General features: G+C 56.3%; 176 protein-coding genes and 2 tRNA genes (1 of these 178 cut by a window edge). 87 read left to right on the top strand and 91 right to left on the bottom strand.

Annotation, left to right across the window (positions count from 1 at the left end; translation table 11 throughout):
• Positions 1 to 131, top strand: partial view of a hypothetical protein gene (locus AB1L30_RS09660; RefSeq protein ID WP_367013205.1) — the final stretch only. Its footprint begins 382 nt before the window's first position; only the last 131 of its 513 coding nucleotides appear in the window; its start codon lies off the left edge, out of view; the stop codon is at positions 129 to 131.
• Here AB1L30_RS09660 and AB1L30_RS09655 read toward each other — a convergent pair.
• Both AB1L30_RS09655 and AB1L30_RS09650 read right to left on the bottom strand, forming a co-directional pair.
• A complete protein-coding gene (locus AB1L30_RS09655; RefSeq protein ID WP_367013204.1) occupies positions 128 to 2,353 on the bottom strand; it encodes a glycoside hydrolase family 5 protein in 2,226 nt (741 codons plus the stop codon). The two genes, AB1L30_RS09660 and AB1L30_RS09655, sit on opposite strands and share 4 nt — an antisense overlap.
• A 102-nt stretch (positions 2,354 to 2,455) precedes the next feature.
• A complete protein-coding gene (locus tag AB1L30_RS09650; protein ID WP_367013203.1) occupies positions 2,456 to 3,430 on the bottom strand; it encodes an FAD-dependent oxidoreductase in 975 nt (324 codons plus the stop codon).
• Between the two features lie 291 nt (positions 3,431 to 3,721).
• On the opposite strand from AB1L30_RS09650, the gene AB1L30_RS09645 reads away from it, so the two are divergent.
• Positions 3,722 to 4,492, top strand: a complete 771-nt coding sequence (locus AB1L30_RS09645) for a DUF4261 domain-containing protein (RefSeq protein WP_367013202.1) — start codon at positions 3,722 to 3,724, stop codon at positions 4,490 to 4,492.
• Here the strand turns inward: AB1L30_RS09645 and xerC are convergent.
• The 4 genes from xerC to bshB1 form a co-directional block, all read right to left on the bottom strand.
• Positions 4,489 to 5,427 carry a tyrosine recombinase XerC gene (gene xerC / locus AB1L30_RS09640; RefSeq protein WP_367013201.1) on the bottom strand — a complete coding sequence of 313 codons (939 nt, stop codon included), beginning with the start codon at positions 5,425 to 5,427 and terminating at the stop codon, positions 4,489 to 4,491. The two genes, AB1L30_RS09645 and xerC, sit on opposite strands and share 4 nt — an antisense overlap.
• 18 nt (positions 5,428 to 5,445) lie before the next feature.
• Complete coding sequence (locus tag AB1L30_RS09635) at positions 5,446 to 5,751, bottom strand: hypothetical protein (RefSeq protein ID WP_367013200.1); 306 nt, start codon at positions 5,749 to 5,751, stop codon at positions 5,446 to 5,448.
• A gap of 49 nt (positions 5,752 to 5,800) precedes the next feature.
• Positions 5,801 to 6,712, bottom strand: a complete 912-nt coding sequence (locus AB1L30_RS09630) for a hypothetical protein (protein WP_367013199.1) — start codon at positions 6,710 to 6,712, stop codon at positions 5,801 to 5,803.
• 199 nt (positions 6,713 to 6,911) lie between these two features.
• Positions 6,912 to 7,616: a bacillithiol biosynthesis deacetylase BshB1 gene (gene bshB1 / locus AB1L30_RS09625; protein ID WP_367013198.1), complete on the bottom strand. Its 705-nt coding sequence runs from the start codon at positions 7,614 to 7,616 to the stop codon at positions 6,912 to 6,914.
• An 84-nt stretch (positions 7,617 to 7,700) separates the two neighbouring features.
• On the opposite strand from bshB1, the gene AB1L30_RS09620 reads away from it, so the two are divergent.
• Positions 7,701 to 7,973, top strand: coding sequence for a hypothetical protein (locus AB1L30_RS09620; RefSeq protein WP_367013197.1), 273 nt, complete (start codon positions 7,701 to 7,703; stop codon positions 7,971 to 7,973).
• A 42-nt stretch (positions 7,974 to 8,015) separates the two neighbouring features.
• On the opposite strand, the gene AB1L30_RS09615 is transcribed toward AB1L30_RS09620, so the two are convergent.
• The 5 genes from AB1L30_RS09615 to rpmI all read right to left on the bottom strand — a co-directional run bounded on the left by AB1L30_RS09615 (position 8,016) and on the right by rpmI (position 13,535).
• Entirely contained in the window at positions 8,016 to 9,536 is a 1,521-nt protein-coding gene (locus tag AB1L30_RS09615) for a carboxypeptidase M32 (protein WP_367013196.1), read from the bottom strand.
• Between the two features lie 63 nt (positions 9,537 to 9,599).
• Positions 9,600 to 11,615 carry a phenylalanine--tRNA ligase subunit beta gene (gene pheT / locus AB1L30_RS09610; protein WP_367013195.1) on the bottom strand — a complete coding sequence of 672 codons (2,016 nt, stop codon included), beginning with the start codon at positions 11,613 to 11,615 and terminating at the stop codon, positions 9,600 to 9,602.
• A 75-nt stretch (positions 11,616 to 11,690) separates the two neighbouring features.
• Complete coding sequence (gene pheS, locus AB1L30_RS09605; RefSeq protein WP_345091931.1) at positions 11,691 to 12,722, bottom strand: phenylalanine--tRNA ligase subunit alpha; 1,032 nt, start codon at positions 12,720 to 12,722, stop codon at positions 11,691 to 11,693.
• A gap of 110 nt (positions 12,723 to 12,832) precedes the next feature.
• The gene (rplT, locus tag AB1L30_RS09600) at positions 12,833 to 13,189 is read right to left on the bottom strand and encodes a 50S ribosomal protein L20 (RefSeq protein WP_105355659.1); all 357 of its coding nucleotides are present in this window, start codon (positions 13,187 to 13,189) and stop codon (positions 12,833 to 12,835) included.
• Positions 13,190 to 13,328: 139 nt separating this feature from the next.
• A complete protein-coding gene (gene rpmI / locus AB1L30_RS09595; RefSeq protein WP_367013580.1) occupies positions 13,329 to 13,535 on the bottom strand; it encodes a 50S ribosomal protein L35 in 207 nt (68 codons plus the stop codon).
• Between the two features lie 289 nt (positions 13,536 to 13,824).
• Here rpmI and AB1L30_RS09590 point away from each other — a divergent pair, with 289 nt between their 5' ends.
• A complete protein-coding gene (locus tag AB1L30_RS09590; RefSeq protein ID WP_367013194.1) occupies positions 13,825 to 14,358 on the top strand; it encodes a hypothetical protein in 534 nt (177 codons plus the stop codon).
• 6 nt (positions 14,359 to 14,364) lie between these two features.
• Positions 14,365 to 15,690: a glycosyltransferase family 4 protein gene (locus AB1L30_RS09585; protein ID WP_367013193.1), complete on the top strand. Its 1,326-nt coding sequence runs from the start codon at positions 14,365 to 14,367 to the stop codon at positions 15,688 to 15,690.
• On the opposite strand, the gene AB1L30_RS09580 is transcribed toward AB1L30_RS09585, so the two are convergent.
• The 3 genes from AB1L30_RS09580 to thrS form a co-directional block, all read right to left on the bottom strand.
• Positions 15,687 to 16,529, bottom strand: coding sequence for a glycosyltransferase (locus tag AB1L30_RS09580; RefSeq protein ID WP_367013192.1), 843 nt, complete (start codon positions 16,527 to 16,529; stop codon positions 15,687 to 15,689). The genes AB1L30_RS09585 and AB1L30_RS09580 overlap by 4 nt on opposite strands.
• A gap of 209 nt (positions 16,530 to 16,738) precedes the next feature.
• Positions 16,739 to 17,281: a translation initiation factor IF-3 gene (gene infC, locus AB1L30_RS09575; protein ID WP_367013579.1), complete on the bottom strand. Its 543-nt coding sequence runs from the start codon at positions 17,279 to 17,281 to the stop codon at positions 16,739 to 16,741.
• Between the two features lie 296 nt (positions 17,282 to 17,577).
• Complete coding sequence (thrS, locus tag AB1L30_RS09570) at positions 17,578 to 19,584, bottom strand: threonine--tRNA ligase (RefSeq protein ID WP_367013191.1); 2,007 nt, start codon at positions 19,582 to 19,584, stop codon at positions 17,578 to 17,580.
• A gap of 433 nt (positions 19,585 to 20,017) precedes the next feature.
• Here thrS and AB1L30_RS09565 point away from each other — a divergent pair.
• A tRNA-Val gene (locus AB1L30_RS09565) sits at positions 20,018 to 20,091 on the top strand.
• A 60-nt stretch (positions 20,092 to 20,151) separates the two neighbouring features.
• Here the strand turns inward: AB1L30_RS09565 and bcp are convergent.
• Positions 20,152 to 20,628 carry a thioredoxin-dependent thiol peroxidase gene (bcp, locus tag AB1L30_RS09560; RefSeq protein WP_367013190.1) on the bottom strand — a complete coding sequence of 159 codons (477 nt, stop codon included), beginning with the start codon at positions 20,626 to 20,628 and terminating at the stop codon, positions 20,152 to 20,154.
• A 473-nt stretch (positions 20,629 to 21,101) separates the two neighbouring features.
• On the opposite strand from bcp, the gene AB1L30_RS09555 reads away from it, so the two are divergent.
• Entirely contained in the window at positions 21,102 to 22,409 is a 1,308-nt protein-coding gene (locus AB1L30_RS09555; protein ID WP_367013189.1) for a hypothetical protein, read from the top strand.
• A 77-nt stretch (positions 22,410 to 22,486) separates the two neighbouring features.
• Here the strand turns inward: AB1L30_RS09555 and AB1L30_RS09550 are convergent, their stop codons facing one another.
• On the bottom strand, positions 22,487 to 22,708 hold the full coding sequence (locus AB1L30_RS09550) for a SlyX family protein (protein WP_345091959.1): 222 nt from the start codon (positions 22,706 to 22,708) through the stop codon (positions 22,487 to 22,489).
• A 343-nt stretch (positions 22,709 to 23,051) separates the two neighbouring features.
• Here AB1L30_RS09550 and tkt point away from each other — a divergent pair, with 343 nt between their 5' ends.
• The 7 genes from tkt to AB1L30_RS09515 all read left to right on the top strand — a co-directional run bounded on the left by tkt (position 23,052) and on the right by AB1L30_RS09515 (position 34,092).
• Complete coding sequence (gene tkt, locus AB1L30_RS09545) at positions 23,052 to 25,082, top strand: transketolase (RefSeq protein WP_367013188.1); 2,031 nt, start codon at positions 23,052 to 23,054, stop codon at positions 25,080 to 25,082.
• Positions 25,083 to 25,361: 279 nt separating this feature from the next.
• Positions 25,362 to 27,953, top strand: a complete 2,592-nt coding sequence (locus AB1L30_RS09540) for a hypothetical protein (RefSeq protein ID WP_367013187.1) — start codon at positions 25,362 to 25,364, stop codon at positions 27,951 to 27,953.
• 144 nt (positions 27,954 to 28,097) lie between these two features.
• On the top strand, positions 28,098 to 28,475 hold the full coding sequence (locus tag AB1L30_RS09535; RefSeq protein WP_367013186.1) for a (2Fe-2S) ferredoxin domain-containing protein: 378 nt from the start codon (positions 28,098 to 28,100) through the stop codon (positions 28,473 to 28,475).
• Between the two features lie 12 nt (positions 28,476 to 28,487).
• A complete protein-coding gene (gene trkA, locus AB1L30_RS09530) occupies positions 28,488 to 29,831 on the top strand; it encodes a Trk system potassium transporter TrkA (RefSeq protein WP_367013185.1) in 1,344 nt (447 codons plus the stop codon).
• A 55-nt stretch (positions 29,832 to 29,886) separates the two neighbouring features.
• On the top strand, positions 29,887 to 31,797 hold the full coding sequence (locus tag AB1L30_RS09525) for a potassium transporter TrkG (RefSeq protein ID WP_367013184.1): 1,911 nt from the start codon (positions 29,887 to 29,889) through the stop codon (positions 31,795 to 31,797).
• 118 nt (positions 31,798 to 31,915) lie between these two features.
• A complete protein-coding gene (locus AB1L30_RS09520) occupies positions 31,916 to 32,566 on the top strand; it encodes a tetratricopeptide repeat protein (protein ID WP_367013183.1) in 651 nt (216 codons plus the stop codon).
• A 20-nt stretch (positions 32,567 to 32,586) separates the two neighbouring features.
• On the top strand, positions 32,587 to 34,092 hold the full coding sequence (locus tag AB1L30_RS09515; protein WP_367013182.1) for a DASS family sodium-coupled anion symporter: 1,506 nt from the start codon (positions 32,587 to 32,589) through the stop codon (positions 34,090 to 34,092).
• 65 nt (positions 34,093 to 34,157) lie between these two features.
• Here the strand turns inward: AB1L30_RS09515 and sppA are convergent, their stop codons facing one another.
• The gene (gene sppA / locus AB1L30_RS09510) at positions 34,158 to 35,240 is read right to left on the bottom strand and encodes a signal peptide peptidase SppA (protein WP_367013180.1); all 1,083 of its coding nucleotides are present in this window, start codon (positions 35,238 to 35,240) and stop codon (positions 34,158 to 34,160) included.
• A 264-nt stretch (positions 35,241 to 35,504) separates the two neighbouring features.
• Between sppA and AB1L30_RS09505 the strand changes: the two genes are divergently transcribed.
• Positions 35,505 to 36,254 carry a sugar phosphate isomerase/epimerase gene (locus AB1L30_RS09505; protein WP_367013179.1) on the top strand — a complete coding sequence of 250 codons (750 nt, stop codon included), beginning with the start codon at positions 35,505 to 35,507 and terminating at the stop codon, positions 36,252 to 36,254.
• Here AB1L30_RS09505 and AB1L30_RS09500 read toward each other — a convergent pair.
• Entirely contained in the window at positions 36,251 to 36,994 is a 744-nt protein-coding gene (locus tag AB1L30_RS09500) for an NAD-dependent deacylase (RefSeq protein ID WP_367013178.1), read from the bottom strand. The genes AB1L30_RS09505 and AB1L30_RS09500 overlap by 4 nt on opposite strands.
• 171 nt (positions 36,995 to 37,165) lie before the next feature.
• Between AB1L30_RS09500 and AB1L30_RS09495 the strand changes: the two genes are divergently transcribed.
• The 4 genes from AB1L30_RS09495 to glnA all read left to right on the top strand — a co-directional run bounded on the left by AB1L30_RS09495 (position 37,166) and on the right by glnA (position 45,546).
• Complete coding sequence (locus AB1L30_RS09495; protein ID WP_367013177.1) at positions 37,166 to 39,001, top strand: SLC13 family permease; 1,836 nt, start codon at positions 37,166 to 37,168, stop codon at positions 38,999 to 39,001.
• Between the two features lie 485 nt (positions 39,002 to 39,486).
• Positions 39,487 to 41,139 carry a S41 family peptidase gene (locus AB1L30_RS09490; RefSeq protein WP_367013176.1) on the top strand — a complete coding sequence of 551 codons (1,653 nt, stop codon included), beginning with the start codon at positions 39,487 to 39,489 and terminating at the stop codon, positions 41,137 to 41,139.
• 208 nt (positions 41,140 to 41,347) lie between these two features.
• Positions 41,348 to 43,966 carry an MMPL family transporter gene (locus AB1L30_RS09485; protein ID WP_367013175.1) on the top strand — a complete coding sequence of 873 codons (2,619 nt, stop codon included), beginning with the start codon at positions 41,348 to 41,350 and terminating at the stop codon, positions 43,964 to 43,966.
• Positions 43,967 to 44,133: 167 nt separating this feature from the next.
• Positions 44,134 to 45,546, top strand: coding sequence for a type I glutamate--ammonia ligase (gene glnA, locus AB1L30_RS09480; protein ID WP_367013174.1), 1,413 nt, complete (start codon positions 44,134 to 44,136; stop codon positions 45,544 to 45,546).
• 88 nt (positions 45,547 to 45,634) lie between these two features.
• Here the strand turns inward: glnA and mtnA are convergent, their stop codons facing one another.
• The 3 genes from mtnA to der form a co-directional block, all read right to left on the bottom strand.
• A complete protein-coding gene (gene mtnA, locus AB1L30_RS09475; protein ID WP_367013173.1) occupies positions 45,635 to 46,714 on the bottom strand; it encodes an S-methyl-5-thioribose-1-phosphate isomerase in 1,080 nt (359 codons plus the stop codon).
• Between the two features lie 4 nt (positions 46,715 to 46,718).
• Positions 46,719 to 47,825, bottom strand: a complete 1,107-nt coding sequence (gene ald / locus AB1L30_RS09470; RefSeq protein ID WP_367013172.1) for an alanine dehydrogenase — start codon at positions 47,823 to 47,825, stop codon at positions 46,719 to 46,721.
• Positions 47,826 to 48,151: 326 nt separating this feature from the next.
• Positions 48,152 to 49,615, bottom strand: a complete 1,464-nt coding sequence (gene der, locus AB1L30_RS09465) for a ribosome biogenesis GTPase Der (protein WP_367013171.1) — start codon at positions 49,613 to 49,615, stop codon at positions 48,152 to 48,154.
• Positions 49,616 to 49,963: 348 nt separating this feature from the next.
• On the opposite strand from der, the gene AB1L30_RS09460 reads away from it, so the two are divergent.
• Positions 49,964 to 50,674, top strand: coding sequence for a uracil-DNA glycosylase (locus tag AB1L30_RS09460; protein ID WP_367013170.1), 711 nt, complete (start codon positions 49,964 to 49,966; stop codon positions 50,672 to 50,674).
• A 70-nt stretch (positions 50,675 to 50,744) separates the two neighbouring features.
• Here AB1L30_RS09460 and AB1L30_RS09455 read toward each other — a convergent pair whose 3' ends face one another.
• Positions 50,745 to 52,283 (bottom strand): protein kinase, encoded by a 1,539-nt coding sequence (locus tag AB1L30_RS09455; RefSeq protein ID WP_367013169.1) that lies wholly within the window; start codon positions 52,281 to 52,283, stop codon positions 50,745 to 50,747.
• Positions 52,284 to 52,665: 382 nt separating this feature from the next.
• Here AB1L30_RS09455 and AB1L30_RS09450 point away from each other — a divergent pair, with 382 nt between their 5' ends.
• Both AB1L30_RS09450 and AB1L30_RS09445 read left to right on the top strand, forming a co-directional pair.
• On the top strand, positions 52,666 to 53,418 hold the full coding sequence (locus AB1L30_RS09450) for an NTP transferase domain-containing protein (protein WP_367013168.1): 753 nt from the start codon (positions 52,666 to 52,668) through the stop codon (positions 53,416 to 53,418).
• Positions 53,419 to 53,504: 86 nt separating this feature from the next.
• A complete protein-coding gene (locus AB1L30_RS09445) occupies positions 53,505 to 54,461 on the top strand; it encodes a ribose-phosphate pyrophosphokinase (RefSeq protein ID WP_345092020.1) in 957 nt (318 codons plus the stop codon).
• A gap of 39 nt (positions 54,462 to 54,500) precedes the next feature.
• Here AB1L30_RS09445 and AB1L30_RS09440 read toward each other — a convergent pair whose 3' ends face one another.
• A complete protein-coding gene (locus tag AB1L30_RS09440) occupies positions 54,501 to 54,848 on the bottom strand; it encodes a co-chaperone GroES (RefSeq protein ID WP_367013167.1) in 348 nt (115 codons plus the stop codon).
• Positions 54,849 to 55,322: 474 nt separating this feature from the next.
• Here AB1L30_RS09440 and AB1L30_RS09435 point away from each other — a divergent pair, with 474 nt between their 5' ends.
• The 13 genes from AB1L30_RS09435 to AB1L30_RS09375 all read left to right on the top strand — a co-directional run bounded on the left by AB1L30_RS09435 (position 55,323) and on the right by AB1L30_RS09375 (position 69,347).
• Entirely contained in the window at positions 55,323 to 55,604 is a 282-nt protein-coding gene (locus AB1L30_RS09435) for a hypothetical protein (protein WP_367013166.1), read from the top strand.
• A 41-nt stretch (positions 55,605 to 55,645) separates the two neighbouring features.
• Positions 55,646 to 56,206 carry an aminoacyl-tRNA hydrolase gene (gene pth / locus AB1L30_RS09430; RefSeq protein ID WP_367013165.1) on the top strand — a complete coding sequence of 187 codons (561 nt, stop codon included), beginning with the start codon at positions 55,646 to 55,648 and terminating at the stop codon, positions 56,204 to 56,206.
• Positions 56,207 to 56,302: 96 nt separating this feature from the next.
• Positions 56,303 to 56,728 carry a 30S ribosomal protein S6 gene (rpsF, locus tag AB1L30_RS09425; protein WP_345092031.1) on the top strand — a complete coding sequence of 142 codons (426 nt, stop codon included), beginning with the start codon at positions 56,303 to 56,305 and terminating at the stop codon, positions 56,726 to 56,728.
• 66 nt (positions 56,729 to 56,794) lie between these two features.
• Positions 56,795 to 57,307, top strand: coding sequence for a single-stranded DNA-binding protein (ssb, locus tag AB1L30_RS09420; protein WP_345092034.1), 513 nt, complete (start codon positions 56,795 to 56,797; stop codon positions 57,305 to 57,307).
• Positions 57,308 to 57,395: 88 nt separating this feature from the next.
• Positions 57,396 to 57,920, top strand: coding sequence for a 50S ribosomal protein L9 (rplI, locus tag AB1L30_RS09415; protein WP_367013164.1), 525 nt, complete (start codon positions 57,396 to 57,398; stop codon positions 57,918 to 57,920).
• 475 nt (positions 57,921 to 58,395) lie between these two features.
• Positions 58,396 to 59,772, top strand: a complete 1,377-nt coding sequence (gene dnaB, locus AB1L30_RS09410; RefSeq protein ID WP_367013578.1) for a replicative DNA helicase — start codon at positions 58,396 to 58,398, stop codon at positions 59,770 to 59,772.
• 410 nt (positions 59,773 to 60,182) lie between these two features.
• Positions 60,183 to 61,211: a DUF1559 domain-containing protein gene (locus AB1L30_RS09405; protein ID WP_367013163.1), complete on the top strand. Its 1,029-nt coding sequence runs from the start codon at positions 60,183 to 60,185 to the stop codon at positions 61,209 to 61,211.
• A gap of 56 nt (positions 61,212 to 61,267) precedes the next feature.
• The gene (locus tag AB1L30_RS09400; protein WP_367013162.1) at positions 61,268 to 61,687 is read left to right on the top strand and encodes a carboxypeptidase-like regulatory domain-containing protein; all 420 of its coding nucleotides are present in this window, start codon (positions 61,268 to 61,270) and stop codon (positions 61,685 to 61,687) included.
• Positions 61,688 to 61,955: 268 nt separating this feature from the next.
• Positions 61,956 to 62,672, top strand: a complete 717-nt coding sequence (locus tag AB1L30_RS09395) for an arginyltransferase (RefSeq protein WP_367013161.1) — start codon at positions 61,956 to 61,958, stop codon at positions 62,670 to 62,672.
• Positions 62,673 to 62,818: 146 nt separating this feature from the next.
• Positions 62,819 to 63,544 (top strand): hypothetical protein, encoded by a 726-nt coding sequence (locus AB1L30_RS09390; protein ID WP_367013160.1) that lies wholly within the window; start codon positions 62,819 to 62,821, stop codon positions 63,542 to 63,544.
• 96 nt (positions 63,545 to 63,640) lie between these two features.
• Positions 63,641 to 65,713, top strand: coding sequence for an FAD-dependent oxidoreductase (locus AB1L30_RS09385; protein WP_367013159.1), 2,073 nt, complete (start codon positions 63,641 to 63,643; stop codon positions 65,711 to 65,713).
• 194 nt (positions 65,714 to 65,907) lie between these two features.
• Complete coding sequence (locus AB1L30_RS09380; protein WP_367013158.1) at positions 65,908 to 67,674, top strand: POTRA domain-containing protein; 1,767 nt, start codon at positions 65,908 to 65,910, stop codon at positions 67,672 to 67,674.
• Positions 67,675 to 67,733: 59 nt separating this feature from the next.
• Entirely contained in the window at positions 67,734 to 69,347 is a 1,614-nt protein-coding gene (locus tag AB1L30_RS09375) for a BamA/TamA family outer membrane protein (protein WP_367013157.1), read from the top strand.
• A gap of 24 nt (positions 69,348 to 69,371) precedes the next feature.
• Here AB1L30_RS09375 and AB1L30_RS09370 read toward each other — a convergent pair whose 3' ends face one another.
• The 4 genes from AB1L30_RS09370 to AB1L30_RS09355 all read right to left on the bottom strand — a co-directional run bounded on the left by AB1L30_RS09370 (position 69,372) and on the right by AB1L30_RS09355 (position 73,321).
• Positions 69,372 to 69,611: a hypothetical protein gene (locus AB1L30_RS09370; RefSeq protein WP_367013156.1), complete on the bottom strand. Its 240-nt coding sequence runs from the start codon at positions 69,609 to 69,611 to the stop codon at positions 69,372 to 69,374.
• Between the two features lie 79 nt (positions 69,612 to 69,690).
• Entirely contained in the window at positions 69,691 to 70,554 is an 864-nt protein-coding gene (locus tag AB1L30_RS09365; protein WP_367013155.1) for a methylene-tetrahydromethanopterin dehydrogenase N-terminal domain-containing protein, read from the bottom strand.
• A 171-nt stretch (positions 70,555 to 70,725) separates the two neighbouring features.
• Positions 70,726 to 71,223: a formaldehyde-activating enzyme gene (gene fae / locus AB1L30_RS09360; RefSeq protein WP_367013154.1), complete on the bottom strand. Its 498-nt coding sequence runs from the start codon at positions 71,221 to 71,223 to the stop codon at positions 70,726 to 70,728.
• A gap of 367 nt (positions 71,224 to 71,590) precedes the next feature.
• Entirely contained in the window at positions 71,591 to 73,321 is a 1,731-nt protein-coding gene (locus AB1L30_RS09355) for a pilus assembly protein TadG-related protein (protein WP_367013153.1), read from the bottom strand.
• Positions 73,322 to 73,645: 324 nt separating this feature from the next.
• Here AB1L30_RS09355 and AB1L30_RS09350 point away from each other — a divergent pair, with 324 nt between their 5' ends.
• The gene (locus tag AB1L30_RS09350; RefSeq protein ID WP_367013152.1) at positions 73,646 to 74,758 is read left to right on the top strand and encodes an ATP-grasp domain-containing protein; all 1,113 of its coding nucleotides are present in this window, start codon (positions 73,646 to 73,648) and stop codon (positions 74,756 to 74,758) included.
• Between the two features lie 6 nt (positions 74,759 to 74,764).
• Here AB1L30_RS09350 and AB1L30_RS09345 read toward each other — a convergent pair whose 3' ends face one another.
• Positions 74,765 to 75,550, bottom strand: a complete 786-nt coding sequence (locus tag AB1L30_RS09345; protein ID WP_367013151.1) for a lysophospholipid acyltransferase family protein — start codon at positions 75,548 to 75,550, stop codon at positions 74,765 to 74,767.
• A gap of 27 nt (positions 75,551 to 75,577) precedes the next feature.
• Between AB1L30_RS09345 and AB1L30_RS09340 the strand changes: the two genes are divergently transcribed.
• Positions 75,578 to 76,060: a YfcE family phosphodiesterase gene (locus tag AB1L30_RS09340; RefSeq protein WP_367013150.1), complete on the top strand. Its 483-nt coding sequence runs from the start codon at positions 75,578 to 75,580 to the stop codon at positions 76,058 to 76,060.
• 18 nt (positions 76,061 to 76,078) lie between these two features.
• Here AB1L30_RS09340 and rimI read toward each other — a convergent pair whose 3' ends face one another.
• From rimI to AB1L30_RS09320, 4 genes are all read right to left on the bottom strand, one after another.
• Entirely contained in the window at positions 76,079 to 76,597 is a 519-nt protein-coding gene (gene rimI / locus AB1L30_RS09335; RefSeq protein ID WP_367013149.1) for a ribosomal protein S18-alanine N-acetyltransferase, read from the bottom strand.
• A 248-nt stretch (positions 76,598 to 76,845) separates the two neighbouring features.
• A complete protein-coding gene (locus AB1L30_RS09330; protein ID WP_367013148.1) occupies positions 76,846 to 83,319 on the bottom strand; it encodes a hypothetical protein in 6,474 nt (2,157 codons plus the stop codon).
• Complete coding sequence (locus AB1L30_RS09325; protein WP_367013147.1) at positions 83,316 to 86,654, bottom strand: hypothetical protein; 3,339 nt, start codon at positions 86,652 to 86,654, stop codon at positions 83,316 to 83,318. The genes AB1L30_RS09330 and AB1L30_RS09325 overlap by 4 nt, the downstream gene beginning before the upstream one ends.
• 435 nt (positions 86,655 to 87,089) lie before the next feature.
• Positions 87,090 to 87,869, bottom strand: a complete 780-nt coding sequence (locus AB1L30_RS09320) for an inositol monophosphatase family protein (protein WP_367013146.1) — start codon at positions 87,867 to 87,869, stop codon at positions 87,090 to 87,092.
• 381 nt (positions 87,870 to 88,250) lie between these two features.
• Between AB1L30_RS09320 and AB1L30_RS09315 the strand changes: the two genes are divergently transcribed.
• Together AB1L30_RS09315 and AB1L30_RS09310 are read left to right on the top strand one after the other, a co-directional pair.
• On the top strand, positions 88,251 to 88,949 hold the full coding sequence (locus AB1L30_RS09315; RefSeq protein WP_367013145.1) for a hypothetical protein: 699 nt from the start codon (positions 88,251 to 88,253) through the stop codon (positions 88,947 to 88,949).
• A 6-nt stretch (positions 88,950 to 88,955) separates the two neighbouring features.
• The gene (locus AB1L30_RS09310; protein WP_367013144.1) at positions 88,956 to 89,519 is read left to right on the top strand and encodes a hypothetical protein; all 564 of its coding nucleotides are present in this window, start codon (positions 88,956 to 88,958) and stop codon (positions 89,517 to 89,519) included.
• Positions 89,520 to 89,602: 83 nt separating this feature from the next.
• Here the strand turns inward: AB1L30_RS09310 and AB1L30_RS09305 are convergent, their stop codons facing one another.
• From AB1L30_RS09305 to AB1L30_RS09295, 3 genes are all read right to left on the bottom strand, one after another.
• Positions 89,603 to 90,184 (bottom strand): sigma-70 family RNA polymerase sigma factor, encoded by a 582-nt coding sequence (locus AB1L30_RS09305; protein WP_345092101.1) that lies wholly within the window; start codon positions 90,182 to 90,184, stop codon positions 89,603 to 89,605.
• Positions 90,185 to 90,424: 240 nt separating this feature from the next.
• Entirely contained in the window at positions 90,425 to 90,724 is a 300-nt protein-coding gene (locus tag AB1L30_RS09300; protein WP_367013143.1) for a hypothetical protein, read from the bottom strand.
• Positions 90,725 to 91,359: 635 nt separating this feature from the next.
• Complete coding sequence (locus AB1L30_RS09295) at positions 91,360 to 92,646, bottom strand: amidohydrolase (RefSeq protein WP_367013141.1); 1,287 nt, start codon at positions 92,644 to 92,646, stop codon at positions 91,360 to 91,362.
• Between the two features lie 177 nt (positions 92,647 to 92,823).
• Between AB1L30_RS09295 and AB1L30_RS09290 the strand changes: the two genes are divergently transcribed.
• The gene (locus AB1L30_RS09290) at positions 92,824 to 93,450 is read left to right on the top strand and encodes a hypothetical protein (protein ID WP_367013140.1); all 627 of its coding nucleotides are present in this window, start codon (positions 92,824 to 92,826) and stop codon (positions 93,448 to 93,450) included.
• A 17-nt stretch (positions 93,451 to 93,467) separates the two neighbouring features.
• Here AB1L30_RS09290 and AB1L30_RS09285 read toward each other — a convergent pair whose 3' ends face one another.
• The 10 genes from AB1L30_RS09285 to smpB all read right to left on the bottom strand — a co-directional run bounded on the left by AB1L30_RS09285 (position 93,468) and on the right by smpB (position 103,298).
• The gene (locus AB1L30_RS09285) at positions 93,468 to 94,250 is read right to left on the bottom strand and encodes a DUF4013 domain-containing protein (protein ID WP_367013139.1); all 783 of its coding nucleotides are present in this window, start codon (positions 94,248 to 94,250) and stop codon (positions 93,468 to 93,470) included.
• 5 nt (positions 94,251 to 94,255) lie between these two features.
• Positions 94,256 to 94,942, bottom strand: coding sequence for a prolyl oligopeptidase family serine peptidase (locus AB1L30_RS09280; protein ID WP_367013138.1), 687 nt, complete (start codon positions 94,940 to 94,942; stop codon positions 94,256 to 94,258).
• An 11-nt stretch (positions 94,943 to 94,953) separates the two neighbouring features.
• Entirely contained in the window at positions 94,954 to 96,132 is a 1,179-nt protein-coding gene (gene eboE, locus AB1L30_RS09275; protein WP_367013137.1) for a metabolite traffic protein EboE, read from the bottom strand.
• A gap of 42 nt (positions 96,133 to 96,174) precedes the next feature.
• A complete protein-coding gene (locus AB1L30_RS09270; RefSeq protein ID WP_367013136.1) occupies positions 96,175 to 97,434 on the bottom strand; it encodes an MFS transporter in 1,260 nt (419 codons plus the stop codon).
• Between the two features lie 33 nt (positions 97,435 to 97,467).
• On the bottom strand, positions 97,468 to 98,136 hold the full coding sequence (locus AB1L30_RS09265; RefSeq protein WP_367013135.1) for a DUF3299 domain-containing protein: 669 nt from the start codon (positions 98,134 to 98,136) through the stop codon (positions 97,468 to 97,470).
• Entirely contained in the window at positions 98,136 to 98,813 is a 678-nt protein-coding gene (locus AB1L30_RS09260; RefSeq protein ID WP_367013134.1) for a DUF4190 domain-containing protein, read from the bottom strand. Before AB1L30_RS09260 ends, AB1L30_RS09265 begins: the two co-directional genes overlap by 1 nt.
• Positions 98,814 to 98,866: 53 nt before the next feature.
• Positions 98,867 to 100,384, bottom strand: coding sequence for a hypothetical protein (locus AB1L30_RS09255; RefSeq protein WP_367013133.1), 1,518 nt, complete (start codon positions 100,382 to 100,384; stop codon positions 98,867 to 98,869).
• 104 nt (positions 100,385 to 100,488) lie between these two features.
• Complete coding sequence (locus tag AB1L30_RS09250; RefSeq protein WP_367013132.1) at positions 100,489 to 101,922, bottom strand: ABC transporter permease; 1,434 nt, start codon at positions 101,920 to 101,922, stop codon at positions 100,489 to 100,491.
• Positions 101,919 to 102,602 (bottom strand): ABC transporter ATP-binding protein, encoded by a 684-nt coding sequence (locus tag AB1L30_RS09245; protein ID WP_367013131.1) that lies wholly within the window; start codon positions 102,600 to 102,602, stop codon positions 101,919 to 101,921. The genes AB1L30_RS09250 and AB1L30_RS09245 overlap by 4 nt, the downstream gene beginning before the upstream one ends.
• A gap of 204 nt (positions 102,603 to 102,806) precedes the next feature.
• Entirely contained in the window at positions 102,807 to 103,298 is a 492-nt protein-coding gene (gene smpB, locus AB1L30_RS09240) for an SsrA-binding protein SmpB (protein ID WP_367013130.1), read from the bottom strand.
• A gap of 190 nt (positions 103,299 to 103,488) precedes the next feature.
• Here smpB and AB1L30_RS09235 point away from each other — a divergent pair, with 190 nt between their 5' ends.
• Positions 103,489 to 104,274, top strand: a complete 786-nt coding sequence (locus tag AB1L30_RS09235) for a hypothetical protein (protein ID WP_367013129.1) — start codon at positions 103,489 to 103,491, stop codon at positions 104,272 to 104,274.
• 7 nt (positions 104,275 to 104,281) lie between these two features.
• Complete coding sequence (gene lipA, locus AB1L30_RS09230) at positions 104,282 to 105,172, top strand: lipoyl synthase (protein ID WP_345092427.1); 891 nt, start codon at positions 104,282 to 104,284, stop codon at positions 105,170 to 105,172.
• An 88-nt stretch (positions 105,173 to 105,260) separates the two neighbouring features.
• Here the strand turns inward: lipA and AB1L30_RS09225 are convergent, their stop codons facing one another.
• The 3 genes from AB1L30_RS09225 to AB1L30_RS09215 all read right to left on the bottom strand — a co-directional run bounded on the left by AB1L30_RS09225 (position 105,261) and on the right by AB1L30_RS09215 (position 110,564).
• Positions 105,261 to 107,915, bottom strand: coding sequence for a hypothetical protein (locus AB1L30_RS09225; RefSeq protein ID WP_367013128.1), 2,655 nt, complete (start codon positions 107,913 to 107,915; stop codon positions 105,261 to 105,263).
• A 206-nt stretch (positions 107,916 to 108,121) separates the two neighbouring features.
• Positions 108,122 to 109,864, bottom strand: a complete 1,743-nt coding sequence (locus AB1L30_RS09220) for a HEAT repeat domain-containing protein (RefSeq protein ID WP_367013127.1) — start codon at positions 109,862 to 109,864, stop codon at positions 108,122 to 108,124.
• Positions 109,865 to 109,919: 55 nt separating this feature from the next.
• The gene (locus tag AB1L30_RS09215; RefSeq protein WP_367013126.1) at positions 109,920 to 110,564 is read right to left on the bottom strand and encodes a hypothetical protein; all 645 of its coding nucleotides are present in this window, start codon (positions 110,562 to 110,564) and stop codon (positions 109,920 to 109,922) included.
• 121 nt (positions 110,565 to 110,685) lie between these two features.
• Between AB1L30_RS09215 and AB1L30_RS09210 the strand changes: the two genes are divergently transcribed.
• On the top strand, positions 110,686 to 111,375 hold the full coding sequence (locus tag AB1L30_RS09210; protein ID WP_367013125.1) for a VTT domain-containing protein: 690 nt from the start codon (positions 110,686 to 110,688) through the stop codon (positions 111,373 to 111,375).
• Positions 111,376 to 111,456: 81 nt separating this feature from the next.
• On the opposite strand, the gene AB1L30_RS09205 is transcribed toward AB1L30_RS09210, so the two are convergent.
• The 3 genes from AB1L30_RS09205 to AB1L30_RS09195 form a co-directional block, all read right to left on the bottom strand.
• Entirely contained in the window at positions 111,457 to 112,026 is a 570-nt protein-coding gene (locus tag AB1L30_RS09205; protein WP_367013124.1) for a hypothetical protein, read from the bottom strand.
• Between the two features lie 337 nt (positions 112,027 to 112,363).
• Positions 112,364 to 112,822, bottom strand: a complete 459-nt coding sequence (rpiB, locus tag AB1L30_RS09200; protein ID WP_367013123.1) for a ribose 5-phosphate isomerase B — start codon at positions 112,820 to 112,822, stop codon at positions 112,364 to 112,366.
• Between the two features lie 80 nt (positions 112,823 to 112,902).
• On the bottom strand, positions 112,903 to 114,039 hold the full coding sequence (locus AB1L30_RS09195) for an L-threonylcarbamoyladenylate synthase (RefSeq protein ID WP_345092171.1): 1,137 nt from the start codon (positions 114,037 to 114,039) through the stop codon (positions 112,903 to 112,905).
• A 392-nt stretch (positions 114,040 to 114,431) separates the two neighbouring features.
• Between AB1L30_RS09195 and AB1L30_RS09190 the strand changes: the two genes are divergently transcribed.
• From AB1L30_RS09190 to AB1L30_RS09165, 6 genes are all read left to right on the top strand, one after another.
• The gene (locus AB1L30_RS09190; protein ID WP_367013122.1) at positions 114,432 to 115,307 is read left to right on the top strand and encodes an NHL repeat-containing protein; all 876 of its coding nucleotides are present in this window, start codon (positions 114,432 to 114,434) and stop codon (positions 115,305 to 115,307) included.
• Between the two features lie 83 nt (positions 115,308 to 115,390).
• Positions 115,391 to 115,963: a 2OG-Fe(II) oxygenase gene (locus AB1L30_RS09185; RefSeq protein WP_367013121.1), complete on the top strand. Its 573-nt coding sequence runs from the start codon at positions 115,391 to 115,393 to the stop codon at positions 115,961 to 115,963.
• Between the two features lie 518 nt (positions 115,964 to 116,481).
• The gene (locus AB1L30_RS09180; RefSeq protein ID WP_367013120.1) at positions 116,482 to 119,574 is read left to right on the top strand and encodes a VWA domain-containing protein; all 3,093 of its coding nucleotides are present in this window, start codon (positions 116,482 to 116,484) and stop codon (positions 119,572 to 119,574) included.
• 124 nt (positions 119,575 to 119,698) lie between these two features.
• Complete coding sequence (locus AB1L30_RS09175) at positions 119,699 to 120,727, top strand: MoxR family ATPase (RefSeq protein ID WP_367013119.1); 1,029 nt, start codon at positions 119,699 to 119,701, stop codon at positions 120,725 to 120,727.
• Between the two features lie 43 nt (positions 120,728 to 120,770).
• Complete coding sequence (locus tag AB1L30_RS09170; RefSeq protein WP_367013118.1) at positions 120,771 to 121,673, top strand: DUF58 domain-containing protein; 903 nt, start codon at positions 120,771 to 120,773, stop codon at positions 121,671 to 121,673.
• Positions 121,670 to 123,655, top strand: a complete 1,986-nt coding sequence (locus AB1L30_RS09165) for a BatA and WFA domain-containing protein (protein WP_367013117.1) — start codon at positions 121,670 to 121,672, stop codon at positions 123,653 to 123,655. The genes AB1L30_RS09170 and AB1L30_RS09165 overlap by 4 nt, the downstream gene beginning before the upstream one ends.
• Before the next feature lie 5 nt (positions 123,656 to 123,660).
• On the opposite strand, the gene hemA is transcribed toward AB1L30_RS09165, so the two are convergent.
• Complete coding sequence (gene hemA, locus AB1L30_RS09160) at positions 123,661 to 124,935, bottom strand: glutamyl-tRNA reductase (RefSeq protein ID WP_367013116.1); 1,275 nt, start codon at positions 124,933 to 124,935, stop codon at positions 123,661 to 123,663.
• Positions 124,932 to 125,828 (bottom strand): cytochrome c biogenesis protein CcsA, encoded by an 897-nt coding sequence (ccsA, locus tag AB1L30_RS09155; protein ID WP_367013115.1) that lies wholly within the window; start codon positions 125,826 to 125,828, stop codon positions 124,932 to 124,934. The genes hemA and ccsA overlap by 4 nt, the downstream gene beginning before the upstream one ends.
• Before the next feature lie 434 nt (positions 125,829 to 126,262).
• Here ccsA and AB1L30_RS09150 point away from each other — a divergent pair, with 434 nt between their 5' ends.
• Together AB1L30_RS09150 and AB1L30_RS09145 are read left to right on the top strand one after the other, a co-directional pair.
• Positions 126,263 to 127,597 (top strand): dihydroorotase, encoded by a 1,335-nt coding sequence (locus AB1L30_RS09150; protein WP_367013114.1) that lies wholly within the window; start codon positions 126,263 to 126,265, stop codon positions 127,595 to 127,597.
• A 283-nt stretch (positions 127,598 to 127,880) separates the two neighbouring features.
• Positions 127,881 to 128,102: a hypothetical protein gene (locus AB1L30_RS09145; protein WP_367013113.1), complete on the top strand. Its 222-nt coding sequence runs from the start codon at positions 127,881 to 127,883 to the stop codon at positions 128,100 to 128,102.
• A 24-nt stretch (positions 128,103 to 128,126) separates the two neighbouring features.
• Here the strand turns inward: AB1L30_RS09145 and AB1L30_RS09140 are convergent, their stop codons facing one another.
• Both AB1L30_RS09140 and AB1L30_RS09135 read right to left on the bottom strand, forming a co-directional pair.
• Entirely contained in the window at positions 128,127 to 128,603 is a 477-nt protein-coding gene (locus tag AB1L30_RS09140) for a hypothetical protein (RefSeq protein ID WP_345092202.1), read from the bottom strand.
• 86 nt (positions 128,604 to 128,689) lie between these two features.
• Entirely contained in the window at positions 128,690 to 130,585 is a 1,896-nt protein-coding gene (locus AB1L30_RS09135) for a hypothetical protein (protein ID WP_367013112.1), read from the bottom strand.
• A 373-nt stretch (positions 130,586 to 130,958) separates the two neighbouring features.
• On the opposite strand from AB1L30_RS09135, the gene AB1L30_RS09130 reads away from it, so the two are divergent.
• The 3 genes from AB1L30_RS09130 (at position 130,959) to AB1L30_RS09120 (ending at position 134,920) form a co-directional block, all read left to right on the top strand.
• Positions 130,959 to 131,825: a hypothetical protein gene (locus AB1L30_RS09130; RefSeq protein WP_367013111.1), complete on the top strand. Its 867-nt coding sequence runs from the start codon at positions 130,959 to 130,961 to the stop codon at positions 131,823 to 131,825.
• Positions 131,826 to 132,056: 231 nt separating this feature from the next.
• Positions 132,057 to 134,543, top strand: a complete 2,487-nt coding sequence (locus tag AB1L30_RS09125; RefSeq protein ID WP_367013110.1) for a hypothetical protein — start codon at positions 132,057 to 132,059, stop codon at positions 134,541 to 134,543.
• Between the two features lie 5 nt (positions 134,544 to 134,548).
• Complete coding sequence (locus tag AB1L30_RS09120) at positions 134,549 to 134,920, top strand: DNA polymerase ligase N-terminal domain-containing protein (protein WP_367013109.1); 372 nt, start codon at positions 134,549 to 134,551, stop codon at positions 134,918 to 134,920.
• Here the strand turns inward: AB1L30_RS09120 and AB1L30_RS09115 are convergent.
• The 9 genes from AB1L30_RS09115 to AB1L30_RS09075 all read right to left on the bottom strand — a co-directional run bounded on the left by AB1L30_RS09115 (position 134,869) and on the right by AB1L30_RS09075 (position 149,559).
• Positions 134,869 to 135,600 (bottom strand): hypothetical protein, encoded by a 732-nt coding sequence (locus AB1L30_RS09115; protein WP_367013108.1) that lies wholly within the window; start codon positions 135,598 to 135,600, stop codon positions 134,869 to 134,871. The two genes, AB1L30_RS09120 and AB1L30_RS09115, sit on opposite strands and share 52 nt — an antisense overlap.
• 143 nt (positions 135,601 to 135,743) lie before the next feature.
• Positions 135,744 to 137,036: a tyrosine--tRNA ligase gene (gene tyrS / locus AB1L30_RS09110; protein WP_367013107.1), complete on the bottom strand. Its 1,293-nt coding sequence runs from the start codon at positions 137,034 to 137,036 to the stop codon at positions 135,744 to 135,746.
• 110 nt (positions 137,037 to 137,146) lie between these two features.
• Positions 137,147 to 137,833 carry a 2-C-methyl-D-erythritol 4-phosphate cytidylyltransferase gene (gene ispD / locus AB1L30_RS09105; RefSeq protein ID WP_367013106.1) on the bottom strand — a complete coding sequence of 229 codons (687 nt, stop codon included), beginning with the start codon at positions 137,831 to 137,833 and terminating at the stop codon, positions 137,147 to 137,149.
• Positions 137,834 to 137,869: 36 nt separating this feature from the next.
• Positions 137,870 to 139,804 (bottom strand): acyl-CoA dehydrogenase family protein, encoded by a 1,935-nt coding sequence (locus tag AB1L30_RS09100; RefSeq protein WP_367013105.1) that lies wholly within the window; start codon positions 139,802 to 139,804, stop codon positions 137,870 to 137,872.
• A gap of 156 nt (positions 139,805 to 139,960) precedes the next feature.
• Positions 139,961 to 141,646 (bottom strand): AMP-dependent synthetase/ligase, encoded by a 1,686-nt coding sequence (locus AB1L30_RS09095; RefSeq protein ID WP_367013104.1) that lies wholly within the window; start codon positions 141,644 to 141,646, stop codon positions 139,961 to 139,963.
• 18 nt (positions 141,647 to 141,664) lie between these two features.
• Positions 141,665 to 142,825: an acetyl-CoA C-acyltransferase FadA gene (fadA, locus tag AB1L30_RS09090; RefSeq protein WP_367013103.1), complete on the bottom strand. Its 1,161-nt coding sequence runs from the start codon at positions 142,823 to 142,825 to the stop codon at positions 141,665 to 141,667.
• Between the two features lie 81 nt (positions 142,826 to 142,906).
• The gene (locus tag AB1L30_RS09085) at positions 142,907 to 145,063 is read right to left on the bottom strand and encodes a 3-hydroxyacyl-CoA dehydrogenase NAD-binding domain-containing protein (protein WP_367013102.1); all 2,157 of its coding nucleotides are present in this window, start codon (positions 145,061 to 145,063) and stop codon (positions 142,907 to 142,909) included.
• 165 nt (positions 145,064 to 145,228) lie between these two features.
• Entirely contained in the window at positions 145,229 to 147,511 is a 2,283-nt protein-coding gene (locus AB1L30_RS09080; protein WP_367013101.1) for a HEAT repeat domain-containing protein, read from the bottom strand.
• 68 nt (positions 147,512 to 147,579) lie between these two features.
• The gene (locus tag AB1L30_RS09075) at positions 147,580 to 149,559 is read right to left on the bottom strand and encodes a hypothetical protein (protein WP_367013100.1); all 1,980 of its coding nucleotides are present in this window, start codon (positions 149,557 to 149,559) and stop codon (positions 147,580 to 147,582) included.
• Positions 149,560 to 149,766: 207 nt separating this feature from the next.
• On the opposite strand from AB1L30_RS09075, the gene AB1L30_RS09070 reads away from it, so the two are divergent.
• Complete coding sequence (locus AB1L30_RS09070) at positions 149,767 to 150,717, top strand: histone deacetylase (protein ID WP_367013099.1); 951 nt, start codon at positions 149,767 to 149,769, stop codon at positions 150,715 to 150,717.
• A 16-nt stretch (positions 150,718 to 150,733) separates the two neighbouring features.
• On the opposite strand, the gene AB1L30_RS09065 is transcribed toward AB1L30_RS09070, so the two are convergent.
• The 3 genes from AB1L30_RS09065 to AB1L30_RS09055 form a co-directional block, all read right to left on the bottom strand.
• The gene (locus tag AB1L30_RS09065; RefSeq protein ID WP_367013098.1) at positions 150,734 to 150,922 is read right to left on the bottom strand and encodes a hypothetical protein; all 189 of its coding nucleotides are present in this window, start codon (positions 150,920 to 150,922) and stop codon (positions 150,734 to 150,736) included.
• Positions 150,923 to 151,152: 230 nt separating this feature from the next.
• A complete protein-coding gene (locus AB1L30_RS09060) occupies positions 151,153 to 152,421 on the bottom strand; it encodes a S41 family peptidase (RefSeq protein WP_367013097.1) in 1,269 nt (422 codons plus the stop codon).
• A 140-nt stretch (positions 152,422 to 152,561) separates the two neighbouring features.
• A complete protein-coding gene (locus tag AB1L30_RS09055) occupies positions 152,562 to 153,797 on the bottom strand; it encodes a DUF4013 domain-containing protein (RefSeq protein WP_367013096.1) in 1,236 nt (411 codons plus the stop codon).
• A gap of 207 nt (positions 153,798 to 154,004) precedes the next feature.
• Here AB1L30_RS09055 and AB1L30_RS09050 point away from each other — a divergent pair, with 207 nt between their 5' ends.
• Both AB1L30_RS09050 and AB1L30_RS09045 read left to right on the top strand, forming a co-directional pair.
• The gene (locus tag AB1L30_RS09050) at positions 154,005 to 155,639 is read left to right on the top strand and encodes a DUF1549 domain-containing protein (RefSeq protein ID WP_367013095.1); all 1,635 of its coding nucleotides are present in this window, start codon (positions 154,005 to 154,007) and stop codon (positions 155,637 to 155,639) included.
• A gap of 9 nt (positions 155,640 to 155,648) precedes the next feature.
• The gene (locus AB1L30_RS09045; protein WP_367013094.1) at positions 155,649 to 156,968 is read left to right on the top strand and encodes a DUF1501 domain-containing protein; all 1,320 of its coding nucleotides are present in this window, start codon (positions 155,649 to 155,651) and stop codon (positions 156,966 to 156,968) included.
• A 6-nt stretch (positions 156,969 to 156,974) separates the two neighbouring features.
• Here AB1L30_RS09045 and AB1L30_RS09040 read toward each other — a convergent pair whose 3' ends face one another.
• From AB1L30_RS09040 to AB1L30_RS09030, 3 genes are all read right to left on the bottom strand, one after another.
• Positions 156,975 to 158,441 (bottom strand): DoxX family protein, encoded by a 1,467-nt coding sequence (locus tag AB1L30_RS09040; protein ID WP_367013093.1) that lies wholly within the window; start codon positions 158,439 to 158,441, stop codon positions 156,975 to 156,977.
• Positions 158,442 to 158,556: 115 nt separating this feature from the next.
• On the bottom strand, positions 158,557 to 158,949 hold the full coding sequence (locus tag AB1L30_RS09035) for a hypothetical protein (RefSeq protein ID WP_367013092.1): 393 nt from the start codon (positions 158,947 to 158,949) through the stop codon (positions 158,557 to 158,559).
• A gap of 26 nt (positions 158,950 to 158,975) precedes the next feature.
• Positions 158,976 to 159,914 carry a DUF1559 domain-containing protein gene (locus tag AB1L30_RS09030; RefSeq protein ID WP_367013091.1) on the bottom strand — a complete coding sequence of 313 codons (939 nt, stop codon included), beginning with the start codon at positions 159,912 to 159,914 and terminating at the stop codon, positions 158,976 to 158,978.
• A 275-nt stretch (positions 159,915 to 160,189) separates the two neighbouring features.
• On the opposite strand from AB1L30_RS09030, the gene AB1L30_RS09025 reads away from it, so the two are divergent.
• From AB1L30_RS09025 to AB1L30_RS09015, 3 genes are all read left to right on the top strand, one after another.
• Positions 160,190 to 161,725, top strand: a complete 1,536-nt coding sequence (locus AB1L30_RS09025) for a YifB family Mg chelatase-like AAA ATPase (protein WP_367013090.1) — start codon at positions 160,190 to 160,192, stop codon at positions 161,723 to 161,725.
• Between the two features lie 279 nt (positions 161,726 to 162,004).
• On the top strand, positions 162,005 to 163,294 hold the full coding sequence (locus tag AB1L30_RS09020) for an APC family permease (protein ID WP_367013089.1): 1,290 nt from the start codon (positions 162,005 to 162,007) through the stop codon (positions 163,292 to 163,294).
• Between the two features lie 3 nt (positions 163,295 to 163,297).
• Positions 163,298 to 164,134 (top strand): hypothetical protein, encoded by an 837-nt coding sequence (locus tag AB1L30_RS09015; RefSeq protein WP_367013088.1) that lies wholly within the window; start codon positions 163,298 to 163,300, stop codon positions 164,132 to 164,134.
• An 84-nt stretch (positions 164,135 to 164,218) separates the two neighbouring features.
• On the opposite strand, the gene AB1L30_RS09010 is transcribed toward AB1L30_RS09015, so the two are convergent.
• Together AB1L30_RS09010 and AB1L30_RS09005 are read right to left on the bottom strand one after the other, a co-directional pair.
• On the bottom strand, positions 164,219 to 164,854 hold the full coding sequence (locus tag AB1L30_RS09010) for a DUF1080 domain-containing protein (RefSeq protein WP_367013087.1): 636 nt from the start codon (positions 164,852 to 164,854) through the stop codon (positions 164,219 to 164,221).
• A 90-nt stretch (positions 164,855 to 164,944) separates the two neighbouring features.
• The gene (locus AB1L30_RS09005; protein ID WP_367013086.1) at positions 164,945 to 165,901 is read right to left on the bottom strand and encodes an NAD-dependent epimerase/dehydratase family protein; all 957 of its coding nucleotides are present in this window, start codon (positions 165,899 to 165,901) and stop codon (positions 164,945 to 164,947) included.
• A gap of 171 nt (positions 165,902 to 166,072) precedes the next feature.
• Between AB1L30_RS09005 and AB1L30_RS09000 the strand changes: the two genes are divergently transcribed.
• From AB1L30_RS09000 to AB1L30_RS08970, 7 genes are all read left to right on the top strand, one after another.
• Positions 166,073 to 166,483 carry a VanZ family protein gene (locus AB1L30_RS09000; protein WP_367013085.1) on the top strand — a complete coding sequence of 137 codons (411 nt, stop codon included), beginning with the start codon at positions 166,073 to 166,075 and terminating at the stop codon, positions 166,481 to 166,483.
• A gap of 17 nt (positions 166,484 to 166,500) precedes the next feature.
• Positions 166,501 to 167,538 carry an endonuclease V gene (locus AB1L30_RS08995; protein ID WP_367013084.1) on the top strand — a complete coding sequence of 346 codons (1,038 nt, stop codon included), beginning with the start codon at positions 166,501 to 166,503 and terminating at the stop codon, positions 167,536 to 167,538.
• Positions 167,539 to 167,636: 98 nt separating this feature from the next.
• Positions 167,637 to 168,416, top strand: coding sequence for a hypothetical protein (locus AB1L30_RS08990; protein WP_367013083.1), 780 nt, complete (start codon positions 167,637 to 167,639; stop codon positions 168,414 to 168,416).
• Between the two features lie 99 nt (positions 168,417 to 168,515).
• Entirely contained in the window at positions 168,516 to 169,454 is a 939-nt protein-coding gene (locus tag AB1L30_RS08985) for a PmoA family protein (protein ID WP_367013082.1), read from the top strand.
• A 2-nt stretch (positions 169,455 to 169,456) separates the two neighbouring features.
• Positions 169,457 to 170,137 (top strand): hypothetical protein, encoded by a 681-nt coding sequence (locus AB1L30_RS08980; protein WP_367013081.1) that lies wholly within the window; start codon positions 169,457 to 169,459, stop codon positions 170,135 to 170,137.
• A gap of 232 nt (positions 170,138 to 170,369) precedes the next feature.
• Positions 170,370 to 170,663 carry a hypothetical protein gene (locus tag AB1L30_RS08975; protein WP_367013080.1) on the top strand — a complete coding sequence of 98 codons (294 nt, stop codon included), beginning with the start codon at positions 170,370 to 170,372 and terminating at the stop codon, positions 170,661 to 170,663.
• Between the two features lie 95 nt (positions 170,664 to 170,758).
• On the top strand, positions 170,759 to 171,004 hold the full coding sequence (locus AB1L30_RS08970; protein ID WP_367013079.1) for a carbon storage regulator: 246 nt from the start codon (positions 170,759 to 170,761) through the stop codon (positions 171,002 to 171,004).
• Positions 171,005 to 171,261: 257 nt separating this feature from the next.
• Here AB1L30_RS08970 and AB1L30_RS08965 read toward each other — a convergent pair whose 3' ends face one another.
• Complete coding sequence (locus tag AB1L30_RS08965; protein ID WP_345092306.1) at positions 171,262 to 171,486, bottom strand: hypothetical protein; 225 nt, start codon at positions 171,484 to 171,486, stop codon at positions 171,262 to 171,264.
• A 669-nt stretch (positions 171,487 to 172,155) separates the two neighbouring features.
• On the opposite strand from AB1L30_RS08965, the gene AB1L30_RS08960 reads away from it, so the two are divergent.
• Positions 172,156 to 172,581 (top strand): secondary thiamine-phosphate synthase enzyme YjbQ, encoded by a 426-nt coding sequence (locus AB1L30_RS08960; protein WP_367013078.1) that lies wholly within the window; start codon positions 172,156 to 172,158, stop codon positions 172,579 to 172,581.
• Between the two features lie 99 nt (positions 172,582 to 172,680).
• Here the strand turns inward: AB1L30_RS08960 and AB1L30_RS08955 are convergent, their stop codons facing one another.
• Positions 172,681 to 173,823, bottom strand: a complete 1,143-nt coding sequence (locus tag AB1L30_RS08955) for a lipid-binding SYLF domain-containing protein (protein ID WP_367013077.1) — start codon at positions 173,821 to 173,823, stop codon at positions 172,681 to 172,683.
• 181 nt (positions 173,824 to 174,004) lie between these two features.
• On the bottom strand, positions 174,005 to 175,195 hold the full coding sequence (locus AB1L30_RS08950) for an amidohydrolase family protein (RefSeq protein WP_367013577.1): 1,191 nt from the start codon (positions 175,193 to 175,195) through the stop codon (positions 174,005 to 174,007).
• 203 nt (positions 175,196 to 175,398) lie between these two features.
• Here AB1L30_RS08950 and AB1L30_RS08945 point away from each other — a divergent pair, with 203 nt between their 5' ends.
• Complete coding sequence (locus tag AB1L30_RS08945; protein WP_367013076.1) at positions 175,399 to 177,600, top strand: protein kinase; 2,202 nt, start codon at positions 175,399 to 175,401, stop codon at positions 177,598 to 177,600.
• Positions 177,601 to 177,613: 13 nt separating this feature from the next.
• A complete protein-coding gene (locus AB1L30_RS08940; RefSeq protein ID WP_367013075.1) occupies positions 177,614 to 179,353 on the top strand; it encodes an adenylate/guanylate cyclase domain-containing protein in 1,740 nt (579 codons plus the stop codon).
• A gap of 2 nt (positions 179,354 to 179,355) precedes the next feature.
• On the opposite strand, the gene AB1L30_RS08935 is transcribed toward AB1L30_RS08940, so the two are convergent.
• Positions 179,356 to 180,789: a folylpolyglutamate synthase/dihydrofolate synthase family protein gene (locus AB1L30_RS08935; protein ID WP_367013074.1), complete on the bottom strand. Its 1,434-nt coding sequence runs from the start codon at positions 180,787 to 180,789 to the stop codon at positions 179,356 to 179,358.
• Positions 180,790 to 181,286: 497 nt separating this feature from the next.
• Positions 181,287 to 182,303 carry a DUF1559 domain-containing protein gene (locus AB1L30_RS08930; protein WP_367013073.1) on the bottom strand — a complete coding sequence of 339 codons (1,017 nt, stop codon included), beginning with the start codon at positions 182,301 to 182,303 and terminating at the stop codon, positions 181,287 to 181,289.
• A gap of 637 nt (positions 182,304 to 182,940) precedes the next feature.
• Here AB1L30_RS08930 and AB1L30_RS08925 point away from each other — a divergent pair.
• From AB1L30_RS08925 to AB1L30_RS08910, 4 genes are all read left to right on the top strand, one after another.
• The gene (locus AB1L30_RS08925) at positions 182,941 to 183,870 is read left to right on the top strand and encodes an ABC transporter ATP-binding protein (RefSeq protein ID WP_345092327.1); all 930 of its coding nucleotides are present in this window, start codon (positions 182,941 to 182,943) and stop codon (positions 183,868 to 183,870) included.
• A gap of 63 nt (positions 183,871 to 183,933) precedes the next feature.
• A complete protein-coding gene (locus AB1L30_RS08920) occupies positions 183,934 to 185,802 on the top strand; it encodes a hypothetical protein (protein WP_367013071.1) in 1,869 nt (622 codons plus the stop codon).
• Positions 185,799 to 187,610, top strand: a complete 1,812-nt coding sequence (locus AB1L30_RS08915; RefSeq protein ID WP_367013070.1) for a hypothetical protein — start codon at positions 185,799 to 185,801, stop codon at positions 187,608 to 187,610. Before AB1L30_RS08920 ends, AB1L30_RS08915 begins: the two co-directional genes overlap by 4 nt.
• 11 nt (positions 187,611 to 187,621) lie before the next feature.
• Positions 187,622 to 188,899: a hypothetical protein gene (locus AB1L30_RS08910; RefSeq protein WP_367013069.1), complete on the top strand. Its 1,278-nt coding sequence runs from the start codon at positions 187,622 to 187,624 to the stop codon at positions 188,897 to 188,899.
• Here AB1L30_RS08910 and AB1L30_RS08905 read toward each other — a convergent pair.
• Positions 188,896 to 189,570 (bottom strand): class I SAM-dependent methyltransferase, encoded by a 675-nt coding sequence (locus tag AB1L30_RS08905; RefSeq protein WP_367013068.1) that lies wholly within the window; start codon positions 189,568 to 189,570, stop codon positions 188,896 to 188,898. The genes AB1L30_RS08910 and AB1L30_RS08905 overlap by 4 nt on opposite strands.
• A gap of 285 nt (positions 189,571 to 189,855) precedes the next feature.
• Between AB1L30_RS08905 and AB1L30_RS08900 the strand changes: the two genes are divergently transcribed.
• The 3 genes from AB1L30_RS08900 (at position 189,856) to ilvB (ending at position 194,628) form a co-directional block, all read left to right on the top strand.
• Positions 189,856 to 191,622: a hypothetical protein gene (locus AB1L30_RS08900; RefSeq protein WP_367013067.1), complete on the top strand. Its 1,767-nt coding sequence runs from the start codon at positions 189,856 to 189,858 to the stop codon at positions 191,620 to 191,622.
• Positions 191,619 to 192,485, top strand: a complete 867-nt coding sequence (locus tag AB1L30_RS08895; protein WP_367013066.1) for a glycosyltransferase family 2 protein — start codon at positions 191,619 to 191,621, stop codon at positions 192,483 to 192,485. Before AB1L30_RS08900 ends, AB1L30_RS08895 begins: the two co-directional genes overlap by 4 nt.
• Positions 192,486 to 192,897: 412 nt before the next feature.
• Positions 192,898 to 194,628 carry a biosynthetic-type acetolactate synthase large subunit gene (ilvB, locus tag AB1L30_RS08890; protein ID WP_367013576.1) on the top strand — a complete coding sequence of 577 codons (1,731 nt, stop codon included), beginning with the start codon at positions 192,898 to 192,900 and terminating at the stop codon, positions 194,626 to 194,628.
• A 114-nt stretch (positions 194,629 to 194,742) separates the two neighbouring features.
• Here the strand turns inward: ilvB and AB1L30_RS08885 are convergent, their stop codons facing one another.
• Positions 194,743 to 196,689: a vWA domain-containing protein gene (locus tag AB1L30_RS08885; RefSeq protein ID WP_367013065.1), complete on the bottom strand. Its 1,947-nt coding sequence runs from the start codon at positions 196,687 to 196,689 to the stop codon at positions 194,743 to 194,745.
• 176 nt (positions 196,690 to 196,865) lie between these two features.
• Entirely contained in the window at positions 196,866 to 197,507 is a 642-nt protein-coding gene (locus AB1L30_RS08880; RefSeq protein WP_367013064.1) for a TetR/AcrR family transcriptional regulator, read from the bottom strand.
• Positions 197,508 to 197,603: 96 nt separating this feature from the next.
• On the opposite strand from AB1L30_RS08880, the gene AB1L30_RS08875 reads away from it, so the two are divergent.
• The 3 genes from AB1L30_RS08875 to AB1L30_RS08865 all read left to right on the top strand — a co-directional run bounded on the left by AB1L30_RS08875 (position 197,604) and on the right by AB1L30_RS08865 (position 201,110).
• The gene (locus tag AB1L30_RS08875; protein WP_367013063.1) at positions 197,604 to 198,842 is read left to right on the top strand and encodes a multidrug effflux MFS transporter; all 1,239 of its coding nucleotides are present in this window, start codon (positions 197,604 to 197,606) and stop codon (positions 198,840 to 198,842) included.
• 281 nt (positions 198,843 to 199,123) lie between these two features.
• Positions 199,124 to 200,128: an SMP-30/gluconolactonase/LRE family protein gene (locus tag AB1L30_RS08870; protein WP_367013062.1), complete on the top strand. Its 1,005-nt coding sequence runs from the start codon at positions 199,124 to 199,126 to the stop codon at positions 200,126 to 200,128.
• A gap of 97 nt (positions 200,129 to 200,225) precedes the next feature.
• Positions 200,226 to 201,110 (top strand): ATPase domain-containing protein, encoded by an 885-nt coding sequence (locus AB1L30_RS08865; RefSeq protein ID WP_367013061.1) that lies wholly within the window; start codon positions 200,226 to 200,228, stop codon positions 201,108 to 201,110.
• A 9-nt stretch (positions 201,111 to 201,119) separates the two neighbouring features.
• Here the strand turns inward: AB1L30_RS08865 and AB1L30_RS08860 are convergent, their stop codons facing one another.
• On the bottom strand, positions 201,120 to 201,458 hold the full coding sequence (locus tag AB1L30_RS08860; RefSeq protein WP_345092359.1) for a tetratricopeptide repeat protein: 339 nt from the start codon (positions 201,456 to 201,458) through the stop codon (positions 201,120 to 201,122).
• A gap of 325 nt (positions 201,459 to 201,783) precedes the next feature.
• Here AB1L30_RS08860 and lpxA point away from each other — a divergent pair, with 325 nt between their 5' ends.
• Both lpxA and AB1L30_RS08850 read left to right on the top strand, forming a co-directional pair.
• A complete protein-coding gene (gene lpxA / locus AB1L30_RS08855; RefSeq protein WP_367013060.1) occupies positions 201,784 to 202,653 on the top strand; it encodes an acyl-ACP--UDP-N-acetylglucosamine O-acyltransferase in 870 nt (289 codons plus the stop codon).
• A 94-nt stretch (positions 202,654 to 202,747) separates the two neighbouring features.
• Positions 202,748 to 203,251 (top strand): hypothetical protein, encoded by a 504-nt coding sequence (locus AB1L30_RS08850; protein WP_367013059.1) that lies wholly within the window; start codon positions 202,748 to 202,750, stop codon positions 203,249 to 203,251.
• Positions 203,252 to 203,256: 5 nt separating this feature from the next.
• On the opposite strand, the gene AB1L30_RS08845 is transcribed toward AB1L30_RS08850, so the two are convergent.
• The 3 genes from AB1L30_RS08845 to AB1L30_RS08835 form a co-directional block, all read right to left on the bottom strand.
• Positions 203,257 to 203,661, bottom strand: coding sequence for a carboxypeptidase-like regulatory domain-containing protein (locus tag AB1L30_RS08845; protein ID WP_367013058.1), 405 nt, complete (start codon positions 203,659 to 203,661; stop codon positions 203,257 to 203,259).
• A 102-nt stretch (positions 203,662 to 203,763) separates the two neighbouring features.
• A complete protein-coding gene (locus AB1L30_RS08840; RefSeq protein ID WP_367013056.1) occupies positions 203,764 to 204,690 on the bottom strand; it encodes a DUF1559 domain-containing protein in 927 nt (308 codons plus the stop codon).
• Positions 204,691 to 204,904: 214 nt separating this feature from the next.
• Positions 204,905 to 206,494 carry a hypothetical protein gene (locus AB1L30_RS08835; RefSeq protein WP_367013055.1) on the bottom strand — a complete coding sequence of 530 codons (1,590 nt, stop codon included), beginning with the start codon at positions 206,492 to 206,494 and terminating at the stop codon, positions 204,905 to 204,907.
• A 413-nt stretch (positions 206,495 to 206,907) separates the two neighbouring features.
• On the opposite strand from AB1L30_RS08835, the gene AB1L30_RS08830 reads away from it, so the two are divergent.
• Positions 206,908 to 207,348 carry a BLUF domain-containing protein gene (locus tag AB1L30_RS08830; RefSeq protein WP_367013054.1) on the top strand — a complete coding sequence of 147 codons (441 nt, stop codon included), beginning with the start codon at positions 206,908 to 206,910 and terminating at the stop codon, positions 207,346 to 207,348.
• Positions 207,349 to 207,489: 141 nt separating this feature from the next.
• A tRNA-Leu gene (locus AB1L30_RS08825) sits at positions 207,490 to 207,574 on the top strand.
• A 76-nt stretch (positions 207,575 to 207,650) separates the two neighbouring features.
• Here AB1L30_RS08825 and AB1L30_RS08820 read toward each other — a convergent pair.
• Positions 207,651 to 210,137, bottom strand: a complete 2,487-nt coding sequence (locus AB1L30_RS08820) for a c-type cytochrome (RefSeq protein WP_367013053.1) — start codon at positions 210,135 to 210,137, stop codon at positions 207,651 to 207,653.
• A 196-nt stretch (positions 210,138 to 210,333) separates the two neighbouring features.
• Positions 210,334 to 211,620, bottom strand: a complete 1,287-nt coding sequence (locus tag AB1L30_RS08815) for a PQQ-binding-like beta-propeller repeat protein (protein ID WP_367013052.1) — start codon at positions 211,618 to 211,620, stop codon at positions 210,334 to 210,336.
• 300 nt (positions 211,621 to 211,920) lie between these two features.
• Here AB1L30_RS08815 and AB1L30_RS08810 point away from each other — a divergent pair, with 300 nt between their 5' ends.
• The gene (locus tag AB1L30_RS08810; protein WP_367013050.1) at positions 211,921 to 212,748 is read left to right on the top strand and encodes a DUF4339 domain-containing protein; all 828 of its coding nucleotides are present in this window, start codon (positions 211,921 to 211,923) and stop codon (positions 212,746 to 212,748) included.
• Positions 212,749 to 212,963: 215 nt separating this feature from the next.
• Positions 212,964 to 216,470, top strand: coding sequence for a PVC-type heme-binding CxxCH protein (locus AB1L30_RS08805; RefSeq protein ID WP_367013049.1), 3,507 nt, complete (start codon positions 212,964 to 212,966; stop codon positions 216,468 to 216,470).
• A gap of 16 nt (positions 216,471 to 216,486) precedes the next feature.
• Here the strand turns inward: AB1L30_RS08805 and AB1L30_RS08800 are convergent, their stop codons facing one another.
• The 5 genes from AB1L30_RS08800 to mfd form a co-directional block, all read right to left on the bottom strand.
• Positions 216,487 to 221,700: an SdrD B-like domain-containing protein gene (locus AB1L30_RS08800; protein ID WP_367013048.1), complete on the bottom strand. Its 5,214-nt coding sequence runs from the start codon at positions 221,698 to 221,700 to the stop codon at positions 216,487 to 216,489.
• Between the two features lie 51 nt (positions 221,701 to 221,751).
• Positions 221,752 to 222,780 (bottom strand): WD40 repeat domain-containing protein, encoded by a 1,029-nt coding sequence (locus AB1L30_RS08795; RefSeq protein ID WP_367013047.1) that lies wholly within the window; start codon positions 222,778 to 222,780, stop codon positions 221,752 to 221,754.
• 278 nt (positions 222,781 to 223,058) lie between these two features.
• Complete coding sequence (locus AB1L30_RS08790) at positions 223,059 to 224,345, bottom strand: citrate synthase (RefSeq protein WP_367013046.1); 1,287 nt, start codon at positions 224,343 to 224,345, stop codon at positions 223,059 to 223,061.
• Between the two features lie 370 nt (positions 224,346 to 224,715).
• Positions 224,716 to 226,197, bottom strand: coding sequence for a peptidyl-prolyl cis-trans isomerase (locus AB1L30_RS08785; RefSeq protein WP_367013045.1), 1,482 nt, complete (start codon positions 226,195 to 226,197; stop codon positions 224,716 to 224,718).
• 95 nt (positions 226,198 to 226,292) lie between these two features.
• On the bottom strand, positions 226,293 to 229,535 hold the full coding sequence (mfd, locus tag AB1L30_RS08780) for a transcription-repair coupling factor (protein ID WP_367013043.1): 3,243 nt from the start codon (positions 229,533 to 229,535) through the stop codon (positions 226,293 to 226,295).
• Positions 229,536 to 229,672: 137 nt separating this feature from the next.
• On the opposite strand from mfd, the gene AB1L30_RS08775 reads away from it, so the two are divergent.
• Entirely contained in the window at positions 229,673 to 230,320 is a 648-nt protein-coding gene (locus AB1L30_RS08775; RefSeq protein WP_367013042.1) for a hypothetical protein, read from the top strand.
• Positions 230,321 to 230,686: the final 366 nt, after the last annotated feature.

Genomic DNA, 230,686 nt, shown 5'->3' with positions numbered 1-230,686 from the left:
TCGAGACCGGGCGACTCCGACTGAAAGGACGAACGCTCCGAGTCGATTTGCTGGCGGCCAGCGTGCAGTTGTTGGTTCTGCTGATGGTGGCCGCCCCATTTTTGCTGGCAAAGGACCGCAAGGAAGTTTAGCGAGTTCGCTTGAGCTCGAACTGCTTCCCTTCTAAGGCTTCCTTGGCGAACTTACCCCAGAAAGGCGTTGGCGTATACTTCCAGTCCGAGATCATCACCGGCGTTGCTCGCGGATGAAAGCACCAACCGGTCCAGTGAATGTGGTGCTTCTGAATGAAGCCCAGCATGTCAGGCACCCACGTGTAAGGGCTTTCCTGATCAGCGGCCGGGATGAAGTCCATCTTGTTGATGTCGGCACCTACTTCGCCCAGAAAGATCGGATGCTTGGCAGCGGTTGGTAGAACCTTCTTCTCCCAGTCGGTATGCCAGTTGTAGGTGTGCCACGAGTACATGATGCCGTTACCGCTGGGGTCTTCCAGGGCGTAACCTTCGGCGATGCCGGTCAGGTCGTTGCACCAGAAAACACCCCCGGCAATGACGATGTTCTTTGCACCAGTCGATCGGACCGCATCGACCATGGCTTGCATGCCGATTGATTCAAATCCCTGGTTCGCCTTCTTCTCGGCATCGTCCAAAAACGCCGATTCGTCGTTGCCATTCTTCGTGCCGACAAAGCCACCGTTTCGCCAGACTTCCCACGAAATGCCATGCGGCTCGTTCAACAGATCGAACAAGACGGCCGGGTGATTCTTATAAACCTTCGCACAGTCTTTCCAGAAATCAGCGTGCTCTTGCTTAGGGGCACGGTAGCGATGCAGGTCAAGCACCACGTACGCGCCGCGATTGGCAGCCAGATTCACGATGCGATCGATTGTTTCGCGATACTCTTTGCCGCCATCTTTTTGATAGGGACTTTTGCCGTACCAGAACTCATCTTTGATTGGGACGCGGACACAGTTGGCATGCCACTCGTCAATCGCCACGACCGCGGACTTGATTGGCTGCTTATCCTGGGGCAAGGTTTCCAGGCCGCCAGCGTTGACTCCTTGCAACCAGACATCGTTTCCGTCGGTATCTTGTACGCGGTTACCAACCACCTTCAGCATCTTCGGCCACTTGGCACGGTTCGGTTCTTCCACCGGGACGTTTCGCATCTGGGCTTCTTCTTCGCGAAGCTTGGCCGCCGCAAACAGTGGAGTGGGGTCGGCCGGACGAAGTGCGATGTCATCGAGGTCGAGCGTTCCAGACTTCACCTGAAACAAACTCGGCATGACGATCAAAGTCAAGGCATCTTCCGGGACCAGAAAGGTCTTCGACTTCTCGACCCAGTCATTGCTGTTGCGACTGGTGTAAGGAGGGGCAGGCTTGCCAGAGAGCTTCTTGCCATCGATCCCTTGAAATTCGAGCATGATACGAGCATCGAACCACGGCATCTCGCCTGTCTTGAGATTCGAGATCCGTTGTTTCCAGATCAGCTCGAGTGCCTGCGTGCCTTCGGGGATGTCGTAGGTGCGGTAAAGCATTGCCAGCTTGCCAGGCTCTTGCGACTCGATCCGCAGGAAGGTGTTGTCCGCTTCGCTCTCCCAACGAACCGCCCCAGACATCTTGCCCCAGTGCAGCGGCAAGTCCCCCTTCTTTTCCTCGAACGAACCGTTGAGGATCAGCGAGCCGGTTTCATCGAGTGTCTTCTGAGCCTTGGCCCGACGCTTGGCGGCATCGGCTGTTTGTTTCGCAAGGCGTTCCTTATTACGTTGATCCATCTCTTCGCGAAGCGGGGCCGGGTCGACCGATTGCAACGAGATGTCGTCGAGATCGAAGGTGCCTGACTCGACCTGAAACAGTGCTGGCATGAACTGAAGCCAGTAGGCACCTGGCGGAACCAGGAACTCGACCTGCCGTTCTTCCCAGCCATCGGTGTCTTTCCCGGTGGCGGCAGGCTTCGGAGCAGGCTTCAATTTCTGGTGTTGGTCGTCGACGAATTCGAGCATGATGCGAGCATCAAACCAGGAGTTCTTTCCCTTCTTCAGATCGCTGACCCGCTGTTTCCAAGAGAGACGCAGAGCTTCGGTACCTGGGGGAAGCTTCAGCTCTTGATACATCATGACCATCTGGCCCGGTTCAGGACTCTTCAGGCGAATGAAGTGGTTGCCTGCTTCGCTCTCCCAGCTTCCACCTGATTTGACTTGTCCCCAGTCTGCTGGCCAGGTCGAATCGGCGTTGGGAGTTTCCAGATTGCCGTTTGGTGCCAATTCAGCCTCCGCCGCGGCGAGCAACGGCGATGCAGCAGCAAAGATCAGAAAGAAAACAATCAGGGCGGGGGCGATCAGGGGGCGGAGCAACATGGGCCTCGAAATTCTCTGTTCAGGAGGAGTTATCGGGGGATCGAATGGGGGCTAACTTCATTATGACCCCACGTCCTGAAATGGTTACGAAATCGACCGGAATTATTCGAGAAGTTGCGCAGCCAGCGAATGACCACTGAATAAGGCCCCTTCCACCCGGGCACCAGAGCACCAATCGCCGCAAATTCCCAGACGAATGGTGGGGTCCCAAAGGTAAGAGCTGTCGAGCGGTTCGACAGGGGCACTGTACCGCCACCGGTGACTGGCGGCGTAAATCGGTTCAGGCAGGTTCGTACCAGTAGCTCCTGCAAAAGCCTCAAGCAGACATGGGGTGATCTCCTCTGGCCGGCACTCCAGGTTTTCTCGCGACCACGATCCCGAGGCATGCAGCACCCAGCACTCGTGTTCCGCATTTCGGCCAGGCTTGCTGTTATTGCGGCAGATCCAGCGCAAAGGGTTTTCGTGAACGAAGGCGGCGTCGAAGTCGACATCGATTCGACTTGGGAAATAGACGAGCGTCGCCCAACAAGGATCGAACTGCTGATCGACTAATGTTCCGCTGAAGGGACTGGTCGCTCCCAAGATCGCATTGGTCTGCTCTGGCGGCGCTGTGCAAACCAGCACATCGAACGGACCAAATGTTTCGCCATCGGTCGAAGTCAGTACCCAACCGGAAGAAGCATGGCGTGCTGATTCAATGCGGGTGTTCAGCCGAATATCGAGCGAGTCCGCCAGGTACTTGCCGAGAGCATTCATTGCAGGAACTGCGACGTAGCGCGAGGTTGGTTCTACTTCGGGTAACTCATTTGGCCGAAGAACAACGACCTTGCCATCCCATGGGGCAACGATGCCTGCGGATAACCACCTCTGCAGGTGCTGCTCAATGGGTTGGCTGCGAATGGTAAAGTACTGGGCCCCGTGATCGAAGGCGATGTCATGTTCGGGAACCCGTCGCGTGGCCATACGACCAGACACACCGCGAGCCTTCTCGAAAAGCGTAATGTCAAACTCGTGCGCGAGTTCACGGGCACACATCAAACTGGAAACGCCAGCACCGATGATTGCTACTGTTTGCATAATAAAAAGCCAGTTAACCGTTATGAATAGCGCAGGAACTCGTTAGGACCTGAGAGCATGTCGAGGGAAGGAAACGAAAACCATGCAAATTGAAAACATGCCGAAATTGCGTTGTCAAGAATGTAGTTGAGAACCTTTCTTGACCGCTCACAATTTTAGGTTGCTCCGTTGATATTTTCATTGGTTTCGCAATTGTCAGCGTTTAGAATCCAAAGCAGCGTCCTCCCCAATGAGTTCATGATTCGCGGTTATTAGCCAGAGAGGAAGGTGCTTGTGGGAGTCTCACTTTCAATGATCGCATTGAATCGCGGTTCCAAAGTTGCATGGAAGGCGTTTCGCGAAAACCTTGCGGAATCGTGGCCCATATTGCCGGCCCCGACGGATGTCCGAAAGGAAGAGAACACTCTTTCTTTCGACCTGGGGCAGATGAGCATCGCCATGGGAATGATGCCTGGACCGATACCAGAAGATAGCTGGGCACCACCGGAACGTCAGACTTGGATCTGGCCTGAAGCGGTGGAGCAACTGCAAGAACATCGTTCCCATCTGATTGTAACCGTCGTCGGAGACGTCGCGCCACTGCTGCAGGCGCAATTATTGACGATGGTCACCGCATCGCTGCTGGCAACCTGTGGTCAGCCGGCGGGTGTGCTGTGGGGAGAGTCTGGCTTAATGGTTTCGCCAGAGCTGTTCCACGACATCGCTATCGAATCCCTGCCAGCGGAAGTTCCACTTTGTTTGTGGGTCGCCGTTTATCTTGGAAAGAACGATGACGGCACGACGGTCGGTTTTACACGCGGGCTGCAGTCGCTTGATGTGATGGACTTCGTTACCGAGAACGCGACCGACCAGCCTGGCGATTTGTGCGAGCGGTTTTATGGGCTGGCCGACTACTTGATTGCCAATGGTCCCGTGATTGGCGATGGGCATACGATCGGCGAAGATGACGACGAGCGTATCAAGATCACCTATTGCAGTTCCCCGTTCGGGCATGAACATCAGGTCATGCGACTCGACTTCGCACCGCAAGCAGGCCAGCCCCGTTTCGGCCTGCAGTACTAAGCCTTCGCTCGCGGATGAGCTTTCTCGTACACGCCTTTCAGCGTGGCGGTGCTTAGGTGGGTATAGATCTGCGTCGTCACCAGGCTCTTGTGCCCCAGCAGTTCCTGCACGCTACGAATGTCGGCACCGGCATCGAGCAGATGGGTGGCAAAGCTATGGCGTAGCGTGTGCGGACTCGTTCGCAGATCGAGCCCGGTTTCTTTCAGATATTTTTCGAGCATCCGTCCGACGCTACGCGTGGTGATGCGGTTTCCGAACTTGTTCAAGAAGATCGGACGCTCGGTGAGTTTTTCGCTCTTAGGGCTCAGCCGACGAATATTCATCCAATTGGAAATGGCGTCGAGCGCATACGAGCCAAGCGGAGCAAGTCGTTCTTTGCGACCCTTTCCACGAACGCGAACCAGGCCATCGTGCATGTCGAGATCGTTCTCGTTGATCCCGACCAGTTCGCTCACACGCAGTCCGGCACTGTAGGTCGTTTCAAGCATCGCCCGATCGCGGATGCCAGCGGCATCGGCCCGGGATGGAGCGTTGAGCAGCGTGCCTATTTCAGTCGTGGTTAGAAAGTGCGGAAGCTTCTGGCTCTTGCGAGGGTTTCGCAGCGGCTTGGCCGGGTTCTTGTCGACCAGTTGCTGCCGCTGGGCAAACTTGAAGAAGCTTCGCATCGAGGCGAGTCGGCGAGCCACGGTACTGCCGGAGTAGCCTGCTTCGGTGACAGCGGACACGTACCCCCGCAGATCGAGGGTCGTGATTTCATCGGGCGAAGGCTCCAGGGCGAAGCTTTCTTCCAGATAGCCCGCCAAGGCGTCGAGATCTTCGCCATAGCTTTTGATGGTCAGATCGGATGCATTGCGTTCGACCTGGAGATAGCGAAGGAAGCTATCAATGACCGTTCGCAGACCCTGGGTGGATGAACTGAAGGCTCGATCGATCACCCTGCTGGCTCCGCCTGGTTAGCTGAACTCGTCGAAGTCGAGATGGTCGGCGTCGAGGCTTCCGATATCAATCGGCCCGTTAGCGGGGAACTCGAAGCGTGGCTTCACGGATGCATCGCTATCGACCGGTGCGTTTTGATCGGCCGCTTGAGCGCGAATTTTTTGGCTAAGCACTGCGGCGTCGTACCAGGTGAAGCTCAGCTCCGGATTACTCGCGTATCGGCCCAGCGTGCGGAGGGCTTCGGCCCGTCGCTGATCGCTGAACAAAAATACGTAGCGTTCTTCACCCTTGACCAGTGCTAGTACGTTGATCTCTTCCGTCACGTGAGGCAGCCTCCCAGACAATTCCAAAACTCATCCGTGGTAAAGAACGTTATCGGCTTTCGCCCCACCGGATCGCCAGTTGAGATTCACCGGCACCGCCACGAAGAGAGAGCATTTCTGTGATATGCGAGTAGCAACAGAAACGAATGAAATCGTTGCTACGATCGAGAAAACCCTGCCAACCCCCATTACGCGCATCGTCGAGAAAAAAGTAATACTGCTCGGCACGTTCTGTGAAGTCGGAATCATTTTCGCTATAGCTTCGAATCTGCGAGATGATCGGGCTGTCCTGCGCCATCATCATCGGGCGATTCGCTTTCGGTGCATCGGGGATGAAGCCGCTTGGATCGGGCCAGTCTGGTGGCAAACCATCGGAGTCAACACGGGCGTTTTTCTCGGGAGTTTCGCCGAAATCAGGCTGAACAGGCGTTTGTGTTTCGAGCTGGGCTCGTGCCAGTGCGAACTCTGCTTCCCACAAGTGCGACTCTGGAATGAACTCTTCATCCGCGGTGCCCCACGGCAGTCCATAGCCAGGCGGAATTGGATGGAAACCAGGGTTCGTCGCGTACCAGTTGACGGCGAGCGTCATTCGCTTGGGATAGTAAGGCGAGTAGTCGGTAACCGAACCCACCACGATGGCGTCGACACCCAGCATTTTTCCGAGTGCTCGCAGTTGTTCGATATCGGTGCCATTGTTGCCGCTTGCTTGCATCGCCCGCATCGTCACACCAATCGGTACGACTTCAAAGCCGCGGATGGTTTGCAGTTCGCCGTAGTAGGCCAACGTCACGTCATCCATATCGAGCGTAGGGATGTCGCTCTGGTTATTGAATGGAATCACCGCGACCCGTGCCAATTGCGGGAACGGGTTGTGAAAGATCGGCTTCTCGCGCATCTCGGGGATGGCGGCGCAGCCGCTGCACAACAGAGTTAAACAGGCGATGACAAACCAGTAGCGCACGAAAATGACAATCGTAGCAATTCAGGTAGCCCCCCCGAGCTGCTTGGTGCGCCAAACGAATCTTTCGCGGCGCACTTTGTCCGATGGGTCAGTCATCGGCCTGGCGAAGAAGATCGCTTCAGAGGAATCGTGCCGATTTCGCGATTTGGATAAACTTTGCGGCCGCTAGCAATGCTGCTAAAGTGCTACTGTCAGGCGATCAAACCAGCGAACCCATGCTGCTTAGTCCGATTGGCTCGCGCGAGGTGAACGGTTCGCCGTAACGAGTTCCGATCACTTTGCCCCAGTACGAGGCCTCGTCGTGAAGCTTATCGAGGAAGGTGGGATACTCGGTGGGCCGACCTTCGATGAATTGACTGTGATAGCATCGAATCGACGCCAGCTTCTCTTCCCAGTGCTCGCTGATGTCGAGCACAAATGCCGGCTGGGCTGCCATTTTTAAATGAACACAGTAGTAGTTGTAGATACGCTGCGGGTGAAATGGCTCGCCGGGCATCTCGGTCTTGCTGAGCTTCGACCAGAAGCGGGCCGCGTCGACAAGTTGCGTCGCTGCCAAATGATCGGGATGGGCATCTTCCCAGTAAGGTGCAAACAGCCAATTCGGCCGCAGCAAGCGAAAGACCGATGCCAGCTTCTCGCGGGCAGCTAGCGTAGGCTCAAGGCTTCGATTCGGCAGGCCCAGGTTATCTCGCCAGTCGACTTTCAAGATGTCGGTGGCAGCGGCTGTCTCGGCAGCTCGTTTCTCGAGACTACCGTAGGGCGTGGGCTCGCCGGACGTCAGATCGAGAATGCCGACCTTCTTCCCTTCCGCTTTGAATTTCAGAATCGCGCCTCCCATGCCAAGTTCGGCGTCGTCGGGATGGGGGGCGATCACCAAGATATCAAGCGGAGTGGGCGTTTTCATTTGCTCTAGTACCGACATTGAATTTCAGGTATTTAGCGACGTGATTCGACTCTCATTTTCTTGGTCCCGGCTTGAACTCCGCTGATGTCCACCCGCACAACAATTGCTTTGCTGATCTTGCTTTTGGTTGCCCCTGGTTGTCGTACCTGGGGATGGGGACGTCATCGGGAAGAGCCAGAACCTAGTCATCATGTCGTCGACAACTTCTCTGATACGAAGCCAAAGGCAGAGGATGAAGAGGAAGACGACATGACCGATACCGGATCGTTCGCCAAGAAGAACGGCCGAAGCACCGACCTGGGGTCAGGGTGGTCGGATCGTTCTCGTGAAATCGAACGTAGTCTGGGGTATCGCTAAGATCGAGCGAGCCGCCGGGGCGACTCGCTATCGAGACCTTCTTTAATGTTCGATGCCGTAAAGCGGCCCAAGTTTCGAACGCAGATAGCGAATCAGCGGAGCCGAGTCGATCGGATCGCCGCAAACACGTTCCACCAATTGATCGCCGGGGTAGCACTGTCCCAGTTGATGGACGTTCTCTCGCAGCCAATCCAGCAGTGGCATGAACTCGCCCGACGCGAACATGGCATCGAGATCGCCCAGGTCTTCGCGCGCTTGTTCGATCAATTGCGCCGAGTAGATGTTGCCGAGGCTGTAGGTGGGGAAGTACCCCATCAGTCCAGCGCTCCAGTGGACATCCTGCAGGCAGCCATCGGCATCGCTCGTGGGCGTGATCCCCAACTGCTGGGTGTACTTCTCATTCCAGGCGCCCGGCAGGTCTTTGACTTGCAGGTCGCCGGACAGCAGAGCTTGTTCCAACTCGAAGCGAATGATGATGTGCAAGTTGTACGTTGCTTCATCTGCTTCCACGCGAATTAACGAAGGCGTAACTTCGTTGATGGCGAAATGGAAGTCGCCGATCGGGACATCGGACAACGCCTCAGGGAACAGCTTCTTCGCTTCAGGATAGAAATGACTCCAGAAGGCATAGCTGCGGCCAACGATGTTTTCCCACAGACGGGACTGCGACTCATGCACGCCGAGCGAAGCCGCCGCACCTGGTGGCAGGCCGAACCATTGATGCGGCAGGCCTTGTTCGTAGATGCCGTGGCCAGCTTCGTGCAGGGTCGAGAAAAATGCTGACGGGAAGAAGTTCTCGTCGTAACGCGTCGTGATACGAATGTCGTAGGGGCCGATGGTCGTACAGAACGGATGATGCGTCACGTCGAGTCGACCAGCCGAGAAGTCGAAACCGATCTTGGATGCGGCGGACATGCCAAGCTGTTCCTGCTGAGCGAGCGGATAGTTTCGCTTCAGCACTTCCATGTTCGGAACGCGGCCACTGTCTTTGATCTCTGCGACCAGAGGCACCAATTGATCTTTCAGTGTTTTCAGGACCTGACGAACCTGAGCGGTCTTGGCTTCTGGTTCGTAGAAGTCGAGCAGGGCGTCGTATTGTTCCCCTTCGTAGCCAATTGCTTCGGCCATTTCGCGGCTGAGGCTCACCAGTTTGTCGAGGATCGGCTCAAACGTAGCGAACTTATCCTCGGCTCGTGCTTTGACCCAGGTTTGCTGTCCGATGATCCGCGAGTGGCTGAACTCCTCCACCAGTCGCTTCGGCAACTTCACCTGCTTCAAGTAGTCACGCTTGAGGCGACGAATGGTGGCCTCGGCAGGGCTGTTGGCTTCTTCGGTGAGAGGGGAATCATGAAGTTGTTCCAGCCAATCACCGACCCTGGGATCGGTATTGCGATCGTGAATGATCCCCGACAGAAGGGTGACCTGATCAGCACGATAGGCTCCGGCATTTTCTGGCAGCAGAACCCGTTCGTCCCAGCCCAACAACGCGCTGATGTTTTCCAGCTTGGCCGTTTCTCGATAGTGGTCGCAAAGTTGATCGAAGATTTGTTGGTGGTCGGCCATAGGTCTCGCTAATCAGAGAAAGGAATTGCGGTTGTTGATCGAGTGGGCCTGCCATCGGCCAAACTAAGCTAGTAGCTTGGCTCCCGTTTCCTTACCACAGGCAGCCAGGATTTGCGAAATCGTGGCGTCGGCTTCTTCGCCGGTCAGGGTACGATCGTAAGCTTGCAGCGTGATCGTGAAGAGGACACGTTTCTTGCCAGGACCATCCTTCTTCGGATCGCGGAAGATCTCTTGGAAAGTGACCTCTTGAACCAGTTCACCACCAGCCGTCGTGCTGATATCTTGCAGACGCGACCAGCTGACTTCTTCGTCGACGACCAGGTTCAAGTCGCGATTCATGGCTGGATGCGTGCTGAACTCTTGATGTTGTGGAATGAGCACGGCTAATTTCATCAACGCTGTCAGATCGAGTTCGGCAACGGTCGCCTTCTGCTGCAGACCGAACGCCTTGCTGGCCGACTTGCTGACCAGGCCCAGATAACCGAGCGTGGTGCCATTGATGGTCAGGTGACTCCCCTGCCCTTCTTCGAACAACGGGTCGGTGTACGGAATGGTTGTGATCATCGCTCGCGGATTGAGTGAAACAACCAATGCTTCGACGACCCCCTTCAGTTCGTAGAAGCCACGCCCGCTGGTAATACCCACCATGTAGCGTTCGTCTGGCAAAGCCTTCGACTTCGGCAGATAGACCTTGGCGATCTCATACAGATCGATTTCGGGATAGCTGAACTTTTCGTTGTTGCGACGTGCCCCGAGCAAGCTTGGGATCAGGCTCACTCGCAGACGATCTTCCCCCTTCACCATCGGCATGCTGGTGGTCAACGGTTCCGAGAGCGACCAACCCTGGAACGCCTTCGACCAGACATCGCTCACGATACTGCGGGTCAAGGTCTCGTCGAAGCCCATGCCGAGCATCGCCGTGCGAACCTTATTGCGAATCCGATCGAGATCGCTCTGGTGCGAGGCACTCAGCGAAACGCCCGCTCGTTCAGGAATCTTGTCGTAGCCATGGATACGGGCGACTTCTTCGATCAGATCGACTTCACGATCAAGGTCGCGTCGCCAACTGGCTGGGGTAATCGTGATCGAGCCGGCCGACTGGTCGACGACTTCATTCCCCAGTTTTTCGAGGATGCGATGCACTTCCGCTTCGGGAACTTCGATACCCAGGATGCGGGGCAACTGCGATAGCCGAAGCGTCACGCTCGAGCGAGAATGTGGCTGCGAACCAGCGTAGACTCGGCCTTCGCACACTTCGCCGCCAGCGGTTTCCACAATCAGTTCACAGCAGCGACGGCTTGCCCAATCGATCATTTCTGGATCGACGCCACGTTCAAAGCGGTACGACGAATCGCTCTTCAGCTTTAACCGACGCGAGGTTGTGCGGACTGGAAGCGCCGCGAACTGGGCCGCTTCGATTAACAGGTCGGTCGTTAAATCGCTGACTTCGGTTTCTTTGCCACCCATCACGCCGGCCAGGGCAATTACCCCACGGCCATCGGCAATGACGTAGTCGTCCGAACTGAGAAGGTACTCGCGATGGTCGATCGCCATGAACTTCTCTTCGGCGGCAGCCTTCCGCACCGAGATGACGTCCCCTTCGATCTTTGCCAGATCGAAGGCGTGCAGCGGCTGACCAATTTCCATCAGTACATAATTGGTCACGTCGACCACATTGTTGATCGATGGGAGGCCGATCGTGTTCAAACGATTGGTGAGCCAGGCCGGGCTGGCACCGACCGTGACGCCGGTGATGCTGCGGGCAATGTAACGCGGACAGAACTTCTCGTCTTCGATCTGAACGATCTTTGAACAGGCTCCTCCTGTCGAGATATCCGAGATATCCGCCGCCGGAACCTTCAGGTCGAGATCGAACAGCACACCCACTTCGCGGGCGATGCCCACGTGACCGAGCCAGTCGGGACGGTTGCTGGTGACTTCCAGATCGAGGCAGCGATCGTTATTAACCGTCGAAGCGCCGTCGAAGTTCAACCCGGCCAGGGTCAAACGATCGCAGACTTCCGCTTCGCTGATGTTCAGGTCGAGGTACTGCTTCAGCCAATCCCAGGAAACGAGCATGATTCAATTATTCTGTGCGAGTACGTGGATTCGGATTTCGTAACGATGCAAAGGGAAGCGACGTGGCAATGCGGTTTAGAACTGTGCCAGGAACTTCGTATTGCTGTCGTACAAGTAGCGAATGTCGTTGATGCCATGGCGACGCATGCAAAGCCGTTCGACACCCAGCCCGAAGGCAAACCCGGTTACTTCTTCGGGATCGTAGCCAACCGCTTTGAGGACGTTCGGGTCGACCATGCCGGCTCCGCCGAACTCAAGCCAGGTATCTTGCCAACGCATGTCGACTTCCACGCTCGGTTCGGTGAACGGGAAGAACGAAGGACGGAAGCGAATCTCGACGTCGCCACCAAGGTAGCTCGAAGCGAACAATCGCAGCACGTATTTCAGGTCGGCCATGGTCACGTTGGTATCGACCAGCAGGCCTTCGATCTGATGGAACATGGCATAGTGCGTGGCGTCGATTTCGTCAGGACGATAAACGCGTCCGAGCGAAACGATGCGGATCGGAGGCTTGGTATTCTCCATCACGCGGATCTGCACGGTCGAGGTCTGGCTTCGCAGCAGTTGGTTGCCACCTCCGGTGCCAGCCGCGGCAACGTTCAGGTAGAAGTTGTCCAGCGGATCGCGGGCAGGGTGTTCGAGCGGAATGTTGAGCGCTTCGAAGTTGTGCCAGTCGTCTTCGATTTCAGGGCCTTCCACAGCCGAGAAACCGAGTCGGCCCATGATGTCTTTCAGCTCGTCGATCGTCTGGGTGATCGGGTGAATATGCCCCAGGCGCGGCCGCTTGCCAGGCAGGGTCACGTCAATCGCTTCCGACTTCCCCTTACTGCTGCTGCCACCGGTGATGGTGTCGGCGGCCGATTGGAAGAGCTCTTCCAGGCGGGTCTTCACTTCATTGAAGCGTTTGCCGGCGACTGGCTTGTCTTCTTTCGAGACCTTGCCGAGCCCCTTCTGCGCTTCTTTGAGCTTTCCGCTCTTCGCCCCGAGGTACTCGACGCGGGTGTCTTCCAGAATCTGGGAGTCGACCTGTTTGATGGCTTCTTCGAAGCGATGCGAAGCGGCTTCGACCAGATCGTCCAACTGTTTGATGAAATCGTTGAGTGACATGATGCCTGTTGATTACGTGCGTTCATGAAACAAGCCGCCGAGTTAATACTCGGCGGCTTGTATTATTGCATCTGGGTTGCGGGCTGCCCATCCACGGTGGGCAAGCCGACTTAGGCGGCGAGGGCAGCCTTGACTTCTTCGGTCACCGCATCGAACGCGCCTGGATCGTGAATCGCCATTTCGGACAGAACCTTGCGATCCAGGGTGATGCCAGCCTTCTTCAGGCCGTTGATGAATTCGCTGTAACGCAGACCGCGTTCGCGAGCAGCTGCATTGAGACGGATAATCCAAAGCTTGCGGAATTCACGCTTACGGACCTTACGGTCGCGATAAGCATAGACGCCGGCTCGGACCAGCGTTTCCTTGACGGTACGCAGCAAATTGCCACGACCACCGCGATTACCACGTGCCTTCTTAAAAAGACGCTTCTTGGAACGGTGGCGAGCCTTGCCGTAAGTAGTTCTCATCGTATTACCTTAAACCTTCGTCCACTGGGCCCCCGTTTCGTAGGAAACGGATGTTTGGTACCCGCGTACAGAAAATCGCACTCGGTTGCCTGCTTACCCAATGTGAAGCAGATCGGAGTGCTGTCAGAAATTTACCGCTTTAGTAGCTGTACTTGCCCAAAGCCAAACGCAGAGCCACCGATTCGGCTTCCGCCAGAACGGTCGTACCGCGGAGTTTACGCTTCCGCTTGTGGCTCATGCGGTTTGCCAAGTGGCTCGTTCCGCACTGACGGTGCTTGATTTTGCCGTTTCCGGTGATGCGGAAACGCTTTTTTGTACCCTTGTGGGTCTTCATCTTAGGCATAATGCCAATCCCCAATGAGTATGTGGGACACGTTGTCCTATACGGACCTGGTTCTTATCCGTGGAAACCCAATATTCTAGGGACAATCCCTGAAGAGCGGTAGGGGGAAGCATGTGGATTTAGGGAAACTGGCTAGTCCGTTGTGGTATCGGCGTAACCTATTGCACTAATTGGTTTTACCGATACAGTTTTCGGCCTCTTCCACCCTGGCCACGGTCGAATTGCTGAGCGCCCCCATCTAAAATAGCGACAGTCATCGCCGAATGCTTCCCCGTTACCCCCAAGACACTGGATGGATGGTCCCCTGATCACGGCCTGGACGATACGTCTGGCACTAATCGCCTTGGCGTCGAGTCTGGTGCTCAGGATGGTTCATCCCTGGTGCCGTTTGTCCGAAGGCGTTCGCAGGGCAATCTGGACCGCTGGGTGTGCCCTATTTCTGGCACACATTGCGGCCGGAATGCAGTTCTATCACCATTGGAATCATCAGCACGCCTACGCCGAGACCGCTCGGCAGACCTATGAAGTACTGGGTGTCCATTTCGGAGGCGGCATCTATGTCAATCACCTGATGGCGATTGTCTGGCTGGCCGACACCGTCTGGTGGTGGGCGGCTCCGCGGGCCTATCGCCAGCGAAGTCCCTGGTGGGAACGGGGGATGATCGGCTTCTTCCTGTTTATTGCCTTCAATGGATTGGTGGTATTCAAGTCCGGAGGACTAAGAATCGCTGGAATCCTTGGCTTCGTGCTACTCGCGGTAGTGTGGGGCATGACTCGCCATCGAAGTCCAGTCGTTGTTCCGCATGCCGAGCCTGCGGATCGCTAGGTTGCTATGTCGCAAACACCAAGTTCCACCGATCGCCTGACGATCGCCTATATCACTGCCGGCGGAGCAGGCATGTTCTGCGGTAGTTGCATGCGCGACAATACCGTGGCTCGAGCGATGCACCATCTGGGGCAAGATGTGCATCTGATTCCGATGTATACACCCATTCGCGTCGACGAAGAAGACGTCAGCGAGAAAACGCTCTTCTATGGCGGCATCAATGTCTATATGGAGCAAACCGTTCCAGGCTATCGCTTTCTGCCTGCCTGGCTGACCCGCTGGCTCGATCAGGAATGGATCATTCGCTGGGCGACGTCGCGTGGTATCGAGACCGACGCCAAGCAACTCGGAGCTTTGACGCTCTCGGTTCTCAAGGGGAAAGACGGTAACCAGCGAAAGGAAGCCCAGCGGCTGGCGAAGTGGGTGGCCAACGACCTGAAGCCGCAGATCATCAACTTCAGCAACATGATGATCGCTGGGACCGCTCCGCTGCTGAAGGAAAAGGTCGGCTGCCCGATCGTGGCGACCCTGCAGGGGGATGACATCTTTATGGACGAGCTGCCTGAACCGTATCGAACCCAATGTTTCCAGCAGATTCGCGAGCTGGTTCCGCATATCGACCGGTTTATCGTCTTCAGCGAGTACTACGCCGATTACATGGCCGAGTATTTCGGCATCCCGCGCGAAAAGTTCTGCCTGGTACCGCTTGGGATCGATCTGTCTGACCTCCCCACCCCTTCCTCAGGGAAAGATTACACAAAGCGGCCCCCGACGATTGGCTATCTGGCCCGGATGGCTCCCGAGAAAGGACTGCATCTATTGATCGATGCGTTTCTGCATTTGCGGACCATCGAAGGCATGCAAGATGTGCAATTGAAGGTCGCTGGTTGGGCCGGCAAGCAGCAAGAGGCCTATGTCAACGAGCAGATGGAGAAGTTGGAACAGGCCGGCCATCGTGATGGCTGCGAGTACCTCGGCACCGTCGACCGAGCGAGCAAGTTGACGTTCCTGCAGTCGATCGATGTTCTGTCGGTGCCGACAACTTATCGTGATCCGAAAGGTTTGTTCGTCTTGGAAGCACTCGCCGCCGGGGTTCCGGTGGTTCAGCCAGAGCACGGGGCATTTCCCGAATTGATTCGAGCCACCGGAGGGGGACACCTGGTTCCACCTCATGATCCGATTGCCTTAGCCGAGAAGCTAGCACACGTCCTTACAGATCGCGAGGCAGCTCGGCAGTTGGGAGCAGACGCAGCGGAATCAGTCCGCACGCGATTTAATTCAGAGCAGGCGGCGCGAGAGACCGTCGAGATCTATCGCTCGCTAGTGAGCTAAGCCGCTTTGGCTTGGCTCTTAGCCTGAGGCTGCTGCAACGAGATGGCAGTCGGCCGAGGGGGCGGCATCATCCCTTTTTCGATAAAGACGGGACCTATCTTCGAGGCTTCCCATAAAGCGTTGTTGCGATCGAAGTCGGCTTCGATGAAGAACTTCTCGTGTTCCATGTGGAAAACTACCGCCGAGTAAACCGCGTTCAGGCGTTTCACGCCGCTTCGCATCAGCCGTGTCACGAACTCGCTATCTTCTCGCCAGAACCCCACGAATGCTTCGTTCCAGCCGTTGATGTTGGCCACATCGCTCTTCCAGACCGCCAGGTTGCACGATCGCACGCCGTGAGTGGTGTTGCTTCGCGTGGCAAAGCCTGGGATGCGAATCGTGAGATGTAGCTTGGTCAGGTGACCCTTCATCCAGGCCCTTGCCAGCTCCCAGCTTGTTTCCGTTCCCTTGAAGGTATCGAAGCCTTTGTACTGCAGGAAGTTTCGGCGACCTTGGACGAAGTGCCCAGGGCGAGCGATCCGCTGATGATCGGCCACGAATTGTGGGCCGGGGATGCAGTCGCCATCGGTATAGATCAGATAGTCGCCGGTTGCTGCGCGCGTGGCGTTGTTGCGGGACTTGCTGATTTGAGGCACGCCGCCAAAGGGATGCCAGGCATGCAGGATCGGGAAATCGGCTTGCTGCCGGTACTTCTCGATGATCTCAGGCGTATTGTCGGACGAGCCATCATCGGCAATGACAACTTCATGCGGCTTCTCAGTTTGGTGCATGAAGCCGTACAGGACCTTATCGAGATAATAGGGCCGATTGTGAGTGGTGATGATGACCGAAGATCGCATGGGTTCGCTTTCTGGGGTTTTCTGGGTCCGTCTCACAGGAGCCAGTGCCGCGAGACGATAACAGAGGTCCTCTTGAGCCAACAAGGTCATTTCGCGGGATGTCGCGGTGCTAGCACGACTCCGCAGCGCATTAAAAAAGCCATCCCAGAATTGGAATGGCTTTTGAGTTGATGGCTGCTTTAGGGATCGTCTCTCGATCTTGGCCGAACCTATCCTGCTTTCGGCGAAACGGTCGCCATGATGCGGCGACCCATTTGCTTCGGAGGCGATTCAAGCTTCCCCACTTCGGACAGCAGTTCAATCACTTGGGCCATTACGCGATGACCTTCTTCGACGTGGGCCATTTCACGACCCTTGAACTGCACCGAGACTTGGACTTTATCTTTGTGCTTCAGAAAGCCAATCGCTTGCTTGACCTTGAACTCGATATCGTGATCGCCCGTCTTCGGACGGAGACGAATTTCTTTGGTCTTGGTGTGGTGCGACTGATTCTTATGTTGTTTCTTGCTTTGCTGGTACTTGTACTTGCCGTAGTCCATGATGCGGCAGACCGGCGGTTTGGCTCCGGGCGCAACTTCGACTAGATCCAGGCCCGCCTCTCGGGCAATGGACATGGCTTCGTCGGTGGGCAGAACGCCCAACTGTTCACCTTCAGCAGAAATGACTCGAATTGGGCTGACGCGGATTCGTTCGTTGATTCGAGTCTGGTCGCGATTCTGATCGCGTTCCCGTTCGCGAGACGTATTACGCAGGGCGATGGCTAGTGATCCTTTAAATGCTAGGAAACGGGTAAGGTGTCTTTAATGATTCAACCATGTGGACAACCCGTAAAATCGTACCACATCGTCAATATTTTATCGTCAAGTTTCCGCTTCGTTAACGCTCGAAAATTGGAATCGGTAAATTTTGCCACCTTTCCGGGTGGTAATGGCGGCTAAGATTCCATCAGGAGGGTTGGTGACGATCAGGCGGAAACAGGTCACTTGGTAGGCCGTGGCTCGCCTGCCCCCTTGTAAGGTGGGCAGGCAATGCCATTATACCGGGCCGACTAGTATTCGTCGCTACTCGACGCGGCGGAGGTCCCCAGGCCGGCCGAACCCTTGAACACTTGTCGCACGACACGGTTCTTGACTTCTTCTTTTAGCTTATCAATTGCCTCTTGGATCTTCATGGAACCCAAGTCGCCATCGATTCGGTCACGAACCGCCACCGATTCTTCTTCCATTTCGCGTCCCCCGATGATGAACATGTAGGGGATCAGCTCCAATTGGGCGGCTCGGATCTTGGCTCCGATCTTTTCCGGGCGATAGTCGCCACTGACGCGGAAGCCGGCCAGTTGCAGTTCTTTTTCGACCTTGCGGGCATACTCTTCGAACTTCTGGCTGACCACCAGGATACGAACCTGTTCCGGAGCTAACCACAGTGGGAAGGCGCCGGCGAAGTGCTCGATCAGCACGCCCATGAAGCGTTCCAGCGATCCAAACGGAGCGCGATGGATCATCACCGGGCGATGCGGCTGGTTGTCGGGGCCGATGTATTCCAGATCGAAACGTTCGGCACTCGGCAGGTTGTAGTCGAGCTGAACGGTACCCAGTTGCCATTCACGTCCCAGGCAGTCGTTCACCACGAAGTCGGCTTTCGGGCCGTAAAACGCGGCTTCGCCTGCTTCCGCAGTGGCGGTGATGCCCATGTTCTTGCAAACACGAACCAGAGCCGCTTCGGCCGCATCCCAGACTGCCTGTTTGCCGACGTACTTCGAGTTGTCTGGGTCACGGAAACCGAGACGAACACGATAGTCGGTCAGACCCAAGCTGCTGAGAACGTACTGGGTCATCTGGATGCACTTGCGGAACTCGTCTTCGACTTGCTCGTCGGTGCAGAAGATGTGGGCGTCGTCCTGGGTAAAGCCACGCACGCGGGTCATGCCGTTCAATTCGCCTGATTGCTCGTAGCGATAAACGGTCCCGAATTCCGACAAGCGGTACGGCAACTCACGATAGCTGCGAGGCCGCGACTTGTAGATCATGATGTGGTGCGGGCAGTTCATCGGCTTGAGAAGGTATTCTTCATCCTCGGCCTGATGAATCGGCGCGAACTGGCTGTCTTTGTAGTACGGGTAATGTCCCGAGATCTTATACAGATCGACCTTGCCAATATTGGGGGTCACGACCGGGAGGTACTCGAACTTCTTCAACTGCTCGCCGACGAACTCGGTCAGCAGGTTCCGGATGATGGTTCCCTTGGGGGACCATAAAATCAGACCCTGCCCCACGAGCGGATTAATCGAGAACAGATCGAGCTGCTTACCCAGGACGCGATGATCGCGCCGTTTGGCTTCTTCGATTTTAGTAAGGTGCGCTTCCAGGTCTTCTTTGCTGAAGAAGGCGGTTGCGTACAAACGCTGGAGCTGACGATTGTTAGAATCGCCTTTCCAGTAAGCGCCGGCAACCGACAAGATCTTGTAAGCACCAATCGCCTTCGGCCGCGGAATATGCGGGCCACGGCAAAGGTCAATGAACTCGCCCTGCTGATAGAACGACATCGAGTCGTGATCTTTCAGGCCAGTTTCAATATGTTCGATCTTGTATTTCTGGCCCAGATCTTTGACCACTTGCAGCGAACTTTCGCGATCGCGTTCGATCCGTTCAAAAGGTTCGTCCTGCTTGATGATCTTCTTCATCTCGGCTTCGATCGCCGGGAAGTCTTCTTCGGAGAGCTTATGCTCGAGATCGAAGTCGTAGTAGAAGCCGCCGTCGATGGTTGGTCCGAATGCCAACTGAACGCCATCGAACAGTCGCATCACGGCGCGGGCCATGATATGGGCACAGCTGTGACGCATCACCCCGAGGGCCTCTTCGTCCTTCTTGGTTAGCAGTCGCAGATTGACACTGCCTTCTTCAGGCAGCTTGGTATCGAAGCCGACGACCTTGCCGTCGATTTCCCCTGCCAGGGTCGCTTTGGCCAGGCCTGGTCCAATATCAGCGGCGACCTCCATGGGGGTAACAGCGTGATCGAATTCTTTTTTAGATCCGTCGGGAAGAATGACCTCGAGCATGATGTGTTTGTATTCTCATCCAGATGGCGATTTCCAATTTCGCGAGGACATCGAAACAAAGGATGTCGCTGAATCCGCAAAATTGGGCGGGGTGATGCTGCTTCCTCGGAAACCGCAAGCACCCAGGGCGAACCTTGCGAGACTTCCGCGGCTCTCCCTGATTGGTATGGTGGAAGACGCCTGATTCGGTGTCGGGGTTCGCAGCTAGAAGGGTATAGATTGACGGAAGTTACGACTTGAGGAAAGTCCAGGTTAGCCTGAATTAAGGGATCGTAAGAGATTCGCCTGGCGGTGGCGTAACGAAACAGACAGTCAAAATCCTGTTTTTCGTTGCAGCCACTTGACGAGATAGGCGTCTCGATGGCAAACTACGCCTTTGGTTAATCCTTCCGGGAATCAACCACTGATAAATGCTTGCAGAAAAGCATCTTTCGGGCGATTGGCTCAGTTGGTTAGAGCACTACCTTGACATGGTAGGGGTCACAGGTTCGAATCCTGTATCGCCCACTCTAAAAGGAAAGCGGAACCCAGTTTGGGTTCCGCTTTTTTATGCGCTGATGGCAGGGACTAGCCGGCCAGCTTGGCGACTTCTTCCAGGACCTTGGCATCGTGGCCGTCAACGCTGACGCGTTTCCAGACCTTGGCCACCTTCCCTTCCGTGTCGATCAGGAAGGTGCTGCGTTGAATACCCATTGTCACCTTCCCGTACATGTTCTTTTCTCGCCAGGCACCATACTTCTCGGCCAACTTGTGGTCTTTGTCGACCAACAAGGGGAAGTTGAGCTGATACTTGTCGCGGAATTTGCCGTGGCTTTCCTTGTCGTCGGGGCTTACCCCAAGCAGCTTAACGCCGTACTTTGCCAGCTCGATCTTTTGGTCCCGAAACGCGCAGGCTTCTTTGGTGCAGCCTGGGGTATCGTCCTTGGGATAGAAATAGAGCACGACGATCGATCCCTTCAGGTCCGCTAATTTAACCTTGCTGCCGTCGTCAGCTGTCAATGTAAAAGCGGGGGCTTTTTCACCTGCTTCAACCCAGTCTGCCATAAAGTCTTCTCCTTGGGTGTGTTATGGGGCAAACGGCCCCGTCTCTGGGTGGTTGGAAATGTAAAATAAGGCGCCGGTTCAACCGCAAAACATGCCGAGGGCTCAACAGGCTCCCGCTAAGTCAAATGCGATGTCGGGATTTGCGACAAAAATCTTGAGGGAATCTGACACCAATTGGTTTTTTCGGGGTTGTACCTTGTATATAACAGGTAAAGCGATGGTTCGGCAGTTACCCATCGTGCGGGCTTCGTTGGACAAAAGCTGTCGGTGAGCCACCAAGGGCGGATTGGTTGGCGGCTTATCACCTCTGCTTATCCTAGATGGATGGGCTCCAATCCCCTCCAGGGCTTGATTACCCGTGTTCAAGTCCCCACATTCCAACACATTTTTCCGATGGCGGTTGTCTGGTAGCCAATTACCAGAGCAATTCGGATCTCCGCCATCAGGATTTGAAATCACCCCATATGAGGCGGATGAAATCTCAGTATCGCAGTCTGAATGGCCTCGCTCGTCGAGTTGCCAATCTTCAGCATTTGGAACGCCGCGATCTCTTCGCCGGCGACTCTGCGATCGTCATTGAGTACTCCGTTCTGACCGAAGACTCTCGGCCCAATGATCAAGGGTTCGATCGAGCCTTCGATCTGCCTGAGAGCATGCATCAGACACACGAATGGGATCATTTCGTCGTGGAAGTCTGGGTGCGAGCTGAAGGTGACCAGCCTATCGAGATGCAAGATCTCACACTCGATCTTGGCTATCGCACCGATCTCACTTCGGCCGTGGCAGTCGATTTCGGCCGCTCCTTCGAGGGCGATTCGTCGTTCATGCTGAGCGACGCCACCGGCGAAGTTCAAGGCATTCATGGCTCCACCGAAGGTGTTGAGCTGGTTGCCGGCGACCGGGTGCTGTTCGCTCGCGTTCGATTTCAGGCCGTCGCCGAGCAGGGTGATAACGTTCTGCTAGATCCCGCAACTGGCCTCGTCGGCCCTTATTCGCTGGAGTTGGTCACCCAGAACGTGGCCGCGACGCTGACCGATTCTTCGATCGGTTTGCGAGAAGCGCCGATGCCTGAAATGGGCATTTTTCCGGTGATTTACGATTTCGACGACGACCAAAAGATCGGCCTGACCGATTTTGCTGTCTTCACGCAGCAGATGGGGCGGACGCCCGATTCGCCGGAAGATGGTATGGCTTGGCTGGCCGACTTTGACAAATCGTCGAAGGTAGGCGTTTCCGACTTCGCTTACCTGGTCCAGAACATGGGTAAGCGATCGACCGACGAGCACGTCACCTTCCCGGCTGGCTATCCCGATCTGTGGCAGATTCCGGACACCGACGGCGGTGAAGGGAACGAAGGTGGCACGACCGGCGGAGAGGGTTCGTCGGGCAATGGTGGCAAAGACACGAACAACGGTGGCCAGCAGCCAGCACCGATTTTCAATCTGAACATGTTCCAGGTCGGCATCGTTTTGCCGGGCACGATGGACGTTTTCCAGATGATGCTGCCGGCCGTGAACTGGATGAATGGTTTCCAGATCGACCGTCTGACCGGCAATGCTTCGATGAGTGAAGATGTCGAAGACGAAGCAGGCGACGTGATTCTGTCGATCGTCCTTGAAGACGACGAAGTCTACGAAACCGAGATCGAAGTGCTTCTCGATGGCGACTTGATCGATACGATCGAGGAATTCAACGAATACTCGTCACTGATCACGGTCTACGTCACGGAAGTCATGGCTTCCATTCGAGGAATGCTTTCCGACGCCCTCGATTCTGAATAAGCCTTCGTGATCCGCGTTTTCAGCCCTTTTGTTAGTCGGCTGCCGGCGTCATCCTCGATCTTTCGACGCCATCACGATTAATAATGGGGCGGGCGTTCTTCCGAAGCCGAGCGTGGCGTATCGAGGGCTGCATGTAGATGATCGATACGCTCGACCGTCCGCGACATGTACGCTTCCATTCGTTCCAGTCGCCGCTGTTGATCGAGGATAACCTCGTTCAAGTCGGCCACGACCCGCTCGAGATGGGCATGTTTTTCTTCAAGCGTCGTAATTCTTTCGACAAGTCTTTCTTCTGGCATCTCACGCACCCTTTCAGCATGGGGGCATTTTGCTACTTAAGCAGGTGTTTTGGGGATCGGGATATCCGCCTGGGCAATTTGTGCTCATGTAAACTTCATTCAAGTCGATTTTAGTCCAGCAGGTAAGGGGGAGCCGAGCTTTCGCAACTCCAACGCTCCGTAACTGTTGCGTTGACTTCTGAGTTCTTTTGGACTTAAAATGCTTGACTTAATGTGTCCACGCCGCGACAGGTTCGTCTGGGGAAAGTGCTTTTCCGGGAACTGAATCTTCGCTTCCGCTGGGAGTCGTCCCTGAAGCCGCGGCCACTGTATGTAATGTTGGCAAGAGAGTTCTGAACGAAATATGTCTATCTCCACAAGCAGTATCGAGCAATTGTCCATCAACGCCATCCGTACGTTGTCCATGGACGCCGTCCAGCAGGCGAACAGCGGGCACCCTGGCACGCCGATGGCCCTGGCACCAGTCGTCTACACCTTGTGGAACAAGCACCTGAAATACGATCCTGCCAATCCACACTGGCAGTCGCGTGACCGTTTCGTTCTTTCGTGCGGCCATGCTTCGATGCTGCTGTATAGCACCCTGCATGTCGCCGGCGTGAAGAAGGCGGACGGCGCGAGCGAACCTTCGATCACCATCGACAACATCCGTAACTTCCGTCAGTTGCACAGCCCATGTGCTGGTCACCCAGAAGTTCACGAAGCAGCCGGTATCGAAACCACCACGGGGCCTCTCGGTCAGGGCGTTGCCACGAGCGTTGGTATGGCGATCGCCGCCAAGTGGCAGGCCGCTCGTTTCGACGAAATGTTCGACTACGACGTCTACGCTTTGTGTAGCGACGGCGACCTGATGGAAGGAATCTCGTCGGAAGCTGCTTCGGTGGCTGGTCACTTGAAGCTGTCGAACCTGTGCTGGGTCTATGACGACAACAAGATCACCATCGAAGGCGACACTGACCTCGCTTTCACCGAAGACATCCCAGGCCGCTTCCGTGCCATGGGCTGGCACGTGATCGAAGTCGCCGATGCCAACGACATTGAAGCATTGGATGCGGCGTTCACCGAATTCAAGACAATCACCGACAAGCCAACCTTGATCGTCGTTCACAGCATCATCGCTTGGGGTGCTCCGACCAAAGCCAATACCCACGGTGCTCACGGGGCCCCACTGGGTGATTCCGAAATCGAAGGTACCAAGGCTGCTTACGGTTGGACCTATGGCAAGTTTGAAGTTCCTGCGGAAGTGTACGAACACTTCAATGCGAACCTCGGTGCCCGCGGTGCGGAAGCCAAGTCGCAGTGGGATGCCAGCTTTGCCAAGTACAGCAAAGACAACGCCGAAAAGGCCGCGACCTGGTCGTCGATCATCAGTGGCGAACTGCCAGCCGGTTGGGATGCCGAACTTCCAGTCTTCCCAGCGGATGCCAAGGGAATCGCGACCCGCGCATCGGGCGGTAAGGTTTTGAACGCCATTGCCGCAAAGGTTCCCGGCCTGTTGGGCGGTTCGGCCGACCTCGAGCCATCGACGAAGACGGGCCTCACCTTCGAGGGCGCAGGTGATTTTGAAGCTGGGACCTACTGCGGTCGTAACTTCCACTTCGGTATCCGCGAACATACCATGGCTGCCATCGGCAACGGCATGGCTCTGAGCGGTCTACGTCCTTACGTTTCGACCTTCTTCGTGTTCAGCGACTACCTGCGTCCATCGCTCCGTTTGTCGGCGATCATGAAGGCTCCGGTCATCTACATCTTCACGCACGACTCGATCGGTGTTGGTGAAGATGGTCCGACCCACCAACCAGTCGAGCACCTGTCGGCGATCCGTGCAATTCCAAATGTGGCCGTCTTCCGCCCTGGCGACTCGAACGAAGTGTCGCAGTGTTACAAGACCGTCATGGAACTGACCGATCGTCCTTCGGTATTGGTTCTGACTCGTCAGAATCTGCCGACTCTCGATCGCGAGAAGTACGCTTGTGCCAGTGGCTCGGCCCGTGGTGCCTATGTTCTGGCCGATTGCGATGGCACTCCGGAAGTGCTGCTGATGGGTACCGGTAGCGAATTGTCGCTGGTGGTCGAAGCTTACGAAAAGCTGACCGCAGAAGGCGTTAAGGCTCGTGCGATCAGCGTCCCTTGCTTGGAGCTGTTCTACGAGCAAGACGCCGCCTACCAGAAAGAAGTCATGCCTTGTGATGTGACTGCCCGTGTTGCTGTTGAAGCGGGAATTCGTCAGTCGTGGGATCGCCTGTTGGGCCTGAAGGGCGAGTTCGTCGGAATGAGCAGCTTTGGTGCCAGTGCTCCGGCTGAAGAGCTGTTCCCATACTTCGGTATCACCGCGGATCACGTGGTCGAAGCCGCGAAGAAGTCGATCGGCAACTAAGCTTAGTCGCTACAATCGGAATAAACCGCAAGCCCCTCTCTGGCCGTAGAGAGGGGTTTTTCATGCGCCGACACAATCGTTGCAATCGTCATAGGACGGACGATCCCAGGCAGTTGGCCCCTGCACTTTGCCGCAGACTCTCAGCCACTTTTGACCCGTCCCAGGTCCTAACCTATAGAACAGTAGGCCATTCCGCGCAACAGATTATGGCAGCAGCGGATTAGCCGTGAGAAACGCATGAAGTAGTGGACACGTCTCATTTAGTGAAATCGACCGGACATGGACGGCGTAAATTCCCAATCTCACGACATCGCGAACTTGGAAGAGATTGCGAGTAAAGCGTCATTGCAGCGGGAACGTGCACGAGATTTCCTGGAGCGACATCGCCAGGGAATCAACGAAATCGAGCAGCGAATCAGCGCGCAATTGAAGCAGATCTCGCAAGGACTTGTAGAGAAGCAAGGGCAACTCCACAACCGTTCTTCTGAAATTGAGGCGTCGGCTGAACAACTGGAAAGCCAGGCTTCCGAGCTGGCTGCTTCGATCGATGCGCTGCATGCTCGAGAAGCAGCCATCGAGTCCGAGTTCCAGCGTTTCGAGCAGGAAAAAGGGAATCGACTGCAGTGGGAAGCAGAACGACAAAGCCTGGTAGAAGCCCAGCAGTCGCTGCAGGCCCAGATCAATGCGGTACAGAACGAAAAGGTATCGCTGCAACAAGAGCTTGCCCGGCAGCAAGCCAGCCATAGCGAAGCCCTGCAAAATCTTCAGGCCGCCCAAGCAGGCGATCAGGCCGCTCAAGAAATACAGAATCAACTCAACGCTCGCATCGGCGAGTTGCAGTCGCAGCTCAACCAGACCTTGGAAGAGCGTTCTCGCCTCCAGTCCGAGTTGAGCGACTCACGCCAGGCCCAGCAATGCGATCAGGGGCAACTGGCTCAGATTCAGCAGCAACTTGCCAGCCAGCAAGAGCTCGCGGCTGGTCTGCAAAAACAAATCAGCGACTTCCAGGCTGCCAAAGCAGAAGTCGATCAGCAGTTGGCTTCGGCCCAGTCGCGATCGAGCGAACTGGAAGGCACCCTGCAACAGCAACAGCAACGAGCTACCGACCTGGAGGCTCGTCTGAAGGCGGCCGAACAGCAGCGCGATCAGGCGAACGCTCAGCTGACCAATGTTGGTGCGGAACAGTCGGAGCAGGTTGCACGTCTTCAATCGGAACTGCAAACCGCCCAGGCCTCGGTCCAAAGGCTGGAAGGAGAGCGGCAAGGTCTTAGTGGCCAGATCGCGACCCTACAGAATCAACTTCAGCAGCTGCAATCGTCAACCGTCAGTAAGTCGGAAGTCGATGCCCGTCAGGCCGAGTACCAGAACACGCTTTCGGCCAAAGATCAGGAACTCGAGGCACTACGCCAGCAGTTGACACTTGCCAATCACCAGCGGGATGAAGCGCAATCGCAGCTATCGAGTGGCGATGCCGAGCAGGCCGCACGCACGGCGGAACTGCAAAACCAGCTGCAGAACACGCAAGCTTCAATTCAGCAATTGCAAGGCGAACGCCAGCAACTCAACGATCAGGTCACTCAGCTGAAGGGCGAATGCGAACAGCTGAAGGCGAACTCGATCGAAAAGTCAGTGCTCGACTCGCAGCAGGCCGAACACCAGGCCGCTCTGGCAGCCAAGCAACAAGAGCTCGCCTCGCTTCAACAGCAACTGCATTCGATCAGCCAGGAACGGGATCAGGCACGGCAGCAGCTGGAAAACGCCAGCCAGGGCTCGGAAGCTTTGGAAGAGTTAAGCCAAGAGCTGGAAAGCCTGAAGCAAGAACGCGACGAACTTGCCGCGAAGCTGGAACGTCGTCAGGCCGAACATGGCGACTTGAGCGATGCTCAAGAAAAGCTGCGTGTCGAAAACGAGTCGTTGAAGAAACAAATCGAAGACGCCCAGGGAGAGCTTGAAAGCCAGTTGGCTGCTTCCCAGGTCGCTTTGCATCAGGCTCGGTCTGATCACGAACAAAGCCGCGAACAGGTCAGCAACCTCCGTCGCCAGGTCGATTCGCTGCAGGAAGAAGCGGAACAGCTGCGTCAGGAAAACGAAACGCTCAAGACCTCAGGCGGTGGCGAAGGTGCCGATGACGAAGCGTTCCATCAGCTTCGTCAGGAACGCGACACGCTGCTGGAGAAGATCGAAGATCTCAAGCAACAGGTCGAATCAGGCGGAATCCCTGACGACGAACGCGTCGAATCGCTGGAAGGTCGCTTGCGGATGACGCTCGACGACCTGAAAGAACTCAAGAGGGAGAACGCCAAGCTGGCTCGCGATTTGGAGAATGCGAAGAAGTCTTCCAGTAGTGCAGTCGACGATTCCGGCAGCGACTGGGAGGCAACCAAACGACGCATGTTGGCCCAGCTCGAGGCCGAGTTCAGCGATGACGACGCAGAGGAGATGGCCGAGAAGCTGTCGATTCAGGAAGCGATTGATAGCAGCAACAAAGCCATCGAAGCCAAGCAACGGGAAATCGACGCCCTGCAAGATCAGCTTGAGCAAATGGAATCAAACGCCAACGAGTTCGGAGTTGCCCATGGTGCCAATGCGATTGCTCAGATGTTGGACCAGGACGAATTGATCGCCCAGGAGCGTGAGAACCTGAAGACACTGCAGGAGCAGTGGAAAGAAAAGCTGCGTAAGGCTGAGGTCGATATTTCAGTCGAACGCGCCAAGATCGCCCGCGATCGAGCCGAGCTGGAAGAGAAGATCGCTCAACTCGAATCAGATAAGGCTAAATTCTCCAAGGCGTCACCAGCGAAGCCTGGCAACGAGAAACAAGCCAAGGGTAACTGGCTGTCGCGGCTCGGATTAAAAGAAGGTGATTCGTAGTGGCGTCTCTGCCCCCGTAGATATCGTGTTAGCGGTGAACGGGTGGCAATCGGGGCTGGCATCCTCGTATTGAAACCGTAGGATGGTAAGCTTTCCGCTGCTGAAAAGTACCGGCAGCGTCAGAGTGACTTCCCGTAGAGCTCTATGTCCAAGTTTACCCATCACATCTTTGTTTGTGGCAAATGCAAGCCTCCCAAGCATCTTCGAGACGGCAAGCACGATCCTGGCAAATTACGTGCAGCCCTGAAGAAGGAAATCAAACAGCTTGGTTTGAAGGCGGATGTCCGGGCCAACGACTCGGGCTGTCTCGATCAATGTGATGACGGTCAGGTCATCGTCATCTATCCCCAGGCCATCTGGTACGGCGGCGTGACCGAAGCCGATGTCGACCGAATCATCCACGAAACGATCCTGGGTGGAAAGATTCTGGAAGATTTGGTCATCCCGAGCGAACGACTTAGATGTGGCAAGAAAGCCAAGGCGTCTGATTCGGCTTCCTCTGAATCATCCCCTTCGAGCTAAAGGCGGACTTCCATGCGAATCGTGATTCTAGGTGCCGGGACCGTGGGAACTTGGATTGCGGACCTGCTCTGTCGCAACAACCACAGCGTGACGGTCGTCGAGTCAAACTCCGACCATGTCCGCGCGATCAACGCCGAGCTTGATGTGCGTGCCATTCATGGCTCGGCCTCTGAATCGGCGATATTGTTTCAGGGAGGTATTATTGGTTGCGACTTGTGCCTCGCTGTGACCGGTGACGACGAAGTGAACATTGTCGCCGCGAGTATGGCCAAAGCGATGGGAGCACGTCGAGCGGTGGCCCGCGTGTATGGCCGCGTCTTCCGCGACCTGAGTACGTTCGATTACCAGCGGCACTTTCGTATCGATCGCTTTCTGAGCCTCGAACATCTTTCGGCAGTCGAGTTCGTGCGCGCGATTCGTTCGCCTGGCAGTGCCGTGCTCGAGAACTTTGCACGCGGCGAGCTCGAAGTCCAAGAGATCATTTGCGATGATCCCGCGCCTGCGATCGGCAAACCTCTGAAAGAAGTGAAGCTGCCCAAAGGAGTGCGTGTCGGAACGATCCAGCGGCAAGGGAAGACTTGGATCGCCGGAGCGGGCGACTCCATCGAAATCGGCGACCACATCACGTTGATCGGAACGCGTGATGAAATCGACGCGGTCAAAGCAAAATTCCAGGTCAAAGCGACGCCGATTCGTTCGGTGGTGATTGCCGGTGGCGGTGAAACTGGTTTGGCCCTGGCACGTATGCTGGAAGGTCAGCGGTACCATGTCACGCTGATGGAAGAGAATCTGCAGCGCTGCGAGTTTCTAGCGAGACTTCTGGAGCACACCACGGTGGTGCATGCCGACGCGACGCGCCGCGCGATCCTGGAAGAAGAACGTGTCGGCACGACCGATGTATTTGTGGCTTGCACCGGTGAGGATGAAAACAACATTATGGCCTGCGTCGAGGCTCGGGAAATCGGGGCTCGCGAGTGCATGGCGATCGTTCAGCGGCCCGACTACGCCAACGTGGTCGAAAAGCTGGGTATCAACCTGACGGTTAGCCCGCGAAACGTGGTCGCCCGGCAGGTGCTTGGTTTGCTGAACAGCGGACCGATCATCTCGAAGAAGAGTTTGCCTGGCGGTGGGATTTCGATTGTCGAATTCGAGGTCATGCCAGGCGTGATCGCGACTGAACATGTGATCGCAAACTTGAAACTTCCGCCCCACTGTTTAATTGCGGCGATTATGAGTTCCGATTACGTCCGCGTGGCATCGGCCGACGACCGCTTGACCCCGGGCGACACGGTCGTTGTGCTGGTCGACGAAGCGGCACTCGATGCCGTGGTCAAGTTGTTCGAAGAACCTTCGTAGTTACAATCGCGTCGTTTCGTTTTCTTCCCTGTGGCAACACCTTTCAAGTAGCATCATGAACTATCGCCTGGTGTGCCGACTTCTTTCGATCGTCTGCCTGATCATTGGCGTGACGATGGTCTTCAGTCTCCCTTGGGCCTGGCCTGCGATCGGGCACCGCACCGACGAGAACTTCCAGCAGTTTGAAACGCATGGATTTCTGGGACTCGTTTATTCGATCCTCTTGAGCATTATTTGTTGGGCCATTCTTTGGCGAATCGGTCGCAAGGCGAAGGGGGAACTTTATCGCCGCGAAGCGATGGCGATCGTGGGGTTAAGCTGGATCGTCGCGACCGTACTGGGGGCCCTGCCTTACGTACTGAGTGGTTCCAGCAATAAGATCGCCGTTCGGCTCTTTGAACATCAAGACCACGCGCCGCAAGTCTATGGAGATGAAGTCAGTCCGTTAACGACGGCCGAGTACGCCGTGGTGAAGCCGCTGGTTCGTGCCGGGGCGAAAGGTCTATCGCGCGAGGCGTTAAAGGAGCAGTACCAGGCCACCTACGCCGTGATCACCAAGGGGGAAGTACCGAAGCAAAACTATGGCGAAGTCTTCGAGGAACTGCGCGAGCTGCCCCATTGGCGAAGCGCCCTGATCGCACCGGGCGAAGATCCGCATGCTCCGCTTGACCGTTCCGAGCACTATCGCATTCGACCGGTGCCGATGAATATCGCCGACGCGATCTTCGAATCGCAATCCGGCTTCAGCACGACTGGGGCCACTGTGATTGCCGACCTGGAAGATCCGATCTCGTTGCCACACTGTGTTTTGTTCTGGCGAAGTAGTACGCACTTCCTTGGTGGCTTAGGCATTATCGTGCTGTTTGTGGTGATCCTGGGACAAGGCTCGGCTGGTAAAGCGCTGATGCGCAACGAAATCCCTGGGCCGAGCAAAGAAGGTTCGCACTCGCGCATGCAGCACACGGCGTGGACCTTCGCCGGTTTGTACTGCGGTTTGAACCTGGTACTGACGATCTTGCTGTGGATCTTGGGAATGAACGTCTTCGACGCCATCTGTCACGCGTTCGGTACGTTGGCCACCGGAGGCTTCAGCACGTATAACTCAAGCCTGGGGCATTTTTATCAGGTCGATCCGGTTAGTGGTGCCTGGATCGAATATGTCGTGATCCTGTTCATGACCGTTGCCGGGACGAACTTCACGCTGCTGTTCTTCTTGATGATCGGTCAGGCCCATCGCCTGGTGGCCGATATCGAATGGCGCTATTACATGGGAATCATCGTCGGAGTGACCATCATCGTGATGGCTTTCGGCATGGTGTACGACGACTTTATCGTCGATCCCGAAACGTCGGCGGTTTCTGAGTTCTTCTTTGCCCTGCGGTATGGTTTATTCCAGGTTGTTTCGATCATCACGACAACCGGCTACGGGACGCATGACTTCGATCAGTGGAACAGCTTCGGGCGTGGTGTGTTGTTCCTGCTGATGTTTGTCGGTGGATGTGCAGGCAGTACGGGCGGTGGCGTGAAAGTGATTCGCCACATCCTGTTTCACAAGATTCTGTTCCTGCAGCTGGAAAAGTCGTACCATCCTTCGGTCGTGCGTCCGTTGCGGCTAGGTGGCAAGCCGGTCGACGACCCTGATCTGCAGAACAACATATTGATTTACTTCAGTTTGATCCTGGTGCTGTTTGTGTTTGGCTGGATGGCGGTGGTGACTCTCGAACCCGATTTGACTTGGGGAACGACGGAAGAGCATATCGAACACAAGCTGATCGATAGCGCCACCGCTGTGGCCGCCACGCTCAACAATGTGGGCCCAGGCCTTGGCATCATTGGCGCAACGCAGAACTACGCCAACTTTACCTGGTGGACGAAGTTGCTGTTTACTGCCCTGATGATGATCGGACGACTGGAAATCTTCGCGGTCCTGGTCCTCTTTATGCCCCGATTCTGGCGATCGCGCTAGTTAGAGAACGAAAGTTCGCACCAAACCTGCCTGCGTTCATCCAAGTGCTTGCATGGGATTCGTGCTAGAACTTTAATAGTGACTGACCTCCCATGCGCTTCTCTCGGAGAATCCTTTCATGCGATATGCCCCCCTCATATTCTTGCTTGGCCTGGCCTTGCTACCGGCTGAAGCATTTGCCCAGCGCCGACCTCAACAGCCGGAAAAAGAAGAACCGCTCGCGCTGCCTGCCGATCCGCGCCTGGTGGAACTACATCGCGAGTTCGTCACGAAGGCTGAGAAGCTGGGAGACGAGTATGCTCGCAAAAAGGATTGGGAAAAGGCTCGTATCGTTTTCGGTGAAGTGCTGAAGCTGGTTCCCAACTATCGACCGGCCGTCGAAAAGTTGAAGGTCATCAACGGCGAACTATCGAACGCCAACAAAAAGATCGTCACCGTCGAGGCCAAAGACAGCTGGGTTGATACCGGGATCGATCTGACCGAAGGAAGCCCGATCGCATTTCGTGCGGAAGGGGAATGGATGCTGGTCCACATTGGCGATGCCAACGGGCTGGAAATCCCTCGCGAAATGCGCGACTACAAGCTTGGTTCGTTGATAGGTGTCATTGCTCAGTCGACGACCCCGGACAAGGACACCGTGCCGTTCACGATTGGCGCCCAGCGTCAGATGAACGCACCTCGTTCTGGTCGCTTGTTGCTGAAGATGCACGACATCAACAATGAAGATAATCGTGGTCAGATGCGCGTCGAAATCTCCGGCAACTTCTAGTCAACCGAAAAGGCATTCCATTGACGGAAGCAGAATCTTCGCAGCCAACCCTGGCCGCCAGGGTCGGGCTATGGCTTGGTCCTGGCTTGGCCATCGTGCTATGGGTATGTGGTTACTACGGTTACCATTTAGATCCCGAGCAGCCGCAGCTGAACGAGATGGCGGGGGCCTTCGTATGGATGGGCGTTTGGTGGCTAACGGAAGCGATTCCGCTGGCGGCAACGTCTCTCTTGCCATTGGCCTTGTTTCCCATGCTGGGGCTGCAGTCGGTGAAGCAAGTGGCCGCGGCGTATGGCGACCACAACATCTTTTTATTCCTCGGTGGGTTCTTGATCGCGCTGGCGATTGAACAATCCGGTCTGCATCGACGTTTGGCGCTATCCATCGTCTACGTGATGGGAGACAACCCAGGCCGAATCTTGCTGGGGTTCATGGTGGCGACCGGACTGATGTCGATGTGGATCTCGAACACCGCGACGGCGCTATTGATGTTGCCAATCGCAGGCAGCATCTTGAATGTCGCCGATAGTCGATTAGGTAATGAAAAGGCCCGCCGAAATATGGGAATCGGTCTGATGCTGGGGATCGCCTACTCGGCCAGCATCGGTGGCGTCGCAACCTTGGTGGGAACACCACCAAATATCGCGTTCGCGTCGTACTATCGCGAGAACTTTCCTGACTCGCCGGAAGTCTCGTTCCTGGCGTGGATGGTGATGGCCCTCCCCTTCTCCGTGGTCTTCATGTTGATCACGTGGGGCGTGCTGGGTTATCTGCTGTTCCCGGTTCGAGGTACCGATTCACTGGGTGGTCGCGATCTTATGGCGGAAGAGCTTCGCAAGCTTGGCAAGATGAACTCGGCCGAGTGGCGTGCGGGGCTTATCTTCCTTGCGACCGCGCTCTTATGGATCCTGCGTGAACCGATCGATGGCTGGGGCTGGGGGATGTTCTTTGTCGACGAAAAAGGGAACACGCTCGTCAGCGACGCGACCACGGCGATGGCAATGGCCGTTCTCTGCTTCATTGTTCCCAAAGGCAAACCAGGCCTCGGACCGCTTTTAACCTGGGATGCCAGTGTGAAAGTTCCTTGGGGTGTGCTGCTGCTGTTTGGTGGTGGTACCGCCTTGGCCCGAGCGGTCAACAGCTCGCATTTCGATTTGTTCCTCGGATCGCATATGGCCAGCGTCATGAGCAACATGTCGGAGTCGATGATGGTCATCGTCACCGCGACCGGTATGGTTTGGCTGACCGAGTTCACGTCGAACCTGGCCAGCGTGCAGACCTTCAACCCGGTGCTGGGAAGTGCCTCGAAAGAATTGGGGGTCCCTCCCCTGCTCTTGCTGGTTCCGGCTACGTTGGCAGCAAGTTGTGCGTTCATGATGCCGGTGGCGACGCCTCCTAACGCCATTGTGTATGGCTCCGGCCGGGTACCGATCGGAAGTATGATCCGCGCAGGAGTCGTGCTGAATATCCTCTCGATCATCCTGGTCTCGATCACCGTGCTGGTGCTTGGGCGGATCTTGATTTGATCGAGCGCATGAAAAAAGGAGGCCCATATTGAGGCCTCCTTTTCGCGTAATGTTCGCGGCTCTTTCTAACGCGAGCCGAACGGGAACGAGCTCATCACTGGTGGCAGGTAGCTGGAAATGTAGTAGGCCTTGGGAGCCGACAGTTCCAGCATCTTGTCCCAGTTCATCGCTTTGCCTTGGGCCAGGCCCAGATCGAACAACGCGGTTGGTTGCTCGTAGGTGACGACGCGCGAGGTCTTCGGATCGATACTGGCCAACTCGGCAGCTCGGGCGACCGCTTCTTCGACGAAACCAATCTTGTCGACCAATCCATTGTCGAGAGCCTGGTTGGCGGTAAAGATCTCGCCGGTGGCCAGGACGTCAAGCTTTTCAGGATTCGCAGCGAAGTCTGGACGCCCTTCTTTGACGATGTCTTTGAAGCGGCCGAATGCCTGATTGACGTATTCCTGCAAGATCTCGCGATGTTCTTCCGGCATCTCACGAGTCATGGTCAGCATCTGCTTGCGAGGATGGCTCATAATCGAGTCGTCTTCGACGTTGTACTCTTTCATCAGGCCCGAGATGTTGTAGTGAGGAATGATCACACCGATCGATCCCGTGGTGGTGGTCGGTTCGGCAAAGATCGCATCCTTTTCGTTTTCGACCGCCATGGCAACGTAGTAGCCACCCGAAGTTGCCATCGATCCCATGCTGACCACCAGCGGAATGTCGCGTTCTTTCTTCAGCTCCTTCAGGTGGTGAAGGATGTAGTCCGATCCGGTGACCGTCCCGCCGGGGGAATCGACCCGGACGACAACCGCTTTCACGTCCTTGTCTTCCTTTACCAGGTCGATCTGCTTCCGGATGTAGCCCTCCCCTTCCATGATCACCCCTTTGACGTTGATGATCGCGATCTTGTCGTCCGCAGACTTGCTGCCTGAGACATACTTCTCGGAAACGCCCTCGGTGGTGTCGTAGTAACTAGCCGAACTGATGGCCTGCCCCAGGATGATCGGAATGCACAGGAAAACGCCCATCCAGCCCATGGCAGCCAGAATCCGCCAGCCGAGACTGCTGGATGGATAGTTCTGAATGACGATTGGCTGAGGAGCCGTAGGAGATTGTTGGGAGATCGGTTGTACGATGTCCGAGGGGTCCGATTGGGCCATAGCTTGCAATTCCTGCCGGGTAGAAGGGAGAGAATAAGATTTTAGGATCTGCCCGAACGGATCGCGCAGTTGCTGATATTTTACGTTTCGCCGCGCATGGGGCAATTTGGACGAGGCAAACCCTCGGTAATTGTGGCAAATTGGGTTCCGGTTGTACTCTGGTGTTGTCAAATCAGGGCAAATCTCGGTAAGCTACGCCCGATTGTCCGCCGGACCTTCTGATTCAATTTGTGAACACCCTAAGGCATGTGAAGGAGTCGAGCCGTGTTCGTTTCCGCTTCGACCGAGTGTTTTCCCGACTTACCCTTGCGTGATTGCATGGAAAAGCTGGTCGACTTGGAGTTTAGCGCCGTCGATATGACGCTGGACGAGAATTCACACCACCTGCGTCCATCCGACGTGGTAAACAACCTGCAACATGCGATCGACATTTGTCACGATACGCAGCGGTTGGTGATCTCGAACTTCCGTCTGCTGTCCAACGCCCAAGGTAACGACCGCTATCACGAATACGAAGCGATCTGCAAGCTTGCCAAGGCGGTGAAGGTTTCGTCCATCACCATCCCCAGCGGCGAGTTCGGCACCCCCTTCAACGAAGAAGTCGAACACCTGCGCGAGATGGTCGCCATTTCGGCAACGGAAGGCATTGTCACCAGCATGCACACGCATGTCGGCTGCCTCTCACAAGACTGCGACACGATCCAGGTCCTTTGCGACAACGTCAAAGGCCTGGGCATCACGCTCGACCCAAGTCACTTCATCTGCCGTGAAGATGGACCAAAGAGCTACGACAAAGTGTTGAAGTACGTTCGGCACGCCTATCTTCGCGACACGCGAAAAGACGCGATGCACGTCCGTGTTGGTCAGGGCGAAGTCGAATATGGCCGCCTGATCCAGCAGTTCGAGCAGATCGGCTACAACCGCGCTCTGACGGTGCACATGCCACCTCTGCCCGATACCGACCAGATGGCCGAAATGCGAAAGATCCGCCTGCTGCTGGAAAGCTTGCTCTAAAGAGCAGCATCCATCGCGGCGAGGGCTTCGCCGCAACTGCCCGGGATGGTCATATCGGCAATCGAATCCAGGCCGGTCTCGTCGCGATTGACGACGATCAGCTTGGCTCCGTTTTGCTTGCCTGCTTCCGGCAAGCCTGCCGCTGGATAGACAACCAGCGACGAGCCAATCGTCAGGATGACATCAGCTTCCAGGCACCAGCGATGCGCCCGATGCAAAACAAGCTCGGGCAACGACTGCCCAAACGAAACGGTCGCATGCTTCAGCCGCCCTCCGCAATCAGGACAAGGCGGAACCTCGTTCGTTTCCAAGAACTGATCCACGAACGGATCGACCGGGAAGCGAGCCTGGCAATCGAGGCAGCCAACCTCCCGCGCGGTTCCATGCAGTTCTAGCACGTCGCGGCTTCCGGCAATCTGATGAAGCCCGTCGATGTTCTGGGTGATGACGCCTCGAATGGTCCCCTGCTCTTCCCACTTCGCGATGATTTGATGGCCGATGTTGGGATCGGCCGCGGCGAATTGCTTGTGGGACTCGGCCTTCTGCGTCCAGTACTCGTGCCGGGCCTCGGCGGACTGGCAGAACTCGTCGAAATAGACCGTGCGGTACTTCGTCCACACGCCCCCTGGCGATCGGAAATCGGGGATGCCGCTTTCGGTGCTGATCCCGGCGCCAGTGAAGACAACCGCCGATTTCGCCTTGCGAAGCCATAGTGCTGCGAGCTGAATTCCAGAAGTCATGCAGGAAGTCCTTTAAAAGTTGGCCATATTGCGATCATCGTACCACCGAAATGCAGGGGAAGACTTGTTTTTGCCATCGAGTTATGGCATCTTCAACCCAACTCTTTCTTGTAGAAAAGAAAGCTTTTCGTGTGACTCCCCTCCCCTGCCCCGCGATTTGAGCCCTCCGGAATGATTCCGTTTGATATCTGCTTTTTCGGTCAGTCGGTGATTACCGCCGATCAGTATTCGCTTCTTTGCCTGCTGGTGGGCATGGTCACGGTGTTGGGCCTGATCATTTTCTGCAAGGCAAACGCCTTCCTCGCGCTGATTACCGCTGCGATGGTCGTCAGTCTAATGGCCGACGGCGCGATTCAAGACAAGTTCTCGCGTGTCGCCTCTACGTTCGGTGGAACGGCTGGCGGCGTGGGGATCGTGATCGCATTGGCTGCGATCATTGGGAAATGCATGTTAGATAGTGGCGCTGCCGACCGAGTGGTTCGCACCTTCATGGCGATATTCGGCGAAAAGCGTTCGCCAGTCGCGCTGATGGGCAGCGGTTTTGTTCTGGCGGTTCCCGTCTTCTTTGACACGGTTTTTTATCTGCTCGTGCCGCTGGGCCGATCGATGTTTCGCAAGACCAAGAAGAACTATCTGCTGTACATCATGGCGATCGCCACTGGTGGTTGCATCACGCATACCTTGGTTCCACCAACCCCAGGCCCGCTGGTCGTGGCGGATCAATTGAACGTCGACAAAGGATTGATGATCCTGGTCGGTGCGGCGATCGCTTTTCCAGCAGCTTGTGCTGGGCTGTGGTTTTCGTCGCTGATGAATCGTTTGATGCCGCTGGAAATGCGTCCCTTGGGGAACGAGCCAGAACCAGAAGCAATTCCTGACGACAAGCTTCCTTCGCTTTGGCTTTCGCTCGCTCCGGTTCTACTACCGGTGCTGCTGATCTCGACCAATACGGTCTTAACAACCATGGCTGATGCCGAGCGGGCAGCCCAGCTTCGGCCGGGCGACATCGTGGACTGGGGAACGTTCCGCGATCGCATCCAGCAAGACATGGCCGCGGAAGATGAAACCAACTTCGGCAAGCATGTCATCGCAACGATTCAAGGCGATGGCGTCGATGCCGAACGAGCACGCATCGCGGAACTGATGCTTCAGTCCGGCGATCTCAATGGAGAAGAACAGGAAGAAGTCCGTGCCGGGCTGAATCGCTACTTGCTGCTTGATAAAGGCTTCCCGAAGAATCCCGATGCGTTCCTGGGGATCAAGCTCTCAGGCACGGCAAGCTCGCTGGCTCGCTCGAACCCCGCGCGAATGGCCCCGGTGACTGCCGAACGCATGAACCGAGAAGTGTTGGAATCGGCCTATGAACCAGAAACTCTCGCTCGCTACGAATGGGAAACGGCAACAAGGAAAGCAGCGAATGTCACGTCGATGCTGGGCGATCCGAACTTCGCCCTGTTGATCTCGGCCGTAATTGCCATGTGGACGCTCGCGATGCAGCGTTCGTTGTCACTCAAAGAATTGGCTTCGTCGGTGGAAGTCTCGCTGATGAGTGGTGGCTTGATCATCTTGATCACCGCGGCTGGTGGTGCGTTTGGTGCCATGCTGACGGTGGCTAACGTGGGAGAAGCAATTCAGCACCTCTTCCCGATCGGCTCGGAAGCTTCGTCGGCGAAGCTGTTGATTCTGTTCCTTGGCTTCGGTATCTCGGCCGTTTTGAAGATCGCTCAGGGCTCGAGCACCGTCGCGATGATCACTTCCAGCGGCATGCTGGTCAGCCTCGCTTCGCCAGACGTGCTCGGGTATCACCCGGTTTACCTGGCGGTCAGCGTCGGGGCTGGATCGCTGATCGGTTCGTGGATGAACGACAGCGGTTTCTGGATCTTCGCCAAGATGGGCGGGCTGACCGAGGTCGAAGCGTTGAAGAGCTGGACGCCCCTTTTGCTCGTTCTAGGGACCACCAGTTTCCTTTGTGCTGTACTGATGGCTTTGGTCCTGCCATTGGTTTAAAGGTGACCATTACCTTGGCTGAATCGCCATCAGTGCTGGCACGTTTTCGGCAATTCGCACGGTTTTTGGTTCCGATATGAACCAATTCGGGACATTCTGCATACAATACAGTGCGATAGGAAGCCCGATGTAGGATCGGTTCAGGAAGTACCGCAGCGCCAGGAAGCGCGATCGACGTAATCTTCGAGACTAGGCTTAACCCGATTCACCGGAACCGTGAGGTCGGGCTGTAGCGTTTCTAGGGAAGATATCCCGCCAAAAACGGCCGTCGAATTTTTGACCAGGGCATTTTCGTGATCTATAGTGGACTGGGTCGAATTAGTGGCCCGTCCTTCACGAGATTCACTCCCCCCAGTTGCCGGTACTTCGACCCTTGCTTGGCGCCATGCCATCTCTTTTGGCGCTGAAATTGCTGTGTCATTTCCGGCAACCACGGACACTGGACGCTGCGACGGATTATGCACACAGTAAACAAACCATATAAGTTGGCGATCGCTCTTCTGCTCGCCCTCGTGACGCTCGCTCCGGCAACCGTTTTCGGTCAGATCCGGATCCCCGACGAAGCTCGCATTGATGAAACGGCCGTGCGTGAAGTGCTGGCCAACGGCGAGCAACTGGAACGCCAGGGTCGTTGGGGCGAAGCGTTGACCTTCTATGAAGATGCTTTGCGACTGCACGGCTTCGATTCTAGCGTCCAACGAAAAGCGAATCTGGCTCGTCTGCATTACGACGTTGGCCGTCGCTATACCGATCAAAGCTTCGTTCGCTCGGTCCAGACGATGACCCGCGACGACGCCTTACGTCTTTACGACGAAGTTCTTAAGAAGATTCAGGCCAGCTATGTTGATTCGCCACGCTGGAATGAAGTTAGCCGCGAAGGTGTGAAGCAGTTGGACGTGGCCTTGAAGGAAGAGATCTTCAGCCGCAAGAATCTGCAGAACGTTGATCGCAATCGCATTGAACAAGTTCGTCGCCTGTTGAATGAAAACGTCAACTGGCAGGGCGTCACCACGCCGCAGCAGGCGGTTGAAACGGCCAACTACGCTGCCGAACTGATGTGGCAGAATCTGGGAGTTTCGCCAACCGCGACTATCCTGGAATTCGCTTGTGGAACGGCCGCGTCGCTCGATCCTTATACCAGCTTCCTGACTCAGGATCAGTTGACTGAAGTTTACTCGCAGATCGAAGGCAACTTCGTCGGTCTGGGTGTGGAACTGAAGGCTGACGAAGGCAACCTGTTGATTGTGCACGCCATCGACGGCAGTCCAGCCCACCAGGCCGGAATTCGTTCAGGCGATCGCATCGTGGCTGTCGACGGTCAGCAGACCGAAATCATCTCGACTGAGAAAGCCGCCGATATGCTGAAGGGCCCGATCGGCTCGTCCGTTCGCGTCACGATCCTCAGTCCGGGCCAGCCACCTCGCGACCTGCAAGTTCGCCGTGATCGTGTCGAAGTGCCTAGCGTCGACAACATCCACATCATGGACCAAGAATCGAAGATCGGTTATCTGAAGATCACCAGCTTCCAGAAGAACACACCAGCCGACCTGAGCTCGGCACTGTGGAAACTGCACCGCGATGGGATGCGAGCCCTTGTCATCGACCTGCGAGGCAACCCAGGCGGTCTGCTGACAGCTTCGGTCGACATGGTTGACCTGTTCGTCGAACAAGGAACGATCGTTTCGACTCGCGGTCGCAACGCTCGCGAAGACTTTGACTATACCGCTCACATGCCAGGTACCTGGCGAGTGCCCCTGGTCGTGCTGATCGACTCGAACTCGGCCAGTGCCAGCGAGATCTTCGCCGGTGCGATCCGAGACCATCGTCGCGGCACGGTTGTCGGCCAACGCAGCTACGGTAAGGGTTCGGTGCAGGGGATCTTCCCACTGGCTACCGGCGGCACCGGGCTTCGCCTGACGACGGCCAAGTTCTTCTCGCCAAGTGGTCGGGCCATCAGCCGTAACGGCGTGACGCCGGACGTCAATGTTCGCATTGCTGCCAAGCCAGACCTGGACGAGATGAAGCAAGCATTCGAGGCTGCTCCGAAAGGAGACCCGGTGATGGAAGCAGGCGTTGTCGCCGCTCGCCAGTTGCTGGGTGTGCCTGGGCTTTCGACCCGTACTCAAGATCAACGATAAGCTACGTCACTCCCGGTTTCGACGTAAGTTTGCCGAGGCTCGAGCAGTTCGCCTGATCGAGCCTCGGCTTTTTTTGTCTCCCCCAACAGCGGGAAACAGACTGGTTGGCGACCTGTGGGCCAAGCGTTACGATGAATCGGTTTAGGCGGTCTGTATCGATGAAGACTGCTGTCCGTTGTTCTCTTGCCCATGGCCAAGGCACCACGTTTTGTTTTTCGAACAGCTAGGGAAGTTCGTTGTTCGCTTCTCGCTGGTAATCATCGTTTTCTGGACGGTGTTTACCCTGGTGGCTGCCGTGACGCCCCCACATTGGGACGATGTTACCCTGGATGGCGATCTGGCGTTTCTTCCGGCGAACATGCCTAGCTCGATCGCAGAAAAGCTTTATCGCGACGCATTCCCACAGCGCCAGGCCAAAAGCCAAATCGTGTTTGCGATCTCACGCGAGGACGAGCCCCTGGATGAAGAAGATCTGCGGCTTGCAGATCGAATGGCGTCGCCACTGCAAAACGCCCAGGGAATGTTTCTCTTTCGCGATGTGAAGCCAGCCAGCGAAGAGAAATCGGACGATGCAGGGGAGGATGAAAGTCCTTATGTCGGAGCCATTGCGGCCTGGGAAGAAGCGGCGCTGTTGGACTCGAAAAGCTGGCATCCGCTGTGGAACCTCGCGTTGGCCAGCAAAGCGATGGGGAACGAAGCAGGGGAGCAGCAGTTTCTGGAGCAAGCCACGACGCTGAACCCTGAGTTAAAAGAGAAGTCACCGCAGCTTGTGCCGGACGATCCATTCAACTGGAACCAGTTCGACGTGCTGACGCGTCACACGCCGGTCCGTGGAGATATGCTGACCAGCAAAGATGGCCACGCGGTGCTCGTCGTTGTCGAGTCGCGGAATGAGTTCATGGCGACCGATAACATTCGCGTCCTGCAAGAGGCCAGCCAATACGTCGAGACGTGGCGAAAGAAGGCGGACGAGGCAGGGCTCAAGCATTTGCAGATCGGCGTGACCGGCAATGCAGCAATCGGCGGCGAGATGCTGCTGGCTGCGAAGGAGAGTATCGCCAACACCGAGCTCTATACGATCCTGCTGGTCATCGTCATTCTGCTGGTCATCTATCGCACGCCGATGATGCTGACGGTGCCGCTGCTTTCGATTGCGGTGTCATTCATCATTTCGTCCTGGCTGGTCGCCTTACTTACACAAGTCCATTTACTGCCAGGGATGGACTGGTTCGATTTCAAGGTCTTCAAAACATCACGCATCTTTATCGTCGTGATCTTATTCGGGGCAGGGACGGACTTCTGTCTATTTCTTATCGGACGTTACCGCGAAGAACTGGCCGCTTGCCGTGATCATCAACTTGCGATCAGCAAGGCATTGGCAGGGGTCGGCGAAGCGTTAACAGCGAGCGCCATGACCACGGTCGTTGGACTTGGCATGATGTTCTTCGCCGATTTCGAGAAGTACCGTAACAGTGGTCCGGCGATCGGCCTGTGTTTGCTGGTGACGCTCCTGACCTGTTTGACCTTGGCACCGGCGATCATGAAGTTTCTCGGGCCGCTACTGTTCTGGCCGTGGGGAGACACCGACCAATTCGTCGAGAAAAGCCGTCCCGTGTCGGCAGCCTGGTGGGATCAGATTTCGCACTGGGTTTGTTACCGACCTGGGCTTACGCTGACGGTTGTTGTGCTGCTGCTGGGGATTGTCGGCGTGCCGAGTATCTATCGCCGAATCACCACGGGGGATGCGATCCCCGTCTCGTACGATTTGTTCGGCGATCTCGGAAACGATCGTATGGCCAAGCAGACCGCGCTGCAGATCCGCAAACATTTTCCTCTCGGCGAAAGCGGCCCGATGACCATCCTGCTGGTCAATCCGACCGGGCAGTTCAGCACCTGGGAAGGGAAGAAGTTTATTTCCGACATCGCGACAACCATTCATGGATCGGACGAAGATATCGAGCGGGTCTTCACCAGCGAGCAGCCGCTGGGCGACGCTCCGACTCGCTATTCATTTTCATCGCGTGGTATCGGCAAACTGATGCGAAAGAGCCACCGCGGGACGAAGGATTTCTTTCTGGCGGAGAACGAGCAGTTAGGGGGGCAGATTGCTCTCGTTCGGGTCCTGTTCGACTGCAATCCATTCTCGAACGAAGCGATCGATTTGCTGCAGAAGGTTCAGCAAGACATCACCGCGAAGATCGAAACGATGCCGCCGCCATGGAACGAAACGAAGATCTTCGTCCAAGGAACGACGCCATCAATTCGGGACCTGATGATTGTCACGCGGCGCGATCAAAAACGAATCGAGATTGGCGTCATCGTAGCTGTGTTTCTGGTGCTCCTGGTGATTCTGCGAAGACCGATGGTTTGTGCCTACATGATCCTGTCGGTGTTGTTCAGTTATTACGTGACGCTGGGCATAACCGAAACGTTCTTCCGTTTTGTTTATGCCGACACCTATCAGGCACTCGACTGGAAGGTGCCGTTGTTCCTGTTTGTGATTCTGGCAGCCATTGGCCAGGACTATAACGTCTACCTGGCGACGCGGGTGTTTGAAGAACAAAAGCGGCTTGGCTTGCGGCAGGGGCTCTTACGCGGGATTTCAACGACCGGTGGCATCATCACAAGCTGCGGCCTGGTCATGGCAGGTACGTTTGCTTCGATGTGCATGGGAACCTTGCTGGGCGTGATTGAAATCGGATTCGCCCTGACGGTGGGGGTTCTTCTCGATACGTTTGTTGTGCGAACCGTGATGCTACCTTGCTTCCTGGCGCTGATGAATCGGTACACGAAAGAGCCTGAATTGGAATCGATCGCGACCGAGTGATGCTAAGAAATTCGCTGGGGCCAATTGAATAGCCTGACTGAAAGCGCCATATTGTGAATTCGCTCAGGAATCGAAACACCACTTGAGTTCTTGTAGCGTCAGGTGGTTTCTCGGTTCCCTCTATCAGACTGCCCCGCGTCCACATCGAACAGAAAGAGAGCCCCCACATGACGCCAAAAGAAGTCTTGGCTCTGTGCCGAGAAAACGACGTGAAAGCCGTGGATTTTCGATTCATGGACTTTCCCGGCCTCTGGCAGCATTTTACGATCCCGGTAAGCCATCTCAGTGAAGACACGTTCGAGGATGGCCTCGGTTTCGACGGCTCGAGCATTCGCGGTTGGCAAGCCATCAACGAGAGCGACATGCTGGTTGTTCCACAGCCTGATACCGCGTTCGTCGATCCTTTCACGCAGTTGCCAACGCTGGTCTTGATCTGCAACATCCAAGACCCGATCACCCGTGAAGATTATTCGCGTGATCCTCGTAACGTTTGCCGCAAAGCAGCGAACTACTTGAAGAGCACCGGCATCGCCGATACCTGCTTCATCGGCCCGGAAGCCGAGTTCTTTGTGTTCGATGACGTGCGTTTCGATCAACGGGCCCAGCACGGGTTCTATTACGTCGACAGCGTGGAAGGGGAGTGGAACCGTGGTCGCGACGAAGGTCCAAACCTTGGTTACAAGCTGCGTCATAAGGAAGGCTACTTTCCGGTGCCTCCGGCCGACTCGTTGATGGATCTGCGGAATGAGATGATGCAGACCATGATTGAGTGTGGTCTGAATGTTGAAGCCCAGCATCACGAAGTCTCGACGGCAGGGCAGTGCGAAATCGACATGCGGTTCAACGAAATGGTCCGTATGGCCGACGATCTGTTGATCTACAAGTACGTGATCAAGAACGTCGCCAAACGCAACAATCGCACCGCGACCTTCATGCCGAAGCCGATCTTCGGCGACAACGGCAGCGGGATGCATACCCACTTCTCGTTCTGGAAAGACAACGAGCCTCTCTTCGCAGGCAACGGTTACGCAGGTCTCAGCGAAACGGCTTTGCATGCGATCGGTGGTTTGCTGAAGCATGCTCCGGCGGTCTTGGCGTTCACCAATCCGACGACCAACAGCTATAAGCGATTGGTCCCTGGCTACGAGGCCCCAGTGAACTTGGCTTACTCGCAGCGGAATCGTTCGGCTTCGTGCCGCATTCCAATGTACAGCCCAAGTCCAAAGGCGAAACGAGTCGAGTTCCGTTGTCCCGATCCGACCTGTAATCCTTACCTAGCGTTTGCCGCGATCACGATGGCCGCTATCGACGGGATTCAGAACAAGATCGATCCTGGTCAGCCGCTCGACAAAGATATCTACGACTTGCCACCGGAAGAAGCGGCCGCCGTGCCGAAGACACCAGGCTCGCTCGATGAAGCCCTTGATGCGTTGGCGGCCGACCACGACTTCCTGCTGCGAGGGGACGTGTTCACCAAGGACGTCATCGAAACCTGGATCGAATACAAGCGAAAGAACGAAGCCGACGCCATCCGTTTGCGTCCGCATCCGTACGAGTTCTGCTTATACTACGACATCTAATTCAAGTCGTAGCCGAAAGACAAAAAAGGCCCACGTTCGGTTCCGAACGTGGGCCTTTTTCATGGTTTGATGTTCGCAAAGAAGCCGCTTAACTCGCGACGACCTGGGCCACGTTTTCAGGCGTGACGGGCGAGATCACACCTTTCTCGGTGATGATGCCTGCAATCAACTCAGCAGGCGTGACGTCGAAGGCCGGGTTGTAGACATGAACGTTGGCCGGAGCCGTTTGCTTGCCCATGCCATGGATGATTTCCACGGCATCACGTTGTTCGATCGGGATTCCTTCGCCGGTTGGCAATGTGAGATCGAACGTGCTGATCGGAGCGGCAATGTAGAACGGAATTCCGTGGGCTTTGGCCAGCAAAGCGACGCCGTAAGTTCCGATCTTGTTGGCCGAGTCGCCATTGGCGGCGATACGATCGGCACCGGTGATCACCGCGTTGACGCGACCTTCTTTCATGACCTGGGCGGCCATGTTATCGCAGATCAGCGTGGCGGGAATCTCACGCTGGACCAGTTCCCAGGCCGTCAAACGCGATCCCTGCAGAAGCGGACGTGTTTCGTCGACATAGACATGAATGCCTTTGTCTTGGTCGTGACACGTGAACATCACGGCCAGCGCGGTACCATAGTCGGCCGTTGCCAGACCGCCTGCATTGCAGTGGGTGAGAATACCGAACCCTGGTTCGATCAGCTCGGCACCATGACGACCGATCGCGCGGCAAACCTGGCGATCGTCTTCATGGATGAAGCGAGCTTCGGCGAGCAAGGCCGAGTGAATGTCGGAAACCGACTTGCCTGCTTCCTTCTCAGCGGCGAAGGTCGCCTTCAAGCGATCGAGTGCCCAGAACAAGTTGACCGCCGTTGGGCGGCTACCGGCCAAGTACTCGACCACTTCGTGAAAGCGAGCCTCGAAATCTTCCAGCGACTTCTCGGTGGCGGTCTGCATTCCGACCACCACGCCATAAGCCGCGGCAATGCCAATCGCCGGTGCTCCTCGAACACGCAGCATTTTGATCGCCTCCCATACGGTCTCGACATCGCGACAGTCGATGTAGATCAGGTCGACCGGTAGCTGGGTCTGGTCAATCAAAACAAGGTGACCATCGGTTTCGCCAACGAAACGGATCGGATCAGGAGCAGCAGTCTGGGGATTGGCAGTTGTCATCAGTTCAGATCGAGAGTGGTTCGAATGGAAGGTCGAACGTGTCTGCGACCGGCTTGTTGGTTACGCGACCGGTATGAACATTCAAAGCCGTTTGAAGTTCCGGCGATTGGGCCAGCGACTTCTCGATACCTTGATTCGCGACACGCAGTGCCCATGGCAACGTCACATTGCACAGGGCGAACGTACTGGTTCGGCCGACTGCACCAGGCATGTTGGCCACGCAGTAGTGTAACACATCATCAATCATATAGGTCGGGCTGCTGTGCGAAGTTGGCTTCGAGGTTTCGATGCAGCCACCCTGGTCGACGGCGACGTCGATGATCACGCTACCAGGCTTCATCAGCGAGAGATCTTCCCGCGAAACCAGCATCGGAGCCTTGGCTCCGGGGATCAGCACGGCACCAATCACGAGGTCAGCCAGCTGCAACTGATGACGAATCACGTGGCGATCGCTGAATAGAACGTTCACGTTCGGCGGCATCACGTCATCCAGGTACCGCAGGCGGTCCATGTTGATATCAAGAATGTTCACGTCGGCGTTGAAACCAGCAGCGATCTTGGCGGCGTTCGCACCGACGATACCGCCACCCAGGATCGTGATATGAGCTGGAGCCACCCCTGGAACACCACCTAGCAGAATTCCTTGACCCATCTGCGGCTTTTCCAGGTACTTGGCACCTTCCTGAATGCTCATGCGACCAGCGACTTCGCTCATCGGCGTCAGCAGCGGAAGCGTTCCCCTGGCATCTCGCAAGGTTTCATACGCCAGGCAGATCGCACCTGAGTCGATCATGCCCTGGGTCAGTTCCAGGCTCGCGGCAAAGTGGAAGTAAGTGAAGACGATCTGACCCTTGCGAATCAGCGGAAACTCTTCTGGCTGAGGTTCTTTGACCTTCAAGATCATGTCGGCCTGCGAGAAGACTTCTTCCGCCGTATCGACCAGGATCGCGCCAGCTTCGATGTATTGTTCGTTGGTCAGCCCTGATCCAATTCCGGCGTCCTTCTCGATAATCACTTTATGGCCAGCGAGGACCAATTCTTCAGCCCCGACCGGCAAGAGGGCGATGCGGTATTCATCCCGCTTCACTTCTTTAGGAACACCAACGATCATTAGTCAGCCTTTTCAACTTCACGAACCTGTGGAAAGTAAAATGCACGGTGATGGGGGCAGTTCGTATTGAAACATTTCCGCGTGAATTAGGACATGGGCTCACCGCGCGAAATTGTTCATATTTCGCGCACCTTTTGGCCGAGAAAGACGGGAAATTGACTAGACCGTTCGTGCCGTCTTGTGGACCGAATCTATATCCACGGAAAGCAATTTCTTTCCTCTGGTTCGGCGGGACCGCAATCAGGGATAGGGCAACTTACCCATGCGGTTGAAGGAAGATATCTGCGCAAAAAGAAAGGCTGCCGGGATTCGGCAGCCTTGGATGGTTATGCTTCTTCGTTGACGTCGTCGAGATGGTCTTCCGATGCTTCGTCGCCCTGGTCGATCACTTGCGAGTCGAAGTCATCTTCGTGTGGGTCTAGCGGAGCGGAAGAAGAGCCTCGCCGCGATCCGAAGTCGTCGCGTTCGTCTGCGGATTCCCGCTTCTTGAGGTAGATCTTGATCGGCACCTCAGGGAAGGGGACCGCGTCGCGGAACGACGAGATCAAATAACGCTGATACGAAGGGGAGAACGCCTTCGGCATATTCACCATCAGCACGAACGTTGGAGGCTGCACACCGACCTGTGTGGCGTAGTAAACCTTCGGCTTGCGGTTCTTGTACAACGGTGGCGGATGTCGCTCGATGATCTCTTTCAAGATGCGGTTCAGCTCGCCGGTACCGATACGCGAAAGCGACTGCTTATACAGCATCTGGGCGTGATTCAGCAGCGTCTTCACATTCTTGCCGGTCTGACCGGTGATGAACGCGATTGGGACGTGCGACATCATCGGGAACGTCTCGTGCAAGTACGTTGCCCAGCGGTCGGTTGGCATCTGCGTGTGATACAGATCCCATTTGTTGACCACGAAGATACATGGCTTGAATTCGTCGCTGATGTAACGAACAAGTTGCTTGTCGACTTTGCTGATTTGCTGCGACGCATCGAAGAACATCAGCGTCATGTCGGCGTGACGAATACTTCGCTCAGCACGGTGGGTGCTGTAGTAGTCGATGTCGGTCTTCACGCTCACGCGGCGACGCAAACCAGGTGTGTCGATCGCGACGAACGACTTGCCATCAAGCTCGAACCGAACGTCGACACTGTCGCGAGTCGTACCGGCGACTTCGCTGACGATCATACGCTCTGCCTGGGCCAATGTATTGACGAAGGTGCTTTTGCCGACATTTCTTCGTCCGACGATCGCTACCTTCATCTCTGGATCGGACCCGTCAGTCGCTGTCAGATCGCTTTCTGGCAGGCGATCGACAATCACATCTAACAGGTCGCTCTTATTTCGATTCTGCAGGGTACTGACGGCGACTAGCTTGCCACGACCAAGGCGATAGAACTGGTCGGCCTCGGCGTCCATCTGCGGAGCGTCCGACTTGTTGGCGACCAGCACGACTGGCTTGTCGATCTTGCGGAGACGCTGGGCCACCTTCTGATCGAGAGGAAGCATGCCGCTACGTACGTCGACAACGAACAAGATCACGTCCGCCGAATCGATGGCGATTTGAATTTGCCGTTCGATTTCTTCGGTCAGGTTATCGACGTCATTTACGCCAATACCCCCGGTGTCGACGATTTCAAAAAAGCGTTCGTTCCACTTTTGAAGGTGGACCATACGATCGCGGGTCACGCCTGCGACGTCGTCAACGATGGCCAAGCGACGCCCGGCCAGCCAATTGAAGATGCTGGATTTACCGACGTTCGGTCGACCGATGATTACTACTTGGGGTACCGCCATTGGGGCAGAATTCACTCAGGGTGCGTGTGTGGATGACAGGAAAGCATGAATTACTTACCCTAATATGCTTGAACTTCATTTTACGTGCCAGGGCACGCTTGAGTAAGGGAAAACTTCCTCGCCTTGCCCAAGCGACGTGATTTCTCGGCACGATTCCGACTTTCTCACTACAAATCGACTGGCATGGATCAGCCCGAAATTCGCCGAGCATTGCTACAACAGGCCCAAGCCTGGCAGGCCTCGGGTGTTTCTTTCCTAGCCAAACAGGCTGGACTGGCGTTGCCCAAGGCACCCCCTGAATCGCCAGTCGTAGCGTCGGAAACTCCTGCCCCGCAAGGATTGAGCGAGATGCCGAAGCCTAAAAAGGTCGCCGAAGCCCCGGCTTCCAAGCCAGCGCCACGGACGGCGGCACCGATGCCTGCCAAGCCAAGTTCGCCCGGCGAGCCATGGCCCAAAGAATTTGCCACTTTGTCGGTCGAAGAACGCCAGGAGCGGCTCGATACCCTCCGAGCGACTGTGGCAGGCTGTACGCTTTGTGCGGAATTGGCAAAAACGCGAACTCAAACCGTGTTCGGTGTAGGCAGCGCGAAAGCTCGTATTGCCTTCTTTGGCGAAGCCCCTGGTGCGGACGAGGATCGACTGGGCGAACCGTTTGTCGGTCGCGCAGGGAAGCTGCTGACGCAGATTATCGAGGCTTGCTCGTTCCAGAGGAGTGATGTTTACATCCTCAACACGCTGAAATGCCGTCCCCCTGGCAATCGCAATCCCACGACGGAAGAAAACGAGAACTGCCGCCCCTATTTCGAACGACAGTTGGAAATCATTCAGCCGGAATACATTGTCTGCCTCGGGCGGTTCGCGATTACCAATCTGTTGGAGTCGGCTGCACCAATCGGCAAGCTGCGGGGGCAGTTCCATCCCTACCGGGGAAGCAAGGTTGTGGTGACCTATCACCCGGCTTACCTTCTGCGGAATCCTTCCGCCAAGAAGGATGTGTGGGAAGATATGAAGATGATGCTCAAGGATATGGGCATTCCGATCCCGCGCCCCTCGAAGTAACACCGAACTGATATGAAAAAAGCCACTCGAATTGGAGCGGCTTTTTTTAAGTGGTTCGATCGCCAATGCCTTAGGTGGCACTGGCCCCTGTTTCGGCATCTTCTTCTTCAGGATCGAGCGGATCTTTCAATAGCTCGTGGATCAGCTTGCGAAGTTCACGAACCTTGATCGGCATGGTCATCATGGCTCGGTTCTCGCCCAGTTGGGCAGCTTCCCGAATCGACTTCTGACGTTCCTTCACGATCAGCACCGCAGGCTTGTCCTTGGTGTGCGTTCCTTCGGCGAACTGATTGAAGCCTTCCAAAGCTGCCGCCCCCATATCGATCGCACTGAAGACGATAATATCGGCCGGGTTCGAGTCTTCTGCGAAACGGGCGAGTGCCCGTTGCGGATCGCTGATCACCAGGACGCGGTAACCATACTTCTTCAAGCGGTCGCGAAGCATGTCCTGCATGTCCATGTTCGATTCGACGATCATGATCGTCTTGTTGTAACCCTCGAACTGTTTCGCGATGCGAGCTTCGTTCTGAGCTTCGAGCTTGCCGCGGATCTCGCCTGCGGCGGACTCATCCCCCATCTCCAGGCGTTTCGCAGCCATTTTCAGGTCCATCAGCATATGGCCGGTGGACTGATAACGTCGATCCGGATTCGTATCCATCGCCTTCATCACCACGCTGGCGACCGAACGAGGGAGATCCGGTGCAACCTTGGCGATCGGTTCGATGTTTAAGTAACGAGCCGCTGCCAAACGCTTCTGACGATCACGAGTTTCGTAGAGTGGAATCTCGCCGGTCAGCATGTGGTAATAGATCGCGCCAGCGAAATAGATATCGCTGCGAGGATCGTCTCGCGGAGCGCCTGTCGCGATTTCGAGACCGGCGTAGTCGACCGTTCGAGGGTTGGTCGCCTGGCCATCTTCGCTGACTTGTTCTGCGAATGCCGCCAGACCAAAGTCGACCAGCTTGGCACGTCCCTTCGACGAAATCAGCACGTTCGAGGTCTTCAAGTCGCGGTGCGTCAAACCACGTTCGGCAGCGTAAGCCAGACCCGATGTAATGTCGATCATCAACTGCGTCGCTTCCTTGGGGTTAAACTTCCCACGGATCCGCAACAGGTCGCGAAGGTTTTGCCCTTCGATGAATTCAATGATCAGAAAGTAATTGGTGCCCTGCTGGTACATCGAAGTCTCGGAGTGGACTTCATAGATCGGGCAGATGTTCGGGTGACGAAGCCCCTTGCCGAGTTCTCCTTCGGTCATGAACTGGGAAGCACGTTTCGGGTCTTCACTGAACCGACGTCGAAGCACTTTGGCTGCCACGACTTTTCCGGTGTCTTTATGAACGGTTCGGAACACGCGCGCGAACGTACCGGTTCCGATCATGTAGAGAGCCTTGTAGTCACCATAGAAATAACCGGTCCGAAGGCCTTTGATGACACGTTCGACCTGGTAGTTGGTGAGGAGCTCTTTACGGAGCATTAAGTTCTGGAATTCACCCAGCGATACTTCTCGAGTTCCAAGCTCGCTCCAGACCTGTTCGACCTGGCGATGTTCTAAGAGATTGAAATCGATTACGCGCTGCGCAAATTCTTCAGCGGTGAGATCAGCCATATAACTTCCGGGCCTGACCGTCCAGCAGCGACCAGGGCACCTCTTCCGTCTGATTGAGAATGCAAGGATGAGACGATTCTGTTCCGCCCCTCATGGTATTCGACTTCGCAGTCGAAAGCAAATTGCGAAAACGGGAATTATTTCACTTGAAAGGGCTCTTTGGAGGGGGTGGGTGTGTCTTGGGTTGATCGCTCCCCAAATTTCTTGTCGATCTCGTAAGTGATTTCCAGGTCAATGATTCCGTCCGCTTCAATGGTCGAACCTGGTTTCGAAGCCCCTGGAAACTGCTGGCGAAAAATGCCAAGATACGACCGTTTACGGACGGCATTCAGCCCTGTCCGGTGGTGGTTGCGAGCTTCATGGCCTCGAGCGAGTAGGCAAAATGGGAAAACGGATTGCGGTTGTTCTGGCTGCCGGTAAGGGAACCAGAATGCAATCGGAGATGCCGAAGGTGCTGTTCCCAGTCCTGGGACGTCCCATGATTGAGTTTGTGCTCGATGCGCTGCGTGAAGTCGGGGTTGAGAAGATAATCTGTGTCGTCGGGTACCGGGCGGACGACGTTCGCCAAGCGTTGGCAGGGCATTCTGATATCGTTTTCGTAGAACAAACCGAGCAGTTAGGCACCGGCCACGCCGTTCAAATGTGCGTCGACGAACTGAAGTCGGTCGATGGCAATGTGGTGGTCCTGGCAGGCGATTCGCCGCTGGTTCAACCATCTTCTTTGAAAGAACTATTCGAGGCGTTCGAGTCTGGCGGACATACTTGCCTTCTCGGGACCCTTAAACGTGAAGACCCCACGGGATTGGGGCGAATCGTGCGTGATGCTGACGGAATCTTCGAGGGGATTGTGGAAGAGAAAGATGCCACCCCTGAGCAGCGTGCGATCAACGAAGTCAACATGAGCACCTACGTGTTCGCCGCTCCGCGCCTGGTCGAGGCACTGGGCCGCTTGAGCAACGAAAACGCTCAGGGCGAGTACTACCTGACTGACTGCCCGAAGATCCTCAAAGGTTTGGGGGATAAGGTCGACGCGTTACCGGTGCTCAAAGCGTGTGAAGCATATAGCATCAACTCTCGCGAGCAATTGGCCGAAGTAGAGCGTGTGATGAGCGAAATTGGTTACAATGCTTCGTGATGAAGTCATTTGAGGGGCAGGTTGCCCCTTTCTTTGTTCGTGGCGTCTTTTTTCGATAACTTCCAGCCGGTTGCCCAATTTACGTCATGCGTGAGATCAAAATCTTTAGCGGTCGCGCCAATCCCAAACTTGCCGAAGATGTTTGCAACTTCTTGCATCTGAAGCTGGGTCGTGTGACGCTGGGTGAGTTTCCGGACGGAGAAATCCAGTGCAAGATCGAGGAAGACGTGCGTGGCCGCGATGTCTTTCTGGTTCAGCCGACTTGCCCACCGGTGAACAACAACCTGATTGAGCTGCTGGTCATGATCGACAGTTGTCGACGGGCCAGTGCCGAGCGAATCACCGCGGTGATCCCTTACTACGGTTATGCACGCCAGGACCGTAAAGACGAAGGCCGCGTGCCGATTACCGCCAAACTGGTGGCCGACTTGATCACCAGTGCCGGTGCCGATCGCGTACTGACGATGGATTTGCATGCCGCCCAGATTCAGGGCTTCTTTAATGTTCCGGTCGACCACCTGAATGCTTCGCCGGTGCTCAATCATTATTTCCTGAGTCTTGGGATTCCAACGGAAGAGCTTGTCGTCGTGAGCCCTGATGCGGGGAGTATCAAGCGAGCGGTCAACCATCATCGACGCCTTAACGGCGAGCTGGCAATCGTCGATAAACGCCGTACAAGTGCTCATGAAACCACCACCAAAAACATCATCGGTGGTCCGGTCGAAGGCAAGACAGCCGTGATCTTCGACGACATGATCAGCACGGCCGGTTCGATCTGTGGTGCGGCGAAAGTGGTGCACAAGGCCGGGGCGCGTGAGATCTACCTGGCCGCGACCCATGGTGTGCTGTGTGGACCTGCGGTGGCTCGGCTCCAAGCGGCTCCGATCAAAGAGATCATCCTGACCGACACCATTCCCCAGAAGTCGCAGGAACTGCTCGGCAACATGCGGGTCTTGTCGGTCGCACCGCTGCTCGGCGAAGCAATCAAACGTATCCACAACGACGAGTCGATTAGCGCGTTGTTCCGCGAGAACATCGGCTAGAAGCCGTTGCCAGCACGGAAGGTGTGTACCTGGAAGGGCTTAGTCTTCCGACTTACTCTTTTTGGTGGTACCCGTTTCGCGGCGGAACACAGCGACGACATCGTCGACAGGGACCACGAACAACTGGTTGTCGGTCTCGAAATCGACCGGGATCGCGTCCTTGGGGTGGAACAAGATCTTGTCGTACTGACGAAGTGGGAAGTCTTCGTTGTTTTCGATCTGGGCGGAAATCGCCACGATTCGACCGGTGATCGTTGGGATCTCGGCCTGATCCGGCAGCGCAATGCCCCCTTTGGTGGTCCGTTTCGGTTCGTCCTTGCGGACGAGGACACGGGCACCGATCGGTTCGACATATTCAATCGCTTTGCTGCGGGTCGATTTTGCCATGAGCTTTGAAAATTCAGGGATTCCAAGAGACAAGAAAGGACATTCTGCTCAATTGTTCTTAAAGAATGAGGATTAGCAATCCCCCGCAAAGTTCGCAGCTAGTGCGATGGAGCGACTACCGGGCAGGTTATGTCGATCACAAAGGGAATACGAATAAATCGTAGCCTTGTTTGGGCTTAGGGTGACTCGCTGCTCGAAAATTGCGGAAAACTGCTCGAGCGAAGTTCTCCCGAATTCCCTGAGCATTTTCGCCCTCGTTGAATTCCGCTTGACACGAAATCACGCCAGAGCCTTGGTTTGGACTTGTCAACGGCGAAGACTTTGGCAAAATAACCAGTTTCCAAAATTACGAAGCTGGTCGTCAGGGAGCATTTGCTCTTTGGCTGGTCTGCTATCGATAAATACGAACCGACCTAAAGCAGATTTTGCCCGGTCGTCCCAAGACAACACTTACTGACTGCGGAACTAGTTTTCATGGCCGAAACACTCAAAGCCACGAAGCGAGAAAAGACCGGCAAGCTCGCCAACCGTAACCTCCGCCGCGAAGGACAAATTCCTGCGGTGCTTTATGGTGCGGGCCAGGACGTGATTCACTTGGCGCTTTGTGCCGAACAGTTCGATGCAATTGTTCGCCACGGCGTGAAGAACATCACCCTGGAAGGAGACGTTTCCGAAAGCGTCGTCATGCGAGAGGTCCAGTGGGACACTTTCGGTGTCGAAGTGCTGCACGTCGACTTTTTCCGACCAGGTAACTAAGTCGGTTTGGTCGCCGCGGTTGTGCTGATTGACTGGATGTGATGAAACTCGTCGTCGGGCTCGGAAATCCAGGAAGCAAGTACGACGGAACACGGCATAACGTCGGGTTCGACGTGCTGGACACACTTGCCAAGCGGCACAGTGCTCCGGTTCCCAAAGCCAAGTTCAACGGTCAGTTAACTGAAATAGGTGTCGGCGGCGAGAAGCTTTTCCTTCTCTGGCCCCACACCTTTATGAATAAAAGTGGAAACAGCGTTCGTCCTGCGTTCGATTTTTATAAATTGACGCTGGAAGACGTTTTGATTGTCTGCGATGATTTTAATCTTCCTCTGGCCAAATTACGGCTCAAAGGAAAGGGATCGGCAGGCGGACAAAACGGACTGGCCGATGTGATTCAAAAACTCGGCTCGGATGAGGTGCCCCGGCTTCGCGTCGGAATCGGGCCACCACGAGAAGGAGCCGACGTTGCCGGCTATGTCCTGAGCAGCTTTGCGAAGGTCGAAAAGCCGGAAATCGATTTGTGCGTGGAACGTGCCGCTTCGGCGGTCGAAGACTGGGTTACCCAGGGAATCACGCACACGATGAATCACTACAACGGATAGCAATTCAATTACCAACGTGGTTGGTCGCATGCCCCAGCAAAGCGGCGACTGCCACCCACCGACCATTTTGACGTCGACATTCGAGGAGTAGAAACCTTGGCGGCTTACGTTTACGAGGGGATGTTCATTCTGGACTCCAACCGGTATGGAAAGGATCCCAGTGGGGTCTCCGGTAAAATCAACGCCCTGGTTGAAAAGCTGGGTGGCGAAATCCTGGTTAGCCGTATGTGGGCCGAACAGCGCCTGGCGTACCCGATCAACGGGCAACGTCGTGGCACTTACTGGCTGACCTACTTCCGCCTGGACAGCCTGAAGATGGACGAGTTGAACTACGCATGTAACATCAATGATGACATGCTGCGGTTCCTCTTCATCAAGCAAGATCCACGTCTGGTCGATATGCTGATCGCTCACGCCGAAGGGCATGAGTTCGCTGGCGACGAAGACTCGGACGACAGCGGATCGGACGACTCGGACGAAGAAGAATCGTCGGAAGAAGAACCAGTCGAAGCTGCAGAGTAACTTCTGCACCGACTTGCGTCAGCAATTAACCAGTCGATTTCGATCTAGCCCTGTAGGAGCGTCACGATGGCAAGTTTCAACCGAGTTATTCTGGTCGGGAACCTGACACGGGACATCGATTTACGATATGTCTCCGGGGGCGGAACGGCCGTCACTGAGCTGGGCCTGGCGGTCAATGATCGACGAAAGACTCAATCGGGCGAATGGGTCGATGAAACGACCTTCGTGGATGTCACCCTCTGGGGCCGCACCGCGGAAATCGCCAGTGAATACCTGAGCAAGGGTTCGTCCGTTCTGATTGAGGGACGACTCAAGCTCGATACGTGGGAAACGGACGGCCAAAAGCGGTCCAAGCTCCGTGTCGTTGGTGAAAAGATGCAGATGCTGGGTGGACGTGAAGGACAAGGCGGCGGCGGACCAAGCCGTGGCCCTTCGCGACCTCAGCGTCAGTCGCAGCCTCAAGGAGGCGGCGGCGGTGGTTACAACCAGGCACCGGCCAACGATTACGACTCCTACGACGACGGCAGCTTCGGCGGACCTGGGTCCCAACAAGGTGCTGACGACGACATCCCATTTTAGTGGCTGGCGGTCGACACAAACGTCGACGTCACCCCCGAAGTAAGAAACGATCGCCAAACCACTGGCAATTACTGGAAATAGCAACACCATGCCAACTCGATCTGAAAAGCACCTAGCACGTCCCTGGAAGCGTTTGCCGAAAGGTAAGCACGGCGGTATCGAACTGCTGTTGATTCAATCGGTCGATCACCTCGGCAAGCCAGGTGATGTTGTCGAAGTCCGTCCTGGATACGCCAACAACTACCTGATTCCGCAGGGCCTCGCCACCGTCGCCACCACCCATCACAAGCGGATGGTTGATAAGCACAAGGCGAAACTGGCCGAGATTGAGAAGTCGCGTTTGGCTGGTCTGCGTGCGATCGCCGATCTGCTCAACCGCCAGAGCGTTACCATCGAAGCTAATGCCAATGACGAAGGTCACCTGTACGGCAGTGTCGGTCAGGTTGAAATCGTTCACGCGTTGAAAGAACAGAACTTCACCATCACCCCAGATCAGGTTCGCCTGCAGGGTCCGCTGAAGGAACTCGGTTTGTATACCGTCAAGATTCACCTTCATGCCGAAATCGAATCGGAATTGAAGGTTTGGGTTGTTCCGACCGTCTCGGGCGATTAAGTTCTGCCCCTGAGGTCTCTGTGCGTTTCACGCACTGAGTTAATCGTGCCTCCACGACCGATCCGTTCGGGAACGTATAGCACGCTACGACATGCCTCTTGAGCCTACCTTCCTTGGCTCGAGGCTTGTTGGTCTTAGTAAGTCGCACTCCCTTTTTTTTCCGCCGGTGACGGAGCTCGGTCTGCTCTTTCGATCCAGAGCCGACCTGAAGACATATCCCCCGCGGACATCGATAAAAACTCCTCGGCCTCCCCGAGGAGTTTTTTTGTAGCTGGACTTGGCTATCTTGTGATTTCCGCACCTTTTGGCCGCGATATCTGGCGAGTGACTGGGAAGGCTCGCCCGGTGCGGTACGATGGTAATCGCGACTCGTCAACCTTCTCGCAAATTAATCGACGGAGCATACCCTTTGGCCACTGGCGGCAATAAATCCAAGAAGCGTCGGTTCGACGATCGAGAAGAAGTCACCACGAACATTCTCGATAAGCAACCGCCGTGTAGCATCGAGGCCGAGCAGTGTGTCTTGGGCAGTATCATTCTTCTGCCCGACTGCCTCGACGACGTGATTCTGATTCTGCGTCCGGAAGACTTCTACGACGACGCGAATAAGAAGCTCTTCGAGCACATGATCGATCTGCATAACAGTGGTCGGAAGATCGACGTCACGCTGCTCAGCGAACATCTGCGCGACGCTGGTGACTGGGAGTTCGTTGGCGGTGCGGCTTACCTGGCCAAAGTGGCACGAAGTGTTCCGCATGCCGCCCATGCTGCCAGTTACGCCGAGATCGTTCGTAAGAAGGCAACCAGTCGGAACCTGATCATTGCTGCGACCGATATTCTGCAAGATGCCTACCAGGAAGCAGGCAAGCCGGAAGAACTGATTGGTCGTGCGGAACAGAAAATCTTCTCGATTCTCGACGGTCGCGACAGTCGCAGCATGGCCAGCATGCGAGAAATCGTCACCGAGGCGATGGAACGCATCGATGCGCGATTGCGGGGTGAGGCCAATGAAGATGGCGTGCTCACCGGATTTGCCGACCTGGACGAAATGACCAGCGGGTTTCATGGCAGTCAGCTTCTAATTCTGGCGGCTCGACCGGCGATGGGTAAAACGGCCTTCGCCATGAACATCGCCGAAAACATCGCCGTGCACGACAAAGTGCCGGTGCTGTTCGTCAGTCTCGAAATGGGTTCGGTCGAACTTTGCGATCGTTTGCTTTGTAGCGTGGCTCGCGTCAACGGTCATCGACTTCGTAACGGTACCCTCAGTCACGAAGACCGTGCTCGTTTGATCGAAAAGTCTTCACTGGTGGGTGAAGCGCCTTTGTTTGTGGACGACTCGCCGAGCCGAACGGTGGCAGAAATCGCGGCCTCAGCCCGGCGAATCATTCGTAGCGAACGCCGTCTCGGCTTGATCGTGATCGACTATTTGCAGCTGATCGAACCTGACAATGCCGACGATCCGCGTCAGGAACAGGTCGCCAAAATCGCGCGACGTTTGAAGGGTTTGGCTCGCGAAATGAACGTGCCGATCCTTTGTCTGGCACAGCTCAATCGCCAGGCGGAAGCGTCGAAAGACAATAAGCCGAAGCTGAGCCACTTGCGTGAATCAGGCGCTATCGAGCAGGACGCCGACGTCGTAATGTTTGTGCACCGGGAAGAATACTATCACCACGGCGAAGAACGCGAGCAGCACGCCGGTCAGGCCGAAATTATCATCGGTAAGCAGCGTGCAGGCCCCGTGGGCGAAGTGAAATTGACCTGGCTCAAAGACTTCACCCGATTCGAGAATGCCTTCGATCGCGAGCCCGACGATTTCTCGGCGTTCAACCAAGGCGAAGGTGGCTTCTAGCCACATGGCCAATCCATCAACGCCCGTCTGTCTAACTGCAGCCGGGCGTTTTTTTTATCTCGATCGCTGCGGAATTCATCACCAGCCCTGCCCGGCACTCAGGCACTCGCCGTCGTTTTAAAGGGCATCGTTTGTTCTTGCCAATTTCGGGCGAAATCTTCTTTCAGAATTATTGAACGCAAAGTCCAAAACTGGGTTTTACCTAAATTGTTTTGTCCCTTGACTTGCGACGACTGACAGACGGCGTTGGGGGATAAGGTTATCGGCAAATCTAAAGATGCCCCATTCGAGGCCTCCTGGTTACGCTTTTTGGACCAGAAATTGCTTGTAATCGCGAGATATCGTCCGATATCATCGGGCTATCCGGAATTATCAGTCCTTTTCTGTTTCGAGAACGGAGTTGTCAGACTATGCCGCATTTCAATCGTCGTCCCAAGGCTTTCACGCTGGTCGAGTTGCTGGTGGTGATTGCGATCATTGGCGTGCTGATCGCGTTGCTTTTACCTGCTGTCCAACAGGCCCGCGAAGCTGCCCGGCGAATGCAGTGCTCCAACAACTTGAAGCAGCTTGGTCTGGCCATTCACAACTACCACGATACGCACGGTTGTTTCCCGATCTCGCATTATCCAACGCCGACGAACCGCAAGCCCGCCAGCTGGATGGTTCGTGTTCTGGCCTTCATGGATCAAGGGGCTGCCGCCGGTCAGATTACCTACGACGACACCGATTTCGCGGCCGATTCGCTCGATCGAAACTGGCAGATCACCCAAAACTTGTACATGGAATCGGTCCGCTGTCCTTCGAACCCGATGGATGCGATGCATACCCAGGCGGTTTCCAGTGAAACGCAGAACCTGGGTGCCCCCGCAACGGCCGAATATCAAATTGCCGACTACACCGGCCTGAGCGGTGCCTACAACGCTTCTTCACCAACCTTCTGGAATGGATACCGCGGTCGCAAGGACTACAACGGCATCTTTGTTGCGGTCGACGACGTGAACGGGGATACCTGTTCGTTCCGTCATGTCGCCGACGGCACCAGTAACACACTAGCCATTGGCGAGCAATCGAACTATTTCCGGTACCTCGATAGTAACGGCGAAATCCAACAGGCCGATCATCGTTCGTGGTTGAGCGATGCCGGTTTGTTCGGCGGCGGTGGCGGTGGATCGAAGTCCGAGGCACGAAGCTATTGGAAAGGTGTTTCCACGATTCGTGCTGGGATCAATGTCGTTGCTCCTGGCGTCAACAATCCATTCGGCGTCGGGCTGATGTACAACCGTCCGCGTCACAACACGCCGTTTGTTTCCGCACATCCTGGTGGAGCAATGTTCACAATGACTGATGGCTCGGTGCGGTTTGTTAGCGAACATATCGTATTCAACACCCTGATGGATCTCGCCAATCGACAAGATGGCCGCGTCCTAGGCGAGTATTAATTCGCTAAAGGCGCGTCATTTCTGTCTTCCTGTTGGATATGGAGTTCAAAATAACCATGGAACGAATCGCCAGTTGCCTCGTCCTTGTCGCGGCAATCGGTTTTGCCGGTTGCGGTGCCCACGATGGCCCGGCCCTTGCGCCGGTCTCCGGAAAAATTACCGTCGATGGCCAACCGCTAGTCGGAGCGACGATGGAGTTCTATCCACAGCAGGTGGGGGCTCCTTCGTATGGTCGCTCCAACGAGGATGGAGAGTTCACGCTTCGTTACTCCAACGGTCAGATGGGGGCCGTACCAGGGGAGCATCGCGTCAACGTGCTCGGCGGCCACGTGAAGGGAAAGGCCGAGAAGAAAAAGAATAACGATCCCAATTTCCAAGAAAATCCGGATCGTCCTCGTAAGGGCAAGCCTTCACGCAATGATATCCCGATTACCATCGAGCCCAACGCGAAAGAACCCATTGAAATCGCGTTGTAGGCAGTTAATCAGACCACAACTTGTTCGGCAGCTTTGTAAAAAGAGCCCTGCGCAATCCCGATTGTGCGGGCTCTTTTTTTGTGGCTTCCCACGTCGAAGGGTGCCCGCACTGGATTTGAGGCGTAATGCAATAGGATTGGCCCGAAATACGCCCTACAATTATGTAGAGACGATATACGGTTTAAGTCGTCGATCCTTGTCGGGTGGACAGGGGCAAGCTTGGTTTTCGGTCGCCGCGATTCAGCGGAGCCTGGGCAATGAGGACCCAATGGGCGAAGAGTATGGGGCAAAATTTATTGACGTCGAAGAGACGTGTCCCTACCTGCCTGACCGGCTGGCTGTGCTCCCGTTTTATCTAAGCGACTTCCGCTCCGAGCCTGAGGCCTTCGACCTGGTGCTTTCCGAAGGCGTTCGTCGTTCGGGCATTTTTATCTACCATACCGAGTGCCCCGACTGCACGGCTTGCGAACCGATTCGCATTCCTGTCGACGATTTTCAGCCTCGCCGCCGCCATCGCCGCGTGCTGAAAAAAGGGGACGAGAATCTGCGGGTCGAGATCGGTGAGCCACGGGTCGACTTGGAAAGGCTCAATCTCTACAACCAACACAAAGTCGGTCGTGGTCTTGGTGAGCCTGGTAGCGAGATCGATATCAAGAGCCTGAAAGAGTTCCTGGGAATTACTTGCTGCGACAGTCGCGAGTTCCGCTACTTTCATCAAGATAAGTTGGTGGGGATTTCGATTGCCGATGTCGGTAAAGAAGCGATGTCGGCCGTCTATTGCTATTTCGATTCGAAGCTGGCTCACCTTAGCATCGGTACCTTTTCGGTGCTCAAGCAAATCGAAGCGTGCCGGGCCTGGGGCCTGAAGTATCTGTACCTCGGCTTCTATGTCGCCGGGAACGATCACATGCGTTACAAGGCATCGTACGTTCCACACGAACGTCGCATTCGAGGCGTTTGGACGCGGTTTGACGAGCAGGACTAAAAGCGCAGGCCGCTTGCACAATAGTGGCATCTCGTGAGTCACTTCTCTATCCTGGTCGAAGTTGCAAGTTGCCGGGCATACCTTTGGCAACACCTTCTCACGCACATGCAAGTGTGGTGATCGCAGGTTTCTTCGGCTGAGCATCGATGATGGAAGAGCATTCAACAGAGCTCACTTCGCGGCAGTTTTCGCTAGGAGGCTTCTGGCTTTGGCTGACCCTGGTACTGTTGGCGTTGGGCATGAACGTTGCGTTCGTGCGCATGGTGCCTGAGAATCAAGATGTGAACGAAGTCTGGTACTGGATTGGCTCGCTCGGGCAGGCATGGCTGACGGGCTCGTTCTTGTTCTGCCTGGTCGTCTTAGGGATCGGTATCGTCAAGCATCGCCCTATCGTGATCGAGCCAGGGACCATCATTCTCTTGGCAGTTGGCATCGCACAACTGCCTAACACTTTAATGGTGACCTACAGCTTGCTCTTTGACGCGTCTGATGTTTCGGAGATGCGCGAGCTGGCGATGAACTATCTGATTTGGGGAGTCCGGATAGCCAACTACCTGAAAACGATCCTGTTCGTATGGGCGTGTTGGAAGTTCCGAAAAGACTGGCATTGGCTGGCGTGGTTCGGTTGGATGGTTGCTTTTCGATTGCTTACATACATGGGGCTATCGGTAGTGCGGTTGGCTAGTTTTGGGCTTGCTCTGGATGGTATCTCTCGCCTGGTGAATTGGGACCTTCCTGCCGTGATCCTGGTGGTCGCGGTATGTGTGGACATCAGCAAGAAACGAGAACGCACGTGGCTGCATCGTCTGGGGGTGGCAAGTTGGTTCTTGACGCTGCTAATGGCGATCGCGATCAGATTCATCGTTCTTTAGTCGCCTTATTGCCAACTGTTTGAAACCAGAGCCCTGGTCAGGCTAAAATAGAGCCCTACCTACCTGCCCGTTCCCTTCTTGCTTGGCCCCACCTCGATGAAAACGCTTGCTTCGTTTGCCATTTGTGCTGCAATCTTCTCGCTTCAGTTGATCAAGGTGGAGGCCGTTCACGCCGAGACGCGTTCCGCCGATGTCATTGTCTATGGAGCGACGCCAGGTGGGTTCTGTGCCGCGATCGCCGCGGCCCGCGAAGGGGCTTCGGTCATGTTAATCGAGCCGACATCGCATGTCGGCGGTGTGAATACCGGCGGGCTCAGTTTCAGTGACTCGAACCAGACGGTGCGTTCGACCGTGATGGGGTTATTCGACGAATGGCATCGTCGCATCGAGGCCGACTACAAGACTCGTGGTGTGCAGCTTCCGTACGACGTCGGCGTGAAGAATAACGCCACGTGGACCTATGAACCTCACGTGGCGATGCGCGTCACGATGGCGATGCTGAAGGAAGCCAACGTCGAAGTCCTTCCCCGTCACATCCTACAGTCGGTCAAGAAAGATGGACCGACGATCGTCGAGATCAAGACTGATCAAGGTCGCTTCACGGCGAAGACTTTCGTCGACGCAACTTACGAAGGCGATCTGTTGGCGGCCGCTGGCGTCGCTTGGACGATCGGCCGGGAAGGCCAAGCGGAATATGGCGAATCGCTCGCCGGGAAACGCTATCCCAAGCAGACGATGAAGTTCTCTGGCTACGACGACGCCGGAAATCTGTTGCCGTTGGTAACGACTGATCAGCCAGGCAATGAAGCGGACGGCGACGATCTGGTGATGGTCTATAGCTTCCGGCTGTGTCTGACAGAAGACGCGAACAACCGTGTCGAGATTCCCAAGCCAAAGCAGTACGATCCGGCCCGGTTCGAGGCCCTCCGCCGCTACATTCAATCAGGCGGAACCCAGTACGGGATCGACTTGTATCCGCTGCCAGGCAACAAGTTCGACGGCAACAACTCAATTGGCGGGCAGTTCTCTTTGGGGCTGGTCGGGGCCTGCAATGGCTGGAGCGAAGCCGATCAGGCGGGGCGTGACAAGATTTTTGAAGCCCATAAACAGTACACCCTCGAGTTCTATCATTTTCTGACGACCGACCCAGTGGTTCCCGATTCCGTACGTGATCGGTATGCCCGACTTGGTCTATGTGCGGACGAGTTTCCGGAAACGGATCACTGGCCGCCGCAACTTTACGTTCGCGAAGGTCGCCGGATGGAAGGGATGTACGTCGTGAGTCAGAACGACATTCTGGAAGCCCCTGAGAAAGTGGATCCAATCGCCGTCTCTTCTTTTCCGATCGACTCGCACGACTGCCAACGCGTGGCGTTCGCCGATGGAACGGTCAAAGATGAAGGAACGATTTTCCCGGTTCGCATGCCAGGGCGTCGCCATGGTTACGCGTACCATATTCCGTATCGCTCGATTCTGCCGAAGGCAACAGAGTGCGACAATCTGCTGGTGCCGGTTGCTATGTCGTGCACCCACGTGGGGATCTCGTCCATTCGGGTTGAGCCGACCTGGATGATCATCGGACAAAGTGCTGGCATTGCTGCTGCGATGGCGGCCCAGCAACAAAAGCCCGTTCAAGATCTCGACTATCCACAACTCCGTGAGCAGTTGCTGGCACAAGGTCAGGTGTTGGATCTGCCGAAGGTGGAAGACCTGCCGTCACCGCCGATGGCGAAGGTCAATGTTTCTTCAAAGACGCTCGCGGGCGTGGTGCTCGATGACACCTCGGCCAAGCTGAAAGGGAGCTGGCTGCGGTCGACCAACTTCAAGCCGCATATCGACACCGGCTACCTGCACGATGGTGGCGAGAATAAAGGGACCGCCCAGGCCACGTTTCACTGCAAGGTTCCCAATAGTGGAAAGTATGCCGTCCGGATGGCTTATTCGCCGCATCCAACCCGAGCCAAGAATGTCCCTCTGATGGTGACCCAGTCGGGTCGCACCACCCAGTTGATGGTCGATCAAACGAGGCCGCTCGCCAGTGGGGAAGCATTTCGCACGGTTGGCGAAGTCGAGCTTTCCGCCGAGGCAGAAGTGACGATTGTCGTCGGAACCGAAGGGACCGAGGGCTTCGTAATTCTCGACGCGATCCAGTTGCTGCCAGCAACCTAGGGGTGGCTTCTCCTAATCGGAAATCTGCGGACAACGGCAGCATCGCTAGCGTGCCGTTTCGCCTGAACCTTCAACTTTTCCGATGCGTATCCCTAAACAGCGCAACTCAAGGGCAATATTCGTCTTGTCAGGAGCAGTGCGTTTCAGTATTTCTCCACATTGCGTTCCAAAAGCTCGCCCGAGTTAGGGATGCGATGGTAGGCACGGAAGCCAGCCAGCTTGTTGATAAAGGGATTTACCAAATGCAGTGGACTTGCCACGGGCTATCGAGCACCGTCGTCACGACCGCGCTATTGTGCCTGGGATTGGCCGTAACGCCGTCAAACGCACAAGACATCATGCCGGAATTGGTTGCACCTGCGCCCATTTCGCCATCGAACCCGACGCGCCCTCTGGTGACCGGGATTCGATTACAGGGGAACAACCAGACGGAAGAAACCCGTATCCGGTCGATGGTCAAGACACGTGTTGGCCGTGAATTCGACCCGGAACAGATCCAATCGGACGTGCGTCGATTGGCCGCCTCGGGACTCTTCCGTGACGTGCAAATTCTGACCGATAAAACGGCGGAAGGAATTGCCGTTACCTTCGTGCTGGAAGAACGTCCTCGCATTGCCTACATCAAGTTTCTGGGCAACGAATCGGTTCGCGATAAAACGCTGCTGAAGAAGTCGGAAATGAAGGTCGAAGGGACCCTCAATAAGTACGTCATCGAAGAAGCGCGTCTGAAACTGGAAGACTACTACCACACGCGCGGTCACGGAAAAGCGACCGTCGAGGTTGTTGAAGGGCTCGAGGCCAACGACAAGGGTGTGGTGTTCATGATCCATGAAGGTCCGCTGGCTCGAATCGGTAGCACGACGTTTGTTGGCAATTCGATTGCCTCCGACGGCCGTTTGAAAACCCAAATCAAAAGCAAGCCCGGCTGGTTCTACATTCTGCAGGGGCAGCTCGATAAGTCGCAGGTCGAACAAGACGTCGATAGCCTGACCGCCTATTACCGAAGCCTCGGCTTCTTTAAGGCGAACGTCAATCGCATGATCAAGTACAGCGACAGCGGCCAATGGGCTTACATCACCTTCGTGATCGACGAAGGCCCTCGCTACGAAGTGCGAAACATCTCGTTCGTCGGTCATACCCGCTTCGAGACCGAGCAGCTCTTCACCCAAATCAACATGGAACGTGGCGAGTTCTTCGATCAAAAGAAGATGAACGCCGACATTCGTTCGATCTCGGACCTCTATGGTTCGCAGGGCTACATTCACGCTGACGTGAAAGCGGAACCACGCTTCCTGGAAACCCCAGGCACGCTCGACCTCGTTTACGACATTCGTGAAGGGGATCAGTACCGCGTCGGGAACATCAACATTGAAATCTCCGGCGACATGCCACACACGAAGCACGCCGTGATTATGAACCGCATGTCGCTGCAGCCTGGTGACATTATCGACATCACCAAGATTCGCGACGACGAACGACGTATCAAAGCGTCGCAGTTGTTTGTGAACGAACCGCATCGAGGCGTGACGCCATCGATCACGGTGGCTCCGCCGGAGTTGAGTGAAGTCGAGACGCAGATCGCCGAGCGTGGTCGCCAGACCTACCGCGGTCAGAGCCCAGTCGCTGGCGATCCTCAGTACCGTCAGGTTCAGATGCAGCAGCCACCGGCGCAACAACCGCAGTATCAACAGGCTCAAATGCAGCCTTATGGGCAGCAGCAACAGCCTGTCTATCAGCAGGTTCAGTATCAGCAGCCGCAGGCCTACCAGCCGCAGCCGCAATACCAGGTCCAACCGCAACCGTCGTACTACGAGCAGCAACAAGGCTATTCCCAGCCACAAGCTGCCCCAGCAACGACTCAGCGGACAAGCCGCTATTCGCAGCCGACGTACCGGGAAGCTTCAGCAGCGATGCCGCAGCAACACCCGACTTCCGTTTATTCATCCATGCCGAACAACTAAGAAGCCCTGGTTCAGCTCGATTTCCCCCCCGAGCACCAACGCTGAATGAGGACCACTAGGTGGACAGAAGCGGACAACTGCTGAATATAACCCTGGCGTTAGGGTTCATCGCGTGTGTTTGCACCAGTTGGACGACCGTCTCGGCTCAAACGATGAGTGGCGGTTATGGCCAACAGCAAATGCCCGGATGGGAAAGCCAAAACAACGCCTCGGGATATCCCCAAAGCACACAGAACTGGGATTCATACGGCCGGTCTGCCTATCAGGCGTCCCCCGGCAATCCGAATCAGTATCGCAATGGCATGCCAGCCTCGGGTGCTCCGATTGGCACGGTCGATCCGTATCAACAGCAGTACCCCGGCCAACAGGTGCAGTATCAGCAAGGTTTTCCTTCGCCTGATAACCCGGAAACCGGGATGTACAACGTTGACCCGTCGGGCAATCCGTACGACTCGCCGCCGCTACCAGCACCGGTTGGTGGTGGCCCTGGCTATGCTTATCCTCCCGTAAATGGCCGTCCCCTGGGTGGTGCTCGAATCTACGATCCACCGCTGGGCCCCGATGCGATCATCACGCCGAATCCTTACTATGATCCCGGCCGTACGGCTGACTTGACCATCCGAGCTGAAGAAGCCCAGACTGGTCGTTTCCAGTTTGGTGTCGGTATCAACTCGGATGCGGGTGTGAACGGTTCGATTGTCATCGACGAACGTAACTTCGACTGGCGCCGGTTTCCGACCAGCGTCGACGATATTTGGAATGGCCGCGCCTGGCGAGGTGCAGGGCAGGGCTTTCGTATTGAAGCGATGCCAGGTAGCCAGGTCCAGCGTTATATGGTCAGCTTCAGCGAACCGTACTTGTTCAATACCCGCGTCAGCATGAACATGAGCGGTTACTTGTTCAATCGAATCTATCGCGACTGGGACGAACAGCGTATCGGCGGTCGTCTCGGTCTCGGCTATCGTTTGACGCCTGACCTTTCGACGGCGGTCAGTCTGCGAATGGAAGACGTGGGGATCAGCGATCCGCGCGTGAACAACGTTCAAGAGCTGAACGAAGCGGTCGGACATCATGACTTGTACACGGCCAGTTGGAGCATCACCCACGATACGCGTGACATGGCGTTCTCGCCAACTGAAGGGCACTTGTTCGAGATCAACCTGGAACAAGCCTTTGGCGAATACGATTACTCCCGTGCCGAAGTCGACTTCCGGCAGTACTTCCTGCTGGGTGAACGTCCCGACGGTTCCGGTCGTCATACGCTCGGTTTTTCGACCCGAGCGGGCTTCTCTGGTGCGGAAACGCCAATCTTCGAGAACTTCTACGCGGGTGGTTTCTCGACCTTGCGTGGTTTCGACTTCCGTCGCGTCGGTCCGAAGTCGGGCGACGTGTACGTCGGTGGTCCGTTCCGAGTTCTCGGTTCGGTCGAATACATGTTCCCGATCACTGCCGACGATATGGTCAAAGGCGTGATCTTCACCGACGTTGGTGCGGTGGAAGAGTCGACCAAGATCGTCTGGGATGACTTCGACGTCGCCCCAGGTTTCGGTCTCCGAATTTCGGTTCCGGCCCTGGGGCAGGCACCAATCGCGTTGGACTTTGCCTTCCCAGTCAATCGTGCCGATACCGACCAGACTCAGGTCTTCAGCTTCTTCGTCGGTGCCGCTCGTTAATCGAGCAACGCCTGACGGTGTGACTTAGCGGAAGGTCCAGTCGACGTAGGTGTTGAAATAGCCGTGATGGAACCCGGCTTGGCGGTAAGGATCTTGAACACCAAACCAGCCATAAGAATAGCGAGTCTTCTGGCGCGGAATTTGAACCGGGGCCGCCGTCGATTCTGGGGCGATGATCCAGTACTGAGCAGGTCCGGCGGCTTGCGCGGATGAACCAGCCAGCGAGCTTGCCAGCAGAGTCAATGCGAATAGCCAGTTACGCATGCTATCACTCCCTCGTTGAGATCTTTCGTGTCGACAATATCGTTGTCGACCATCTACCAGTGATAGCACGCAGCGAAAATCAGCCTTCCAGGTCCATTCCCAGGGCATAGATCTCTTCCGCGTTCAAAACCAGGTCGTTGCGACTAAAGAGACACTCGATCGCGGCCCGGTGGATGGCCATTTTCGTCACGCCGACGCCAATCGCGCCGTAGCAGATTTGGCTTCCTTGTTCAGCCGCTTTGTCCTGCGAACCGATCCCTTCCAGTCCGACTGGGGGAACCGCATTCAAATCGATGGCCACTTTCAGATCGGCTGCCTGGCGACGGACTTCTTCGGGCACTAAGGTAACGCCAGCCGCTCCTGCGGCGATCAGCAGTTGAACCCCTTCCAGCGCCGAAGCGACCGATGCGTCGTCGCTGGCTGCCAAAGGTTCTGGCGAGCCGATTTGAACATCGTCGGCGATCTGCTTACAGATCGCGGTGGCCTTTTCCAGTGATCGGGAAGCGAGCCGAACGTTGGCTCCTGCCCGAATCAACAGTCGCGCGGCACGCTGACCGACGGGGCCTGTTCCGCCCAGGACCAAGGCGTTGGCCCCTTCCAGATTCAAGTGACGTCCACCACAGATTACGGCGGCCGAAGCGGTAGTGTTGGCACCGTTGGCATCCAACATGACCGAGACCCGCATTGGGCCATAGAAGCTTTGGGTAACCGATTTCAAGAGTTTCTCGGCTCCGTCGACGTTGGATCCGCCGACATAGATTGCCGAGTGGTTCAACTTGCTAGGGGCACGGGTGAAGATCAGCCCATGCACCAGTCCGGCTGCTTGATCTGGCGTGACGCCACCATGACGAAACATAACCTCCGCTCCAGAATCGATCGCCACCACGGAATCGAACGTGCTGGGTTGAACATCGGTATCGAGTTGCAGAAGAATGTTTTTCATGGCGAAGTGCTTTCGAGAATAAGGAGATATCTGACGCGAATTTTCTTCTATCGAAATTCAGCCCGCAAGCGTGTTCGCTAATGAGCAGCTGCAGGCATAAAAAATCCCGCGAGTGCCCAATTCAGGCAAGCACGCGGGACTTGATTTTCAGCGTCAATCGAAGACGTTCGACTAGAAGCCGCGGAACGGGTGAGCAGCTTGTTCTTTGCCTGCGATTACTTCGTCGGCGGTTGGCTTGCCCGACATGGCGTTCTTGATCGACTGCAGGGTCGCTTCGTAGTTGTAGTCGTAGATCTTCTTATCGTCCTGGGCTTCCCAGTGGATGAAGACACCACACACGATGACCAGGTCTTCGCACTGATCCTTTGGAATCACGCCTTGTTCGACAGCGTCAGCAACAGCCTTGGCGACGGCGGCCTGGGCTGGACCGAACATCTGGACGGCTTGCTTCGAGTTCTTGATCGTAACCTTGGTGATGGTCACGGTGGCTGGCTTCACTGCCAGATTTGGGGTCAACACAGCCAACAGGTTGGAGTGACCGGCAGTTTGATTGACCAGGGCGGAAGCAAACGCATGGCCAACCGGGCCATCCTTCGAACCGATCATCAGATCGATATGAGCGATTTCGTTGCCATCCCCAGCCAGGGCTTCTCCGATATACATCGACATCCGGGTTTCTCCGCTTGTGAACTATGGAAGATTCGGGGTGATACCTGTGTGACAGATGGTTGCAATACTGCGTCGCACAGGCGATTTCAATCCGTTCAATGTAACGGGGCGTAAGGGCACTCGAAAGCCCCCGAAAATCCCGACAAAACAGGACTTTACGCACGCTACAAGCGAAAACGATAGCAGACTCCGCCCGAATTGCAAGTAGATAAACGGCCCGATGAATCTGGTTGGTCCAGCCCCTGGCGAAGGAGGGGAGACGTCGAGTCAGCCGGGCTGTTGATAGGCAAGAAAGGAGAAGAGGCCGTCGCGCGGGCAGCGATGCACGACGGCCTCTGGCGGGAAGAATTGTTATCCCACGTGCGACTTATTGAACCAGTCGCAGGGGGCGGTATCCGGCGATCTGCTGGAAGACTTCGGTCAGTTCTTCCGCATACTCTTCCCCGGTCTTTCCACCGGGAATGTTAAAGTGAGATCCCTTGGTGATGTCGGCGACCTGTTGCATCAGGTTCTTATCCGCACCGGCACCCATGCTGATCGTCACGATCACATAGCCACGGTCGGCAGCGAGGTGCGCTTCTTCGAGCACCGCATTGCGTGCCGCCGAAGAATTCACACCACCGTTGTTCCAGTTGGCCTGACCGTCGGTCATCAGCACGATCATCTTGTAAGCCCCGGCCCGAGCCCTGACGTCGAGTTCTTCTCGAGCGACGGTCATACCACCGGCGATGTTTGTGTAGTTGTGGTAGTGACCTGCCTGACGCTGATTGGCTTGAGCAATGATGAAGCCATAGTCATCCGCCAGAATCGATTCGAGCACCCCTTCGCCATCGGGACCGTTGTAGACCGCCAGCCCCATTTGGTCGTCCGAGTCGGCCTGTTGGATGAAGTTGACGAACATGGTGACCGACGACTTCAAGGCGGTGATCGGCTGAGCACTTGCCTTCCACATGTCAGGCATCTGGCTATTCAGCGAACGCTGCTCCAACCAGAAGACGATCAAATTCTGGTAGCCGAACTTATAACGAAAGCCTTTGGAGTTGTTCTGATTATTACCGGACATGCAGTAATCGAGATACGAATTCCAGTTTCCATCGTAGGGATAGTTGACTGTGTCCAGTCCCAACGCAGCTTCGAAGGTCGCACGCTGGGTGAAGTTGAAGTAATGAATCTGGTCCGAACCGTCGGCGTTCTTACCGCTGTAAACCCAAACTTCGCGTACCTGGCTCCCTGGGGAAAGGGTTGCTTCGCCGCTGCTTGGGTAATAGGTCACGATGTTGTTGTCACCCCGGCGGACTCGCACGCGGTCGTATGATTTGGTCGAGTTGACGACGATCTTGTTGTACTGGTATTCGACAGAAACCTGGGCGTGCGAATCACGCGTGGGGGCTGCTCCTTTGGCGACAGCCCACTGTGGCGTAAACTCGAGGTTGCCATAGATAGGCGAACCGAGTTCCTCGTACATCTGATACTGGTTGGCCGTTACGTGGGCGGCACCTAACGTATTGAATGCGTTGAACTCGCTGTCGTCGTTCATCGAACCCGACAGGTCAAGCACCACCATGATGTCACGTGGCTGATAAGCGGCCGCGCTTTCGGCCTGGATGCTGAAAGATTTGCGCCCCAGCAAATGTCCAAAGAAAAAGGGCATGTTGTCATATCGCATGCTAACTTTAACCGTCGACGCAGGACGGTTGGAAGGCACGATTTGCTTCGTGGTATCATCCCAGTCGCCGTAGCTGACATCCAAGCCTTGCGAGTAGTTGGTCAGGAAGTGTTGCACACTTTCGCTGACGGGCTGGTTGTCGTATTGTTTCCACTGCGTGCCAACCGGGTTGCGAACGAGATATTCGTGAATGGCGTCGGTCGAAGCGTCTTCGCCATCAATCAGACTTCCGGCACCGGCCAGTGTGGCGGCGTCGACACTACGTTGAAGCTGCGACTGCATGGTATACATGTAGCCGACGTCGATACTGAAGGCGAGCATGGCCATCATAACAATCATCATCACAGCGGCGAGAACGACGATGATGCCTGGCTTGCGGCCGAAACGTACCTGAGACATTTCCTCATCCGGCGAAGCAGATCGGCGAAGCATAAACTCTCTCCTGACAAGTGTGAGAAACTTGGATGGGATCGCGGTGTACCGAAAGGTTCCCGAGCTGGCCGACTCAGGGGGCGACGCCAGTATTCAAAAGGGTCCGAAACGAGATTTAGGGAGTTCGCTTTGACCCAGTCATGTTGCGTTTTTTCAACAACAGCACCAACGGGTTTCTGCGGCAAACCTCTCTTCAGAAGAGAGTGACGAGTGTCCTTGCTAATTGAAAACGTAGGTCATACGGCATTAGGAGGCTGGGATTTTCTTCCAGTTTGCGCGGAATAGGGCGTTGCCATGGAGAGAGGCCAGCGAAGAACGATTGGAGTGGTCGGCGCCAGTTGCCGCGCGATGGCAGCTTCGCTGATCCGTGCCGGATATCAAGTCACTGCCGGCGACCTGTTCGCGGACTACGACACGCAGCAATTAGCCAACGCGACGACGCTCTCGAAATATCCCTGGTCGGCACCTGCTTGGCTGAGCAAGACGACGGTTGATGCGTGGTGCTTCACCGGAGGAATCGAGAACTATCCGCGGCTTGCTGATCGCATGTCGCGGCATGCTCCGCTACTAGGGCCAACGCCAGATTCGCTACGCAAAGTCCGAGATCCTTTCTGGCTGGCGGACCTGGCGAAGCGACATCGATTCCACTTCCCCGAATCAAAACGTCTCGACGAAGCATTGTCTTCAACAGTCTTCAACGAGCCATGGTTGAAGAAGCCATTTCGATCGGCCGGAGGACTCCGAATCGAAACCGTGTCGGAGCCGCCAGCGTGTTCTTCACAGTTCTTTCTGCAACGCCAACTGTCAGGGACACCGATGTCGATGGCGTTGCTTTCCACAAAAAAGAAAGTGCATGTCGTCGGGTTGTGTCGGTTGCAGATTGGTTTTAACTTCGGTGCACCTGGGGAGTTTCTTTTCGCAGGCGGAGTCACCTCGCTCCAGCAGGCATCGAGTGAATTGCAAGTGATCGCGAAAGCGATCCATGCCGAAGCGAAGATGCTTGGCTTGTGGGGAATTGATTTTCTGAAAATCGACAGGTCAACGCTCCTGGAAGTGAATCCACGTTGGACGGCATCGATGGCCCTGCACGATCGCCGAAGTGCGATCAGCTTGATGGGTATGCACGTGGCGGCGTGCGAAGGAAAAGAAGTCGACGAGTTTTCGTTGTCAGATAACTCGGCCGCTGCTTTTCGGATTTTATATGCGCGGCAGCCGATCAATTTCCGGGAGGAAGTCTTCGAGCAGATTGCCGTAGCGTTTGGTCTCTCGCGCGAGGCGACCATCGCCGGACCAGAGTTCGCAGATGTCCCTTTCCCAGGCAGTCGGATCGAAACGGGCTTCCCGGTGTGTACGCTCTATGCAGATGGAGCCACCGAAGAAGAAGCAGAAGCCGCATTGGCCGCCAAGATCGCGCGAGTTGAATCGCTGCTCTACTAAGCATCGTTAGTCAGCGGAATCAGCAGGATTTGTTTCGCTGTTCGCGGGAGTGTCCACTTCAGGGCCGCCTGTTTTCCACTGCTTGCCAGCCAGCTTCGGCTCGAACTCTGGGTGACCAGCCAAGCGAGCGATTTCTTTCGCCGCGGCCACTATCATCGCTTGATCGCTGTCGAACGCTTCGGGATAGATCAATTCGCCCAGGTAGATGTCGACGGTGGCTCGCATAAAGAATGGACTGGTCACCGTGCGATCGAAGGGAGCTCCTTCGATATAGACCGGCAAAATCGGTACGCCTGCCTTGCGAGCCAGGAGCGCCGCGCCTGGTCGAACCGGCAATAAAACTTCGTCGGTCTGATTGATTCGACCTTCGGGTAAAACACCAACCCAACAACCAGATTGCAGCAGGCGAACTGCTTCGCGGACTGATGCGTTATCGATGCCGCCACGACGTGTTGGGATCGCTCCGGTCTCATGCAAGAACCAGCCGAACCATTTGTTTTCGCAATACTCGCGGGCTACCATCCAACGTACGCGGCGTTTGGCGGCTCGGTGGATAAAAAACGGGTCGACGCTGCTACGATGGTTGGCGACGATCACGGCGCCGTCGGCTCGCGATAGCGGAAGTCCGCAAGGGGTCTTAGTCTTCCACAGAAATCGCAATAAGATAAAGGCCAGTCGATCCAAAAGATACTGAACCATCGTGTACTCGGTCCGTCGGGCCAGCAGCCAAATCGCGGCGAATGCTGCCAGGCCAATCAAGGCAACGATTCCGAGTACGAGTAGAGCGTTCAAGATGCGAAGTTTTAGAGGGTAGAACGAGTGCAGATTGGAGTAGTCAGCGACACGCACGGGCACAGCGATTTTGCCCAAGCGGCTGCATACATGCTAGAGACGTTTTCAGTAGAACAAGTTTTGCACTGCGGCGATATCGGGAGCACCGGTGTCGTGCAGGTTTTTTCCAAGTGGCCAACGCATTACGTATTTGGCAATACGGACGATGCCCGCGATGTTCTGCGTGATGAAATCATGGCGTGTGGTGGCACCTGTCACGAGACGTTCGGCGATTTCCGCATCGATAATTGTCGTATCGGAATGACGCATGGTGACGACGCCGCCTTGCTGATGCGGATGATTCGTTCGCACGACTTCGATTTGATTTGCTCGGGCCACACTCATCAGATGCTGGTACGGCAGGAAGGCCCCACGCTGGTGTTGAACCCAGGGGCCCTGTATCGAGCACGACGTCATACCATTGCCATCGTCGATCTAAAGACGATGGAGCATGAGATCGTCGAAGTCTAGCTCAAATAGCCGAACTGCTTAGCTGGCCAGACGAGCGATACGATTGACGGGGGTGAATCCGCCTGCTTCCTGCTGCTGCTTGTACTGCATCAGGTAGGCATCTTCGGTCGTGTCCTCGTAGAAGTCCTTCAGAAGCGAGATCGCTTTGAAGTCGAGGCTGCGGAAGAACTTTTGCGCGTTGAGGTTCGTCTCACGAACTTCCAGCAGAATCTGGCGGCGACGACGGTGGGTCAATTTCGAGACCAGCTTGCCGATCATCTGACGACCAACGCCAAAGCGTCGCATCGAAGGAGCCACTGCCAGGTTCAATAGATGCAGCCGAGTGTTCAGAATCTCGTAGATCATGTAGCCTGCGATGCGATCTTCATGCTCGGCAACCATGCCGATGCAGTTTCGCTCGCGAAGGCACTTCACGAACTCTTCTTCGCTCCAGGCATATTCGAAGCTGAGACTTTCAATATCGAGAACCTCTTGCATATCGCGGCGAATCATCCAACGGATATGAACAGGTAAGGTTCGTTGACTGACTTGACTCATGCCGGACTCCTTCCGAAATAGCCAAAGCTGAAAATAGCCGAGAGCGTTTATCGCTGATTGCTTGGCTGCCTTCTACTTCTTCGTTGATAGGCATCCTCCTCGCAACCAGCTCGGATTGTCTGTCTGAGGAAGCGGTAACCTATCAGAATTGCGGAAATGTGCCAAGTCGAAAGAGGCCCCGAATCGCGTGAGGAAATCCGCGAAAGGACGCTAGCTGGTAAGTGGCGCAAACTGCCACGACCATGCCGTTAGTTTCGGCCCAAGACAGCAGCCGATCGCATCGGCAGTGAGGCCCATAAAACCGCAGCAATCAGCAGCAAACCAATAAAATGGGGTGGTAAGAACAACCACCAGAACAGTCCGGCCAAAACTCCGCAAACTTGTGGATTGCGAACCATCCAATGGCTCGCTCGCTGACCCAGACGATTCAAAATTGGATGCCGGAAGAAGATCAGTCCTATCCCCAGCAATGCGAGTACGCTTGTGGCGATGGGTGGCCAGTACGAATAGCTGCGCGAAGAAGCGACGCGAATCGAAAGCGTTCCGAAAGGATTGGTCTCGCGGAAGTAGTGGAATCGCTCTGACGGAACTTCATCGGTCGCATCGGTTAGCGAGATCGGCATGGCACTCGTATTGCTCCGATCCGAGACTTCCCAGGTTTCGACATCACTTGCGTTGTCACCCAATAGCGAAGCAATTTGCTCGCGGGTATTCTCCGGCGATTCGCCTCGCTTGCGAAGCAGTTCCTGATAGTTGAACAACGCAGCGAATGCTTGTTCCATTCGCAACTGATTCCAGCGTTGGATTTCGGCTGAGCTAATGCCTGATTGCGTATCGCGAGAAGCATCCTTCAAACGAAACGCCGAGGTGACTTGTTGTCGGCTCCAGGCCATGCGATCGAGATGTGGCACGTTTTCAATTGTCCACTGCATCGGCAAGCTGACGCGGAGCAGTTCTTCGGTGCCGTTAGCGTCGGTGAGTCGCGGACGATCGAGCTTGAAGTGCAAGTCTTTGTCCGGAACCAAACGAGATCGGAACGCCAGTTCGACCATCTGCGGCAAACTGCTTGACTTTAGGGGAATCGTCACGACACGATCGGGCTTAGGTTCAACGTTCCAAAGCCGGGTGTAGTCGACCGATGCCCCCATCACATCAACGGTTGGTGGCAACGTGAATTCAACGCTGCCGTTGCCTTGCGGCAAGATTGCGGCACGTATCACGCCGAGAGCATTTCCCTGGCGGTCGACGTGGATCGTCGTTTCCAGTGAATCGACCAATGGGTTCCCTGTGGGATTGGCTCGTTGAATCAATTCGCAGGTATAGTCAGGCCGCGTTGCGATCAGCAGTTGATGCGTATCAGGCGTGTTCGCCGTCAGCCAGCGTTCCGAGGGCGTCGTCGCTCGCAGCACTAACGAAGACCAAAGGATCTCTTGCTGGTCCACTTCGCGCGGTATCGCAGCCAGTTGTCGTAAATGTGGCTGGCCAATCAGTAGCAGCGGAGCGAACTGCACACGACGACCTGGCGAGGTCTTCAGCTTGCCATTCCAATCAAACGAGAGGTAACTGCCCAGCTGCTTTTGTGGAACCAATGTGTAAACATCCGCCGACTTGTCGGGCAGTTCGCGAACATGAACCTCGAAGTCTTCGATCGAGTCAACGTCGAGTTCCACCTCGTTCGGGACGAGCCACTGGAGATAGCCAATGCTGCCGCTGCGAATCTCGAGCTTACCGACCCAGTTCAAATTCCACACGCCATCAACGCGGTCGGTGATGGTCAGCATATCGCCCGAAATGAGTACGTCGTTTGGGATGACTTGCCAGTCAATCGGTAGCGACGAATCGACCACTTCCCACTGACCCACTTGAACGAGCTCGTCGTTCATAGGGTCTGCCGCTTCATCCTGGAGAGGAATCAAGTTGGTGGTGAGCATCGGACGAACAAGTACCGAGTGGTCACGCACCAGTTGCACGCGGCAAGACTGGGTTTGAACATCGCGGATCTTAGTGGGCGGTAGGCTCACATCGGTCTGGTTGACCGGGAGCCATTTACGACCATTGATGGAAAGTTCCTGCAGACCGCTCACGTCGGTAAGAAGCATCACTCCGAGTTCGCCGCTGGCGGCATCGTAGTGCCACTGCGTCGGGCGAAGCAGGCCGTCAACCAAGTAGCTGACCGATTGAATTTCGCAGCCGGGGATCATCTCGACGACGTATTGCTTGGCCTGGCCTGAGTAGGTTTCGATCTGAGCTTTCAGGTCGAAGTTGTAGCCATCGGAATCGAACTGCAGGCGATATCGCAAGTCCGCATTGCCGCGAGTCGCAATCGGCCGCGTCGAAATAAGCCAGTCGAGCGGTTCCACCGTTGCCACAGCGACTGCAAAACGGAAGTTTGGCTCGTTCTCGTTCCATTCGCGAAGGAAGTCATCTTGCGACAAGATGTTGACCCGCGATTGGGCCTGGCTGCCGACCTGCAATTGGCTGTTGGCAGCGACCGCCACCCAGCGTCGTTGCAAGGTTCCATTGGCCACTTCCACATTGGGGAACCGCAGTTGTCCCACCTGTTGCGCCCCATCCAGAGAGAACCGCAAGTCAATCGCGTCGATTGGGGTCGCGCCTTCCAGCAGGTTGATGGCATAGGTTCGCGTGGAAGCGGAAAGGCTGTTCGACTTCACTTCCGCAGTCCAGCCGAGTGACTGCTGCATGTCGAGCTTCAGTCGAGAGTCGACGTTCAGCAGGATCGGTCCGATCTGGGGGGAACGGTTGGTCAGCATCAAGCGGACACGTAGCTCGATGTCGTCTTCGGTGAACTGCAGAAGGTCGAGTTCGCGGAACTCGAATCGGGCTTGAAGTTCAGAGGAACGCCACTGCAGATCGAAGCCCTCGACCATGCCAAGCGGAATCGTCTGGCGAATGTTGGAAGACTCGAGAGAAATCTCGCGATCGCTGAATTGGATTTTCGGCGAACCCATTCGCATCGAGTCGGCGATCGTCACGGCCGTGCTGACCTGGGGAGGCGTTTCAATGTGCAGGGAAAACGGCATATCGCCTGGTTTCGAGACCGGCAACAAGCTTTTGATGACAATCGTGTGTTGCCCAACTTCTTTCAGCGGCAAGACCAGTTCGCCCGTCGTCACGCTGTAAGGATTGGGCAGGATGCTGCTGCTGGCGTCAACTCCAGAGTTGATTTGATCGACTGCCGTGCTCAAGCTGATACCGAGCTGGGCATCGAAAGGCAGTCGAATGGTTTGATTTGTCTTGGTGGTTACCACGTTGATGTTGGTGGTGACGGCAATCTCCGACGCAAGCTCGACCGAGTCGATCAGCGAAATCTCGTAGCTCATTCCTTCGATAATCGAACGAGGAATGTCGTCATCCGGTTGTTCCGCGACCGCATTCAAACGTTCATAGAATGGAAGAGGCAGATAGGCTTGACCCACGGGCTTGCGGTTGGCGTCGATTGGAATCAGCACGGGATAGACAGTCACCGGTCGGGCTGCCTCTTGAGCGGCTACCGGGGCAACGCTTTCGGCCATCCAGCCAGCGGCCAGGGCGAGCAAAAGGCTGGACACGGTCACCGTGGAACCAGCAGGGTAGTTCAACGAGGAGACCGTGCGAGGACGCATCACCAGGCCTGCGATTCCACCGAGGGCAATCCCCAGGAAGCTGGCCGATGTCAGCGGTGCGAACAAATCTGGAAGCCAGGGCACAATCGCCACGAGCCCCAACAGGCATGCCACCAAGATCCGCGGGAAGCGGGCAAATAAAATGGCACCAATGCAAATCGCTACCACGAACAGCAAAATACTGATCAGGCGTAACGAATCGCGGTGCACAATCCACAGAGTACCTGCAGGCAGCGGTTGACTGGCTTCAAATGGAACCAGGTTCGGTTCGTCAGGATCGCTCAGATTTCCCTGGAACATCCCAGACCACAATCCAAGCCGAAGTCGCTCGCCAAAACTTGACCAACGTGGGCTAGGATATTCCATGCGAACCAAGCGGCTGCCAAGGGTAAACGTTGTCTCTTCCGCGGAGGTTGGAAACGACGCGGTCGCGAATGACGGTCGAATCGCTCGCATGAGATAGAGCGTCGCAGGATCGATTTGGTAGTGAACTTCCAGATCGGCGGCCGAAGCTTCGTCGGGAATTTCGATGTCGATCTGCTGGCCATGCTGTTTCCAGCGAGACCAGGGCTGACCTTGCCATTGAATTAGTTCCAGCTTGGCATGTTCCGGCAGCGTAATCGAGGCGTGCCCAGGCCCGTGCGAAACGATCGACCATCTCGAAGTCATCCGCTGGCGACCGTCGTTTTCGAGATTGATCGAATGCGTGGTCTTGGTCGCGAAAAGCTCGGGCAAGGTATCGGCCAGTTGCCAGTCACAGGCGATCAGGCCACGGATGTTTTCGGCCAGGCGTCGGATTTCCAGCGGCCGATATTCGTAGCGGGTCAGGTCGCTGCCGGGACTTTGCGAACGAGCATCGAGGTAGACCTTTCGCAGCAAGATCGGATCGGCCGTAAGCTGACATGCCTTGGGGCTGGTCAGCGTCAGCATGCCAGACTGAGGCTCCGCAGAAGGAACCGCCAACAGCAGCGGCGAGTTAAAATCCCCAGATTGCCGTGGGAAAGTGCCACGCAAGATCAACGGGAAACTGCTGTCGGAAGGGGGAGTCAACTCATAGATGTAATAGGGTTCACGCTGGTTCGGATTTTCAGCGGCGGACGTAGTGATCGGTGTCCAGCGAATCGGTTCCAGGTCGGGCGTGGTCCACTTAACCTCGGTCGACCATCGCTGCGTCGACCAGACCAGCAAGGTTTCCGGCAACAAGCCACTGCCGTTGAGTCGAATCGCGGCGAGTTCCCGATACGAGTCTTTCTCGATCCGCACCTGAACGTCGATTTCAGCATCATACGTCGCACGCTTGCGGGTAACACGAATCAGGTGTTGAAGATCGGATCGCCCGCGAATCTCGAAGGCAGGTGTTTGCCACTTCGAGCCAAACAATCGGACGATCTCGGCCGGGGCATCCTGGATCGCTTTGCGAGCGACTTGCCCTTCCGGTTCCAATCGCAGATCGAAGCCGGCGGCTGGTTTGACCGAAACCCATTCCAGATTGCCCACGCCCGGGGCGAGGGCGAACGGGCGGAAGTCGGAAATTCGCAGGTTGCCGAAGTCATTCTCGCGAGTTCTTCGTAGGGAGATCTGCAGATCGGAAATCGCGGAACGATTCTCGACCCGCAGCACCCGTTGTTCGTCACGTGCCGTTTCTTCCCAGCTTACTGCCGACTGATCGGGAAATTGAACGACCGTCTCGACACGCCAACCAGGCGAAAGCGGCAATTCGATATGATCGGTCGTTTCGTCGCTGTCGGCGATGTGAATCACGCTGTCCGACTGAATCACCAGGTCATTCACCGTAACCTTGTGCACCAGGGCGGTATGCAGTGACTCGCTTTGGCGAAAGAGCTGCAGCCCGATCTCCGCGTTCTCATCGAACAGACGGAAGCGAAGGTTCGGCCGACCCAGCGAGTTATGTGGAACGTATTCGACTTCCTGGGCATTCTTCAGAATGCAGTACGAAAGATTGATTCCGGCGTCGAGTTCTGCCGCAACCACATGCGACTCGGTCGGCTGCGAACTAAGCACGACGATCGGCAAGTCGATTCGCGAGTAATCACCAATCACCATCGGGGCCATGCCCTGGATCGAAACGGTCGCCGTTTCAGCCGAAGGGAAGAGTTGCTGGGGAAGCTCCAGCGATTGTCTGCCGTCGGAAAGCTCTTGCAGATCGAGAGGTTCGATCGCTTTTCGATTGACCGACGCGCCCGTGACCACCATCCCCTTGGGAATGGAGAAGGTCAATGCGCCTTGAGGAGGGGAATGCAGCAAGATTTGCGAAGTCACTTCGCACAAGTTGTCGCGAACGTCGTAACGGGTCGACTGCGTTGCCGTGACGGTGTCGGTCTGATAGAGACGGTCGCTGGGAACCAGAGAGAAAGCAAGTTTACCTTCCCATTGCGGGCTCAGATGCCATGTTTTCATGCCTTCCATCGGTGTGACATCGGCATCGGAAACATCGAGCGTCACTCCCTCACGCAGTTCCAGGTGCCACTTCGAGGGAAGGTCGAGATAGAAGTCGACCTGGGGCGCAAAGGTCAGATCGAGATCGATTGTCAGTTCGTCGGTCGATCGCAGCGAAGCCTGGTAGCTCCAATCGAGCGTAAACATCGATTGAAACTCGCGGAGGAAGACACCAACCTGATCTCCGTTGGCACCGACCCACAGCTTGGGCATGGTCGATTGTCGTTGCAGCTGATCGTAATAAAACAGGTTCGTTCCTTTCAAAGAAACGAAGCCAGGTTCGGTCGATGCTTTCTCGCCCAGGTCGAACTGGGCTGAGCCTTGAAGCGTTCGTCCTTCGAGCCGGGCTCGATACGTCAAACTGCGAAGTGGCAACGCGCGTTGTTCGATTCCCTGGCTGCGCGCGAACTGCGTGATCAGCTTACCGAAGTCGTCGAGCTGCATTTGCGGCGCGAACTCGAATCCATATCGAGGCCATTCCGTCGGACGATTTTCTGGGACATAGATCTTCTGGTATTCGATATCGGTCGGTACGGCTGGCTGCTGAGCGAAGAGCGTGGCAGCGCAGTACAGCATGGCGACGCTTGCCCACGCAAACGCCTTGAACAGGACGCCGTGCTTTTCGCGAAGCCATAAGGTCATCGAGATTGTCCGCTAGAGGCCGCGGTGGCTGGCATGGAGGTCGTCGAGATTCCGGCGGATGGCCCTTGCGACGCCGATGCTGATGTATTGGGAACCGAGGCCTGACTGTCGCTGGACGAGCGAGCACGCACGGCCGACTTGACCGGAGTTCGCGACGACGCGAGGCGGTAGAGGGCGATGCCGAGGATGGCCAGCATGATGCCGACGATCGACATCTCACCCACCAGCATGGCAAAGTCGGGATAGGCAACCGCCACCGCCAAGGCGACGATGGCCGCCACTCCGAAGACCAGCACATGCCGCGTTTGCGGAACGTAGAATAGAACCAGCAAAGCTGCGAGCGAGAATCCAGAGAACAACAACATCAAGTAACTGATCTTGGCCGCGCGGATCGGAACGTTCTCGAACGAGCCGATCGTACTGTAGAGGGCTCGGTTCATGCCCTTCGGCAACTCCGACTTGGCGTTGCTCTTGGCCATCGTTTCCAATTGGTTTTGATTCAATCTGGGCGAACGACGGTAGGCACCATGTTCCCACGACCAGTCCATTTCTTCCGAAAGCCCAGGAGCGGAAAGCACCAGCCAATTGCCAGGGCTGACGATTTGCAGGTAGCTGTAGCCACCTTCGCGGCCTGGTTGGCTCGTGCCGAGTACCGCGTTCGTAATGACCGGCGAACTGACATTCAACGAGGAGGCCATGCCATCCCCTTCGCCATACTTGTACCACAGTTCCAGGCGATCTCGGCCTGACTCGTGTCGCTGCGGAATGTCGAACTGTAGCTTGCTTTCGTTGAGCGTGGCCTGCATTTCGACACCGTTCCAGTAGGCTTCGACATCACGAACGCCACGAGGCAACGTCACCTCCAGGCGAGGTGCCGAAGTGCGGAGTGTGTACGCCGCGCGATCACGCCGTTCTTCGGGCGTTAAGGCGACCTGCAGCCAATGGAAGTCGACCACCACGCGGTCGTCCGTTTCGGGCGTTAGAAACGGAGCAGCGAATTCGACCTGACGGGTATCGCCACCGGGCAACTGGAAGGTCTGCCCTTGATCCGACATCGACAGGCTGCGCCAGTCTTCGGTGGTCGAAAGGACTTCGACTTCGTGCGGTGACTGGAAGGTCACTTCCAACGGCTTGAAGTCGACGTCGATGCCATCTTTCGTCAGGTCTTCCGATTTCGGAGACATCAGATCCATCTCGTAGTGACCGGATTCCGGAATCGTCTCTCGCAGCGGAGCGTTGTATTCGACCTTGATGCGATAGGGTGGATTGGCTTCGGTCAGCGAGAACTGGATCGTCTGTTCGTCTCCCTGACCGAGTGCCTGGCCGGCGACTTCTTTGTCGTTGATCTTGGCGACGGTGACCTGGAAGAAGTAGATACTGGTCGGCAGATGAAACACTGCCTTGCTTGGCGAACTGTGGAACGGTTCGTAAAGGAACTCTTGCTGGACCAGGGCGTAGTCTTGACCTTCGACTAGTTTGACATTCACCTTCGATCCGACGATCAACCGTGGGACAACCGGAGTCAGTTGCAGGCCGAGACGCAGCTCTTGCTCGGTCGGAGCGGCTCGCAAAATGATGGTGCCACGCTCACCGGACAGTTCCACCTCTTGGCTGCGGCTACGGTCGAGTTGGAAGCCTTGGCTCTTCTCGGACTGGAAGCGGATCTCGAGATCGTTATCAGGGATGGCCGTCACGGTTGCTGAACCGAAAGGCTCTGCCAGAGGCACAATCCAGGGCAGCGAGATCTCGGCCGGATCGACCGTCTGGTGGTCGCGATGGGCACGCACCGTAACGACAATCGTGCGGTAAGGAGCGGTTGTCATCGCTTCGCCACCGGTCTCGGCGGTCAGCGGCAGCACGAGTTGATCGGAAGTTCCGTCGGTCGGTTGCCAGGTGGCGGCACCGTTGGTATCGACACGATCGACCGTCCAGCCATTCAAATCGATCAGCAGGTCATCGGTATACGATCGAGGCAGGCGATACGAGAGGGTTGCGACCAATTGTGCGTCGAGCTTGCCGACGTGCAGTTCGTAATCGGATTTCACACGGGCCGTCGATTGGATCGGCAGGGTGTGCATCACCAACGTGGCGGGTTGTTGGTCGTACGAGAAACTAGCTCGGTACGACATGCCATCGGAGCCGCGACCCGATTGCTCTCGCAAATTGCGAGGCGTGTACCACTGCACGTGAACATTCTGAGAAGCGGAGATGCTCAGCGTCCCATCTTGAACGTCGCAACCCACCACGTCGAACTGTCCGACGGTGAACTGGCGTTTGCCACGTTCGCCTGGGACTGGATCGGTTTGCTTGGTGGTAATCGAGATCGTAACCGGGCCCTTGGTCGCTTCATCCAGTTCGACCAACAGCCGATTGCCGAAGGTCTGCCCGGTTGGTTCCATCGCTTTAACCGAGTAGCCAACCGTTGGCATCGTCGGTGGAACAAATTCCGCGTCGTCGTCGATTTCGACCTCGAACGAGTCGAATGGAATCGTCGTGCTTTCCACTTGCAGGCGAGCCGTCGTCGTTACCAACTGTTCCGTCTCGACATTGGCGAGAAGCTGCCCTTTGACCTTCAGGGTGACCGGCTGTTCCCGCATGGCCTGGTCATCGAATCGCCAGTTGAACGACAGGGGGCCGCCAGCGAATTCGTACTGATGCATGCTGTGCTCTTCGAGAGGAGTCTCAGTGAGCGTTTTCGGCACCATGCTTCCCTTGTACGAAACATTCGCACCGGGCTGTGGAATATCGAGCGTGACCTGGCACTTGGTATCCGCAGGGAGTGTCGTCTCCAGCGAGGTTTCCTCGCCGCGCGTGGTCAGCGGCAACAGGGCAACCACCTTCAGCAGAATCGGTTCTGGTTCTAGCGGGGAAAGCAAGGCTTCCTTGGCCACCGGGAACTGGCACCACAATGCGTAACCATCGCTCTTGGTAGTGGCCTGAGGGCGATCGAGAATGATCGGTAGTTCAGGGCTGACTTCGACGTCGGAACGGAAGATCGCGTGATGCAGCCCCAGCGGAATGCGGACCCAGCCAGACGCATGCGGAGTGACTTCATACGTAACATGCAGCAGGGCATTGGTACCCTCGACATCGATACGAGTCGAGACCGTTTCCAGGGAGTACTTCGGCAGATCTTTCGGATTCGTGTTGCGGTAAACGTCTTTGTACCAGATCCGAAACGAATCGGCCGGGAAATCAAGGACCCGCTCAAAAGGGCCACCTTCGGCGATGCTGCCATCTTTGATCGGAAGCAGGAAGATCTCGGGCCCGCGTTCTTCGATCTTGGTACCGCCAGCGGTTCCTTGGGCTACGGCATTCGAAGAAGTGGCTGCCATCAGGGTCAGAGCCAACACGAAAATGGCAGATCGAGACGCACGCGTCCAGCAACGGAGGCAGAGCCCCGGCAGTGCGGAACCAGGTTCGCGGCACGCGGCGTTCATGAGTTGAAGAATTGTCCGGATAAGGAGGAGGCGGAATCGACGCCCGAAAGATGAGAGGGCGTTTGCCTGGGACGAGAAAGCTGGTCAGAAATCGGTGTCCAGCATCGGCACAATGGGACTGATATCGTTCTCAGTCGAGTTTCCATTCCCATCGCTCGCGTTTCGTCTCGCCACAAGGCGTCGTAATGTAGTCTATTTAGCCATGACCGCTCGCCCTGGAAGGTTAGCGACTTTGACCTACGAAAACTGCGAAAAAAATTCCAGTCGCACCAATTATAACAGCCGCGACTGTCGGAGTAGTCTTGGGAAGGTGGAAAGATCCCCCAAAGTCTAATAAGTCGAGATTTGGGCCTGCATTTCCTCTTGCAGCTGCGGCGTTGCCGTTGCGACGATCTTGGGGTCGAAGACATCGAATGGCTGCCCTCCAAACCCAAGGACCGTTCCCCCTGCTTCTTCGACCAAAATGGCCCCTGCGGCAACGTCCCAGGGCTTATTAAAGGCGGCCCAATAGGCATCCATGTGTCCGGCCGCGACTGCCGCCAGATTCAAGGCCGCCGATCCGAGTCGACGGATGCCCTGACATTGGGTCAAGACATTGATGAAATCGTCGATAACAGGGGACCCTTTGGCGACCGTCGTGGGAAAGCTGAACGCAATGAGCGATTCATCCAGTTTCTGAGCCACGCTCACCTCGATTTTCTCATCGTTCAAAAAGGCCCCGCAGCCCGCTTCCGCCTTGAAGCAGCGGTCGAAGACCGGGTCGTAAACTACGCCAGCGATTACCTTTCCGGCTTCTGCCAGGCCAATCGAGACCGCGTAGTTGGGCAAGCCATGGACGTAGTTCATGGTGCCATCGAGTGGGTCGACAATCCAGCAAAAGGGACTGCCCGTTTTTCGCGAAAGTCCAGCGGGACCTTCCTCTCCGAGGAACTCGAAATCAGGAAAATCTGCGGCCAAAATCTCTTCGATTACTTTCTGTGCGGCAAGATCCGCATCCGTAACCAAATCGGACTTCCCTTTTTCACGAACGTTGAACTTCCCTCGCCACTCGATCAGTACTTCGCCGGCCGCTCGAGCGGCCTTTTCGCAACTTGTTAGGTAGGAAGACATTGCGTTTCTTTCCTGGGCTGAGGTGGGCGAAGCAAATTGAGATTTCGTCGCTGCGTTTTACCATGAATTGAGGGGAATTCCTACTTAGGCCCCCCAGCAGCCAATGGCGATTATCGCGCCGTTAATGCTGTTTTTGTGGTTCAGTCAGAATCTTTGCAGATTATTGTGGACACCCTTCCGATTTTTGGTATCATCTACTACATCATCCACGGAACAGCGGTTAAAAACCGCACATACCCGCTTCGCGGAACTCGATTTCGCGGGCAAAATTCGGCCTCTTCTCTGTTCCGGCCCCGTCGACTTACTTTGGTAGGCGACGGGGTTTTTTATTTCTTGTCTGTGGGGTTCCGAGTTTCCGGTCGATGGGAGAAAATCGTCCCCATGAGCAACTCGATCTGGATCTCCGATTACGACGTCATTCACCGCTGCAAGACGGAAAACTTTCAGCTTTCGGTCGCGGCACATCCCAACAAAATGAACGCCAAGTTCGTCTCCCAGCCTAAGAACTGGCAAGTGGCCCAGTGGAATCTGGAAGGGATTGGTCCGCGCAGCGAATTTTATGTTCGCGGGCACGACCTGGTCGAACGCTATACCACCACGGACGAACAGCTTACGACCGAGGTTTACTCGCGAATCCTAACGGACCTGGATGGAGTTGAACTGATTCTATCGCGACAGACTTCGCTGCTCGATTCCGATCCGCAGTTGTCGCTGGTGTTTCAGTTTGATGACGCGAATTCGGTCAGCACATTTAGCAGCCGCAAAACCTGGAATCCTCCTGGGCTCGGCCCGCAGAATTTCGCGGCCCTGTCCGATCCGATGGCGGTGGCGATTGGTTGCCTCGATGCGATTCAATATGCGTTATTCGTCTATCCTGGCGACTGCGAAGCGATCAACGTCGAGCGAACCAACGAAGAGACGGTAATCGTGACGGTTCCGCTTTTCACCACGCATCTCGAGAAGGGTGTCATTCGCCGGTCTCGAATTCAGATGGTTCGTGCCGAAGGCAAGAACGCCATGGATCAGTTGGCCGCGAAGTACCAGTCCTTCCGCGACTCGGAAATTCCTCTCACCACGTAAGGTGCCGTGAACGAGAAGCCTGAAAACCCGTTCGCTTCTCCGGCAACCGTCGCCGCCAAAGAGTACCGCGAGTTTTACGTGCTCGATCACGAGATCGCGACGCGTGAAAATTTTCAACTGCTGGTGGCGGCCATTCTGGTCGTGCTCTTCAGCACCATCTGGGGTTCGTTCGCTTTCTATACCTCGGCCACGCTGTCAGGGGAATGGATTGGCAACGCCTTACTGGCGTTTATGACCTTCAGCTGTGTAGCAACCGTGATGAACCATTGGATGCGGGCGCGTCGCGGATGGCAAAGATTTCCGCTGGTGATCGATGTCGATGGGATCCACGGAAAGTTTGAAGAGGGCGGGGACTGGAAACCAAGGCGTTTCCGCTGGAACGAAGTGGTCTCGGTGAAGTTCGTTCCGCGAAACCGGATGGTGGTTTCGACGCTCGATGGTGCGGCGCATACCGCCGACCTAAGCCTGGTCCGTTCCGGGAAATGGCATCAACTACGTGAAACGCTGAAGTTCTATTCCGACTCGATGGCCAAGCGAGCGGCCGATTCTCAGGCAGATGCCAGCGCATAAAAAACGCCCCTGGGACTCGGAGGGAGAATCCCAGGGACGCGGTCAACTCAATTCAATTTCGATGAAAGGAAGGATTATGTCGCCTACACGGCGACCGCTTCCAGTTCTTCCATCTCCTTGGCCAGTCGCTTACGGGCGACGTGCAAACGACGCTTGATCGTTCCGATCGGAGCCTCGAATTCGTCGCTCATTTCACGCAGCGAATGTCCATCGACGTAGAACGCGTGCAGCGTATCTCGGTCGAGTTCACCCAAACGACCCATGCTCACGGCCAGGTTGTCTCGGCGTTCCACTTCCAAGATGGCGTGCAACGGCGTTTCGTTTTCAACGCAAACCGAAGCCAAAGCTTCCGGTTCGGTCGCGAAATCATTCGGCCGACGAACAGCTCGGTTGATCGCCATACGGGCAGCGATCGAACGCAACCAACCTGGGAACGCAGCCGGTTCACGCAACTGATCCAGCTTCTGCATTGCCTGGATGAAGACGTCCTGGGCCAGTTCCTGGGCTTCCCAGTAGTGACGCAAACGCTTCAAAGCGATCGCGAAAACGACCGGCTGGAAGATCTCAACCAGCTGACCGAACGCGTCCCGGTCTCCGTCTTGAGCAGCAAGGACCAGACCTTCGATCCGATCCCGATCATCGTTGTACAAGTTTCCGTTCATCATAGTTTCCAGACGTATATATCTAAGGCAGTTCTGGCAAAGTCAGAGTGCATAAAGCGGCAAACGACAGCTATGCACACGGCACGGGGAACCCAAAGCGACGAGTTGAGACCTGGAAACGGATGCGTAAGGAATAAGCGCATCACAGCAGGACAACTCGGGCTCTCGGGGGCCTAGCGTCTCAGAAGCTTCGCAAATTGTGCGGGGACAACCCTTGCATTCAGGCTCGGGTTTTCTGTCCCTTTAGCTTCTGGGTAAGAGGCCCAGCGACTGCACTGGTAGCAGCCGCATCGAGAGCGACATTGACGGGCTACTGCCGGGTAGGCTGCCGCCAAGACATCGCATTGCATCACATGGCACGTCACGTTCCGGACATTCGGTGGTTTGTTTAAACCACGTGGTCGGTCCGTACTGCTGCCATGTATGGCCATAGAGGCGCAAACCGGAGGCGGATGCATTGCGAATAACATCAACGGCGACCACGGCAACGCGGGCGACGACGGCGGCAATATTGGCGCGAATGTTGATGATGTTGGAACGCATTGTTTCATCCTCCTACGCAGTTGCGCGCAGCGAGAGAACTATGAAATGGAAGTTTGAAATCCAAGCACCTTCCAAGTGCAAGGATCATGAATCTTAAATCGCCGAACTCAGCCGGGCAACAACAAAGATTCTCCCAGCGTGCGACAAAAATGCCGTCTGCGGGGATATTGGCTAGATGCCTGACGGCTTTAAAAGGTTCGCGGGGCGGTCAAGAAATTGTCCAGAACGCGTCCAGTTTTTTGGTTAAAAACGATCGGCATAGACTGTAAGTGCTTGTTGGCGAACTGGTTGCGTTGATTTGTGTGGTGCGCCAAATTTTAGGACGCGAACAACAAATTCCTGCGTCGCCCGTCAAGAGGGGCGGCGATAACCACCCTGAGACCCCGCGAACAGGGATCCCCGAAAATATGCCAGCAGGCCGGTCAGTGGATGCCGAGAAGATGCAGCACTAGTGGGATGGCAATTGCAGCCACCATCACGGATGGGCTAGTTACGGACAACTTAGAGACGACAGAAAAGGAAGTCGCCGCGTTCGACTTCGTCGCGAACCGCTGAGACTCGCAAGAAACAAAAAAGGGCTTTCCCTGGGGAGGTGGTATCCATCGGGAAAGCCTTCTTGTGTTCTCTAGCAGCTACTAGCCGACGTGGAAGATCGTTTCCACGTTGCCGCGCAGGAGCTGGGTGCCCAGTTCAACGGCGGCTTCTTCGGACCAGTTGCGGTCGATGACGAAGTTCTCGGCCAGAACCTTCGCCAGCACACGCTTGTACATGGCGAACTTCGGCAGCGCGAATTCCATCTTGTACATGTCGCTGTAGTAACCGATCTGCTTGGTGCGTGGAATCGCTTCCAGACGAGCCGCACAATCTTGCTGGATGTAGGTCGGCGTGTTGCTGTACCACCAGTGGCCATTGGCAACGACGTTTGGGAAAATCCACGAATAGCTGACCAATTCCTGATTGGTAACGCTGGCCAGAACCGAGATCGGGAAGGTCACGTCAGGGAAGGCGTTCAGCAGATCTTTGTACTGAATCAGCGACACACGGCTGTCGTACAAGTCTTGGCCTTGGAACACGCCGGCAGGGAACACCTTGCGATTCACGCCGATCATCAGGTCGAACGGAAGGTTGTGCGTGCGGCAGTTTTCGGCCAACGTCCAAAAGATGAAGTTGCTGACAGCACGTTGATCTGCTTCGTCCGCTTCTTCTCCCTTGGCCAGCACGTTTGAGAGTGCGGTTTCGGCACGAGCGTCCGAAATATGAACAGGAGCGAAGCTTGGAGGCAGCGAGATCGCACAAGCCTTGGCATTCTTGCTGGTAAAGTGCGTGAACAGCTTGCCGATCGCTTCGCGAGCCGTAGCAACGTCGCAGACGTCGACGTCGGTTGCTTCAAACAAACGAACCTTCGTACGAGGATTGGTCAGATGAAAGACCAGGTCGTCGGTTCTCAGGCAAGGGATGTAACGCGAAGTGTCGAAGCCTTCCAACGGATCGTCGAAATCATTGGTCAGGAAGACGCTTTCCAGGCGGCTTTCGCGGAAGACCGTTTCGGTCCAATCGTCGGCCGACATCTTCGCTTCAGCCGAGTCGTACAACGCTTCCCAGTTGCTGCTGTCGACCGAATCACCCTCGAAGCCGAGTAGCTTCTGAGCCATTTCGATGAACCAGCTGTATTGAATCGTGTTGGTGATCGGACCGAGGTTTTCGATCAAACGCCCCACTTTTTCCTTGGGCGAAATGCCTTCTTCTTCAATCCGATCCTTCGGCATACCTGCCGAATGCGAGAGCTCGGTGTAGTAGTGATAGCCCAGAATATCCGCCAGCGTGTGGGAAGACGGATCGAGCGCACTGATATGAGTATGGGGATCAATCAGAACAAGCTGGTCGAGTTGCTCGAACAGGCGATTTCGGAGTTCGACAGACATGGCAGGGGCTTAGTCGGGTAAAGGGCTTCAGAATGTTTGAGTCTGTAATCTAGTTTGGTATATCAGATCAGTCGATGGATTTCATGGGGATGGGGCGTAATCTGTGTCGATTCGGCGTCGCAAACGTCATAAAATCCAGACTCTTCGTCCAATTTTGTCCCCCTAGGTGACCACCCGATGGCAAGTCCACAGCAGCCTTCTGGATCGATCAATCCGTTCGCATCTCCTTCCGTCACGGGCGAGATGGTTGACGTTGTGCCCGATGGATATCAGGTCGAGGGGAATCGTATCGTCGGGGGCGAGAAAATCGTCCTTCCGGAAATCTGTGCGAAGTGCTGCGACAAGGGTCACGAGACGCTGAACAGCAAGCGGCGCAAGAAGGATTTGTACTGGATCCATCCGGCCGTCTATATCTTGCTCTTCTTTCAGATAATCATCTTTTTGATCGTGTATCTGATTTTGCGGAAGAAATGCCAGCTTGAGTATTCACTCTGCCGGTCATGCAGCTCTCGAGTGCGACTGAACTGGTTGTTCTTCACCATCTCGCTGGCGATTGCGATGTCAGGTATTGTCACCGCGATCGTCATGGAAACTCCCTGGCCGATCGTGATTTTCTTCCTGGGACTTTTCGCGATGATCTACTTCGCGGTATGTGCCAACGGGCCGCTTCTCGTGGCGACCTATTCGAATAACAAGTTTTACCTGCGTGGTGGTAGCCCTGAGTATCTCGCCGCGATCGATGTTCATGTCGACGCGACATCACCGGTATCGGCAATCCTCGCGGAAGATGGCCGCATGAGTTAACTTGTCTGCGCGACCAATTACAGCTTGGCCGATTCGCGGAACGGAATCGGTTGGCCACCTCGGTAGATGAAGACCTGGTACAACTGGGCGATGAAGTTGGCGGCCATCAGCGTCACCACGCCGAGTGCCGGAATGTACCCGACGCAGAGCAGCAGCAGCCCGGCCATCAAGATCAACCACGCCAGCAGCGAGAAGACGATCGCGCCTACCAGCATCTCTACCCACATTTTGCGGGCAAAGTCGCGGATCCAGGCCAGGTCGAACGCCGACGAGAAGTCGACCAGAAATCCTGCGCGAAGCATCAGTGGTGGCATCGCCAGAAAGTTGATCAAGATCGCCAGTATGATCATCCCGAAGTAGAACAGCATACCGAGGACCATCAGCACTTCGTTTCGCATCGCCTGGGTCATGATCATCACCACCGCGCCGATTATCGAGATTGGCATCGTGCACAAATAGGCAACGAAGAAGGCCAGAAAGACCCATACACCACGCGTCAGGTAGGGACCGAGTCGATTGAGGTCGACATCGGGGTAGACTTCGGACTTGCCATAGACCCGCGACGCGATCATTTCCATCAAATAGCCAAACGAAACCATCTGGCCAATAATAAAGACGATCGGAGCGATCCCCAGCAGCAGCGAGTTGACGATCCAGTTCGGGCTTTCAAAGACCCGGGTCAAGCAGCTCATGTAATCGACCGCTGCGAGAGGAACCACATTCTGGCCGTCCGTTGCCGGCTGAGGGGCCAGCGATTCGCCTTGGGGGGATTCGTACGGGTTCTCTCCGGAAGTCGACATGCAGTTCACCTGGGCTTCGGTAGTTCGTGCGAAAGAAGCCAGTCGTAAACTTCCGGGTTGGAATAGGTCGCCGACCAGCTATCGTGCTCGACATTGTCATAAATCGTCAGCCGTGCGTCACCACCATTCTTCTGAATGGCGTCAACTATTTCTTCGCTTCGTACCAGCGGAACGATATCGTCGTCGCGACCATGAAAAGCCCAAAGCGGAACTTTGGGAAGCTTTCCCAGGTTCAGCACGTCGCCTCCGCCGCACACAGGAATAACCGCCGCAAACAGCTCTCCATGGGCTGCGGTCATCGCAAACGTGCCATAGCCACCCATGCTCATCCCGGTCAGATAGGTCCGCCGGGGATCGACGGGCAAATCGTCTTGCAGGTGCTGAACCAGTTGAAACAGCCCTTCCAAGTTTTCCCGATCGGCCCACCACTGTTCCGGCGGGCATTGCGGCGAAACGACGATCATCGGGAAGTCTTCTCCCTGATCGATCAGCTTCGGAGGGCCATGCTTGGTGACCTGCTTCAGGTCAGTCCCTCGTTCGCCGGCGCCATGTAAAAAGAGAAGCAGCGGCAGGGTGGCGTCGGCCTGGAAGTCACTGGGCTGGTAGCAAAAGAACGGAAGCGTTCGCTTGCTACCGGTCGAATCTGTCCAGGTAAACTCGTGCGAAGTCTGACGCTTGCGGACCGCCTGCATGGTGCTGGTTCCTAGTGAGCCTGGCTGTGGGAAAGTTGCTGTCGCAGCCAATGAATTTCCTGAGCGATTCCCTCGGCAAGTTCGTTGTGCTGCAGTTCCTGCGGCAACACGCCCCATGCATACGTTTCAACTTCGAAGTGTCGAATGTCGGGATAATTGCGAATCTCGGAGAGAAAATCGAAGATGTGGGCCTGAGTCGTTTTCAGCAGGCCGAACTGATCGAGATAGATCGGCATGTGAAAGTGGATCCGCCAGGTTTCGTTCTGCGGCACCGTTTGCGAGGCGGCTTCCAGGGCGAACGGCAGATCGTCGTAGTAAGTCAGATTGCCCGCCGCGTCGCGAACGGTCGTCTGATGCATGTAGCGGTCTTCAGCGAACTGCGCGACCTCGGCCAGCACCTCGTGGCGTTCGTTTTCGTTGAGATCGGCGAAGCGAATCTCGATGGCGGAAGAGATCTGCACCTTACCGATCAAGATGCCTGCTTCGGCATACTTGCTGAGTACGGTCGATTGATCTTCAAACATTACCGCTGCGTGGCAGACGTCATGGCAGACACGCAGGTAACGACGAATCTGATCCGGATTGCCTGCCGGGAAAAGGCGATTCTGAAAGAACTCGATCACGTCTTCGGTCGTGTCGAGAAGGCAGCCTGGTTCTGGTTCGATGCAAATGTAAATCAGCCGACCTGTTTGGTGTTCGAGCTGTTGCAGGTGATCGACCAGGTTCAGCAAATTGCTGGTGGCCAGCGACCATTGTTCTTCCGTTGGCTGGTCGGCACCCCAGGCCAGCGGCATCGTCGAGATACTTCCTTCTTCGCCCGGTGCTAAAAGACGATCGAGGATCGTCACCAGGTTCTTCGTGTAGGTAAGGCGTTCGGTCTGCCACCAGGTCGGAAGGTAGACATCAAGCTTGACGATGTTCTTATGGAAGTCGCCGAAGGGAAACCCGTTGAACGTGTAGGGAATCCATTTCATCGTGCGAAGATGTTCGTCGAAAGCATCGAGCTTGCCTGGTTCGACCAATGCTGCCGCGGTCGAGTTGGAAAGCCACAAACCAATCCCCAGCGGTTGCTGCTTGCCCAGGATCTCTTGCACGCGAGCTGCGTGATTGTTGAGGTTGGATTCTGTTTGTTCGAGATTCGCACCAGCATGAACGTTGGTGCAATAGCCGGTCCACGATTGAATGGGCATGCGCTTACCTTTAACAGGGAGAGGACTCAGCGATTGAGTGTATCACTTGGATCGCGTTGTTTCAGCGGGGAGCATCAGAAGGGGGATAATCGCTGTAAGCCGCACCAGGGTGGCGACGATGAAATACCAGTTGTAAGCATGGGGATCCGAGCGATCGGCCGTCGCGACGAACCAGTCCGCAACCAAAGGCCCCATTAATGCGGTCGCGGCAAACACCAGTCCGGTCCATGCAAAATACAAAGCCAGTGGTGGGGCGGCGCTGCGATCAGATCGGCCGTCGACCACCGCAATTGGCAGGGCAACGTTGATAAGGGCATAAGCGATCCAGGCCAGGTTGCCGGCGATGTAGCCAGGCGTTCCGAAGCAAAACATCACCGGGCCAAGGGCGGTGATGACCTGACCGGTGATCATCACCCACTGCCAGCCAACGCGATCGATGGTACTGCCAACTCGGCGGCTGATGAGCGATTGGCCAAGCCGCATTGCCGCGGCAACCCCGAGTGGAATCAATAGCGACACCTCGAGTCCACGATAGGGATAGATCGACAACAGTGTCGAGAACAAACCGTTTGCGGCCGAGAACCAGGTTCCATAAAGCAGAAACCAGCGTGCCCGAGGCCCGGACCAGTGTTGCCAGTCATCCCACAAACTGTGCGTCGGTGGGGCGACTGTCTTCGGTTCGGGGATCGACCACAGCGGAATCACCGAGACGCCGATTGCGATTGCTCCATAGACTGCCAGAAACGGATAAGTGATCCACCGCATGTCGACTTCGAACGCATTGCGAAGGATCGCACCGAGCGTTCCGGCGAACAAATAGCCAATCAGGTTGCCGGCGGTTTGCCAACGTTCGCGATGCCCGAAGAAGCGGCCGCGAATACTGGGAGGGATTCCCTGCATCAGCCAGGCAATGAAGATGACATGTCCGAAGTATTCGGCCAGGTGATATAGGCACCAGCAAGCCACAATCGCGCAAATGGCCGCCGTCGCGCTGGGCCACAAATTGGGGACCGCACACAGCGGAAGCAGCAGCAGAAAGAACGTCGATAGCAAAAATGCCGCCGTGCTTGTCTTGCGATAGCCGAAACCCAACTGCAATAAGTTCGGTGCGAACCACCGCAGCACACCGACCAATTTCGGAGCCGCAATAATCCACGAGACTGAAGCGGATTGAGCTCCCAAGCTTTGAGCGAAGTATGAGACCAGCGTGGTTGAGGCGAGTCCGTTGCCAAGCGCCCAGAGGCCACCATTTCGATTCGCTCCGCGCGAAGTCGCTTCGATGTCCGCTGAAGTTTGATTCACGGGGCGACTCTTCGGGAGGAATGCGGACAGGTGTTAGCGAACACCCACACCTTGCAGATGATAGATGGCCATGTGTCGGCCGTCGGCGACATACTCTTTGACCGTGAACGTCCCTTCGACCGTTACCGGCAGGACGGTGTAGTCGACGCCTCGGCCATCCATATCGACCAGAATGCAGTCGTAAAGAGCGGCCCCAGGACCGAAGCAGCATTCCATGTTGTCGCGGACGAGCACGAACTGCTTGATGTCACGCTGCTGGAACGCAGGCAGCATGTAGCCACCGATGCGAATCTTCTGGCCTCCCAGGTCTTCGATCGCCTGGGGAAGCATTTCGCGTTCGAATTTAGCATCCGGTTCGATGTCGAACTTGATATCGTCGAAGGTCAGATCGAGCGTCTTGCCAGGCTGCGGCTTGGGAGTCGGGCGTTCTCGTTTCGGCGCGGCAGGATCTCGCGAAGGAGTCTTCGCCGGCTCGGCTGCCTCAGGCCGAGGATCGTCGGACTTTGCCTGGTTGTCGGTTGAAGCTGCGGCGGTGACATCCGCAGAAGGTTCCGCCTCTTCTGGCAAAGTGGTGTTCGACAGAGCGACCGGGCTGGTTGAATTGGGATTGCCAGGGCTAACGGTAGGGCGGCAGCCCCACGAACCAGCGGCAAGCAGGATCAAACAGCAAACGAGGGCGAGCGGTTGGGAGGTGGGAGACATCAATCGACGTAGTCAGCTTCCAATTCATAAAAGACGCCGGTCAGGTCCTCGATCTTCTTCAGATCGGGATGGACCCGTAGCGTGCCTCCAATCTTCCGTCGACTGAAGGAAAAATCAACCGTCAAAGGATCGGCCAGGCGAACTTCGACCATGTCGGTCAGTTTCGGTTGGCCACCAAAGCAGCAGGTATCAAAGTCAGGAACCATCACAAATCGAGTCAGCCCGGTCTTCTGAGCGTGCGGGTAAATATACCCACGCAGCAGAACCTGTTTGCCGTCGAGAGCCAAGGCCGAGTCTGGCACCGGTTGATCTGGTTGCCCTTGCAGCAGACCGAAAGCAACGACTTCGTATCCTTCGGGCAGGCTGAGGTATTCGTCGTAAACATAACGACTGGTACCCGCCACCAAAGCGAAGGTCGAGATCACGATGCCTGCGATTGCCATCCGGCTGCCGGTGAGCGTTTCGCGGTTCTTCCGAATGGCCGAGACCGCACAGAACCCCAGCACAATCCCGGCGATGGCGACGGGAGCCAGGACGATCGCCAATAGCATCACCAGGCTGATCACGCTGAGCAATAACGAAGTCACGGCCAGCGAACTCACCGAACGGTATTGTTCGTAGATGGCTGGATCGACGTCACCGGAAAAAGCGGCTTGGGATTCGGTTTCGATACTCATGGTTGGGTTCAAAACAGTTCGCAGAAGAGGAGAACGGAACGAATGTCCCGCTTTTATAGCGAGGTTTTGTTAGCGGGGTTCCACAGGATGCCCGAGATGGCGAGCATTAACGCAAATGTCATAACCAATGGAATCGCAGTCGATTGAATACGCTGCAAGATTCCTACGGTTTGAACCGTCGAATCGTTCGCGTTCGGGTTGCCGTTAATCGCAGCTGCCAAGGCGCGATCACCGTCGCCGGAAGGTTCGTCACGGGTAACGGTGTGCTTGGCCATCGCGGTTTCCTGGCCACCTTTGGTCGAAGCAACCTCCGCGGCGACCGGCGCCACGTCGGCTTTCGCTTCGGTTTCCTCTTCCGGAGGAAGTTGATTGTCGTCGACATCAGCCATCGCGAGCAGCTTCTCGGCGGCTGCCATCTTCTCGCCATCGGCACGCGTTGGCACGGCCTGAGATTGGAACGGGAAGAAGGTCTGTGCACGCTTCATCGCATCGGGATCGATCTTCTCCAGTTGGATCAGGTACTCCTTCGCTTCTGGCTTCGGGCAAGCCATCAAGTAGCGAATGACCGGAACACGAACCCAACTGGTTTCTTCATTGGCTTCTTTGAACAGCTTGACCAGCTTGTCCATCACCGACCAGTCTTCCCAACGGGCGAAGTCGGCGATCACCAGGTCGGCCAGCGAAGGGCGATCGAGCATCAACTGCAGCGATTCGAGCAGACGTTCCTTCGGAATGATGTCGGTTTCGGTGCCATGGAATCGGAGAGCCATGATCGCTGCATAGGTGTCCGCGTATTCGGCTTCCTTGTTGGCGAGGTACAGCTTTTCGATGGTTGGCAAACCGTCGGCACCGGCCAAGGTCAAATAGCAGCCGATCATCGCGTCGAGTCCAGCCTTGTCGGTACGTTCCGGGCTTTCCAGCATTGTTTCGAGCAACTTCAGATCGTCTTTCGATCCGCAGACACCCAGCATGGTGAAATACAAGCGGCGACGGTTGGCGGCGATATCTGGCGTCTTCAGCCACTTCACCAACTGATCGTGTTTCATCTTTGGCTTGAGATCGTGCAGGGCACTGTAAGGAGCGTTCGCGAACTCGTCGTAGGCGTCGCGAGCGAGCATTTCGTCTTCGTCTTCCAGGTAATCTTGGAAGAAGACATACCGGTCGTTACCGGTCGCTGGCAGCTTGACGACATCGTTGATGTATTTGACGCCCCGTTCGGTCAGCAGGGTCGGCGTCGACCACATCATGTTTTCAGGTTCGGTACCCAGGATCAGGAAGTCGCGACCCTTGCGGCCTTCGCCATAGTAGAGCGATTTGATCGACTTGGTGTCTTTCAGCAGGTCCTTACCTTTGATGATCTGCTTGATCTCGAAGGTTGCCTCCACGCCGGCTCCGTCGGCCGAAGGTTCTGGAGCTTCGACCAGGGTGGCGATGACCGCCGCGTCCATCGATTCGATTTCCTGCGAGAACGTTTGCGAGACCGCTGCACAGAAAGGACACGCCAGTACGGACGTCAGCAGAGCGGAAGTCGCAAGCAACGCTCCGCCAAGAATCATCAGCCGCGTGAGCATAAGAACACTTCTCTTCAGTTCGAGACAAAAGGCGAGAACGGAATCACCCAGGGGCGGTGATCGTGGTTGCCCCCAGGGTCGATTGGTCCCCGTGCGATTCGCCCTTAAGGAGACGAACTCAGGGCTTCCGCGACGTCAGTTCGATACGCGGTATAAGCCGGAAGGAACCCGACCAGCACTGCCAACAGGATCAGGGAGGGGACAATCAGCAACTCTAGACTGAAAAAGGGGCCAATCCAGTCGTTTTCTATTATTGCTGCTGGCACTTCTACTTCAAGCCATCTTGGGAGCGGAGCCGTATCGAACAGCCCAATCTGGACCCCGGTTTGGGCCTCGATGGTTGGGCTGGCACATGCCAACAGGATATGAGCGCCCATCCAGCCTAAAATACCTCCTCCTACAGACAGGATGATCGATTCGGTCAGCACAATCCCCATCACCGTCGTGCGACGGGCCCCCAAGGCTCGCATGACGGCGATCTCGCGTTTGCGGTCGTTCATCGAGTTGTAGATGCTCACCAGGATGGAAATCCCGGAGACAATGCAGATCAGGACCGTAATTACCAAAAGAAGGGTCTGGATTGGCGTAACGATTAACTCGAACAGGCTGGTAATCTCCATCACCGGCATTACGATTTGAGCGACATTTCCTTCGTTGACCCGGTTCTTGATGATGATCGGCGAGAACGGATCGGAAGTGCGGACGAGCACGGCGGTCACTTCCCGCTGCTTGATTGGCAGTGGCTGGCGACGTTTGACGGCCGATCCACCGATCTCAGCACCCACCTTCTCGTTTTCTTCCACCTTGGCATGGCCGGACATCAGATAGAAGCCTTCCATGTTGATGAACACGGCCCGATCGTTCGGGGTGCCGGAAGGATCCAGGATGCCAACAATCGTGAATGGCGAATCGGTATGCACGTCGTTCGGATCGCCCCCGTGCGAGGCGGCGATCTTGTCACCAATTTTTAGACCCGTTTGCTTGGCGACCACGAAGCCAACGACCGCTTCGTAATAACCATGCTCTTCGTCCCAGGCCTTGAAGTTGCGGCCCTCGCGGAAGGTGTAGCGAGGATCGGTACCGTTGTCCGCTTTGAAGTCTTCAAAGAACTTGGGCAGGGTTCCGACGACCCGGTAGTTTTTGTAGTAGTCACCCAGGCAGACCGGAATAGCGAACTCGGTGTTCTTGGCGTAGGTGCCATCTTTCAGGTCGCCACGCTTTTCTGGCGCCATTAACGCGAGCTCTTTTTCCTGCTCGGCCTTGGTGAGGAACTCTTGATAGAACGTGTACGGAATGTTCTCGACCGGCTCGCTGAGGTAGAAGGTGGTGTTCAGCACCAACTGCAGCTTCCCGCCTTTGGCCCCAGCAATCATGTTGTAGCCCAGGTCTTTGATGTCGGTGAACGACTTCGAGACCATCCCATGCACCAGCAGCACGGCCGTCACCAGCAGCACTCCCAGCCCCATCGAGAACGAGGTCAAACCGGACGCAAGGGCACGTTGGCGAACGCTTCGCCAGGCAATTTGAAAGATGCTCATGCGTGTGCCTTTCGTGCCTGGGCCACCAGATTCAGTTTCTCCAAAGGTTCGACTCGCTGGAATTGCTCGGCGACTTCCATCGCGTGCGTCACCATCACCAGGGCGATCTCTTCTTCCTGGCAGGTTTCACGGATCAAGTCGACGATCGACTGTTGGTTCGCGGGATCGACGTTCGCGGTTGGTTCGTCCGCCAGAAGCAGCTTCGGGCGATTGGCCAATGCCCGGGCGACCGCCACCCGCTGCTGTTCCCCAACGCTCATCGTCCGGGGATAGGCGTTCAGGCGATGCGAAAGACCGACTCGCTTGAGCAGTTCTTTGGCTCGCTCGCGGTCGACACGACCTTTCGAGAACGACATGCCTAGGACCACGTTCTCGAATGCCGTGAATGCCTGCAGCAAGTTAAAGGTCTGGAAGACGTATCCCATCACTTCCGCACGGAAGCGATCGCGGCCTTCTTCGGACAGGCGAGAGATATTCAGGCCGTTAACGTTGATGTCGCCCGAGTCTGGCCGGCCGATCCCGGCGATCAGGTGCAACAGCGTCGACTTGCCACAGCCGCTGCGGCCAACGATCACCATCTGCTCGGCGGCGGCGACATTAAACTGGGGAACATCCAAAATCGGCATCCGCCCGCCATCGGGGCTGCGGAACGACTTCTTCAGGTTCGTGATTTTAAGCATGGCCACTTGGTAGGCATGAGGAGAGACAAAGCGAACTTCGCGAGCATCTATTGAAATATGGGCCAAGCTCGGCGCCAACCCCTATTTGCAAATGAGTTGCGTCTGCGGTTAATTCGCATATTTGCGTTAAGATCCTAATCGCTAAACATGTTACGACTAGTGCTAGCGATTGGTTCGGGCCATCTGTCCCCAAACATGGGAGGGTTAACCGCGTTTCAGGGCCCGATCGATATCGCGTTTGGCGACATCTTTCTTCAGCTTTTCGCGTTTGTCGTGCATCTGGCGACCGCGACCGATCCCCAGCAGCACCTTGGCTCGGCCTTCTTTGAAGTACATCTTCAGCGGGACCAGCGTGAGCCCTTTCTCTTCGCTCTTGGCGGCGAACTTGGCGATTTCACGCTTGTGCAGCAGCAGCTTGCGCTTGCGACGGGCCTCGTGATTCAGAAACTCGCTGGAGTTCGAGTAAGGCGAAATCTCGCAGTTCACCAGGAAGACTTCACCGTTGACGACGTGCGCGAAAGATTCGGCCAACTGCAGTTTGCCATCGCGGAGGCTTTTCACTTCGCTGCCGGTCAGTTGAATGCCACATTCCAGGTGCTCAAGAATCTGATATTCGTGGCGAGCCTTCCGGTTCTCGCCGATCGTTTTCTCGTTCTTGTTTTCTTCTTTTTTGGCAGCTTTTGACTTCTTAGCCACTTTGGTTGCTTTCTCGATGAGATTCTGTCAGTCCCCAAGGCTTCCTGCGGGTGGGCCTGAGACGAATGGCAATGCCAGCATGTGGAGGGAGTTTTTCTTAACTTCGACCTAGGAGGAAATGGGACCTCCTGCTAATCTCCCCCCCTCCAACGAAGACCTCGCAACGACGACTTTCAGGTATATCGATCGCGTGGAAATATTTGAATTTCAGTCTTCCGATCCTATTCGGCCACGACCTCAGCAAATCGACTTCCATTACATGGGAATGGTCGATTTCGATGAGTGTGTCTCCTTCCAAAAACGTCTGGTTTACGAAGCAGGCGGGCGCGACGATGGTCATATTACCTGTCTGCTGTGCGAACACCCACCGCTCATCAGTATAGGCCGTGCCGGTTCGCGGCGACATATCCGCTTGACCACGCAAGAGATGCGTCGTCGCAGGATGGAGCTGCGCTGGATCGGTCGTGGTGGTGCCTGCGTGGCACATACGCCCGGACAATTAGCGATTTACCCAATCGTCCCTCTGAAGTACTACGGCTGGTCGGTCGGCGATTATCTGCAACGTCTGCAGAACGGTTTGCTGGACACGGTTCGCGAGTACGAGGTTCCCAGCTATAAGCGTCCTGGCCGTTTCGGTCTATGGGGACGCAGTGGCATGCTGGCCGCGATCGGTGTGGCGGTACAGAATTGGATCACCAGCCACGGAGCCTTCCTGAATGTGACCTGCTCGCCCCTCAGTCAGGTGGGCGTTGAGGCCAATCCGGCAGAGCTTGCCTCACCCGGAGATCATGCCACTATGAGCAGTCTCCTGGAAGAAACAGAGTCGTGCCCTACAATAAGGGAGTTCGCCCGCAGTGTGGCGTACCATTTGGCGCACCGGTTCGAGACTGCCAACTCGATGTGGCACTCGGGCCATCCTCTGTTCTCTGAAGTAGTCAAGCAAACACGTGATCGAACCCGCCAAGCAGCCAGTTGAGCTTCCGATCGTCGATTCCTCTGATATTCCGTCGCCTGATTCAGGCCGACGACTTCCCCGCTGGCTGAAGCGGAACATCCCCAAGGGAGATCCAGGCCACAAGACCACCAACTTGATGAAAGAGTTGGGTCTGGAAACGGTTTGCGAGGAAGCGAAGTGCCCCAATCGTATGGAGTGCTATTCGCAGCAAACGGCGACCTTCATGATCTTGGGCGCCATCTGCACCCGCGCATGCAGCTTTTGCTCGGTTTCTCGTGGGGCTCCACAGGCTTTGTCGGACGACGAACCAGAACGTTTGGCAGAAGCTGCCTTCCGTTTGGGACTGAAGCACGTGGTGATCACATCGGTCACGCGTGACGATCTGCCAGATGGTGGCGCGGATCATTACTACCGCTGCATCGAAGCTGTTCGTGAACGAACCGGCGCCACGATCGAAGTGCTGACCCCTGACTTCATCGAGTCGAAGGAAGCCTTGGAACGCGTGCTGGCCGCGAAGCCGGAAGTGTTCAATCACAACACTGAAACCGTGCCGCGGCTCTATCGCCGAGTGCGTGGTCCGAAGTCCGAATACAGTTGGACGCTCGAACTGCTGAAGCGGGTGAAGGAGATTGCTCCGGAAACGAAGACCAAGAGTGGTCTCATGCTCGGGCTCGGCGAAACCCGCGAAGAGTTACTGGACACTTTGGCAGATCTGCGTGAAGCGAACGTTGATTTCCTGACTTTGGGACAATATCTGCAGCCCGACCAAAAGAAGTACCTGCCGGTCGTGCGATACCTTCGACCGGAAGAGTTCGTCGAACTGGGCGAACAGGCCAAGCAGATGGGCTTCGTCAAAGTCGCCAGCGGCCCGTTCGTTCGCAGTAGCTACCACGCTCGCGACATGGCCGAAAGCTTCTAAGCTCAAGCTAAAATCCGTAAGCAGAACACAAAAAAAGGCTCCACGATGCGTGTAGCCTTTTTCGTTTCTTGAACCAGCCCAGGGAAGCTTAGCGGTCGGTATAAACCGTGGTGCTTTCTTCCTTAGTGATCGGGTCTGGAATGCCGTCGGTGCGGACCTGAACCCGAATTCGCTGATCGCCTGGCATGGTGCCTTGGGCCTGGATACTCAAGCGAATGGTCTGCTTAGGATCGAGGCGGGCGATCGGCTGGAAGATGATCTGGTTACCTTGCAGCGAACCAGGCACTTCGCCATCGGCAGCCATCGCTCGCATGCCTTGTGGCAGGGTGGCGGTGACCTGAACATTGGTCGCTTCCTTCGAGCCTTGATTGACGACCTTGATGTCGTAGGTGGTGTCTTTGCCCACTTCGATCGGGTCGGCCTGGTCGGCGACCTCGAAGAAGATCGCGGCGAGGCCTTCGACATGAATCGTCGATTCGTCTTCGGCCGTCAGGCCCTTGTTCGCCGAGCCTTCGACACGCAGACGCTGATCACCTGGTTCGATCGGCAGGGCAACCAGTTCAACGGTGCCGGTCTGCGAAGGAGGCAGTTCCTGAAGACTCCAGAAGACAGCGTGACGCGTGGCATCGTATTGGCCGGCGTTGTTGGCTTCGACAAACTTCAAACCCTTCGGCAGGTACGTAACCAAGTCGATCTCGTGAGCTGGCGCGGTACCCGGGTTGCTGATCGAAACGGTGTACTTGGCTGGGCGTTCGAGGTAACGCAGTTTCGGGCCGGTCATGGCGACCTGAAGCTTCGGAGCGACCACTTCCAGCGGAAGGGCATGTTCGGCGGTCAGGTTGCCATCGGCACGTGCTCGGAGCATGTTCTGCACCTGGCCGGCCGCGACGGCGTTCAGCACCAGATCAAGCTGACGCGATTCGCCAGGCTTCAGAGTGCCAACTTCAAATTCGAGTTCTTTCCCGGCAGGATGGGTGAAGTTGCCTGGGACATTTTCTTCCAGGACGACGCCGGTAGCGGCTCCGGTGCCTGGGTTGGCGATCGTGATGGTGATGCCGAGTTGGTTGCCGGCCAGAACGGTGGCGGCACTCGACTGCGAGATCGTCAGCTTCGGGCGAGTCACGATCGAGCGAGCCGATGCCTTGGCGGCGAACGAAACGCTGGCGACACTACCGATGTTGCCTTCTTCCAGCGGAAGAATCTCGAGCTTGATCGTCTGACGCTGCTGTGGACGAAGGGTGCCCAGGTCCCAGGTCAGGCTGCCATCGCTACCCTGCTGGGCTTGAGGGCTGCTGGAAACCAGCTTGGTACCGGATGGGACCATGTCACGAATCATGACGTTCGAGGCTTCGACCTGGCCGTTGTTCTCGACGTGCAGTTCAAACGTGGCGACTTTGCCCACTTGAACTTCCGGAGGAGCGACCTTCTCCAGGCGGATGCTTGGTTGCTGGTCACCTTCCAGATGCGAATCGCCAGGGCGAGCCGAAACAAGCATGCCGGTCGGAGCACCCACTGGTGCACGCGAGGCAATCGCGGTTGGCTGTTCGCCACCGAAGCGAGGCTGTGGCTGGGCTTCGGGCTGATAGGTCGGACGCGGGTCTTCTGGCATGCTTGCAGGGGGAGCAGGCGTCGCCGAAAAGCCGCGAGTCTGGCTGAACGATGCGGGAGGAGCCGAACCAATCACACTTGGCTGTGGCGTGGAAGGAGCGGATGGGTTCGCTGCTGCCGGATTCGAGTCTGCCACATCGTTTGCCGAGAAGCGACCGGCTGGCGGCGGGGATGGCATCGAAGATTCAGGCGAAGCATATCCAGGCACGCTTGGCTGAGGGACCGCAGCCGGCGTGGGAGTGGCCGTTGCGCTGAAACCAGACGTCATGGGATTGGGAGGCGGCAGATGCGAGTTCACCGCGTTGCCGACCGCTTCGGCTTGTTCGCGAAGGGCATTGCTGGCCGAACCAGCCATCGACGAGAACCGCGAGTTTGCACTATCGACGGCACCTTGGATGGCGGCGGAGGCTTCCGAGGTGGCGGCATTGGCGTCGGCAGCGATGCCGTTGGCGGTTTCTTTGATTTGTTCCGCGGCCTGACCGATGGCCGAGTTATCGCTCATCTGGAAGCGAACCGGAGGAGCCGGAATACCGCCTGGAGCGGCGGGCGTCGGCTCGGCATCCGAGGCAAAGCTTTGCGGGCGAGGTGGCATGCTTGGAGCAGCACCGGCGGCAGGATTCGCCGAGGTGGGCTCTGGAGAACTGTCGCCGATGCTGAATCGATTGCCGCCAGCAGGAGGTGCCGCAGGATTCGATGTTCCAGCAGTTTCGGAATCGGTAGCCGTTGGTGGTGCCGGGAAGCGACTAAAGCGGCTCGGAGGCGAGTTGTCACCACCGACCGTCGTGGTGCTGCCTGCAGCTGGGTTTCCCGTGGAAACCGGAGTCGCGGCTTCGCCCGAATCGGAGAAGCGGAATCGCGAGGCAGGCGTCGGGACTGCCGGCTGGACTGGTGGGTCCGACGCAGCGGGCTTCGCGGATTCCGGTTCGGCAGGCGTATCGTTCGAAGCGAGAACGACCTGCGATTGCGGGAACGAAGAGGACGCAACTTGCGTTGGCTCGCCCGGTGGAATTTGCGAGATTTCGATCGGTTCTGGATCGGCGGAACCACGCGATGCCATCATCGATTGTCCGATTGCGGTGGCGCCCAAAGCAACCACTCCACCAATCACGGCCAAACGCAGGTAAATGTTTTTCATGGCATCCTTGCCTAACATGCGAAACTCTTTCTGGCATCCATTCTCAAGAAAATAGTGTCGGCTCGGAAATTACTAGCAAAATCCCGGTTTCGGTAAAAGATCAGTTCAAGTCAGGATGCGCGTTTGCCGACAGCCAAACCTGCTAGCAAAAACAAAGGCCACCCCAAACAGAGTGGCCTTTATGTGTTGCTATGCGAGTCGAAGCGTTACTTCGAGATCGCCTTGATTGCTTCGGCGGCGGCTTCGTTGCCCGCGTCTGCAGCAGCTTTCAGCTGAGGCAGAGCCGACTTGGCCTTCACGCCGAACATGGCCAGGGCCTGAGCGGCTTCGCTAGGAATGTAGTCCTGCGTGGTGTCGTTCAGATGCTTGACCAAAACCGGAATCGCCTTGGTAGCGACGTCTTCGTCTTCTGGAGCAATGTGAGCCAGCGACCAGGCGGCAGCGAACTCGGTGAAGCCATCTTCGCTGGTCAGCAGTGGCATCACGTCTGCCTTGGCCGAGACAGCACCGTTGCCGATGCGACCCAGGGCATACAACGCGTCCAACTGCAGCGTTCGCGAATCCGATTTCAGGAATGGCGTGATCGCTTCCAGGGCACCAGCCGACTTCTCGCCGATCGCACCCAGGGTCATCAGCAGTTCGGCTTGGAACTGAGGATCATCGGAAGCGGTCAATGCTTCGGCCAGCGGAGCGACTGCTTCTGGAGCAGCTTCACCCCAGCGACGAATGATCGTCACCGAGACCCAACGCATCTTTTCGTCCTGCAGGCCCTTGGCGACCTTGGGCAGGATCTGTGGACCCATCTTCACGATAGCATCGGTGATGTTGACCACCACGCGAGGATCGGCATCGTTGAGAGCATCCGCGATGATCGGCTGAACGACCGACGATGGAGCACCCAGGTTCGCCAGGCAGCGAGCGGCTGCGGCACGAACGTTCGGGTTTTCGTTCTTCATCGCTTCGACCAGGAAGGTCGCGGCGGTTGCCATCTTCTGCTTGTCTTCAGGATGCAGCTTGGCCAGAGCGTAGTAGCTCATCAGGGTCAGAAACGCGTCTTCCCCTTCCGCAGCCTTTTGCAGAGCGTCCGAAGCTTTCTGGTCTTCCATCGCGGCCAGGGCGAAGGCAGCCGAGTACTTCACAGCTGGAACCGGATCGCTATCGAGCGTCTTGATCACGCGATCCAGGGCCGGCTTGGATTCAGGACCGATCTCGCCGAGGGCGATCAAAGCATGCATACGGGTTTCGGCGTCTGCGTTATCGAGAACCGCAGCCAGTTCCGGAACGACAGGAGCCGCGGTCTTGCCCATTTCGGCAGCGACCAGACAGGCCCAGTAGGCGGCCTTTGGATTCTTCAACGCCATCTTCAAGCGAGGCAGAGCCTTTTCGCCCTTCTCGGCCATTTCGGTCAGCACTGGCAGAACCATCGCTGGTTCGGCATTTTCCAGAACTTTGACCAGGATCGGCAGCGAGACGTTTGGATCGACGTCCATCTCAAGCATCGCTTCCAATGCTTCATGGCGAACCATGGCGTCTTCGTCGGTGATCAGCTTGATCAGTTGCGGAACGACTTTGTTGCTTCCGGTGTCGATCTTACCGATGGCATAAGCGGCGTAGGCACGCACTTTTGGCAGTGGACTGTCGAGCAGTTTGACCAGCACAGGCGTAGCGCTGCTGGCTTCTTTGCCGAACTGGGCGATCGCACGAGCAGCACGACGCTGCAGTTCTTCGTCGTCGCTATCGAGGGCGGCTGTCAGGGCGGGAATTGCTTCTGCGGCAGGGGCGTCGGCAAGGTCGTCAGCGGCGGCATAGGCTTTATCGCCACCTGCCTTCAGGTCGGCCACCAACTGCTGCGTGTCGGTTTCGGCCGCAGATAGGGTACCGCAGAAGAGCATCGCGGCACACAAAAACATCAAACGGGCACTCATCGCCGTCTCCAGTTTCGTATTCATAGAGAAGAGGTTGTGTTGCAAGTCAAAGGTGTCAGGATCAAATACGTCGGCCCAACTAGCTGGATGGGAACCGGACGTCGTACGACAAGGCTTCCATGAAGCGATTGGCGTCGATGTACTGCTGCGGTTCGTAATCACGAATCCGCTTCTTCAGCTCGTCGTACATCGTGTCGACAGCTTTGACGACTTCCTGGTGCGACTCGTAAGTCGAGAACGACCCCTTCTGCGAACGCTTCTGGAATCCAGAGTCGATTGCTTTGCGGTAAGGGTCGTAAACCATCGAGGTCAAAATTAACGGCCAGTGCAGTTCGCCGGTGACCGGATCGATCTGGTCATCGTTCAGACGCTTCGGAGCACGCTGAGCGTTGATGCGGAAGATCTGCTCACTGGTAACCTTCGGGCCCGCTTGTTCAGCGCGGAAGGCATCGTTGCGGCGACGCATGTCGAACCAGACTTCCTGGGCGCGGTTGCGGTTTTCGATGTACGCCGCGTTCGCTTCCTGCTGGTTGATGTTGGCACGCGACGTTTCGAGGTTGTACATACCCTGCGAACGAATCACGTCGGCCAAACCACGCTGGTAGCCTTCTTCAGCAGTCGAAGCGTGGTAGCTGTAGCCACCCCAAGGACCGCCCCATTGTGCATAGCAGGAACTGGCGAGTAGCGGCATTACAAGGGCCGCTAGAAGTGATCTTGAGACCATGACTCTTTCCATCGTTGCAGGAAGCTGTAAGGAAACCCCATCGGAACCTTGGTTTCGTGGGAATGTATTTATACTTTGGTAATCCTACCCCAGTAAAAATGATAGTTAAGTCAGAAATCGGATGCCAAGAAAAACAGACGAATCCGCCGGTAAAGCGATGCCGACATTCCTGAAGGTTTTCGTTTTGATTGCAGTGGCTTTGGCCATTCCGATCGTCCCCTTCGTGATCTGGGGGCACGATATCGAACAGGCCGCCGCCGCATGGGAGGAAACCCATGCCAGTCCAGGACTTATGGCGATCGTGCTGTTCCTGCTATTGTCTCTTGACGTGTTCCTTCCGGTCCCTTCAAGCCTGGTAAACACCCTCGCTGGAGCCAAGTTAGGCCTGCTTGCCGGCGGCGCGGTCTGCTTTGCCGGCCTGACCGTGGGGGCCGCGTTTGGGTTTGGCCTCGCTAAATTGGCGGGGCCGGCACTGCAAAGGCGTTGGATGGCAGAAGAAGACGTCCGAAACCTCCAGAAATTTGCGAATGACTGGGGAGTGGTCACTTTGGTCGTGACCCGTGCTCTGCCCATCCTGGCCGAGGCCGCCGTCGTCCTCCTAGGTGTCCAGGGGCTTTCGTGGCGTAAATTCTGGCCGCCGGTCCTTCTGGCTAACGCCGGCATCTCGGTCGCCTATGCTGCCTTCGGCCAGGTTGCCGCGGAACAGGAATGGCTGGTGATCGCGCTGGCCATCTCGGCTGGCCTGCCTTTACTGCTTACCTTCTTCGCCCGGCGTTGGTTGCAGTCGCAGCGAACCGAGGAAGTGGTTTAGCAAGAAAAAGCGAAGCGGATTTCACCATGCCCCGATGCTGCAAGCAGCACGCGATGAAATCCGCTTTCGCTTTTGGTCTAATTAACGCGATTCGCCAGGCAATTTGCGAGGGAAAGGCGAGCTTTCGACAGGCGGCAATGGTTCGCCGGTTTCTTCCAGCCAACCTTGGCGTTCTTCTTCCGAAGCGTAATAGCGAAGCCAGGTTTCTGGGTCGCCATCCGGCTCAGCACAGTTGAAGTAGATGCAATGGCTCGTCAGGTCGACCATCTTCTCTTGCGAGGGCAGGATGTCTCGCACCACCAGGCGATACAGTTGGGCGTCGCTCAGGTGATCGGTGAAATCGAGGTAGATGCGACGCGAGGCGAGCTTGTCGATCATGTCCCAGAGGACTTCGTGCAGTTCATCCGCCGAGAGTTGATCGGCTCGGGGAGGAGCGAGGCTCGGGCTGAACCACTGCGAGATCGGCAGTACAGGGGCACGTTCCCAGGCGAGAATCGCACTCAGAAACTCGTTTTCGACGCGAATGGGTACGCGACCGCTGTCGAGAATCTTCATCGATTCGTCGAAGAACGGCTCTAACTCGTCACGCAGCTTGGCGTTTAAGAGTAGCTGTTCTACGTCCTCGGGATGGGGGCGACGAAACCTGACCACTGCTGGCTAACTTTCCGAAAAAGACGCGAAGCACGGCGTTGTTAAAACGCAACGTGCGTTTCCGATGACTGTTTAAATGACTCTATCAACAATCGATCTCGCTTCAAGATTTTGAGCTGCGTCTGACCGGTAGAAAAAATGTAGAAATAGGCCAGAAGCGATTGCGACCGTTACAAACGGAAAAGCTTGCCGGGAATTTTGGAGATAATCGGCGCAAGCGGACCACATAGCCCAAAAATCAAGCTAGGAATTGGCGGAATAAATAAAGCAAGAAGGGCGATGCACCGAAGATGCATCCGCCCTGTAGGTCCTGCGCTTTTTAAGAATCAACGGCGATTTATTCGCTGTCTTTGCAGAAACGACGCTCAACGTCGGTAATTTTGTCGACCCGTCGCTGGTGGCGGCCTTTTTCAAATTCGGTCGTGATCCACAGTTCGACCATGCGGTCGATCAGCCGTTCCCCCAATAAGTCGGCCGAGAGGCACATGACGTTCACGTTATTGTGGCGGCGGCTCATCTCGGCGGTCAGATCATCGTGACAGGTCGCGGCTCGGACGCCAGGGAATTTGTTGGCGGTGATCGCCATTCCGATGCCCGATCCACAGATCAGAATGCCTCGATCGACGGCGCCGTCGACAATCTTTTCGCTGACGGCGGTGGCAATATCGGGATAGTCGATGCTGTTGCAATCGTGGGCTCCGCAGTCGACCGCCTCGTGCCCCAGTCTCTTCAGGAGCTCGATGATCTTCGCTTTGACCTCGTAGCCACGATGATCACTTCCGATTGCGATTTTCATGTTCGTCACATTCTGACATGCGATAAAAACCACCGTTTGCGGCCGCAGGAGGTACGACCGTGGACGTTGGCAGGAAAAGACTAGGAGGGCAGAAGGCTGTCCAGGTCCAGATCTTTTACGCGGAGTTTGATCTCCGATTCGATCTGTTCCAGGCACTGTCGATATACGTCTTCCGAGCCGCCAATCGGATCGGCAATGTCTCGACCATCGCAGCTTAGCGTTTGCACGCGATCTCGAGCATCAGGCCAGCGGGCCAAAATCGCATCGCGATGGCCAGCAGTCATTGTCAGGATCAAATCGGCCTGTTCCACAAGGCGATCGCTCAGCGGTTGGCTGGCATGCGGAGCCAGGTCGAGGCTTCGCTCGGAAAGGATATGGATCGCTTCTGGGGCCGCACGTCCGCCAGGATAGGCGGCAATCCCAGCCGAAGCGACCAGAATACCTTTCTGATCGAGCTGATCGATGGTGGTTCCGACCTTATCCGCCAGGTGTTTCTGCATGATGACTTCCGCCATCGGGCTGCGGCACGTATTGCCGGTGCAAACGAATAGGACAAAGTAGCTGCTAAGGTGATTCAAAACACTCTCCGAAACGACACCTTGACGTAACATCTGGAAGTGGTTGCCTTCCACTTTGACGACGCTGGAAGGTTGCCCGTACCGGCACTTTCCATCGTCCAAAATCAATCCTACCCGATCACCAAGGGCTTCCACGACCTCTTTTCCGTGAATCGCGTCGGGTGTGCCCGACAGATTTGCACTGGTCAAAGCGAGCGGTCCCGGCAGGAAATGCATCACTTCCGAGATCAAATCGTGTGCCGGAACGCGAAGCCCGACAAATCCACTGGGTGATACGGCTTGCTGTACCTCAGGCGAAAACTGCGACACGACCGAGCCTTCATCGCAAGGCATCACCAGCGTCACGGGACCTGGCCAACAGCGTCGCGTTAATCGTGCCATCAGGGGCGTCGCGTTGGGCACATAGTCCCATAGCGTGTCGGCACCAGGGACACAAAGGCTGAACGGGTTGGTTTCGGGGCGACCCTTGGCATGCCGCAGATCATGTACCGCTTGTGGATTCAGTGCGGAAACGGCCAGCCCATAGACGGTTTCGGTCGGAAATGCCACGATTTCGCCCTCGACCAAGGCCTGAACGGCACGATGGACGACATCTCGGCGATCATCAGCGGTTTTGACTTCGATAACTTTGGCGGGCACGAACCGGTTCCAGGATGGTCTTCAGGTGTCTAAAAGCTGTTTTCAGTACTTGTTTATCTATTCCGATTTCATTCCGAGAAAAGATCGTCGAGGCTAAATCAGTCCCCTTAGATCCTATAAATCGGCACACGAGCGAGGGATGTTTCCTCTCTCTGCTGAAAACTGAACCTTAGAAACTGAAAACTGTTTCCGCGAGGCGTTCGCAGAAGTTATTATTTTCAAAGAGGTTACTATACGAAATGGGGGGATCGCCTCACAAGTCGTTTCCCAAGTCGATCTACCCTTAAACATACTGTACCGTGATATTCTTTGCCCCTGACTCCTCCGGGTTTCTCGCTTTCCGGTCGCTAATCTGGTGCGCCGTGCTGGGACTGCCTGGGTTGGCAGGCTGCATGCCCGCCGCTGGGCCATCCACCGAACCGGAAGTCGTCTGGGGCCGACGAGGCGTTTCAGACGGTTTATTTGAAAAGCCGAGGGCCGTCGCGATTAGCCCGGACGACGAACTTTACATCGTCGACATGACAGCCCGGATTCAGGTCTTCGACCTCGATGGCAAGTTTCAGCGATCGTGGCAGATCCCTGAATTCTACAAGGGACGCCCCTCAGGGCTATCCTTCGACAACGATGGCAACTTGTTGGTAGCTGATACCCATTACAACCGCATGCTGGTTTACACGCCCGATGGCAAGCGGCTCGACGAGCAAACTATTGGGGGTGTCGAAGGCTCGCAACCAGGCGAGTTTGGGTTCGTCACCGAGGCGGTTCAAGACTCCCAGGGAAACTACTACATCTCGGAGTATGGCCAGCACGATCGCGTGCAGAAGTTCGATCCGGAAGGGAACTTTCTTTTCCAGTGGGGTGGCCATGGAAGCGAACCAGGGCAGTTTATCCGGCCTCAGAACATGGTCATCGACGAGCATGACCATGTTTGGGTCGCCGATGCCTGTAATCACCGAATCCAGGTCTTCGACGCGACCGGCGACGAGGCCAAGTTGATCAAAATCTGGGGCGTACATGGCACCGAGCCTGGCGAACTGGGATATCCCTACGATCTTGTTCTTGACGGGGAAGGACATTTGTACGTGGTTGAATACAGTAATCACCGGGTGCAGAAGTTTGATCTCGATGGAAATTCGCTCGGGACATGGGGCTCGTCCGGGCATGACCCCGGCCAACTGAACAGTCCGTGGGCCTTGATTCTGGACCGCTACAGCCGCATTCATGTGATCGATTCCGAGAATCATCGAGTCCAGCGGATTCGACTCTAACGCGAGTCAGGCGAACCTCTCGTTCGCCGCGAAGGTCTCTCGCATGGGGAATGTTCCCCCAAGCAAACCAAGGAGACCGAAAGATGCACCGCGAGTCGTTGTATTACGACTACGTTTATGTTGTCCACGACTTTCTGACCCCGGATCAGTGCGCGCAGTACATTGCGATGGCGGAAACGGAAGGCTTCGTTGATGCGCCGATCACAACTTCGGAAGGCGTCGAGATCCGGAAAGATGTCCGCAACAACCTTCGTGTCATGATCGACCGACCCGAACTGGCCGACCAACTTTGGCAAGCGGCCAAGTCGTGGGCAATCGATCCTTGGCGGGGACGAACTGCGATCGGGCTCAACGAACGGCTGCGGTTCTACAAATACGATCCCGGTCAAGCATTCGCACCCCACTTCGACGGCCGATATCGTCGCAGCGAAACCGAGAAGAGCGACTTCACGTTCCTCGTTTATCTGAACGACGACTTTGCAGGGGGCGCCACGCGGTTCTTCAAGCCTGAAACCTTTCGCGTTGTGCCACGTACCGGATCGGCTTTGTTCTTTCACCATCCGCAGCTTCACGAAGGCGAGGTGATCGAGTCCGGAACGAAGTATGTTTTGCGGAGCGATGTGATGTATCGCAGTACGCTGCTCGAGAATGTTTAGGGCGGGGAAAAGAAAAAGGGGATGAGTCCATCTCATCTCGCGAGTTAAGGCGACTCGCGTTTTCGTGCCAGGCACAAAATTGGACTCATCCCCTTTTAAGCGGATGCCAGGGAAGGTCGGCGAGTCCCTGGTCTCTTGATGCGGCAATGTGAGTCTGTACGATATTGCGCTATCCCCACTATAGCCGAGAAAACGCGGGTGAAACGTGTTACCTAAATTTGGTCGAAGTTCTTCAATTTCGACAAACGAGTTCTAACGCCGCCAATAGCGTTGGTTTCGGCACGTTTCAGAAAGATCGGCCGGTCTTGTTGCCGGTGGGAAGTGTGATTCCTTTAGGGAGTGGCGGCGTTACGCGATTGGGGGTGCGGTGATTTTCAGATTCTCGTGTTCGAAAATATGGGCATGCCACTTCAAAACCGTTACCATGTAAGGACTTCTCGTAACGGCAGGCGGAAAATAGTCTTTTCGCATGTCTTCTCGTCTCAGAGACCAACCCCCGACCGGAGACTAACCTCCACATGTTTGGCGTCGATGTCGCGTTCAACAAGCCGTGGTACTTGCTGCTGTTGGCGGGCCTCCCATTGCTGTGGTACTTCAGCTTCCGCAGTATCTCGGGCCTGGGGCGTGTGCGTCGATTCTTTGCGTTGGGTTTGCGCTCGTTAGTCTTCGTGCTATTGGTTTTCTGCCTCGCCGAGATCCAGCTGCGCCATACCAGCGAACGGGTCACGGTTATCTACGTGCTCGATCAGTCCGAGAGCATCCCGCGTGATAAGCGTGCCGCCATGGTGCAGTACGTGGTGAAGGATGTCGTCGAGCATCGCAACGCCGCGCGTGGCGATCGCGCTGGCGTGGTGGTCTTTGGCCGAGAAGCCGCCATCGAAGTTCCTCCGTACGGCGATTCGCTGCCGATCCAGCAGGGCCGGCTGGAAGCGATGATGCAGGTACGTTCCGATGCAACCAATCTGGAAAGTGCCTTGAAACTGGCGCAAGCCTCATTCTCGGAGGATACCGCCAAGCGAATTGTGGTGGTCACCGACGGCAACGAGACCCTTGGCGATTCGCAAAACATTGCCCGGCAGCTTTCTGAAAACGGTATCGGGATTGATGTCGTCCCGGTGGCGCTTTCGAGCCGGGCTGAAGTTGCGGTCGAGAAGATCACCTTGCCCAGCGATATTCGCAAAGGTCAGCCGGTTCAGGTAAACGTCGTATTGAACAACATGACCGAAGCCACCCCTGAAGATGATGGCAAGGTCAAAGGCAAAGTGATTGTCGTGCGAAAGCATGGCAAACGCGAAGACGTGCTGATCGAACAGCCTATGGAGCTTGAGCCGGGCAAGAAGGTGCTGACCTTCGAGCACTCGATCGACGAGCCTGATTTTTACACCTACGAAGCCCGCTTTGTACCGGACGACCGGCTCGACGATTCGATGGTCCAGAATAACGTGGCGACCGCTTTCGCTCATGTACGCGGCGAAGGAAGCGTGCTGGTTATCGAAGACTGGGAGAACGTCGGCGACTTCGATTTTCTGATCGAACGACTCCGGGCCAATAAAATAAATGTCGAAACGATGCCCAGCAACGGGCTGTTTACCTCGCTGGCCGAACTGCAGCGATACGACTGCGTGATCATGGCGGACGTGCCACGCGCGAGCGGAGGCGGAGCGGGCGATATCTCCAGTTTCAGCGATCAGCAAATTGAAATGTTGGTGCGAAACACGCAGCAGATGGGCTGCGGTTTGCTGATGATTGGCGGGCCTCGTTCGTTTGGGGCGGGCGGCTGGTCGAATACCGAGTTGGAAAAGGCGATGCCCGTCGATTTCAACATCAAAGACGCCAAGGTGGTGCCGGTCGGTGCCCTGGTGATGATGATGCACGCCTCGGAGCTGGCCCAAGGGAATTACTGGCAGAAAGTGGTGGCCCGGGAAGCGCTGAAGGCATTAGGCCCGCAAGACTACTGCGGACTAATCCATTGGAGCGGAACCGATCAGTGGATGTGGGGCGTACCGGATGGCTTGCTTCCGGTCGGACCAAATCGTAACCAGATGGTTGCCAAGCTGAACCGCATGACTCCAGGCGATATGCCACAGTTTGATCCGGCGATGCGGATGTCGTTGGCGGGCTTCAACGCGATCGATGCCCGCGGAGCGAATGTTTCGATTCGGCACATGATCGTGATCAGCGACGGTGATCCTTCGCCACCCAATCCACAGACCGTCCGAGCCTTCATCCAGTCCGGCGTCAAAATTACGACGGTGGCCATCGGTACCCATGGCCCGGCCGGCAGTACGCCGCTGCGGCAATTGGCGGCTCAGACCGGTGGGAAATACTATGCGGTGACCGATCCGAAAGCGTTGCCACGTATCTATCAGCGAGAGGCCCGGCGCATTGCTCAGCCGCTGATCAAAGACAGCCCTGGCATGCTGCCGATTACCTACCCGCATGAAGTGCTGGAAGGGATCGACGGGTTTCCGTCGTTCGATGGCTACGTCATGACGACGCTCAAAGAGAATGCCCTGGTCGATGTTGGAATGGTGGCCCCGGTTCCACCAGAGCATCCCGAGAACGCGACGCTGCTGGCAACATGGACCTATGGGGTCGGCCGCACCGGCGTGCTGACCACCGACGCCGGCAAACGCTGGGCGAACAAGTGGACCGCCTGGGAAGGGTACGACAAGTTCTTCACCCAATTGGTCCGCTACTCGATGCGTCCGACCGACAGCCAAAGTAACTACACCGTCGCCAGTGAAGTGAAGGATGGCATGGTTCGCGTGGTGGTTACCGCGACCGACGAAGACGATCAATATTTGAACTTCCTGAAGTTCTCTGGAACCGCGATCGATCCGGAGATGGAATCGAAAGACTTCCAGCTCGAACAGGTTGCCTCAGGGCGTTATGTCGGAGAGTTTCCTGCGGACAGTTCGGGAAGTTACTTTTTGTCGATCTTACCCAGTACCGGCGGAGCACCGATTCGTACCGGGGCGAATGTCCCCTATTCGGCGGAGTTTCGTCAGCAACGGCTGAACTCGGCCTTGGTCGAAGGACTGGCATCGCTGACACCAACTGGCGGCGAGGCAGGTACGGTGATTGATGGCGATTTCGCGATTGGCCGCGTCGAAGAACTACTTGCCGTCGATACGTTTCGGCATACCCTTCCTAAGGCGATCAGCAGTCAGCATATATGGCCCATTTTGCTGGTTTTGTGCGGACTGGTTTTCTTCGAGGATGTATTCGTCCGCCGCGTCACGATCGGAACCGAATGGGTTGGACATTCGTATCGATGGATGCATGCCAAGATTTTCGGTGCCCCGGAAACGGAAGGGGAAGAAGACCGGATGGAACGGCTCCGGATGATCAAAGAGCGAGCCACCGCCGACTACGACGACCGCAAGGCGACGTCGCGGTTTGAAGTGGGGCTCGACCAGACCAATGGGCCTTCCGCGGTCGACGAAGAACTTGCCGCCAAAACGCCAACCAGCCAAGGGCCCCCCAAGAAGGCCCAGTCGATGAGCGAAACACCCGAAGAAGATTCGTACACCTCCCGATTGTTGAAGGCCAAGAAGCAGGCTCGCAAGCGAACCGGTGGCAGTGGCGATGAAAATGAAGGAACGTAGTCGCCAGACTCGACAACGAATCTGATTTTTGAATTACGATGGACTAGGACGCAGCTCGCTGCCAGCTCCTTGAGAGATCACTACCCGAATCACACCCGAGAAAAAGTCGCAGCAAGGAAATCGCATGAGTGTCGCTGAATCGATGCAGCAGCAAGCCGACGAATTTCGTAGTCGTTATCACGCCGTTAAAGACCAAATCCAAAAGGTGATCGTTGGTCACGACGATATCGTCCATGGAGTGCTCACTTGCTTGTTCGTTGGCGGTCACTGCTTGTTGGAAGGGGTGCCTGGTCTTGGTAAGACGTTGCTGATTCGGACCCTTTCCCAGGCCCTCGATCTCAACTTCAACCGCATTCAGTACACGCCTGACTTGATGCCGGCCGACATCCTGGGCACCAACATGGTGATGGAAACCCCGGAAGGCAAACGCGTGTTCGAGTTCCAGAAGGGACCGATCTTCACGCAGATCTGCCTGGCGGACGAAATCAATCGTGCCACGCCCAAGACGCAGTCCGCCATGCTCGAAACGATGCAGGAAGGATGCGTGACGGTGGGTGGCCATCGTTACGTGCTCGACAAGCCGTTCTTCGTTCTGGCGACGCAAAACCCGATTGAACAAGAGGGTACCTACCCGCTGCCGGAAGCACAGCTCGACCGCTTTTTGTTCAAGCTGGTCGTCGGGTATTCGACCGCTTCCGAGTTGGGAACGATCATCGATCGCACCACCAAGGGTACCAAGGTCGAAGCCGAGAAGGTGATGGATGGTTCCGAGATCTTGAAGTGGCAGCAGGTCATTCGCGAAGTGATTCTGGCGAAGCACGTTCAGGACTATATCGTCCGACTGACATTGGCGACCCATCCCGAAGGTCCGCTCGCACTGCCCATTACCAATCAATATCTGCGTTGGGGTTCCAGCCCGCGTGGTGCCCAGACGTTGGCACTGACCGCCAAGGTTCGAGCCCTGCTCGATGGCCGCTACAACGTCAGCTACGAAGACGTCCGCCGCGTGTTTCTGCCGGCGATGCGTCACCGTGTGGTCTTGAACTTCGAGGCCCAAGCCGAAGGACTCGATACCGATCACGTGCTGCTGGAGCTGCTGGAGAAGGTGCCTGAAAAGGCGGACGACGCCGTGCTCGCGTCACCGGCCAACTAGACGTTTCCCCACCGATTGAATCTTTGTCAGGTAAGAAGCGTCGATGGCGAAAACAAACATCGTTTCCGATCTCCTTTCTCCCGAACTGTTGACACAGCTCGAACGCATGGAGCTGGTCAGCCGGAAGATCTTTCGTGGCCGAATGAAAGGGGAACGTCGGAGCAAACGCAAAGGGACCAGCGTCGAGTTCGCCGACTTTCGTCCTTACGTCGCCGGGGACGATCTCCGCTTCATCGACTGGAACATGTATGCCCGACTCGATCGCATGTTCCTCAAGATGTTTCTGGAAGAGGAAGATCTGCACTTCTATACGCTGATCGATGCCAGTACTTCGATGGAATTCGGCACGCCCAGCAAGCTGACGTACGCCAAACAGTTGGCGGCAGCGCTCGGTTTCGTCGGTTTGTGCCGGACCGACCGGGTGCGGATTGAAACCTTGGGAACATCGCTGCGCAAGCCAGGCCCGATTTTGCGAGGCCGTCAGAGCGTGTGGCGAATGCTTGACTACCTGAATGGGATCGAACCGGGCGAGAACGTTTCGCTGCTGGAAGGTGCGAAGAACTTCTGTCTGCGAAACCAAGGCAAAGGTATCCTGGTGCTGGTAACTGACCTGATGGACAAAGCAGGCTTCGAGCCCGCGCTGCGTTTTCTGTCGACGCAGCAAATCGATGTCTATGTGATTCAAACGTTGGCCCCGGTCGAGTTGAATCCTGCCGAGCAGATTAAAGGCGACTTGAAACTGGTCGACTGCGAAGATGGCGACATCGCCGAAATCACAGTCAGCCGTCCACTATTGGACCGCTACAAGCGAACGCTTGATGCGTTTGTCGATGGTGCACGAACCTTCTGCTCGAAGCGTGGTATGGCCTATATGCTGGCGAATACCGAGATCCCGGTAAGCCACCTCGTTTCCAATTACATGCGGCAGCGAGGGCTCTTGCGATGACCAGCTTGTTTATCAATACCTTGGGGCCGCTGGGCTGGACACTGTTGGCGTTGGTGCCTCCGGCGATCATTGCCCTCTATTTCCTGAAGCTTCGACGTCAGCCGCTGGAAGTGCCGAGCACGTTCCTTTGGAGCCGGACGATTGAAGATCTGCACGTGAACAGCTTGTGGCAGAAGATGCGGCAAAGTTTGCTGCTGCTTCTACAGCTGTTGTTCGTGCTGCTGTTGATCCTGGCCGTCCTTCGCCCCGGGATGGAAGGGGATCAGAAGCTGGTTGGCGATCGCTTTGTTTTTCTGATCGATAACTCGGCCAGCATGGGTAGCAAAGACGCCGAGGGGGATCAGTCGCGGCTGGACGAAGCTAAGGCCAGAGTATTGGAGATGATCGACCAGATGGACAGCGGTGACGTCGGCATGGTCGTCACGTTTTCGGATCGGGCCAACGTCGTTCAGCAATTTACCGACAACCAGCGCGTGCTGGCGAGCAAGGTTCGTTCGATCGAAGCGACCGAGCGAACAACCGATATTCTCGAAGCACTGCGGGTCGCTTCCGGCCTTGCCAATCCTGGCCAGTCTTCGTTTGAAGAAGGGGACATCCAGGTTGCCGAGGCGAAACCAGCAACCGCGTACATCTTGAGTGACGGACGCTTCCAGACAATCACCGACTTCTCGTTCGGCAATTTGCAGCCGGTCTATATTCCGCTGGGAACCGATACCTCGAGCAACGTTGGCATTTTGGCCTTCAGCACGCAGCGTAACCCGGACAAAGACGATCAATTGCAAGTCTTCTGCCGGATCGCTCGCTTTGGGGCCGAGCCGAGCGAAGTCACCGCGAACTTGTACTTCAACAACGAACTGCTCGACGTTGCCCGCATCGCACTCGATCCCGACGATGGCACCGGCGGGGCCCAGTTCGATTTGGGAAGCCTCGATGTCGGACAGCTACGTTTAGAGATCGAACACGACGATGTCTTTCCAGCCGACAACATTGCCTACGCCGCGATCAACCCGCCGGAACGAGCCCAGGTGCTGATCGTCTCGGAAGGAAACGATTACCTGCGATTTGCGCTGGCCACCGGAGAAATTCGCCGGATCGCCGACGTGAAGATTGTTTCGCCGGAATACCTCCAAGGAGAGGACTATCCAAAAGAGGCGGCCAGTGGTCGGTTCGACCTGATTGTCTACGATAACTGCACACCAGAGGTGATGCCGGAAGCGAATACCGTCTTCTTCGGCGGTAAGCCTCCGGTCGACGAATGGGTCTTCAAAGAAGAGCAGGTCTTGCCGCAGGTCATCGACGTCGCCCAGAGTCATCCGGTGATGAACTTTGTGAACCTGGGAAATGTTTCGATCTACAAGGCAAACCCGATCGAAGCCCCGCCAGGGGCGACCGTGCTGATCGAATCGGATCAGGGAGCCCTCATGACGATCGCACCTCGCAAAAGCTTCGAAGACGCGGTCCTCGGTTTTAGCTTTCTAGTCACCGAAGAGGACAAAACCTTCTTCAATACCGAGTGGACCAAACGGCTTAGCTTCCCGGTCTTCATCAAGAATCTGGTCGAGTACCTCGGCGGAGTCCGTAGCGGCCAAGGCGAGATGAGTATCCGTCCAGGCGAGAACTACACGTTCCGTTCCAGTGGCTTCGCATCGGAAGTTCACATTCGCCCACCCTCTGGCCGCGTGCGAACGATCGTGCCAACGGCCGACAACCTATTCAGCTTCGGTGAGACCGATCAACTTGGCACCTACGAAGTTCGCGAAGGGAATTCCGACGAAGTCTCGCGATACTTCTCGGTGAACATCTTCGACGCCGAAGAGAGCGAAATTCAGCCGAAGCTCGAAATCGAAACCCAGTGGGAAACGATCCAAGGGCAAGAGACCTGGCTGCCAATGCGGCAAGAGTATTGGAAGTGGCTGGTAGTGCTCGCGCTAATCGTGCTGCTGATCGAATGGTACATCTACAACCGCCGCGTCTACCTTTAATCGGCTTAGTCGTAGAGGCGGAACAGACGCTTTAACGCATCCAGCAAGCCGCCTGGGGCGGCGCTTTCCATATCGTCGCGAAGCGATTCGAGCGGCGGGTGCAGCAGTTTATTGACCAATCGATCGAACGAGCGTTGAATCTCGTTCTGGAGCTTTGGGTCGAGATCGGCCATCTTGTTCATCAGACGACGAAGTTCGTCTTGCTTGATCTCGTCAGCGGCTTGCTTCAGCCGCTTGATAGTCGGCCCGGTCGCACGGTGGTGTAAATCCGCCATGAACTTTGAGGTCTCGACTTCGACAATCTTTTCGGCCTTGGGCCATTCCAGTTCGCGTGCCTTGCGATTCTTCTCGCATGCCTTCTGCAGATCGTCGATCGAGAAAAGATAGACCCCGACGCAGGTCCCGATCTTCGGATCGAAGTCGCGGGGAATCGCCAGGTCCAAAATGAACATGGCCTTTTGGTACCGCTTGGTTTCGACTTCCAGGAACTGATCGTAGGTCATGATCGGCTCGGTGGCTCCGGTCGTGCTGATGACGACATCGGCCCGCACGAGTTGCCGGACCAGTTCGGTCCATGGAAACGCTTCGGCGTTGAAGGCTTCGGCCAGCTTCTGACCCCGTTCCAGGTTTCGATTCACCACGCTGAAGTCGCGAACGCCCATGTCGCGAAGATAATTCAGCGTTTCCTCCCCCATCTCGCCAGCACCGATGATCAGCACCTTCTTGTCGTCGAATCGGTCGAAGATGCTCGACGCGAACTCACCCACGGCGACGCTCGGAATGCTGACCCGTTTCTGATGGATGTTGGTCTCGTTGTGGACCCGTTTGGCGACGTGGATGGCGGCCTGAAAGATGCTGTGGGTCAGCGTTCCGGCACAATCAGCATCGGTCGCCATCTCGTAGGCCTGTTTGACCTGCGACAGGATCTGAGCTTCTCCGACCACCATGCTGTCCAAGCTGGCCGCGACGGTAAACAGGTGCCGCACGACATCTTCACCGGTTCGCTCCAGGACGTTGTCGAAGATATCTTCCGACTCAAGCTGATGAAACTGAGCCAGGAAATCGACCATCTCGTGATGCGATGGAAACCGCGTCGGATCGACCGAAGCGGTATACAACTCCGTCCGGTTACAGGTCGACAGAATCACCGATTCCGTGTCGGGGAAGTGTTCCCGCAACATCAGCATCGCTTTGCGAGCTTGCTCTGGCGTAAATGCCAGACGCTCGCGAACTTCGACATTCGCGTTGTGGTGACTGCAGCCAATCATGTGGAGCTTCATCGGATGAGGCTCCTTGGTGAGTCGACTCCCTGCGATACCTGAGAGGTGTCGTCTTTTTCGGTCGTCGTTTCGCTGTTGCGGGCATGCTGCGAAGGGCCGAACAAAATCAGACCCAGCACCAAGGCCAGGAACATGAAGTTCGCCATCGTCAGGTAAGCCACCTTCTGTCCTCGACGAGCCGGACGATAAACCAGCTCGAAGATCATGGCGGCGACCAGCCACAAAAACAGGATCGCGGAACTCCAGATCACCGGATCGGTCCACGGAAAACTATTGTGATTCAGTTTCAACAGAATGCCTGCGAAGAGCCCCCCAGCCAGTAAACAGGTCGAGATCACGAGGGCCCGGCGGTTGGTCATTTCCAGCCATTCGAGGCTCGGCAACTTGAAACCTTCGGTCGACAGCATCTTGTGCTTCAGCCGATACGACTGGATCAGGTACATGATGCCGGTGACAAAGCCCAGCATCACGATCACCGTCCCCGCGAGCAGGGCTGTGCCGTGAATGACTCCCCAGGTTTCCGCGGAAGTGGTCGTCGAAAAGGGGGCGACCCGGTCCATTAGATAGGCGACGCCAACCAGCAGCAGTACCAACGGCAACAAGAACAGGCCGAGGGACGTACCTGGTTGAGAGAACGCGGCAATCACGTAGAGCGAAACCAGGACCCAGGCCGCCATCAGGCACCACTGATGCCATGATGAGATGGGTCCCGATTGGATGACACCTTGTTGTTCACCCACCAAGTAGAATGTGTGAGCCGCCAGGCCCAGCACCGCGAATCCCAGTGAGAGGACTGCCCGGGAGCGAGCCCTGACAAATATCCGCGCAATCTCGAGCCCCAGTGTAATGGCATAACTGGCAGCGAATATCAGCAGCGTGATCCCAGATAGCATATGACCGTTTCAATCGGACCTTCGCGAAGAGAAGGGGACTCTTTCCTCGTTAGTGGGATCGGTTGGGTAGGCCGGAAGCTTCATCGCAATGAAGGCCTTCGTCCCGGCTTCCTGGAAAGGTGGGTAATGTCGACTCACTTATTTTAGTTGTGAGGGCCCGCGAAGGGTAACTCCCCCTCGTCGTGGTAGGGGGCGGAATCCAGGGCAAAGAAGGGCATTTCGCCCGATACCAGCCGATTCGGACCGCTTTCATGAGGGGGCAAAACTTCTTATAGTAGGCGTTTACGCTCTAGACTCGGGGTTCTTTCATGCGCCCGACACCTAGGGTTCGCTAGTTGAATCTCGCATCCCACGTTCGTCGCCGACGGGTTTCTTTCGGGTCGGCCACCCCCTACTGTGACGTGGGCCAATCGTTTTCGACCGCAGGATATTGAATGAAAACGCTCATTAAGAATGCCACGGTGATTTTGCCGGATGGACCTCAGAAGACTTCCGTCCTGATCGACGGAGCTCAGATTGCCGAGATCGATCCGGCCGAATCGGTGAAGGTGGACGAAACGGTTTACGCCTACGGCATGACGCTTATGCCAGGTGTGATCGACGCCCACGTTCACATGCGAGATCCGGGCCTGACCAGCAAAGAAGACCTTCGCAGTGGTAGCCGGGCATGTGCCAAGGGTGGGATTACCACCTTTCTGGAAATGCCGAACACCAATCCAGCGACCGTTTCCCAAAAGCTGCTGGAAGAGAAGCTGACCCTGGCGGCCAACAAAAGCATCGTCAACTACGGTTTCTTTGTTGGTGCGACCCTGCACAACATCGACGAGCTGAAGAAGGCGACCCGCACCCCAGGGATTAAGATCTACATGGGGAGCAGCACCGGCGACATGGCTTTGACCGATCCTGGCTTGCTGGAAGCGATCTTCGCCGAAACCAAGCTGCCGATCGCCGTCCATGCCGAAGACGAATCGATCATCGAAAAGATGAAACTGGAATGTGCCGGAACACGCAATGTGATCGACCACACCAGGATTCGCAGCGTCGAAGCGGAAGTTGCGTCGGTGAAAAAGGCCTGCGCGTTGGCTCGTGAATACAAGCATCGTTTGCATATCTGCCACGTCAGCAGTGGTGCCTCGGTCGACATCTTTGAGGACCATGGCGACGTGATCACGGCGGAAGTCTCGCCGCATCACTTGTTCCTGAACGTGGACGACTATTTGAACATGGGCACGCTGGTCCAGATGAATCCTTCGCTGAAGACGAAGGAGGACAATGAAGCGTTGTTCCAGGCCCTGCTGGACGACAAGATCCAGATCGTTGCCACCGATCACGCCCCGCATACCTGGGAAGAAAAGTGTGCGAAATACCCTGATTCGCCGAGCGGTGTACCTGGAGTCGATACTGCCTTGCCGTTGATGCTGGACATGGTCGCCAAAGATAAGTGCACCCTGGAAGACGTTGTGCACTGGATGTGCGAAGGTCCTGCCCTGGTGTGGGATATCATGGAAAAAGGCCGCATCGAAGTTGGTTACGATGCCGACCTGGTGCTGGTCGACATGAACAAGACTCAGGTCATTCGTGGCCCGCACATGGAAACGAAGTGCGGCTGGACCCCGTTCGAGGGTCGCGAGGTAACGGGCTGGCCGGTTCGGACTTGGGTTTGCGGCAAAGAAGTCTACCGCGACGGCAAGTTCGACGAGTCCCGCATGGGCGTCGAAGCAATGTTCGACCACAGCCGCGGCGGTTACTGGGAAGGTGTCGAGGACTAAGCGACTCCTCGCAGGCGAATTCAAAATAAGGGCTCCGGCGGCATTGTCGGAGCCTTTTTTGTTGCCTGTGAACATGATCCACCGCCGTACTAGGCCGCACGTAGCATGTCTCTATCAGAAGACTACCGAAAGCTGCTCGAAATCTGGCGATCCAACTACGGACGCGAGCATGGCTGGTATGTGGAATACGATGGCGTGTGCGTCGCGGAGCTCGTCGATTGTGAGTTCTTCGAGATGTTTTGGGACGGCGTACTGCATCGTCCCTGTCGCGAACGCTCTACGCGTGGAAGAGGCCGATCTGAAGGCCCCTGAGTTCTGGGAAGAGGTTGACCGGTTTCGCTATCGAAATCGCTTTACCAGTGACGTCGCGGAAGATGCCTTCGCCACGGCAGACCCGTTGAACGAAACAGGCCAGCTGGTCGTGCGGGGCCTGTATGTCGACGTTCGCTCACCCAATTGTGTCGATCGATGGATCAACTGGGCGTTGGGCGGGGAAAAGATCTAGCGGGCAATTCTGCCGCTAGGCATCTTACAGATACATGCCCATGAAGCTGTCGCCCGATTCGCTTTCGGCTTTGATCTTGGCGATCCGTTCTTCGGTCTTTTTCAGGTCACCGGCCTGGATGTAGCGATCGAATTCGACGGCGACGCTCCGCTGGACTGTTTCCTGGAACCAGTGGACGATCGGTTCCGAGAGCCACGTGCAGGTCTCTTTCACCAGTTCCACTTCCAGGTCGTTGCCGCGGGTTTCCATGTCGTTTTCGTCGGTGATGACGGTGCCATGGAACTTGAACTGGATCATGCCGTCCTGCGGATGGTTCAGCAGGTGATAGGTGCACGTCGCGTTGTGAAGATAGTAGGTGTTGTGCGAACCATGCTTCTCCATGGCCGACTTGACGCGAAGACAATGCTGCTGGAACTTCGGCGAGGCATCCATCGGAATATCCATCCGATCGATCGAACGCAGCGGAAGACAGTCGAACTGGATTTCTACCCAACGTTCCATGTGGGCTCCTTCGCGAGTCTGGCAGGGAGAATCGTGCGGCGAAAGCTGTCGCCGCACGGCAAACCATCGTCAGGTTGCTTCAGCCCTTACTCTACCACAGAAGTGGTTTCTGTCGCAGCAGCCGGTTCTGGCTGCGGGGCTTCCAGACGCCATGTTCCGACGAACCAGCCTGGGGTGACGGACAGGGACGAGATGCGAAGCGTGCCAGCGTCGGCCCATTCCCCTTCAAGCTTGATCCCCTCGCCGACGATCTCGGGCTTGAAGACCGCTTCAAACTTCTTGCGAAGGAAGGTCTTCGCCGTCAGATCGAGCGGGCCGAGGCGTTCCTGCGTGGGGAAGTCGACCAAGACTTCGCCAGTGCGAGTCAGGAGGGTGCCGTTCTCCCCCTTCTCGATCTTGTAGTCGGCACTAATCGCGATGGTGCGATTCACTTCGTTGTCACCACGGGTGAACTGGCGACCACGGATCCCAATTTTGACCGTGTCGTTATCGAAGACAACCTGGATGGGACTCTTGTAGTCGAAGGTGATCGACCAAGGGTCCGTTTCCTCAGTGATCTTCAGTTCGTCAGGAATCTCAGCGCCACGTTGGTCGAGGATCTCGACCAGTCGTTCGTCGGTCAGTTTGACGCCCGCCAGGAAGACTTCGCCATAGTTGTGGATGATCGATTCGTGCAGCTTCAGCGTGAGGTCCGCTTCCTGGTCTTCCGCCGCAGGAGCTGGCGACGAAGCAGCCAGTTGCCCCTGGCCCGAGTGCATCACTTCCAGATTCAGGGCATCCGCCGTGGTCGAAGCCTTCAGGTGATCGGGAAATTCGTCACGACCAATCAAGGCGCGGAACAGCTTTTCCTGCAGACGCGAGTTGGCGTCGTGAACGAGATCTCTTGTTTCGCGATCGAAACTGGCTTCAACCTTCGATTCGGTACGCTGCGAAGCGATGGCCTGAGCCTGCCCCTTTTGCTGATAGGCTCGCTTGGTGGCGATCTTCTGGATCAGCTTCAACTTGGCACAGATCGCATCAAAGGTGGTCGTCGTCCAGGCCTGGGCCGTGGCTGGCTTGGCCGACAGGCCGCTCTTGTCGAAGATCAGCTCTTTGGCGGCAGCGATCTTGCTGTAACCGGTCGAGTAGATCGTGGCAGGACCGTTGACACCAACGTTCTTCGAGGTGACTTCACCGTCGAGTGTCAGTTCGATGATCGCCTTGGTTTCGCTAGGAACCAGTTTCACGTCGACATTGCCATGCATATGAGCCGTGCCGGTGACGTTGGTGCCCAAGATCACTTCACGAACCGGAGTCGTTTGATTGACCGGACGGGCGATTCCACCGGCGATCAATTCGCGGGAAACCGAGGCGTAGAGGTTCGGTTGATCGAGCTCCGAGCGAATCTGATCGATTAAATCGGGAACTTGATTACCTTGTTCGAGCCAACCCAGGATCGGACCAATCACGTAGGCATCTTCGCTAGCCGCCGTATCTTGGTATCGCTTGACCGCGTCGGCCAGGGTTTTGAGCTGAATTTCGTACATCTTGGGGTACTGGTCGACCTGAGAGAAGTAGGCCAGGTTGATGTACTTACGTAGGGCCTGACGGGCCGCCACGGTCTGTGGCTTGTCAAGACCGGCATACGACCCGCGGTATTTCAGATAGATTTCTTCTAGCGTTCGCAGGTCCGGTTTTTCCGCGGAAAGCTGTGTCTGAAGATCGTCCCACCGCAGATATGCCTTCCATGCCGCTTCGTTTTCGGAAGTCCCATTGGCGAGGAAACTCTCGAGGGTACCGAGCTTCGACTCTAAGGTCTTTTTGGCCGCAGCCACTTCCTCAGCCGACACGGGCTTGAACTTCGCTTGCGCATCGATCACAGCCTGCGAGAGATCGCTGGCCGGAGCAGATTCCTGAGCAGAAGCTGCCGAGCTGAAAATCAGGAAACCTGAACCAAGAAATAGAAGACTAAGGGCTGCCGTGCGCCATGGATTGCAGATCATGATGTTCCTCATCCGTGCTGGAGGGGCCGTTTACGGGGTTCGCGGTCAGGGCAATCCACAAGATATACCGTTTAGGAGGTCTCGTGAAGCTTTCATGGGCGTCATTCCCCTGGAAAGATGCCCATTACGCAAAGATTTCGGAGCTGACACGTATTTCCTATAGTTCGCACCTTGCCTGTGTTGACATCCCGGCAAAGATCCGAGGAAATTGGATCTCTTCAGGCGGGAGGCTGAACTAGTAGATTGACTGCTACAACTGGCAGTTTTACCCTTACTTAATCGACTTTACCGGTAAAACCTGTTTCGACAGTGCAAATACCGAAGTTTGTTACCCCCAGCTTACTTTCCTCGAACCTCCCCGGGCTCCATGAACATGTCGCTTCGTACCCTCTGCGTGCTGACCAACGTTTTGCTTTTCGCAAGTTGCTCGAGCATGGCATTGGCCGAATCTACCGAGCAGCAATGGCACGACAATTACTCGAGTGCCGTCAAAGCTGCGACCGCGGAAAAGAAGATGTTGATGATTGTCTTTGATGATCAATCTGCGGCCGCCAAGCAATTCAAGCAGCAAACCTTGACTAATCGGCGGGTTGCCGAGTTGCTGGCCAACTATGTCGTCGCTGATCTGGGCGTCGACGCTACCGTGACCGTCGACGAAAAGCCGACGCGTATTTTGAACCACGCTGCCTTTCAGTACATGTATGGCACCGGTGGTATCGCCATCGTCGACTACACCAATAACGACCCAACCCAGTTGGGACAGGTGGTCAGTCAGTTCAACTTCAAAGGAACGCAAGGTCGAACCACGACCGAGATGGAAGTTATCCTGACGCTTCCTCCTGGTTCGCTCACCCAGCGTACGCTGATCTACGCCGTGCGGATGCACCCAGAAAAGCCACGCAGCACCGGCGGTGTATTCCGTCGGTTGTTGGCGCTGGAAACTTTCCGCCACAGCCGCAATCAGGCCAGCATGCAACTGCAAGGGCATCATCAGTGGGAATCACGTTTCCACCAGATCAGCGCTCAACTGCCCGGTGGCCTGGTGCCAACGGAAGTGTGTGCCGAAAGCTGGCCAGGGCAGCGTCTGGAAGACGCCGCGATTGAATGCGTCCGAAGCTGGCGTCATTCGTCGGGACACTGGTCGGCAGTCAGCGATGCCAATGTTTACTATGGCTACGACATGAAACGGGGGCGTAACGGAATCTGGTACGCGACCGGCATCTTCGCTCGCAACCGCTAAGCATCGGGGCGGAAGAGCCCACGATAATCGAAACCATCGACACGACCCGTGCGGGACTTACAACCGCACGGGTCGTGTTGCTTTTTCCCAACATCCCATGATGAAAAAACACCGCATGTTGCCTAACCGCGTGCTAAGTTTTCACGGCTTGTCATTCTGGGCAAGCTACGTCGGGAACTCCACGTCTGCGTTATGGATAGAGTCATGCGGTGGTCAACAAGCACGAAGCGAATGTTGCTCCTTGCAATCCTCTGGGTTGCAATCGCCGGCTCGGGGTGCGCTCAGATCAATGTGCCTCGGATCGACCCAACCGGACAGCGGATCTTCGCCCGCGGCGACTCGACATCCGTCGACTGCAACCTGGGCTGCTTCAATCAGCAGCCAGCTTTTCAACAGCCTGCTCCCCTCTCGCCATGTCCCGCTCCGGGTGTCACACCGTTGACGCCGCTGCCAGAACCACCGAAAGACCTGGCCGAGGCTGAAGCCTTACAGCTTTCTCCATCGCGAGTGGTCGCTCCGGTTGGTACGGAAGTCGTGCTTGTCGCCGGTTTGAACCGTAAGCGTCACCTTCATGAAGCAGGCCGTCCGGTCAATTGGATTTTGTCGCGAGAGAGCGTCGGCTATATCACCGAAGTCGGTAAAGACTCGAACATGTTCGATCTGGTCTCGAACCGTAACTACGGTGTCCAGGGACCAGACTTCGCGACGAGCAGTACGCTGCTGTGCGATAAGACTGTCGACCGCGGCACCGAACTGCCAGGCGACGATGTCCGTGTGTTGCGTGGCCAGACCTGGATGTCGGTCAGTTCGGCCGCTCCTGGTGTCAGCCGTGTGACCGCGCTGGCACCCACCTTCGAAAATTGGCCAGCTCGTCAGCAAACCGCGACGATCTATTGGGTCGACGCGCAGTGGCAGTTTCCGGCTCCCGTTGTGGTTCCGGCAGGCGATAAGGCTGTGCTCAGCACAACCGTCTTGCGACAAACGAACCGTCAGCCGGTGGCGGATTGGGAAGTAATGTACGAGGTGCTCGATGGCCCGGCGTCGGCATTTCTGATCAATGGCCGCACCGCCGAACAAGGTGTGCCGGTCAAGACGAAGACCAATGCCGATGGTTTCGCGACGGTCGAACTGGCTCCCCTTTCCAATCAACCCGGGACGGCCCAGGTTCGCGTGACGATCGTTCAGCCGAACCTCGACCCTGAAAGCAATGCCGAAAACCTGATGCTTGGTTCAGGCGTGACAACCGTGACCTGGAGTGCTCCGCAGCTTGCTGTCGACATGACCGGTCCACAAGTCGCCGAATTCAACGCCCAGGCGGTTTACAATATCAACGTCCAGAATGGTGGCGATGTGGCTGCTCGAAATGCGATCGCTACGGTTGTCCTTCCCCCGGGATTGACCTACGAATCGAGCACGCCTGCCGCCCGGCAGGAAGGGAATCGACTGGTGTGGCAAATTGGTGATCTGGAAGCTCGAGGCTTCCGCCAGATCACCCTCAACACACGAGTGAACCAGTCAGGATCGATCCAGAACTGCGTGACCGTCCAGGCCGAGCCTGGCCTGCAAAGCCAAGACTGTGTCGACACCCAGGTGATGGTCGATGCGATCTACCTCACCATGGAAGGCCCTGAAGCGGTCATCGTGGGTGAACCGGTCGAGTATGTCGTCACCATCCGAAACACGGGCGATCAGCCGCTCGTGGGGTTGAAGCTGGAAGACATCTTCGATCAAGGTCTTGTCTTCCCAGGTGAAACGAGCCCGATCGTCAACGATCTGGGGACCCTTGCGATTGGTCAGGCCGTAACGCGTCGGCTTTCCTTCCAGACCCAGACACCAGGCCGCTATTGTCATCGCTTGACGGTGACTGCCAACGGTGTCCAAGGGAAGTCGTCGACGGCGTGCGTGTCGGTGAATCCACCCGCTCCAGAGCCTACGTTTACCTTAGAAATCCGAACCAAAGAAGTTCACGAAGTCGGTCAGGACGTGTTGTTCCAGGCCGTGCTGGTGAACACCGGTTCCACGCCGCTGACCAATGTCCGTGTCGAAGAGAGCGTCGACCCTGCCTTCCAGATCGTCGGCCGCACGGACCCGGCCCGCGACGTCGCCAACGGTGCCGTGTGGACATTCGATCAGATCATGCCGAACCAGCGAGCGGTGGTCGAAATGATGGTTCGCTCCGATCGACCGATTGGATCGGCATGTAATACGGTCACCGCGACGACCGACCAAGGTGTAACCGAAAATGCTCGAGTCTGCACGCAGATCGTGCCTCAATCGGCCCCAGCGGCTGAACCACCTCCGACGGTTGGCCAACCAGGCCAAGGCAACCTGGGCGGCAACCAGCCGGTTACGGGGCAGTTGGAAGCGTCGCTTTCCGACCTGAACGAAGGCGTGCGAGCCGGTAGCAACATTCGCTATGTGCTGACGATCAAGAACGGTCGCAACGTCATCGACGAAAACGTCGCCATCACCTTGCGATTGGATGCCGGAATGCGGTTTTTGCAGCTGACTGGGCCAGTGAGTCCTCAGGTATCGCAGTCGCAGGATCTGCTGACGGTGGCCATCCAGCCGCTGCAAGTGATGCGTGTGGGTGAACAGGTCAGCCTGACCTTCGATGTCCAGACGTCGACGCCTGGCAAGAAGACGATTCGGGCCGAAGTGCGAAGCCAGGAATCGCCGCAAGGCGTGGTCGCAGAGCAAAGCACGACCGTATACTAACGGACATGCCACGTTTCGCGATCCTGCATCATCGGACTCCGTCACACGCCAGCAAGCCAGATCACTACGATCTGCTGCTGGAAGATGGCGATGTGTTGAAGACGTTCACGTTATGGGAATTTCCCAGGGTGAACGAGCCAACCGAGGCAATCCCTGATTTTGATCACCGATTGATGTACCTCGACTACGAGGGACCCATTTCAGGAGATCGTGGCGAAGTGACCCAGGCCGATCGTGGAAGTTTTTCCTGGGTGATTCGCGAAGCCCATCAAGTCGAGGTCGAACTAGCGGGGGCAACGCTGGTTGGCCGCTTGATCTTGCGGCTTCAAGATTCAGAAATGCCAGGGGGAGGGGAGGCCTCTTCGGCGACCGACTGATCGGCCTCGGCTTCCTGCTGGATTTCCTCGGCGGTCTTGATGGTCTCGCCAGAGAGCAGGATCTCGCCATCCTTCAGTTCCAAGGCATCGATGCGAATCTCGCCATCGATTTCGCTACCGGAATCGGGGATGGTGATCAAAGCGACCGGATCGCCATTGCGCTGCTGCCAGCGAATCGGGATGTCGGCCTTGTCGGCGTAGGAATCGATCTCGGTTAGCAGTTGGCCAATGGGAATCGGCAACGATCCCGCAGTGACGTTGTGAAGCTGAATGCCGACGACGTTCGCTTCTCCTTCCACCAGGAAGCAGTCAAGCGAAACCGCGAGAATCGAATTGAGCGACTGGCCGTTGTATTTGCAGCCAACCAGCAGCGTCTTGCCTTTCACGGCGACGCGTGGGTCTTCGATGTATTCCGGCAGCAGGTCTGGAAACTTCTCTTTCAAGTCCGACGCGAGCCAGCCATTGATTTGCTGATCGGTCAGACGCAACGACCAGCGACGCGGCTTTTTCACCTGATTGGTGAACGCAAAGACTTGCTCTTCCAGGATCTCGCCGGTTTCATCGGCAAGGGTCGGTTCGACATGCAGGGCCTGATCGTAGAACTCGGGGATGTGCTGGCTGGCGTTGTAAACCGAGCCGGTCACCGCCGCAATAATTGCGACCGCTACCACAAAAACCACGATAAACGTCTTTTTGGACCGCGCCACCGTCGACCTGGGAAAGAGGGAAGATACCCCGCTCCGAGTTGGGAGCGTCTGCGGGAATCGTAGGAATTTCTCAGGTCGGCGTCAATTTGAATCGGTGGCCGCTAGCAAGTTTGCGATTATTCGCCGGCAAACCGCAACAAAGCGTATTTCTTCTTGCCGCTTCGCAGCACCATGACCGTTTCACTGGCCAGGTCGGTTGTGCCAAGCATCTTGTCGGTCTCTTCGATGCGGCGATTATTGACGTAAGCCCCGCCCTGCGAAACGGTTCGGCGGGCATCTCCCTTGCTTTTGCAAAGACCTGATTCGACCAATGCATCAACAATGTTCAATCCACCATCCGCTGCCAGGCGATCGCGTCCAAGTTGCTGGCTCGGCACATCGGCGAAGATTTCGATCAACTGCTTGTCGCTGAGATTGTCGATTTCTCCTCCGAAAAAGATCTCGGTCGCCCGCTGGGCACTTTCGACGCCTGCCTTGCCGTGGACCAACTCAGTCAGTGCCTCGGCCAGACGCTTCTGGCTTTCGCGTTTGTGAGGTTCGTCAACGCGAGCCTTGTCGAGGGCTTCGATCTCTTCGCGTTCCAGTTCCGTGAGGAAGCGGAGGCACTTCCCAGCGTCTTCGTCGGCGACGTTGATCCAATATTGGTAGAAGGCATATGGACTGGTCCGCTCGGCCGAAAGCCAGATGGCGCCTGACTCGGTCTTGCCCATCTTGGTGCCGTCGCTCTTGGTCAGCAGCGGGCAGGTCATGCCGAACAACTGAGCGGAACGCATGCGTCGTCCCAGGTCGATCCCGGCGGTGATGTTACCCCATTGGTCGCTGCCACCAATCTGCAGCGTGCAGCCTAGCTTGTCGTACAAGTGGACGAAGTCGTAGGCCTGGAGCAGCATGTAGCTGAATTCGGTGTAACTGAGCCCGGCGTCGTCACGTTCCAGACGCCCTTTCACCGAGTCCTTCGCCATCATCACGTTCACGGGGAAGTTCTTCCCGATATCGCGAAGGAAGTCGAGGTAGCTGAAGCTTTGCATCCAGTCGAAGTTGTTCACCAGCACCGCGCCGCTTCCTGCTTCGTCGAAATCGAGAAACTGGTGCATCTGCGTTTTGATGGCGTCGACGTTGGCTCGCAGTTGGTCGACCGACAGCAGATTGCGCTCAGCACTCTTACCGCTGGGGTCGCCAATCATGCCGGTCGCACCACCGACCAGGGCAATGGGTTTATGGCCAGCGGCTTGAAACCGTCGCAGCAGCATCAGCGGGAGCATATGCCCGACGTGCAGCGAATCGGCGGTGGGATCGAAACCGGCATAGACGGTTCGAGACTGCTCGTTGAGCCAGGTAGCGAACGAGTCGTCACCGGTGGTTTGATTGATCAGGCCACGCCACGAGAGTTCTGCGTAAATGTCTTTCATTTGCCGAAAATCGCCGCCGTAAGAGGGTTATCGCTATCGTTGGGAAAGGGGCATTTTATGAAAAAATGCCTCGTTTCACTACGGGACGACACTGAATCGGCGGCGACGGTTCAACTTCTTTCGGAAAGCAACCTTTGGGCAACCACCAGGTCGTCTTGGGTGGTAATTTTCAGGTTGTTTAACGAACCCTTCACAACCGTGACCGGGTGACCGAGGCGTTCGACCAGGCTGGCGTCGTCGGTGGCAGGTTTGTTGCGGAACTTCTCGTATGCCTCGAGAATCACCGGGCGGCGAAATACCTGGGGGGTTTGTGCTTCCCAGATTCCATCACGAGGGACCGTTTCCGAGATGGTCCCTTCGGCAGAAACCCGTTTCAGCGTGCCTGGAACTGGCAAGGCCAGAATCGCGGCTCCGCTGGCGGCCGCCGCATTGAAGACCGCATCGACCATCACATTGTCGATCCCTGGCCGAGCGGCATCGTGGATCGCTATAAAATGGCTCGAACTGTCGAGAGCGTCGATACCATTGGCGATCGAGTCGGTACGCGTTTCGCCGCCGAGCACGATTTGAATGCCTATCTCGTGGCAGACTTCGGCGAAGTTCTCGCGGAAGTACGCTTCGTCGTCAGCCGAGATCACAACCACTACGTCGCTGACGTCTGGCCTAGCCGCGAATAGCCGGGCACTGTGAAGCCAAACCGGCTGACCGAGTAGGGGAACGTAGACCTTCTTAAGCTCGCCGCCGCCAAAACGCGTGCTGCGGCCGGCGGCGGGAAGAATGACACTGAACTTGATCAACGATGCGGTCCTTACTTGGCGACAGGTAACCAGAGGTTACTTATCATACCGCATCATGATTTCGTCTGGGGGCACGTCGACGCCCGGGAAGTTTCCTTCCGCGACCATGCCCCCGACTTCCGAAACGCGACGGAAGTATCGATCACTGGGTGCCGTCAGCAGAACCTTCCGCTTCAAATCGCGGCAAGCAATATCGGCCGCGGCCCGAACGGTTTCGTTCTCTTGCTTGGCGGCGTAAAGGGCGGTTGCCAACATCGTCATCAGGTTCTGCACGTTCTGCGACAGATACGACATGCGGCACTGACGATCTGCCAGCTTCAGTTGATGCTTTCGCATCGTGCCCGAGATTTGCAGCGGCATATCCTGCAGATGATCGGCCGCGAACTGAGCGTGAGCCCGCAAGTTATCAGGCATCTGCGGAAACTTCGGCTTCGGCTTGCCCCCCATGTACTCCTTCATCATCCACGACGCGTACGGAGCAATCACTCCCTTCAGCGCCCAGGCATGAGCCGGGTTCAGTGGGTTTGGCTTCTTGATTCCAGCGGCATGCAATGCCTTGCCGATGGGTTCAAAGAACTGGGTGCCGTGCTTTTTCACGAGTGACTTGAAGAACGCCATCCCGAGCATCTCTCCTTCCCCTTCATAAATGCATGGGGCCAGGTACTCGTGGACGTTGTCGCCGAACATGTGACCATGCAGGAACGAACGTCCGCCATGAGTCTTCATGAACAACTCGATCGCGGCTTCCTTCTGCGACTCGCTACCGAAGATTTTGGCGATGATGCACTCCATCTCGCCGCGGTAACCTTCGTCGATCAGCGTCGAACACCACGCCACAAGCGCGTCGGAGGCAACGATCATCCCGGCTAGTTTGCCGAGGCGACGCTGAACCAGTTCGCGCTTGGCGATCGGTTCGCCGTACGTTTCGCGGAAGTGAACCCAAGGGATCATGCTGGCCATCATCAGTCGCATCGTCCCGGCCGCATTCGCGCACAGGCTGATACGCCCCAGGTTCAATCCATGGTAGGCAATCGTCAGTCCGTTTCCTTTGCCAGGAACCAATAGGTTCTCTTTCGGAACGCGGAAGTTGTTGAAGATGATGCCCTGGTTGTACGTGTGCTTAAGCGCCCACAAACCATACTTTCGCAGTTGGAACTGGTCGTTCTCTTCGTTTGGTAGATCGACCACCAGCACCGCGGGAACATCGTCGATCAAGCAGACCACGCCAATCGTTCGGCCTGGGACGACGTTGGTGATGAACAGTTTCTCGCCGTTGAGCACGTACGAATCGCCATCCAATCGAGCCGTCGTCTTCAATGCCGTCAGGTCCGAACCTGCACAAGGCTCGGTCAATGCGAACGCTGAAAGACGTTCGCCACTGGCCAACTTCGGCAAGTAACGCTGCTTCTGTTCTTCGTTGCCGAAGGTGCTCACCGGATCGACCGCACCGATACAGCCATGCACCGAAGCCAGACCGGCGAGGGTCGGATCGATCATTGCCATCTGCGTCAGAAAGGGCGCGAACGAGCGAAAAGGCGTGCCGCTACCGCCGTAATTCTTATCGACCAGCAGACCCCAGTAGCCCGCTTCACCAAGGGCTTTCAGGACTTCGTCGCGGATCTTCCCTTTTTCGTCGGTGATGGTCTTGCTGTTGCGAAAACCTCGCACCACCTCAAGGCTGTCGTCCATCACTTTGCGGATCTCGGGAGCCGTTTCGAGTGGGTTCGACTCGAACAGTTCGACCGAGATTCCACGATCCCACACGGCGCGATGGGCCGGGCTGTTGGCGGTTTGATATTGCGGCTGGAAGAGCTTTTCGACCTGGTCGTCGGCCGAGTCGATCGCGCCGGTTCGGCGGGCTTCGTCCGCGCTCTTACCACCCAGCTTCAAAGCGGTTTCGGCAAAGGAAGTCTCTTCTTGTTCCGTCGCCGGTGTTTCCGGTGCGGTCGAGTTCGTTGTATCGCTGCTCATCGTTGCTGCTCCCGCCAAGAGAAGTGGAGTGTTGTCTTAACGAGGGATATGCCCCCGTTAAATAGGCGTCCAAGCTAATTAACTCTACGCTATATTTTCGCCCGAGGCTCGGACAGGGCGAAAAGTATTTGCCGCAAGTCCTAATTTAACAAAGGATTATGGCAACCAAGACCGCCACCAGGGACGCGACACCTGAGCGGGCTCGTACATTTGCTGGATTATGGCATCGTAGTTCTTTAGGATTTCGCACCGCCGCAAGCTGAGCTTCGGGGTCAGTTCGCCGCTGGCTGGTGTGAATCCTTGTCCCAGAATGGTGAAGGGCCCGACCTGTTCGTAGTCGGAACGATTGGCCAGTTGGCAGTCGAGAATGTCGCGGAACCATTGCCGCACCGTGGGATGCTCGAGCGCTTGTTGCTTCGAGAAAACCCATAGCCGAGCCTCTTGGATGCGTTGCCGTAGCAGATCGGGGTTCGGAACGATCAAGGCGGACAGGCACTTACGACCTTCGCCGCAGACCATGACCTGGGCGACCAGCGGATCGCTTCCGATGGCGATCTCGAGGGCTTCCGGATTCACGTTGCGGCCGGTCGAAAGGAGGAGGATCTCTTTCTGGCGACCGGTAATCCAAAGGAAGCCTTCGTCGTCGATCAGGCCAAGATCGCCGGTCCGTAGCCACTCGCCATCCATGATTTGGCGCGTTGCTTCATCGTTCTGGTAATAGCCCTGCATCACGTGTGGCCCGCGGGTTTCGATCTCGCCTGCTTCGGTCGCGCGAACTTCGACGCCTTTCAGCGGTTTCCCAACACTGCCGGGGCGATGGGCTCCTTCGGTCGAAACGGTGATCACCGGCGACGACTCGGTCAGGCCGTAACCTTCCAGCAGCGAAACTTGCTGCTTCTCGAACGCATCGATCACCCACTTCGCCAGCGGAGCACCGCCACTGGCACACATGCGGATCTCGCCACCAAACGCTTTCTTCAACGAACCGCGTTCGTCGAGCTTGCCACTCAGTTTCAAGCCTTCCACCACCTTCTGATAGAAGTACGGCACGCCGTTGATCAGCGTGGGCGTGGTGGCCTGACAGTCGCCCAAGATCGTTTCTCGCGAGAAGGCCAGCACCAACTGCGATCCGCGAGCGATCCAGGTATAGACGTCGCATGTCCGGGCATACAAGTGGCTGAAAGGCAAAAAGCTGAGCCGTTTGTCGACCGGCTTCTCGTCGTAGGCATGCACTGTTGCTTGGGCGTCGAAGGCCAGATTGCGATGGCTGAGCATCACCCCTTTCGGCTGGCCGGTCGTCCCAGAGGTATAAACCAACGTGCAGGTCGAGTTCGGATCGATGCCCGCCACACGCTCTTCCAGATGCTGCAGTACTTCGTCGGTGCTTACCTGGGACGCGTCATCGTTTGAGAGAGACGAAAGTGTAATCGGTATCTCACCGCAGATAGCCGCCAGTCGGTCACGGAGCTGCGGTGTGGCGACGACGATCGACTTCGGCTCGCAATGCTGAATGGCGGAAACCATTTGATCGAGCGCCAGGTGCGTGTTGAGGGCCACATGCCAGACGCCTAGCATCATCATCGCCAGGTCGAAAGTGATCCACTCGCGACTGTTATCGCGGATTTGTACGGCTCGATCACCAGCTACGTAGAGTCCGGCTTCTTCCGAGCTGCGCACGATCGCGTAGACATCGTGCAGCAGATCTTCCCAGGTCGCCGACTGAAACGGAGCGTCTGCCGATTCCCGATACCAGAGGGCAGGCCGATGGCGCCCTGCCCGAACCCGATGCAGAAACATCGCAGCGATCGAGCTGTTCTCGGCAAGCTCTTCCCTCGTATCCATCCGAGATCTCCGGGCTGGTTAGTCGAGACGCTCGAAGATGGTGGCTATGCCCTGACCGACACCGATGCACATGGTCGCCAGGCCGTACTTCGCTCCGCGATCTTGCATGGCATGCAGCAGCGTGGTGCTGATACGTGCTCCGGAACAACCCAGAGGATGACCGATCGCGATCGCACCGCCATGCACGTTCACCTTCGATTCATCCAAACCGAGCCCACGAATGCATGCCAACGACTGCGAGGCAAACGCTTCGTTCAGTTCGACAAGGTCGATTTGGTCGAGCGTTAGACCGGCACGCTTCAGTGCTTTTTGGGTTGCCGGAATCGGACCGGTGCCCATGACGGAAGGTTCGACGCCAGCCACGGCGGTCGCCACGACGCGGGCCATTGGCTTCAGCCCCAGTCGCTTGGCCGAGGCATCCGACATCATCAACATAGCCGAGGCCCCGTCGTTGATCGGCGAAGCATTCCCGGCGGTCACCGTGCCACCATCGGGCATAAAAACGGGACGCAGCGCGGACAAGGCTTCCAGGCTGGTATCGGGTCGTACGCATTGATCGACGGTCCACAGTTGCCGGGCACCTTCTTCCGTGCGGCCATGGGTCGGCACGACTTCGTTCTGGAACTTGCCACTTTCGATTGCGGCCGCTGCTTTTTGATGGCTGCCGAGGGCGAACTCGTCCTGAGCTTTTCGCGAAATGCCTTGCGTTTGTGCCAGGAACTCCGCGGTGATCCCCATGTGCAGGGCCGCTTCCGAAGTGTGATGGTACAGCTTCGGGTTGATGTCCAACGCATGATCCATCGGCACATGGGTCATATGTTCGAGACCGCCGACGATCTGAACATCTTCAGCGCCCGCCAAAATGCTGTGGGCGGCCTGATTCAAGGCTTGCAGGCTGCTGCCGCAAAGCCGATTGATGGTCGCACCGGCGGCAGTCACGGGAAGCCCGGCCGTTAGAGCAATGATGCGAGCGACGTTCAAACCTTGTTCAAGCGTTTGCTGCGTATTGCCAAAGAGAACGTCTTCGACCTCGTTGGGGTCGATGCCGGTTCGCTTCAGCAGGGCTTCGACACAATGAACCGCCAGGTCGTCGCTTCGCACGTCGCGATAATAACCTCGCTCGGGATGAGCACGGCCAATCGGTGTTCGCACACAGTCAATGATTACGGCCTGATTCATGATGTTGCTTTCTATTATGACTTCGGCCACTGCCAGAACACTTGCGTCTTCCGGCAACGCACGAGGGGATGCATCCGTGAACTAGTTCGACGCTCGGTCGTAAAACTTGCTGTCGTTCTTCGCCATATCGAGCAGCATTTCGGTGGGGACAAAACGCTTGCCGATTTCTTCCAACGGCTTGAGCCATTCGACCAGGGTCTTCGCCCCGACCGTATCGGCCCAGAAGAGCAGCCCACCTTTAAACGGTGGGAACCCGATCCCAAAGATCAAACCTAGATCGACGTCGCGCGGATCGCGAACGACGCCTTCGTCGAGGGCCCGTGTCGCTTCCAACAGCATTGGCAAAATCAAACGATGTTCGATCTCGGCATCGGTGATTTCTCGCTGCGGTGGATCGACATAACGGGCAATCAGTTCCAATGCCATTGGATCTGGCTCGGGACGCCCCTTCTTCTTTTCGTGGTTATAGAAACCGTACCCCTTCTTCGTGCCGAGGCGTTCGTTCTTGATCAACGCGGGCAAGATCGGGGAAACGAGCGTGCGATCCGGGAAAGCGTCGTACATGGTTCGTCCGGCATAGAACGAGGTGTCGATGCCGACCATGTCGTACAAGGCGATTGGACCCATCGGCATGCCGAACTTGACCGCGACTTTGTCAATCCGTTTCATATCGACCCCGTCCTGAAGAAGCTGCGTCGCTTCGTTCATGTAAGGGAACAGCAGTCGATTCACCAGGAAACCAGGGCCATCGTTGACGACGATCGGAAACTTGCCGAGACCTTTGGCATAAGCCACGGCGGTCGCGGCCGTTTCGTCCGAGGTCTTCTCGCCTCGGATCACTTCCACCAACTTCATTTTGCGAACTGGGTTGAAGAAGTGGATCCCGACGAACCGTTCCGGATGCTTCAGATTTCCGGCGAGCTTGGTGATCGGCAAGGTCGACGTGTTGCTTGCCAGGATCGTGGTCTCAGGGAGGTTTTCTTCGAGACCGGCGAAGATCTTGCGTTTCAGTTCGAGGTTCTCGACGACCGCTTCAATGATGATATCGCTGTCGAGGAGTTCGGAACTGTTGGTCGTGCTACGAAGTCGACCGGCGTACTCGATGGCTCGCTCGACACTCTTACTGCGGGTCGCTTTGTCGAACGACACTTCGTCCAAAATCGCACTGGCACCACGCTGTAGTGCTTCGGCATTGGCGTCGTTCAGTTTGACCGCCAGGCCACGCTTCAAGTTGGCGGCCGCGATGCCGCTTCCCATGATCCCAGCACCGATCACGCTGGCCGATTGCAGCTTGCGAGGCTGCGGTCCGTCGCCAGCAACGCCGCTATCTTTCTTATTGCGATCGGTCAGCAGGAAGACGTTGATCAGTGCCGCATTGACCGGGGTGCCAAACAGGCTGGCCATCCCCTGGGCTTCAAGCTCTAGGGCAGCCTCGGCATCGAGCATCGCTCCGCCGAGCAACGTTTCCAGAGCGGCCAAGGGGGCAGGATACTGTCCCTTGGTTTGCTGCTGAATGTAGGCCGATGCGGTCGCACCCATGAAACCGAATTCGGTCTCGTTGATCGAGATCGGCTGAACACGCTTAGCTCGGTCTTGCTTGTACTGACCGGTCTTTTCTTCTTCGCGAATGATGCCGATGGCGGCCGCCAACAAGTGTTCTGGCGGAACCATATCGTCGGCGAAGCCAAGTTCAAGAGCCTTCTGCGGCGAGACACTTTCGCCCGAGGTGATCATCTTCACCGCGTTGCCCAGGCCGACCAAACGCGAAAGTCGCACGGTGCCACCCCAGCCGGGATAGATACCGAGCTTCACTTCCGGTAAACCGATCTCGGTCTTGTCGTGCGTCGTGACCACGCGGCGATCGCAGCCAAGGGCCAGTTCGGTACCACCACCAACGCAGGTACCATTGATGGCAGCGACGGTGATCCATTTGTTTGTATGCAATCGCCCGAAGAGGGTTTGCCCCCAGCGGCACATCTCGTAGGTTCGCTTGGTATCGACTTCCATCGAGGCGGCGAACTCGCGAATGTCGGCACCAGCAATGAAGATGCTGGGCTTCGCGGAATCGAGAATCACGCCAACGATATCGTCACGTTTGGCGAGTTCATCGAGATGGCCTGCCAACTCTTCCATCACTGGATGGCTGAGGATGTTCGCCCCTTTGTCAGGCAGGTCGAACGTAAGGCGAGCGATGTCCTTCTCGGGGTAGCTGAGCTTGATGCTGGAATTCGGGGCCATGTCTCCGTCCGTTTCGTCCCGGGCCTTCGGCAAGGGTATGCCATCTGGACCACGTAACACCATTAGGGGAGCGTAACATGCGGGGTGCTCCCGGACGAAGGAATTATAACGCGCCGAGGCGGGAAGGGTTGGGCGGAGCCAAGCCCTGGCGCCGGAGAAATTGGCTTACTGGAACGAGGCCTGACGGTCGAACCAGTTTTTCCACGCAGCACACCGGGCATCCAGCGAATCGGCCGGAGAAATCTGTCCTGGGTGCTGTCCTTTCGGGACAAGACTGGACAGTCCGTCGAGAGCCGCACTGCGGATTGCCGTTTCGTCGTCCAGAGCTCGAATCAAGGTCGGAATATCCGAATCGTTGTTTCGGGCCGCGATCGATTGAACGGCCAGCAAGCGAACTGTCTTCGACGACGAATAGGTCATGCGGTTTAAATGGCTTGATCCGCGTGGATCTTGAAAATGATCCAAGGCCCGGCACGCAGCCAGTTGAACATCAATGTCGCTATCGAGCAGCATTTCGGCGAATCGATGACGATCGCCATCGCGCTGCAGCTGCTGCAAGGCTTCAATCGCCGCGATACGAACCGCAGGCATCTCATGTTCCAGGCCGTCGCACAGCTGCGAAGCGACATCCGGCAAAGGATACCTCGACACGTGCTCGTAGGCCGCGATGCGTACTTGAGTGAGATCGGTTCCCAAGGCTCGACGAACGATTGCTTCGGCAGGGGGACGCTGATCCTCGTGAACGATTTCCAGTAGCACCGGCCATGTCATCGGTGTGAAGCGGTCGATGTTCCGGTAAATCCGCCAAACGACCAGTTCCGGCAACGGATGCTGCGTGGCGTGCTGTGCCAATTGTCGCGCGGCACCGAGAGCCAGTTGAGGGCGGTCAGAGATCGCTTCTTCCAATCGCCGATACAACGGATCGCACTGGGGCAACAAGACCTGGAATAGGTAGTCGTTCTCGTAGTTGGCCAGTTGTTCGGCTGCTTGATCGACGGCGGTCAGCACTTTGGCTGGTTCCAAGAGCAACGTTTGCCGGGCCTTCACGCGCTGCGACTCATCTGCGGCATGTTGGGACTGGTCGATCAAGTCGAGGATGGTGATCGCTTCTTCGGGAGTCAGTTCGACGCGTTCGATGGGCTTCGGCTCGGCATCGGCGTCGTCTGACTTTCGCGAAACCAACATGCCTGCCCGGGCTTCGATCGCTTCGCGAACCTGGCGGCTGTTGTCTTCGCTAAGCTTTTCGATAGCGAACTGATGGCGAGGTTCGATCGGAATGAATTCCGCCACCGCCAGGCGAACTCGCCACGAAGGAGCTTCCGCCAGGCGAGTCCAATGCAGGTGATCGTCCAGTTGAGCCCAGGCAATCACAGCAGCGACTTGCACGAGCGTCGAATCATTTTCGGTGATTGCTTCGAGGGCTTCCCGAGCTTCCTTCGAGCCTTCGCGACCGAGGCCGATCGTCGCGGCTTCACGCGTGGGGAAGTCGGCCGAGCGCGTTTGTTCGAGCAGCCGATCGATGGGGGCGACCGATCGCAAATAGGCTGGCCACAGTCCGACACGACGAATTGCCTGGGTCGACATGGTGCCGAATCGCTGGGCAATCGGTTCAGGGACCTTTCGACAGTGAGCGACCAGGAGCAGATCGAGAATCGTTTCCTGAATCTCTGGCTTATGCTGAGCGAAAGCAACGATGAACCGCGGATCGTCTTCGATCTTCTGTGATACGGCGGCCAATGCGATCCAGAGCTGTTGCTCGAGGAGCGTGACCGCATCTTCGCCTTCGATCTGAACCGAAGAGAGCAACGCCTCGCGTCGCTCGAACAAGCCTGACACGACCGGTCGAGCTATTTGTGTTGGTTGCAGGACGATAGCTTCCAGCAAGGCAGCTTTCGTGGCGGAAGTGGTCGTTTCATCTTCGACCAACTTGCCGAGTGCTGCCGGGTCGACCGACTCACCCAGGCGAGCCAGTCCGATCATGGCCGTCGATTGAACTTCCGGATCGGTCGATCGTGTGCCAGCGAGGAGTGTTTCGCGAGGTGATTCTGGCTGATCCAGCAGCCGCTCGAGGGACTGATGTCGCCACAGGTGCGTGCCGGTGGGAATCGCTCGGTAGAGAGGCGTTCCGGCTTCGTGATACCAGCCCCGAGACGAAATCTTGCGAGGGCGAAAGTCGTTCTTCTTCGATTGAATGACATTCGCCGCGAGGATCGCTTCAGCCTCGGTCACGGCAACGTCAGGCTTCGCCGCTTGGTCCATTGGCGTAGATGTGAGCTTGGCGGGAAGCGACTTCGGTTGCTCTGGGGACGGTTCGCTGGCCAAGGTTTCGAGCGCACGATCATCGCTGACGACGCTACGGCAACCACTTCCACAAAGAAGAGTGACCGCTGCGGCGAGTGCTAGCAGCGAAGCAGGAATCGAGTTGGCCCGAACATAATTCTGGATCATGCCGCCGCTTTTAACGGGCGGCGGCTGTCGGGACAAGATCAGTCAGGCGAATGCCTAGGCCGAAAGAACTAGCCAGGCAGGTCGCTGCCCGTCGGAGGCATCGGGGTCGTGCCGGTACCACCGGCCGGACCACCAGCAGGGGGCGCTGGATTGCCAGAACCAGCACCCGGGCCACCAGGAGCAGGACCACCAGCACCCGGTCCACCCGGTCCAGGAGTAGCCGCTCCACCGGGCACATCGGCCCCACCTGGAACGTCCGCACCGCCAGGGACATCGGCTCCACCAGGAACGTCCGCACCGGCAGGCATCGCGGGAGTACCACCAGCTCCAGCGGCGGGGCCCGTACCGGGACCGGCACCAGGAAGGTCGGCTCCGCCTGGCATATCGGGACCGGTAGGCATCACGCCACGGCGAGGACCTGGGGCGGCGCCACCGGGGACATCGGGGCCGACGACTTCGTCTTCTTCGTCATTCTTATCCGGCGGCGTAATTTCGATGGCAGCTTTCGCGGCCAGTTTCTGAGCGGCCGTGGTCAGATTTTCCAGACGGGTCTTCGAGTTCTTCAGCAACTCGGCTTCCATCAATTCGTCGTCGTCGATGGTGGCCAGCATGGCAATCATCGCGTTGGCCAGGGCCACGATCATCTGACGATCTTCGGCTGCCTTGGCGTAACGAATCAGACCTTCATTGATGTTCGAGCCATCGCCGGAGATTGGCTGCGTGATGTTACCCACCAGGCCTTGCTTGGCTTCGTCGAGATGGGTCTTGGCTTGACGACGGAACAAGGTTTCCATGCGGAGGGCAATCGGGTCTCGCAGGATTTCCTGCTGTTCCATACCACCACCACCGAACTCACCTTCCATCATGCCTTCGTCGCGGGAACCACGTCGACTGTTGCGACGACTACCTCCACCGACGGGACGACCTGCGGATGGTGACGATGGCCCAGCGCCACGACCCAAGCCAGGAGCACCCCCTCCCATACCAGGAGCACCCATGCCAGGCATGCCCATGCCGCCGCCATATTCGCCGCCGCCACCTGGGCCCATCATAACCTTGTAATATTCTTTGATCGCGTCGTCGTACCACTCGACGTCGGCGGCGACTGCTTCGAGGCCAACCTTGCCGATTTCAGCCGATTGCTTCACGACATCCATCTTGCCGGCGGTCTGCGGATCGAAGGTCATTTGGCCCTTGGCGGCGATCGCTTCGCAGCGCATGTTCATCGGCAGCGACTCGTCGAGAATCACGGTGTCGAGTGCCTGGGCCAGGTTGCCATTCACCCCGGAGCTGCCGATCGACTTGGCGACATCGATGGCACGCTTCCGCATCCACTGATGTGCGTCGGGGCTGGAATTCTTGGGGACTTCTTTTTCGTTGATCGTTTTGACGACCAGGCTCAGCACTTTGCCTTTCTCGGCATTCGGCATCGCACCGAGATTGACTCCGTAAAGCTGGGCGTGATCCATCAGACCAACCCAAGCACCGATCTTGACGGCGTCGCTTTGGTTTGGATCTTCAATGATACTAACCAGCATGGCCGTGGCCGGGGCGTAAGGAACGGATGGCGTTCCGGCCAGCGTGTCCATTTCTTTCGAGCGCAGGTCACCCAGCAGCAAAGCAGCGTTGTAACGCAGCACGGGGTGATAGGCTGGCTTGATGTACTCGCGCATGAACTCGACCATGATCTCGTTCAGCATCGCGCGGGCTGTCTGATCGGCGTAGTTCGGCGAGTAATAGGTGCGGAGAAACTCTTGGCGTTTGGCACCGGCCTGGGATGCGTTCTGCTTGCGCGTCCAGCTCTTCAGGTAGGCGTCGCGGAAGAACTTCCGAATCGCCGTGCGGCCCGATTCGTCCATGGTCTTCCCGCCGAGGTATTCGCGAACGACCGCTTGTGCCTGGCCAAACCGGATACGGGTTTGGGGGTCGCGGGAGTCCGGATCGATATCGGTGGCGGTGACATCAATTTCCTTGTACTGCGCCCAGGCAGATGGTGTGGCAATCGCCATCAGCGCGAAAACCAGAGACCAAATTGCAAGTCGTTTCATGCCACGATGTTCCTATGGGTAGATACGTGCGAACCTCGGAATGAATGAGGCTCGGCTTCGATGAGCCTGGCGAGGGTAGTTTAGGGAAATCTTTCCCCCGATCGACGAGTTATGTAATCATACCCTCTGACTCCGCCAAGGTTAAGAATAGTTGCCTATAGCGGAGAGTGTCAACGAATTGGTGGATTCCCCCTAAGAGGGCTGGGTATGGGTGAAAAGAACCTGCTTTACTATGACGATCGTTTTCTTCAGCACAAAACGACCTCGCACCCAGAGTCTGCGGTACGTTTGATGACCTGTACCGAGCGACTGCAGGCCGAAAAAACCTGGGAATCTTGGGTTTGCCCCCCATTCGAGCCGGCTACGAAGTCGGACTTATTGCTGGCTCACGACGCCTCGGTGGCCGAAGTGGTTGAGAAGTTTTGCCAACAGGGGGGAGGCCGAATCGAAGTCGATACGCTGGTCTCGCCTGAATCGTACCAGGTTGCCTTGCTGGCGGTCGGCGCGGCGATCGATGCGACCCAGAAGGTTGTCCGAGGAGAAGCGGACAATGCCTTCTGCTTGTTTCGGCCGCCGGGGCACCATGCGACCCCTGACACGAGCATGGGGTTTTGCTTGTTCAACAACGTCGCCGTGGCGGCATCGTACGCGGTGAAGAGGCTCGATTTATCCCGGGTGCTGGTCGTCGACTGGGACGTGCATCATGGAAACGGCACGCAAGACATCTTCTGGCGAGACGAGACGGTCGGGTTCTTTTCGATGCACCGCTATCCGTTCTACCCAGGCTCTGGCGATCGTCACGCGACAGGCGAAGGGCCTGGACTGGGGCTGACCCACAATCTGCCGGTCACTTATGGAACCGAACGGGCCGAGATCTTAAGCCGGTTCGAGCATCAACTGCAGAAGTTTGCCGAACGAGTCCGCCCCGAGTTGGTTCTGATCAGCGCTGGGTTCGATGCCCACAAAGACGACCCGGTCGGAGACTTGGGCCTGGAAAGCGAAGACTACATCACGCTGACGCAGCAGGTCCAAGAGGTGGCCAACACCTGGTGCGGTGGGAGAATCGTCAGTCTTTTAGAAGGGGGCTACAATCCGACCCGGCTGGCCGAGTCGGTTCAGCTTCATCTGAACCAACTGGCCGGGGATTCTTCAGCCTAGCAGCGAGAAGTCGCGACTATCGCTCGAGCGGGTCGATACCCTTCTCGGTGACATCATCGGCAACGCTGAGCATCTTCAGCAGCACCACGACGTAAGGCGTTTCTGGGTGCGGCTGAACGGGGAGAGGTCGCGAGAACGATTCCAGTTCCAGGCTGGTTGGGATATTATTCTTAGGCCAACGGAAGTGATCAACGTTGCAGACCATCAAGGCGACTTTCTTCAGTTCATGAGTCGGAAGGGAGAGGATGGCCGTGTAACTTGCAATGCGAGTGCCAAAAAGTGCCAAACCGCCTTCGAAATGATTCAAGTCGGCGTTTATCGAGACTTTTGAATTTGCCTTGAAGACGGCAAAGTTTGCCCCGTTTTTGCGAGTCCGATAGCCCTCAGACTCGAAGGAAGAATTTTCAAATCACCTTTGCAAAAGCTTCCAAACGCCTACTTAGCGGCGTCTTGAATCGCTTCGATAGCCGTTTGCAGTTGTGGGTCGGTAAAGTCGAGCAAGGCTTGCTCATCTTCCGAAATCTCACGTTTGTCGGCGGAGGAAGGATCGGCGAAATTTGTTCGGTCGACATCATGCAGCCGACGCGAGCGGATGACTTTTGCCAACGTCTCGTCGTCTAATTCCAACTCCCAGCTTTCGTCAGGGGTGACGCCCCAATCGTCATCATCCTTAGAATCAGGAAAATGATGAATGTTGCTGCCGCTCGGCCGCCAGTACGTGGCGGTCGTGATCTTCATGGCCCGGCGATCCCCATCCAGTGGGAAGATGCTTTGCACGGTCCCTTTGCCGAACGAGCGTTCGCCGACGATGGTTGCCCGGTGATGATCTTGCAGGGCGGCGGCGAAGATTTCACTGGCACTCGCACTGAAGCGATTCACCATCACGACCACCGGGAGGTTCTTCGGAACGATCGTGCCGCCGGACGAAGCTTCGTAAACGTCGCGGATCTGGTTGTTGCGGGTACGCGTTGTGACGATCTCGCCTTGATCGATAAACATGTCGACCATCTGGATCGCCGCGGTCAGATAACCGCCCGCGTTTCCGCGCATGTCGATGATGATCCCTTCGACTTTACCGTCGATCTGCTGAAGAGCGGCCTCGAAGTCGGAAGCGGTACGATCGCCGAATGAGTCGACACGGATATAGCCAATCTTCGGATTCTCGGCTAACACATAGCTCCATTTGCCACCGGGACCGTGCGTGTCACCCATGACCGATTCGACCATAATGCTGGCCCGGTTCATGGTGATATCGACCGGCTTTTCCGCCCCGATATGCTGCACGGTCAAGGTAACCGGAGTACCTTTCTCGCCATGCAGCCGCTTGAGCGAAGTATCGAAGTCTTCGCCATTGAGCTTCACGCCATCGATCGCCAGGATAACGTCGCCTGCTTGAACGCCTGCTTCATAAGCTGGCGCGCCTGCTAGAGGCGTGATCACCAGCATCTCGCGGGTTTCTTTGTTGAAGTCGACATGCACACCGATGCCGCCGAATTCCTGACCTAGCTCTCGGCGGAAATCGGAATAGCGGGGCGGAGCGATGTAGACCGAGTTTTGATCGAGAGGCGCTGTCAGGCCTTCCATTGCGGCGTTGAACAGCTCTTCGTCGTCGACCGGCCGCACGTAGAACTCGGAGATGGTCCGCATCCCTTGCTGGAACATCAAAGCGTAGCGAGATTGTCCCGCCGACGCGTAACAAATCATTGCCACGACGAAGGTGACGCAAATCGTAATCAGGTTTCCACGCGGCATAAGGCACTAAGACGTAATAGCAGGTCTACGAGCACTCGAGTCCCTCTATCGTACCCCGTGCAGCAGGATGGTCCTAGTAGCAAGGCCTTTGCCTAGCTTCCCAGAAATGGGACCGGAACGAGAAACGCGTGCTGTTCCAGCAGACTATCCGCCCCTCTCCACGAGATGTAAAGAAACAAGTACATGAAGAAGATGTACGACACGACGACCGGAATCGCCGCCAATCGACCCAGCCATCGCCACACGAAATGAGCCGGTTTCTCCCGCTTCTTCGCCACGGCCAACGCCCACCCAGAAAGCATCCGGGCCGGAAAGATAAACACGACAAAGAACAAGCTCGGCAGCCACGCGATCTCGCGGTCGATCATTTCGATCTTCAGCAGGTAAAGCGGCAACGCGAATAGCAGCGTTGTCAGTAAAGCCAACCACCAGGCCAGCGGAGCCTGACGAAAGAGGCTGCGAACCATTCGCACTTCAAACAACGCTTTGAAACGGTTCTCGGCGGCGAAGTGGGCTTGCAGAAATGGCAGGTAAAGCAGCACGAAGGCAAACATCAGCATCCCGGGCAAGCTCACCACGAACGCGGCCCCTGGCTCGGTAATCTGCCGGGCACCAATCATCCACAGCACCGGAATTGCCAGCCAGGCCAGCGTCCCGAAGAAGCCGCGGGCTCCGAGCGAGAAGTAATGCCACAGGTGAAGTTCTTTGATGAACGCGAGCGTCCCTTCCCGAGCATGGGCGTACATGCCACCGGTAAAGATTGTCTTGAAAAACAAGATGGGGGCTGGCCAAAGGAAGTGGCGGAAGCGACCTCCGCGATAGCATGCCCAAGCGACATGCAGACCAACGGCCACTGTCGCGATCATCGTGACCGTCCACAAGTTTCGTGTCTGAGGACTGTTCGGATCGATCAGCCAGGCACTTTGCCAGGCATCGGAAAGGAACCGCAGCGGCAGAAACATCAACCACGCTCCGGCCACCATGCTGCCGATCTTCGAGGCCTTCCGAATCCCGACGAATCCTTGGGTGAACTTCCCGGTGCGGCCGATCCGGCCCGCAACTTCCAGCAGATAGCCGAGGCTCATCAGGTTCAGCACCGGCACGGTCGCCAGAAAAGCGAGGATCACGACCATCGAGACCACGCCAAAGCACCAGTCACCGGCACTCAGCAGGCCCGAGCCAATCCGCCAGAAGATTGGCGTCTTGGGAGGTACGCCAACACCCTGGTCTGGCGTTTCAGGCGACGAAGGTGGATCGCCCAGCGGTCGGACGATTTCCTCCGCGGCAATCAATTCGTCGGTGGGCCAGCTGGCATTGGCGACAGACATGGATGTTTCCAGGGGTGACGAGACGAGATCGCGGAAAATCTACGTAGGTTCCTTTTTTACCCGGACAATTGGGCGGGTGGTTTTGAGAAATCGAAGAAATTGCCAAGTTTTCTCTACAATGAGAAACTTCCAATTGGGGATATTGGTAAGAATGGAGTCGAATCGCACCTTTTCTCGTCTGACAGACTTCGTCACGGACCAACGCATATGTGGCTGAAGAACATCGCATTTATCGCTCTGGCGACGATTCTGCTCGCTTCGCTGGCCAACTGGCTGCTGGCTCCGCCGAGGGTCGAGGCCATCGATACGCCATTGATCGTGGCCGATGCCAGCATGCTGAAAGCCAAGCAGATTATCGATGCGCAGTTCGCCGAGATCTGGGAACGCGATGACCTGAAGCCTGCTCCGAAAGCGGATGACCTGACGATCGCTCGCCGCATTTCGCTGGGACTGACCGGTTCGATTCCTTCGCTCGAAGAGATCCGCCTCCTCGAAAATCGCCCAGAGGAAGATCGCCTGGCATGGTGGGTCGATCACTTACTCGAAGATCGCCGTTATGGCGACTACATGGCCGAGCGTCTCTCGCGGGCCTATGTCGGAACCGAAAACGGACCGTTTCTCATCTTTCGCAAACGAAGGTTTGTTACCTGGCTCAGTGATCAACTAATGGCCAATCGTCCGTACGATCAGCTCACGAAAGAACTGATTGCCGAGTCAGGCCTATGGACCGATCACCCGGCGGTAAACTTCATCACGGCGACCGTCGATCAAGATGGTACGAAAGAACCTGACGTCGCGATGCTGGCCGGGCGTCTGACGCGTGCTTTTCTGGCGACTCGTATCGACTGCGTGCAGTGCCACGACGACAACCTGGGGGGCGATCTGAAGCAGAGCGACTTCCACGAGTTGGCCTCGTTCTTCAGCGAAGCGCAGAATTCGTTCGTCGGCATCACCGACAAAAAGGGACGCCCTTACGAGTTCAAGTATCTCAATGCGGAAGAAGAAACAACGGTCCCTGCCCAGGTCCCGTTCAACCAGCAACTGTTGGCCGAACAGAGCGGAACGCTTCGCGAGCGACTCGCCGGTTGGGTGACGCACCCCGAGAATCGCCCCTTTGCCCGAGCGTTGGTGAATCGCGTCTGGGCGGTGATGACCGGCCGGCCGTTGGTTGAACCGGTCGATAGCATTCCGCTGGAGGGCAGCTTCGAGCAAGGAACCTATCCGCCAGGGCTCGAACCGCTGGTCGACGAGTTCATTGCCAGCGGATTCGACCTCAAGGAACTGATTCGCTTGATCGCCTCGACCGAGGCCTTTCAGCTCGATAGCCGGGCCGAACATGAAATCACTCCCCGGCACGAACAAACCTGGGCGGCGTTTCCTGTCACGATGCTTCGGCCGGAACAAGTTATCGGCAGCATCAATCAGGCGACGTTCCTGCAAACGTTGAACGCTGATAGCCATATCCTCACGCGGCTGATTACGTTCGGCGAAACGAACGACTTCCTTAAGCGTTATGGCGACGCAGGTGAGGACGAATTCAGCATGGATGGCGGGACGATCCCGCAGCGGTTGCTGATGATGAATGGCAACCTGGTCAAAGAGCGGACCACGCAGAACTTCCTGCGGAACTCCGCTTCCCGCGTGGCGGCACTTGCCCCTAGCGATGAAGTCGCGGTCGAAACGGCGTTCCTGTGTGTGCTGACGCGACGACCAACCGAGATCGAGCAGCAGCACTTCGTTGCTCGCCTGAAAGATACCGAGATCAAAGCCAATCGTATGCAGGACCTGGAAGATATCTACTGGGCCCTGATGAACTGCACCGAATTCGCCTGGAACCACTAAGGATCTGCCATGAATCGCTTTCCCAACATGCTGGGGCCGGAAGGGTGCGGCACGGCGGCGCATTTCTCGCGTCGAACCTTATTGCAAGCCGGCGCAGGCCTGGCCTGGCTGACGCCTCTTTCTCGCCTGCTGGCCGCGTCGTCGGAACAATCGCCCGACGCACGCCGCCGGCCGAAGTCGGTAATCGTGCTCTGGATGCAAGGTGGTCCCAGTCAACTGGAGACCTGGGATCCGCACGCCGGCAAGTTGATCGGTGGCGATGTGAAGGGGATCGATACGTCGGTCCCTGGCGTGCAACTGGCCGATACGATGCCATTCACTGCCGAGATCATGGATCAGGTATCGCTGCTGCGATGTGTCACCAGTAAAGAAGGGGATCACGAAAGGGCCACCTACAACATGCAGACCGGGTACCGCCCTGACCCCACGCTCGTTCATCCCGCGATCGGCGCGGTGATGTGCCATGAACTGTCGATCGATGGCGTTGAGATCCCGCGTCACGTATCGATCTTCCCCAGCGAGTTCTCGCCGAAAGGTGGTTTCCTGGGGAACAAGTACGATGCATTCCGGATGTACGATCCGATTGGCCCGCTGCCAGATCTGCCCAAACGTGTAGGCGAAGATCGCTTCGAGGCACGCATGGCTGATCTGGATATCTTGGAATCGAGCTTTGCCCGCGGTCGAAGAGCCGACCTGGAAGCCAACAAAACGCTTCATCGCAAGACGGTCGAGCGGGCGACCACGATGATGACATCAGACCAAATTGGTGCGTTCAACATCGACGAAGTCCCGAAGGCCCTCAAAGATCAATTCGGAGACAACGGCTTCGGACGGGGCTGCTTATGTGCGACGCAGTTGATCGAGACTGGTGTGCGATGCGTTCAGGTCACGCTCTCTGGCTGGGATACGCACGCGAATAACCATCAGTTGCAATCGGCCCGGGCCGCGCAGCTCGACGCCGCCTTCAGTGCCACGATCAAGCATCTGCAAGAGAAAGAGATCTTCGAGGACACCTTGGTGCTGTGTGGTGGAGAATTCGGACGCACGCCGAAGATCAATCCTGCGGCAGGCCGCGACCACTGGCCGCACGGCTTCAGCGTGGCTCTCGCCGGGGGAGGTATCCGCCGCGGCGTCGTGCTGGGAGAGACCGATCCGGAAGGGGGCAAGATCACTGCCGACACCAAGCATGCCGTTCGGGTTGAGGATATCCACGCCACGATCCATTCGGCCTTGGGAATCGATTTCACCAAGGACTATCAAACCCCGATCGGTCGTCCGATGGCGATCTGCCAGGGAGAACCTATCTCGCAGATCATCGCCGACGTTTAAAGGTCGTTATTCGATCGGTCGCTGACGCTGAAAATCTAAAATGGCGTCGAGCGTCATGTTCGATTGTTCGTACTCGATGACGACCAGTCGCGGCTGCTTCACCAACTCCGCAATGGCGGCGTTGGTGACTGGGGTATTGGTCAGACCAATACCTACCAGCTTCGGCAGAACCGGCAGCAACTTCAGGTCGTCGTCCGTCACCCGGCAATCGGCCAAATTCAACTGCTCCAGGTTCGGTAGCCCTTCCAGCAATGGGAGAAGCTCTGGGCGGTAGTAGTTGCTGGGAATCTCCACCGCATAGATCGGTCCGCCTGCTTCACGCCGCAAGAGCTTCGCTCCGCCACGCCGCAGCAGGAACATGGCTCGCCGGCTGTCGACTTCCACGCCGGCGATCTCTTGATCGGAGTAGTGGATGAACTCTTCCCGAGTGAGCGGCTTCATGCTGCCATCGTCTAACTTGATGAAGTATTGGTCCCCCAGCCAAGGACGGGGCTCGCTGATATGCAGCTTCGAGCCAGCAGGGGCCGAATGCTGAAAGTAATTGCGAAACAGTCGCCGTTCGTTGGGGAACGGAACGTGCAGGTCGCCCCAGCCCAAGATCTTCTGCGAACCTTCGGTCGTCGTGATGATTCCTTCGGGCAAATGGTTCGAGTACAGCACGCAGGCAATCCCGTGATCGACCACGCCAACATAGAACCCGAGCGGATAAACCAGCATCGCCGCCGCTACGATCCATTCCCAGCGAAACTTGGGCTGGATGCTCGCAGTGTTCCACATCACCCAGAACCCGATCGTTGCGGTCGCCAGGTTCCACGGAACGACGCTCACGTTGTGGTTATAGAACAGCGGCGACAGGAAAATCACGATTCCGACATGCATCAGCACGCAAGGAATCGCCGCCCAGCGAGGCCGAAACACCGCTAACAGGCCCGCCGCAAGCTCGCCCAGGCCAACGCCCCAGGCAAACAACATCTGAAACTGCTCGGGATCGACATGCAACGAGCTGACCATGTTCCACGAGCTAAACGAGAACCAGTCAGGCGAGAGCAACTTGTGCGTGCCCGCCCAGATCCAGAGCGACGCCAAGAACCACCGCACGATTACGATGCCAACGTCTTCGACGACGGCCAGCATTAAGATCACCATTACGATGACCTGGGGCTGGGTGCGGTATTGATCAAAGACAAAAGAGATCAGCAGCGAGACCGCATGGGCCAATAACCCGAGTCGTGGCTTAACGAGCACTAAGACCAGGGTGGCAAGTATCCACAGTCCAAAAGGAATCTGGGGCATCTCGAATAGCGGCATATGGACTGGCGTTTCGCGCACTTGCCACAGCGGCCAGGTGATCAGAATGGTTGCCGCCTGGGCCAGGACAGCGACAACCAGCAGGGCATAGCGAATCGGCGGCAACCCAAGCAGGCGCGGCGTGGTCGAAAGGTCCGAGGATTCGAGCGAGGTGGCGATGGTCATGGATCGAGGGGCCGTAGGGAATATTCGCTACAACCCACAACCATAGCATACCAATAAAAAAGGACGCATCCCTGGTGGGGACGCGTCCTCGATTTTCCAAGTTGCCGGCGGCTGGTTACGGTTTGGGAACCTCGAAATCGACTTCGGTGCCGTCTGCTGGAATGTTCACTTCGGTCTGGTAAGCGGGAAACAGGGCCTTGCCAGGGCTGTTCGCCGCGGCTTCCGTCGAGGGATCGGTTTTGCCATCGTAGCCACGAATCGTGACCGAATACTCTCCCCCGACAATCCCTTTGCCGCTGGGGGTAGCATAACGCCCGTCGATAATTTCACCAATCGTCCCCGGCCCTGAATTTCCTTTTGCCGAGTTCGGTTCCAGGATGACATCTCCGCGTGGGATTGGCTGACCATCGTAGGTCACCGAGCCACGTAGCGGCTCGCCATAGCCGGAGTTGCCGCCACAGCCAACGCTGCCGACCATCAACAAGCCGACAAGTAAAAGAACACGCATGCTTGACTCCTTGTACGAGGGTTCCACTAGTAGCCGCCCAGCGGCAGGCCGTCGGAACGCTTGGCCAGGTTCTGCGAGATCGTCAGGTCGGTTGTTTCCGCCAGAAAATGAACCGAGCCATCGTTGAACACAAACTGGGCTCCGCCGGGATGATCGCTACGGAAGGCGCTGGTGAAGCTTTCCCAACTGCCGGTTGGATTCGTGTTCAATTGATAGCGGAAACCTGTCAAGCAAACCGGCAGGCCGTTACCATCGTTCTTTCCACTGGCAGCCCACGAGAATCCAGCCGAATCGTGCGGATGGTTGTTTTCGCCAATCAGCATGACATTGGAAGTGCCGTCGGTAATGTCGGCGAAACGTGTTCGCGAGTTCACGTACAGCGTGCCGTTGGTATAGAAGCGGCGAACATTCGACGAATGTCCCTGGCAAGAAGAATCGCTGTCAGGCCCACCCCCTTGGACGCCGCGATAACTGGCTCGCAGGTCGTTCTCAGCGATCTTCGAGTCCGAGGCGCACTGATAGGCAGTCATCGGAACCAGTACGTCCTTGTTTGGACTGGGGACATCCTGCCCGCCTGGATCGAAGAAACGCTGCTGATACACATTTCCATCCCAGGCAAACTGGTCGTACATGTTTTGCTGTTCAATGAACGGCAGCAGCATGACCGTCCAAGGAGCATGGCCGCCATGAACTGGGGTCCCCATACTGTCGCACCAGTTACCGGCGTTGTAATTGATGTTGGTCTTGGGCGAGATGTAGCCCGAGGTGAAGCTGCCGAAGGTATCGTGATAGTTGTGCATCGCGATTCCCATCTGCTTCAGATTGTTGCTGCAGCTCATCCGCCGCGCCGCTTCACGAGCCTGCTGTACGGCTGGCAACAACAGGGCAATCAAAACCCCAATGATCGCTATTACGACGAGCAGTTCCACCAACGTGAAACCTCGCTGGAATCGTGTGGACTTCATGGTTGGGTGCCTCAAACTAATGCGGAAAAGGTTTAAATAATCTTGACCATGTTTGTGAGCATATTAGCCCCAGTGTCAGCCAACAATGGATTGTCTGTTTTCATAGCCCAGTTGGCACGAAATGAAACTGCGTGCGTTACAAATTGAAAATCGACGGACTCAATTTCTTTGGGAATCTTTGCTGGACGGCTTGATCGTGGGGTTTCTGTTCTCGCAGAATGGGGGGTGACTGCGATGTGCATCGAGACGACGACTGGTGGGAAAGGTTTTTGGAAATGCTGGCTCAACTACGTACCTACTCGATGGCTGGGATCGAAGCGATTCCGGTGGAGGTGGAAGTCGACGTATCTCCAACGGCTTTACCCAAAACGGTGCTGGTCGGCCTGCCAGAGGCGGCGGTGAAAGAAAGCGTCCACCGAATCGAACGGGCCATCGTTAACTCCGGCTTCTTCTGCCCCCGAGACCGCGTGGTCATCAACCTGGCCCCGGCTGAGCTTCCCAAGAATGCGGCTTCATTTGATTTGCCGATTACGTTGGGCATCTTGCTGGGAAGCGGTCAGCTGATGAGCGAACGCCTCGATCAGTATGCAATCGTGGGAGAATTGGCTCTGGATGGCACGACGCGGCCAATCCGAGGCATCCTCTCGAAGGCGATCGAAACGGAGAAGCAGGGATTGGCCGGCATCATCGTTCCGGCCGAGAATGCTCGGGAAGCGGCCGTCGTGGAAGGAATCGAAGTGATACCAGTCTCGAGCCTGGCCGAAGCCGTGGGATTCCTGGCTGGGCAACTCGATATCGAACCGGTGCCGCCGCAGATTCAGTCACTGCTGGAAGAACATTGCAACTACGAAGTTGACTTCGCGGACGTACGCGGCCAGGAACTTGCCAAACGAGCCGCCACGATCGCCGCGGCTGGGATGCATAATTTGCTGCTCGTTGGACCACCAGGCTCGGGCAAGACGATGCTGGCCAAGCGAGTGCGGACGATCTTACCGGGGCTGACGCCAGGGGAATCGGTCGAGACGACGCGGATCTATAGTGCGACCGGACGGCTGGCGACGAATCAGCCGTTGCTAGCGACCCGTCCGTTTCGTTCGCCCCATCATACGATCAGCGAAGCAGGCCTAGTGGGAGGAGGCAGCAACCCGGCTCCGGGTGAGATTTCGCTTTCGCACAACGGGATTCTGTTTCTCGACGAATTGCCAGAGTTCAATCGGCGCACGCTCGAATTGATGCGGCAGCCGCTGGAAGATCGCCAGGTGACGATCAGCCGGGCCCTGCGAAGCGTGACGTTCCCGGCCGACTTCATGCTGGTCGCCGCGATGAACCCTTGCCCATGTGGCTTTCGCAACGACCCGAGACGCGATTGCCGCTGTAGCGTGCCCCAAGTCGAGAAGTACGTGGGCAAGATCAGCGGACCTTTGCTCGACCGGATCGATATCCAAATCGAAGTGCCGGCCGTGCCGTACCAGGAACTGGCCAGCACGACGGAAGGAACCAGCAGCGAGACGCTCAAGCAGATGGTGGTCGCGGCCCGGACCATCCAGACTCGGCGATTTATCGGCAGTCGCACGCGGTACAACGCTCAAATGAGCAGCCGCGAGGTTCGCAAGTTCTGCCACGTCGAAGAAGAAGCCGCGACGCTGATGAAACAAAGCATCAGCAACTTCGGCCTCTCGGCCAGGGCCTACGACAAGATTCTCCGCCTGGCCCGAACGATCGCCGACCTGGAATCAGCCACAACGATTACCGCCGACCATGTTTGCGAGGCGATCAACTATCGGATGCTGGATCGAAGTTTGGTGGGATGAGGAGAAATTGATTTTCCTCAAATTTCCTCGAAGCTTACCGAGTTTCCACCACGAGCCACTGGCTTTTATCTTAATCATCCTATTTCTCTTAGATGCCCTCCCCATTCCTGGGATAAAGGGATAACGCGCCAGCATCGACTTCGAGTGGAGGCCAAATACCAGGGACACACGAAGGGGAACGGTTTGGTGCTAGCGGCACACCAGTCTACAATTTTCGCCGAATTGCCATGACTGTTGATGGGTTCATATCTAACCGAACTGGAAGAGTGAATTTCTTTGATGAATAACACGGAGAAGTCTACAGGCTCGCAGGGGCAACTTGGCCCGGTTCGAGTGTGGGCACTAGCCGCCGGCGGAATGGTGGGTGGGGGAATCTATATTGCCCTGGGGGTAGTGATCGCGGTAGCCGCACAGTGGGCATGGCTTAGTTTCGTGATTTCTGGCGTCATTGCCGTTTGTACAGCGTACTCCTATGCCCGAGTTTCAAATCACTACGAGAGAAGTGGTGGAGCTTTCGAATTTCTGGAGGAAATGGATCGACAAGGCATTGCCGGAAGTCTTTCGTGGCTTTTGATCCTCGGATACACGCTGACAATTGCTGTGTATACATTCGCCTTCGGACACTATCTCGCCTATTCAATCGGTGGGGGCCCTGCAGTAATTCGAGCCTCCGCCATTGGTATCGGGATTGCATTGATCGGGTTGAATCTTGTCGGTATTGGCAAGATGACGGCGGTCGAGGTGGTGATTGTTACCGCCAATCTGGTCGTCCTGCTAGTTCTTGGACTCATTGGGATTTGCAATTGGGATAGTACGCAACTGCTTGCCGGCATCGAGCCTCGAACACCTTGGTCTGCCAGTGTGGGGGCGGCCGCGATCTTTGTGTCGTACGAAGGGTTTCAGCTCTTGACCTATGAATATGAGAAGGTCAAATCGCCGGAGAAGTACTTTCTACCGGTTCTCGTTTCCGCGGCCATTTTCGTCGTATTTGTCTATGTGCTTGTTGCGCTGGGTGCGACGATGTTGGCAGGTGCCCTGGCGATTGTTGAAGAAAAGCAAGTGGCCCTTTCGATCGCCGCTGAAAATGTGGGAGGAACTGCCGGGCTTGTGGTGATGACGATCGCTGCCGCCTTTGCTACCGCGGCGGCGATTAATTCGACACTCTTCTCCACAGGGAAACTTGCGGCTCGTGTCGCGCGCGACCATGAATTACCTGGCTGGTTTTCTCATCAGAACCGCTTTGGTGTGCCTGATCGACCCATCATCGTGATTGGTATCGTGGCAACCCTACTGTCGGTCCTCGGTTCGCTATCGGCACTGGTCGAAGCAGCAAGCCTGGTCTTTCTGGCGGCCTTTTTCATTGTGAACCTGACATGTTTTCAATTAGCCGATTCGAATCGCTGGATTCCGCTTACAGGGATCATCGTCGGTGCGATGATTGGCGTCGTATTGGTTGCCCGGCTGATTGTGACTGCTCCAATCTCTCTCGCGGTGCTCGTATTGCTAAGTTTGGTGGCAACATTGGGCCGTAGTGCAATCTTGCGTCGGCTGACAAGCAAAGAGGTGTAATCGATGGCACACAAACATGTTCAACGACCTTGGGGCTTGGGCCTCTTCATCACCATGGCCTTTGTAATTACGGGGTGCCTGGGTAACGATCCGTCCCAAAAAACGGACCTCTTTCTGCTTAATGTCAGTAATCCGGCGGTTCCCTTGGAAGTAACGGCGCGACGCAGTCCAGACGCCGAACAGCGGTTCGATGAAGTACTTCCATTCGGGCAACTCGTAAATGCGAAACCGCTGGAATCGGGTGTGTGGAATTTCACACTCGAGAATCAAACGCGGATGCCTGCCGAACAGTTTCGCTACGGCCTAGGGAAGGACGCCAGTTACCTTCTTGTTCTTTACGGATTCAACCAGGAAACGCCCTTCGCTGATTTCGACTCGAGCCCTGACCTCTGGAAGCAGAGTTCCTATGAAGAGGCGAAGTCGTTTCTCGGCGGTATGGAGGTCGTGACCTCGAAGCATTTTCTTCTTCAGCAAAAGTTGATTCGATTACCCCCCGCGAAGCCTGATGCCGCCCCGAAACTCCGCCTCGCCGTTTTTTCGCCAGGCAAAAATGAATTTATCGTCGACCTGATCGACAAGGCTGGCACCCACCATCAATCACCGCCGCAAGGGTTCTCCCAAGTGAGTGACTGGCTCAAAATAAATGCAGGCGAGACCGAGTTCTCAGTACGCTACGCGGACAGCCCAGCCCAAGTCGGGAACGGGACGATCGAACTCCCGCAAGGAAGCGTCACAACTTTCATTTTGGCAGGGGAATCACCCAACGGACTAAAGGTTCTGATTCATCAATGGAAGGATCAGGAAGCCACCATGATTTATGCTGGAAAATCCAACAACTGAGGGGCGAGAGGACGTCAGCGGAGTATGAAGCGCGAGACGATTAACTACCGCATGCTTGATCGCAGTTTGGTGGGTTAGCCGGCCTTACTTGGCCAGCGGGGTGACTTCGATCTTGCGGATCTCGGCACTGCTTTGCCACGCCGAGAAACCGAGTGGCTGCGAAAGAGTGACTTCGTTCCGCGTCGAGATCTTCTTTCCTTCGATGTTCGCGTCGACGACCTGTTTATCATCGATCCAGGCCTCGATCTTCTTATCCGTGACCCGGACTTTGAACCGGTACCACTTGTTGTCGTCGAAGGCGACGTATTGGGTCGTTTCGTTTTCGGAGGCATCGACGCCGTCGATACTGCTCAGACCGACCACGGCTCCACCCCATCCGCCATTGATAAAGCTGCAGTGGCTATCCTTCACCGGGAAGGTCGCCGCGGCGAAGAAATCGATCCCCATCGTGCGACGGGCTTCCCAGGTCAGCTCGTAATTGTTGCGGGGAAGGTCGTTGTTCTTGTAAGTAATGCCGGTCAGCATCACCCCTTGGCCCATCGTGATCACCCCTTCTTTCAGGGAGACTTCCCCTTCGCCGCCGAACTCGGGCACATTCCACAAGTCCATCGACTTACCGTCGAACAGCGAACGCGTCTTGGTCTTCATTTCTTCGGCAGCCAAGGGCCAAGCCAGGAGGGCAACCAGCGTCCAACAGGCCAGCATTGAAAAGCAACGCATGAGGTCAAATTCGCTTGTGGGAGGGAAGGGGAAGGAGAGCCGAGTGGGCGGCGGCCTGTTCAGCCTAGCAATTCCGCCGGCGAGATTCCATTAGCCGTGCCAGCTTCGGTACCAGTCGACGTATTCCTGGATGCCATCTTCGATGAGCACCTTGGGGGAGTAGTTCAGCAGCTTCTCGGCCTTATCAAGGTTCGCATAGGTAACCGGCAGGTCTTCCGGGCGTTCCGGCAGGTAGTCGATTACCGCCTTCTTACCGAACGACTTCTCGAGCAACTCGATCAGCCGGCGCATCTCGATCGGATCGCTATGCCCCACATTGATTTCTTCCCCCACGACCCCATCAGCCGTGAGGGCTGAGATGAAGCCTTGGCAGATGTCGCTGACGTGAGTGAAGTCGCGACGAATGCTGCCATCGCCGAACAAAGGAATCGGGGTCCCTTCGTGGACCGCCTTGGCGAAGATCGTCAAAGCGAGGTCAGGGCGAAGACGCGGTCCATAGACGCTAAATGGCCGCAAGCAGGCCGTTGGAACGCCATGGAGTTGGTGATAGGTCAAGCAGAGCAGTTCGGCGGCACGCTTCGTCGCCCCATAAGGACTGGCCGGGATACCCAGCGGGGCGTTCTCGCAGAATGGGATGCCGGCACCTTTGCCGTAAACGGTCGACGAAGAGGCCAGTAGGAATCGTTTGACAGGGTGATGCCGGGCAGCTTCCAACAGCGAGAGCGTTCCGCCGACGTTGGCATGCTGATACATCTGTGGCTTCTGAACGCTGATCCGAACGCCGGCATAGGCCCCCAGATGAACGACTTGATCGATGTCGTGTTCGTCGAACAGCCGCTTCATTTTGTCCGAATCGCAGAAATCCCCTTCGATCAGGGTAACTCGTGATTCGTTGGCGACTGGCTTCACGTTCTCCCGCTTCAGAGCGGGATCGTAGTAGTCGTTGAAGTTGTCGAGCGTAACCAGTTTTTCGTCCGACTGCTTCAGAAGAATTTGCGTCAGGTGACTACCAATGAAGCCGGCACCGCCGGTAATCAGAATGGCCATGCGTGTTTCACGCCTTGTGGGTTGATGAATCGGGAGAGTTGCCCAGGACCTATAATCGTTAGAAACCATACTGGATCCAGGCCCATTATCGCAAGGCACGCCATGGTTGTTTGGGAATGTGGCGTCGATTAGGCTGAGGGCTTGTTATTGCTACCCTGCCGGGATCCCTTTATGTCGCTGCGAAAACTGCCCCTCTTGGCTACCATCGTCTTGGTTGCGTTGTGGGCAATTGCATTCACAGCGACTCATTGGCCGCTGCGGCAGGAGCCTAACGAGATTCTCTTTCCCCATGCCGACAAGATCGCTCACATGACGATCTACGCGGTATTGGCCTTTGTGTCGCTGTTGGCGTTGCGGGCCTGGAACTATCGCTGGACGCCGCTGTTGGCGGTGCTCGTTGGATTGGCGATGGTGGCACTGGGGATGTTCGATGAGCTAACCCAGATGCTGGTCGCGGGTCGAACGCCTGACCCAGCCGATCTGCTGGCCGATACGATTGGTGCCGGACTAGGTATTGGGGCTTATGCTTTGGCACGGGCGATTTATGCCCGGCAAAATTACTCACCGAGTGAACCTCGCTAGCACGAAAGTCGGCATGGATGGGCCTATCGGATCTCAGGCAGGTGGTGGAAGCGTTTCAGCTTCGGATCGCTGATCTCCCAGAACTGCTCACCGGATTACTTCAGCAAGTGCCGGCCGGCAAAGTGACGACCTATGGCGATCTGGCCAAGGCCCTGGGAGATTCGGTCGCCAGTCGCTGGGTGGCAACATGGCTTCTGGATGCAAACTGTCCGCTAAGAGAGCTTTCGCATCGGGTCGTCCGATCGACCGGCGACATCGGGCTGTACTTCAGCGGAGACGTGCAGCAAAAGATCGCACGGCTGAAGGCCGAAGGGATCGAAGTCACGGAATCGAAGGTCAACTTGAAGCAGCATCGCTTCGCACTGACGAAGACCTCGATGCCGTTACTCGAATTAAAGGGTTGGCAAACGAACTTCGTTTGTCGAGCACGCCCACCGGTAATGCTCGGCGATATTCGCACGATCGCTGGGCTCGACGTCTCTTACGCCGGCAATCAAGGCATTGCGGTGTGTAGTCGATTCGACGCCGATGGGAAGACCCTCATCAGCCATGCTTCGATCTGCCGGCCGGTTTCGTTTCCGTATATCACCGGCTACCTCGCCTTCCGTGAATTGCCACTGCACCTGGAATTGCTCGCCGCGATGCAGGAAGAAGGGACGCTACCGGATCTGTTGTTGGTCGATGGAAACGGACGGCTTCACCCGCGAAGGCTAGGAATCGCCACAATGCTGGGCGCCTTGGCCGGGATTCCTACGATTGGCATTGCGAAGAAGCGAATCTGCGGGACCATCGCCAACGATCTGCCAGAGGTCGGCGTCTGGGAGCCAATCGCAGCGAGTCAAACCGAGCCGGACGATGTGCTGGGATACGCCATCTTGCCGCATACCAAGACGAAACATCCGCAGTATGTCTCGCTGGGCTATGGGGTCGACGACCATTTGATGAAGACGATGGTCACGCGCTGCTTTGCTGGGCATCGTTCGCCAGAACCAATCTATGCCGCCGACCGCGAGAGCCGGCGAATTGCTAGCACTATCGTCGCGACCGGCGCGTAGCGACGATTCCTCTGGACTCGGCTTGCGGAAATTAGGTAAGGTTCGGGCATTCGTCCCAATCTACCCTGAGAAACTTCATTCCCAGAGCCGATTTGATCGTGAAAACTGCCACTCTGCCAACCGCCGTTCTTGCTGTTTGGTCTTCGCTTGTTTGTGTGAGCAACGCTGCCGACTTTCAGGTGGCGACTTCCATCTACCGAGGAAACGAACGTTCGCCCGTGGCGACCTATCAGACGGTTTTCAAAGGGGACAAGATTTACGACGTCGTCATGACGCCACCACGCCAGGTGACGATCATCGACTTCTCGAACGGACAGATCACGATGCTGGACCCTGGTCAGGGACAAGACACCGCCGTCCGGACCACGATGTCGACGCAGGACGTCCTGCAGCATGCCACCTATTTCAAGCAGTATGGCGATTTACCATCGAACCCACTGTGGGACTTCCTGAAAAATCCCTCGTTTCAGACCAGCTACGATCCGGGGACTCAGGTTCTCAAGCTGTCGGGCGATCCTTTGATCTATGAAGCCGATTTGCAGAAGATCGAAGATCAGCCACTGGCGGATGCCTATTCGCAGTTCTGCGACTGGTCGGCAATGCTGAACTTCATTTCGATGGGAAGCGACTTGCCTCAGGCACGGATGTCGCTCAATGCGGAAGTGAAGAGCCGCGGGGCCGTTCCGACCGAAGTTCGCAAGACGATTCGGAATGCCGATCCATCGAAGATTGTCTCGCTGAAGAGCCGCCACGAGTATCGTTGGACGCTCAATGTCTCGGATGACAAGCTCATCCAGTCGATCGAGGCTGATCTGGCTAAGGCCAAGCCGGTCAAATTCGATGCTTACATCAAGCGGACTTCTGCCGCACAAAAGTAAGCGGTTGCTGGATTGCGGAATAGCTCTCAGGTAGGATGAGAACAGTATTTACTGTTCACCCCATCGATATCCCACCCGAGTTCTAAGGATATGCCGCGCATGCACCGCTTGTTCAGTCTGCTGTTGCTTCTCAGTTTTGCCAGTGTCAGCGTCGCCCAGACGTACGAAATCACGCAGGAAGGGGACGGGCTCACCGTTCACTACGATGGCAAACTGGTCACTCGCTATTTGAAGAAGAGCGGCTCGAAGCCGATTCTGTACCCGCTGCTCGGCCCTGACGGCGTGCCGATGACGCGTCGTTACCCGATTGAGTCGGTTGGCGAGAACGAAAAGAACGACCATCCTCATCACCGCAGTGTCTGGTTCACCCACGGCAAGGTGAATGGCACCGACTTCTGGCTGGAGAAAGAAGGCGAAGGTGGCGTGATCGTTCACGAGAAGTTCGAGAAGATCTCGGATGGCGAGACTGCTCAGATCGTCTCGCTCAATCGTTGGGAAACGCCGGAAGGTAAGGTTCTGTGCAAAGATCGCCGGTCGATCACCTTTGGTCAGGACGAAGGCCGGCAGTACTTTGACTACGACGTCACCGTGACGCCCGTCGATGAGCCGGTCACCTTTGGCGACACCAAAGAAGGGACCTTCGGGATCCGCGTAGCCGGCACGATGAAAACCGACGCCAAGATGGGCGGGACGATCGTCAACGACAAGGGCGTGAAAAACAAAGATGCATGGGCCAAGCAGTCGGCCTGGGTCGATTACTACGGTCCCGTTCAGGGCAAGACCGTGGGGGTGACCATCATGAATCACCCATCCAGCTACGGCTATCCAACCTATTGGCACGTGCGTACTTATGGTCTGTTCGCCGCGAATCCATTCGGCGTGCATGACTTTGTTGGCAAGAATGTCCAGTCAGGCGATCACACGATCAAGCCTGGCGAAGAAATGAACCTTCGTTACCGTGTGCTGCTGCACGAAGGGACGACGGAAGAAGCGGACGTCGCTGGTGCCTTCTCGCGATACGAAAAGGTGCAGAAGTAAATATGCCGAAGCTCTTACCTTTCTCACCGGCCCAACAGCGGCTGTTGGAGCGGTTTGAGCAAGCAGGTGGCGTCGTCGAGTTTATTCTTTGCCAATCGACGACGCCTCATCTGATCGAAAGCCATCGCGAGGCCGTTCGCCTCGCGTTTCTCGAGCTTGAAGATCGCGACGAACGCTGGGCCCAGCAAGTCGCCCAAGAGCGTAAGATTCCCCGTCGCCGGCTTTTCGACATCCACTACGAAGCGGCAGCGATTGAAGGGCTGAATCCAACGTCGATCACCGTCGAGCAGTTGCTTGGCAATCGCTATGACCTGGCCCGTCGCGAACTGATCGTCTACGGGAAAGGGGAATACCGGAACCGGTTTTTCTATGCTCATGCCGAGCCGAAGCCAGCGAACATTCTGCCTCAGATCGATGGTGGCATCTCAGAGGGCCTGGCGTACGCGATGTCGAGCCCGCCTTATCCATTGGATGCGACGCCGGAAGAAGTCGATCGTATGCTGCAGTCGATGTTACACGGCCTGCTGAACGATCTGGCAGACGACCCGTTGCTGTTGCGTTGGCCAACCGATTGGTGCAATTACTTCGATGCTGGCAACGAATGGTGGGGAAGCTTTTTGTGGAGTGTCGGCGTGCCGGCATGGCAGCAGATTGTGGTGATGGCAGCCTCATCAAGCGACTGAATTCTCGGGAAAAACTAGCGAAATCGACTCAAGCCTGGAGGTGAATTGCCTGCAGGCTTTTTGTTCGCGCATAGATCGCAAATTTCCCATACTTCCTATCCTATCTATGTCAAACTTTGCCTTCCCTATTGCCGATACCTAACCTTGCAAACACTTAACCTAGATTACCCAAACGGCCTATGTCTGGTGGCGACTAGAGATAAGCCGGATCAATACGGAGCATCCCCAACCTATGGCCGCTGAAACTCCGTGTTTCACTCAGTTGGAACACCTTCGGCAGTACATTTACCAGATTCTATGTGACAAAGAGCAACTAGAGCCGGGCGTATTCCCCATGACCGAGCGCGTGATCGTGCGAGCCAAAGATCCCTGTGGGATCTATTTCTGCTTGCATGGCCCTCGTAGCGTCAAATGCACGGCAATCTGGGAGACCGATACCAACACGATATTGTTCTATGGAGCCAGTGGCGAGCGGTTCCTCAGAACGCAATTGTCGAGTGCTTCCGCCTTGCAAGTGGCTGCCTAACACCAGGCAGCCGCGGCCAATGGATTGGCCGCAAGTCGCATGATTTCTGGATTTCAAACATTCTTACGACCGCATAAACATGGAGGTTTATTCATATGCTAGTCCTTTCCCGCAAGGAAGGTGAGAAGCTTCGACTGGGCGAAGAGATCCTGATCACCGTTGTCAAAGTCGGAGCCGATAAGGTCCGTCTTGGTATCCAAGCGCCTTCCAACCTGCTGATCCTGCGCGACGAGCTGGACGTGCACGAGATCGCAGATGTTGAACAAGAAGAGCGCATCACGCTGGTATTCACCCAGGAAGTGAACCAGCCGGCCACGAAACCGTTGCGGATCGCGGCCTAATCACACCAGGGGCGGGTGTGATTGTAGAAAACGTAGGATGGCTACGCCCTTCACAGTGCGATAGCCATCATCCAAGTAAGGTGCGTCAGGCGGACATCGATGGCCGTCCGCTAGCGACGTGAGTAGCCATCCTACGAGAAGCGCGCGATACCCGGCAGAAACGAACGGTCAACTTTGACGATCGCGCATAAAAAAATGAGGGGTGCTACAATACCCCTCATTCATCTTGTATCATCCGATACGTCGTCAGCGAGTGATCACTCGCGAGGACGAATCGCTCCGGTCAGACCCGAGTAGTCGCAACGATCTTCTTCGTGCCACAGTGGTAGACCTTGTTCTACCCGACGGCGAAGGACTTCGATCTTCGCTTCGGAACCGGCAGGGGCATCGGTTGGGATGAACTCATCACCTGCATCCGGGACGAAGTCTTCGTCGTGGCCGAACTTCAGGATCGCATCGAAAACGTTCTTGATTTTCTGCATCTTAGGAAACACCTACTTTCAACATTTGAATCGCGCTGGGGCGTGACTTTTATACGGCGTACGGTGCCGTTTGGTTTTGAATCGATCGAAGGAACTAGCACAGGTTAAGTGCCAGCGTTCCTTGCACGGGTATTAAAGAGCAATATCCGTTCGCTCGTGAGACAGCACGAGGCCAAGATGACGAATTGGGGCTCTAGTCCCAACAGTTCTCGGCTTGCGATGCTGACGGCCTCCACTTCGACCATTAAAAATTGGTAATTTCTTTGTGGGTCGAGAAGTCTTGAATCTTGGCCGTTGATCTCCCCTATGGATCCTCCTAGGTTTCGATCAAGCACACGATTATTTATTGATCGCTTAACGTGTCAATAGATTTTTCCGCTAGTTGCCGCAAGGGGAGTTGTCTCGTTAACGTTAAGAAGCTCAATATCTTCCGATCTAAAGAATAGGTCGGAAGTAGCAAAAGGCAAAAACTACTACCAAACGAGCAAAACGGCCTGCGTTAGGGCCATTTTAAAGGAGACTTCTGACCCATTCATGGTTCACCGTACGGGTTGCCGAAGCCTCAATGTCTGGTGAAGCTTTAACGATCAAACAGCAAGACCCCTTGCGAAAAGTTTTTTCCTTGCTCCAAATTTTTCACGAACATGAAGGCCTATTTGGGGGGCCAGAATGACCTGGATTCAAAAAGAAATCACCCTGCGTGCAAGGTCGCGTGGGTTCCATCTTGTCACGCGCGACATCCTCGGCGAGCTGCCGGAACTGGCCACCATTCGGGTTGGTTTGCTGCATGTCTTTATTCAGCACACCTCGGCGAGTCTCGGGATCAACGAGAACGCTGATCCTGATGTACAAGTCGACCTGGAGATGGCCTTCTCGAAGATCGTCTCAGAAGACTTCCCGTATGTTCATACAATGGAAGGTCCCGACGACATGCCCGCCCACATTAAAGCCGCCATGCTGGGCAGTAGCGTCACCATTCCGATCACCGACGGACGCTTGAATCTTGGGACCTGGCAAGGGATCTATTTGTGCGAACATCGCAACCATGCCAGTCGTCGCCGCCTGGTGGTGACAATCCAAGGCGAAGCTCGTTAGAAGCGGGCATTCTTCAACACACCGAATGAAAGAGAGCGGGCAACCTGACGGGCTGTCCGCTCTCTTTTTGTGAGAATCGAATTGCTTGCCAGTGGCAAACTACTGTGGTGGTGCCAGCGTCGTCGCTGCCCCTGGTGGTGGTGGCAGCTGGATCGCCCCGTTTTCGGCGGCCATCGCGGCCAAGGCATCGGTGTAGGTGATTAGTAGCCCGTGAACATGCTGAAACTCGGGCCGCTGCGTCAGCGGAGCATAGTTGGCGTTGCCTGCGACCTGATCGTAGCGAGCGATCGCCGCTTGCAGGGCCTGAGGACTTGGGTGCGGACCTTGCTCGTAAACTTGCTTCGGCAAGGCGAGGTAGCCCCGCCATTGTTCGTCGAGAACACTGCCAAGCCGGTTCGAGGCGGCGGCCAATTCCATGCGGAGCTGATCGATGCCGATACCATTCTGAGGGGGCACCATCGCAGGCATTTCGGTAGCGGCAGGCGTTGGCGTGGCGTTTGGATAGACCGTGTTCGGCTGTGGTTCGAGCACAGGATTGTCCGAGTAACGCGTGATCGTCTGCAGCAGTTCCGCGGCCGAAGCAGGCAGAACTGGCGTGTTGGTGGCTTGCTGACCGGTCGGCGTCAGGCCGGTGCTGGCGTAGTAGTTGCGATTCGCGGTGGTGTCGATCTGCAGCGAACTTCCATCGACCGAGGCCCCGACGAACAAACCACGGCTGCGGCTGTACGAGTAGATTTCACTCTTCAGCGAAAGGTCGGTACCGGCCGAGGCGTTGCGTCCCACTGGGCCTGCGGACGCAGCGGCGTCGACACCAATGGTGAACTTCCCCCGCAAAAGCCCTTCGACGCTTTGCTTGGTCTGGAAGACCAGTACAACATCGGTGGCCTGAATACCAGCTTGCCAGCCGACGCTCCCGCCGGTCATGGTGACGAATTGAGGTGGCTGCCAGACACGGTTTTCATCGCGGACCAGCACCACACCGCGACCATGTCGCACACCGACGACGAAACCCCCTTTGATCATGTTGGGGATAATAACGACCCCCTCCGCCTTTTCGAGCATCACGTGAGGGATGCCGCTGGCAGGAATGGCCATGATTTCATTCAGCACGGCGGTCGACTGGCGGACCACCACGTCTTCGCGGCTTTGGGCACCAGGAAAGACTTGCTGAGCAAGAACGCTATGAACAGAAAGAAGCGACAGGGTCAGTGTCGCCAGCATGAGTGACGGGTAACGGGACATCTCTAAATCTCCTCCGTGAATTTCGGCCTTTGCTAGCACTGCAGACGCAGCGCTGCGGCCAGGGCTCGCCCAATGTATCGCAGTCGCAATCGGTGACAAACCTCGATTTGACGATGTTTGCCGGGCGATGATCAATTTGTTCTACGAAGGAGGTGGCCGATCGTTCAAACGTGCCGTGGTTTCATGGCTCGATCGTTGTTTCTTGCTGGGCCATGTATTTTTTCAGCTTCTCTTCAACCCCTGGGATCACTTTTGCGGCGTTCTGATGATAGATCTTCTTGAGCACCTCGTCAGGCAGGCCAATTCCGTAGATGTACCACAGGCCTTGCGGTGGCGGGACTTTCTCGGAGTAGGGGAAGTACTCGTCGAAGGTCTCGAAGAACCGCCAGTAGTAGTGCAGCCGCTGTTCCGGCCATGGTCCATCAGTACCGAACAAGATCCGATCCTGGTACTTCATGATGAACTCGCGGGAAGTATAGGGCTGGCGACCCAGTTCTGAAATTCGTGAGGCAGGCTCGACGTAGAGATTCGGATACTGCTCGAGCCACTGCGATAGCGTTGCCAAGTCTTCGGAGTTGTTCGCAAAGTGCGCCCCGATGAAGGTCGTCTCGGGATGACGAGCAAGCACGCGGTTGCGTGCCGCCAGAAGCGCTTCACGCGACGGAAATTGGTCGCCGTAGAAGCTCCAGTCAGGATGCCGCGAAAGTTCTTCCCAGCGTTCGTTGGTGTTGTCGATCGGCTCGAAGAATGCCGCTGGATCGGCAGTGTGAATGATTACCGGCAGCCCTAGTTCGCCGCAGGCTTTCCAGATCGGGTCCCACCGTGGATCGTCGATCTTCAGCAGCGAACCGTCGGCATCTTTGTAGCCAAGTCCAAACTGCTTGAAGAGCTTCAGCCCGCTGGCACCTCGCTTCTTCACCTCCGCAAGTTCCAACGCCATGCGACGGCCAAAGTCGGGCCGCTGACAGGCCCATGTCTCTGGCTTGTCCGGATCCCCCTCTCCTTGCCAGTCAATATTGGCGTAGATCAGAAACCGATCGGGGTACTTCGTCCACAGATACTTCGCGTGATCGTCGAAGTCATCGCCGAGGCGACCATCCAGACTCACACATAGTGCGATATTGTTGCGATCCATCACCCCGACAAAATCGTCTAGTTGTTCAGGCGAGTGCTTCAGGCGATAGCGGAAGTGGGTGTGATCGTCGACGACTGGAAATTTGGCGTGCGTGAGGTTTGTCTGGCGAACCTTCATCGCTGGCTCGGGTCGAAACTCTCCGATGGCCAGTGGTCGCCCTTCTTTACCGTCGAGTGGCTCGGTGGTTTCGCTGGTCTGGGCAAGCGAGACCGACGTGCCACCTGCCAGCAGCAGCATGGCGACCGCAGGCAAACGCAGGTGTCGGAGAAGATTACGCATGAAAATTTCCTTTCGTCGTCAACATTTTTCGCCGGTAATAGAAAACCCTCGTAACGCTTTTCACGATGTCGAGGAAATCTGGCGGTTGGTAACGATTGGTTCCGAGGTTAATTGGCCGTAAAATGAGGCGATCATTCCAACCTTCCCCTGCTTGCGATGCTATGAGCCTGGACGAAACGCAACGACAAACCCCGGGACAACTCAGCGCGGCGAAAAATCTCAGCCGTCCCAAGGGGAAGCCTCCGTGCGAGATCCCGGGCTACGACCTCGATTCTTTGCTGGGGCGTGGAGCGTATGGCGAAGTCTGGGTTGCCACCGCACAAAACACTGGGCGACGGGTCGCCATCAAAATCTACCACCATCGAGGGTCGCTCGATGAAAGCATGGTGGCCGCGGAAGTCGAGAAACTCGTCTTTCTTTCCGCAGATCGCTATGTCGTGCAGCTTTTGGAAGTAGGTTGGAACGCAGAGCCTCCCTATTATGTCATGGAATATCTGCCCAATGGCTCGCTGGAGGATCGCCTCCGTCGGGGCGGAGCCATGCAGGTCGAGGAAGCCATCAACATCTTTCGCGATGTGGTAATTGGCCTTCTCCATGCCCATGGTAAGGGCATTTTTCATTGTGATCTGAAGCCTGCCAACATTCTATTGGATCAGGACGGGAAGGCACGGATCGCCGATTTCGGCCAATCTCGGCTTTCCCACGATCAACGACCTGCGCTGGGAACGCTGTTCTTCATGGCTCCGGAACAAGCGGACATCGAAGCGACGCCTGACGTTCGCTGGGATGTGTACGCCCTGGGAGCCCTCCTTTATACGATGCTGGTAGGTGAGCCTCCGTTTCGCTCTTCTTCCAGTGTCGGTGAAATTGATTCGTCGCGTGGACTGCGACAACGGTTGGAAAAATACCGCCACGTAATAGCCACTTCGCCCCCACCCGAAGAACACAGAAAGATCCCAGGTGTCGATCGCGAACTGATTCAGATCATCGATCGCGCGGTCTCAGTGAACCCGCGACATCGCTTCCACAACGTTCAAGAGGTGCTCGAAGCCCTTAACGAACGCGAACGTCAGCGATATCGTCGCCCGCTGCTTTTGTTGGGGATTTTGGGGCCAGCCTTGTTGTTGATGATTGGTCTGTTCTTTGGTTGGCAGAACTACCAGACGGCGATGCTGACGTCCGAGCACGCCATGATCTCGAAGGCGTACGAGAGCAATCAGTTCGCCGCTGAGTTGGCCGCGACGAATGTTTCGAACGCGATCAATGCCCGGTTTGAGGAAGTCGAGCGACTCGCCAGCGATCCAGAGTTCATCAAGCTGGTGGTGCAAACGATCGAAGATCCAGAGCTCAAGCCAATATTGGACAGGTTACACGAAGTTCGCGCAACGGGGCGGGATCAAACGCCCGACCGGATTGCATTCCAGCAGCACCCCAATCGCGAGCCGCTTCAGAAACGCATTCGCGATCAGTTCGAACTGCCATCACAGAAGAACACGGCGAGTTGGTTCGTGACCGATGCCCAGGGATTTCACTTGGCGTCGTCATTCGATCTCGAGCCGTCGGTTTCCCCTATCGGTGGCTATTTTGGATACCGCACCTATTTCCATGGTGGTCGCGAAGATCTTTCCCCAACCGCTCCTACGCCATCGCCCGACGAGACAACGCATCTTTCCGCGGTGTTTCATAGTACGGCGTCAGGTACCTGGAAAGTTGGTATGGCGACACCGATGCGGCATGAAGGCAAGATCGTGGCTGTGGTCGCGATGTCGATCGATGTCGGCAAGTTCACCAGCTTGGAACCAGCAGAGCATCAATTCGCTGTGCTTGTCGATGGGCGCGATGCCCCGACCAACGGCGTGATTCTACAGCATCCGCTGTTTGACCAGTTGCTCGAGAAGCAGCAGCAGGTTCCGATCCGGTTTTCAGAAGAAGATCGCTACCGGGTCAAGCTCGCAAAGTTCAAGCAAGGGAAGCCCGTCGTTGGTAAAGATCCGCTGGGTGGTGACGAACTTGGGAAAGAGTACGACCAAAACTGGATCTTCGCCGCGAAAGAAGTCCCGCTGCCACATCGTCCAGGCAAACCAATCAACGTGAAGGGGGCCACTGGTTTGGTGGTCGTTGTGCAAGAGGATCACTCGTTCGCGGTGAAGCCAATTTATGAACTGGGGAACCAGCTTTCACGTCAGGCGGTCCTGGCGGCGTCGCTGATTGTTCTCGTCGTTCTTACGTTGTGGTATTTTGTGTGGGGGGCTCTGCGGCGTGTGCCGAAGGGAGCCATGGCAACTGGCGATACTGGCAGCGTGATTCCTCCGCACGAATTAACGACGATCGTCGCGCCCTCGAAGACGGGCGTCGATCCCTGATATCGAGAGCTAGATGGCCGAACTGTTTGCCCGAGATACGCTCTCTTCGCAGCGATGGCGGCGTCGACTAGTCCCCAACCAGCCGTTTGTCGTCGGGCGAACGACGTCGATCTTTCCTGTCTCATGGGATAAACAGGTCTCGTCCAAACATGCTTCGCTGACCTGGAATGGCGTTCAACTCGAGGTCCGTAAGATTGAGGAAGCGGTCAATCCGGTCTTCTACGATTCCCGGCCTCGCATCTCGTTCATGCTCGACCCTGGCAAGCACTTCGTGATCGGGCACACCGAGTTTCTGCTGGAGAACAGCGAGCCGACGATGCCATTGCCGCATCGAAGCCCCAAGACGGAAGTGACCATTCGGCCGGAAGAGATTCGGGCAACCTCGTTCCGCAAGACGCCAGGCCGGATCGAACTGTTGACCGAACTGGTCTCGAAGATGACTGCTTCGACCGACCACGAGCAGCTACTGACGATCATGCTTCAGCAGTTATTGCAAGGGATTCCCCATTCGACCGACGTCGTGCTGCTAGAGAAAGAGAAGAGCGAAGTCGCCACCTACATGCCGGTCGCGTGGGATAGCCGCGATGGGATCTCGACCCCCGGTGGATGCAGCCAAGGGTTAATTGAAAACGCAACGAAGACGCAAATGTGCGTGCTGCATGTTTGGCCGGTCGATTCCGACAGCGATGCTTCTGACTATACCCAGGTCGCCGGGCACGACTGGGCCATGTGCATTCCCTTGAAGATCAAGTTGCATCAAGAGGCGGCGCTGTACATCTCGGGGACGCGAGCACAACTCGATGGCAACTTGACGGAAGTCGAACTGCTGCAAGACGACATCAAATTTGCCGAGCTTGTCGGTTCGACTTTCGCGAATCTCTCTCGCAACCTGGCACTCGAACGTCGTCAGTCGCAGCTGGACCAGTTCTTTACGCCGGGGCTGCTCGATCATGTTGTGACCGACCTGGAAAGCTTCCTCGCGCCACGTGAAGCGGAACTGATGGTAATGTTTTGCGACCTGCGAGGATTCACCTCCGCGGCGGAAGAACACTTCGATCGCTTGATTCCGTATTTGAATCAGACGAGCGAAACGTTGTCCCTGATTACGTCGGCGATCCTGGCGCAACAGGGGGTGATTGGCGACTTCCATGGCGACGCGGTGATGGGCTTTTGGGGCTGGCCGGTTCCAATGGAAGAGAACCCACTCGGAGCGATCCAGGCCGCGTGGGAGTTGGTACAGAAGTTGGCCGGGAAAGACTTCCTTTGCGGAGAATCGGCACCCAAGGCAGGGATCGGTATGGCAGCCGGTCCGGCGGTCGCAGGCATGATCGGAAGTCGAGATCAGGTTAAAGTCACCGCGTTCGGTCCCACCGTGAACCTTGCCTCGCGCATCGAGGGACTTACCAAACCGCTGGGCATTCCGCTGCTGCTGGACGAGAACGTGGTCGCCAAACTGCAGTGCCATCCGTCGATGCCGCCCAGTTCCTTCGTCCGGCTGGGGTGTTTTCGCCTGGCAGGTCTCCGGCATCCAACCCAAGTTTTCACCGTGAACACCGGCGACCACGACTGGGTGCCGACGTTTTCTCAGGCTCTCGTTCAGTTTGAAGATGGCGACTGGCAATCGGTCGGGCGATTACTTCAAGATATCCCTGGCAGCTTTGGGCCAGGCAAGTGGTTGACGCAATTCATACAACAACATCAGCAGCGACCGCCAGCCGAGTGGGATGGCGTCATTCCACGAACCGGGAAGTAACGCTAGTTAGCTGCGGTCGAAGTGGCCGCGTTGTGATTGGCGTTCGTCTCGCTCCAAAAGCGTTTGAATTCGGCCGCGATGAAGAACGAGCCGGTGATGACCAGCACGTCATTCGCTGCCGTTTCGGAAAGAGCTTCGTCAAATGCTGCCTTCGCGTCTTCCGTCGTTACCATCGAGGGCATTGCTTGCGGGGCGATCTTTTCAGCGATCGCGAATAACTGGTCAGGGCTCGTCGCTCGTGGGCTGAAGCCATACTTGGTAAGCCAGACCTTGTCGAACGCTTTCAGCAATTGCCCCAGCACGGCCGCGTGATCTTTGTCGCCGCTTGAGGCGAAAACCATGCGACGGCGCGCCTTCGGGAAGTGCTTTTGAAGGACACTTACCAGTGCGGCGGCCGAAGCATCGTTGTGGGCCGCATCGACGATTACGACCGGGCTTTCCGAAAGGCATTCGATCCGGGCGGGCAGGGCAGTGGTGGCCAGACCTTCGCGAATTGCTTCCGTGGAAACGGTGTGGCCTGCATCGTTCAGCAAACGAACGGCTGCAACAGCGAGCCCTGCGTTGGCGATCTGATGATCCCCTTTCACTCGCAGGGTGAACGATTCGGTTTTCTCGGACTTCCACTGGAAGTCGAACGCTTGTTGAAAGAGTGCCCCGTGGGACGTCTCTTGCCACGAACCTTCGACCACGCGGCTTTGGAACTGCTCGCCCAGGTGAAAGAGCGGTGCTTCGTGTTCGGCAGCAACCTGGGTGATAACGGTCTGGGCTTCGTCCGCGGTCACACCACTGACAACCGGGATGCCTTGTTTGATGATGCCAGCTTTTTCACCTGCGATCTCGGCAAGTGTATTGCCCAGCAGGGCAGTGTGGTCTCGGCTGATGCTGGTGATGATGCAGAGTTCAGGTTGGCAGACATTCGTCGAATCGAGTCGACCACCCAGGCCCACTTCGATCACGGCGAAGTCGACGTTTTGCTGTGCAAACAGCAGGAAGCCCATCGCGGTGGTAATTTCGAAGAAGGTCAGCCGATCGTCCGGGTTCGCCGTTTCGTCCATCTCGGCGACGATCGGACGAATGGTGTCGACCAGTTGGACGATGTCTTCCGCCGAGCAGTTGCCGCCGTTGAGCCAGAACCGTTCTTCCAGGCGTTCTAGGTGAGGCGAGGTGAATCGCCCGACGCGATAGCCTGATTTCCAGAGGATGTTCGACAGAAAGGCCGACGTCGAGCCTTTTCCCTTGGTGCCAGCCACATGGACGATCTTCAATCGACGCTCGGGATTTCCCAGAGCATCCATTAAGGCCTGCATCCGGTCGAGCTTGAAGCTGCGGGAACGGTAAGGGATATCGGTGGTCCGCTCGTAGTTGATTCGCTGGAACAAATAATCCAGCGCTTCCTGATAAAGGGGCGAGTCGGGGGCGGTTTGACTGGCGTCCAACGAGGTGGCTTTCCCAGAAAGTCAGCAAAAAGGTGGCCTGAAGCTCCCTTTATCTTAACGGAAAAAGATTTCCGCTAAATGGAGTATTTGCCTGGGCGACGCTGTAGCCGTGTGGAAAGTAGCAAACTGATTGTCCCAGGTTCGAAATAAAAAAGGCCGGTTCACTGCGGGAAGTAAACCGGCCAGGGATCAGGAGACGGACGTTTGTTGTCAGAAACGGGAATGTATTTCGTTGGACAGACGAAACACACTCTTTTTGGAGGATTGCACGACTGTTTCAGGGAACGGACGTACGAGCTTGGTTGAGCTAGTCGCATCCTGCGTGCCAATGGAAGATGCGATTTTAAAAAGAAAGCCGTAACTCACTTCACATGTGTATGTTACGGCGATAAAGAAAATCTGTGGCCCGAAAGTGCTAGCAATCGGGTTTGTAAGGATTGCAATTTGTACAAACTGCCATTGAAGTTCCTACCCAAGCCGCACGGCTTGCCAGCATCTTAAAGCTTGTTGCGGAGGGAAACTTCGCCACCGAATCGGGTGGCAACGGTGCGATAGACGTTCAGATCGACGGTTTCGGTCACTTTGCTGACGCTCCCATCGACAAACGCGACATTCACCACGCCAGGGTGGAAGCTGCGAGCCGTCACCGCGGCCATGCAGGGATTGTCTGCCACATCGCCTGCGCCTTCGCCGTTGTTCACGAAGTCGGCTGGCTGCAGACGCCCATCGATGTTGAAGATCGTGTTCGGGGTAAAGAACGCCGTGAATCCCGTTTGCTGGACGTTACCGCTGACCCACTGGGTATGCCCGCTGGGGGCAGTGCCAGAAGTGACGTTACCGTTGATCAGGCCTGCCACGTCCGAAAGGCTCGGCGGGCTGGTCAGCGAGTTGTCATACTCGGAACCCTGATAAAACCGCGTGAAGCTATTCACTTCCGAAAGGGCCATCGTGTTACTGGTACCATCGACGAACTCGGAGATCCGCGTGAATCGGTTCGCACCGAAGGCCCCGTCACCCCCTTGGGCTCCGTCGTAGACCAAAAAAGTGCCGTGCGACATGGCATAGTTCGAGGGGAAATGGTCCGGCACGCCATCGCCAGTAACGTCGACCGCTCGGAGGTTCACTTCCGAAGGGCACTTGAACATGTCGAGCTCGATCGCCGGAAGGGGCACCCCGACATTCAGAATATTCGCAGCCGAGCCATTCGACTGATAGGCCGTGTAAGACGTTCCCCAATTGATGGCGGCTTCCAGTGGACCTTGTTCGATAAATGGCAAGATTCGAGCTAAGCCCGACCATTGACCGGTGCCATCCCAGGCAGGTGGGAAGGTGTCGTAGGTATCGTGATAGACGTGGGTGGCCAGCGAAAGCTGCTTGAGATTGTTAGTGCATTGCATACGACGAGCGGACTCACGCGCTTGTTGCACCGCAGGCATCAGCAAACCGACCAAAACCCCGATAATTGCGATCACGACCAACAATTCGACAAGCGTGAAACCGGAACGGCGATTCATTTCGAGGCGATCCCTGAGAAATCTAGGCAGGAGGTCTGGGGACAAGCGGAACGCTCCCCCACGCTAGGTACATGAATGATACCCGCGTTGACTCCTCAAACCGAGTGTTTTTGACACGATTTTTGACGTTATTTTGTTCGCTGGCGACCTCGTCACACAAATCGAGCCGCTTCGGCAGAGGCCAGTGCAGTAGGCTTTAATAAGTGACAAGTCCCTGTTAGCTACATACCCCAGTCCACCAGCATTGTTCCGCAGCCGCGACGCGTTGAGGATTCGTAAACAAAATCCCCTCAATCGTGTGGGGCAGGTGTGGCTACGTAAATCGCAGTTCGAGCCCGCATAAGCGGTAGAATGCGGACAATAACAGGGGAAGATCCCATGAAGTCACCAAACTGCCCAGGTTTGGTTCCTTGTCACTGGGGGAAGCCCCATTTATAGTCGGACTTTTCCCTTAAGTTCTTTCCGCTTCGTAAGAAGGCGAGAGAAAAAGCAGGCAGAGCTAGCCGAACCAAGCTGGCTCCGCTGCGTAGACAGGGGATATCGGACTGTTTTGGCGCAAGATCGCCCGAAGCAGTTCACTATTTTCCTCATCTTATCTCTTTCGTACCAACCATCACCGTGGCTTGAAACAGGTTCCATGGCATCGGTAGACACTCAACCGCAATCGTCCGCTCCCTCGTCCAACAACGAAGTCATCATCGAGACGCGAAATCTGACCAAGATCTACCGCGACTTCTGGGGGCGTCAAAAAGTCCGAGCTCTGAAAGCACTCGACCTTGAAGTGCGTCGCGGCGAAATCTTTGGTCTGTTAGGACCAAACGGTTCCGGCAAGTCGACCACGATGAAGTTGTTGCTGGGGCTGTTGTTTCCCACCAGTGGTCAGGCACTTGTCTTCGGACAAGATCCGACGAACATCGCCACGAAGGAACGCATCGGGTATCTGCCGGAAGAGTCGTACCTCTACCGCTTTCTGGATGCCCGCGAAACGCTGAACTTCTATGGCCAGCTGTTCAACATGCCAGCCGACGTTCGCCAGAAACGCGTGAACGACCTGATCGAAATGGTGGGTCTGAAGTGGGCTGCCAAGCGTCAGCTGAAGGAATACTCGAAAGGTATGACCCGTCGTATTGGTCTGGCCCAGGCTTTGATCAACGACCCAGAGCTGATCTTCCTCGACGAACCAACGACCGGGCTCGATCCGATCGGTATTCGTGAAATGAAGGACTTGATCCTGAAACTTAAGGATGAAGGCAAGACCGTTCTGGTCACCAGCCACCAGTTGGCCGACTTGCAGGACGTTGCCGATCGAATCGCCATTCTGCACCAGGGTGAATTGAAGGAACTGGGCCGTGTCGATGCCTTGCTGAAGGTGAGCGACGAAACCCAGATTCGTGCCAAGGGAGTCAGCGAAGAAGCGAAGGCTGAGATCCGAGCCATCCTCGAACGGGAAAACGCCGAGAACATCTCGGTCGAAAACCCAACGACGACGCTCGAAGAGCTCTTCTTGAACATTGTCCGCGAAAGCGAAGCCCGACCTGGCCGCCGTGCCGGTTCGGATCGTTCGTAGAACCTTTGTTCAGCCCGTTTGGCCCTCCTTTCCACGCGAACCTTCGAGTAAGAAACAATCACCATGGGGATCGAAGATAATATTCAGCCGCTAAGCGAGTGGCTCCTTCCTATCCCGGGCGAGCAGTTCGGCGGATTGCTTACCTACCTGATTGCCTTGGTCATTCTGATTTTGGCCGGGCTCGTATTCGGGTTTATCGTCTCCGTTTTCCGTAACGGTCCGTTCGAGGCTTTCTATGCCGTGTTCGGAACCGCTGTGAAATCGGTGCCGGAACTGCTTTCGATCTCGCCTCGCCGTGTCTGGGCAATGACCTGGCTCGCGTTTCAGGAAGCGATTCGCAAGAAGGCGTTGCTCGTCTTCGCTTTGTTTATGGTCGTGCTGTTGTTCGCCGGGTGGTACATCAACCCAAGTGCCGAACAGCCGGTCCGTTTGTACCTGACGTTTGTACTCACCTTCCCGAAGTGGTTGGTGCTGTTGCTGGTGATCGCGCTCAGCGTGTTCAGCCTGCCAGACGATATCAAACGCCGCACGATCTACACCATTTACACCAAGCCCGTTCTGCCGAGTGAATTGTTCCTCGGTCGTTTGTTCGGTTTTGTGGGCGTCGGTACGATTGTCCTCTTCGCGATGGCCTTCGTTTCGTACTTGTTCCTGATGCAGGGCTTCAGCCACAAGCACTACGTCAACGCTGACCAGCTGGTCCAGGGCGAGAACGGAACCCTGATCGGCGAAACGACCGAGACCGCCGGTCACAAGCACGCGGTTACTATCTATCCGAACGACACCGCCGAGATCGATCGCGTCCACGAACATCGTCACGATGTGACTATCAACGAGAACGGCGGCCCGGAAGACAAGTACGTCCTGAGCGGACCGAACGACATGTTCCAGGCCCGTGTGCGTCACATCGGTTCGGTTCGCTTCCTCGATCGCTCCGGCAAGAACGCCGCCCCACGTGGTATCAACGTCGGTAAGGAATGGGAATACTTCAGCTACATCGAAGGTGGTACGTTCAGTGCCGCGGTTTTCACCTTTGAAGACTTGAACGACGGCATGTTCGCCGAAGTGGTCGACGGTGACGAAACCAAAGAGATGCTGCCGCTCGAATTCAACCTGAGTGTCTTCCGTACCTACAAAGGTACGATCACCGAAGGTATTCGCGGTAACTTCTACTTCAAGAACCCTGAAACGGGCGAACGAAGCATTGCGATTCCGTTTACCGCGTCGGAAGAATCGGACCTGCATTACATCCCGCGAACCTTATCCAACTTCAAAGCCAATAGCGACAAGCCGGAACTCGACTTGTTGGAAGATCTGTCAACGCAGGATGGTGGCCGTCTGGAACTTTGGATCCAGTGTGCCGAGCCAGGCCAGTACTTTGGTGTCGCTCAGAACACGGTTTACGTCCTGGAAGACAATCGCAGCTTCCTGCTGAACTACGTCAAGTGTTATGTCGGTATCTGGTTGCAGGTCGTCCTGGTGATCACGTTCGGTTTGGTGTTCAGCACCTTCCTGAATGGCCCGGTCGCCTTGCTCGCCTCGTTCCTCTCTCTGGGCTACGGTAGCATCGCGGACGATGTGAAAGGCCTGGCCCGCAACGTGATCTTCAACGAGAAGACCGGTTGGTACGGGGGTGGTCCGGCCGAGGCCATGGTGCGACTATACACGCAGAAGAACATCATGACCGAATTGGAAGGTGCCATCTGGGTCGACGTGGTCAAAGCGATCGACACGGTCTTCGCCTTCATGATTTACGCGTTCGTCAACATGCTGCCTGACTACAGCATGTTCGATACCCAAGGCTTCGTGGTGGATGGTTACAACATCCCAGGAGCCGTTGTGGCAGAACAATTCATCACCGTCCTCGGCTTCCTCGTCGCGCTGGTCGCGGTCGGGTACTTCTTTCTGAAATCGAAAGAAATCGCAGCATGAGCAAGAATAAATCTTTTCAGCACAAGGTTGTTTACGGCGTTTGCATCATCGTGATCTTGATCGCGGTGTCGTTGATCAGCCGACCAGCAACCTCGAATCAGCCTGGCGGTATGCTCGCTCAAATGCGGCGCGAATATCGCATCTCGGACGCTCAGCTGGGCAAAGTCGACCCCGCGAGTGAAGCGATGCGTTTGTCGTTGCTTGGTTTGGACGGTGTGGCGATCACGTTCCTGTGGAGCAACCTGAATGAATATCAGAAGACGGAACAGTACACCCTGATGGAGGCGACCGCCAAAACCATCTCGTACTTGAATCCGCACTTGCTGAAGGTTTGGGAATTTCAGGCTTGGAACCTGTCGTACAACGTTTCCCGCGAGTTCGATAACTACAAGCACCGTTATCTGTGGGTCAAACGCGGTATCAACTATCACATGGATGGTACCGAGTACAACTACAACGAACCCCGCATGATGAATTCGATCGGTCACTTCTTCGGCAACAAGTTCGGCAACGCCGACGAGAAGAAGGAGTACCGCGAAATCTTCCCGGACGACGACATCTTCCACGAAGAAATTCAGAAGCATCTGGAAGGAACGAAGTACTCGGTCGTCGAAGGTGCCGAAGGGGTTCAAGAGGGCAAGCCAGACAACTGGCTGGTTGCTCGTCTGTGGGACCAATGGGCGACGGAAGTGGTCGACAATGGTCTGGGCAGCATCGGCGCGATGTCGCCAACGATCTTCTATCAGTACCCCGCCAAGCGTCTGATGAACTTCGGCGAAGCAGCCGAAAAAGAAGGCAACATCTCGGAAAAAGCTCAGGCCGCTTGGGCTCAAGCTTATGACGAATGGCGTGAATATGGCGACCACGAGTTGCCCTCGACCTATGGTATTCCGATCAAGCTGAACGACGCAGATCGTCTGAAAGTTGAAATCGAAGAAGTCGGTAAGAAGTTCGACGACGCCTACGGTCAGTACAAAGAAAAGGTCTACGCCGAGAAGTTCGCGAAGCTTCCGGAAGAGACTCGTAAGGCAATCGAAACGCCGAAGGCCGAACGCACTGAAGAACAGATGAGCCTCGCCCGCATGGCCGAGCCATCGGTGAACGTTTCACGATTTGAAGTCGTCGCGTACATGCGTGACAATAATATCGACGGCGTGCTGGAAGCTTCTAAGCTGGCCAACGTGCTGGATGAAACGGAGTTCATGCGAGGCGTGATCAATCGTCAGAAAGACATCGTTGCCTTCAACTACTGGCTGACCCGAGCCAAGTCGGAACGAACTGACCGGACCGTCGAAGCCCGCAAGTTGGTTTACGATGCTCACGAAGCGTACAAAGCGGCCGACCTCGTGAAAGCTCGCGAACTGTACGAACAAGCTTGGGAGCTGTGGACCGGTATCTACGAAGATTTCCCGGAACTGCGGGAAGATGCTTCGTCCGATGTCTTGGCCGACTCGATCAAAGAGTACCGCGAATTGCTGAACCACTTCGATCAGGACATCTCGCCAAACTTCCCGCTGATCGACATCTTGCGGGCCGAAGCAGGCGGCGATTTCCAGGAACCAGAATGGGTTCCGGAAGATGCTCCGAAGTCGGATGAAAAGGCCGAAGCCGAAGCGGGCGAGATGAAGTCGGAGGAGGCTCCGAAAGAAGAGCCTGCCGACAAGCCGATGGAAAGCAAGCCTGCGGAAGAATCGGAGAAGCCTGCCGCCGAACCGATGAAGGAAGAAGCTTCCGCCGAGTCGAAGCCAGCCGAGCCCGCCCAAGAATCGGCGGAGTCTAGTGACGAAAAGAGTGCTGACCCTGAGTAGGACTCTGCTTTGTGGACAACACCTTGAACGAACAGACCGAGGCTCGATCCGGTGCGGATCGAGCCTTTTTCATTTACCAGCGACTGGTCGCCTTGTTCCTGCTGCTGTTGATGGCGGCGACCTATCCGCTATGGATCGATCTCACGAGCTTCCCCGCCGTGCCGGTCTGGTCCTTTCTGCGTGATGTTCCGCCGCTCGCCGATCAGATCCTGGCTGGCGGATTGGTCCTGGTGGCTGCAACGCTTCTGATCGCCGGACCGCAAGGAAAATTCGCTTCGCGATTGTGGCTGACGCTGGCCGGAATACTTTTGCTGACGTTTCTGTTGAACCAGCATCGCTTTCAGCCATGGGCTTATCAGGTCGCTGTGTTGAGTTGCTTTTTCGGCCTGGTCCCGGGAAGTTTGGCTCGACGACTGACGATGGCGGTTGCTTTAAGCGTCTACTTCTTCTCGGCGGTCTCGAAGCTGAATGCCTCGTTCGTCAACGAACTGGGGAACGACTTCCTGGCGACGTTGTCCAGCCAGGTAGGAATGGCCTGGCGACCGGATCTTTGGAGCAGTGACAAATGGTTTGCTCTCGTTTTTCCCGCGTTCGAGCTGATCGCATTCGTGTTGCTCTCCATTCCGAGAACCAGAAAGCTTGGCGTTGTTGCCGCGTGTGCTATGCACATCGGTTTGATTGTTGTGCTGGGGCCGCTTGGGCTATCCCATAGCTGGGGCGTGCTTCTCTGGAATGTCTTCTTCTTCGCCCAGGCCATCCTGTTGTTTTGGTTTCCTGCGAGAATTGAAGAACCGTCCACCGAAACAGCTTCCCCTTGGCGGATTCGTTCCGCGATCGCGATTTGTGGTGCCGTGATTTTGTTTCCACTTTCGGAACTGGCAGGCATCGGCGATCCTTGGCCTGCGTGGGGTTTGTATGCCTCGCACGTCGGACGGACTTATCTGTTTGTGCCACGACATGTGTTGGGTTCTTTGCCAGAAGAGATGCAGGCCTACGTCGATGAGCAATCGAGTGAAGACTGGTTCGTGCCGATACTGTTGGATCGTTGGTCACTTCAAACGACCGGCGCACCGATCTACCCAGGCGAACGGTTCGCCTTTGCCGCCGCGCGTTCGTTTGCCGTGAAGACCAAGACGGTCAACTTTGCTCGACTCGTGATCGAATCGCCTGCCGATCGTTTCTCAGACGAACGCGAGGCGGAGGCGTTCGCCGGTGATCAAATCAGTAAAGAAGCTCAACGCTTTTGGCTGAACACCGAGCCGCGTCGCGCTTATCTGCGAGGCAACTAGGATACGCTGCCTGCGAACATCGCGACCGATCCTTCGGTGACGATTTCAACCGCACGTAGCTCATCGGAAAGAGCTTTCTGGAGCGAGTCCAGCGAATCGTTCTGATTCCCGAAGATCCCGCGGCGATTGTACGACGCCATCACGCGACGTCCTAATCGACCTTTCGGGCAAGGCTCACCGAGGATCGTGGCTCCGAACAAGATTCCGCCTGGTTCCAGCGTCGCGGCTACGCGGTGAATCACTTCGCCGCGGAATGACTTCTCGCCCGGCAAGCAGTGCAGCACATACATCAGCGAAGCTGAGCGGAAGCGTCGCAGCGTGGAGGGAAATGGCTGAGCAAGATTGGCCTGAACAGTAGTTGGTTGAAGTCTCGCGATTCGTTTCGACGAGGCGTTCAAACAGTTCTGGTTGGCATCGAGCAGCGTGATCTGGCTGGCGGAGTTCAGCCGCTGAGATCGATCGAGAAAGAAGCCAGTCCCGACACCGATGTCGAGGTGGCGATCGGTCACATGCCGGTCGAACCAGGCCTGAAGTGTCGCCGTCCGGCAGTTCCACAGAAAGCGATTCGAGAAGCCATGCACCACAAGGTCGTAAAGTGGCAAAGACCACGATGTGTAAACTCGATGACCTGCATCGGTGTCGATCGAGGTTGGGTCAGGTGAAGCGTTCAAAAGTCTTGGCGGTATCTCGAAAACAGGTTGCGGAAACAAGCAGCCGACAGCGTAGCAGGTTCTCGCCCGGCAAGACAAGGTACGCACTTGTTCCGGTATGAACGGTGCGTTGATCGCCGTAGCGGGTAGGGCTGTAACGTTCATAGCGATTGTCCGCTGGAAAGGGCCTCTGTTTCGGGAACCCGACTCTGGTTTCCCACCAAGGTTCGGGGAATCTCAACCCGAATAGCGTCCTATGGTTGACCAAACGGGGCTGTCTATTCCTTATCCGCAATCGTATTCGCTGTGCACGATTCTTCGCCTCAAAACGATTCCCATTCGCCACGGTCATGGTCTGCCTGGGCCATTGTCGCAGGCACGCTGTTGGCCGTTGCCATCGCCGTCAGTCCGAATGGTGCCGATCCCGATCTGTGGGGACATGTGCAGTATGGACGCGACGCTCTGCAGGAAGGTCTCGCGCGAACGACAACGTACAGCTATACCGCCAACGGCTACCGTTGGATCAATCACGAGAACCTCAGCGAACTGGCGTTGGCGATCGGTATCGACACGATCGGCCCGACCGGTCTGCTGCTGGTGAAGCTGCTGCTGGGACTTCTGATCTGCAGCGTGCCGTTCTGGAAGACGAAAGACTTTGCCCGGTATCCGCTGCCGGTGATGGTGGTCTCGCTGCTGATGGCGATCAACTTCACCAATCATTGGAACGTGCGACCGCAGTTGTTCAGTTTTGGCTTCTTTGCCTTGCTGCTGGTTTTGCTCGATCGCGCTTTCGTCGGTTGGCAGGGACATTGGAATCTGCCTTGGCTGAAGTCGCTACGTCGTGGCGAAGCGGCCGACGCTGGTAGCTGGAGCCACAAGTCGATGCGGCTTCTGTGGCTGGCGATTCCGCTTTGCTTTTTGTGGACCAACACCCATGGCGGCTTCATGGCTGGCGTTGGGGTGCTGGGTGTTTACCTCGTCTGCCGAATGATCGAAGCATTCACGATGCGAGGCTGGGAAGCCTCTGGCATGCTGCGTCGTCTTAGCTTGATGCTATTTGGTGCGGTGATCGCCACGCTGGTGAATCCTTACAGCTATGAACTTCACCAGTGGATGCTCGAAGCTCTGCGCGTGCCTCGGCCAGAGATCACTGAGTGGCATCCGCTGTACTCACTCGATATGTTCAGCATGGCTTTTATCGCCTTGTTGGGGCTGATGGGCTTCTCGCTGGCATACTCGAAGAAACCGATCGACTTCACGCAGTTGGTTGTGATGCTACTGGTTGCCGCTCAGGCCACCATGCATCAGCGACACGCTCCGTTTCTGGCAATGCTGTGTGGTTTCTGGGTGACTCCGCATGTCGTTTCCGCCTGGAATCGACTGACGGCAGTGAATGATGCCAATCAACGAAACCTGAATCCCGCGATTGCCTGGGGTGTGGTGATTCTGGCGGCTGGCATGTTTGCCTGGCCGTTGTATGGAAGGCTCAGCGTGATGCGTGTTGACCGCGATGTCTATCCGGTCTCGGCGATCGAATACATGGACCAACATCACCTGCATGGCAAGACGATCGTTTCTTACAACTGGGCCCAGTACTACATCGCGGCCCGGTGTGTCGATGGTGCCTCAAGCGTGCAGTTCGATGGCCGTTTTCGGACTTGTTATCCGCAGTCGGTCGTCGACCGGCACTTCGACTTTATTCTCGGTGACGCGCCAGGAATGCGTTTCCGCAAATTGCCCTCTCCGGTAAATCCGACGGCCGCGTTGGTCGAAGGAAATCCGGCACTCGTATTGCTCGACCGAGGTCAGCCCCACTCGGAGCAAACGATGGAGTCGGTACCAGGATGGACCCTTTTGTACCAGGACTCACTTGCTCAGGTATGGGGACGAAGCGACTTGTTCAACAATCCCCAATCGCCTGAATTTGTCGCACCCAACCAGCGTTCGATTTCGAACGCAAACCAGCACGGCTTTGTAGCCTGGCCTGCGATTCCATCGCAACCAGCCGGAGCCACCCCATCATCGCAACTGGCACGTGCCATCCGCACGGCAACTCAAAGAGGGCAACCATGACCACCACGCTTTTCCCTTCGACTTCTCCTGCATCGACCTGGGAGCATCTCGACGACCATCCTTGGGACCTGGCCCCTTGGGAGTTTCGTCTGGCCGAAACCGAGCAATTGCTCGACGAACTGGAAACCGACAACCAGCAGCCAACCGACTCCCTCGACTATCCACTGCCAGCCGACTTTAAGCTTTCGGTGATCGTGCCGGTCTTTAACGAAGAAGCAACCATCGCCACGGTTGTCCAGCGATTGCTGCAGCTTCCGTTTCGTACGGAAATTGTGATCGTCGAAGATGGAAGCACCGATCGAACCCGCGACGTGCTGACCCGACTGGCTCACTTCTGCGATCTCAAGATCATCTATCACGCTCGCAACCAAGGCAAAGGAGCGGCGATTCGCACGGCTCTCCGATACGTGACCGGCGACGTGGTGGTCATTCAAGATGCCGATCTCGAGTACGAGCCGCAAGACATCGCCCAGGTCATTCGTCCGATCGTGACCGGCGAGGCCGATGTTGCTTACGGCTCTCGTTTTATGAGCGAAGCCAAGTACGACAAAGATTCGTGGCTGCATCGCCTCGGGAACCAGGCGTTGACCTGCGCCTCGAACCTGCTAACTGGCCTTCGCCTGACCGATATGGAAACCGGCTGCAAGGCATTCAGCCGCAACATTATCCAGCGGATCGAAGTTCAACAGAACCGATTCGGCTTCGAGCCTGAAATCACCGCCAAGCTGGCCAAGCGGAAGTATCGCTTCGTTGAATGCCCAATCCAGTTCCGTACCCCGAACTGGGCCGCCAGCAACAAGGTTGGCTGGCAAGAAGGACTGTCGGCCTTGTGGTGCATTTTCCGCTATCGATTCTCCGACTAGCCCAAATCATCGTCACGGGATGGCTATCTGCTTCCTCCGCAGGTAGCCATCTCTTGTGGCGTTTCAACCTTAGGCTTCGATGGTTGAACCTGCAGACGCCCTGCTGGCAGTCGTTTTCTGTGCGGTCATCCGTCAAATATCCCCCAGAAGTCACAGCATACACCCCAGGCGGGTGTCTTTTTGGTGCCGAAAACAGCTCAATTCGGTTGAACCCTAGGCCCTCAATGCCTATCCTTATAGTTTGGATCAATGTCCCTTCTTCCTCTCTATGGCAATAGGGCCTTCTGCGAAGGAGATGGGCAATCGCGATCAGGCATCGGTTTGCCTTGCGATTGGATTCCGAGGAATCTGTTTCAATCACCGGAGAGAATCTGTGAGTACTTCGACTGAAAAAGCTACGAACAACCAAGTCATGCTGGGCGCCGACATTATGATCGAATCGCTGGTACGACATGGCGTAGAAGTACTCTTTGCTTACCCGGGCGGTTGCAGCATGCCGCTACACCAGGCGTTGACCCGCTACAAGGACAAGATCCGCACGATCTTGCCACGTCACGAACAAGGTGGTTGCTTCGCGGCCCAGGGCATCGCTCGTACGACCGGTAAGGTCGGTGTGGCCATGGCTACCAGCGGTCCAGGTGCCACCAATCTGGTGACCGCGATTGCCGACGCCAAGCTCGACAGCATTCCGCTGGTCGCGATCAGCGCCCAGGTGCCTCGCGCCGTCATCGGTAGCGACGCCTTCCAGGAAACGCCGATCGTTGAAGTTTGTCGTGGTATTACCAAGCATCACTACCTGGTGACCGACATCAAAGATCTGTGTCGGATCATGAAGGAAGCTTTCCACATTGCCACGACCGGACGTCCTGGTCCTGTGCTGATCGACATTCCGAAGGACGTTCAGCTGGAACAGTGTGTGCCTGACTGGGACTGCAAGATGAACCTGCCGGGCTACAACATCCAGCCTCGTCTGGCCAAGCCAGAACAGATTCGTCAGGTCGCAGCCGCCATCAAGCGAGCCAAACGCCCGGTGATCTACGCCGGTGGTGGTGTGATCACGTCCGGTGCTTCGGAAGAGCTGCGTGAGTTGGTCAAGAAGACAGGCATTCCGATCACCATGACCGTGATGGGCCTGGGCGCTTACCCGAACGCCGATCCGCTGTCGCTCGACATGCTGGGCATGCATGGTACCGTTTACGCCAACCTGGCGGTGAGCGAGTGCGACTTGCTGATCGGTTTAGGCGTTCGTTTCGACGACCGCGTCACCGGCAAGCTGACGGAATTCGCCAAGGACGCCAAGATCGTTCACATCGATATCGATCCGAGCGAACTGAACAAGAACAAGCAGGCTCATATTCCGATCGTCAGCGATCTGAAGCCTGCCTTGCAGATGCTGAACGAAGTGGTCGAAGCTCCTGAAGACATCTCGGACTGGGTTGCCCATTGCCAGAAGATGAAGAAGGACGATCCGTTGACCTACAACAAAGAGTTCGAAGGCATTCTGCAGCAGCACGCCATTGCCGAGCTGTCGCGTTTGACCCAGGATCGCGAAACGATCATCTCGGTCGGCGTTGGTCAGCACCAGATGTGGGCTGCCCAGTTCTATCAGTTCAAGAAGCCACGCACGTGGCTGTCGAGCAGCGGTCTGGGAACGATGGGCTTCGGTCTTCCGGCAGCCATGGGTGCCCAGGCAGCCAACCCCAATGCCCTATGCATCGACATCGAAGGGGACGGCAGTTTCCAGATGAACATCCAGGAACTGGCGACCTGCTTCTGCGAAAAGCTGCCAGTCAAGGTTCTGTTGGTGAACAACCAACACTTGGGTATGGTGGTGCAGTGGGAAGACCGCTTCATGGCTGGTAATCGTGCTCACACCTACCTCGGCCCAATCGATCACGATGAATGGGAAGGCAAGGGTAACGACATTTACCCAGTCGAACGCTACCCAGATTTCGTTCAGATCGCGAAGGGCTACGGCTGCGGTGCGGCAACGATCAGCAAGAAGAGCGAGTTGATCCCAGCTCTGGAAGAGATGATCAACTACGACGGTCCTTACGTGCTGGACGTGGCCGTTCCTTACCAGGAACATGTTCTGCCGATGATCCCAAGCGGCATGACCGTCAAAGAGATGATCAAGTCGTAGTCGACGAGTTGATCGTCCATCAAGAAATGCCAACGGGGAACGAGCAATCGTTCCCCGTTTTGCTGCGCGGCCATCAGAAGTGGATGGCCGGTTGTCGCATCTTGCTCGCGCCGATTACAGCTTCGGAATCGGCACTTTCTTGTCGCTCTTGCGACGACGGGTATCGAAGTAGTACGGACGCAGGCCAGAGCCGAAGCCGCGTTTGACTTCCCAGGCAGCTCGCGTTGCCCATGGGGTTCCGGCGTATTCTTTGGTTACGAAGGTGAGAAGTTCCTTCGCCCGATCGGCGTCGTCCTGCGTCTTGTCGGCGGCGACCAGTTTCGAGTTCGTTCGTAGTTCCCAGCCGCGGAACTCCATGTAAGGTTCACGCTTCGGATCGGGCGGAGTTGGGTTCTTCAGGAACATCTCGCTGCTGACGACATACTCATAGGCTCGACAGCGGTAGGCATACAGCTGCCCGAGCATCAGGTCGTAGTTTGCTTGCCAGCGCAGCGAGGTCGACGCATCACGCAGGTCGCGGTTCTTTTCGAGAACCTTGATTGCCTTGTCGAGATATTGCCCGTATGGGATCACGTCGGCTTGTTCTTTGCGAACCTGCTTGGCCATTTCGTCGGGATCTTTGCTGTACCAATGGCGAATGGTCAGCACTTCCTTGCGGTCTTCCTGGAATGGATTCAGGTCGTACACAACATTCGTTACCAGGCTCTTCAGGGCGTCTCCCTTGATCTCGGCAACCTGGGCGGCGCGAGGTCGCAGGTCAGGGCGATAGAAGTCCATCGTCTTGGCGTCGTACTTGCGGTCGGTGACGTAGTGGATGTCGTCCTCTTGCCCTGGCAGCATGAAGAAGCGGCCACCTGTTTCTTTGGCCAGACGGACTTGTTCGTACGGACCAAACCCGCTGGTCATCGCATCCCAGCGTTTGCCATAGCCATCGGTTTGAAGCTGTTCGACGTAGGCCGTTTCGGGCCCGCGATCGATCCTCAGCAGATGCATTTCACCACTGAATGGGTGACGCCATTCGTAGTGGGCATAGGGATAGCCAAACATCGCTTCGCGCCCCATCACGAACAAGCGGCAGTCCATTTGCTGTGCCATCTTGATGGCGTTTTCGAGCTGGGCACCGTTATCATTCATGTTGCCGCTTTCGTCGGTGACCATGATCAACGCCACCTTACGATCGGCGATCTGGGCATACTTACGATGCCGCGACAAGGCTTCCATCACAGCGGAACAGGCCATCTCTTCGCCAGACTGATCGATCTGAATCGCATCGATCGCCGACTGAATTTCAGAAAGGTTGGAAGTGGGGGCCTGGGTGAGTTGCTGGAAGCCTTGGCCGTAACTGGTTACCGCTGTGGTCAACACGTCGCCCTGGCCTTCTTCCGTCAGGCCGATCTCGGTGTAGACACGACCGATGCGTTCGCGGATTCGCTGCTGGTCATCCTTCATGCTTTCCGACTGGTCGAAGAGCCAGATCACTAGAACCTTGTTCTTTGACATCATCCAGATCAGTTCCTGGGTGATCTGGTCCATCGCTTCCTGATAGTTCGAGACCACTTCCTGAGCCGAGCCGATCGTGCCAGAGGGAATCTCGCGGATGAGCGAATCGCTGTCGGTTGAGATCATGGCGATGTCGGATAGCTCGACGCGAACCGTCTCGGTCGGATCGAGGGCCTCTTGCTGCAGGACCGGGGCCGACATCGAAGCGATCGCTTCTCCGGCCATGCCCATTTCCGACACCGGCATGCTGGCGGTCGCCATCTCGGTCGAGACGACGTCGAGCTGGTCGAGTTCGATCTCGAACGTATCCAGGTCTTGGACCATGTCCGGCTCGATAACCGTGATCAGCGGTTGCGTGCGTTGTTGGCTGGTCAGCGTGAACATCGCCAACACCATGATCAACGCAAAGTGAAAGATGAATGACGTCAGGAACGCGGCCGAATGGTAGGCCGAGTGAGCCAAACGCTTCAGTAGCCCGCGCGGAGCTTCGTCGTAGGTTTCGATTTGGGGAATGGATTGGCTGTCCGAAGCAGGCAATTGCTGCGAGGGGAGTGGTTGCATGGGTCGGCCAAATGGGAAGAGGTTCGTCGAGCCAAGAAATTACAAAAAGCATCAAGCAAAATGCATTCCATTACCCATTGTGGCCGATAGGACCCGCAAATGCGACAAGAAAATGCCCTGAATGGGGAGTTTGGCGTGTCAATTCAGGTGACATGTATGCCGCTTGAATCGACATGCTAAAGGTAGCCAAAAGCTCGCAGAGCAGTGTCGACTTGTGCTTCAACCTGGGCCTTGGGGGCGCGGTGGGCTTTGCCGAACAGGGCACTTAAATGATGGCGAGCCAACGCCGCACCTAAGACGGTCGAGCTCCACTGTTCGTAGTCTTCGACCTTCGGGCCGATGCCTGCGTCGGCTGCCTGGCGAATCGCCTCTTTCAAAAACTGTCGCCCCTTCGAGATCACCCGTTGATGGAAGTCGTGGGCCAGCTTCGGTGTCCGTTCCGCTTCGGCGATCAACAGTCGTGTCAGACGGATCTGGCGGGGTGAGAGGATAAACGTGACCATCGCCAGCAAGCGTCGCCGGAGTTCTTCAGCTGGTGGAAGGAGAGGGGGCGCTTCTGGATTCTCCCAGGGGCAATCACCCAGCGAACCGACGACACCTTCGAACAGACTCTCTTTATCAGGGAAGAGGGCGTATAGAGTCTTCTTCGACATGCCAGCCAGGCGAGCGATCTCTTCCATGGTGGCCGCTCCATAGCCGATGGTGGTGAATGCCTCTTCGGCTGCCCGCAACAAGAGCTGCGATCGCTCTTCTTCCGAGTAAACCGGCGGGCGACCTGGTTTAGAGCGAGACGTCGATGTGGAAGATCGCAGGGGCATTGGCGTTGACTTTTAGGTAGCTAAGCAATACGGTTCTATTTAAGAAACGATACCGTTTCCAAATGACAAAGACAAGTTCTTTCCCTTGAAGTCGCCATGCAATCCTCGAGCCCGACCGAAACTCCTCCGCAGCTTTCACCTTGGCTGATCGCGCCTGTGCTGGGTGTGCTCGGGGCGTTGGGGCCGATGTCGATTGATCTTTATCTGCCTGGGATGCCGCAGATTGTCGAGTCGCTGCGGATTGATGAAGGAACCGGCCAGCTTAGCCTGATGACTTTCCTCGGCGGGCTGATGCTGGGGCAATTGTTTTATGGACCGACATCCGATCGATTGGGACGGAAGCCGATGATCTTTGTCGGTCTGGTTCTCTTCACGATCGCTTCGCTGGGATGTGCCTTCGTGCAAACCGGAGAGCAACTGCTCTTGCTGCGTTTCATCCAAGGCCTGGGCGGGGCAATTGGACGAGTCGTGGGAATGGCGGTGGTGCGTGATTTGTACCGTGGCAAAACGGCGGCGATGCTGGTGGCCATGATGATGCTGGTGCTGGGGCTGGCGCCGATCGTCGCACCTCTGATCGGCTCGGCTATTTTGCTGGTGGCACCTTGGCAATGGCTATTCGTTTTTCTTACCTTCTTCGGCCTGGCATGCATTGTGATGGTGGCGGTTGCCTTGCCGGAAACGCGATTGGAAGCCCAGCGTACGTCGAGCCATCCCTTGGTGGCGATTCGCAACTACGGCGGGCTGCTGCTCAGCCGACAATACATGCCGTACGTGGCGGCTCTTTCTCTGGCCCAGGCAGGCTTCTACGCATACCTCACCGGATCGTCGTTCATCTTCATCAACCTGTATGGACTGTCGCCGACGATGTATAGCGTGCTCTTTGCTACCAATGCGGTTGGGCTGCTCATCGGAGCTCAGATTGCTCCGCGGTTGATCGGGCGTTTCCAGGCAGAGAACATCGTCCGTTCCGGATTGGTTGCGTACACGATGGCCGCCATGTTGCTGGTCACCTTACAACTGACCGGTGCACTGAATGTCGTTCTGCTTTCGGTCTTGCTCTTCATGATCATCGTTTCGCTGGCGTTCGTGATGCCGATTGCTGCGGTGTTAGCATTGGAATCGCAAGGCAAGATCGCAGGCACAGCCGCCGCGATGCTTGGGGCGTGTCAGTTTGGTTTCGGCACGGTCGCGGCCCTGGTGATTGGCCTGACGGCGAACGGCACCGCGATGCCCATGGTCATGGTGATCGGACTGAGTAGCCTGGCAGCGATTTCGATCGCGTTCCTCACCTTCCCCGGTACTGAAGAAACGTGCCTGCAGGAAGAGGCGGCCTAGATCGCGCGTTTGCTGTCGGCTTTGACAATGATCGTGCGAATCTCTGGGATCAAGTTCGCGGATCAGGCTGGCGTTGGCCGATTTTCGGCTTCATCATTAGAGGTCAGCCGATCTTCATGGGGCAGAGCCATCGCGAACATTTACCGGGCGGATCGTTCCGGTTCTATCAATTTTTCGCCCCGACACCGGGTTAATTGCCATGCCCGCCTTAGCGAGTTAGGATTAATTTCCCTATTCTTCATTCACCAACCCAATTTCTCTGCCCCCTGGAGATCCCGCCCATGCGTTTTTCCCCCCTCAGCCTCGCACTCGCTCTATGCGCGGCGATTGCCGCCCCAGTTGTTGCCGACGATGTGAAAAAGACGATTGGCGAGATCGAACGTCTCGATCCAGCATTCGACAAGTTGGTTGCCCCTGATGCCAAGATCGAAGTTCTGGCTGATGGATTCGAGTGGTCGGAAGGACCTGTCTGGGCTCCGGAAGGGTATTTGCTGTTCAGCGACATTCCCAACAATCGGATCGTTAAGTACAAGCCGGGCAAGGGAACCGACGTCTTCATGCAGCCTGCTGGATACACTGGCATGCCGAAGTTTGAAGGTCAGGAACCAGGCACCAACGGTCTGGCATTCTCGCCGGAAGGTAACCTGACGATGTGCTGCCACGGCGATCGCAACATTACGCAGATCGTCGATGGCGAACGCAAGGTGCTGGTTTCGCACTACGAAGGAAAGCGACTCAACAGCCCGAACGATCTGATCTTTCACGCCAATGGCGATCTTTACTTCACCGATCCTCCTTACGGCTTGCCCGGCGGGTTGAACGGCAAAGAAGCCGAGCTCGACTACTGCGGCGTCTATCGGTTGGCGAAGGATGGCAAGTTGACGCTGCTCACCAAGGAATGCCCACGCCCCAACGGCATCGCATTGTCGCCAGATGGCAGCACGCTGTACGTGGCCGACTCGCAGGAATGTTTCGTCAAAGCATTTCCGATCCAAGAGGACGGCAAGCTGGGCGAGTCCAAGAAGGTTTATGATGCCGCCGAGTGGAAGGGCAAGCGTCCTGGAAGCTGCGATGGTTTGAAGGTCGATACCGACGGCACGCTGTGGATCACGGCCCCAGGCGGCGTGGTTGTTGTCACTGCCGACGGGAAACAATTGGGACGAATTAGCACTGGCGAGCGAACCGCGAACTGTGCATTTGGTCCTGATGGTACGTTGTACATGACTGCAGATATGTACCTGTGCCGCGTAAAGACGACCGCCAAGGGAACGATCGGTTCCGAGTAGGCATACCTGCCATAGGGTCTGCTGGGCGGACGGGAAGTGGATTGGTACGCTGTAACTGTACCATCCAGTTTCTTGCGCCACCGACAGACCCTGTGCCATGCCTGCTGCCCGACAAACGACCGGTATTCCTAAACTCGACGACCATCTTGGGGGCGGGCTGATTCCTGGCACGTTGACTCTGGTTATCGGAGCAACCGGAATCGGCAAAACCCAAATGGGTGTTCATTTCGCTCATGCCGGTCAGGCTGTCGATGGTCACAAAGGGGTGTTCTTCGATATGAGCACCCGGGGCGATTCGCAAAGCCATGTCGAATACGCCGACCGGATGTTCGGGTGGAAACCGGTCGCGGCTAACTCGAACCAGGTGCCCGAGCTCGACAACTTCTTCGAGACCGAATTGACCCGCGGCGAAATGCTGCACGTCTTCGACTATCAGGGCAAACGGGTCTCGCGGCGCGATATGGACTGGGACGAACTCGGTCACTGGCAGCGTCAGATCAACGAGAAGCTCGCTACGACGATTGGCTTTCTGTATGGCAACTTCGCTCATGGTTGCCGCCGGGTGGTGATCGATGGCCTGGAACCAGTCGACGTGCCTGCCGAATCGATTCAGATCGAATTGTTCGAGTACGTCTACCACCAGGTGCTGCGAAAAGACCCGATGTGGGTGGCTCGCGACTTGTTCCGGCAGACGTTCCGTAAGAACAGCGAGATGGCCGAAAAGCATTGTTATGCAACGGAAGAAATCGGCTGCATGATGCTACAGACGTCCAAAGAAGCGATGCTCGATCAATTGATCTCGCGAAACCTGGACGAGGGAGACCTGATCAGCGGTGCGAATACCGTGATCTATATGGGAAAGATCCTCGACGGAACGAAGATCCGCCGAGCGATCTATATCAGCAAGCATCGTGGCAGCGCCGCGACCGACGAGATTATCCCGTACCACATCGACGACGCTGGCATTCAGATCGATGGCTAACCGAGCGAACTACATCCCGCCTCGGGAGGCGTCCGAGTGGTGCTTGGCTTGCTCTGCTTTCTCGATGTACACCGGATCGCGAGTCACCTCAAAAGCCTTTTGGTAGGTGACGCTCAAAGCGGTGAAGTTGAACGGATCACCTGGCTCGAGCTGGCAGGCCGTTTCGGCGTGATAGCAAGCCTCGGCAAACTGGTTCAAGTTGCCGTAAGTGACGGCCAGGGCCATGTGCGAGAGAACGTGTTCTGGTTTCTCGGCCAGGACCGCTTTGAATTTCTCGATCGCTTCCTCGTATTTCCCTTCGTCTCGCAGCTTTTCGCCTTCGCTGTAAAGGGTAGACGTATCAGACATGGTCTCACATTCGTGGTAAAAGACGCAAAATGGGCTTGGGAACGTGCCTAGATTATATGGAAACGCCCCCGATTTGACACGACCCCGGACAGCTACCTCTTCCTGGGACTGCTAAGATTGACCGTGCTGGCACAGCATTGCTATCGCAATTTAGAGCGGAAGTCCGTAGCAAATAATTGGTTTCGATCGATCGGGCTAGACAGATTTTACCGATATAGCTTATCTAGGAGCGTTGACGCGCGGATCAGACAGCCAGGATGGCCTCTTTTCCTCGTCGCCCTGGAATCGCAATACCCATCTTCGACCTTCAGCAAAAGGATTTGCTGTGACTCAGATCCACCCTTCCGCAATCGTTCATGCTACCGCGGAAATCGGCCACGATGTCACGATCGGACCGTTCTGCGTCATTGAAGAAAACACGAAAGTCGGGGATGGATGCCAGATTAACTCCTTTGCGTCGATCAAAAAGGGGACCACTCTGGGGGCCAACAACAAGGTCCATGAACACGCCGTCATCGGCGGACCTCCTCAGCATCTTCGCGCTGGGGTGGAGCTGGGGGAAGTCATTATTGGTACGGGCAATGTCTTCCGAGAGTTCGTTACCGTTCATCGCGGTTTGGCTCCTGGCAAGAATACCGTCATCGGCGACAACAACCTGCTGATGGTCCAGGCCCATGTCGGCCACGACACCATCATTGGTAGCAACACGATCATCACCAACAACGTCATGTTGGGTGGCCACGTCGTCATCGAAGACCGAGCCTACGTCAGTGGTGCCGTCGCTGTGCACCAGTTCTGCCGTGTCGGCCGAAACGCCATGGTTGGCGGTCAGGCCCACGTCGTTCAGGACGTCGCACCGTTCGTCACGGTCGATGGTTGCAGCAGTCTGGTCGTTGGTTTGAACACGATTGGTTTGAAGCGAAGCGGCTATTCGCCGGAACAGCTTTCGGAACTGAAGCGAGCTTACCGAATCATCTTCCGCTCGAACTTGACCAACCGCGAAGCCCTGGAGCGGGTTCGACGCGAGTTCCCTCAGAGCCCCGCGTTGCACTTCGCGACCTTCCTGGCCGATAGTGAACGTGGCTTCATTCAGGGACGCAGCCGCGGTCGTGGTATGGATGTCAGTCGTCCACAACTTCGCGTTCTGTCGGACGAGAAAGACAACGCAGCCGATTCCAATCGTCGCGCTGGTTAAGAAGGCCTTGCAGGCAACGTCTCATTTGCTTGCTGTCACCCATTCGCTTTGCTAGTTTGGCCAAAGAGTGTTTCTTATTCTTTGAGGCCACACGATGCGCAACCATTCCTTATCGAGCTACACCGGTTTCAGCTTCATGGTGTGCCTGGTGTTTGGGATGGGGCTATCGCTTGCGGTATTGTCGCCGCCTCTTGGAATAGGCTTCTTATTGGGTTGGGCGTTGCCCAGCCTGCTGCTCGCCGTGTTAACCATTGCCCGGCACTCAGACGACATGCCCCTGCCATGGGAAGATCAGATCATCGCCGTCGTGGTATCGTTCGTCCTGCAGATCCCTCTTTGGATCGTGGCGAACTTCATCGGGTTTACGTTCGGCGGATTGGTATTCGATCTGGCGGTCGGAAGAGCGGAAGCGGCTTCGATCGAGCCGCTTCCTCAGATGACCTTGAATTTGCTCTGTTGGGCTGGGACGACTTTCGCGACTTATTGCTGCCTGTTCATCGGGCTGCTCGCCTGGGGGCGTGTTGGGATCTACAACGATGATCCCAACAGCAAACAGACCAGCATTCGCGACGCGAAAGCCATTCATCATCCGTTCTAGACGGACTAACGGGCGCGTTCGACCTTGAAGTCGATGACGTTGGGCCCATCTTGGACTTCGGCCTTTAAGGGAGACTGCCCCTGGTTGGCGAACTTCTGATGGATCGGCGAGCTTTGACCGTAGTCGCTGCTGCCAATGACGGTCACTTCGTAACGTCCCTTCGGGGCACCATCGGTTTCCGAAAACGTGCCTAGCTCGTAGGTACCGTCTTCCTTGATGTAGCCGATCGAGCTCGAGTTCTCGTCGAGCGACGCGAAGACGATCGTCCCACCCTTGATCGGCGTGCCATCTTCAAAGGTAACCGTACCGGTGACTTGTTCCGTCGCACCGTTCGAGCCGCTACAGCCAACCAGGCCCAGCATCGTCACAGCACAACACAAAGAGACGATCGACAAAAACAAAACTCGCATGGTGGACATTCCTTCTAGTTCCTACGGGATGGGGGACTAAAGGCGGCTAACGCTCGGAAGTGTTGCCGCCCGTATCTGTCAAATGCCAGCGACCAGAAATGACTATTGGTCGTAGTTGTTCACGCGGCCGTCACGGCGGTCTGCCATGAGCAAGGTGAACTCTGGATTGACGTTGTTGGCAACGTTTCGCACGCTACCGTCACCCATCAGGAACTGGCTGATGCCAGGGTGGAAGCTGCCCATGCTCTTGCGATATTCGCCCGACGTGATGTTCGGGCTACGAAGGAGTGGGAACTTGGAATTTCGGATGATCATCCAGGTCTTCCAGTCGTCGATGTGCCAGTAGTACATCGTGCCGTCACCCACGTTGGCGTGGCGATTCAGCGAGCTGATAGGAACGTACTTTTCGCCCAGGATCGAAGTGTTCGACAATCCGTCGGTGATGCTGGCGAAGTTGGTTTGCGACTTCCAGCCGGTCAAACGGCCGCCGCTATCGACGTTGCCACCCTTGGCCAGAACCAATGCACTGTAGTGCAGGGCAGGGGTCGCGTTATCGGCGTCCAAACGGTCGCATTCGTTGGTGCTTTCGCGGTTGCCGGTGATGCAGTAGTCGGTCGCGGCACCTAGTTCCGAGATCTGCGAACCACTACGACGGCTGGGGCACAGCAGGCCTGGAACACCAGCGGCATCAGTTTTGATAAAGGTGTTGTTGGCCCCGGAGGTCATCGGCAACGCCAGGTCGAGCTGGTCGACGACGTTCTTCTGTTCCAGGTAAGGCATGATCAGCGGGAAGAAGCTGGCATATTCATTTCGCAGAGCCGCTGGCGGAAGCGAATTGAACGTGTCGTGAAAATTGTGGAAGGTGAGGCCGAGTTGCTTGAGATTGTTGCTGCACTGCATACGCCGAGCGGCTTCACGGGCTTGCTGAACGGCAGGCAACAGAAGAGCGATTAACACGCCGATGATGGCGATCACGACCAAGAGCTCGACCAACGTAAAGCCCTTACGGACTACATGATGGGACTTCATCGATACCTCGAGTGATTAGATGAGAAGGGGACAGGGTACCTAGCGTAAAATAAGAAGCTAGGAAATTAATTCGCAATGAATCGTAACCAGCACTTGTCGAGGAGGCAAGCTAAGGTGCGCCGAGATCGCGTAAACCCGCGTGCTTAGGGAGATAAGCGGCCTTAGATAGCAGGATCGCGAACAGAAACAGGTCTCAGGAAGCTCGCCAAGGAACTTATTTCGATCCCTGAAAGGATGGGGTGATCGCACCTGAAATGGTGGTTATTTGGGACAAATCTAAGCCATACATCATGGTGTTGTAGTCGTAGCGGGGGGTAGGCGATTTTGTTGAAGAAAATTGTTGAGTGTAGGTGCCATCAAAGAAAATCATTCGTCCACCATCCTGGTCGAGGAAATCGTGCTGAACCGGGTTATAGAAGGTGTAATGGTCGTGCGTGACGATCTTCACAGCCTTCGACCACTGCCCTGGCAACGTATTGGAGGTCAGGAAGTAAACCTCACCGAGGTTCGACGACTCGCCATAGATTTCATTCGCGATCATCACCCAACAGTCGAGGTAATTGTTCCAGCGAACCGAGCCCCGATGTAATACGATGTTCCGGCCAGTTTGGTAATCGACCGTTTGAATCCAGGCTTCTTCTGGCTTGATCTTGCCTAGCTCGATCAGTTGTCGCTGCTGCTCGGTACCAACCAGGTCGGTATTCTTTCGCCAGGCATAATGCAGCTTGCCATTCGCGTCGCGAGTCAGTGCCGGGTTCCTCAGGTCGAGGTCGGAACCTGGTTCGAGGCAGGTCCAAGCTTCATACTGCGTCGGATCGAGGACCGCGTCCCAGCGAGCCGCGACACGGATCAGCGGGTAGGGCGTGGCGAAGTAGATGTATTCCTGGCCATCGTCGATGTGGTGGAATGATTGTCCGCACGGGTAGAGTCGGGCCGGTTCTTCGAAGCGAGTGACCTGATCGAACTGCTCGGTCGACTCGTTGAACATCGCGATCCCTGCCCGGCGTTCTTTGCCGAGGCCTTCGCGAATTGAATAGTGCGTGAGGATCTTCGTTTGCCCGTTAGGGGCGGCAACGGTGCAGATGCCATGCATCCAGATCACGGTGCCGGGGATATCATTCACAAACATCGGTTTGCTGAATCCATCCTGGTCGACCAGGTATTGTTGATCAATTCCAATCGATGGATCCATTCCACCCTTGCTTGGTAGCTTGGACCAGGCGCCTGAGGTGGCAAAGTTGCCCAGGGGATAAGAGGGACGAGTCGTATCACCCCAGGTCCACAAGATGCGATCCCCAAGTTGGATCGCCTGGGTGGAGTCTTGGCCCATCACTTCGCCGTTGAGGTTGGCGTGCTCCCAGGGAACCGGTTTGCCAAGCTTCACGCTGTGATGGAATTGCCCCTGACCAGTGATGCGATAGAGTCGCTCCGCCAGGTTTTGCCGCTGAATCTTGATGATTCCAGTTTCGCCCGGTCGGACATTGAAGGCCTGTCCCCGGTTTCCGAAACCATCGGCAGGAACGGAGTAGCCGTGTGATTTCACGGAGAAATAGACCCGTTGGTCCATCAGCCCAGGTTCGTCGAAGGCGACCCAGCCGGCGTTGTCAGTGATCAGGCGGATCTCGTTGGTAGTCGTTAGTTCGACCAGGGGAACGCCGCGCCCGGTTTGTTCGTCGATGACCTGAATACCGAAGGGAGCCGACGTGGGAGGATCGATTGTCTGAGCGGAGAGGACGGTATGGATGAGCCACGCCAATAGAAGCGAGGCCAGGATCATCGTCCAGCGCGTGGGAGAACGAGACATGGGATAGCTGCTTGGATGGAAGGGAACCGACACGATTCTGTCGAATGCATGTCAGGTGGTGGGATCAGTGGGGAAGGGAGTTTTGATCAGTGAGTTTTATGATAACGGGTTTCCCCAGACTTTGGCCAGAGAATAAAATGTTCGGCTGATCGAGCGGGCGCGCAACCAAACGAAACGACTTCGCTAGTTTCGCCTTCCTTTGTCCAACCAGTGGGCCACCAAGTCGTTGGAAGTCGCCAAATCGCATTCTTCGATTCGCGTGTTCGTTAGGACCTCCAGGATTTTCGTGGACACCATCTGCCCCTGAGTGCCTACGAAATTGCTTGCAATTGCCTGGGGCCGTCGTGAAGATGAGCACAGGGGACCATTCGGCGATGGATACCATTCGCCGAAAACCAGAAAGGTATTCTCGAGTGTTCGCACTAGCGTATGCAAGTTACAGCACCGTCGATGCAGGAAAGCTCGACCTGGATGGATTAGCAAGGGAAGCTGCGGTTAAAAACGCCGCGCTCGGGATCACCGGGTATCTCTGCTACGACCATGGCGTCTTTTTTCAGTATCTGGAAGGGGAGCGACAGGCCGTTCTCGAACTGATGGATTCGATCGAAAAAGACCCCCACCACGATGTGATCAACAAGGTTATGCTGGGCGAATCTGACCAGCGGGTATTTCCCGATTGGAGCATGCAGTACCTGAACCGAAGCGACCTCCGGCGTGTCGATTTGGAGCATGTATTGGAACATTCGCTGTTTCATATGGACTCGAAGCTATACGGCCGAGAGAACATCGTGGCCCTGATTCGGGCCCTGGCAGCGAACATTGCGGCTCGCCAGGCACACCTGAAAGCGGCTTGATTTTCCCTTAGGGTTTGCTGAGGGCAGCTTGCAGCGGTTTTTCTGGCGAATATTGGAATCAAGAACAAAATTTGGTCGCTGGGGTCCTTGATCAAATGGGGTCTGCGAGGCATAAATAGTTCTTTCCAGCACACAGCTTAGGCCGAAGTGGCGGAATTGGCAGACGCGCTAGGTTCAGGTCCTAGTGGGGGTTAACCCCGTGGAGGTTCAAGTCCTCTCTTCGGCACTCAATAAAAAAACCACGATGGTGATTCCATCGTGGTTTTTTCATGCGCTGAACTGGGCGAGCTTGCCCAGCTGGCTTAGTTCTCCGAGAACATCGCGTTGGTGCGATCGCCTCGCGAAAGCAGGTAAGCCATCAGGTCTTTGATTTCTTCTTCGGTGAAGTTATCGAGCAGCCCTTCCGGCATCATCGACGTTTCCGAAGGCATGATTTCGTCGACCTGATTGCGATTTACGTGCGTGATGGCGTTTGGATCAAGCATGTTGGTGTTGATCTGCATGTTGTCGCCGTTCAGGTTCACGATACGGCCAATCACCACGCGACCATCTTCGGTCAGCACCTTGATGGCCTGGTACTGATCGCTGACCTGCTTGCTGGGCAGGATCGTCGATTCCAGGATGTCACGTGGGCTGAAACGGCCGGCCAGTGCGGTCAGGTCAGGACCGATCGCACCACCCTGCTCGGCAAATCGGTGGCAGGCAAAGCAGTTCGCTTCGGCGAACAACTGCTGACCCTTGTCGAAGTTGCGACCCTTCAACGTGGCTGGATCGACAACGGTTGCCAGATCTTCCACGGTCCACTTCTTTACCAAGGTGCGAGGCTTTCCGCTAACGGTTGGCATGCTGGAATCTGGCTTGTGATCGAGGATCGAAGCCAAGGCCGCCTTACGTTCCGGCGAGAGGTTCTCGACAGCTTCCTTCTTAATGTCCTGAACGAACAGGTCAAAGCTGGCACCGCCACGGTAGTTGGCAGCCTTGTGGAACCAACGGAAGTAGCGTTCCTGAAGTTCGTCGTTCCAGCCAGCCTTCAGCAGGCGAAGGCTCTTAGCCAACTCGATCTGCTGTTCCTGGGTAGGAGCGGCTTCGAGCAGTTCCACCAGGCGTGGAGCGGCAACTGGCGATTGCAGACGAACCAGCAGTTCGGCCAGCATGCGGTTTTCTTCTGGCGAATCGGCCGGCAGCAGCGGTTCCAGCTTCTTCAGGTAGCGATCACGCACTTCGGCATCATCACCCATTCGCATCAAAACCAGGCCATAAGCCCGCAGCAGACCGAGCTTCTGCTGTTTGGTGGCTGAGGCATAATCGATCGTATCGAGCTTGTCGAGCAACTGGCCACGCAGCGAGTCGTCACCAACGCGGGCCAGAGCAATGGCCGTATCGATCACGGCACAGGTGTTATCCAGCGCGATCGCCTTGTCTTGCCACTTGGCCGGGTCTTGATGTTCCAGGGCGATGCGAGCCGCCTGACGGATGAAGCGATCTTCGTTGCCCAGGTTGGCCAGCGCCAGATCGATCCCGGCAGGATCTTTCGAGACGTGGTATTCCTCGAGCTGACGACGCAGTTTCATGGCATCGTTCAACCCTGCAGGAGCTGCGTCCTCGGTCTTTTCGCCGACGTAGGTTACGCGATACAGACCCGACTGGGTCTTACGACCACCGACGGTGAAGTACAGAGCCTTATCCTTCGGGCGAACGACGATGTCGGTCAACGGCAGCGGGGTGCCGGTGATGAACTCTTCAGGCGTCCCTTTGTAGGTCGCACCGTCCGCTTCGAGGTGCACGGCATACAGCTTGCCGTAGCTCCAGTCGCAAGCGTACAGAGCGTCTTGGTACTTCTGTGGGAAATCGGTGCCATATCCAAAGGCAACACCAGTCGGCGAACCAGGGCCGATGTCGACCAGGCCTGGGGTGCTGTCTTCGTAGTAGGCTGGCCACTTGCCGGAGCCGTTACGCCAGCCGAACTCGGCACCGCTCACAGCGTGGCAGATACGGGTTGGGCGATACCAAGGGGTATTCAAGTCCCATTCCATGTCGGCGTCGTAGGTGAACAATTCGCCGTCACGATTGAAGGCGGCGTCGTATTCATTGCGGAAACCAACGGCGAGCAGTTCCCACTCTTTGCCTTCTGGATCGATCTTGGCGATGTAGCCGCCGGGGGCCATCTTTTCTCGCATGAAGCCACGACCGTAAATACGTGGCAGTACCAAGTCTTCGTCCCAAACTTGAGGAACCCGCGACGAAGCGAATTCGGTCACGTTGGTCTGGTTACCACAGACGATCACCAGGTGTTCGCCATCAGGATGCAGCATCACGGCGTGCGGGCCATGTTCGCCACCACCACTCAGCTTGCGAAGCTGCGTCACTTTGTCGAGCTTGCCATCGCCATCGCTATCGGTCACGCGATGAAGTCCGCTGGGGAACTGTCCGCTGTTGACCACCACGTACAAGCTGTCGAACGCCCAGGTCAAACCTTGGGCCCCACCAATCTGAACATCGATCGGCGTAACCGTGACTTCTCCCTTTTGACCAGCATCGGGCACGGCGACGTTATATAGCTTGCCGTATTGATCGCACACGATCAGGTTGCCATCTGGGCCAACACACATGCTGACCCACGAACCCTCTTTGTCTTTAGGAACCGAGTAGAGCAGTTCCACCTGAAAGCCGTCGGCAACTTTGAAGTGAGAAGGATCGGTCGCAGTCGGTTCTTTTGCCTGGCTGAGATTGGTAAGGCAAAACGCAACTACCAAGGTGCTAAGGCAGCACCACACCGTTTTCATTGTCATCAGGAGGATTCTCGCGAGGTAGGCTTGGATGGTTTCGAGAAAAGTGTTTTGAGTAGGTTTTCGCAACCTGTTCTAGGATAACCTTAGCACTTTAGGCCGTTCAACTCCCGCAAATCACGGCGCAAGTGAATTTGCCACAAAAAAAGGCCCTGGAAAAACTCCAGGGCCTTGAACTTTTTAGTCAATAAGGGGGCACTTATCGACGCAAGTCGTAGCACATCAACTTATCCTGCTCTCGCAGGTAGAGTTTGCCGTCAACGATGACCGGGTGGGCCCAGCTTTCCCGTTCCTGGTATTCCGGGGTAAGTGTGCCTTTCAGGACGTATTCCTTCGGATTGGCTTCCACCAAAGCTAGAATGCCCGATTGGTAGCGATAGATAATGTTGCCATCGGCGAACAGAATCGCGGCCGAGCCCTTACCTTCGGGACGGAAGTCGCCACCCCACTGCACTTTGCCCGTCTTCATTTCGACACAGATCGGAAAACCAGCGTTATGCTTGGTGCCGGCGTAGATGTAGTCGCCAACCTTCACCATCCCACCATGGTGGTTCTGGAAGGTCTTCGAGTCGAGGAAGTAAACCTCTTCTGCGACAATCTTGCCACCCTTGTTCTGGATATGAACCAGGCCTGCTCCGGTCTGATAGCCGGTCGAAGCGAAGATGTAATCGCCGTCGATGATTGGATCGGGGATGTTCGCCGTGCCGTTGGCAACCGCGTTGTACGACCACAGCAGTTCGCCAGTGTTCGCGTCAACACCGATCAAGCCGCGGCCGATCAGTTTGACGTATTGCTTACGACCGGCTGCGTTACAGACCAGCGTCGACGAATAGCCTGCTTCGTCTTTGCCCTGGTCGCCCAGTTCGGCTTCGCCGCGTGGGGTCACCCAGATCTCTTTGCCGGTCTTCTTATCGAGGCAAACCAGCAAAGCCTTCGACGAACCAGCACCACATATTAGGCGATCGCCGTCGATCAGTGGCGATTCGGCAAAGCCCCAGGTCGGCAGCGAGGCACCGTATTCTTCCTGCAGATTACGCTTCCAGACGACGTCACCCGACTTGCGGTTCAAACGAGCCACGGTTCCTTCCGACATGACCACGTACAAGTCGTCACCATCGACGGTCGGCGTGCAGCGCGAGCCTTCGTAGCCATGACGAGGAACTTTGTCAGTCAGAATCTTCTTCCAGGCCACCTTCTTCGAGTTCAAATCGAAGGCGACAACGGCTTGCCCATCGTCGAAGTTGCCCGTGGTGTAGAGGTCTTCACCAACGATCGACACACTGGCGTAGCCGGCTCCCAGACCTTCACCCATCCACAGCAACTTAGGCTGCTGATCTTCCCAGTTCGAGATCAGGCCGGTCGCCGACGATTTGCCGTCACGATCGGGACCACGCCACTGAGGCCAATCCTTCGCGGTTTCTGCAGCGAAACCAGGAACGGCAAAACCAAGTAAAAGGATGGCAATCGCGCAATGCCGGGTATTCATGCAAATTCCTTGATGCAATAAGGGGGAGGACTCAAGTTTGTCAGGCGACAATGGAAGGCAGGTTCGCCGTTGGATAGAATAGAGGCGTCTTATCTGCCAAGGGGAACCGTATCCGGCGAAAGTTTAGACCGCCGTAAATTCCCTTGCAACTAATCGTTATATTCACTTATCCACAGTGACGACAGCTTCCCCACGCGAATTTAACGGGCCAGGCTCCAGAAAATGGGCTCGTTTTATCGTTCAGGAATGGTGACCGAACCCCTCGTTGTGCCCCTTTGTCGTAGGAATGGATCGGCCCGCATGCCTTCGCCCTCGTCCAGTTCGACTCAATCTGAATTGCGATGGTATTACGCCGTCGACGATGCCCATGTCGGTCCCGTTTCTGCCACCAAGTTCTGGCAGCTGGCCGAAGAAGGTGTGATCAAAGGCGAAACACTCGTCTGGTGCACCGGCTATACCGATTGGGTCCCAGCACGCACGATCGATGGTCTGTTTCGCTCTCGATTGGGAAGGTCGAGCGACTCGAGCTTCTCGGGCAGTTCGTCCAGTTCCACCCAATTGCAGCCCACACCGATGAAACCGCCGGTGGTTGAAACGCCTGAAGTCGAAAACGATACCACGCTGCTGATGCAGATCGCCAAGTCAGGAATCTTGCTGGGACTGCTCTGCGTCGTGTTCACCCGCGGTTGCGATCAAATTGATCAAGCCCGCGTGGAAGGTCTGGCAGCGGAACGAAGCATTTCAGAACAAGAGTTCGAGCAGCGCGAACAATCGGAACTGCGACCGCTGCAAGATAAAGTGACCGAGTTAAGTGCCCCCAATTACGTTACCGCCGAAGATAAAAAGAGTCTTCAGGAAGCGGTCGAAGTCTTGAAGACATCGAAGGTGCTGTTCGCGACCGAACGAGAGCAACTCGAAAAAGAAGAATGGGGACCTCTGCGAGCGGAAGAGAAACGCGTTGCATCGGAAAAACAATCGGTGCAGATGTTCCGCAAGATTGCTTCGCTCTTAGGAACAACTCTGACGCTGCTCGGCCTCGGCGTCGCTCTCTTCTACGGGCCATCCGACCAGCAACTGGGTATCTGGATTGTGCTGGGCGTGGTGATCGCGGCGGCTTACCTCGCGTAGATATCACACTGCCGTCGGGTTGTAGCGATTTCTGCACGAACCCCAGTGATTTTACAATTGCCAGGGAACTGTTTGGATTCGGTCCGGCAAGTTTTTACATTAGGCCTAGAAACTTTCCTGACACCCCCCTCTGCCCCTCCTCGGAAAGCTGGTCCATGCCCCTGCCCTGTCCTTCCCTGCGCGGATCTGTCGCTGCGTTGCTTCTGGCGACTTCTATGGCCTTGCCATCTTTCGCGGCTGAAAGCGATCAACCCTTTGTGCCTCGCCGGCAAGCAGGCGTGCCTGGTCCGCCCCTTTCGCCTGAAGAAGCCATTGCCAAGATGTCCGTCCCGGAGGGCTTCTCCGTCGAGGTCGTGGCGGCCGAACCCGATCTGGTGAATCCAGTGGCGATGACCTTCGACGAGAAGGGACGCATCTGGGTGACTGAAAGCCTGGAATATCCTCGTTTCGAGCCTGGTCCCGGCCGCGACCGTATCAAGGTGCTGGAAGATACCAATCAGGATGGCAAGATCGACAAGGTAACGATCTTTGCCGAGGGGCTGAACATTCCTTCGGGCATCGCGGTTGGTTATGGAGGCGTTTGGGTGGCCAATGCTCCGGATATCCTCTTTCTGCAAGACACCGATGGCGATCTGAAGGCAGACAAGACGGAAGTCGTGGTGACCGGCTTTGGTCGAACTGACACCCACGAGCTGCCGAACTCGTTGACCTGGGGGCCGGACGGTTACTTGTATGGGCTAAACGGCGTCTTCAATCACAGCCACGTGAAGCATCGCGGGAAAGACTTTGTTTTCACCTGCGCACTGTTCCGCATCGATCCACGGACTCGTGAATTCGAGCTCTTCTGTGAAGGGACGAGCAATCCTTGGGGGATCGCTTTTGATCCGAATGGTGAAGCCTTCGTGAGTGCCTGCGTGATCGATCATTTGTGGCACCTCACCGAGACTGGCTACTATCACCGACAAGGTGGGCCGTATCCTCCGCATACCTGGAAGATTGGTTCGATCGTGAAGCATAAGCACCAGATGGCGGCTTATTGCGGGATCGAGTATTTCGATAGCGATGCCTATCCCGAGCAGTATCGCAACTGCTTGTATATGGGCAACATTCATGGTGGCTGCGTCAACGTCGACGTGCTGCAGCGAGATGGCTCGACGTACTTCGCCAAGCCTCGTCCCGACTTCATGACCGCCAACGATGTGTGGCACATGCCAGTCGATCAGAAGACGGGACCCGATGGCTGCTTGTACGTGCTGGATTGGTACGATCGCTACCACTGTTATCAGGACGCATTGGCTCGCCCGGCGGATGTCGATCGGTTGAAAGGACGGCTCTATCGGGTTCGCTACCAGCAAACTCCCCGAGCAAAACCTTATGACCTGACCCAGGAGTCGGACGACCAGTTAATCGCGCGGCTAGGTTCTCCGAACTTGTTCTTCCGAGAGCTGGCTCAACAAGTCCTTTCTGAACGAGCGAGCGAATCGGCTCGGCCGAAGCTGGAAGCAGTGGTGCTCGATGCGACCGTCTCGCAAAAGACCCGGCTCCATGCTCTATGGTCATTGATCGGTGCACGACAGATCGAAGACACATTCTCGCTGAAGCTGTTGGATAACGACAACGAGCAGCTTCGCCGCTGGGCGGTTCGATATCAAGGGACTGTGCCTTCCGCCAATGCCGACGTGTCTGCGAAGATCCGCGAGTTGTCCCACGATCCGAGTGCCGACGTTCGCTTGCAAGTGGCGATCTTGGCACCCCAGGTCGATTACTTGCCGACCGTCGAGACGCTGCTCGAGGTTCTGCAGAACTCTCCCGACGACAAATTGATTCCACACATCGTCTGGCAGAACTTGCATCCTCAGCTTGAAAAGGAAACGCCCCAGTACCTGACGCTGATGAGTGCCCCGCCTTACTCTACCAGCCCGACGGCGTTGTCGCTGCTGCCACGGGCCGCCGATCGAATTCTCGGGACGCCAGGGCTTTCGGTCGAGCATGTCACCAGGCTTGTTCAATTGTTGGTTTCGCAGCCAGGTCAACAGACTCAGCTCGCGTCCTGCCTCGCTCGGATTTCAGATCAAGCTCGCTCACGAGAACTAACCGGCGAGCGATTGGCTCAACTGAAGAACGACCTGGCGGAATCGCTTTCGTCGATCATGAAGGCCGGGCCAGATCATCCAGGCTATTACCATGCCGCGAATCTCGCATTGGCCTGGCACGATGCTGACGCGAGGAAGATCGTTCCAGGCGTCTTTGCCGCGGCGAAGTCCGCGACCCCGCAGCGTGTCGCCGCTCTCGATGCGATGCTTTCGGCCGGCCATCCCGAGGCGATCGAATTGGTAACGACTTATCTTAAACAACCGTCGGTGAACGAGGCCGAAGTAGGGCAGGTCATTCAAACGTTGGGCAAATCGACCTCGGATGAAGTAGGCCAGTTGCTACTTTCCCGGCTCGATCAGTTCTCGATGGCAAATCGCCCGAAGGTGATCGAAGTGCTCTTGCAGCGACCGCAATGGACGTCGCAGTTGTTATCGCAGATCGAAGGCGGCCAACGCAGCAAGGACCTGCTCTCGGTCAACCAACTCCAGAGATTGGCCAGTAGTTCGACCGACTCGATCGGAAAACAGATCGCCGCGATCTACGGCAAGATCAGCACCGGCCGCGATCCTTCGCGAACCTTCGTCGTGGCCCAGATGCGTCGCCTGGTCACGTCCGCTGAAGGTAACCCTCATCGCGGCGTCGAGGTCTACAACAAGCTGTGTGGCCAGTGCCATAAGCTGCATGGCGAAGGCCAGGAAGTCGGGCCAGAGATCACCGTCAATGGCCGAGGAACCCTGGAGCAGCTTCTCTCGAACGTGTTCGATCCGAGCCTTGTCATTGGTAAAGATTACCAGGCCGTCACCGTACTGACCGTCGAGGGCCGCGTGTTGTCAGGCTTGTTGGTCGAAGATAGTCCAGCACGCGTCGTCTTGAAGATGCAAGGTGGCAAACAAGAGACGATCGCCCGCGACGACGTTGACGAGATGAAGGTCTCGGATACTTCGCTGATGCCGGAAGGAATCGAGAAACAGCTTTCGCCGCAAGAGATCGTCGACCTGTTCGCCTATCTATCGCTGACGAAGTCACCCGGCGATCCGGCTGCCGAATTGATCGCAGGCGCCGGCACGATCGATCCAGCCAAGATCGTTCTGCCAGCGACGGCTCGCAATCTGTTTGTCGATGCCGAGGTAGCCACGAACATCGCTCAGTTCGACGCCGGCAACCGGGGTAATGCTCGTGACATGATCTTTGTGCCAGGGCAGAACAAGTTCGTTCGCAATTCGCAGTGGCACGAGGCCGGCGTCGGCGGTGGTGCCGACCTGGGCGTGTTGACGGAAGACGAGGCAGTCACATGGACCGCAACTTGGGAGAAGCCCGTAGAGGTGAATTTCATCACGCTCTCAGGCGTGTATCCTAATCAGCCGCAGCCAGAGACCGCTTGGGCAGTCGAAGTTCAAATCGATGGCAACTGGCAGACGCTCGAGCGAGGTGTCGGCGGCTGGTATGACAGCGGCCGCTATGTTTGGGGCTGGCCTGGGGCGGTGAGTGTCTCGATCGAAGCCTTGCGAGTGAAGGTGTTCAGTTCGAACGAGAAAACCCCTGTTCGCAGCGTTCATTTTCGCGGCGAACAGGGGTTCTCGTGGTTTGCTGGTAGCCTACCGCCGGAAGCGAATGTAATCCGGCAGTAGGTTTAGTCGGCTTCGGTTAGCTTGCCTTGCGGGTCGCAACGGTAACCGAACCTTCGCGATTGGCATGGAAGACGCCTGGATCATCCGTGCCATCGCCGTCCCAGTCGCCAACGGTTGGAATGTCTTCCCAATCGCCGAGCTGGAAGACCTTGTCGGTCGGATCCATTTCGTGGTTGCCGTTGTCGTCCAGAATCCACTGGCCGCCACGGTAGACACCGATTTCGTCGATGCCGTCGGCATTCCAGTCACCTACAACTGGAATGTCGCCTTCTTGGCCGTAAGCGAAGATCTGATCGACTTCTGGGTTCCAGCGGCCGTCACCATCGGAATCGATGTGCCACATGCCCCCACGGAAGACAGCGATCGTGCTGATGCCGTCACCGTTCCAGTCGCCAACCAGCCCATGATCGCCACCGACACCGAAGTGGAAGGTGTGGTCGATCAGGTCTTGGCGGAACTTGCCATGCTGGGCGACCTTCATGACGCGGGTACCCAGTGGGGCATGTTCTTCGCGAGGCGGAAGGTTCTTGGGCTTCTCGATCGAAACCAACTTGTTGGCAACGTCTGGCAGACCTGGATCTTCTTTGACGGCCCGCGGATCGTTGGGCCATGCCTGACCATAGATACCAATGTCGTCTTTGCCGTCGCCATCCCAGTCACCCACGACGGGCTGGTCGCCGTCGTAGCCGAGCTTGGCGTACATGTCTTCTTCGTCCCAGCGACCATTGCCGTTGAGATCGATGAACCAGTGGCCATCGATGAAAACGCCCAGTTCCGTCACGCCGTCGCCGTTGAAGTCGCCTGCAACTGGAATCGCATCCTTCGAGCCGAACAAACGTTGCAGCAATTCGGATTCTTCACCGTCGTTTCCTTCGGTCATCAAGGTCCAGCGAGCCTGGCCGAGGTTCTCGAAGTTCCACGGATTGATCTCGCCGCTGGCCGAAGTCAGCCAGAACGATTCCGAAGTCGCAACGGGTTCTTTACCGCGTGGGCTACCCGCATCGACGATGCTGAGGTGCCACGTGTAACCAACCGCCGAGCCACCGTAAGGCTGGATCAGCAGCGGCAAGTTCAGCAGCTCTGCCGGTGGAATCAAGTCGGGTGTGGTTGGAGGAATGGCCACGATCGGTGGAGTAACCGGAGGCGTTCCTGGTGGAATTTCCGGTGGCGGAATGAACGGCACCACGCGGATTTCGCTGAAGTTGTTTTCCTGCGACTCGGTACCACCCACCACAAAGATGCGAATGATCGCGTCGTGGCCGGGATCGACCGACAGCGACGAGACTTCGGCACCGGTGGTGCCTGGGTTCACGGCCAGACCGCCCGTGGTACCGACGGAATCGATGCTGTCGATGTAGCCATCTGGATGGATCTGATAAACCGCGTAGAAGCCAGTCTTCAGTCCCTCGAACTTGTAGAAACCGTTGGCATCGGTCACAACTCGGATGGGACCGTTGCCGTAGATGCCTTGCAGCACCAGGTCACTGTTGCCATAGATCGGCAGACCGGAAAAGCCATCTCGGAGTTCGAGCACGACACCTGCCAACGGCGTATCGTCAGCGGTTCGCTGACCATCACGGAGCGAGCCGATGTTGTCCGGCACTTCGCCTGAGGCACTGCTGATGACATCGCCATCCTGGAACACATAACCGGAGAGAGCCGCCGGAGGCAGTTCGCAGAAGTTGTGCTCGTCCAGGTGCTCGCCCGAGTGGGTCACGATGTTCGAGATGCGATCGGTCACCGAAGCATCGGCCAGGCCATTGTGATCGATCTGACCACCCTGGAAGTAGCCACTCGGCTGAGATTCGACGACCGTGTAGGTACCAGGTGGCAAGCCGTTGAACTGGTAATGGCCGTTGGCGTCGGTCGTAGTCGTGGCGATCACGTTCCCGTTGGCGTCCAACAGGCTGATCAGCACGCCGGCGATCGGATCTTCATCCGCATCGAAGATACAGTCCTGATCTGGGTCGACATGGACGAAACCACCGATCGAGGTCGGAAGGACTTCGCCGAAGTCGTACTCGATACCGGATTGCCCGAACTTCAGTTCGATCGTGTGGATCACATCGCCAGGATTCGTGGCCGAACCCTTCGTGGTTCCATTGACCGTACCGGCAGCATCCAGACCGTCGAGGTAGCCGGTTGGCTGCGTTTCGACAATGCGATAGATGCCCTTGGTCAAGCCCGTGAAGTGATAGTAACCGTTCGAGTCGGTTACAAGCGTATCGACCAGGTTGCCGTTCTCGTCGAACAAGCGAACCGTCGTACCGGCGATCCCTTCTTCGCCTGCTTCGCGGATGCCGTTGTTATTACGGTCGTGATAAACGTAACCCGACAGGTCGGCAGGTTCGCTTTCGCAGAAGTCGTATTCGACACCGTTTTGACCGGCCATCAGGACGATCGATTCGATGCGGTCGTTGCCGTTGAACTGGCCGACGGTGATACCCTCGATCGTACCGATCGAGTCGCCGCCATCGATCAGACCTGGAGGCGTGACTTCAACGATTGTGTAGCTGCCTGGCAGCAGTTCGCCGAAGAAGTAGTCGCCGTTGGCGTTGGTGGTGGTGGTCTTAAGCAGGTTGCCATTGGCATCGTACAGATGAATGGTCACCCCTTCGAGCGGACGCGACGTTTCCGATTCGTGATCGCAGTTACCATCTTCGTCGGTCAGGTAGACGCTACCCGAGATTGACGCGTAGAGGTATTCGCCGAAGTTGTAGTTGATACCGTGTTCGTCGGATCCGATCGTGATGCCGTTGATCTCGTCACCAGGATTCACGGCCACACCACGGATCGAACCGTTGATGGTACCAGCCGAATCGAGACCATCCTGGTAAGCGATCGGATGGGTTTCGATCACACGATAGTTGCCTGGTGCCAGGTTCAGGAACTCGTAGAACCCGTTTTCATCGGTGGTGGTGATGAAGGTTTCGTTGGTGTCGGTATTGACCAGCGTGACGGTCACGCCGCCGATGCCTTCGTCGCCACTATCTTTGGTGCCATTGATGTTCTGGTCGTGGTAAACGTACCCGCTCAACGAACCATGCTTGATTTCGCCGAAGTTATACTCGATACCTTCGTCACCCCATTTGACGTCGATCAGGGTGAGTTCGTCGCCAGGGTTAATGGCGGTACCGACGGTCGTGCCCAAGATGGTACCGGCCGTGTCGAGACCATCGATGTATTCAAACGGTTGGATTTCCGCGATGCGGTACTGCCCCTTCACCAGGTCGGTGAACTGGTAGAAACCGTTGGCATCGGTAATCGCCAGGCCAGCTTGGATGCCGTTCTCGTCGAACAACTGAACCAGCACACCCTCGATGCCTTCTTCACCAGCTTCGCGGATGCCGTTGTTGTTGCGGTCGTGATAGACAAAACCCGACAGCGTGGCTGGCAGGTGTTCGCAGAAGTCATAGCTCTGCCCCGAGTCGCCTGAGAGCAGTTCGATGTTCGCGATTCGGTCGTTGCCGTCGAGGTTGCCGACATTGATGCCGTTGATGGTACCAACGTGGTCGCCACCATCGATCAGCCCTGGTGGGGTGATTTCTTCGATGGTATAGACGCCTGGCATCAGGTTGCCGAAGTAGTAGTTGCCGTCGGCATCGGTCGTGGTCGTGGCGACCAGGTTGCCATTGGCATCGTACAGATTGATCACGGCACCTTCGATTGGCGTCGTGTCGATCCCTTCGCCGTAGCAGTTGCCTTCTGGATCGGTCAGGTGAACGTGGCCGCTGATTTCAGCCGGACGGATTTCACCGAAGTTGTAGTTCACACCCGACTGGCCACCCTTCAGCGTGATCGCGCTGATGCGGTCGCCAGGGTTCGTGGCGTTACCGGTCGTAACACCGTTGACGGTACCGGCCGTATCCAAACCATCCTGATAGGTTGGTGGCTGAACGACTTCGATCACTTCGTACACGCCTGGTGGCATGTTGGTGACTTTGTAATAGCCGTTGGCATCGGTGGTAACCAGGAACGACTGCGGATTGCCCAGCACGTCGACCCCTTGCACGCGGATCTGGACGCCAGCGATACCTTCTTCGCCTGCTTCCTTGACGCCGTCGTTGTCGCGGTCGTGGTAGACATAACCATCGATCATCGCTGGCGTGGCTTCCGCGAAGTCGTAATCGACCGCAGCGGTTCCACCGAGTGGGATTTCGATTTCGGTCAGGATGTCGGGATCGCCGTTGACGATAGAACCGCTGGACGAGCCATCGACGCTACCTGGAACGGCACCCACACTGAAGTAACCGGTTGGCTGCGTTTCACGAACCTGGTAGGTGCCTGGATCGAGACCGAGGTCGGTACCAAACAAGTAATTGCCATTGGCGTCGGTAACCACCGTGTGACCGGTGTTCACGAAGACGCCATTTTCTTTCTTCCACAGCGTCAGAGAAACGCCAGCGATCCCAACTTCGCCAGGATCTTGAGTCAGGCTGAGGTTTGGATCGTGATAGACGGTACCACTGATCGAGATTGGCAGCGGATCTTGCAGGATGCTGCCAAAGGCACCGTCGGTTCGGTCGCGGTGACCGGTCGAGTTGTCGGCTGGCAGGTCCAAGCCCGAGGCAATCAACTTCGGATCGTAGGCGTCGATGAACTTGGTGTTGACGGTCGCATCTTTGTAGTGCGGAGCCGAGAATTCACCCGTCAGCAGCGTTCCGTGGAATTCGGCACCCGAAGCAATCGGGTCGATCAGCGTTTCGGCTGGATTGTTCGGATCGTAAATGATGATTTCATCGACGTCGATCGAGAAGCGAAGTTCTTCACCAGCATCGAAGCCAACGAAGTCGATGATCAACCTCAAGCCGTCGTCCGAAACGGTTGCGACGACCGAATCGATACCATTGGCCGAGATCAGCTGAAACGGGAAGAAGGCATCGGCACCGAGGCTACCTTCGGACGTGTCGAAGATCACGTCACCAGCGCTCAGGCCTGGGATGTTGCCGAAGTTCTGGATCTGATCGCCATCGATGATCAAGCGAGTCAGTTGGGTGCCTTCCGCACCGCCTTCGAACGTCACGATGAACGTATCACCATGTTCGTCACCACCAGCGCCGTCTTCTTCGTGATAGATCGCACCCAGTTGGATGGGATCGGCGTCCATGACGCGTCGTGCTTCGAGAGCCTCGATGCCGCGCGAACGAACTGGACGATTGAAAGCTGCGTTCTTTCCGCCGCTGAAAAAGCTACGGAAACGTTGCAATGCATCTTTATAGTGGAAACCCATCAGGCGACTCCTGTGCCTTCCTTTCGCATCCATGCGAAATTGGTGACCAAATTATTTCGAGAAACGGCTGACCGGGACCGTTAACACGGGGGGGGATTTTTGCGCGGTGCCCAAGTCCCAAACGCGGATCGTAGTATCGAACCCGCTTGAGATCATCGTTTGCCCATGGACATCGAGCGTTGCGACAGTGCCTTCATGGCCTGCCACGTGATCAACTTCCTGATACGACGTCAGGCTCCACATGCGAACCTCGTTATCGCTTCCACCAGTGGCGACGGTGTCGTCGTTGGCGAGCGAAACGGAAAACGTCTTGGCATCTCCTGTCGAGATCGATGCCAATTGATGCCCGGAAGCGGCATCATGAATCTTTAGGGTGCGGTCTTCACCGCCCGAGATGACTTTGGAACCATCGGCCGAGAAAACCAGGCCATGGATACGGTCGGCATGAGCGCGGATATCACGAACTCGCTCGCCGCTGTTGGTGTTCCAGATGCGGATTACGCCGTTGCGTCCGGCGGCTGCGACCTTCGAGCCATCGGGCGAAAAGCAGACGGTTCGCTGGTCTTCACTGGCAGCCTTCAGCTTATGAAGGACATCGCCGGTGGTTGGATTGTGGATGGCAATCACGTCGGCGAAGCCTGCCACGGCCAAACGCGAGCCATCGTGGTTGAAGTCGAGTGCCGTGACGACCGACGGAAATTCGCCGGTGCTTCGGAGTTGAATGTTCTCTTGGACATCCCACAGCAGCAGTTGCTGATCGTTACCGGCAGTGGCCAGCGTCTTGCCATCGGGCGAGAAGACAGCGGCACGAACCCAATCGGTATGGTCTTTCAGCGTGAATAGGACGCGACCGGTCGAGATTTCCATGATCCGGACGTAGTGGTCGTCGCCTGCGACTGCCATCAACTTTTCAGCCGGGTGGATGGCGACTTGGGACACGACCGGAGGATGAAGCCGATCAACCGCAGGCTTCAACGTGAGTGCGTGTGACAAACGAACCGGAGGAGCCTGGGCAAGGGTAATCGACGGAACGACCAGAGTGGCGACCGCAGCCGTGGCACCGAGAATGTGCTTATACATCGTGATGTTGCGTCTCCCTCGCTGAACCGATGCCCCGGACTATCCGTAGTTCCAAGGCGTACGAGGGTATTTATCGACACAACAGGAAGGACTTCCTCAGGCGATCGCCGAAAGTTTGCTGGAATAGGTAAACTTTTCCGGATGCGCGACCGCATGCGCTGCTGGCATAGTGGGGAAGTCACCAGCTCGGTTCAAGTTTGCCGAACCTGAGAAGATCTACGAAAAAAGGACACCCGAAGGTGTCCTTGATGGTTGGTCGTAATTCGTCGCCAGCGATGCTATCGCTTTTCGATTGGTACGAATTCTCGCTTCTGCTCGCCGGTGTAGATCTGACGTGGGCGACAGATTCGCTTGGTTTTCGAGCCGTGCATTTCTTTCCAATGAGCGATCCAGCCAGGCAGGCGTCCCATCGCAAACAGGACGGTGAACATCTGAACTGGAATGCCGATCGCTCGATAGATAACGCCCGAGTAGAAGTCCACGTTCGGGTAGAGCTTCCGTTCGACGAAGTATTCGTCGTTGAGAGCAGCTTGCTCGAGCTTCTGGGCCACGTCGAACAGCGGATCCTTGATATCGAGCTTATCCAGCAGGCGATCGCAGGCCTTCTTGATGATCGTCGCTCGAGGATCGAAGTTCTTATAAACACGGTGACCAAAGCCCATCAGGCGGACCTTGCTCTTCTTGTCTTTCGCCAGCTCGACGTATTTGTCGACGTCGCCGCCGTTGTCGATGATCTCTTCCAGCATGTTAACGACCGCTTCGTTGGCACCGCCGTGCAGTGGGCCCCATAGGGCACTGATCCCCGCCGAGATCGAAGCGAATAGGTTGGCATCGGCCGAACCGACCATCCGGACGGTCGAGGTGCTGCAGTTCTGTTCGTGGTCGGCATGCACAATCAGCAGCAGGTTCAACGCGTCAACAAAATCGGGGTCGACGTGGAACGGTTCGCTTGGGACTGCGAACATCATCTGCAGGAAGTTCTCGCAGTACGACAGGTCGTTTTGCGGGTAGATGAATGGCTGGCCGAAGGACTTCTTGTAGCTGTAAGCGGCGATCGTCGGCAACTTGGCCAACAGGCGGTGAATCGAAACTTCCACCTGTTGCGGGTCGTGTGGGTCGAGCGAATCCTGGTAGAACGTCGACAGGGCACTGACCACGCTGGACAAAATTGCCATCGGGTGAGCGTCGCGTGGGAAGCCGTCGTAGAACGATCGCATGTCTTCATGCAGCATCGTGTGGCGACGGATCGAATTACGGAAGTTGGTCAGCTCTTCTTCGGTCGGCAGCTCGCCGTAGATCAACAAGTACATGACTTCGACGAAGTCGCAGTTGGCGGCGAGTTCTTCGATTGGATAACCGCGGTATCGCAGGATCCCTGCTTCGCCGTCGAGGTAGGTGATCGCACTGGTGGTCGAACCAGTGTTCACATACCCTTCGTCGAGGGTGATGAAGCTGGTATCGCCACGCAACTTCGAGATGTCGACCGCCTTTTCATCTTCGGTACCCACGACTACGGGTAGGTCAATCTCTTTACCATCGACGATAAGCTTGGCAGTGTCGGACATGCAGACTTCCTCACAGGGGGCGTGCGCAGTTTTCCCAGATGCTTTCAGACTAGCATTTTTCCGCAACGATGAAGGCATCGCAAGAAGGGCAATGCGGCCAATAGGAGGCGCGGAAACAAACTCTGGTCAGGTTCTTTTGATCGCTACTTTACTCGATTGTTCGACCCAACAAAATAGGCGGTCATGAAACAATCGTAGCGCATTAGCTCTGCTTATCCTGGTTCTTCCGAAGGGCGAGACTATTTCTTGGTGAAAAGCACCAACCAGGCCCTAGATGAACGCCTGGGAAATCCGGGTAATTTTCAGAGGATTTCCCAATTGTGATAAGTCTATCAGCCGTAGATACCCCACAGGGAGGCGGCTGAGAGCATTACTTCTTCTCGTCGAAGATGGTCCAAACCTGAGCTTTGGACTTCACGTCCTTCAAGTAAGTCTCCATTTCGGCCTGACGCCGACCGTTCTGGATCTTCTCTTTGATGCCGACCTGGGCTTCGGTAAAGGGAACCATTCCCGATTCCTTCCGGTCGACAACGCGGACGATATGGAATCCCTCAGCCGACTCAATAATCGGGCTGAGTTGGCCAATCGGCAGGCTGAAGATCGCCTGGTCGACGGTTTCGTTCTTCAAGCTACCCTTGGTGGTCCAGTCGTACTGACCGCCGTTGGCAGCTTTGATCCCCTGCGAGTGGCGTTTGGCCACGGCATCGAGCGGGGCGCCTCGCAGAACCTGGTTCCCCATCTCGGCGGTCGCTTCCCAGGCCGCCTGGCGGTTAGGGAACTCGGAGAACTTCACCATCAATTGTTCCCACTTAGCCTTCGCGGACACTTGGTATTCGTCGCTATGCTCTTCGTAGAAGTCGAGCATCTGCTGGTGGGTGACCTCTTCGTCCTTTTTGATCTTCCGTTGAATCTGTTGCTGGGCGACCAGTTTTTCGACGAACTGGCGTTTCTTTTTCGCCAACGATCCGCCCATTTCGCGAAGTTTCATGTCGAGTTCGGCCTGCGTGGTGACCTCGGCATTCTTCAGGTCGGTCTCGAGCTGGTACTCGTCGTAGTTCTTTTCGAGCATCTGCTGCATCTCTTCTTTACGGTCGGATGGGACCGACCGCATGAAGTCGAGATAGACCACCTTAATATCAATCAGCCCTGGCAACATTTGCTTGAGGGCCTGTTCTTTGAATTGGTCGATCTCTTCTTCCGAAACCGCGGCACGCTGCTCAGGGGTGAGCGAGGCCATCTTTTCGTCGATCATTTGATTGACCGGCCCCAGCACGTCGCCAGCTAAAATGGGCTCGCCATTGACGATTGCGACAATTCGAGCTGGCTTGAACAGATCGTTTCCTTTGGCCGCCGCCATCGGTGGCTGCTGCTGCGGAAGGTTGGCAACCTGAGGGACCGCCTGCTGGGTTTGAGCCATCGGCGGAGCGTAATTACCTTGCGGTGGAACCGAGTAATAGTTGGCCGCGTTGCCAGTCGATGGGTAACCTGCCGGAGCGGCATAGTTGACTGCGGCGGCGTGCGTGGTGGGATAAGGAACCGGAGCTCCATAGTTGGGCATCGTCGCAGGCGAGTCCGAAATCACCGCGGTGGTACCACCGGTGGAAGTTGGACTGGTGGCTGGCATCTGACGGGCAGCCGTGCGGAACTGAGGTTCCGACGCGGCGCGGCGCTGGGCAAAGGGATCCGCCGGTGGTTGTTCGGCTGTTTGAGCCGAGTCACCCTTCCACGGATTCAACCAACCAAATTGTGCCCACGCCGGAGCGGGCGAAAGGAAGCACGTACCGAGGCAGACGCCCGTCAGAACGACGCGGCGGCCAAGGCATTTGCCAGTCTCGTAAGCAGCTGAAATCACGTTGCTTGACTTCCCATCCATAAGGAGCACCCATCTGGTTGCGGCTTCCTGCCGCTTTCGCGCGAGAATTTTGCGGGCGGAGTATAGGAATGCACCTAGTTCGCACGCAACATCAGTCTGGCAAAATCCAATAATTCTGATCCATCCATGCTGGCATTGGGCAAGGGAATATAGGCTTTCGCGTCATCCACGACGCGGAACTTTTTCCCCCGCAAGCGTGCTAGCTGCTGAATCCGAGAGGCATTGGTATATACGAAGACGAGAAAGGTTTGATCGAGTTCCTCTTCGGTATAGATCGCCGATACCTGCCAGAAGGCTGCATCTAATTTCAGCGCGACTACCCGTAAAAGTTCGTCAACTTCCTCAGGTGGGGGCCCAAAGCGGTCGCGAAGTTCTTCGCGGATCTGCTCGAGATCGTGGTCCGAAGCGATTCGCGTCATCCGGCGATAGAGGTCGATCTTCTGTCGCATATCGCCGATGTAGTCGTCGGGAAGATACGCCTCGATCGGCAAATCAATGTCGACATCGATCGACATCTTGGGTGGTAGCTTCTGCAGTCTGCGGACGGCACTTTCCAGTAGTTGGCAGTAAAGTTCGTAACCAACCGTGGCGATGTGCCCACTTTGCTGCGTCCCGAGAATGTTCCCTGCACCGCGGATTTCGAGGTCGCGCATCGAGATCGCGAAGCCTGCCCCCATATGACTGAACTCTTCAATCGCGTGGAGTCGTTTGCTGGCAATTGGCGTCAAATGTTTGCCCGCCTCGAGCAACATATAACAGTAGCCGCGATGGTGCGATCGTCCGACGCGTCCTCGTAGCTGATGCAGATCCGCCAGGCCATATCGGTCGGCCTCGTCGACGAAGATCGTATTCGCATTGGGGATATCGAGCCCGCTCTCAATGATCGTCGTCGCCAACAACAAGTCGAACTTGCCATCGATGAAGTCGACCATGACTTGTTCGAGGGCCCCTTCCGCCATCTGGCCATGTCCGATGCCGATTTTGGCTTCCGGAGCAATCCGCTGCAGTTTGGCGGCGACCAGTTCAATGTCTTGCACGCGGTTATGGACGAAATAGATCTGTCCGCCGCGATTCAGTTCTCGAAGAATGGCATGGCGAATCAGCTCGTCGTTCCAGCGAGAAACCTTTGTCTCGACCGCGACCCGGTCTTTCGGTGGAGTCTCGAGATTGCTGATGTCACGCACGCCTACCAGCGACATATGCAGAGTACGGGGAATCGGCGTGGCGGTCATAGTTAACACATCGATCGTGGTTCGCAGTTGTTTGAGGCGTTCTTTCACCTCGACGCCAAACCGCTGTTCCTCGTCGATGATGACGACCCCCAGATTCTGAAAGGTCACATCTTGCGAGGCGAGTCGATGCGTCCCGATGACGACGTCAACGGTTCCTTCCTTCAGGCCTTTGACGACTTCACGTTGTTCCTTCGCTGTGCCGAAGCGGCTCAATCGAGCGATCGTGAACGGAAACTCGGCCATCCGTTCGCGGAAACTCTTGTAGTGTTGCTCGGCCAGAATCGTCGTCGGAACAAGCACAGCGACCTGGTAACCATTGTCGACCGCTTTGAAGGCGGCCCGCATGGCGACTTCTGTCTTGCCGAAACCAACGTCGCCACAAAGCAGGCGATCCATCGGACGGGGCTGCGTCATGTCTTGTTTGATCGCTTCGATCGCCAACATCTGGTCGTCCGTTTCCTGGTACGGAAACGAAGCGTCGAACTCGTATTGCCAGCGGGTATCAGCGGCGAACGCGATCCCAGGTCGGCTTTGGCGTTCCGCTTGAACTTGCAATAAGTCGGCCGCCAGATCCTTGACCGCCTTCTCGACGTTCTCCTTCTGCTTCTTCCAGACAACGCCGCCAATCTTGGCCAGTGGCGGCCGCGTCTTACTGCCGCCGACATATTTCTGCACCAGGTCGATCTTCGACGCAGGCACAAAAATCTTTGTTTCGCCCTGAAATTCCAGAACGAGATGCTCTTCCGCGTTGCCTTGCTTTTCAATCAGCCGTAGGCCACGGTATCGTCCGATACCATGCCCCAGGTGAACGACCAGGTCTCCCTTTTTCAAATCGAGGAAGCTGTCGATCACCTTCCCCAGGCGACGCGTCTTGGTGCGATGAATCGAAGGACGATGGAAGATTTCGTTTCCGCTAACCAGCACCAGGTTGCCATCGCGGAAGCGAAAACCTTGCTGCAGTTCTCCCAGCACATAGTGCAATCGACCGGTCTTGGCGACCTGGGTGGCATCCAGAATTTCGTGCAGTCGTTCGATCTCGGCTTCGGTCTGGCAAACGATGACGACGTCCAGGCTTTGGCTGACGACATCCAGTTCGCCGCGAACGCGATCGACGTCGCCACTGAACTGCTCGACCGATTCGAAGTTGATATTAGCCGTGACGTTGAACGAGCCACTCGCGATCCCAGCGACCGAAACTTTGCGGAATCGATCGAGCCGAGCCACCGTTTCGGCAAATTCGAACGAATCACGCACGTCATCTACCCGGCGGAGATAATCGCCGGCGGTTTGCTTCATCTGCTCCGGTTCAATCAGCATGAAGACCGCATCGTCCGGCAGGTACTCGATGAAGCTTCCCTGGTGATCTCTCGAATGCTTCAGAGCCGTGATGTCGATCTGTTTGAGAGACTCGACACTTCGCTGCGATTGCACATCGATCTCGCGGATCGATTCGATTTCGTCGCCGAACAATTCGATCCGGACCGGGCCATTCCAGTCTGGGGCAAAGATGTCGACGATCCCACCGCGCAGCGAGAACTCGCCAGGCAGTTCGACCGCACTGGTCGAATGGTACTGATGAACGAGTAGCCATTTCCCGAGTTCCTCTGGTTCCAGTTGCTCCCCGACCACCAGTCGCCGACTATTGGCCAGGATGTTGTCTTTGCCAGGAACCGGTTGAATCAAGCTTTCGATCGAAGTCACCAACAGGCTCGGGCATTTGCCATAAACCAGGTGCTTCAATATCCGCAGGCGAGCCGCATAGATTTCGTCGTGCAGACGACGTTCTTCCGGGGATGATTCCCACGCAGGGAACGAAGCGACATCGGCATCGCTGAAAAGGGACAGGGCTCCTTCCAGTTTTTCGATGTCGCCAAGGTGCGGAGTCACCAATACAACGTGAGGAGAGACGTTTCGCTGGAACGAAGATGCCGCCAGCGCGCACGCCGATCCCCAGATTCCTTCCAGGGTTGCGTCCTCGCCTTGCTTTAAGGCTTCCAGGACTTTCTGGAACGATTCGTTTTGCTCGAAACTTTGCGGCAGGCTTTTGAGCATCGCCGCCGCCTGGTGGGATATAGCAACGCTCATGTTTTATTTAGTCGTGAATTCTAGGGGGAATGGTAGAATCGGGCCAAGCCGAGGCAGGGCAATTTGTCCGAGAAAGCCTCGGCAAGCTCATCGTTCTTCTCAGAAGCCTCCCACCTCATTGCTGAAGGATCGTGCTAGTGAGACTTTCCCTGCTTTGCTTGTTGCTCTCGTTGATTCCGTCGGTTGCCCTTACAGAAGAGGTCCCTGGCTGGGGCATTCATGTCGATCCGGTGGGGAATTGCCCGGTCGACTTCCTGGAGAAGGGAATCTCGATCACCGTGCCTGGTGGAATGCACGATATGAACCCGAAGCTAGGTTCGACCCACGCTCCCCGTGTCTGGAATGAGGTAAATGGGGACTTTCTCTATGAGGTCCAAGTGAAGGACTTTGCCCGGCCCAAGCCGAAAAGCGGCGTGGAAGGTGCGAAATCCTATATAGCTGCTGGCATATTGGTCTGGCAGGACGAAGAGAACCTGTTCCGTTGGACACGATCAGCCAATGGGGACAGCGGAGCTCTGTTTCTCGCTTGCGAGCAGTACGAGGGAGGCGAATTGGTGGGTGGAGGAGCCTATCCCCTGGAGGATAAGCCGATCTGGCTACGCGTCGAACGCCGCGGAGAACGTATTGCCGTGTCTGCCAGCTACGACAATCAGGCCTGGAAGAAGGTTCTCGACCGCCGAATTGGGCTGACAAAGGATGTCAAAGTCGGCGTTATGGGCCTAAGTGTGACCACGGCCGACGCAAAGTTCGAATTCGCCGACCCGTATTTGCTCGCCTCCGAGTGAACTCCCATGCCAAACGCCTACCAATAGTCCCTCCCTGGCAAACTTTCGCGGTTAATTTCCAAAATTATAACATGTTGTGGTGTAAGGGCTTACAGTTCATTTCGACTTTTGGTGGTCAAATTCTCGTCACCCCCGTTTGACAACCCCTGGCAGCCGGTGATACATTGCGTCCTTCCAGTTGAGGGAAACACCTCAGCAGGGAGTAAATCACTTTCTTAAGGAAGTGAAAACGATCTTTGACAATTTGGTTGGTAGATGGCATTTTGCGTGACGAAGCGATGCCGGGTTTGAGGTTTTTGACCTTGAGCCAGACAAGACTTCGTTGCGGCATAAACGATGCAATTTCATAGAGTTATATGGTTATTA

Origin of the sequence: Bremerella sp. JC817 (genome assembly GCF_040718835.1) — a bacterium.
Taxonomy (GTDB): domain Bacteria; phylum Planctomycetota; class Planctomycetia; order Pirellulales; family Pirellulaceae; genus Bremerella.
Note: the sequence above shows the minus strand (reverse complement) of the source record. Positions and strands in the feature narration are given on the sequence as shown.

Excerpts from the sequence above, each read along its gene's own strand:
- AB1L30_RS09655 (WP_367013204.1), bottom strand. The coding sequence starts at position 2,353 with ATGTTGCTCCGCCCCCTGATCGCCCCCGCCCTGATTGTTTTCTTTCTG.
- AB1L30_RS09650 (WP_367013203.1), bottom strand. The coding sequence starts at position 3,430 with ATGCAAACAGTAGCAATCATCGGTGCTGGCGTTTCCAGTTTGATGTGT.
- AB1L30_RS09645 (WP_367013202.1), top strand. The coding sequence starts at position 3,722 with ATGATCGCATTGAATCGCGGTTCCAAAGTTGCATGGAAGGCGTTTCGC.
- bshB1 (WP_367013198.1), bottom strand. The coding sequence starts at position 7,616 with ATGAAAACGCCCACTCCGCTTGATATCTTGGTGATCGCCCCCCATCCC.
- AB1L30_RS09620 (WP_367013197.1), top strand. The coding sequence starts at position 7,701 with ATGTCCACCCGCACAACAATTGCTTTGCTGATCTTGCTTTTGGTTGCC.
- AB1L30_RS09615 (WP_367013196.1), bottom strand. The coding sequence starts at position 9,536 with ATGGCCGACCACCAACAAATCTTCGATCAACTTTGCGACCACTATCGA.
- pheT (WP_367013195.1), bottom strand. The coding sequence starts at position 11,615 with ATGCTCGTTTCCTGGGATTGGCTGAAGCAGTACCTCGACCTGAACATC.
- pheS (WP_345091931.1), bottom strand. The coding sequence starts at position 12,722 with ATGTCACTCAACGATTTCATCAAACAGTTGGACGATCTGGTCGAAGCC.
- rplT (WP_105355659.1), bottom strand. The coding sequence starts at position 13,189 with ATGAGAACTACTTACGGCAAGGCTCGCCACCGTTCCAAGAAGCGTCTT.
- AB1L30_RS09590 (WP_367013194.1), top strand. The coding sequence starts at position 13,825 with ATGGATGGTCCCCTGATCACGGCCTGGACGATACGTCTGGCACTAATC.
- AB1L30_RS09585 (WP_367013193.1), top strand. The coding sequence starts at position 14,365 with ATGTCGCAAACACCAAGTTCCACCGATCGCCTGACGATCGCCTATATC.
- AB1L30_RS09580 (WP_367013192.1), bottom strand. The coding sequence starts at position 16,529 with ATGCGATCTTCGGTCATCATCACCACTCACAATCGGCCCTATTATCTC.
- thrS (WP_367013191.1), bottom strand. The coding sequence starts at position 19,584 with ATGCTCGAGGTCATTCTTCCCGACGGATCTAAAAAAGAATTCGATCAC.
- bcp (WP_367013190.1), bottom strand. The coding sequence starts at position 20,628 with ATGGCAGACTGGGTTGAAGCAGGTGAAAAAGCCCCCGCTTTTACATTG.
- AB1L30_RS09555 (WP_367013189.1), top strand. The coding sequence starts at position 21,102 with ATGAAATCTCAGTATCGCAGTCTGAATGGCCTCGCTCGTCGAGTTGCC.
- AB1L30_RS09550 (WP_345091959.1), bottom strand. The coding sequence starts at position 22,708 with ATGCCAGAAGAAAGACTTGTCGAAAGAATTACGACGCTTGAAGAAAAA.
- tkt (WP_367013188.1), top strand. The coding sequence starts at position 23,052 with ATGTCTATCTCCACAAGCAGTATCGAGCAATTGTCCATCAACGCCATC.
- AB1L30_RS09540 (WP_367013187.1), top strand. The coding sequence starts at position 25,362 with ATGGACGGCGTAAATTCCCAATCTCACGACATCGCGAACTTGGAAGAG.
- AB1L30_RS09535 (WP_367013186.1), top strand. The coding sequence starts at position 28,098 with ATGTCCAAGTTTACCCATCACATCTTTGTTTGTGGCAAATGCAAGCCT.
- trkA (WP_367013185.1), top strand. The coding sequence starts at position 28,488 with ATGCGAATCGTGATTCTAGGTGCCGGGACCGTGGGAACTTGGATTGCG.
- AB1L30_RS09525 (WP_367013184.1), top strand. The coding sequence starts at position 29,887 with ATGAACTATCGCCTGGTGTGCCGACTTCTTTCGATCGTCTGCCTGATC.
- AB1L30_RS09520 (WP_367013183.1), top strand. The coding sequence starts at position 31,916 with ATGCGATATGCCCCCCTCATATTCTTGCTTGGCCTGGCCTTGCTACCG.
- sppA (WP_367013180.1), bottom strand. The coding sequence starts at position 35,240 with ATGGCCCAATCGGACCCCTCGGACATCGTACAACCGATCTCCCAACAA.
- AB1L30_RS09500 (WP_367013178.1), bottom strand. The coding sequence starts at position 36,994 with ATGACTTCTGGAATTCAGCTCGCAGCACTATGGCTTCGCAAGGCGAAA.
- AB1L30_RS09495 (WP_367013177.1), top strand. The coding sequence starts at position 37,166 with ATGATTCCGTTTGATATCTGCTTTTTCGGTCAGTCGGTGATTACCGCC.
- glnA (WP_367013174.1), top strand. The coding sequence starts at position 44,134 with ATGACGCCAAAAGAAGTCTTGGCTCTGTGCCGAGAAAACGACGTGAAA.
- mtnA (WP_367013173.1), bottom strand. The coding sequence starts at position 46,714 with ATGACAACTGCCAATCCCCAGACTGCTGCTCCTGATCCGATCCGTTTC.
- ald (WP_367013172.1), bottom strand. The coding sequence starts at position 47,825 with ATGATCGTTGGTGTTCCTAAAGAAGTGAAGCGGGATGAATACCGCATC.
- der (WP_367013171.1), bottom strand. The coding sequence starts at position 49,615 with ATGGCGGTACCCCAAGTAGTAATCATCGGTCGACCGAACGTCGGTAAA.
- AB1L30_RS09460 (WP_367013170.1), top strand. The coding sequence starts at position 49,964 with ATGCCGAAGCCTAAAAAGGTCGCCGAAGCCCCGGCTTCCAAGCCAGCG.
- AB1L30_RS09455 (WP_367013169.1), bottom strand. The coding sequence starts at position 52,283 with ATGGCTGATCTCACCGCTGAAGAATTTGCGCAGCGCGTAATCGATTTC.
- AB1L30_RS09450 (WP_367013168.1), top strand. The coding sequence starts at position 52,666 with ATGGGAAAACGGATTGCGGTTGTTCTGGCTGCCGGTAAGGGAACCAGA.
- AB1L30_RS09445 (WP_345092020.1), top strand. The coding sequence starts at position 53,505 with ATGCGTGAGATCAAAATCTTTAGCGGTCGCGCCAATCCCAAACTTGCC.
- AB1L30_RS09440 (WP_367013167.1), bottom strand. The coding sequence starts at position 54,848 with ATGGCAAAATCGACCCGCAGCAAAGCGATTGAATATGTCGAACCGATC.
- AB1L30_RS09435 (WP_367013166.1), top strand. The coding sequence starts at position 55,323 with ATGGCCGAAACACTCAAAGCCACGAAGCGAGAAAAGACCGGCAAGCTC.
- pth (WP_367013165.1), top strand. The coding sequence starts at position 55,646 with ATGAAACTCGTCGTCGGGCTCGGAAATCCAGGAAGCAAGTACGACGGA.
- ssb (WP_345092034.1), top strand. The coding sequence starts at position 56,795 with ATGGCAAGTTTCAACCGAGTTATTCTGGTCGGGAACCTGACACGGGAC.
- rplI (WP_367013164.1), top strand. The coding sequence starts at position 57,396 with ATGCCAACTCGATCTGAAAAGCACCTAGCACGTCCCTGGAAGCGTTTG.
- AB1L30_RS09405 (WP_367013163.1), top strand. The coding sequence starts at position 60,183 with ATGCCGCATTTCAATCGTCGTCCCAAGGCTTTCACGCTGGTCGAGTTG.
- AB1L30_RS09400 (WP_367013162.1), top strand. The coding sequence starts at position 61,268 with ATGGAACGAATCGCCAGTTGCCTCGTCCTTGTCGCGGCAATCGGTTTT.
- AB1L30_RS09395 (WP_367013161.1), top strand. The coding sequence starts at position 61,956 with ATGGGCGAAGAGTATGGGGCAAAATTTATTGACGTCGAAGAGACGTGT.
- AB1L30_RS09390 (WP_367013160.1), top strand. The coding sequence starts at position 62,819 with ATGATGGAAGAGCATTCAACAGAGCTCACTTCGCGGCAGTTTTCGCTA.
- AB1L30_RS09385 (WP_367013159.1), top strand. The coding sequence starts at position 63,641 with ATGAAAACGCTTGCTTCGTTTGCCATTTGTGCTGCAATCTTCTCGCTT.
- AB1L30_RS09380 (WP_367013158.1), top strand. The coding sequence starts at position 65,908 with ATGGTAGGCACGGAAGCCAGCCAGCTTGTTGATAAAGGGATTTACCAA.
- AB1L30_RS09370 (WP_367013156.1), bottom strand. The coding sequence starts at position 69,611 with ATGCGTAACTGGCTATTCGCATTGACTCTGCTGGCAAGCTCGCTGGCT.
- AB1L30_RS09365 (WP_367013155.1), bottom strand. The coding sequence starts at position 70,554 with ATGAAAAACATTCTTCTGCAACTCGATACCGATGTTCAACCCAGCACG.
- fae (WP_367013154.1), bottom strand. The coding sequence starts at position 71,223 with ATGTCGATGTATATCGGAGAAGCCCTGGCTGGGGATGGCAACGAAATC.
- AB1L30_RS09355 (WP_367013153.1), bottom strand. The coding sequence starts at position 73,321 with ATGCTTCGCCGATCTGCTTCGCCGGATGAGGAAATGTCTCAGGTACGT.
- rimI (WP_367013149.1), bottom strand. The coding sequence starts at position 76,597 with ATGAGTCAAGTCAGTCAACGAACCTTACCTGTTCATATCCGTTGGATG.
- AB1L30_RS09330 (WP_367013148.1), bottom strand. The coding sequence starts at position 83,319 with ATGACCTTATGGCTTCGCGAAAAGCACGGCGTCCTGTTCAAGGCGTTT.
- AB1L30_RS09325 (WP_367013147.1), bottom strand. The coding sequence starts at position 86,654 with ATGGCAGCCACTTCTTCGAATGCCGTAGCCCAAGGAACCGCTGGCGGT.
- AB1L30_RS09320 (WP_367013146.1), bottom strand. The coding sequence starts at position 87,869 with ATGTCTTCCTACCTAACAAGTTGCGAAAAGGCCGCTCGAGCGGCCGGC.
- AB1L30_RS09315 (WP_367013145.1), top strand. The coding sequence starts at position 88,251 with ATGAGCAACTCGATCTGGATCTCCGATTACGACGTCATTCACCGCTGC.
- AB1L30_RS09305 (WP_345092101.1), bottom strand. The coding sequence starts at position 90,184 with ATGATGAACGGAAACTTGTACAACGATGATCGGGATCGGATCGAAGGT.
- AB1L30_RS09300 (WP_367013143.1), bottom strand. The coding sequence starts at position 90,724 with ATGCGTTCCAACATCATCAACATTCGCGCCAATATTGCCGCCGTCGTC.
- AB1L30_RS09295 (WP_367013141.1), bottom strand. The coding sequence starts at position 92,646 with ATGTCTGTCGAACTCCGAAATCGCCTGTTCGAGCAACTCGACCAGCTT.
- AB1L30_RS09290 (WP_367013140.1), top strand. The coding sequence starts at position 92,824 with ATGGCAAGTCCACAGCAGCCTTCTGGATCGATCAATCCGTTCGCATCT.
- AB1L30_RS09285 (WP_367013139.1), bottom strand. The coding sequence starts at position 94,250 with ATGTCGACTTCCGGAGAGAACCCGTACGAATCCCCCCAAGGCGAATCG.
- AB1L30_RS09280 (WP_367013138.1), bottom strand. The coding sequence starts at position 94,942 with ATGCAGGCGGTCCGCAAGCGTCAGACTTCGCACGAGTTTACCTGGACA.
- eboE (WP_367013137.1), bottom strand. The coding sequence starts at position 96,132 with ATGCCCATTCAATCGTGGACCGGCTATTGCACCAACGTTCATGCTGGT.
- AB1L30_RS09265 (WP_367013135.1), bottom strand. The coding sequence starts at position 98,136 with ATGTCTCCCACCTCCCAACCGCTCGCCCTCGTTTGCTGTTTGATCCTG.
- AB1L30_RS09260 (WP_367013134.1), bottom strand. The coding sequence starts at position 98,813 with ATGAGTATCGAAACCGAATCCCAAGCCGCTTTTTCCGGTGACGTCGAT.
- AB1L30_RS09255 (WP_367013133.1), bottom strand. The coding sequence starts at position 100,384 with ATGCTCACGCGGCTGATGATTCTTGGCGGAGCGTTGCTTGCGACTTCC.
- AB1L30_RS09250 (WP_367013132.1), bottom strand. The coding sequence starts at position 101,922 with ATGAGCATCTTTCAAATTGCCTGGCGAAGCGTTCGCCAACGTGCCCTT.
- AB1L30_RS09245 (WP_367013131.1), bottom strand. The coding sequence starts at position 102,602 with ATGCTTAAAATCACGAACCTGAAGAAGTCGTTCCGCAGCCCCGATGGC.
- AB1L30_RS09225 (WP_367013128.1), bottom strand. The coding sequence starts at position 107,915 with ATGAAAAACATTTACCTGCGTTTGGCCGTGATTGGTGGAGTGGTTGCT.
- AB1L30_RS09220 (WP_367013127.1), bottom strand. The coding sequence starts at position 109,864 with ATGAATACGAAACTGGAGACGGCGATGAGTGCCCGTTTGATGTTTTTG.
- AB1L30_RS09215 (WP_367013126.1), bottom strand. The coding sequence starts at position 110,564 with ATGGTCTCAAGATCACTTCTAGCGGCCCTTGTAATGCCGCTACTCGCC.
- AB1L30_RS09210 (WP_367013125.1), top strand. The coding sequence starts at position 110,686 with ATGCCAAGAAAAACAGACGAATCCGCCGGTAAAGCGATGCCGACATTC.
- rpiB (WP_367013123.1), bottom strand. The coding sequence starts at position 112,822 with ATGAAAATCGCAATCGGAAGTGATCATCGTGGCTACGAGGTCAAAGCG.
- AB1L30_RS09190 (WP_367013122.1), top strand. The coding sequence starts at position 114,432 with ATGCCCGCCGCTGGGCCATCCACCGAACCGGAAGTCGTCTGGGGCCGA.
- AB1L30_RS09185 (WP_367013121.1), top strand. The coding sequence starts at position 115,391 with ATGCACCGCGAGTCGTTGTATTACGACTACGTTTATGTTGTCCACGAC.
- AB1L30_RS09180 (WP_367013120.1), top strand. The coding sequence starts at position 116,482 with ATGTTTGGCGTCGATGTCGCGTTCAACAAGCCGTGGTACTTGCTGCTG.
- AB1L30_RS09175 (WP_367013119.1), top strand. The coding sequence starts at position 119,699 with ATGAGTGTCGCTGAATCGATGCAGCAGCAAGCCGACGAATTTCGTAGT.
- AB1L30_RS09170 (WP_367013118.1), top strand. The coding sequence starts at position 120,771 with ATGGCGAAAACAAACATCGTTTCCGATCTCCTTTCTCCCGAACTGTTG.
- AB1L30_RS09165 (WP_367013117.1), top strand. The coding sequence starts at position 121,670 with ATGACCAGCTTGTTTATCAATACCTTGGGGCCGCTGGGCTGGACACTG.
- hemA (WP_367013116.1), bottom strand. The coding sequence starts at position 124,935 with ATGAAGCTCCACATGATTGGCTGCAGTCACCACAACGCGAATGTCGAA.
- ccsA (WP_367013115.1), bottom strand. The coding sequence starts at position 125,828 with ATGCTATCTGGGATCACGCTGCTGATATTCGCTGCCAGTTATGCCATT.
- AB1L30_RS09150 (WP_367013114.1), top strand. The coding sequence starts at position 126,263 with ATGAAAACGCTCATTAAGAATGCCACGGTGATTTTGCCGGATGGACCT.
- AB1L30_RS09140 (WP_345092202.1), bottom strand. The coding sequence starts at position 128,603 with ATGGAACGTTGGGTAGAAATCCAGTTCGACTGTCTTCCGCTGCGTTCG.
- AB1L30_RS09135 (WP_367013112.1), bottom strand. The coding sequence starts at position 130,585 with ATGATCTGCAATCCATGGCGCACGGCAGCCCTTAGTCTTCTATTTCTT.
- AB1L30_RS09130 (WP_367013111.1), top strand. The coding sequence starts at position 130,959 with ATGTCGCTTCGTACCCTCTGCGTGCTGACCAACGTTTTGCTTTTCGCA.
- AB1L30_RS09125 (WP_367013110.1), top strand. The coding sequence starts at position 132,057 with ATGTTGCTCCTTGCAATCCTCTGGGTTGCAATCGCCGGCTCGGGGTGC.
- AB1L30_RS09120 (WP_367013109.1), top strand. The coding sequence starts at position 134,549 with ATGCCACGTTTCGCGATCCTGCATCATCGGACTCCGTCACACGCCAGC.
- tyrS (WP_367013107.1), bottom strand. The coding sequence starts at position 137,036 with ATGAAAGACATTTACGCAGAACTCTCGTGGCGTGGCCTGATCAATCAA.
- AB1L30_RS09100 (WP_367013105.1), bottom strand. The coding sequence starts at position 139,804 with ATGAGCAGCGATACAACGAACTCGACCGCACCGGAAACACCGGCGACG.
- AB1L30_RS09095 (WP_367013104.1), bottom strand. The coding sequence starts at position 141,646 with ATGGATACGAGGGAAGAGCTTGCCGAGAACAGCTCGATCGCTGCGATG.
- fadA (WP_367013103.1), bottom strand. The coding sequence starts at position 142,825 with ATGAATCAGGCCGTAATCATTGACTGTGTGCGAACACCGATTGGCCGT.
- AB1L30_RS09085 (WP_367013102.1), bottom strand. The coding sequence starts at position 145,063 with ATGGCCCCGAATTCCAGCATCAAGCTCAGCTACCCCGAGAAGGACATC.
- AB1L30_RS09080 (WP_367013101.1), bottom strand. The coding sequence starts at position 147,511 with ATGATCCAGAATTATGTTCGGGCCAACTCGATTCCTGCTTCGCTGCTA.
- AB1L30_RS09075 (WP_367013100.1), bottom strand. The coding sequence starts at position 149,559 with ATGAAACGACTTGCAATTTGGTCTCTGGTTTTCGCGCTGATGGCGATT.
- AB1L30_RS09070 (WP_367013099.1), top strand. The coding sequence starts at position 149,767 with ATGGGTGAAAAGAACCTGCTTTACTATGACGATCGTTTTCTTCAGCAC.
- AB1L30_RS09065 (WP_367013098.1), bottom strand. The coding sequence starts at position 150,922 with ATGGTCTGCAACGTTGATCACTTCCGTTGGCCTAAGAATAATATCCCA.
- AB1L30_RS09060 (WP_367013097.1), bottom strand. The coding sequence starts at position 152,421 with ATGATTTGTTACGCGTCGGCGGGACAATCTCGCTACGCTTTGATGTTC.
- AB1L30_RS09055 (WP_367013096.1), bottom strand. The coding sequence starts at position 153,797 with ATGTCTGTCGCCAATGCCAGCTGGCCCACCGACGAATTGATTGCCGCG.
- AB1L30_RS09050 (WP_367013095.1), top strand. The coding sequence starts at position 154,005 with ATGTGGCTGAAGAACATCGCATTTATCGCTCTGGCGACGATTCTGCTC.
- AB1L30_RS09045 (WP_367013094.1), top strand. The coding sequence starts at position 155,649 with ATGAATCGCTTTCCCAACATGCTGGGGCCGGAAGGGTGCGGCACGGCG.
- AB1L30_RS09040 (WP_367013093.1), bottom strand. The coding sequence starts at position 158,441 with ATGACCATCGCCACCTCGCTCGAATCCTCGGACCTTTCGACCACGCCG.
- AB1L30_RS09035 (WP_367013092.1), bottom strand. The coding sequence starts at position 158,949 with ATGCGTGTTCTTTTACTTGTCGGCTTGTTGATGGTCGGCAGCGTTGGC.
- AB1L30_RS09030 (WP_367013091.1), bottom strand. The coding sequence starts at position 159,914 with ATGAAGTCCACACGATTCCAGCGAGGTTTCACGTTGGTGGAACTGCTC.
- AB1L30_RS09025 (WP_367013090.1), top strand. The coding sequence starts at position 160,190 with ATGCTGGCTCAACTACGTACCTACTCGATGGCTGGGATCGAAGCGATT.
- AB1L30_RS09020 (WP_367013089.1), top strand. The coding sequence starts at position 162,005 with ATGAATAACACGGAGAAGTCTACAGGCTCGCAGGGGCAACTTGGCCCG.
- AB1L30_RS09015 (WP_367013088.1), top strand. The coding sequence starts at position 163,298 with ATGGCACACAAACATGTTCAACGACCTTGGGGCTTGGGCCTCTTCATC.
- AB1L30_RS09010 (WP_367013087.1), bottom strand. The coding sequence starts at position 164,854 with ATGCGTTGCTTTTCAATGCTGGCCTGTTGGACGCTGGTTGCCCTCCTG.
- AB1L30_RS09005 (WP_367013086.1), bottom strand. The coding sequence starts at position 165,901 with ATGGCCATTCTGATTACCGGCGGTGCCGGCTTCATTGGTAGTCACCTG.
- AB1L30_RS09000 (WP_367013085.1), top strand. The coding sequence starts at position 166,073 with ATGTCGCTGCGAAAACTGCCCCTCTTGGCTACCATCGTCTTGGTTGCG.
- AB1L30_RS08995 (WP_367013084.1), top strand. The coding sequence starts at position 166,501 with ATGGGCCTATCGGATCTCAGGCAGGTGGTGGAAGCGTTTCAGCTTCGG.
- AB1L30_RS08985 (WP_367013082.1), top strand. The coding sequence starts at position 168,516 with ATGCACCGCTTGTTCAGTCTGCTGTTGCTTCTCAGTTTTGCCAGTGTC.
- AB1L30_RS08980 (WP_367013081.1), top strand. The coding sequence starts at position 169,457 with ATGCCGAAGCTCTTACCTTTCTCACCGGCCCAACAGCGGCTGTTGGAG.
- AB1L30_RS08975 (WP_367013080.1), top strand. The coding sequence starts at position 170,370 with ATGGCCGCTGAAACTCCGTGTTTCACTCAGTTGGAACACCTTCGGCAG.
- AB1L30_RS08970 (WP_367013079.1), top strand. The coding sequence starts at position 170,759 with ATGCTAGTCCTTTCCCGCAAGGAAGGTGAGAAGCTTCGACTGGGCGAA.
- AB1L30_RS08965 (WP_345092306.1), bottom strand. The coding sequence starts at position 171,486 with ATGCAGAAAATCAAGAACGTTTTCGATGCGATCCTGAAGTTCGGCCAC.
- AB1L30_RS08960 (WP_367013078.1), top strand. The coding sequence starts at position 172,156 with ATGACCTGGATTCAAAAAGAAATCACCCTGCGTGCAAGGTCGCGTGGG.
- AB1L30_RS08955 (WP_367013077.1), bottom strand. The coding sequence starts at position 173,823 with ATGTCCCGTTACCCGTCACTCATGCTGGCGACACTGACCCTGTCGCTT.
- AB1L30_RS08950 (WP_367013577.1), bottom strand. The coding sequence starts at position 175,195 with ATGCTGCTGCTGGCAGGTGGCACGTCGGTCTCGCTTGCCCAGACCAGC.
- AB1L30_RS08945 (WP_367013076.1), top strand. The coding sequence starts at position 175,399 with ATGAGCCTGGACGAAACGCAACGACAAACCCCGGGACAACTCAGCGCG.
- AB1L30_RS08940 (WP_367013075.1), top strand. The coding sequence starts at position 177,614 with ATGGCCGAACTGTTTGCCCGAGATACGCTCTCTTCGCAGCGATGGCGG.
- AB1L30_RS08930 (WP_367013073.1), bottom strand. The coding sequence starts at position 182,303 with ATGAATCGCCGTTCCGGTTTCACGCTTGTCGAATTGTTGGTCGTGATC.
- AB1L30_RS08925 (WP_345092327.1), top strand. The coding sequence starts at position 182,941 with ATGGCATCGGTAGACACTCAACCGCAATCGTCCGCTCCCTCGTCCAAC.
- AB1L30_RS08920 (WP_367013071.1), top strand. The coding sequence starts at position 183,934 with ATGGGGATCGAAGATAATATTCAGCCGCTAAGCGAGTGGCTCCTTCCT.
- AB1L30_RS08915 (WP_367013070.1), top strand. The coding sequence starts at position 185,799 with ATGAGCAAGAATAAATCTTTTCAGCACAAGGTTGTTTACGGCGTTTGC.
- AB1L30_RS08895 (WP_367013066.1), top strand. The coding sequence starts at position 191,619 with ATGACCACCACGCTTTTCCCTTCGACTTCTCCTGCATCGACCTGGGAG.
- ilvB (WP_367013576.1), top strand. The coding sequence starts at position 192,898 with ATGCTGGGCGCCGACATTATGATCGAATCGCTGGTACGACATGGCGTA.
- AB1L30_RS08885 (WP_367013065.1), bottom strand. The coding sequence starts at position 196,689 with ATGCAACCACTCCCCTCGCAGCAATTGCCTGCTTCGGACAGCCAATCC.
- AB1L30_RS08880 (WP_367013064.1), bottom strand. The coding sequence starts at position 197,507 with ATGCCCCTGCGATCTTCCACATCGACGTCTCGCTCTAAACCAGGTCGC.
- AB1L30_RS08875 (WP_367013063.1), top strand. The coding sequence starts at position 197,604 with ATGCAATCCTCGAGCCCGACCGAAACTCCTCCGCAGCTTTCACCTTGG.
- AB1L30_RS08870 (WP_367013062.1), top strand. The coding sequence starts at position 199,124 with ATGCGTTTTTCCCCCCTCAGCCTCGCACTCGCTCTATGCGCGGCGATT.
- AB1L30_RS08865 (WP_367013061.1), top strand. The coding sequence starts at position 200,226 with ATGCCTGCTGCCCGACAAACGACCGGTATTCCTAAACTCGACGACCAT.
- AB1L30_RS08860 (WP_345092359.1), bottom strand. The coding sequence starts at position 201,458 with ATGTCTGATACGTCTACCCTTTACAGCGAAGGCGAAAAGCTGCGAGAC.
- AB1L30_RS08850 (WP_367013059.1), top strand. The coding sequence starts at position 202,748 with ATGCGCAACCATTCCTTATCGAGCTACACCGGTTTCAGCTTCATGGTG.
- AB1L30_RS08845 (WP_367013058.1), bottom strand. The coding sequence starts at position 203,661 with ATGCGAGTTTTGTTTTTGTCGATCGTCTCTTTGTGTTGTGCTGTGACG.
- AB1L30_RS08840 (WP_367013056.1), bottom strand. The coding sequence starts at position 204,690 with ATGAAGTCCCATCATGTAGTCCGTAAGGGCTTTACGTTGGTCGAGCTC.
- AB1L30_RS08835 (WP_367013055.1), bottom strand. The coding sequence starts at position 206,494 with ATGTCTCGTTCTCCCACGCGCTGGACGATGATCCTGGCCTCGCTTCTA.
- AB1L30_RS08820 (WP_367013053.1), bottom strand. The coding sequence starts at position 210,137 with ATGACAATGAAAACGGTGTGGTGCTGCCTTAGCACCTTGGTAGTTGCG.
- AB1L30_RS08815 (WP_367013052.1), bottom strand. The coding sequence starts at position 211,620 with ATGAATACCCGGCATTGCGCGATTGCCATCCTTTTACTTGGTTTTGCC.
- AB1L30_RS08810 (WP_367013050.1), top strand. The coding sequence starts at position 211,921 with ATGCCTTCGCCCTCGTCCAGTTCGACTCAATCTGAATTGCGATGGTAT.
- AB1L30_RS08805 (WP_367013049.1), top strand. The coding sequence starts at position 212,964 with ATGGCCTTGCCATCTTTCGCGGCTGAAAGCGATCAACCCTTTGTGCCT.
- AB1L30_RS08800 (WP_367013048.1), bottom strand. The coding sequence starts at position 221,700 with ATGGGTTTCCACTATAAAGATGCATTGCAACGTTTCCGTAGCTTTTTC.
- AB1L30_RS08795 (WP_367013047.1), bottom strand. The coding sequence starts at position 222,780 with ATGTATAAGCACATTCTCGGTGCCACGGCTGCGGTCGCCACTCTGGTC.
- AB1L30_RS08790 (WP_367013046.1), bottom strand. The coding sequence starts at position 224,345 with ATGTCCGACACTGCCAAGCTTATCGTCGATGGTAAAGAGATTGACCTA.
- mfd (WP_367013043.1), bottom strand. The coding sequence starts at position 229,535 with ATGAGCGTTGCTATATCCCACCAGGCGGCGGCGATGCTCAAAAGCCTG.